The 226,513-nt window shown below is 72.3% G+C and carries 199 protein-coding genes, 1 tRNA gene and 1 pseudogene (2 of these 201 cut by a window edge); 89 read left to right on the top strand and 112 right to left on the bottom strand.

The features are described from left to right. The 4 genes from ACZ6S0_RS21365 to ACZ6S0_RS21350 all read right to left on the bottom strand — a co-directional run. Positions 1 to 256 carry the 5' portion of a M4 family metallopeptidase gene (locus tag ACZ6S0_RS21365; protein WP_465920197.1) on the bottom strand. The gene continues 2,087 nt to the left of window position 1, outside the view, so only the first 256 of its 2,343 coding nucleotides appear in the window; its start codon is at positions 254 to 256; its stop codon lies off the left edge, out of view. 188 nt (positions 257 to 444) lie between these two features. Continuing rightward, on the bottom strand, positions 445 to 975 hold the full coding sequence (locus tag ACZ6S0_RS21360; protein WP_465920195.1) for a hypothetical protein: 531 nt from the start codon (positions 973 to 975) through the stop codon (positions 445 to 447). A 99-nt stretch (positions 976 to 1,074) separates the two neighbouring features. Further along, positions 1,075 to 2,628 carry an FAD-dependent monooxygenase gene (locus ACZ6S0_RS21355; RefSeq protein ID WP_465920194.1) on the bottom strand — a complete coding sequence of 518 codons (1,554 nt, stop codon included), beginning with the start codon at positions 2,626 to 2,628 and terminating at the stop codon, positions 1,075 to 1,077. A gap of 111 nt (positions 2,629 to 2,739) precedes the next feature. Then, a complete protein-coding gene (locus ACZ6S0_RS21350; RefSeq protein WP_465920192.1) occupies positions 2,740 to 5,715 on the bottom strand; it encodes an ATP-binding protein in 2,976 nt (991 codons plus the stop codon). Between the two features lie 88 nt (positions 5,716 to 5,803). On the opposite strand from ACZ6S0_RS21350, the gene ACZ6S0_RS21345 reads away from it, so the two are divergent. Continuing rightward, positions 5,804 to 6,925, top strand: a complete 1,122-nt coding sequence (locus tag ACZ6S0_RS21345; RefSeq protein WP_465920189.1) for an acyltransferase family protein — start codon at positions 5,804 to 5,806, stop codon at positions 6,923 to 6,925. Between the two features lie 19 nt (positions 6,926 to 6,944). Here the strand turns inward: ACZ6S0_RS21345 and ACZ6S0_RS21340 are convergent, their stop codons facing one another. The 9 genes from ACZ6S0_RS21340 to ACZ6S0_RS21300 form a co-directional block, all read right to left on the bottom strand. Continuing rightward, positions 6,945 to 9,560, bottom strand: coding sequence for an alpha-L-rhamnosidase (locus tag ACZ6S0_RS21340; protein ID WP_465920186.1), 2,616 nt, complete (start codon positions 9,558 to 9,560; stop codon positions 6,945 to 6,947). 274 nt (positions 9,561 to 9,834) lie between these two features. Continuing rightward, positions 9,835 to 10,818 (bottom strand): ThuA domain-containing protein, encoded by a 984-nt coding sequence (locus tag ACZ6S0_RS21335; protein ID WP_465920184.1) that lies wholly within the window; start codon positions 10,816 to 10,818, stop codon positions 9,835 to 9,837. A 207-nt stretch (positions 10,819 to 11,025) separates the two neighbouring features. After that, the gene (pcaDC, locus tag ACZ6S0_RS21330) at positions 11,026 to 12,123 is read right to left on the bottom strand and encodes a bifunctional 3-oxoadipate enol-lactonase/4-carboxymuconolactone decarboxylase PcaDC (RefSeq protein WP_465920181.1); all 1,098 of its coding nucleotides are present in this window, start codon (positions 12,121 to 12,123) and stop codon (positions 11,026 to 11,028) included. Next, positions 12,123 to 13,343, bottom strand: coding sequence for a 3-carboxy-cis,cis-muconate cycloisomerase (gene pcaB, locus ACZ6S0_RS21325; protein WP_465920179.1), 1,221 nt, complete (start codon positions 13,341 to 13,343; stop codon positions 12,123 to 12,125). The genes pcaDC and pcaB overlap by 1 nt, the downstream gene beginning before the upstream one ends. Further along, the gene (gene pcaG / locus ACZ6S0_RS21320) at positions 13,330 to 13,857 is read right to left on the bottom strand and encodes a protocatechuate 3,4-dioxygenase subunit alpha (RefSeq protein WP_465920177.1); all 528 of its coding nucleotides are present in this window, start codon (positions 13,855 to 13,857) and stop codon (positions 13,330 to 13,332) included. The genes pcaB and pcaG overlap by 14 nt, the downstream gene beginning before the upstream one ends. Continuing rightward, positions 13,854 to 14,606 carry a protocatechuate 3,4-dioxygenase subunit beta gene (pcaH, locus tag ACZ6S0_RS21315; protein ID WP_465920175.1) on the bottom strand — a complete coding sequence of 251 codons (753 nt, stop codon included), beginning with the start codon at positions 14,604 to 14,606 and terminating at the stop codon, positions 13,854 to 13,856. The genes pcaG and pcaH overlap by 4 nt, the downstream gene beginning before the upstream one ends. A gap of 4 nt (positions 14,607 to 14,610) precedes the next feature. Further along, a complete protein-coding gene (locus ACZ6S0_RS21310; RefSeq protein ID WP_465920321.1) occupies positions 14,611 to 15,759 on the bottom strand; it encodes a thiolase family protein in 1,149 nt (382 codons plus the stop codon). Positions 15,760 to 15,799: 40 nt separating this feature from the next. Then, positions 15,800 to 16,429, bottom strand: a complete 630-nt coding sequence (locus tag ACZ6S0_RS21305; RefSeq protein WP_465920172.1) for a CoA transferase subunit B — start codon at positions 16,427 to 16,429, stop codon at positions 15,800 to 15,802. Then, positions 16,426 to 17,229 carry a CoA transferase subunit A gene (locus ACZ6S0_RS21300; protein ID WP_465920170.1) on the bottom strand — a complete coding sequence of 268 codons (804 nt, stop codon included), beginning with the start codon at positions 17,227 to 17,229 and terminating at the stop codon, positions 16,426 to 16,428. Before ACZ6S0_RS21300 ends, ACZ6S0_RS21305 begins: the two co-directional genes overlap by 4 nt. Positions 17,230 to 17,390: 161 nt before the next feature. Between ACZ6S0_RS21300 and ACZ6S0_RS21295 the strand changes: the two genes are divergently transcribed. After that, a complete protein-coding gene (locus tag ACZ6S0_RS21295; RefSeq protein ID WP_465920169.1) occupies positions 17,391 to 18,860 on the top strand; it encodes an IclR family transcriptional regulator domain-containing protein in 1,470 nt (489 codons plus the stop codon). Between the two features lie 37 nt (positions 18,861 to 18,897). On the opposite strand, the gene ACZ6S0_RS21290 is transcribed toward ACZ6S0_RS21295, so the two are convergent. The 3 genes from ACZ6S0_RS21290 to ACZ6S0_RS21280 all read right to left on the bottom strand — a co-directional run bounded on the left by ACZ6S0_RS21290 (position 18,898) and on the right by ACZ6S0_RS21280 (position 22,362). Further along, positions 18,898 to 19,692 (bottom strand): nickel/cobalt transporter, encoded by a 795-nt coding sequence (locus tag ACZ6S0_RS21290; RefSeq protein ID WP_465920166.1) that lies wholly within the window; start codon positions 19,690 to 19,692, stop codon positions 18,898 to 18,900. After that, positions 19,689 to 20,438, bottom strand: coding sequence for a hypothetical protein (locus tag ACZ6S0_RS21285; RefSeq protein ID WP_465920165.1), 750 nt, complete (start codon positions 20,436 to 20,438; stop codon positions 19,689 to 19,691). The genes ACZ6S0_RS21290 and ACZ6S0_RS21285 overlap by 4 nt, the downstream gene beginning before the upstream one ends. A gap of 238 nt (positions 20,439 to 20,676) precedes the next feature. Beyond that, positions 20,677 to 22,362 carry a purple acid phosphatase family protein gene (locus ACZ6S0_RS21280; protein ID WP_465920163.1) on the bottom strand — a complete coding sequence of 562 codons (1,686 nt, stop codon included), beginning with the start codon at positions 22,360 to 22,362 and terminating at the stop codon, positions 20,677 to 20,679. Between the two features lie 288 nt (positions 22,363 to 22,650). Here ACZ6S0_RS21280 and ACZ6S0_RS21275 point away from each other — a divergent pair, with 288 nt between their 5' ends. Further along, a complete protein-coding gene (locus tag ACZ6S0_RS21275) occupies positions 22,651 to 23,112 on the top strand; it encodes a hypothetical protein (RefSeq protein ID WP_465920161.1) in 462 nt (153 codons plus the stop codon). Here ACZ6S0_RS21275 and ACZ6S0_RS21270 read toward each other — a convergent pair. Beyond that, a complete protein-coding gene (locus ACZ6S0_RS21270; RefSeq protein WP_465920319.1) occupies positions 23,070 to 23,549 on the bottom strand; it encodes a hypothetical protein in 480 nt (159 codons plus the stop codon). The genes ACZ6S0_RS21275 and ACZ6S0_RS21270 overlap by 43 nt on opposite strands. 52 nt (positions 23,550 to 23,601) lie before the next feature. On the opposite strand from ACZ6S0_RS21270, the gene ACZ6S0_RS21265 reads away from it, so the two are divergent. The 4 genes from ACZ6S0_RS21265 (at position 23,602) to ACZ6S0_RS21250 (ending at position 28,149) form a co-directional block, all read left to right on the top strand. Then, positions 23,602 to 24,606, top strand: a complete 1,005-nt coding sequence (locus ACZ6S0_RS21265) for an FAD binding domain-containing protein (protein ID WP_465920159.1) — start codon at positions 23,602 to 23,604, stop codon at positions 24,604 to 24,606. Beyond that, complete coding sequence (locus tag ACZ6S0_RS21260; RefSeq protein WP_465920156.1) at positions 24,603 to 26,201, top strand: xanthine dehydrogenase family protein molybdopterin-binding subunit; 1,599 nt, start codon at positions 24,603 to 24,605, stop codon at positions 26,199 to 26,201. Before ACZ6S0_RS21265 ends, ACZ6S0_RS21260 begins: the two co-directional genes overlap by 4 nt. A gap of 64 nt (positions 26,202 to 26,265) precedes the next feature. Next, positions 26,266 to 27,474 (top strand): cytochrome P450 family protein, encoded by a 1,209-nt coding sequence (locus ACZ6S0_RS21255; RefSeq protein WP_465920153.1) that lies wholly within the window; start codon positions 26,266 to 26,268, stop codon positions 27,472 to 27,474. 327 nt (positions 27,475 to 27,801) lie between these two features. Beyond that, positions 27,802 to 28,149 (top strand): STAS domain-containing protein, encoded by a 348-nt coding sequence (locus ACZ6S0_RS21250; RefSeq protein WP_465920149.1) that lies wholly within the window; start codon positions 27,802 to 27,804, stop codon positions 28,147 to 28,149. A gap of 235 nt (positions 28,150 to 28,384) precedes the next feature. Here the strand turns inward: ACZ6S0_RS21250 and ACZ6S0_RS21245 are convergent, their stop codons facing one another. The 3 genes from ACZ6S0_RS21245 to ACZ6S0_RS21235 form a co-directional block, all read right to left on the bottom strand. After that, positions 28,385 to 29,491, bottom strand: a complete 1,107-nt coding sequence (locus ACZ6S0_RS21245) for a CU044_5270 family protein (RefSeq protein ID WP_465920145.1) — start codon at positions 29,489 to 29,491, stop codon at positions 28,385 to 28,387. After that, positions 29,491 to 30,078, bottom strand: a complete 588-nt coding sequence (locus tag ACZ6S0_RS21240) for an RNA polymerase sigma factor (protein WP_465920142.1) — start codon at positions 30,076 to 30,078, stop codon at positions 29,491 to 29,493. Before ACZ6S0_RS21240 ends, ACZ6S0_RS21245 begins: the two co-directional genes overlap by 1 nt. Positions 30,079 to 30,851: 773 nt before the next feature. Further along, complete coding sequence (locus tag ACZ6S0_RS21235) at positions 30,852 to 31,679, bottom strand: SAM-dependent methyltransferase (protein ID WP_465920140.1); 828 nt, start codon at positions 31,677 to 31,679, stop codon at positions 30,852 to 30,854. A gap of 127 nt (positions 31,680 to 31,806) precedes the next feature. On the opposite strand from ACZ6S0_RS21235, the gene ACZ6S0_RS21230 reads away from it, so the two are divergent. Both ACZ6S0_RS21230 and ACZ6S0_RS21225 read left to right on the top strand, forming a co-directional pair. Continuing rightward, positions 31,807 to 32,250, top strand: coding sequence for a MarR family winged helix-turn-helix transcriptional regulator (locus ACZ6S0_RS21230; protein ID WP_465920138.1), 444 nt, complete (start codon positions 31,807 to 31,809; stop codon positions 32,248 to 32,250). Positions 32,251 to 32,396: 146 nt separating this feature from the next. Next, positions 32,397 to 32,870 (top strand): hypothetical protein, encoded by a 474-nt coding sequence (locus tag ACZ6S0_RS21225; protein WP_465920136.1) that lies wholly within the window; start codon positions 32,397 to 32,399, stop codon positions 32,868 to 32,870. A gap of 85 nt (positions 32,871 to 32,955) precedes the next feature. Here the strand turns inward: ACZ6S0_RS21225 and ACZ6S0_RS21220 are convergent, their stop codons facing one another. Both ACZ6S0_RS21220 and ACZ6S0_RS21215 read right to left on the bottom strand, forming a co-directional pair. Next, complete coding sequence (locus ACZ6S0_RS21220) at positions 32,956 to 33,084, bottom strand: MFS transporter small subunit (protein WP_465920132.1); 129 nt, start codon at positions 33,082 to 33,084, stop codon at positions 32,956 to 32,958. Continuing rightward, complete coding sequence (locus tag ACZ6S0_RS21215) at positions 33,081 to 34,493, bottom strand: L-lactate MFS transporter (protein ID WP_465920130.1); 1,413 nt, start codon at positions 34,491 to 34,493, stop codon at positions 33,081 to 33,083. Before ACZ6S0_RS21215 ends, ACZ6S0_RS21220 begins: the two co-directional genes overlap by 4 nt. A gap of 236 nt (positions 34,494 to 34,729) precedes the next feature. Here ACZ6S0_RS21215 and ACZ6S0_RS21210 point away from each other — a divergent pair, with 236 nt between their 5' ends. After that, positions 34,730 to 36,631: a S41 family peptidase gene (locus tag ACZ6S0_RS21210; RefSeq protein WP_465920128.1), complete on the top strand. Its 1,902-nt coding sequence runs from the start codon at positions 34,730 to 34,732 to the stop codon at positions 36,629 to 36,631. Positions 36,632 to 36,675: 44 nt separating this feature from the next. Here ACZ6S0_RS21210 and ACZ6S0_RS21205 read toward each other — a convergent pair whose 3' ends face one another. Continuing rightward, positions 36,676 to 38,070 (bottom strand): hypothetical protein, encoded by a 1,395-nt coding sequence (locus ACZ6S0_RS21205; RefSeq protein ID WP_465920126.1) that lies wholly within the window; start codon positions 38,068 to 38,070, stop codon positions 36,676 to 36,678. Positions 38,071 to 38,293: 223 nt separating this feature from the next. On the opposite strand from ACZ6S0_RS21205, the gene ACZ6S0_RS21200 reads away from it, so the two are divergent. Continuing rightward, positions 38,294 to 39,802 carry a hypothetical protein gene (locus ACZ6S0_RS21200; RefSeq protein WP_465920124.1) on the top strand — a complete coding sequence of 503 codons (1,509 nt, stop codon included), beginning with the start codon at positions 38,294 to 38,296 and terminating at the stop codon, positions 39,800 to 39,802. A 162-nt stretch (positions 39,803 to 39,964) separates the two neighbouring features. On the opposite strand, the gene ACZ6S0_RS21195 is transcribed toward ACZ6S0_RS21200, so the two are convergent. Further along, positions 39,965 to 41,185: a sialidase family protein gene (locus tag ACZ6S0_RS21195; RefSeq protein WP_465920121.1), complete on the bottom strand. Its 1,221-nt coding sequence runs from the start codon at positions 41,183 to 41,185 to the stop codon at positions 39,965 to 39,967. A gap of 127 nt (positions 41,186 to 41,312) precedes the next feature. On the opposite strand from ACZ6S0_RS21195, the gene ACZ6S0_RS21190 reads away from it, so the two are divergent. Then, positions 41,313 to 42,089 (top strand): TetR/AcrR family transcriptional regulator, encoded by a 777-nt coding sequence (locus ACZ6S0_RS21190; protein ID WP_465920119.1) that lies wholly within the window; start codon positions 41,313 to 41,315, stop codon positions 42,087 to 42,089. Positions 42,090 to 42,098: 9 nt separating this feature from the next. Here the strand turns inward: ACZ6S0_RS21190 and egtE are convergent, their stop codons facing one another. Genes egtE through egtA form a run of 5 tightly spaced genes read right to left on the bottom strand, consistent with a single transcriptional unit; the run spans position 42,099 to position 47,811 of the window. Continuing rightward, the gene (gene egtE, locus ACZ6S0_RS21185; RefSeq protein ID WP_465920116.1) at positions 42,099 to 43,418 is read right to left on the bottom strand and encodes an ergothioneine biosynthesis PLP-dependent enzyme EgtE; all 1,320 of its coding nucleotides are present in this window, start codon (positions 43,416 to 43,418) and stop codon (positions 42,099 to 42,101) included. Then, positions 43,415 to 44,389, bottom strand: a complete 975-nt coding sequence (gene egtD, locus ACZ6S0_RS21180; protein ID WP_465920115.1) for an L-histidine N(alpha)-methyltransferase — start codon at positions 44,387 to 44,389, stop codon at positions 43,415 to 43,417. Before egtD ends, egtE begins: the two co-directional genes overlap by 4 nt. Before the next feature lie 20 nt (positions 44,390 to 44,409). Continuing rightward, complete coding sequence (gene egtC, locus ACZ6S0_RS21175) at positions 44,410 to 45,117, bottom strand: ergothioneine biosynthesis protein EgtC (protein ID WP_465920113.1); 708 nt, start codon at positions 45,115 to 45,117, stop codon at positions 44,410 to 44,412. A 1-nt stretch (position 45,118) separates the two neighbouring features. After that, positions 45,119 to 46,471: an ergothioneine biosynthesis protein EgtB gene (egtB, locus tag ACZ6S0_RS21170; RefSeq protein ID WP_465920110.1), complete on the bottom strand. Its 1,353-nt coding sequence runs from the start codon at positions 46,469 to 46,471 to the stop codon at positions 45,119 to 45,121. Next, entirely contained in the window at positions 46,468 to 47,811 is a 1,344-nt protein-coding gene (gene egtA, locus ACZ6S0_RS21165) for an ergothioneine biosynthesis glutamate--cysteine ligase EgtA (protein WP_465920107.1), read from the bottom strand. Before egtA ends, egtB begins: the two co-directional genes overlap by 4 nt. A gap of 120 nt (positions 47,812 to 47,931) precedes the next feature. On the opposite strand from egtA, the gene ACZ6S0_RS21160 reads away from it, so the two are divergent. Next, entirely contained in the window at positions 47,932 to 48,189 is a 258-nt protein-coding gene (locus ACZ6S0_RS21160; RefSeq protein WP_465920105.1) for an anti-sigma factor family protein, read from the top strand. Positions 48,190 to 48,272: 83 nt separating this feature from the next. Here ACZ6S0_RS21160 and ACZ6S0_RS21155 read toward each other — a convergent pair whose 3' ends face one another. Then, positions 48,273 to 48,512, bottom strand: coding sequence for an anti-sigma factor family protein (locus tag ACZ6S0_RS21155; RefSeq protein WP_465920104.1), 240 nt, complete (start codon positions 48,510 to 48,512; stop codon positions 48,273 to 48,275). Between the two features lie 78 nt (positions 48,513 to 48,590). After that, on the bottom strand, positions 48,591 to 49,220 hold the full coding sequence (locus ACZ6S0_RS21150) for an RNA polymerase sigma factor (protein ID WP_465920103.1): 630 nt from the start codon (positions 49,218 to 49,220) through the stop codon (positions 48,591 to 48,593). A 210-nt stretch (positions 49,221 to 49,430) separates the two neighbouring features. Here ACZ6S0_RS21150 and ACZ6S0_RS21145 point away from each other — a divergent pair, with 210 nt between their 5' ends. After that, the gene (locus ACZ6S0_RS21145) at positions 49,431 to 49,976 is read left to right on the top strand and encodes an NUDIX domain-containing protein (RefSeq protein WP_465920102.1); all 546 of its coding nucleotides are present in this window, start codon (positions 49,431 to 49,433) and stop codon (positions 49,974 to 49,976) included. A gap of 34 nt (positions 49,977 to 50,010) precedes the next feature. On the opposite strand, the gene ACZ6S0_RS21140 is transcribed toward ACZ6S0_RS21145, so the two are convergent. Next, on the bottom strand, positions 50,011 to 50,982 hold the full coding sequence (locus ACZ6S0_RS21140; RefSeq protein ID WP_465920101.1) for a TIGR02452 family protein: 972 nt from the start codon (positions 50,980 to 50,982) through the stop codon (positions 50,011 to 50,013). Positions 50,983 to 51,086: 104 nt separating this feature from the next. Here ACZ6S0_RS21140 and ACZ6S0_RS21135 point away from each other — a divergent pair, with 104 nt between their 5' ends. The 5 genes from ACZ6S0_RS21135 (at position 51,087) to ACZ6S0_RS21115 (ending at position 56,000) form a co-directional block, all read left to right on the top strand. Next, a complete protein-coding gene (locus ACZ6S0_RS21135) occupies positions 51,087 to 51,713 on the top strand; it encodes a TetR/AcrR family transcriptional regulator (RefSeq protein ID WP_465920099.1) in 627 nt (208 codons plus the stop codon). Beyond that, on the top strand, positions 51,710 to 51,910 hold the full coding sequence (locus ACZ6S0_RS21130; protein ID WP_465920097.1) for a ferredoxin: 201 nt from the start codon (positions 51,710 to 51,712) through the stop codon (positions 51,908 to 51,910). The genes ACZ6S0_RS21135 and ACZ6S0_RS21130 overlap by 4 nt, the downstream gene beginning before the upstream one ends. A gap of 1 nt (position 51,911) precedes the next feature. Then, the gene (locus tag ACZ6S0_RS21125) at positions 51,912 to 53,183 is read left to right on the top strand and encodes a cytochrome P450 (RefSeq protein ID WP_465920094.1); all 1,272 of its coding nucleotides are present in this window, start codon (positions 51,912 to 51,914) and stop codon (positions 53,181 to 53,183) included. Positions 53,184 to 53,312: 129 nt separating this feature from the next. Then, complete coding sequence (locus tag ACZ6S0_RS21120) at positions 53,313 to 55,220, top strand: primary-amine oxidase (RefSeq protein WP_465920092.1); 1,908 nt, start codon at positions 53,313 to 53,315, stop codon at positions 55,218 to 55,220. Between the two features lie 123 nt (positions 55,221 to 55,343). Next, positions 55,344 to 56,000 (top strand): hypothetical protein, encoded by a 657-nt coding sequence (locus ACZ6S0_RS21115; protein ID WP_465920089.1) that lies wholly within the window; start codon positions 55,344 to 55,346, stop codon positions 55,998 to 56,000. 96 nt (positions 56,001 to 56,096) lie between these two features. On the opposite strand, the gene ACZ6S0_RS21110 is transcribed toward ACZ6S0_RS21115, so the two are convergent. Then, complete coding sequence (locus tag ACZ6S0_RS21110; protein ID WP_465920087.1) at positions 56,097 to 58,472, bottom strand: beta-xylosidase/alpha-l-arabinosidase; 2,376 nt, start codon at positions 58,470 to 58,472, stop codon at positions 56,097 to 56,099. Between the two features lie 255 nt (positions 58,473 to 58,727). Next, a complete protein-coding gene (locus tag ACZ6S0_RS21105) occupies positions 58,728 to 60,059 on the bottom strand; it encodes an MFS transporter (RefSeq protein ID WP_465920085.1) in 1,332 nt (443 codons plus the stop codon). Positions 60,060 to 60,228: 169 nt separating this feature from the next. Here ACZ6S0_RS21105 and ACZ6S0_RS21100 point away from each other — a divergent pair, with 169 nt between their 5' ends. Continuing rightward, a complete protein-coding gene (locus tag ACZ6S0_RS21100) occupies positions 60,229 to 60,708 on the top strand; it encodes a copper chaperone PCu(A)C (RefSeq protein ID WP_465920084.1) in 480 nt (159 codons plus the stop codon). Positions 60,709 to 60,728: 20 nt separating this feature from the next. Here ACZ6S0_RS21100 and ACZ6S0_RS21095 read toward each other — a convergent pair whose 3' ends face one another. Then, on the bottom strand, positions 60,729 to 61,451 hold the full coding sequence (locus ACZ6S0_RS21095; protein WP_465920081.1) for an IclR family transcriptional regulator: 723 nt from the start codon (positions 61,449 to 61,451) through the stop codon (positions 60,729 to 60,731). 86 nt (positions 61,452 to 61,537) lie between these two features. Here ACZ6S0_RS21095 and ACZ6S0_RS21090 point away from each other — a divergent pair, with 86 nt between their 5' ends. From ACZ6S0_RS21090 to ACZ6S0_RS21070, 5 genes are all read left to right on the top strand, one after another. Beyond that, positions 61,538 to 62,692 (top strand): pyridoxal-phosphate-dependent aminotransferase family protein, encoded by a 1,155-nt coding sequence (locus ACZ6S0_RS21090; RefSeq protein ID WP_465920077.1) that lies wholly within the window; start codon positions 61,538 to 61,540, stop codon positions 62,690 to 62,692. After that, on the top strand, positions 62,689 to 65,484 hold the full coding sequence (locus ACZ6S0_RS21085; RefSeq protein WP_465920075.1) for an FAD-binding and (Fe-S)-binding domain-containing protein: 2,796 nt from the start codon (positions 62,689 to 62,691) through the stop codon (positions 65,482 to 65,484). The genes ACZ6S0_RS21090 and ACZ6S0_RS21085 overlap by 4 nt, the downstream gene beginning before the upstream one ends. A 25-nt stretch (positions 65,485 to 65,509) precedes the next feature. Then, entirely contained in the window at positions 65,510 to 66,952 is a 1,443-nt protein-coding gene (locus ACZ6S0_RS21080; protein ID WP_465920071.1) for an SLC13 family permease, read from the top strand. A 380-nt stretch (positions 66,953 to 67,332) separates the two neighbouring features. Continuing rightward, a complete protein-coding gene (locus ACZ6S0_RS21075) occupies positions 67,333 to 67,971 on the top strand; it encodes an HNH endonuclease family protein (protein ID WP_465920070.1) in 639 nt (212 codons plus the stop codon). 465 nt (positions 67,972 to 68,436) lie between these two features. Continuing rightward, positions 68,437 to 69,159 carry a TetR/AcrR family transcriptional regulator gene (locus ACZ6S0_RS21070; protein WP_465920067.1) on the top strand — a complete coding sequence of 241 codons (723 nt, stop codon included), beginning with the start codon at positions 68,437 to 68,439 and terminating at the stop codon, positions 69,157 to 69,159. On the opposite strand, the gene ACZ6S0_RS21065 is transcribed toward ACZ6S0_RS21070, so the two are convergent. After that, on the bottom strand, positions 69,113 to 69,676 hold the full coding sequence (locus ACZ6S0_RS21065; RefSeq protein WP_465920064.1) for a hypothetical protein: 564 nt from the start codon (positions 69,674 to 69,676) through the stop codon (positions 69,113 to 69,115). The two genes, ACZ6S0_RS21070 and ACZ6S0_RS21065, sit on opposite strands and share 47 nt — an antisense overlap. A gap of 439 nt (positions 69,677 to 70,115) precedes the next feature. Between ACZ6S0_RS21065 and ACZ6S0_RS21060 the strand changes: the two genes are divergently transcribed. Both ACZ6S0_RS21060 and ACZ6S0_RS21055 read left to right on the top strand, forming a co-directional pair. Then, positions 70,116 to 70,847: a Stf0 family sulfotransferase gene (locus ACZ6S0_RS21060; protein WP_465920063.1), complete on the top strand. Its 732-nt coding sequence runs from the start codon at positions 70,116 to 70,118 to the stop codon at positions 70,845 to 70,847. Positions 70,848 to 71,425: 578 nt separating this feature from the next. After that, positions 71,426 to 71,938, top strand: a complete 513-nt coding sequence (locus ACZ6S0_RS21055; protein WP_465920061.1) for a GtrA family protein — start codon at positions 71,426 to 71,428, stop codon at positions 71,936 to 71,938. Positions 71,939 to 72,041: 103 nt separating this feature from the next. Here the strand turns inward: ACZ6S0_RS21055 and ACZ6S0_RS21050 are convergent, their stop codons facing one another. Continuing rightward, positions 72,042 to 73,904, bottom strand: coding sequence for an ABC transporter ATP-binding protein (locus ACZ6S0_RS21050; RefSeq protein ID WP_465920059.1), 1,863 nt, complete (start codon positions 73,902 to 73,904; stop codon positions 72,042 to 72,044). Positions 73,905 to 74,117: 213 nt separating this feature from the next. Between ACZ6S0_RS21050 and ACZ6S0_RS21045 the strand changes: the two genes are divergently transcribed. Next, positions 74,118 to 74,639, top strand: coding sequence for a snapalysin family zinc-dependent metalloprotease (locus ACZ6S0_RS21045; protein ID WP_465920057.1), 522 nt, complete (start codon positions 74,118 to 74,120; stop codon positions 74,637 to 74,639). Between the two features lie 111 nt (positions 74,640 to 74,750). Here the strand turns inward: ACZ6S0_RS21045 and ACZ6S0_RS21040 are convergent, their stop codons facing one another. Then, the gene (locus ACZ6S0_RS21040; protein WP_465920055.1) at positions 74,751 to 76,760 is read right to left on the bottom strand and encodes a glycoside hydrolase family 3 protein; all 2,010 of its coding nucleotides are present in this window, start codon (positions 76,758 to 76,760) and stop codon (positions 74,751 to 74,753) included. A 287-nt stretch (positions 76,761 to 77,047) separates the two neighbouring features. Here ACZ6S0_RS21040 and ACZ6S0_RS21035 point away from each other — a divergent pair, with 287 nt between their 5' ends. From ACZ6S0_RS21035 to ACZ6S0_RS21025, 3 genes are all read left to right on the top strand, one after another. After that, positions 77,048 to 77,209 (top strand): hypothetical protein, encoded by a 162-nt coding sequence (locus ACZ6S0_RS21035; RefSeq protein WP_465920052.1) that lies wholly within the window; start codon positions 77,048 to 77,050, stop codon positions 77,207 to 77,209. Continuing rightward, positions 77,206 to 78,561, top strand: coding sequence for a glycosyltransferase (locus tag ACZ6S0_RS21030; protein ID WP_465920051.1), 1,356 nt, complete (start codon positions 77,206 to 77,208; stop codon positions 78,559 to 78,561). Before ACZ6S0_RS21035 ends, ACZ6S0_RS21030 begins: the two co-directional genes overlap by 4 nt. A gap of 89 nt (positions 78,562 to 78,650) precedes the next feature. Continuing rightward, positions 78,651 to 79,061, top strand: coding sequence for a peptidase inhibitor family I36 protein (locus tag ACZ6S0_RS21025; RefSeq protein ID WP_465920047.1), 411 nt, complete (start codon positions 78,651 to 78,653; stop codon positions 79,059 to 79,061). Between the two features lie 83 nt (positions 79,062 to 79,144). Here ACZ6S0_RS21025 and ACZ6S0_RS21020 read toward each other — a convergent pair whose 3' ends face one another. The 9 genes from ACZ6S0_RS21020 to ACZ6S0_RS20980 all read right to left on the bottom strand — a co-directional run bounded on the left by ACZ6S0_RS21020 (position 79,145) and on the right by ACZ6S0_RS20980 (position 89,908). After that, positions 79,145 to 80,860 carry an ABC transporter family substrate-binding protein gene (locus ACZ6S0_RS21020; RefSeq protein ID WP_465920045.1) on the bottom strand — a complete coding sequence of 572 codons (1,716 nt, stop codon included), beginning with the start codon at positions 80,858 to 80,860 and terminating at the stop codon, positions 79,145 to 79,147. After that, positions 80,857 to 82,926: an ABC transporter ATP-binding protein gene (locus tag ACZ6S0_RS21015; RefSeq protein ID WP_465920043.1), complete on the bottom strand. Its 2,070-nt coding sequence runs from the start codon at positions 82,924 to 82,926 to the stop codon at positions 80,857 to 80,859. The genes ACZ6S0_RS21020 and ACZ6S0_RS21015 overlap by 4 nt, the downstream gene beginning before the upstream one ends. Beyond that, positions 82,923 to 83,762 carry an ABC transporter permease gene (locus tag ACZ6S0_RS21010; protein WP_465920039.1) on the bottom strand — a complete coding sequence of 280 codons (840 nt, stop codon included), beginning with the start codon at positions 83,760 to 83,762 and terminating at the stop codon, positions 82,923 to 82,925. The genes ACZ6S0_RS21015 and ACZ6S0_RS21010 overlap by 4 nt, the downstream gene beginning before the upstream one ends. Before the next feature lies 1 nt (position 83,763). Further along, positions 83,764 to 84,741, bottom strand: coding sequence for an ABC transporter permease (locus tag ACZ6S0_RS21005; protein WP_465920035.1), 978 nt, complete (start codon positions 84,739 to 84,741; stop codon positions 83,764 to 83,766). Between the two features lie 355 nt (positions 84,742 to 85,096). Continuing rightward, a complete protein-coding gene (locus ACZ6S0_RS21000; RefSeq protein WP_465920033.1) occupies positions 85,097 to 86,077 on the bottom strand; it encodes a phosphotransferase family protein in 981 nt (326 codons plus the stop codon). Positions 86,078 to 86,146: 69 nt separating this feature from the next. Continuing rightward, the gene (locus ACZ6S0_RS20995; RefSeq protein WP_465920031.1) at positions 86,147 to 86,974 is read right to left on the bottom strand and encodes an amidohydrolase family protein; all 828 of its coding nucleotides are present in this window, start codon (positions 86,972 to 86,974) and stop codon (positions 86,147 to 86,149) included. Between the two features lie 146 nt (positions 86,975 to 87,120). Then, entirely contained in the window at positions 87,121 to 87,768 is a 648-nt protein-coding gene (locus ACZ6S0_RS20990) for a hypothetical protein (protein WP_465920030.1), read from the bottom strand. Between the two features lie 100 nt (positions 87,769 to 87,868). Beyond that, the gene (locus ACZ6S0_RS20985; protein WP_465920028.1) at positions 87,869 to 89,155 is read right to left on the bottom strand and encodes an ArsB/NhaD family transporter; all 1,287 of its coding nucleotides are present in this window, start codon (positions 89,153 to 89,155) and stop codon (positions 87,869 to 87,871) included. A 294-nt stretch (positions 89,156 to 89,449) separates the two neighbouring features. Beyond that, a complete protein-coding gene (locus tag ACZ6S0_RS20980) occupies positions 89,450 to 89,908 on the bottom strand; it encodes a CBS domain-containing protein (protein WP_465920026.1) in 459 nt (152 codons plus the stop codon). Between the two features lie 305 nt (positions 89,909 to 90,213). Here ACZ6S0_RS20980 and ACZ6S0_RS20975 point away from each other — a divergent pair, with 305 nt between their 5' ends. The 5 genes from ACZ6S0_RS20975 (at position 90,214) to ACZ6S0_RS20955 (ending at position 94,748) form a co-directional block, all read left to right on the top strand. Beyond that, positions 90,214 to 91,284 (top strand): sensor histidine kinase, encoded by a 1,071-nt coding sequence (locus tag ACZ6S0_RS20975; RefSeq protein WP_465920024.1) that lies wholly within the window; start codon positions 90,214 to 90,216, stop codon positions 91,282 to 91,284. Beyond that, the gene (locus ACZ6S0_RS20970; RefSeq protein ID WP_344887621.1) at positions 91,281 to 91,931 is read left to right on the top strand and encodes a response regulator transcription factor; all 651 of its coding nucleotides are present in this window, start codon (positions 91,281 to 91,283) and stop codon (positions 91,929 to 91,931) included. The genes ACZ6S0_RS20975 and ACZ6S0_RS20970 overlap by 4 nt, the downstream gene beginning before the upstream one ends. 193 nt (positions 91,932 to 92,124) lie before the next feature. Continuing rightward, positions 92,125 to 92,652 carry a hypothetical protein gene (locus ACZ6S0_RS20965; RefSeq protein ID WP_465920316.1) on the top strand — a complete coding sequence of 176 codons (528 nt, stop codon included), beginning with the start codon at positions 92,125 to 92,127 and terminating at the stop codon, positions 92,650 to 92,652. Between the two features lie 40 nt (positions 92,653 to 92,692). Continuing rightward, positions 92,693 to 93,898, top strand: coding sequence for a metal-dependent hydrolase family protein (locus ACZ6S0_RS20960; protein ID WP_465920020.1), 1,206 nt, complete (start codon positions 92,693 to 92,695; stop codon positions 93,896 to 93,898). A gap of 52 nt (positions 93,899 to 93,950) precedes the next feature. Beyond that, a complete protein-coding gene (locus ACZ6S0_RS20955) occupies positions 93,951 to 94,748 on the top strand; it encodes an alpha/beta hydrolase (protein WP_465920018.1) in 798 nt (265 codons plus the stop codon). A 57-nt stretch (positions 94,749 to 94,805) separates the two neighbouring features. On the opposite strand, the gene ACZ6S0_RS20950 is transcribed toward ACZ6S0_RS20955, so the two are convergent. After that, positions 94,806 to 95,870, bottom strand: coding sequence for a C45 family autoproteolytic acyltransferase/hydolase (locus ACZ6S0_RS20950; RefSeq protein ID WP_465920016.1), 1,065 nt, complete (start codon positions 95,868 to 95,870; stop codon positions 94,806 to 94,808). Between the two features lie 300 nt (positions 95,871 to 96,170). Here ACZ6S0_RS20950 and ACZ6S0_RS20945 point away from each other — a divergent pair, with 300 nt between their 5' ends. Next, on the top strand, positions 96,171 to 96,752 hold the full coding sequence (locus tag ACZ6S0_RS20945; protein ID WP_465920013.1) for a Uma2 family endonuclease: 582 nt from the start codon (positions 96,171 to 96,173) through the stop codon (positions 96,750 to 96,752). 56 nt (positions 96,753 to 96,808) lie between these two features. Here ACZ6S0_RS20945 and ACZ6S0_RS20940 read toward each other — a convergent pair whose 3' ends face one another. The 3 genes from ACZ6S0_RS20940 to ACZ6S0_RS20930 are packed head-to-tail and all read right to left on the bottom strand — an operon-like array spanning position 96,809 to position 99,764. Beyond that, the gene (locus ACZ6S0_RS20940) at positions 96,809 to 97,507 is read right to left on the bottom strand and encodes a helix-turn-helix transcriptional regulator (RefSeq protein ID WP_344887606.1); all 699 of its coding nucleotides are present in this window, start codon (positions 97,505 to 97,507) and stop codon (positions 96,809 to 96,811) included. Further along, positions 97,477 to 98,595, bottom strand: a complete 1,119-nt coding sequence (locus ACZ6S0_RS20935; RefSeq protein ID WP_465920008.1) for a hypothetical protein — start codon at positions 98,593 to 98,595, stop codon at positions 97,477 to 97,479. The genes ACZ6S0_RS20940 and ACZ6S0_RS20935 overlap by 31 nt, the downstream gene beginning before the upstream one ends. Continuing rightward, on the bottom strand, positions 98,592 to 99,764 hold the full coding sequence (locus tag ACZ6S0_RS20930; protein WP_465920007.1) for a sensor histidine kinase: 1,173 nt from the start codon (positions 99,762 to 99,764) through the stop codon (positions 98,592 to 98,594). The genes ACZ6S0_RS20935 and ACZ6S0_RS20930 overlap by 4 nt, the downstream gene beginning before the upstream one ends. A gap of 335 nt (positions 99,765 to 100,099) precedes the next feature. Between ACZ6S0_RS20930 and ACZ6S0_RS20925 the strand changes: the two genes are divergently transcribed. Together ACZ6S0_RS20925 and ACZ6S0_RS20920 are read left to right on the top strand one after the other, a co-directional pair. Further along, positions 100,100 to 100,867 (top strand): SpoIIE family protein phosphatase, encoded by a 768-nt coding sequence (locus ACZ6S0_RS20925; protein ID WP_465920003.1) that lies wholly within the window; start codon positions 100,100 to 100,102, stop codon positions 100,865 to 100,867. 52 nt (positions 100,868 to 100,919) lie between these two features. Next, positions 100,920 to 102,281, top strand: coding sequence for a vanadium-dependent haloperoxidase (locus tag ACZ6S0_RS20920; protein ID WP_465920000.1), 1,362 nt, complete (start codon positions 100,920 to 100,922; stop codon positions 102,279 to 102,281). A gap of 160 nt (positions 102,282 to 102,441) precedes the next feature. Here the strand turns inward: ACZ6S0_RS20920 and ACZ6S0_RS20915 are convergent, their stop codons facing one another. Further along, positions 102,442 to 102,630 carry a hypothetical protein gene (locus tag ACZ6S0_RS20915; RefSeq protein ID WP_465919997.1) on the bottom strand — a complete coding sequence of 63 codons (189 nt, stop codon included), beginning with the start codon at positions 102,628 to 102,630 and terminating at the stop codon, positions 102,442 to 102,444. 497 nt (positions 102,631 to 103,127) lie between these two features. Here ACZ6S0_RS20915 and ACZ6S0_RS20910 point away from each other — a divergent pair, with 497 nt between their 5' ends. The 3 genes from ACZ6S0_RS20910 to ACZ6S0_RS20900 are packed head-to-tail and all read left to right on the top strand — an operon-like array spanning position 103,128 to position 104,319. After that, the gene (locus ACZ6S0_RS20910) at positions 103,128 to 103,934 is read left to right on the top strand and encodes a hypothetical protein (RefSeq protein WP_465919993.1); all 807 of its coding nucleotides are present in this window, start codon (positions 103,128 to 103,130) and stop codon (positions 103,932 to 103,934) included. Between the two features lie 2 nt (positions 103,935 to 103,936). Further along, on the top strand, positions 103,937 to 104,101 hold the full coding sequence (locus ACZ6S0_RS20905) for a hypothetical protein (protein WP_465919990.1): 165 nt from the start codon (positions 103,937 to 103,939) through the stop codon (positions 104,099 to 104,101). Between the two features lie 50 nt (positions 104,102 to 104,151). Continuing rightward, on the top strand, positions 104,152 to 104,319 hold the full coding sequence (locus ACZ6S0_RS20900) for a hypothetical protein (protein ID WP_465919987.1): 168 nt from the start codon (positions 104,152 to 104,154) through the stop codon (positions 104,317 to 104,319). Between the two features lie 69 nt (positions 104,320 to 104,388). Here the strand turns inward: ACZ6S0_RS20900 and ACZ6S0_RS20895 are convergent, their stop codons facing one another. Continuing rightward, positions 104,389 to 105,003 carry a histidine phosphatase family protein gene (locus ACZ6S0_RS20895; protein WP_465919984.1) on the bottom strand — a complete coding sequence of 205 codons (615 nt, stop codon included), beginning with the start codon at positions 105,001 to 105,003 and terminating at the stop codon, positions 104,389 to 104,391. A gap of 119 nt (positions 105,004 to 105,122) precedes the next feature. Further along, positions 105,123 to 106,412: a PEP/pyruvate-binding domain-containing protein gene (locus ACZ6S0_RS20890; RefSeq protein WP_465919981.1), complete on the bottom strand. Its 1,290-nt coding sequence runs from the start codon at positions 106,410 to 106,412 to the stop codon at positions 105,123 to 105,125. A 59-nt stretch (positions 106,413 to 106,471) separates the two neighbouring features. On the opposite strand from ACZ6S0_RS20890, the gene ACZ6S0_RS20885 reads away from it, so the two are divergent. Then, positions 106,472 to 106,867, top strand: a complete 396-nt coding sequence (locus ACZ6S0_RS20885) for a DNA-binding protein (protein ID WP_465919978.1) — start codon at positions 106,472 to 106,474, stop codon at positions 106,865 to 106,867. Further along, entirely contained in the window at positions 106,864 to 107,499 is a 636-nt protein-coding gene (locus tag ACZ6S0_RS20880; protein WP_465919974.1) for a transcriptional regulator, read from the top strand. Before ACZ6S0_RS20885 ends, ACZ6S0_RS20880 begins: the two co-directional genes overlap by 4 nt. Here ACZ6S0_RS20880 and ACZ6S0_RS20875 read toward each other — a convergent pair. Then, positions 107,459 to 107,746, bottom strand: a pseudogene (locus ACZ6S0_RS20875) (type VII secretion protein EccB); the annotation flags it as partial. The gene ACZ6S0_RS20880 and the pseudogene ACZ6S0_RS20875 sit on opposite strands and share 41 nt — an antisense overlap. 229 nt (positions 107,747 to 107,975) lie before the next feature. Next, on the bottom strand, positions 107,976 to 108,188 hold the full coding sequence (locus tag ACZ6S0_RS20870) for an EsaB/YukD family protein (RefSeq protein WP_465919971.1): 213 nt from the start codon (positions 108,186 to 108,188) through the stop codon (positions 107,976 to 107,978). A 123-nt stretch (positions 108,189 to 108,311) separates the two neighbouring features. Between ACZ6S0_RS20870 and ACZ6S0_RS20865 the strand changes: the two genes are divergently transcribed. After that, positions 108,312 to 109,670 (top strand): FtsK/SpoIIIE domain-containing protein, encoded by a 1,359-nt coding sequence (locus ACZ6S0_RS20865; RefSeq protein WP_465919969.1) that lies wholly within the window; start codon positions 108,312 to 108,314, stop codon positions 109,668 to 109,670. A gap of 308 nt (positions 109,671 to 109,978) precedes the next feature. Here ACZ6S0_RS20865 and ACZ6S0_RS20860 read toward each other — a convergent pair whose 3' ends face one another. From ACZ6S0_RS20860 to ACZ6S0_RS20815, 10 genes are all read right to left on the bottom strand, one after another. Continuing rightward, the gene (locus ACZ6S0_RS20860) at positions 109,979 to 110,683 is read right to left on the bottom strand and encodes a cupin domain-containing protein (protein ID WP_465919965.1); all 705 of its coding nucleotides are present in this window, start codon (positions 110,681 to 110,683) and stop codon (positions 109,979 to 109,981) included. Further along, positions 110,680 to 111,582, bottom strand: a complete 903-nt coding sequence (locus ACZ6S0_RS20855; protein ID WP_465919962.1) for a DUF6807 domain-containing protein — start codon at positions 111,580 to 111,582, stop codon at positions 110,680 to 110,682. The genes ACZ6S0_RS20860 and ACZ6S0_RS20855 overlap by 4 nt, the downstream gene beginning before the upstream one ends. Beyond that, positions 111,579 to 112,682, bottom strand: coding sequence for a Gfo/Idh/MocA family protein (locus ACZ6S0_RS20850; RefSeq protein WP_465919958.1), 1,104 nt, complete (start codon positions 112,680 to 112,682; stop codon positions 111,579 to 111,581). The genes ACZ6S0_RS20855 and ACZ6S0_RS20850 overlap by 4 nt, the downstream gene beginning before the upstream one ends. A gap of 208 nt (positions 112,683 to 112,890) precedes the next feature. After that, complete coding sequence (locus ACZ6S0_RS20845; RefSeq protein ID WP_465919956.1) at positions 112,891 to 115,797, bottom strand: M36 family metallopeptidase; 2,907 nt, start codon at positions 115,795 to 115,797, stop codon at positions 112,891 to 112,893. Positions 115,798 to 116,071: 274 nt separating this feature from the next. Then, positions 116,072 to 117,022 carry an ARPP-1 family domain-containing protein gene (locus ACZ6S0_RS20840; protein ID WP_465919952.1) on the bottom strand — a complete coding sequence of 317 codons (951 nt, stop codon included), beginning with the start codon at positions 117,020 to 117,022 and terminating at the stop codon, positions 116,072 to 116,074. After that, the gene (locus ACZ6S0_RS20835) at positions 117,019 to 118,311 is read right to left on the bottom strand and encodes a hypothetical protein (RefSeq protein ID WP_465919948.1); all 1,293 of its coding nucleotides are present in this window, start codon (positions 118,309 to 118,311) and stop codon (positions 117,019 to 117,021) included. The genes ACZ6S0_RS20840 and ACZ6S0_RS20835 overlap by 4 nt, the downstream gene beginning before the upstream one ends. 155 nt (positions 118,312 to 118,466) lie before the next feature. After that, a complete protein-coding gene (locus ACZ6S0_RS20830; RefSeq protein ID WP_465919946.1) occupies positions 118,467 to 119,687 on the bottom strand; it encodes an endonuclease/exonuclease/phosphatase family protein in 1,221 nt (406 codons plus the stop codon). A gap of 96 nt (positions 119,688 to 119,783) precedes the next feature. Next, complete coding sequence (locus tag ACZ6S0_RS20825; RefSeq protein ID WP_465919942.1) at positions 119,784 to 120,437, bottom strand: NADPH-dependent FMN reductase; 654 nt, start codon at positions 120,435 to 120,437, stop codon at positions 119,784 to 119,786. Next, positions 120,434 to 120,634 (bottom strand): hypothetical protein, encoded by a 201-nt coding sequence (locus tag ACZ6S0_RS20820; protein ID WP_465919940.1) that lies wholly within the window; start codon positions 120,632 to 120,634, stop codon positions 120,434 to 120,436. The genes ACZ6S0_RS20825 and ACZ6S0_RS20820 overlap by 4 nt, the downstream gene beginning before the upstream one ends. Further along, positions 120,627 to 120,944, bottom strand: coding sequence for a hypothetical protein (locus tag ACZ6S0_RS20815; protein ID WP_465919939.1), 318 nt, complete (start codon positions 120,942 to 120,944; stop codon positions 120,627 to 120,629). Before ACZ6S0_RS20815 ends, ACZ6S0_RS20820 begins: the two co-directional genes overlap by 8 nt. Positions 120,945 to 121,062: 118 nt before the next feature. Here ACZ6S0_RS20815 and ACZ6S0_RS20810 point away from each other — a divergent pair, with 118 nt between their 5' ends. From ACZ6S0_RS20810 to ACZ6S0_RS20795, 4 genes are all read left to right on the top strand, one after another. Beyond that, positions 121,063 to 121,395: a putative quinol monooxygenase gene (locus tag ACZ6S0_RS20810; protein WP_465919936.1), complete on the top strand. Its 333-nt coding sequence runs from the start codon at positions 121,063 to 121,065 to the stop codon at positions 121,393 to 121,395. Between the two features lie 128 nt (positions 121,396 to 121,523). After that, positions 121,524 to 122,606: a hypothetical protein gene (locus ACZ6S0_RS20805; protein ID WP_465919933.1), complete on the top strand. Its 1,083-nt coding sequence runs from the start codon at positions 121,524 to 121,526 to the stop codon at positions 122,604 to 122,606. A gap of 2 nt (positions 122,607 to 122,608) precedes the next feature. Beyond that, positions 122,609 to 122,977, top strand: a complete 369-nt coding sequence (locus ACZ6S0_RS20800; protein WP_465919929.1) for a hypothetical protein — start codon at positions 122,609 to 122,611, stop codon at positions 122,975 to 122,977. Between the two features lie 181 nt (positions 122,978 to 123,158). Continuing rightward, positions 123,159 to 125,204, top strand: coding sequence for a glycosyl hydrolase family 28-related protein (locus ACZ6S0_RS20795; RefSeq protein ID WP_465919926.1), 2,046 nt, complete (start codon positions 123,159 to 123,161; stop codon positions 125,202 to 125,204). Positions 125,205 to 125,257: 53 nt separating this feature from the next. Here the strand turns inward: ACZ6S0_RS20795 and ACZ6S0_RS20790 are convergent, their stop codons facing one another. Then, on the bottom strand, positions 125,258 to 126,145 hold the full coding sequence (locus ACZ6S0_RS20790) for a LysR family transcriptional regulator (RefSeq protein WP_465919923.1): 888 nt from the start codon (positions 126,143 to 126,145) through the stop codon (positions 125,258 to 125,260). 286 nt (positions 126,146 to 126,431) lie between these two features. Continuing rightward, positions 126,432 to 127,592, bottom strand: coding sequence for a L,D-transpeptidase (locus ACZ6S0_RS20785; protein WP_465919920.1), 1,161 nt, complete (start codon positions 127,590 to 127,592; stop codon positions 126,432 to 126,434). Between the two features lie 195 nt (positions 127,593 to 127,787). On the opposite strand from ACZ6S0_RS20785, the gene ACZ6S0_RS20780 reads away from it, so the two are divergent. Further along, positions 127,788 to 128,438 (top strand): hypothetical protein, encoded by a 651-nt coding sequence (locus tag ACZ6S0_RS20780; protein WP_465919917.1) that lies wholly within the window; start codon positions 127,788 to 127,790, stop codon positions 128,436 to 128,438. A gap of 95 nt (positions 128,439 to 128,533) precedes the next feature. Then, positions 128,534 to 130,006, top strand: coding sequence for a cytochrome bc1 complex cytochrome b subunit (gene qcrB / locus ACZ6S0_RS20775; RefSeq protein ID WP_465919915.1), 1,473 nt, complete (start codon positions 128,534 to 128,536; stop codon positions 130,004 to 130,006). A 13-nt stretch (positions 130,007 to 130,019) separates the two neighbouring features. Here the strand turns inward: qcrB and ACZ6S0_RS20770 are convergent, their stop codons facing one another. After that, a complete protein-coding gene (locus ACZ6S0_RS20770; RefSeq protein ID WP_465919912.1) occupies positions 130,020 to 131,171 on the bottom strand; it encodes an MFS transporter in 1,152 nt (383 codons plus the stop codon). Then, the gene (locus tag ACZ6S0_RS20765; protein ID WP_465919910.1) at positions 131,168 to 131,653 is read right to left on the bottom strand and encodes an RrF2 family transcriptional regulator; all 486 of its coding nucleotides are present in this window, start codon (positions 131,651 to 131,653) and stop codon (positions 131,168 to 131,170) included. The genes ACZ6S0_RS20770 and ACZ6S0_RS20765 overlap by 4 nt, the downstream gene beginning before the upstream one ends. A 420-nt stretch (positions 131,654 to 132,073) precedes the next feature. Between ACZ6S0_RS20765 and ACZ6S0_RS20760 the strand changes: the two genes are divergently transcribed. The 3 genes from ACZ6S0_RS20760 to ACZ6S0_RS20750 all read left to right on the top strand — a co-directional run bounded on the left by ACZ6S0_RS20760 (position 132,074) and on the right by ACZ6S0_RS20750 (position 134,888). Next, positions 132,074 to 132,916, top strand: coding sequence for a polysaccharide deacetylase family protein (locus tag ACZ6S0_RS20760; RefSeq protein WP_465919907.1), 843 nt, complete (start codon positions 132,074 to 132,076; stop codon positions 132,914 to 132,916). Between the two features lie 98 nt (positions 132,917 to 133,014). Continuing rightward, the gene (locus ACZ6S0_RS20755; RefSeq protein WP_465919903.1) at positions 133,015 to 133,596 is read left to right on the top strand and encodes an ArsR/SmtB family transcription factor; all 582 of its coding nucleotides are present in this window, start codon (positions 133,015 to 133,017) and stop codon (positions 133,594 to 133,596) included. Continuing rightward, positions 133,596 to 134,888, top strand: coding sequence for an MFS transporter (locus tag ACZ6S0_RS20750; protein WP_465920315.1), 1,293 nt, complete (start codon positions 133,596 to 133,598; stop codon positions 134,886 to 134,888). The genes ACZ6S0_RS20755 and ACZ6S0_RS20750 overlap by 1 nt, the downstream gene beginning before the upstream one ends. Before the next feature lie 237 nt (positions 134,889 to 135,125). Here the strand turns inward: ACZ6S0_RS20750 and ACZ6S0_RS20745 are convergent, their stop codons facing one another. The 7 genes from ACZ6S0_RS20745 to ACZ6S0_RS20715 form a co-directional block, all read right to left on the bottom strand. Continuing rightward, positions 135,126 to 137,669: a serine/threonine-protein kinase gene (locus tag ACZ6S0_RS20745; protein ID WP_465919901.1), complete on the bottom strand. Its 2,544-nt coding sequence runs from the start codon at positions 137,667 to 137,669 to the stop codon at positions 135,126 to 135,128. Between the two features lie 228 nt (positions 137,670 to 137,897). Then, the gene (locus ACZ6S0_RS20740) at positions 137,898 to 140,699 is read right to left on the bottom strand and encodes a DUF5682 family protein (RefSeq protein ID WP_465919898.1); all 2,802 of its coding nucleotides are present in this window, start codon (positions 140,697 to 140,699) and stop codon (positions 137,898 to 137,900) included. After that, complete coding sequence (locus ACZ6S0_RS20735) at positions 140,696 to 141,811, bottom strand: ATP-binding protein (RefSeq protein ID WP_465919895.1); 1,116 nt, start codon at positions 141,809 to 141,811, stop codon at positions 140,696 to 140,698. The genes ACZ6S0_RS20740 and ACZ6S0_RS20735 overlap by 4 nt, the downstream gene beginning before the upstream one ends. A gap of 12 nt (positions 141,812 to 141,823) precedes the next feature. Then, positions 141,824 to 143,164 (bottom strand): VWA domain-containing protein, encoded by a 1,341-nt coding sequence (locus ACZ6S0_RS20730; RefSeq protein WP_465919892.1) that lies wholly within the window; start codon positions 143,162 to 143,164, stop codon positions 141,824 to 141,826. 5 nt (positions 143,165 to 143,169) lie between these two features. After that, entirely contained in the window at positions 143,170 to 144,552 is a 1,383-nt protein-coding gene (locus ACZ6S0_RS20725) for a hypothetical protein (protein ID WP_465919889.1), read from the bottom strand. A 58-nt stretch (positions 144,553 to 144,610) separates the two neighbouring features. After that, positions 144,611 to 145,102 carry a hypothetical protein gene (locus ACZ6S0_RS20720; RefSeq protein ID WP_465919887.1) on the bottom strand — a complete coding sequence of 164 codons (492 nt, stop codon included), beginning with the start codon at positions 145,100 to 145,102 and terminating at the stop codon, positions 144,611 to 144,613. Positions 145,103 to 145,291: 189 nt separating this feature from the next. Next, positions 145,292 to 145,648, bottom strand: a complete 357-nt coding sequence (locus tag ACZ6S0_RS20715; protein WP_465919885.1) for a luciferase domain-containing protein — start codon at positions 145,646 to 145,648, stop codon at positions 145,292 to 145,294. Positions 145,649 to 145,967: 319 nt separating this feature from the next. Here ACZ6S0_RS20715 and ACZ6S0_RS20710 point away from each other — a divergent pair, with 319 nt between their 5' ends. Then, positions 145,968 to 147,929 carry a glycosyl hydrolase family 18 protein gene (locus ACZ6S0_RS20710; protein ID WP_465919881.1) on the top strand — a complete coding sequence of 654 codons (1,962 nt, stop codon included), beginning with the start codon at positions 145,968 to 145,970 and terminating at the stop codon, positions 147,927 to 147,929. A 68-nt stretch (positions 147,930 to 147,997) separates the two neighbouring features. On the opposite strand, the gene ACZ6S0_RS20705 is transcribed toward ACZ6S0_RS20710, so the two are convergent. Genes ACZ6S0_RS20705 through ACZ6S0_RS20685 form a run of 5 tightly spaced genes read right to left on the bottom strand, consistent with a single transcriptional unit; the run spans position 147,998 to position 153,341 of the window. Beyond that, positions 147,998 to 149,359 carry a sulfatase-like hydrolase/transferase gene (locus ACZ6S0_RS20705; protein WP_465919877.1) on the bottom strand — a complete coding sequence of 454 codons (1,362 nt, stop codon included), beginning with the start codon at positions 149,357 to 149,359 and terminating at the stop codon, positions 147,998 to 148,000. Between the two features lie 26 nt (positions 149,360 to 149,385). Continuing rightward, complete coding sequence (locus ACZ6S0_RS20700; RefSeq protein ID WP_465919874.1) at positions 149,386 to 150,192, bottom strand: carbohydrate ABC transporter permease; 807 nt, start codon at positions 150,190 to 150,192, stop codon at positions 149,386 to 149,388. Next, positions 150,192 to 151,064 (bottom strand): carbohydrate ABC transporter permease, encoded by an 873-nt coding sequence (locus tag ACZ6S0_RS20695; protein ID WP_465919871.1) that lies wholly within the window; start codon positions 151,062 to 151,064, stop codon positions 150,192 to 150,194. Before ACZ6S0_RS20695 ends, ACZ6S0_RS20700 begins: the two co-directional genes overlap by 1 nt. After that, positions 151,061 to 152,326, bottom strand: coding sequence for a sugar ABC transporter substrate-binding protein (locus tag ACZ6S0_RS20690; RefSeq protein WP_465919868.1), 1,266 nt, complete (start codon positions 152,324 to 152,326; stop codon positions 151,061 to 151,063). The genes ACZ6S0_RS20695 and ACZ6S0_RS20690 overlap by 4 nt, the downstream gene beginning before the upstream one ends. Positions 152,327 to 152,339: 13 nt before the next feature. After that, positions 152,340 to 153,341 (bottom strand): LacI family DNA-binding transcriptional regulator, encoded by a 1,002-nt coding sequence (locus ACZ6S0_RS20685; protein WP_465919864.1) that lies wholly within the window; start codon positions 153,339 to 153,341, stop codon positions 152,340 to 152,342. A 260-nt stretch (positions 153,342 to 153,601) separates the two neighbouring features. Here ACZ6S0_RS20685 and ACZ6S0_RS20680 point away from each other — a divergent pair, with 260 nt between their 5' ends. Continuing rightward, on the top strand, positions 153,602 to 155,134 hold the full coding sequence (locus ACZ6S0_RS20680) for a multicopper oxidase family protein (protein WP_465919861.1): 1,533 nt from the start codon (positions 153,602 to 153,604) through the stop codon (positions 155,132 to 155,134). A 50-nt stretch (positions 155,135 to 155,184) separates the two neighbouring features. Here the strand turns inward: ACZ6S0_RS20680 and ACZ6S0_RS20675 are convergent, their stop codons facing one another. Next, entirely contained in the window at positions 155,185 to 155,631 is a 447-nt protein-coding gene (locus ACZ6S0_RS20675) for an ATP-binding protein (protein WP_465919858.1), read from the bottom strand. A gap of 258 nt (positions 155,632 to 155,889) precedes the next feature. Here ACZ6S0_RS20675 and ACZ6S0_RS20670 point away from each other — a divergent pair, with 258 nt between their 5' ends. Together ACZ6S0_RS20670 and ACZ6S0_RS20665 are read left to right on the top strand one after the other, a co-directional pair. After that, positions 155,890 to 156,657 (top strand): helix-turn-helix domain-containing protein, encoded by a 768-nt coding sequence (locus tag ACZ6S0_RS20670; protein WP_465919856.1) that lies wholly within the window; start codon positions 155,890 to 155,892, stop codon positions 156,655 to 156,657. Then, on the top strand, positions 156,650 to 156,868 hold the full coding sequence (locus ACZ6S0_RS20665; protein WP_465919853.1) for a DUF397 domain-containing protein: 219 nt from the start codon (positions 156,650 to 156,652) through the stop codon (positions 156,866 to 156,868). Before ACZ6S0_RS20670 ends, ACZ6S0_RS20665 begins: the two co-directional genes overlap by 8 nt. Positions 156,869 to 156,939: 71 nt before the next feature. On the opposite strand, the gene ACZ6S0_RS20660 is transcribed toward ACZ6S0_RS20665, so the two are convergent. Beyond that, positions 156,940 to 157,584, bottom strand: a complete 645-nt coding sequence (locus tag ACZ6S0_RS20660) for a GOLPH3/VPS74 family protein (protein ID WP_465919850.1) — start codon at positions 157,582 to 157,584, stop codon at positions 156,940 to 156,942. A gap of 150 nt (positions 157,585 to 157,734) precedes the next feature. Between ACZ6S0_RS20660 and ACZ6S0_RS20655 the strand changes: the two genes are divergently transcribed. The 3 genes from ACZ6S0_RS20655 (at position 157,735) to ACZ6S0_RS20645 (ending at position 161,120) form a co-directional block, all read left to right on the top strand. Beyond that, positions 157,735 to 158,988, top strand: a complete 1,254-nt coding sequence (locus ACZ6S0_RS20655; RefSeq protein WP_465919849.1) for a lamin tail domain-containing protein — start codon at positions 157,735 to 157,737, stop codon at positions 158,986 to 158,988. Positions 158,989 to 159,082: 94 nt separating this feature from the next. Beyond that, complete coding sequence (locus tag ACZ6S0_RS20650; RefSeq protein ID WP_465919847.1) at positions 159,083 to 159,658, top strand: hypothetical protein; 576 nt, start codon at positions 159,083 to 159,085, stop codon at positions 159,656 to 159,658. Between the two features lie 130 nt (positions 159,659 to 159,788). Then, positions 159,789 to 161,120, top strand: a complete 1,332-nt coding sequence (locus ACZ6S0_RS20645; protein ID WP_465919843.1) for a glycoside hydrolase family 30 protein — start codon at positions 159,789 to 159,791, stop codon at positions 161,118 to 161,120. Between the two features lie 33 nt (positions 161,121 to 161,153). Here ACZ6S0_RS20645 and ACZ6S0_RS20640 read toward each other — a convergent pair whose 3' ends face one another. Together ACZ6S0_RS20640 and ACZ6S0_RS20635 are read right to left on the bottom strand one after the other, a co-directional pair. After that, positions 161,154 to 161,909 carry an SDR family NAD(P)-dependent oxidoreductase gene (locus tag ACZ6S0_RS20640; RefSeq protein ID WP_465919840.1) on the bottom strand — a complete coding sequence of 252 codons (756 nt, stop codon included), beginning with the start codon at positions 161,907 to 161,909 and terminating at the stop codon, positions 161,154 to 161,156. Positions 161,910 to 161,969: 60 nt separating this feature from the next. Further along, positions 161,970 to 162,740, bottom strand: coding sequence for a class I SAM-dependent methyltransferase (locus ACZ6S0_RS20635; RefSeq protein ID WP_465919838.1), 771 nt, complete (start codon positions 162,738 to 162,740; stop codon positions 161,970 to 161,972). Positions 162,741 to 162,983: 243 nt separating this feature from the next. Here ACZ6S0_RS20635 and ACZ6S0_RS20630 point away from each other — a divergent pair, with 243 nt between their 5' ends. Beyond that, on the top strand, positions 162,984 to 164,321 hold the full coding sequence (locus ACZ6S0_RS20630) for a hypothetical protein (RefSeq protein WP_465919835.1): 1,338 nt from the start codon (positions 162,984 to 162,986) through the stop codon (positions 164,319 to 164,321). A 2-nt stretch (positions 164,322 to 164,323) separates the two neighbouring features. On the opposite strand, the gene ACZ6S0_RS20625 is transcribed toward ACZ6S0_RS20630, so the two are convergent. After that, a complete protein-coding gene (locus ACZ6S0_RS20625; RefSeq protein ID WP_465919834.1) occupies positions 164,324 to 164,770 on the bottom strand; it encodes an Lrp/AsnC family transcriptional regulator in 447 nt (148 codons plus the stop codon). 173 nt (positions 164,771 to 164,943) lie between these two features. Here ACZ6S0_RS20625 and ACZ6S0_RS20620 point away from each other — a divergent pair, with 173 nt between their 5' ends. After that, entirely contained in the window at positions 164,944 to 168,300 is a 3,357-nt protein-coding gene (locus tag ACZ6S0_RS20620) for an indolepyruvate ferredoxin oxidoreductase family protein (RefSeq protein ID WP_465919831.1), read from the top strand. 17 nt (positions 168,301 to 168,317) lie between these two features. Then, complete coding sequence (locus ACZ6S0_RS20615; RefSeq protein ID WP_465919829.1) at positions 168,318 to 169,457, top strand: acyl-CoA dehydrogenase family protein; 1,140 nt, start codon at positions 168,318 to 168,320, stop codon at positions 169,455 to 169,457. A 278-nt stretch (positions 169,458 to 169,735) separates the two neighbouring features. Here the strand turns inward: ACZ6S0_RS20615 and ACZ6S0_RS20610 are convergent, their stop codons facing one another. Both ACZ6S0_RS20610 and ACZ6S0_RS20605 read right to left on the bottom strand, forming a co-directional pair. After that, positions 169,736 to 170,413 carry a 2'-5' RNA ligase family protein gene (locus tag ACZ6S0_RS20610; protein ID WP_465919825.1) on the bottom strand — a complete coding sequence of 226 codons (678 nt, stop codon included), beginning with the start codon at positions 170,411 to 170,413 and terminating at the stop codon, positions 169,736 to 169,738. Further along, complete coding sequence (locus ACZ6S0_RS20605) at positions 170,413 to 171,618, bottom strand: helix-turn-helix domain-containing protein (RefSeq protein WP_465919821.1); 1,206 nt, start codon at positions 171,616 to 171,618, stop codon at positions 170,413 to 170,415. The genes ACZ6S0_RS20610 and ACZ6S0_RS20605 overlap by 1 nt, the downstream gene beginning before the upstream one ends. 277 nt (positions 171,619 to 171,895) lie before the next feature. Here ACZ6S0_RS20605 and ACZ6S0_RS20600 point away from each other — a divergent pair, with 277 nt between their 5' ends. The 3 genes from ACZ6S0_RS20600 (at position 171,896) to ACZ6S0_RS20590 (ending at position 175,309) form a co-directional block, all read left to right on the top strand. Continuing rightward, positions 171,896 to 172,195 carry a hypothetical protein gene (locus ACZ6S0_RS20600; protein ID WP_465919819.1) on the top strand — a complete coding sequence of 100 codons (300 nt, stop codon included), beginning with the start codon at positions 171,896 to 171,898 and terminating at the stop codon, positions 172,193 to 172,195. A gap of 474 nt (positions 172,196 to 172,669) precedes the next feature. After that, positions 172,670 to 173,917: a C39 family peptidase gene (locus ACZ6S0_RS20595; RefSeq protein WP_465919816.1), complete on the top strand. Its 1,248-nt coding sequence runs from the start codon at positions 172,670 to 172,672 to the stop codon at positions 173,915 to 173,917. Between the two features lie 111 nt (positions 173,918 to 174,028). After that, positions 174,029 to 175,309: a serine hydrolase domain-containing protein gene (locus ACZ6S0_RS20590; RefSeq protein ID WP_465919813.1), complete on the top strand. Its 1,281-nt coding sequence runs from the start codon at positions 174,029 to 174,031 to the stop codon at positions 175,307 to 175,309. 61 nt (positions 175,310 to 175,370) lie between these two features. On the opposite strand, the gene ACZ6S0_RS20585 is transcribed toward ACZ6S0_RS20590, so the two are convergent. Both ACZ6S0_RS20585 and ACZ6S0_RS20580 read right to left on the bottom strand, forming a co-directional pair. After that, complete coding sequence (locus ACZ6S0_RS20585) at positions 175,371 to 175,916, bottom strand: dihydrofolate reductase family protein (protein ID WP_465919809.1); 546 nt, start codon at positions 175,914 to 175,916, stop codon at positions 175,371 to 175,373. 151 nt (positions 175,917 to 176,067) lie between these two features. Beyond that, positions 176,068 to 178,218: an ATP-binding protein gene (locus ACZ6S0_RS20580; RefSeq protein WP_465919807.1), complete on the bottom strand. Its 2,151-nt coding sequence runs from the start codon at positions 178,216 to 178,218 to the stop codon at positions 176,068 to 176,070. A 298-nt stretch (positions 178,219 to 178,516) separates the two neighbouring features. On the opposite strand from ACZ6S0_RS20580, the gene ACZ6S0_RS20575 reads away from it, so the two are divergent. The 7 genes from ACZ6S0_RS20575 (at position 178,517) to ACZ6S0_RS20545 (ending at position 184,529) form a co-directional block, all read left to right on the top strand. After that, positions 178,517 to 179,284 (top strand): dioxygenase family protein, encoded by a 768-nt coding sequence (locus tag ACZ6S0_RS20575; protein ID WP_465919805.1) that lies wholly within the window; start codon positions 178,517 to 178,519, stop codon positions 179,282 to 179,284. 84 nt (positions 179,285 to 179,368) lie between these two features. Next, on the top strand, positions 179,369 to 181,357 hold the full coding sequence (locus ACZ6S0_RS20570; protein WP_465919802.1) for an APC family permease: 1,989 nt from the start codon (positions 179,369 to 179,371) through the stop codon (positions 181,355 to 181,357). Positions 181,358 to 181,440: 83 nt separating this feature from the next. Beyond that, a complete protein-coding gene (locus ACZ6S0_RS20565; RefSeq protein ID WP_465919801.1) occupies positions 181,441 to 182,055 on the top strand; it encodes a TetR/AcrR family transcriptional regulator in 615 nt (204 codons plus the stop codon). Next, positions 182,052 to 183,281: an FAD-dependent monooxygenase gene (locus tag ACZ6S0_RS20560; protein ID WP_465919798.1), complete on the top strand. Its 1,230-nt coding sequence runs from the start codon at positions 182,052 to 182,054 to the stop codon at positions 183,279 to 183,281. The genes ACZ6S0_RS20565 and ACZ6S0_RS20560 overlap by 4 nt, the downstream gene beginning before the upstream one ends. Positions 183,282 to 183,346: 65 nt before the next feature. Continuing rightward, the gene (locus ACZ6S0_RS20555) at positions 183,347 to 183,721 is read left to right on the top strand and encodes a VOC family protein (protein ID WP_465919795.1); all 375 of its coding nucleotides are present in this window, start codon (positions 183,347 to 183,349) and stop codon (positions 183,719 to 183,721) included. A gap of 65 nt (positions 183,722 to 183,786) precedes the next feature. After that, positions 183,787 to 184,191 carry a YbaB/EbfC family nucleoid-associated protein gene (locus ACZ6S0_RS20550; RefSeq protein ID WP_465920312.1) on the top strand — a complete coding sequence of 135 codons (405 nt, stop codon included), beginning with the start codon at positions 183,787 to 183,789 and terminating at the stop codon, positions 184,189 to 184,191. Next, on the top strand, positions 184,188 to 184,529 hold the full coding sequence (locus tag ACZ6S0_RS20545; RefSeq protein WP_465919792.1) for a hypothetical protein: 342 nt from the start codon (positions 184,188 to 184,190) through the stop codon (positions 184,527 to 184,529). The genes ACZ6S0_RS20550 and ACZ6S0_RS20545 overlap by 4 nt, the downstream gene beginning before the upstream one ends. Before the next feature lie 24 nt (positions 184,530 to 184,553). Here ACZ6S0_RS20545 and ACZ6S0_RS20540 read toward each other — a convergent pair whose 3' ends face one another. The 6 genes from ACZ6S0_RS20540 to ACZ6S0_RS20515 form a co-directional block, all read right to left on the bottom strand. Then, positions 184,554 to 185,117 (bottom strand): type VII secretion system-associated protein, encoded by a 564-nt coding sequence (locus ACZ6S0_RS20540; protein WP_465919790.1) that lies wholly within the window; start codon positions 185,115 to 185,117, stop codon positions 184,554 to 184,556. Then, the gene (locus ACZ6S0_RS20535) at positions 185,114 to 186,187 is read right to left on the bottom strand and encodes a scabin-related ADP-ribosyltransferase (RefSeq protein WP_465919788.1); all 1,074 of its coding nucleotides are present in this window, start codon (positions 186,185 to 186,187) and stop codon (positions 185,114 to 185,116) included. The genes ACZ6S0_RS20540 and ACZ6S0_RS20535 overlap by 4 nt, the downstream gene beginning before the upstream one ends. 133 nt (positions 186,188 to 186,320) lie before the next feature. Further along, the gene (locus ACZ6S0_RS20530; RefSeq protein ID WP_465919786.1) at positions 186,321 to 186,476 is read right to left on the bottom strand and encodes a hypothetical protein; all 156 of its coding nucleotides are present in this window, start codon (positions 186,474 to 186,476) and stop codon (positions 186,321 to 186,323) included. A gap of 56 nt (positions 186,477 to 186,532) precedes the next feature. Further along, positions 186,533 to 189,022, bottom strand: coding sequence for a PEP/pyruvate-binding domain-containing protein (locus tag ACZ6S0_RS20525; RefSeq protein ID WP_465919785.1), 2,490 nt, complete (start codon positions 189,020 to 189,022; stop codon positions 186,533 to 186,535). Then, the gene (locus tag ACZ6S0_RS20520) at positions 189,023 to 189,745 is read right to left on the bottom strand and encodes a TetR/AcrR family transcriptional regulator (protein ID WP_465919783.1); all 723 of its coding nucleotides are present in this window, start codon (positions 189,743 to 189,745) and stop codon (positions 189,023 to 189,025) included. It lies immediately after the preceding gene. A 69-nt stretch (positions 189,746 to 189,814) separates the two neighbouring features. Further along, positions 189,815 to 194,713, bottom strand: a complete 4,899-nt coding sequence (locus ACZ6S0_RS20515) for a tetratricopeptide repeat protein (protein WP_465919780.1) — start codon at positions 194,711 to 194,713, stop codon at positions 189,815 to 189,817. A gap of 122 nt (positions 194,714 to 194,835) precedes the next feature. Here ACZ6S0_RS20515 and ACZ6S0_RS20510 point away from each other — a divergent pair, with 122 nt between their 5' ends. Further along, entirely contained in the window at positions 194,836 to 195,381 is a 546-nt protein-coding gene (locus ACZ6S0_RS20510; protein WP_465919777.1) for a hypothetical protein, read from the top strand. 19 nt (positions 195,382 to 195,400) lie between these two features. On the opposite strand, the gene ACZ6S0_RS20505 is transcribed toward ACZ6S0_RS20510, so the two are convergent. Beyond that, positions 195,401 to 196,192 carry a 1-aminocyclopropane-1-carboxylate deaminase/D-cysteine desulfhydrase gene (locus ACZ6S0_RS20505; protein ID WP_465919774.1) on the bottom strand — a complete coding sequence of 264 codons (792 nt, stop codon included), beginning with the start codon at positions 196,190 to 196,192 and terminating at the stop codon, positions 195,401 to 195,403. Positions 196,193 to 196,235: 43 nt separating this feature from the next. Between ACZ6S0_RS20505 and galK the strand changes: the two genes are divergently transcribed. Beyond that, on the top strand, positions 196,236 to 197,348 hold the full coding sequence (gene galK, locus ACZ6S0_RS20500) for a galactokinase (RefSeq protein ID WP_465919771.1): 1,113 nt from the start codon (positions 196,236 to 196,238) through the stop codon (positions 197,346 to 197,348). 10 nt (positions 197,349 to 197,358) lie between these two features. On the opposite strand, the gene ACZ6S0_RS20495 is transcribed toward galK, so the two are convergent. From ACZ6S0_RS20495 to ACZ6S0_RS20485, 3 genes are all read right to left on the bottom strand, one after another. Then, positions 197,359 to 198,135 carry an enoyl-CoA hydratase-related protein gene (locus ACZ6S0_RS20495; RefSeq protein ID WP_465919768.1) on the bottom strand — a complete coding sequence of 259 codons (777 nt, stop codon included), beginning with the start codon at positions 198,133 to 198,135 and terminating at the stop codon, positions 197,359 to 197,361. A gap of 49 nt (positions 198,136 to 198,184) precedes the next feature. Beyond that, entirely contained in the window at positions 198,185 to 199,315 is a 1,131-nt protein-coding gene (locus ACZ6S0_RS20490; protein WP_465919765.1) for a nitric oxide synthase oxygenase, read from the bottom strand. Positions 199,316 to 199,571: 256 nt separating this feature from the next. Beyond that, a complete protein-coding gene (locus ACZ6S0_RS20485; RefSeq protein WP_465919760.1) occupies positions 199,572 to 199,955 on the bottom strand; it encodes a hypothetical protein in 384 nt (127 codons plus the stop codon). 258 nt (positions 199,956 to 200,213) lie between these two features. Between ACZ6S0_RS20485 and ACZ6S0_RS20480 the strand changes: the two genes are divergently transcribed. After that, on the top strand, positions 200,214 to 200,786 hold the full coding sequence (locus ACZ6S0_RS20480) for a hypothetical protein (protein WP_465919756.1): 573 nt from the start codon (positions 200,214 to 200,216) through the stop codon (positions 200,784 to 200,786). Positions 200,787 to 200,919: 133 nt separating this feature from the next. Here ACZ6S0_RS20480 and ACZ6S0_RS20475 read toward each other — a convergent pair. Then, positions 200,920 to 200,991, bottom strand: a tRNA-Asn gene (locus ACZ6S0_RS20475). 126 nt (positions 200,992 to 201,117) lie between these two features. Between ACZ6S0_RS20475 and ACZ6S0_RS20470 the strand changes: the two genes are divergently transcribed. Further along, positions 201,118 to 201,435, top strand: a complete 318-nt coding sequence (locus tag ACZ6S0_RS20470; RefSeq protein ID WP_465919751.1) for a YtxH domain-containing protein — start codon at positions 201,118 to 201,120, stop codon at positions 201,433 to 201,435. 54 nt (positions 201,436 to 201,489) lie between these two features. Here the strand turns inward: ACZ6S0_RS20470 and ACZ6S0_RS20465 are convergent, their stop codons facing one another. The 3 genes from ACZ6S0_RS20465 to ACZ6S0_RS20455 are packed head-to-tail and all read right to left on the bottom strand — an operon-like array spanning position 201,490 to position 203,425. Beyond that, positions 201,490 to 201,963: a hypothetical protein gene (locus ACZ6S0_RS20465; protein ID WP_465919748.1), complete on the bottom strand. Its 474-nt coding sequence runs from the start codon at positions 201,961 to 201,963 to the stop codon at positions 201,490 to 201,492. Beyond that, complete coding sequence (locus ACZ6S0_RS20460; RefSeq protein WP_465919744.1) at positions 201,960 to 203,234, bottom strand: amylo-alpha-1,6-glucosidase; 1,275 nt, start codon at positions 203,232 to 203,234, stop codon at positions 201,960 to 201,962. Before ACZ6S0_RS20460 ends, ACZ6S0_RS20465 begins: the two co-directional genes overlap by 4 nt. Before the next feature lie 32 nt (positions 203,235 to 203,266). Continuing rightward, entirely contained in the window at positions 203,267 to 203,425 is a 159-nt protein-coding gene (locus tag ACZ6S0_RS20455) for a hypothetical protein (protein WP_465919741.1), read from the bottom strand. Positions 203,426 to 203,602: 177 nt separating this feature from the next. Here ACZ6S0_RS20455 and ACZ6S0_RS20450 point away from each other — a divergent pair, with 177 nt between their 5' ends. From ACZ6S0_RS20450 to ACZ6S0_RS20420, 7 genes are read left to right on the top strand one after another with little or no spacing between them, the layout of a single operon-like run. Continuing rightward, positions 203,603 to 204,769, top strand: a complete 1,167-nt coding sequence (locus ACZ6S0_RS20450) for a hypothetical protein (RefSeq protein ID WP_465919739.1) — start codon at positions 203,603 to 203,605, stop codon at positions 204,767 to 204,769. Then, positions 204,766 to 206,907: a serine/threonine-protein kinase gene (locus ACZ6S0_RS20445; protein ID WP_465919738.1), complete on the top strand. Its 2,142-nt coding sequence runs from the start codon at positions 204,766 to 204,768 to the stop codon at positions 206,905 to 206,907. The genes ACZ6S0_RS20450 and ACZ6S0_RS20445 overlap by 4 nt, the downstream gene beginning before the upstream one ends. 31 nt (positions 206,908 to 206,938) lie before the next feature. Further along, positions 206,939 to 207,760: a PP2C family serine/threonine-protein phosphatase gene (locus tag ACZ6S0_RS20440; RefSeq protein ID WP_465919737.1), complete on the top strand. Its 822-nt coding sequence runs from the start codon at positions 206,939 to 206,941 to the stop codon at positions 207,758 to 207,760. Continuing rightward, the gene (locus tag ACZ6S0_RS20435; RefSeq protein WP_465919735.1) at positions 207,753 to 209,036 is read left to right on the top strand and encodes a vWA domain-containing protein; all 1,284 of its coding nucleotides are present in this window, start codon (positions 207,753 to 207,755) and stop codon (positions 209,034 to 209,036) included. Before ACZ6S0_RS20440 ends, ACZ6S0_RS20435 begins: the two co-directional genes overlap by 8 nt. Further along, on the top strand, positions 209,036 to 209,689 hold the full coding sequence (locus tag ACZ6S0_RS20430; RefSeq protein WP_465919730.1) for an FHA domain-containing protein: 654 nt from the start codon (positions 209,036 to 209,038) through the stop codon (positions 209,687 to 209,689). The genes ACZ6S0_RS20435 and ACZ6S0_RS20430 overlap by 1 nt, the downstream gene beginning before the upstream one ends. Beyond that, a complete protein-coding gene (locus tag ACZ6S0_RS20425; protein WP_465919726.1) occupies positions 209,686 to 211,047 on the top strand; it encodes a hypothetical protein in 1,362 nt (453 codons plus the stop codon). The genes ACZ6S0_RS20430 and ACZ6S0_RS20425 overlap by 4 nt, the downstream gene beginning before the upstream one ends. Beyond that, complete coding sequence (locus ACZ6S0_RS20420) at positions 211,044 to 211,850, top strand: transporter substrate-binding domain-containing protein (protein WP_465919724.1); 807 nt, start codon at positions 211,044 to 211,046, stop codon at positions 211,848 to 211,850. Before ACZ6S0_RS20425 ends, ACZ6S0_RS20420 begins: the two co-directional genes overlap by 4 nt. A 102-nt stretch (positions 211,851 to 211,952) precedes the next feature. On the opposite strand, the gene rpoD is transcribed toward ACZ6S0_RS20420, so the two are convergent. Next, the gene (gene rpoD / locus ACZ6S0_RS20415; protein WP_355347813.1) at positions 211,953 to 213,056 is read right to left on the bottom strand and encodes an RNA polymerase sigma factor RpoD; all 1,104 of its coding nucleotides are present in this window, start codon (positions 213,054 to 213,056) and stop codon (positions 211,953 to 211,955) included. Positions 213,057 to 213,504: 448 nt separating this feature from the next. Then, on the bottom strand, positions 213,505 to 215,349 hold the full coding sequence (dnaG, locus tag ACZ6S0_RS20410) for a DNA primase (protein WP_465919722.1): 1,845 nt from the start codon (positions 215,347 to 215,349) through the stop codon (positions 213,505 to 213,507). A gap of 225 nt (positions 215,350 to 215,574) precedes the next feature. Here dnaG and ACZ6S0_RS20405 point away from each other — a divergent pair, with 225 nt between their 5' ends. Beyond that, entirely contained in the window at positions 215,575 to 216,483 is a 909-nt protein-coding gene (locus tag ACZ6S0_RS20405; RefSeq protein WP_465919721.1) for a M23 family metallopeptidase, read from the top strand. Here the strand turns inward: ACZ6S0_RS20405 and ACZ6S0_RS20400 are convergent. Both ACZ6S0_RS20400 and ACZ6S0_RS20395 read right to left on the bottom strand, forming a co-directional pair. Further along, a complete protein-coding gene (locus ACZ6S0_RS20400; RefSeq protein WP_465919719.1) occupies positions 216,449 to 217,606 on the bottom strand; it encodes an NAD(P)/FAD-dependent oxidoreductase in 1,158 nt (385 codons plus the stop codon). The genes ACZ6S0_RS20405 and ACZ6S0_RS20400 overlap by 35 nt on opposite strands. A 77-nt stretch (positions 217,607 to 217,683) precedes the next feature. Further along, positions 217,684 to 218,904 carry a deoxyguanosinetriphosphate triphosphohydrolase gene (locus ACZ6S0_RS20395; RefSeq protein WP_465919717.1) on the bottom strand — a complete coding sequence of 407 codons (1,221 nt, stop codon included), beginning with the start codon at positions 218,902 to 218,904 and terminating at the stop codon, positions 217,684 to 217,686. Positions 218,905 to 218,983: 79 nt separating this feature from the next. On the opposite strand from ACZ6S0_RS20395, the gene ACZ6S0_RS20390 reads away from it, so the two are divergent. The 3 genes from ACZ6S0_RS20390 (at position 218,984) to ACZ6S0_RS20380 (ending at position 222,152) form a co-directional block, all read left to right on the top strand. Then, positions 218,984 to 220,483: a M48 family metallopeptidase gene (locus ACZ6S0_RS20390; protein ID WP_465919715.1), complete on the top strand. Its 1,500-nt coding sequence runs from the start codon at positions 218,984 to 218,986 to the stop codon at positions 220,481 to 220,483. Between the two features lie 270 nt (positions 220,484 to 220,753). Continuing rightward, a complete protein-coding gene (locus ACZ6S0_RS20385; RefSeq protein WP_465919712.1) occupies positions 220,754 to 221,512 on the top strand; it encodes a protein-L-isoaspartate O-methyltransferase family protein in 759 nt (252 codons plus the stop codon). Between the two features lie 97 nt (positions 221,513 to 221,609). Further along, a complete protein-coding gene (locus tag ACZ6S0_RS20380) occupies positions 221,610 to 222,152 on the top strand; it encodes a GNAT family N-acetyltransferase (RefSeq protein WP_465919710.1) in 543 nt (180 codons plus the stop codon). 112 nt (positions 222,153 to 222,264) lie between these two features. Here ACZ6S0_RS20380 and ppdK read toward each other — a convergent pair whose 3' ends face one another. The 3 genes from ppdK to ACZ6S0_RS20365 form a co-directional block, all read right to left on the bottom strand. Further along, on the bottom strand, positions 222,265 to 224,898 hold the full coding sequence (gene ppdK / locus ACZ6S0_RS20375) for a pyruvate, phosphate dikinase (protein WP_465919708.1): 2,634 nt from the start codon (positions 224,896 to 224,898) through the stop codon (positions 222,265 to 222,267). A 273-nt stretch (positions 224,899 to 225,171) separates the two neighbouring features. After that, a complete protein-coding gene (locus ACZ6S0_RS20370) occupies positions 225,172 to 226,341 on the bottom strand; it encodes a HAMP domain-containing sensor histidine kinase (RefSeq protein ID WP_465919705.1) in 1,170 nt (389 codons plus the stop codon). Next, positions 226,338 to 226,513, bottom strand: the 3' end of a protein-coding gene (locus tag ACZ6S0_RS20365; RefSeq protein ID WP_465919703.1) for a response regulator transcription factor. 493 nt of this gene lie beyond the right edge of the window; 176 of the gene's 669 nt are visible here — the last part of the coding sequence; its start codon lies beyond the right edge, outside the window — the gene reads right to left on this strand; it ends in the stop codon at positions 226,338 to 226,340. The genes ACZ6S0_RS20370 and ACZ6S0_RS20365 overlap by 4 nt, the downstream gene beginning before the upstream one ends.

Genomic DNA, 226,513 nt, shown 5'->3' with positions numbered 1-226,513 from the left:
CGCGGACACCCTCGACGGCCGAGGTCAGCGCGAACGCGTCGCGCTCGGAGGCTCGCAGCGCCGCCGGCTCCGCCAGGACCGCGGCGCGCGCGGTGGCGATCGCGTTCCTGCGCTCGTCGGGGCTCGGGGGGTCGGCCGCCTGCGACGCCCGGACCGTGGCGCTCGTGGCGCTCGCGGCACCGGCCGCCCAGGCTTGACAGACGGGCAGGGCTAACGCGAGCAGTGCGGCAGCCCCCAACCTGAGTCTGGGGTTCACTCTGTGGCTCCTCAGGGGGGTGTGGTGGAAGAGCCCCGGCCGGCTGGGGATGCCTTCAGGTTGTCATCGGTCAGGTGGGCCTCGGTAGCCAACAATTTCCCATAACACCGTGATATGACGGCTCCGAACTGGGATTTCGCGGGCCCCGAGGCCGAAAGAAAGGTAAAGAAGCTTTCCAGTAAGGGGCCTCAGGCGGGGAAGTCCTTCGGGTTGATGTGCCTGGTCCGCGCGTTGCCACCCTTGACCGCCTTGAGGGTCAGCGTCCAGATGGTGCTGGACTTGGACGTCGTGACGAACTTCAGCCGGTCGTCGAAGCGCGCGTAGGCGGCGGAGCGCGCGAACCGGCCCTTGGAGGCGTTGAAGCGGTAGCCGGTGGTGAAGTAGATCCGGTAGGTGCCGTCCTTGACGTCCTTGATGCTCGCGGTGGACTTGGCGCGCACGTAGATGCTGATCGCCTTGGAGCTGCCGCGGACCAGGGCGACGACGCCGTCCTTGGTGGTGCCGTTCTTGATCTTCAGGACGCCCTCTCCGCCGCTGATGCGGTCGTAGAGGATCTTGCCGTTGCTCGGGCGGGCCGCCGCCGCGGAGGCGACGGTACGCTCGCCCGCTAACACGGTGGTGGCGGCTCCTGCGGGGGGTGCGGTCACCAGGCTGCCCGCCAGCGCGACCGCGGCGATGACGCCGGTACGCAGCGCGGTTCCGTCGAGTGCTCTCTTCACGATCAACATCTCCTTCGTGACGCTTGGTCACGGGTAAAGATAGAAGATCCCCACCTGAACCGATACCGAGTATTTCGACGGCGTGCTTCGCCGGGGACGTCAGTTGCGGGCCGGGTGGGCGTCCGACGGGGAGCCGCCCCACCGCGCCACCGCCGCCGCCGTCCGCGCGGGCAGGTCGGCCCGGTCGTCGCCGGCCCAGGCCACGTAACCGTCGGGGCGGACCAGCAGCGCGCCCGGCAGTCCTGGTACCGGCGGACCCGCGTACCGCGCGACCGTGACCCCGCCGACCCTGCTGACCTTGGCGACCCCGGCGACCCCTGCGACCCCGAGCCCGGCTGCCCGCGCCGCCGCGCCGGAGCCGGTCGCGTCCAGCAGCAGGGGCCGCCCGTCGCGCAGCAGCTCGTACAGCCGCCCGCCCGCGCAGGGCAGATCGGGCATCCGCCGCCCCGTCCAGGGGTGGGCGTGCCTGGGGGCGGGGTAGCCGATGGCCAGGCCGGTCAGCCTCCCCGCCAGCAGTGCGCGGGTGCGGCGGAAGCGCAGGAGCAGCCGGAGCGCCACACCGCGCAGCACGCGGCGGGCCGCCGAGCGGCCGAGCACCAGCCGGTTGAAGGCGTCGGTCAACGCGAGCACCTGCGCGCCCACGCGGTGCCGCTCACGCTCGTACCCGTCCAGCAGCCCGTCCAGGAGCCCGTCCTGGAGCCCGTCCGGCGGCCCGGCGGGAGTCTGCCCCCGTACGGCCGCGGCCAGCCGCCAGCCGAGGTTCATCGCGTCCTGGATGCCGGTGTTCATGCCCTGCCCGCCGAGCGGCGAGTGCACGTGGGCGGCGTCCCCGGCCAGGAACACGCGGCCGGCGCGGTACCGGCCGGCCTGCCTGCGCTCGCTCAGGAAGCGGGAGCTCCACCGCTGCTCGCGCATGCCGTAGTCGGTGCCGGCGATGCGCAGGAAGGCGTCGCGCATCTCCTCCATCGGCAGCGGCACGTCGAGGGGCACCTGCTCGCGCAGCCGGTCCCAGGCGATGGCCCGGAACCAGCCGTCGCCGAACGGGATCATGATGACCACGCCCTCGCTCCCGGCCGCGCCGGACAGGGTGTCCTGCGGCGGCTCGGTGAGGCGGACGTCGGCCAGCAGGATGTGCGTCTCGTACTGCCGTCCGGCGAAGTCGATGCCAGCCAGGCCGCGTACCCGGCTGTGTGCGCCGTCGCAGCCGACGACGTAGCCGGCCGTCTCCGTACGTCCGCCGGCCAGCTCGACCACCACCTGCCGCTCGTCCTGCCGCAGGCCGGTCACCTCCGCGCCGCGGACGATCTCCACACCCAGCTCGCGGGCGCGCCTCTCCAGCACCCGCTCCGTGCCGCTCTGCGGGACGATGAGGAGCATCGGGTACCTGGTGTCGAGCGTGCCCAGGTCGAGCGTGGCGCCGGGGATCGGCTGGATCTCGCGCACCGGCACGCCGTGCGGCATCAGCTCGTCGGCCAGGCCCCTGGCGTCCAGCAGCTCCAGCGTACGGGCGTGCACGGCGAACGCCCGGGTGATGTTGGGCTGCTCGGCGCGCCGCTCCAGGATCCGGCAGCGGACGCCCGCCAGCGCCAGCTCGCACGCCAGCATCAGGCCGGTCGGTCCGGCGCCTACGACGATCACGTCGGTCGGGTTCATCAGGGCTCATCCCTCCGGGTTCGGTGTCACCACCATGCGGCCCGTCCGCACCCCGTCGCATCGGTGAAGTGCACAGTCCCGTCCCCTGGCCCGTCCCCTGGCCCGTCCAGGTCAGCGGGCGCCGCCGAGGGCGTCGGGGTGCTCCAGCGACAGGCGTACGAGTTCGGCCCGCGACGAGAGGCCCAGCTTCACGAAGACCTTGTGCAGGTGGTAGTCGACCGTGCGCGGGCTCAGGAACAGGTGCGCCGCGATCTCCCTGTTCGTCCCGCCCTCGCTGACCAGGCGCGCGATCTGCGACTCCTGCGGCGTGAGGTCGGCGACCGTGCTCGGGTCGCGTTTGCGCGCGCTCTCCCCCGTCGCCTGCAGTTCGACGCGGGCCAGCTCCGCCCACGGCGCCGCGTCCAGCCGTTCGAACGTCTCGCACGCCGCGCGCAGGTGGCGTCGTGCCTCCGCGCGCCGCCGTCGCCTGCGCAGCGCCTCGCCGAACAGCAGCGCGGTCCTGGCCGTGTCGAACGGCCGCCCCGCCTCGGCGTGCAACGACAGCGCCTCCGTGAACCGGGCCTCGGCCGCCCCCTCCTCCACCAGGCCGCGGCAGCGGGCCACCAGCGCGTGCGCCCAGGGCGAGCGGACCGGTCCGGCCCAGCTCCGCAGCAGGTCGAGGGCCGCGCTCGCGCGTTCTGGGCGACCGGTGCGGACGGCGGCCTCGACCAGATCGGCGGCGGCGAAGATCTTCACGATCGGGTGACCCTCGCCCGGGGCGGCGTCCGCCATGGCGCTGAGCCGGTCGCACGCCTGCGCGGTGCGTCCCTGGCCCAGGTCGAGCAGGGCCAGCGCCCAGGCCGCGATCCCGGCGGACGGGCCCAGCCGCTGCCCGATGGACTGGGCCAGCGCGGCCTCCGCCTCCGTACGGCACTCCTCGGACCGCCCTCGCACGGCGGCGATCCAGGCGAGCACCGAGCGGTGGTGCGCGGCCGTATTGTCCTGCCGGGTGTCGAGCGCCAGCCGGAGCCCCTCGGTCGCGGTGGCGCGGGCGGCGGCGAGGCGGCCCGTCCACATCTGCAACGAGCCCAGCGGCGCGAGGAGGAGGGGCAGCGCGCTGACCGCTCCCGAGCCGCGCGCGCGGACGGCCGCCGCGGTGAACAGGTCGAGCGCCTCGCCGTCCGCGCCCAGGAACATGGCCGCGCCCGCGGCCGTCCACACGCTCAGCGGACCGGCGGCCTCCCCTGGCTCTGCCTGTGCCGTCTCCCTGGCCGTCTCCCTGGCCGTCTCCCTGGCCGCCTCCTGGGCCGCCTCCTGGGCCGTCTCCAGGGTTGCCTCCTGAGCTGTCTGCCTGGCCAGCGCGTGGCCCTCGCGCAGCGGGCGGGCGGCCCGCTCCGGGTCGCCCGCCAGGAGCGCGGCCAGGCCGACCATCAGCCGGGCCCCCGCGGCGGCGGTGTCCTCCACCGGGGGCAGTACCGCCAGCCGCCGCCCCGCCTCGGCCACCTTGGACAGGTCGGCGGCGGTCCAGGCGAGCCGGCCCGCCTCGGTCAGCATGCGCGCGGCCTGGCCGGGGTCGAGCGCGGCGACCGGCTCCGCCCCGGCGAGCAGGATCGCGTACCCGGTGTCGGGACGGCCGCACAGGCCCTCGATCGCGCCGCGCACGTGCTCGCCCCTGGCGCGCAGCCGGGGCTCGGCGGTGTGCCGGACGGCCTCGTCCACCAACGCGCCGGCGCGGGCGGGCTGCCCGGCCAGCCAGGCGGCCTCCGCGGCGAGCGTGAGCCGCCGCGCCCGGTGCTCGGCGTGCGCGGTGAGACCGGCCGCGCGGTGCAGCGCGCTCGCGGCGGCGGCGTGCGCGCCGCGCCGGGCGGCCCGCTCGGCGGACGCCTCCAGTTCCCCGGCCACGCTCTCGTCCGGGCCGGTCGTGGCGGCGGCCAGGTGCCAGGCGTGCCGGTCGGCGTCGGCACCGGCCAGCTCCGCCGCCAGGGCCTGCTCCACGGCGCGGCGGCGCAGGAACGTCGCGCCCCGGTAGACGGCCGAGCGGACGAGCGGGTGGCGGAAGGTCAGCGCGCCGTCGTCGACCTGGACCAGCCCGGCGCCCTCGGCCTCGTCGAGCGCGTCGGCGGCCACGTCCAGCCGCCGCGCGGCGCGCAGCACCAGGCCGACGTCGCCGCTCTCCTCGGCCGCGGCGACGAGCAGCAGCGTCTGCGCGGGGGCGGCCAGCCGCCGCACCCTGGCCAGGAAGACCTCTTCGAGCGCGGCCCCGGCGGGCAGGCGTTCGGGCAGCGGGCGCGACCCGGCGAGCTGGTCGGGCGACAGCGAGCCGGGCAGCTCCAGCAGCGCGAGCGGGTTGCCCGCGGTGCCCTCCACCAACAGGCCGGCCACCTCGGGGGCGAGCGCCGCCTCCGTACGCTCGGTCAGCAGGGCCCGCGCGGCCTCCGGCGCCAGCCCGCCCAGGCGCAGCTCGGGCAGCCCGGCAAGCGGCCGCGCGAAGCCCACGCGAGCAGTCGCGGGGCTCATGGGAGTTTGCGCGGGGCTCACGGGAGTTGGCGCGGGGGCCACGGGAGTACGCGCGGGCGCGGAGCCCGCGAGCGGACGCGCGGAGCCCACGGCGTCCTCGTCGCGCGCCGCGAACAGCAGCACCACGCCCTCCGCCTCCAGGCGCCGCGCCACGAACGCCAGCGCGTCGGCCGAGGCCCCGTCGAGCCACTGCGCGTCGTCGATCAGGCACAGCAGCGGCCCGTCCTCGGCCACCTCGGACAGCAGGCTCAGCACCGCCACGGAGACCAGGAACCGGTCCCCCTCCACGGGCTCCCCCAGCCCGAACGCGCCCCGCAGCGCCGCCGCCTGCCCGGCGGGGATCGCCCCGAGCCGGTCGGCAACGGGCCGCAGGAGCTGATGGGCCGCCGCGTACGGCAGCTCGGACTCGGGCTCGACGCCGCCGCCGTGCAGCACCCGCATGTCCGCCGCCCGCGCGGCGGCGTATCCGAGCAGCGCGGACTTCCCGATGCCCGCCTCCCCGCGCACGACCAGGACGCCGCTGCGGCGCTCGCGCGCGCCGTCGATCAGCCGCGCGACGAGAGCGCACTCCCGCTCCCGGCCATGCAGCATGCCCTGATCGTACGACCGCCCGCCCCACGCCCGCCCCCGATCGCAGGAGCTGCGTCGCGTTTACCCCTTATGGCCTAGACTGCGGCAGATGTTCTTGGCCCCTGGCAGGCTGGCCTGGCTGGACGCCCTGCGAGGCCCGGCGGCGCTGGCGGTCACCATGCATCACGCCGGCTGGACGTTCATCCCTGGCGTCTGGGCCGAGGTGGACCGCGTGATCGACGTCGGCACGTGGGGCGTGTTCGTCTTCTTCCTGGTCAGCGGCTACATCATCCCCGCCTCCCTGGAACGGCGCGGCGACCTGCGCGCCTTCTGGACCGGCCGCGCCTTCCGCCTGCTCCCGCTGCTGCTGGTCGCCTTCTGCCTGGTGCTCGCGCTCGCCTGGCTGGGCCTGCTCCCCCTCCCTCCCGGGCTCGGCGTGCGGCCGCTGCCTCTGGTCGCGTTCGGCAACGTGACGATGTTGCAGGAACTGCTCAACCTGCCCGCCGTGATCAACGTGACCTGGACGCTCTCGTACGAGATGGCGTTCTACCTGATGTGCGTGGCGCTGTTCGCGGTGGGACAGGCGCGCAGGTCGGCCGGTACGTCCATCGCCCTGGCGCTGGCCGCCGTGCCGCTGGGCCTGCTGCTGCCCAAGGCGTCGATCGGCGGGCGGGCCGACGTGCTCGCCGCGCTGCTGGGCCTCGCCGTCGTCGCGGCCATCGCGGTGACCGTGCTGGCGGACGGCCGGGCGCGGACCGTGGGGGCCGTCGCGGGCGGGCTGCTCGGCCTGGCGCTGGTGGTGCTGGGCAGCCGGGGCGGCACCTGGCAGGGCCTGATCACCCTGGCGACCATGTTCGCGGGGACGGCGATCTACCGGGCCGAGCAGGGGGAGATCTCCTGGCGGGCGGCCGGGGCCGCGGTGCTGGTGGTGTTGGGCTGCGGGCTCCCTGCCAAGGCCGATCCGGCCTGGATCCCGGCGATCGTGCTGGCGTTCTGCGTGTTCGCGCTGGCGTACGCGCTGCGCGGGCGGGCCTTCCCCCGCTGGGCGGCGCGGCTCGGCGCGATCAGCTTCTCCGTCTACCTGCTGCACCCGATCCTGCTGTACGTGGTGCCCGGGCTGCCGCTGTACTTCCTCGTCCTGATCCCGCTGAGCGTGCTGACGTACCACCTGGTCGAGGCCCCGGCCCAGCGGCTCGGCAGGCGGCTGACCGCGCGCGGGCCCGCCCGGTGAGCGGGCCCGCGCGACGCGGTCATCCCCGGTCGAGGTCCGGCGAGCGGTAGGAGCCGGTGAAGGTGTGGGTGCCGGAGCCCACCTCCTGCGCGACGGCGTCCGGCCACGGCGGGACGATCTCGGCGGTCGCGCCCGGCGGGACGGTGGCGGTGATCGTCATGGTGCTCTCCGTCCTGGTCCAGGAGACCGAGGCCGGGCCGTACGGCGTCTCCAGTGAGGCGTCCGCCCCGGTCAGGCCGCCTCCGGGGCGAGGCGCGACGCGCAGCCGCCGGTAGCCGGCGGCGGCCGGGGCGAGCCCGGCGACCGTACGGTGCAGGAAGTCGGCGACCGCGCCCAGCGCGTAGTGGTTGAACGAGGTCATCTCACCGGGGTTGACGGTCCCGTCGGGGAGCATGCTGTCCCACCGTTCCCAGATCGTGGTGGCCCCCATGGTGACGGGATACAGCCATGACGGGCATTCGCGCTGGGTCAGCAGCTCGTACGCGGTGTCGTACGCCCCGGCCGCGACCAGCGCGTCGCAGACCAGCGGCGTGCCCACGAACCCCGTGCCGATGTGGTGCCCGTCGGCGGCGACCAGTTCGACCAGGCGGCGCCCGGCCCGCTCGCGCTGCGCCGGGGTGTCCAGCAGGTCGAGGTGGAGCGCGAGGGCGTAGGCCGTCTGGGTGTCGCAGGCCAGCCGTCCCGAGGGGGTGACGAACTCGCGCACGAACGCCCGCCGCACCGCGGCGGCCAGCTCGGCGTAGCGGGCCGCGTCGGCGGCGTGGCCGAGCAGGTCCGCGGTGTCGGCGACGATGCGGGCCGTCCAGGCGTGGTAGGCGGTGGCGACGAGCGCGCTGTCGGTCCGCGCCTTGAAGGGGTCGTCGGGCGGGGCCGCCGGGTCGAGCCAGTCGCCGAACTGGAAGCCCTTGTCCCACAGGTGGCCCTCGCCCGCCAGCGCGGCGATCTCGTCCACCCACGCCTTCATGGAGGCGTACTGGGCCCGCAGCACGCCGAGGTCCCCGAACCGCTCGTGGAGCACCCACGGCACGATCACCGCGGCGTCGCCCCAGGCCGCCGCGGGCTCGGCCGGGAGCAGCGGCACCCACGGCACGTAGTGCGGGACCGTGCCGAGCGCGGCCTGCTCGGCGGCGAGGTCGGCCAGCCACGACGTCAGCGGTCCCGCGCAGTCGTAGAGGAAGGCGGCGGTGGGGGCGAAGACCTGGATGTCGCCGGTCCAGCCGAGCCGCTCGTCGCGCTGGGGGCAGTCGGTGGGCAGGTCCACGTAGTTGTCGCGCAGGCTCCACACGACGTTCTCGTGCAGGCGGGTCAGGTCGGGGTCGGAGCAACTGAACGAGCCCACGGGACGCATGTCGGTGTGGCAGACGACGGCCTCGACGTCGCCCTCGCCGATTTCGCCCGGCCAGTCGTCGATCTGGGCGTAGCGGAAGCCGTGGAGGGTGAAGCGGGGCTCCCACTCCTCTGGGGCGTCGTCGCCGCGCAGGGTGTAGGTGTCGGTGGCCGCGGCCTGGCGCAGCGGGCGCAGGCTGAGGCCGCCGTTCTCCAGCACCTCGGCGTGGCGCAGGGTGACGGTGTGGCCCGCCGGTCCCTGGACGCGGATGCGCAGGCGGCCCGAGACGTTCTGGCCGAAGTCGAGGATGGTCTCCCCCGCCGGGCCGGTAAGCGTCTTCTGCGGGCGCAGGATCTCGATCCGGCGCACCGGCGGGCCGGTGGGGGCCACCAGCCGGGACGGGTCGTGGGCGAGCACGTCGGCGGGCCGCCACGCGCCGTCGTCGAAGCCGGGCGACGACCAGCCGGCGGGCAGCAGCCGGGCGTCGTACTTCTCGCCGTCGTACAGGCTGGCGGCGGTGAACGGGCCGGGGGCGCAGCGCCAGTGCTCGTCGGTGGTGAGCAGGTCGGTGGTGCCGTCCTCGTACGTGATCTCGAGCTGGGCGACGAGAGCGGTACGGTCGCCGTAGACGCCGGTCGCCCCGCCGTAGAAGCCGACCTTGCCTCGGTGCCAGCCGTCGGCCAGGGCGGCGCCGATCGTGTTCGCGCCCTGGCGCAGCAGGGCCGTGACGTCATGGGTGCGGTAGCGCAGGCGGTAGGTGTAGCTGGTCCAGCCGGGGGCCAGCACCTCGTCGCCGACGACCTGGCCGTTCAGCTCGGCCTCGTACACGCCGTGGGCGGTGACGTAGAGGCGGGCCCTGGCGATCGGGGCGCGCAGGGTGAAGTCGCGGCGCAGCAGGAGTGCGGGGCCGTCGGGCGGGCCGAGCAGCTCCGCGGGCGGCGCGGCGGCCTTCGCCCGCCAGTCCGCCGCCTCCAGCAGGCCGGTCTCGGCCCACGTCCACTCGCTCCAGTCGCCGGACGAGCCGTCGCGGCCGTGCACGCGTACGCGGGCGCCGCGCCGCTCGCGCGAGCCCAGCGCGTCACCGGGCCAGGGCACCAGCACCGATTCCGCGGACTCCACCCGGCCCGTCGCGGTCAGGACCGTTCCGTCCGCGTCGCAGATCTCGATCTCGTAGCCCGCCTGCGTCCAGTCCGGCAGATCGGTGACGGTGGTCCAGGACAGACGCGGCGCGCTCTCGCCGATGCCGAGCGGCTCGCGGTGGTGCTCGAAGGTGAGCCCGGAAACGTGTAGCGCGGTGAGGTGTGGCAAGGTGCTCCTTCTGGTCGGCCCATGACGGCGCCGGCGGTCGTCCCGAGGAGCCGCCTGACGTCCGCTTGAAACGTTTTAACAGCCTCTCGACGCGAGTTAACGTAGACGTTGCGAGTCGGGAGCGTCAAGGCACAGTTTCGGCAAGGTTCGCCCGGCTCTTTCCCAGCTCAGAAGCGTCGGCCAGGACGGCGTTCCCGAGGAGCGCGACCGCCGCCCGACCGCCGCCCGGACACGCGGGAAGCCGGACGGCGGCCGGGCCCTTCCCTGCGAGGGCTCAGCGGCAGAACGGCGTCAGCCCGAGCACCGACTTCACGCCACCGAGCAGGTGCCGCAGGAAGAGGTCGTCGCCCTCCAGCGGCTCGGCGGTCCACGACTTCACGTCGTGGCCGAGGGTGGTCAGCCACGCCTTGCCGCCGTCGTAGTACTGGCACCAGCTCACCGGGTGGTGGTCGCCGTGACCGGGGTGACCGAGGCTGCCGCGTACGCCGTTGGGCAGGGTGCCCTCGTCCACCTCGGCCAGCACCCGGACGCGGGTGGGGTAGGGGACGAGGTTGTACCACTCGTCGGTGAAGGCCCAGCGCGGCGGCAGGCCCTGGGTGGAGGCGTCCTTCCTGTTGACGGTGACGACGGTGCCGGGCTGGTTGGGGCCGTGGTCGAAGAAGTTGGCGTTGCCGAGCAGGCCCTCGTACCAGGGCCAGTTGTACTCGGTGCCGAACGCGTTGTGCACGCCGACGAAACCCCCGCCCGCGCGGATGTACTGGCGCAGGGCGGTCTGCGCGGGGTCGTCGAGGGCGTCGCGGGTGGAGCTGAGGAACATCACGGCGTTGTACGACAGCAGCCGCCCGGCCGCGTTGAGCTGGGTGACGTCCTCGGTGTAGTCGACGGCGAAGCCGTTCTGGCGGCCGAGTTCGAGCATGGCCTTGATCGCCACGTTGTCGTCCTTGAGCGGCGGGTTCAGCCCAGGGCCCAGCGGGGTGCCGAGATGTGCGTGACGCGAACCGGCCGTACGGCTGAAGACCAGCAGCTTGTAGCCCTTCGCCGGATCGAAGTTGCCCCAGTCGTGGTAGCAGCGGGGGTCGGTGCCACGGCAGACGCCGTAGTCGGGGTCGCCCAGGTTCTGCGCGCCCCCGTCGCGGCCCCGATCGAGTGCGGCGTCGCGGTCCGGGGAGGCGGCGGAGCCGGGCGGGGTGGCGGCCAGCAGGAGCGCCGCCGCACCCGCGGCGACGACGGTGGACAGGGTCGAACGGGTGATGCGCATGGAGCACCTCGCACATGAGGGGTGGGGGGTGAGGTGAGGCTCTCAGGGGCGATCAGGTGGAGAGGACCGGCAGTCGGGGTCCGAGGCGAGCGGGCGGCTGGACGGACGGCGGGTGGGAGCGGGCGAGATCCTGGCCGACGGCACCGGAAAAGACCAGCTCAGCGTAGACCACGATGATCGCGCCGTCGATGACGCGCGAGAAGCCGGTCAGGCCCCGCCTTCCTCCTCCTCCGACAACACCCGCTGGGCGACGGCGAAGGCGGCGTTGGCGGCCGGTACCCCGCAGTAGACGGCGCACTGCAGCAGCACCTCGCCGATCTCGTCGGGGGTGAGACCGTTGCGCAGGGCGGCGCGTACGTGCATGGCCAGCTCGTCGAGCTGCCCCCGGGCGACGAGCGCGGTCAGCGTGACACAACTACGGGTACGCCGGTCGAGCCCCGGACGGGTCCAGATCTCGCCCCAGGCGTAACGGGTGATGAGGTCCTGGAAGTCCCTGGTGAAGGGCGTGGTACGGGCCACGGCGCGGTCCACGTGGTCGTCGCCGAGCACCTCACGCCGTACCTGCATGCCGGGGACGGACGGCAGGTGCGCGAGCAGCGCCCGGGTGACGCGGGCGGGCTGGTCGGCGGGTGCCAGGTGGGCGGCGCCCGGCAGCTCGACGAGGGTGGCGCCGGGGATGCCGTCGGCCAGCTCCCTGGCATGGGGCGGAGGCGTGGCCGGGTCCTCCCGACCGGCCACCACCAGCGTGGGGACGTCGACTGCCGCGAGGTCTCCCCGCAGGTCGTAGGCCCCAAGGGCGTCGCAGCAGGCGGCGTACGCGGCCGGGTCGGCGGCGGCCAGGTCGTCCAGCAGCGCCTGGACCGGCGGCCCGGCGAACCAGCGGCGGGCGGTCGCCGCCAGCAGCGGCCCGGTGCCCTCGGCCCGCACCAGCTCCGCCCGCTCCCGCCACGACGCCGGATCACCGAACCTGGCGCTGGAACAGATCATGGCCAGCGACCTGACCCGGCCGGGGCGGCGGACGGCCAGCGTGGCGCCGATCGCGCCGCCGATGGACACGCCCGCGTAGTGGAAGCTCTCCATGCCCTGCCCGGCGGCCACCTCCACCACCAGGTCGGCCAGGTCCTCCATGGTGTTCACCGGGAGCGGCTCGGAGCCGCCATGGCCGGGCAGGTCGAACCTCAGCACCCGGAAGGTACGCGCCAGGGCCGCGAGCTGCGGCTCCCAAAGGCGCATGGAGGTGCCGAGAGAGGGGGCGAGAACGAGCGGCTGCCCCTGCTCGGGGCCGTCCAGACGGTAGTGCAGCATCAGTGCGGTGCCTTGTCCTGGTGGTGGGTGAGTGCGCGGTCCACGAGCGCGGGGGCCGGGGCGGCGTCTCCGTGGACCGCGAGGTTGGCGCGCATGCGATCCGGATGCACGCGCAGGTCGGCGACCAGTTCGGCGGCGTCCCCCGCGGCACCCGCCACCAGGCGCAACGCCTCGCGCAGCGGCTGCCACTCGGCGTGCCAGGCCCCGGCGGGCCGTTCGTCCTCGGCCACGAGCGAGGCGTACAGGATGGCGGCCAGCGGGGGCGTCTGGCGGGCGGCGGCGGCGATCATCGTAGCCCTGACCGGGTTGTGCTTGTGCGGCATGGACGACGAGCCGCCGCCCACCCCCTCCGACAGCTCCCCGATCTCGGTACGCGACAGCACCAGCACGTCGGCCGCCGGCTTGCCCAGCGCCCCGGCGGTGAACGCCAGCGCCCCCGCCAGGTCGGCGACCGGCGTCCGCAGGACGTGCCACGGCAGGACGGGCTCGGCCAGGCCCAGCTCGGCCGCGAACCGGCCGGGCAACCGCAACGCCACCTCGACGGCGTCCCCAACGACCTCCTCACCGGCCTCCCCCTCCATGCCCGTGCCGGGCCGGAAGGCGGCCAGGGTGCCCGCGGCGCCGCCGAGCTGGGCGGGGAGGGCGCGGCGAGCGGTCGCGAGGCGCTCGCGGGCCGCGGCGGCCAGCGTGAGCCAGCCCGCCGCCTTCAGCCCGAACGTCGTGGGGACGGCCTGCTGGGTGAGCGTCCTGGCGGCCATCGGGGTGTCGCGATGCTCCACGGCCAGCGTGGTGAGCCCGGCGACCACCCGTCCGAGGTCCGCCAGGACGGGGCCGAGCGTGCGACGGGCGACCAGCATGAGGGCGGTGTCGACGATGTCCTGGCTGGTCGCGCCCCGATGGACGTACTCGCCGTACGGCCCGGCCGCCCTGCGCAGGTCCTCGACGAGGGGGATGACGGGGTTGCCGCCGGACCGTGCCCGCGTCACCAGGCCGGGCAGCGCGAACGCCTCCGCGCGGGCGACGGCCGACACCACCGCGGCCGCCTCGGCGGGGACGAGCCCGAGGGCCGCCTGGGCACGGGTCAGCGCGGCCTCGGCGTCCAGCATGGCCTGGAGGACGGCGACGTCCCCGGTCTCCGCCACCGCGCCGCGCATGGGCGACAACAGCCCGGCATCGGCTCCCGGGCCGGTCGGCTGCGGCGGCGGGTCAGCCGAAGTCAAAGAAGACCGTCTCCTTCTCGCCCTGGAGGTGGAGGTCGAACCGGTACACCCCGTCCCGCTCCTCCCCCGCCACCAGCGTGTGCCGCCGCTCCGACGGCACACCGTCCGGCGACGCGTCCGGCGCGAGGTAGATGCGCGTGTACAGGTGGTGCAGCAGCCCTCGGGCGAACACGCAGACGCTGATGTACCCGTTTCCCGGGGCGACCGTCCGCAGCGTCCAGTGGCCGTCGAGATCGGTGGCGACCCGGCCGAAGCCGGTGAAGACGACCCCGTTCCTGCCCAGGACGGCCCCGGTCGTCGGGTCGCGGCGCAGCGAGCCGGCCGCCGCGGGCACCTCACCCGTCGCGTCGGCCTGCCAGAACTCCAGCAGCGCGTCGGGCACCGGGTCGCCGGCGCCGTCGTAGACGTACCCGTGCACGGCGATCCCGCCGAGCGCGAGGTCGCCGCCCGCGGGGAACGGCAGCGCGTACCCGTAGAACGGCCCGACCGTCTGCGAGGGGGTGGGGCGGGTCATCTGCCTTCCTCCGTCCAGGTCGCGGCGGGTCCGTCGAGGACGATGTCCCACCGGTAGCCGAGCGACCACTCAGGCTCGGACAGGTCGTGCGCGTAGGCGGCGACCAGCCGCTGCCTGGCGCTCTCGTCGGTCACCGACTGCATGATCGGGTCGTAAGGGAACAGCGGGTCGCCGGGGAAGTACATCTGGGTCACCAGCCGCTGCGCGAAAGCGGTGCCGAACAGCGAGAAGTGGATGTGCGCCGGCCGCCAGGCGTTGCGGTGGTTGCGCCAGGGGTAGGCGCCGGGCTTGATCGTGGTGAACAGGTAGCCGCCGTCGTCGCCGGTCAGGCAGCGGCCCACGCCGGTGAAGTTGGGGTCGAGCGGCGCGGGGTGGTCGTCGCGCTGGTGCAGGTAGCGTCCTGAGGCGTTGGCCTGCCAGATCTCCACGAGCTGGCCGCGCACCGGACGGCCGTCGCGGTCGAGCACGCGCCCCCGTACGGTGATCCGCTCGCCCAGCGGCTCGCCCAGGTGCTGCCGGGTGAGGTCGTTGTCCAGCGGCGTCACGTCGGTGACGCCGAACACCGGCCCGCTCAGCTCGATCGCCTCGGGGTCCTTGACGGCGACCAGCGGCTGCTTGGGGTGGCGCAGCGACGTGCTGCGGTAGGGGGCGTAGTCGCGCGAGGGGTGTGCGGCCCGTTCGCCGGCGCGCGCCGCGCCGAGCGCGGCGATCTCCCGGTCGATGTCGGCCTGCTGGAGAGGTTCAGACATTCCGCTACCTTTCGAGTACGACGGCCAGCCCCTGACCGACGCCGATGCACAGACAGGCCAGGCCGGTGCCCGAACCGGCGGCGGCCAGCCGGTGGGCCACCGCGCCGGTGATCCTGGCCCCGGACGCACCGAGGGGGTGACCGATCGCGATCGCGCCGCCGTCGGGGTTGACGATGGCCGGGTCGAGGTCGGGCAGCTCGGCCAGGCAGCCCAGCGCCTGCGCCGCGAACGCCTCGTTCAGCTCCACCGTGGCCAGGTCGCCGAACCCCCTGCCCGCCTTGGCCAGCGCCCGGCCCGCGGCCTCGACCGGGCCGAGCCCGAAGAGACGCGGCTCCAGCGCGCTGACTCCGCCGGCCACGATCCTGGCCAGCGGCTCGCGCCCGCGCAGCCCCGCCTCGTCGGTCAGCAGCAGCGCCGCCGCGCCGTCGTTCAGCGGGGAGGAGTTGCCCGCGGTGACGGTGCCGCCGTCCTTGCGGAAGGCGGGCTTGAGCCTGGCCAGCGCCTCCAGTGAGGTGTCGTGGCGGATGCCCTCGTCGCGGTCGATCCCGGCGATGGGCACGATCTCGCGTTCGAACGACGCCTTCGCCGCCTTCTGATGGCTGGCCAGCGCGAAGGCGTCCTGCTCCGCGCGGGAGATGCCGTGGCGGTCGGCGATCAGCTCGGCGCCCTCGCCGAGCGCGACCGTGTGCTCGGCGGGCATCCTCGGGTTGACCAGCCGCCAGCCGAGCGTCGTCGACACCAGCTCCTGACCGCCCGCGGGGAACGCCCGCTCCGGCTTGGGCAGCACCCACGGGGCTCGGGTCATCGACTCCACGCCGCCCGCGATCACGGTGTCGGCGTCGCCGAGCGCGATGGCCCGGTACGCCTGCACGAGGGCCTCCATCCCGGACCCGCACAGCCGGTTGACGGTCGCGCCGGGCGTGGTGACCGGCAGCCCGGCCAGGAGCGCGGCCATGCGGGCGACGTTGCGGTTCTCCTCGCCCGCGCCGTTGGCGTTGCCGAGCAGCACCTCGTCCACGACCTCCACGTCATTGCGCTCGACCAGGGCCGAGACGACGTGGGCCGCCAGGTCGTCCGGCCGGATCCCGGACAGCGCGCCGCCGTAGCGGCCGAACGGGGTGCGTACGGCGTCGACGATGTAGACGTCCTTCAGGCGGTCGTTCATGTGGTGGCCTCCGCGCCGGTCCTCGTGTTCATGTGGTGAGCCGCGCGTCGGTGCGTTCGCGGATCTCGGCCTCGCTCACCCCGGGCGCGCGCTCCACCAGCGTGAGCCCCTGTCCCGTCACGTCGAAGACCCCGAGGTCGGTGACGATCCGGTGGACGCACTCCTTCCCCGTGAGCGGCAGCGAGCACCTCTCGACGATCTTCGGGGAGCCGTCCTTGGCGTTGTGCTCCATGATCACGATGACCGTGCGGGCCCCGTGCACCAGGTCCATGGCCCCGCCCATGCCCTTGACGAGCTTGCCGGGGACCATCCAGTTGGCCAGGTCGCCGCGGGCCGAGACCTGCATCGCGCCGAGCACGGCCACGTCGATGTGGCCGCCGCGGATCATGCCGAACGACAGCGAGGAGTCGAAGAACGACGCCCCCGGCAGCACGGTGACCGTCTCCTTGCCCGCGTTGATCAGGTCGGGGTCGACCTCGTCCTCGCGGGGGTAGGGGCCGACGCCGAGGATGCCGTTCTCGGAGTGCAGGACCACGTCCACGCCCGGCGGCAGGAAGGTGGGGATGCGGGTGGGCAGGCCGATGCCCAGGTTGACGTAGTCGCCGTCGCGCAGCTCGGCCGCGGCCCGCACGACCATCTCCTCACGGGTCCAGCTCATTCGTGCACCGTCCTCGGGGCAGAAGGCGCGCAGGCGGCGGGTGAGGGAGGCGGGGAGATCGTGCGGCGTTCGATGGACTTGTCGGCGGCCTGCTCGGGGGTGAGCACGAGGACGCGCCGCACGAACACGCCGGGCAGGTGCACCTCGTCGGGGTCGAGCTGGGTCAGCTCCTCGACCTCGGCGACCGTGATGCGGCCGGCCATGGCGGCGAGGGGGTTGAAGTTCCTGGCGGCCTTGTGGAAGACCAGGTTGCCGTGCCGGTCGCCCTTGGCGGCGCGGACGAGGGCGAAGTCGGTACGGATGCCGCGTTCGAGCACGTACTCGCGGCCGTCGAACTCGCGTACCTCCTTCGGCGGCGAGGCGACCGCGATCGAGCCGTCGGGGTGGTGGCGCAGCGGCAGGCCGCCCTCGGCGACGGGCGTGCCGACGCCGGCCGGGGTGTAGAAGGCGGGGATGCCGCTGCCGCCGGCCCGCAGCCGTTCGGCCAGGCTGCCCTGCGGGGTCAGCTCGACCTCCAGCTCGCCGCCCAGGTACTGGCGGGCGAACTCCTTGTTGTCGCCGATGTAGGAGGCGGTCACGCGGGCGATGCGCCCGGCCGCCAGCAGGATGCCGAGGCCGCCGCCGTCCACGCCGCAGTTGTTGGACACGACGCCGAGGCCGGTGACGCCGGTGTCGTAGAGGGCCTGGATCAGCACGTTGGGTATGCCGCTGAGGCCGAAGCCGCCGACGGCGAACGACGCGCCGTCGTGCACTCCGGCCAGCGCCTCCGCGGCCGTGGCGACCACCTTGTCTCTCCGCACGACGCTCCGTTCCCGAGACGCGTTCGCTCTGCGAACTTTTGTTCACTATTGTGTACTTCAGTATGTGGATGGGCGGCCGAGCTGTCAAAGGTCCCGCCTACGAAGATCACCGAAAGTTCGTGAGGTCGCGTCCGCCGTCCTCATCGCCGGAGGAGGAGCCGATGGAAGCGGCCGGAACCCTGGAGCGCGGGCTGGCCGTGCTGCGCGCGCTGGCCGCCGACCCCGCGCGGCCCGCCCGGGCGACGGACCTGGTGCGGGCGACCGGGCTGGCCAGGTCCACGGTGGACCGGGTGCTCGGCACGCTCGTCCACCTGGGCTACCTGCGGGCGGAGGGACGCGACGTACGGCTCGCGCCGCGCCTGATGGAGCTGGGCGAGGCGTACCTGAACGGCGGCGGCCTGCGCGAGCCGCTCGCGCCCCTGGCCGGGCGGCTGGCGGAGGAGCTGGACGAGTCCGTCTCGGTGGCGGTGCGGGACGGCGACGGGGTGCGGTTCGTCGTGCAGTTCACCCGGCGGCGGACGATGTCGGTCGCCTTCCGGGTCGGTGACCTGCTGCCCGCCGACCGGTGCGCGGCCGGGCTGGCCCTGCTCGATCCGGCGGCGCCCTGGGCCGAGGACGACCAGCTCATCGAGCCGGGGCTGATCGCGCTGGCCCTGCCCGTACGCGACGGGTCCGGGCGGGCCGCGTGCGCGGTCAGCGTGGTCAGCCACACGAGCCGGCACACGGCGGCCGGGCTGCGCGAGCGCTGCCTGCCCGCGCTGCGCAAGACGGTCGCGGAGATGGAGTCCGCCCTGACCGGCCGCGCCACGCCCGCCGACCACCCCTCCGCACCGGGAGGCGACGCGTCCAGGGTGGCCAAGCAGGAGCTGGGCATGGGCTTCCTGCAGTCGCTGGCCCGCGGCCTGGCCGTGCTGGCCGCGCTCGGCTCGGCGCGCGGCGGCCTGACCCTCGCCGACTGCGCCAAGGTCACGGGGCTGCCCCGGGCGACCGTACGGCGGGCGGTGCGGACGCTGGAGAAGCTCGGCTACGCGGCGGCCGACGGGGCCCGCTTCGCGCTGCTCCCCCGGGTGCTGGAGCTGGGTTACGCCCACCTGGCAGGGCTGACGTTCCGCGAGATCGTGCAGCCGCACCTCGCCGAGCTGGCGGCACGGGTGCGGGAGTCGGCGTCGGTGGCGGTCCTGTCGGGCGACGACGTGGTGTACGTGGCACGGGTGCAGACCGTCAGCCTCATGAGCGTGAACATCACGGCCGGCACCCGCTTCCCCGCGTACGCGACGTCCATGGGGCGGGTGCTGCTGGCCGAGCTGCCCGAGGAACGGCTGGCCGCGATCGTGCCGCGCCGCCTGTCGGCCCGTACCGTCACCTCGCCGGCCGAGCTGCGCGCCCTGCTGCGCCGGGCCGCCGTGGACGGGTACGCGCTGGTGGATCAGGAGCTGGAGGAGGGCGTACGGTCGATCGCGGTGCCCGTCAGGGACCACACCGGGCGCACGGCGGCGGCGCTGAACGTGGCCACCCACGCCGGTCGCGCCACCGCCGCCGCGCTGGTCCGCGACGTCCTGCCCGCCCTCAGGGAGACGGCGGCGGGCATGGAGGCCGACCTGGCCCACACCCGCGCCGAGGTCCACGAGTGACCGGCCCCGCACACCGGCCGCGGGAAGGCCCGGTTTCTCATGAGGTGAGCGCGGAGACGGCGGTGGCGAGGTAGAGGCAGCCGCCGACCGCCACGGCGACGCCCGCCGCCGCGGGCATCCAGGCCGCCGCCACACGCAGAAGCCGTAGGCGCGGCGTGCGGCGAGTGAGCACCGCGGCTCCGCGTACGGTCACGACCCCCACGGCGGTCAGCGTGACGGCCATCCCGACCCCGAACGCCAGCACCAGCACCACGGCGTCGAACGACCGCCCGGTCAGCAGCCCGCTGACGAGCACGATGAAGGCCGAGGGCGAGGGCACGAGCCCACCGGAGAGCGCCAGCGCGGTGAGCCCACGCGGCGACCACGGATCATCCAGATGCCCGTGTCCGTGTCCGTGTCCGTGTCCATGCCCATGTCCGTGCCCATGTCCGTGCCCGTGATCCTGCCCGTCCCCGTGCGTCCTGCGGTGGCGCAGGTGCCGGTACGTCAGGTGCGCCCCCACCCCGATCACCACCAGGCCCGCGACCACCTGCAGCCAGGCGGTGATGGCCTCGGTGCCGACGGCGGCGGCACTGCTCAGACCCACCCAGGCCAGCGCCAGCGCGAGCACCGAGACCGTGTGCATCAGCGCCACGACCACGCCGAGCCGCAGCGCGTCGCGGTAGCGGCCGTGCGTGCCGATCAGGTACGCGGCCGTCACGCTCTTGCCGTGCCCGGGCGCGACCGCGTGCAGCGCGCCCACGCCGAGCGCCACGGCCAGCGCCAGCCAGAACGCGCCCGCCCCGTCGAACAGCGAGATCAGGTACTTCTCGGGTCCGGTGATGCCGTTCATCCGCGCCCATCCGACCGCGCCGCGTCCGTCTCCGCCGATGAGGACGGGGTGCCAGGCGACGCGGACTCCTCGGCGGACGAGGACGCGGCGGCAGACGACGCGGACGTCTTCGGGCGTTTGCGGCGCAGCAGGAAGGCGGCCAGCGCGGCAAGGGCGGCCACGAGTGCCACGGCGGGCACGACGAGCGGGACACCGCCCGACGCCGACGGATCGAAACGCATCCGCCGGGTGTCGGCCGCCGCCGTGAGCATCGCCTTCGCGGGCTCGGCGGGCGTCTCGGCGGTGAGCATCGTCCGGTACGCCTCGTGCAGGTCGGCCAGCGCCCCGACCCGTACGTCGACGTCCACGACCGGGCCGGGACACTCGAACGTGAACCGGGCGCCCTGGGTCAGCAGCCGCTCCAGCGGCGCCAGTTCGGCCGCGCAGGGCCGTCCCGCCTGTGTGACGCCGACGCGGGCCAGCAGGTAGTCGCGTACGGCGGCGGAGCGGGCCAGCTTCTGCTCACCGGTCAGGGTGGTGTCGGTGCCCGTGGCCGGGTCCTCGAACGCGCCGACCGCCCGTCCGAGCGCCACCCAGTCGTCCTCGGCGGGCAGCCAGGCGAGCGTCACCCGCTCACCGTCGACGGAGATCGTCGCCGTGGACGGCGGCCCGAACGGATGCGCCGACGCGGCCCTGGCAGGCCCGAGCGCCACGATGGCGACGGCGATGAGCGGCACGCACAGACGTGTGATGAAGGGAAGGGTCAAGGGAGACTCCTGGTACAAAGCACCCGAGTGAGGCCGCCACCCGAACAGCCACCGCTCCGCACGAAACAGCCACCGCTCCGCACGAAACAGCCACCGCTCCGCACGGAACGGCGACCGAACCGCGCGAAACGGCCCCGGCGCCCGACCGGACACGGACCCCGCCGGACGGACCCCGCCGGACGGACCCCGCCGGTCGAACCCCGCAGGCAGGGCGGGCGCGGCCTCACTCAGGTGTGGATCACTTGGTCACGTTGATGGCGGGGCTGGTGATCTTCTGGTTCTCGCTCTCCAGGTAGACCACGTACGTCCCGCCCTTCTTCGCGAACGCGGGCACCCGGACGCTCTCCTCGATCCGTCCCAGCTCATCGGCCTTCTCGTAGCCGATCAGCGTGCCGTTGCCGCCGTTCCACCCGCCGCCGCGGGCGGCCTCCTCGTCCTTCTTCTCGCGCCACCAGATCGCCACGCGCTCGCCCGGGTCGTAGCCGAAGGCCGAGACCTTGACCGTCTCGAGCCTGCGTACCGACGTCTTGTCGACGGTGACCTGCTCGCCGATCGTGTTCTCGGGGGTGCGGAGGTCGTTGACGGTCCGCTCGCCCTTGCCGTTCTTGCGGATGACGAAGCCGTCGTGGTGCTCGCCGTTGGCGTAGCGGGCCTCGAACGTGATGCTGTCGGAGGCGACGTCGATGAGCTGGTAGAGCTGGGTGTTCTGGCTGGTGCTGCGCACCTCGGCGCCGTTGCCCGTCCAGTTCTCGCCGTTGTTGAGCGCGTACATCTTGCCGCCCGAGACCGACACGACGTAGGCGACGCCGTTGTGCACGGTCGTCGACTTGCGCGCCGCCACCTGGTTGCCGCGCCCGTACGAGTGGTCGTGGCCCTGAAGCACCAGGTCCACGCCGTACTTCTCGAACAGCGGGGCCCACTGGGCGCGCACGTTCGGGTTGTTGCGGGTTCCGGTGGTGGAGTAGACGGGGTGGTGGAAGGTCACCACGGTCCACTTGTTCGGGTTGTCCTTGAGCAGGCCCTCCAGCCAGGCCGTCTGGGCGGCCATGAGCGTGGCGTTGCTCTGGTGGTTGGTGTCCAGGCCGATGAAGCGAACACCCTGGTAGTCGAGGCTGTAGACGGTCTGCTTGAGTTCGGCGTTGCCGGGCCCGTTGTCCGGGTACGGGAACTGCGGCCGCCAGAAAGTCGACAGGCCACCGCTGTACTCGTGGTTACCGGGGACCGAGATGTTGTTGACCTGGCTGTCGATGAAGCCGCCGGCCTTGAACCACTGGCCCCACTGCTCCTCGCTGTTGGCCGAGTCGATGAGGTCGCCCGCGTTCACGATCGCCTTGGCCTGCGGCCGGTCGGCGAACGCCTGGCGGAACACGCGCGGCACGGCGGAGTCGATGTAGTTCTGCGCGTCGCCGTAGTAGATGAACGAGAACGGCTCGAAGCCGGAGGACGCGGTGGTGAAGTCGGTCCACGGGCTCCAGTTCGTGCCGTCGCCGACGCGGTAGGTGTAGCGGGTGTTCGGCTTGAGGCCGGAGAACTCGGCGGTGTGGTACGTGGAGGCGTACCCGAGGGTGGTGTTGACCGGCGTGCTGGCCAGGGCCTGGACGGTGGCCACGGCACCGGGGGCCGGCTGCACCTGGCCGAGCGCCCGCGGCGCCTCCAGGATCTGGGCCTGCGCGGTGTCGGCGGTGGCCTCGGCCCGCCACGACACGCGCTGGCTGGTGGCCGGCGTGGTGGTCGGGACCAGGATGATCCGGTCGGGGACGGGAGTGGGCTTGTGCTGCTCGGCGGCGGGGTACGCGGGCGGGGCCGCCGCACCGACGGCGGCCGGCCCGAAGGCTAACGCCGCGACGAGCAGCACGCCGGTGCCGGCGACCGCGAGCTTCGCCTGCCGGGGCCCGAACGGCCGCGGCTTCGAGGGCTGATTCACTTCTGGTTCACTCCATCGACAAGCGGTGTTCATCCATCCGCGAGCGCGGGACGGACGCGAGCGAATTCAGCCAGGCACCGCTGACGCTCGTCTGTCCCGCGACTGTCCGTCAGATGAATTCATGATCGGCAATGTGCCGGTCATCGGAGGTTCGCCCGGTGTTCGCCGGGCCCCGCCACGATCGGCCCCGGACGATCGTGCGCACGGGCCGATCGTGTGCATGGGCCCGATCGCGCGCATAGGCCGATCGCGTGCACGGGCCTCAGGTGAGGGGATGGCGGTGAGGGGATGGCGGTGACCCGCCGCTGGGGCCTGCTGCCCGCCGTCGCCGCGCTGGGCACGCTGTTCGTGGTGCCGTCCCCGGCGAACGCGGTCAAGTCCGACGCGTTCATCACGGCGGAGACGTCCGGGATCCTGCTGATCGAGGGCGGCGAGTGCTTCAGCGACCCGACGTACTCGGCGGGGGCGGGCGAGCGGATCGTGCTCTACACGCCCTGCGCGGACGGGGCGGACAACCAGTCGTACGGCTTCACGCACGCCCCCGACGGCCCGTACGACCGGGCGGCGCTGTCGGCGTTCGCCTGGCAGAGCTGCGGCGAGCGCTTCGCCTCGCTCTGGGGCGGCGACCGGGACGACCTCGCCTACTACCCGATCATGCCGACCCCGGAGACCTGGGCCGACGGCGACCGCGACGTGATGTGCGCCGCCTACCGCCCCGCCGGCCGCCTCACGGGCTCGGCCCTGCCCTGACGGGCACGCGCGGCGCGATGAGCAACCGGCCGTCGGTAAAAGTGCGGTGGAATTTCCCCACGGCTCGCGGCTCCCGGGAACGGACCCGCCTGCCCACCGGCCATTCTTGACCGCCTCTTACCACGACAGATGGGGATAAAAGCGACGCCGGATACTAGCGTTGCGCCTATGACCTCGGATGTCGCGCCGGAATTCACCGCGACCGAACGCACCGCGCCCGCATTCACCGCGACCGCATGCACCAGGCCCGTATTCGTCGCGTCCGCATTCACAGAACCCACATTCACCGGCCCCGCATTCACCGGCCCTGCATTCGCCCGGCCCACATTCAGCGGGCCCGCATTCGCCACGCCCATATTCCCCGGGCCCGCATTCACCGGACCTGTGTTCACCGGACCTGTGTTCACCGGGCCTGTGTTCACCGGGCCTGTGTTCACAGCGCCCGCATTCACCGTCACCGGGACCGCCGCCCGGCGGGAGGGGTGAGCCGTGCGCCCGTTCGCCTACGCGGCCCCCGCCACGCTGGCCGAGGCCGTACGCGTCCTGTCGGAGGCCGGTCCTGGCGCGAAGGTGCTGGCCGGCGGCACCACCCTGTACGACCTGATGAGGCTGGACATCGAGACCCCGCCCACCGTCGTGGACGTGCGCGCCCTGCGCGAACTGGGCGGGATCGACACGTCGGGGCCTGACGAGCTGTGGTTCGGCGCGGGCGCGCTGATGGCCGACGTGGCCGAGGACCCGGTGCTGGTGAACGACTACCCGGCGCTGGCCGAGTCCCTGGTCAAGGCCGCCTCCCACCAGTTGCGCAACATGGCGACCGTGGCGGGGAACCTGCTGCAGCGCACCCGGTGCGCCTACTTCAGGGGCCGCCCGGCCGTCCCGTGCAACAAGCGTCGCCCCGGCAGCGGCTGCGCCGCGATCGGCGGGCTGGACCGGGGGCACGCCCTGCTCGGCGGGAGCGACGCCTGCGTGGCCACGTACCCCGGCGACTGGGCGGTCGCGCTGATCGCCTTCGACGCCCTCGTCGACGTGGCCGGGCCCGCGGGTGCGCGCACGCTCGCGCTGGCGGACCTGCACCTCGAACCCGGTGACACACCGGACAAGGAGCACACCCTGTCCTGGGACGAGATCGTCACCCGCATCCGGGTGCCGGTCACGCGGGCCGGGCGCGGGTCGACGTACCACAAGGTGCGGGATCGGGAGTCGTACGCGTTCGCGCTGGCCTCGGCCGCCGCCGCGGTGACGCTGGACGGCGGCGGCACCGTACGGGAGTGCCGCATCGCGCTGGGCGGGCTCGCCACCAGGCCGTGGCGCTGCCACGACGCCGAACGGGAGCTGACCGGCACACCGCTCGACCGCCGCGCCGCCCGCCGCGCAGGAGAGGCCGCGCTGGCCGGCGCCCGTCCGGGCACGCACAACGCCTTCCGCGTCGAGCTGGGCGTCCGCACCGTCGCCGAGGCGCTGCGGATCGCCGGAGAGCGGGCCGTACGATGAAGAACCCGCCGATCCCGCGCGTCGACGCGGCAGACCAGGTCGCCGGGCCGTCCCACCACGGCGACGGCCACACACCACCCCGCCCCGCCTACGCCACGCCCGTCCTCGTCACCGCCACCGAGGGCCGCATCACCCGGCTCGACACCGCCGCGGCCGCCGCCGTGCCCGGCGTGCTGCTCGTGCTGTCGTACCTCGACGACCCGGGCGGCACCGCAGACGGCCCCATCATGCGCGACGGCCATGCCTGCCAGAGCCCGCCGCCCGTGCCGGACGACCGCGTCTCCTTCCGTGGCCGGACGATCGTGCTGGTCGTGGCCGAGACACCGGTCGCCGCGGTGCGGGCGGCCGAGCTGGTACGGACCGAGCACGAGACGAACCCGTCCACCGCCGAGCTGGTGCGGACCGAGTACGAGACGAACCTGTCCACCGCCGAGCTGGACGCTGACACCGCCGAGACCGCGCCCCTCCCCTTCCTCTCCGACGTCGTCGTCGGCGACGCCCACGGAGCCTACGAACGCAGCCCGCTTCGCGTGGACGAGGTCTACGAGGTGGTCCATCAGGACCAGGAGCACCTCGCGCCGCTGGCCGTGGCCGCCCGTCGGCTCGGCCGCCCGGTCAAGCTGGTGCCGCCGCCCGCCCGCGCCGTCCACCCCACCGGTCCCCGTCCCGCCTTCCGCCACCGCGTACGCCTCGGGGCCGACCGCTCGGGCCGGCTGCTCGCCGCGATCCACGAGGCCGACCAGCAGGCGCCCCGGTACGACCCGCACCCCGTCACCTACACCGAGCTGACCGCCCGCCTGTACGACATCAGGAACTTCCGCGTCCGCCGTCGTCACATCAGGACCGGCCCGCAACCGCCCACTCGGGTCGAGCACTCCGCCCGGTCCTTCTCGGACCCTCCGCCGTCCGAGCACCCGGCCGCGTTCGCGCTCGAGTCGGCCGTCGATGAGATCGCCTACCGCGCCGGGCGCGACCCGGTGGAGCTGCGCCTGGCCAACGCCGCCCGCGTGAACCCGGTGACCGGCGAACCGTTGTCCTCCCGCCCTCTGGCGGCCTGCCTGCGGCGGGGCGCGGAGCTGTTCGGCTGGGCGGCGCGTACGCCGGACCCGGGCTCCATGCACGCCGACGACGGGACACCGATCGGCTGGGGCGTGGCTACGGGGGCGTACGGCCTCGTAGCGCACTTCGCGGAGGTGCGGGTCGAGCCCACGGGGCGCGTACGCGTCACGCAGGTGGTCAGCGTGGCCGCCCGCGGCCGCACGTCCGACCCCGTGACGGCCGAGGCCCAGATACGCGGCGCGGTGGCCCGGGGCATCGGCGCGGCCTTCATCGACCATAACAACCTCGACCTCGACCTCGACAGCGTCGACGGGGACTCCATCCACGAGGACCTCATCCAGGTGGACCTCCTCGATCTGGACCTTGTCGACCTGGACCTCGTCGACAGGTCCGGCCGCGCGCTCGACCCGATAGGCGCCGGGCCTTTCGGCGAGGTGACGCCGGCCGGCGTCGCGCCGGCCATCGCCAACGCCGTGTTCCACGCCACCGGCCACCGCCCGCGCCGCCTGCCGATCCGCGCCGAGGATCTGCTCTGACGGGTTGTCGGGAGCCCCGGCATGGGATACACACGTCTCAGATCGGTGCCCGCAGGAGGTTCCCGTGGCCGGCTCGCCGACGATCCTCGACACCACAGGCGCACGCCTCTACACACAGGCCGACGAACTGCGCGCCGCCGGCCCCGCCGTCCGAGTACGCCTGCCGGGCGACCTCGTCGCCTGGTCGGTCAGCCGCGGCGACGTCGTCAAGCGCCTGCTCACCCACCCCGACGTGTCCAAGGACGCCCGGCGGTCCTGGCCCGGCTACCGCCCGTTCGCCATCGCCTGGCTGACCGCGTGGGTGGACGTCGTCAGCATGCTCACCGCCGACGGCGACGACCACAAACGGCTCAAGGACCTGGTCGGCAGGGCCTTCACCGCCCGCCGCGTCGAGGCCATGCGCCCGGCCGTCGAGCGGATCGCCGAGTCGCTGCTCGACGACCTCGCCGCGACCCCGCCCGGCCGGGTGGTGGACCTGCGGGCCCGCTACGCGTACCCGATCCCGAGCGGGGTGGTCTGCGACCTGTTCGGCGTCCCGGACGGCCAGCGGCCCGCGATGCTGGAGGCCATCGACTCCATCCTGGACAACTCCGCCGACGTCGAGCGGGCCACGGAGGTCCAGCGGCAGATGTACGCCGCCATGCACCGCCTCGTCGAGACCAAGCGGGCCAGTCCCGGCGACGACATGACGAGCATGCTGCTCACCGCGCAGGAGGCCGACGGCGACCGGCTCGGCATGGACGAGCTGATCAGCACCCTGATCCTGATGATCGGTGCGGGCAGCGAGACCGCCGTGTCGCTCATCGACCACGCGGTCGTCGCCATGCTGACCCATCCTGGCCAGCTCGCGACCGTGCTCGCCGCGCCGGAGCGGTGGGACGACGTCATCGAGGAGAGCCTGCGCCGCGACCCGCCGGTCATGCACCTGCCGTTGCGCTACGCCACCGCGGACCTCGATCTCGGCGAGGGCGTCACGATCGGCCGGGGCGAACTCATCCTGATCGCGTTCGGCGCACACGGCCGTGATCCGGCGGTCAATCCCGACCCCGGACGGTTCGACATCGACCGGCACGATCGGCGGCACCTGGCGTTCGGGCACGGCATCCACTTCTGCCTGGGCGCCCCGCTGGCCCGGTTGGAAGCCGCCGTCGCGCTGCCCGCTCTGTTCCGGCGGTTCCCGGGCATCAGGCTCGCGGCGGAGCCCGGCGAGCTGCGCCCGCAGCCCTCCTTCACGGGCAGCGACGTACAATCCCTGCCCGTCGTGCTGACATAGCCGCCGCGAGCAGGACGGACCCGTACCACCATCACCCGAGGGAGGTGAGGATGCCGCAGCCGACCGCGCCGCTCCGCCCCGCTCAGCCGCATCGAGCCGACGCCGGGGAACTCGGCCGTCGTGACGAGTTTGGTTTCGCCGTGACCGGACAAAACCACCAGCAGCCGAGAGCCGGTCGGCACCGCCGTGGCGAGGTGCGCTCCCGGCGCCGGAGCCTCAGCGTCCGGCCCCGTGGTCGCTGTGGTACGCGGTCGCGACGGCAGCCATTTCGTGCCGTTGCACTATGCAATGATAAGGTGACGAACCGTTGACAAGCGGAGGGGTGGAATGGGAAGCGCAGACCGTATCGGCTTCTCCTGGGTCGTCACTGAGCGTGACGACTCCGCCGTCCTGAGCCCTGCCGGGGATCTGGACCTGGCCTCGATGGAGGAGTTCCGCAACGGGCTGACCCAGGCGATGTCCTGCATGCGTCCGCCGCTCGTGGTCGTCGATCTCGAGGGGGTCGCCTTCTGCGACTCCTCGGGGCTCAACACGCTCATCTGGGCCGCGAACGCCGTGGAGGCCGCCGGCGGCCGGCTCCGGCTGACCGGGCTCCAGCCGCGGGTGACCCGGCTGCTGCGGCTGACCGGGCTCGACAAGAGGTTCGTCGTCTGCGAGACGACGGGCGGGTCCTGACGCCGCGTGTGCCCGCGCCACGGCAGGCGGCATTCCTCGCCAACTCGTCGGAGGATGGCTGACGGACGCTGACCCGCGGGATCGACTGAACGAAAGGCATCCCGACGTCGGCCCCGGCCGACCGACAGCGTGGACGGCCCTTGGCCGACCTTCCACCATTGGTCGGAAGGAGCGGCCAAGAGCAGTCTCGTTGATCGCGCGGATCACTCCACGGTCCCGCGACCTGGTGATCGAGCTAGCAGAACATCGGCTGGCCGGCGTCCTTGGGAACCTCCGGCATGGAGTCGACCACCCTGGTGGTGATCACCGCCAAACTGCTGGTCGGGATCTCCTTGACCTGTCCGCCCTCCCGCTGCCCGATCCAGCTCTGGTAGCCGAGGAACCGGTACGTGGCAGGCTCGAAGATGAACTCCCCGCGTTCCCAGCCGTCGGGGGTCTCAATTTTCAGCGAGGCGCCCACCCCGGGTCGTCCGGCGGGGTCGGTGAGGTTCGTGACCATGGTCGCGGTCGGCATCTTGGACAGCGCGGCGAAGACCGTGGCCCTGGTCCGGGAGGGGGTGAGCGGATCCCGCGCCAGCGCGATCAGTCGGCTCCCGACGACCTTCTCGACCCTCATGCCGATCTCGCTCTGGGCCAGGTCCTTCTCTCCCCTCCTGAGCTGGTCCGACCGGACGAACGCCTCCGCGTCCCGGCGGATCTTCGCCAGCACCTGATCAGGATCGGCGGGGAGATCGCCGGCCTGGGGAGGCTGGTCCATGGAGCTCTCGTGGCACTGTCCCGCGCGCTGGTACTCCACTGTTCCGGGGGATTGCACGTGCTCCGGGCTTCGTCCGCTGATCACGTGTGTCTGCCCGTACGTCGAGCGGGTCAGGGTCTTGCCGGGTTCCCCGGCCGGCATCCACGTCTCGCGGCGCACGTCCTGGGTGTACTCGCCCTGGGAGCCGCCGGCGAACACGACGTTCCTCTGGTCGACGTAGACGAACTGCCCCGGCCCGGGCCGCACGTCCTCCCGCGCCGCGACGGAGGCCGCGTGCCGGAGCAACTCGGCGGCGCTGGCCGGAGGCGTCCCAAGTGGAACGGAGTCGTCACCGCCGCGCACCAGGACCAGCCCCGCGGTCACCGCCGCCGCGAGGCCCACGGCCACGCCGGCCCGCATCGCCCACCTGCCGCCGGGGAGACCGCGAAGAGACAGCCGACGTGACCGCGCCGGCCGACGGTGAGCGCTCCCGGTCCGCTCGGCCTCGATCTCCTCGGCCAGCAGCACCCATGCGCGCGCGGTCACCTCGGGCGCGGGTCCGGGCAGGCCGTCCCGGCAGTCCTTGATCATTTCGAGTTCGTTCATCACAGCGCCTCCCCTGCTGGGCCGATGATCTTGCGGAGCTTCTTGCGGGCGCGGTTGAGACGCGATCCCACCGTCCCCTTGGGTATGCCGAGGGCCTCGGCCACCTCCTCGTAGCTGAGCTGGGCACAGGCGACCAGCAGCAGGACGTCCCTGTCCCCGGCCGAGAGCCGGGCGAGGCCGGCGGCCAGCCGCGGCTGCATCACCGCCGCGGAGACCCGTTGCGCGACGCGCTCGTCGTGGCTGGTGATCTCCACGGCATCGGCGCTCCTGGCCAGCGCCCGATACCTGCGCGCCTCGCCGCGACGATGCTCGGCGACCAGGTTGGAGGCGATGCCGTACAGCCAGGGGCGGGCGTTGGGACAGGCGGGGTCGAAGCGGTCCCGGTCGCGGAAGGCGCGCAGGAAGGTTTCCGCCGCGAGGTCATCCGCGACGGCCTCGCCCAAGCGCAGATGGACATAGCGGTGGATGTGCGCGAAATAGCGATCGAAGAGGGCGCCGAAGCGATCGGGGTGACGGCGCGACGCCTCTATCACCTGCGCGTCGGTGCCCTCGCTGGGGGGCGCCGAATCTCGGGGGGGAGCTGTCATGAATGGCGGTCTTTCAGTCGGCTGCGTCGGAACACCCCTAGTTCGGCGAACCCCCGATTCTTGTTCACGGTCGATCGCGACCACCCGCGATCCGCCGCCCCTACCTCAGCGACCAAGCCCCTCGGCCCTGGTGGGTCCGTTGGGACGGTCGGACAGGGAAGCTGTCGACGTTCGCGACGCCGGGGACTGCGGTCGGTCGGGCGCCGGATCGCCGAGGAGGACGACCTTGCCGACATCGGGGTCGAAGCCGAGGACCGGGTGTTCTTGGCTGCCGCCTTCCGGGGTCATCAGCACCGGCTTGCCGAGTTCGCCGCCGATCGCCCGTAGGAAGTCGCAGAGTGTGTCGACCCCCTCTTGACCTTGTAGTTCACGAAGGTCGACGTCGAAGTCGATCTCGGTCTCCGACCTGAGCCGGCCGGCGGGCGGGACGGGCCGCCCTGTTGGCAGCGTCTTGGGGCGGAAGCATGAGGTGGCGGCTCGCAGCGTCGATCGTTTGCGCGCTGGTCGCCTCCGCGATCACGTTCCGTGTGTTTCGGCGTATGCCGTGGTCGTGGCTGTGGCTGCCGCCTGTAGCTCGTGCCTGACCGCCGCTCCGTTTCTGTACGCCCTGGCGCTCCGCAACGCCGCAAGACGGCATCAACTCCAGCCCACTCGAGGTGGCCTGGGCGACCGTCATCGGCGGCGCTGCGAGATCGGGAGATGGGGAGCCATTCGCCGGGTGCGGGCGTTTCGTTCCGGTGCGGCGCAACCCTGGTGGACCACGATCAGTTCGTTCACGGGCGCTGAGTCAGGCGTCCGACCGCTCCGACGAGGCTGGGCACGGTGAGGTCGACCTCGACCTGCAGGTCGAGGTCCGAGTCGGGCCGCCACGACTTCACCGGTACGAGCCCAGGCTCCAGCAGCGTCATCCCGTCGAAGTACGCGGAGATCTGCCGCAGTGACCGGGCCACCAGCGCCCCGGGCTTGGTCGACCGGTACACCTGCTGCCCCGCCCTGACCCTGGGGTCGCCCGTGTCGGGCGCGTAGAAGTGGGTGATCAGCAGGTGGCTGCCCGGCACCAGCGGCGCGCGCAGGGCCGCCACGATGCGGCTCACCTGCTCATCGTCCGGTACGAAGTGCAGCACCGCCGACATCAGCACCGCGACGGGCCGGTCGAAGTCGAGGTGCCCGGCGACCTCGGGCGAGGCGAGAACGGCGGCGGGGTCGGTGACGTCGCCCCAGACCGCGACGGTTTCCGAGGTCTCGGCCAGCAGGGCGCGGGCATGGGTCAGGACGATGGGATCGTTGTCGACGTAAACGACCCTGGCGTCGGGGGCGACCCGCTGGGCGACCTGGTGGACGTTCTCCTGTGTGGGCAGCCCGGCGCCGAGATCGAGGAACTGGCGCACGCCCTGCTCGGCCATGAGCCGTACGGCCTTGCCGATGAACGCGCGGTTGCCGCGGGCCGTCTCGCGCACCTCGGGGACGATCGCGATGATCTTCTCGGCGGCCACGCGGTCCGCGCGGAAGTGGTCCTTGCCTCCGAGGTAGAAGTCGTACATACGGGCCACGCTCGGGACCGAGGGGTCGACACCGGGCACTTGCGGCTCAGCACTGCTCACGTGTGGTCTCCCTGCACTGGCGTGGCGCCAGCGTAGCGATCAAAGCCGGGTGCGGTGAACCCCTGTTTCCCCGCCCGGCGCGGGCCTGGTGCGCACGCGGGGCGGCGGGTTGCGGGAGACTTGAAGGGTGAGTTCCGAGAACGGGCCGCCGACCGCCCCGGTGATCAGCACCTCCATCGTGGTGCTGACGCTGGCGCGCCGGATCGAGACCGAGCTCAACGCCGCCCTCGCGCCGCTCGACCTGTCGGTGAGCCGGCTCGGGCTGCTTGGGCACATCGCGGCCGTGCCCGGCGTCTCGTTCAGCGATCTGGCCCGCATGTCGGGGATCACCGTGCAGAGCGTGCACACGGCGGTGAAGGCGCTGGTCGGGGCGGGGCTGGTACACGACCAAACCGCCCGCGCCGGGTCGGCGGCAGCCATCGAGCTGACCCCCGACGGCACCCGTCTGCTCCAGGAGGCGCAGGCGAAGGTGGCGAAGGTGGACGAGCACCTGTTCGGGCCGGCGGCCGACCCGATCCAGCAGCAGGTGGGCGACGCGATCCGCGCCGCCTTCACTCCCTCCACCCCCTGACCGCCACCGGGCGGCGTCCCCCGAATCTCCCCGTTGTCGACCCGCTGCCACGTCAACGGCCTGCGTCCCTCAAACCTTCAGATGGGCTGAAGGTCATGCGGTAGGCTTCAGGCTGCCTGAAGGTTGACGGTTCGGAGGGAGAACTCATGGCAGCCGTGTTGTTGTCGGTGCACGTGATCGCGGCGATCGTGTTCGTGGGCGGCTCGTCCGTGGCGACGAGCCTGTTCCCGCGGTACGTCCCCGTCGCGCAGGAAGGCGTCCAGGAGGGCGTCCAGGAGGAGGTCCAGGAGGGCGCGGACGACGGGCGGAGCCGGGCGGTGGCGGCGGCGATGCACCGCATCACGCGCGGCTACGGCATCGCCGCGATCATCGTGCCCGCCGCCGGAATCGTCCTGGCCCTCCTGCAGGGCCGCATGGGCGAGTTGTGGATCATCCTGTCCCTGGTGCTCACGGCGGCCGCGGGCGTCCTGCTGGCCTGGCAGATCAACCCCCGCCAGCGTGCCGCCCTGGCCGTGCCGGGCGCCCGCGAGCGGCTGCGCCCCCTGACCATGCTGGCCGGGGGCTACAACCTGATCTGGGCGGTGGTCGCGGTGTTGATGATCACCCAGCCTGGCGGGTGAACGTGCGCGGGCGGGCCGCGACGCCCGTCGGCGATCGCGGCCCCCGCGGTCCAGGGTCGGCGCCCGGAGGTGACGCCCCCGGCGTTCAGCCCGCGAAGAGCTGGGTGAGCTTGAGGAACAGCTCGTACACCCCGTACGCGAAGGGCAGCCCCACCCACAGCCACGCCAGCGCCATCAGCCAGGTACGCCGTCCCCCGGTCTCCATGGTGCTCATACCGCCTGTCCCTTCTCCGTCACCGGCGACTGCCGCACCGGTGAGTCATCCCGCTGCGCGGTCCGTTCGTGGTAGCGCTCGTGCACCGGCCTGATCAGTTCGTTGGCCAGGAAGCCCACCGCGAGCAGCCCGATCATGATGAACAGCGAGGTCGTGTAGAGGTCGGGCCCCGCGTGTCCGGCAGCCTTCTGCGCGTCGGCGATGGCGTTGACGATCAGCGGCCCCAGTACGCCCGCCGTGGACCAGGCGGTGAGCAGCCGGCCGTGGATGGCGCCGACCTGGTACGTGCCGAACAGGTCCTTGAGGTAGGCGGGCACGGTCGCGAAGCCGCCGCCGTAGAAGGACAGGATGCCCAGCGCGCACACGATGAACAGCGGCTTGGCGCTCGCGCCGAACAGGGCGATGACGAGGTACAGCAGCGCGCCGACGCCCAGGTAGACGCGGTACATGTTCTTGCGCCCGATCAGGTCGGAGGTGGAGGACCAGACGAAGCGCCCGGCCATGTTCGCCAGCGACAGCAACGCGACGAACCCGGCCGCCGCCCCCACCGCGACCGCCGCGTGGGTGCCGGCGAAGAAGTCCGTGATCATCGGCGCGGCCTTCTCCAGGATGCCGATGCCGGCGGTGACGTTGCAGCACAGGACGACCCACAGCAGGTAGAACTGCGGGGTACGGATCGCGTTGCGGGCCGAGACGTCGGCCGTGGTGATCAGCGGGCGGCTGCCGGCCGGGCTCGGCGTCCAGCCCTTGGGCCGCCAGCCGTCGGGCGGCACCCGTACGAGCAGCACGCCCATCGACATGAACACGGCGTAGACGAGGCCGTGCACGAGGAACGTCGTGGCGATGCCGGTCGTGCTCGCCCCGAAGGAGGTCAGCATCTGCGCCGACCACGGCGAGGCGATCAGCGCTCCCCCGCCGAACCCCATGATCGCGATCCCGGTCGCCATGCCCGGCCGGTCGGGGAACCACTTGATCAGCGTGGACACCGGCGAGATGTAGCCGATGCCGAGCCCGATCCCGCCGACGAAGCCGTAGCCGAGCACCACCAGCCAGTACTGCCGGGTGAGCACGCCCAGCGCGGACAGCAGGAAGCCCGAGGAGAAGCAGGTCATCGAGACGAACATGGCCCAGCGGGGCCCGTTGCGCTCGACGAGGGTGCCGCCGAAGGCCGCCGACAGGCCGAGCATCACGATGCCAAGCTGGAACGGCAGGGCGCTCTGGGTCCCGGAGAGCTGGAGGGTGGACTCCAGCGCGGGCTTGAAGACGCTCCACGCGTACGCCTGCCCGATGGCCAGATGCACCGACAACGCCGCGGGCGGCACGAGCCAACGGCTCCAGGTGGGCGCCGCCACGATGCGGGAACGACTCAGGAAACCTGTGGGACTCGCGAACCTCGTACTCTCTGCCACGTGTCAGCGCTATCACATACGGTATGCAGTATTTGGAATATGACCTGCTCTTTACGGCAAGCGGTCAAATCTGGTCGATGAGCGGCTCAGCCCTGGAACACGGGAAGTCCAAGGACTCGGGCTAGGGAAAACCCTAGGTCACCTCCCGTGGCGGCGTCCGCGACCTCGGTGGGAACGTGCCGGTGGCACGTGCCGTCCTTCGATCGCGGCACGCACAGACCAGGGTGGTGGACGAGATGACCGAGCCATCAGGCGGGGTGGCCAAGCAGGAGCTGCCGGACTTCCTGCGCACGGCGGCGGACACGTTGACGCTCGACGACCGCAGGCTGCTGGTCCAGCAGGCGCTGGTGCTCATCGAGCAGAACTACGTGCACCTGCCGCTGAAGGCCGCGATGCACGCCGTGAACCCGGTGCAGCGGCTGCGGCTGCTGGCCGTACGGCTCAGCAGGCAGACCCCGAGCACCATGGGCCCGGAGTGGCGCTTCCACGCGGAGCTGTCGGAGATCTTCCACGCGGTACGCGACCTGCACACCAACTACGTCCTCCCCCAGCCGTACGCGGGCAAGATCGCCTACCTGCCGTACCTGATCGAGGAGTACTACACCGGCGACGAACGCCACTACGTCGTCACCAGGACCGTCGAGGGCTTCACCGCCCCGGGCTTCGGCCCCGGCGTGGAGGTGACCCACTGGAACGGCGTCCCCATCGACCGCGCGGTGGACCTCAACGGGGCCAAGTTCGCGGGCGGCAACCCGGCGGCCCGGCACGCGCGCGGTCTGCAGTCGCTGACGATCCGGCCGCTGCGCCTGCACGTGCCGCCGGACGAGAGCTGGGTGGTGCTCACGTACGTGGGGGCCGACGGCATCAGCAGGGAGCTGCGCGAGGGCTGGCGCGTGACGGACAACCAGCCGTCGTTCGTGGACGCCGACCAGCTCACCGTCGCCGCCGTCGCCCAGGGGCTCGACCTCGGCGCGGACGAGATCGGCCGGGCGCTGAAGCTGCTGTACGTCCCGGAGGCCGTCACGCTGCTGGAGGTCCTGGGCGGCGCGGAGCTGACGGCCGAGCCCACCGCGCCCGGGGCCGACCTCCCGACGTCGATGCCGGGGTTCTTCCGTGCCCGCAGCGTCGTCACGCCGTCGGGCACGTTCGGCCACATCCGGATCTTCAGCTTCAGCGTCAACGACCCCGACGCGTTCGTACGGGAGTTCGTCCGCCTCATCGAGCTGCTGCCGCAGAACGGGCTCATCGTGGACGTGCGCGGCAACGGCGGCGGCCACATCTTCGCCGCCGAGTTCCTGCTGCAGACGCTCACCCCGCGGCCCGTCGTGCCGGAGCCGACCCAGTTCATCACGACGTCGCTGAACCTGCGCATCTGCGACCAGCACCGCGAGAACCCGACCGGCGAGATCGACCTCGGCCCCTGGTGCCCGTCGATGGAGCAGGCGCTGGAGACGGGCTCGGTCTACTCCGGCAGCTTCTCCATCACCCCGGCGGGCGGGGCCAACGCCGTCGGCCAGCGGTACTTCGGGCCGGTCGTACTGGTCACCAACGCCCTGTGCTACTCGGCGACCGACATCTTCGCGGGCGGGTTCCAGGACCACGAGATCGGCCAGATCCTCGGCACGGACGACAACACCGGCGCGGGCGGCGCCAACGTCTGGACCCACGGGCTGCTCAAGCTCCTGCTCGAACTGCCCTCCCCGGTCTCCGACAACCCCTACAAGGAGCTGCCGGGGCAGGCGAACATGCGGGTCTCGATCAGGCGCACGCTGCGGGTGAACGACCTGGCGGGCACACCCGTCGAGGACCTCGGCGTGGTGCCGGGCCACCGCCACCGGATGACCCGCGCGGACGTCCTGCAGGACAACGCCGACCTGCTCGCGCGGGCCGGCGAGCTGCTGGCCGGGCGGCCGGTGCGGCGGCTCGACGTGCGGGTGGCGCCGGACGAGCTGACCTTCACGACGCGGCTCGTGAATCGGGTGGACGTCTACCTGGACGGCCGGCCGCAGGTCTCGGTGGACGTGCTGGCGGAGGTCATGACCGTGCCGGTGCCAGGGGCGGGGTCGGCGCGCGTCATCAGGGTCGAGGGACTCCAGGACGGCATCCTGGTCGCGGCCCGCACCATCCTCCCGCACTGAGCCCTCGCACTGAGCCCCCCGCACGAGCTGAACCGTGCGGGAGATCACGTTCTGGGGCCGTGGCCGCGGCTCCGGGCGGGCGGGGACGCCTCCGGTGACGGCGTCCCGGCCATCGCCCGGTCGGCCTCGGCGACGAGCGGGCTGTCGCGGTGCACCTGCCAGCCGGTCCGCAGGCGGCGCAGCTCGGCGTCCACGCGGGCCGAGGCGATCAGCGGCACGTCGTCGCTGAGCGTCAGCGCCGTAACCGCCGCCTGCTCGGGGTCACCGGCGCGAAGGTGGGCGTGCGCGGCCCGCAGGCCGATCAGCACCCGGGTACGCGCCTCGACCGGACGGCGGTCGTTCATGGAGGCGGTGAAGTGGCGGGCGGCGGTGGCGTGGTCGCCGAGCTGGGTGAGGGTCAGGCCGATCTGGTGTTCCAGGGATTCACGGCGGTAGTTGCCCGTCCACTCCGTCTCCGGGGGCGAGTCCGCGCGTTCGAGCTGGGTCTCCGTACGGCGGAGCAGGCTCAGGGCGTCCCAGCGGGTGCCCGCCGCCGCGTGCGCCTCGGCGCGCATGCCGGTGATCCAGGCCAGCGTGCGCCCTGGCCCGTGCCCGCCCAGCGCGGAGGCCGCCGCGTCGGCCAGCGCGAGGGCCTCGCCGTCGTGGCCCAGCTCGGCGGCCTGCACGGCCATGCTGCGTAACGCCGTGGCCCGTAGCAGCAGGTCACCGGCCTCGTCCGCGAGCCGTACCGTGCTGATGTAGTAGCGCTGCGCCAGCGCGTTCGCCCCGGCGTCCATGGCCATGTACGCGGCCAGATAGCTCAGCTCGGCGGCCGCCGTGAACAGGTCGGGCCTGGTACGGCCGGTCGCCTCCCGTAACAGGGGCGTGACCTCGCGCGACAGGTACGCGGCGACGGCGGTGCGGGCGTGGCCGCCGCCGTGCCGGTCATCCAGGTCGGCGAACCCGGCGGTGGCGGCGCGGACGCGGGCCACGTCACCGGCGCCCGGCCGGCCGAGTGGGCCCCGTACGCGGGCCTCGCCGCGCCGGTCGGCCAGCCCGGTGAGCGCGGCCAGCGTGAACGTGCCCGCGGTCAGCACGGTACGGCGGTTGAACAGGTCGTCCTCCCCGAGCGTGGCCAGGCGCGCGACCGGGTCGCCGCGCCACGGGTCGTCGGCGGGCGGCACGGTCCCCGGGTCCGGCCAGCCGAGGTGCCCCGGGCGCAGCTCCGGCCGGTTGAGGCGGCGGCGGAACGCCTCCACGGCGGCGTGCACGGCCTCAGGCCTGGGCACCGTGCCGGTCAGCCAGTGCCCCACCGCGGAACGGTCGTAGTGGATCCGCTCCCCGGTCTCGGCGGCGACGGCGTTGACGTGCTGCGCGGTGGCGGCGTGCGTCCAGCCCGCCTGCTCGATCAGCGTGGCGAGGGCCCGGTTCGCGACGGGGCGGGTGCGTCGTGGCGGCATCGCAATCTTCACATCGCTTCACATCGCGGTGCTCTCGACGATCCGTCGTGCGCAGCGCACCGTCAATAGTGCGGACAGTGATGTGATGGCGCGCCTGTGGTCACCGATGCCTGACGGCCGATGGTCGGTGGCTGGTGGCTGATGGCGCGAGTGTGAGCGGAGGAGGAGGCGTGATACGCACGCGGACGGGCGGGCTCATTCCGGGCATGTCGCCCATGACGCCATGAACGGCTCGGCGTACACGAGGGACGGCATCGGCGAACCCCGCCACAACCTCGGGCGCCACGTGGACGGCGCCCCGTTCGAGGTGGCGCACGCCGAGTTACTCGCGGCTCTCGAGGGACGGCCGCTGGTCGCGATCGACCGGTTCGGCACCGTCCTGCGTACCGGCTACACCGGGCCCAGCCCCGTCGAGGCCCTGCGCCCGGCGCTGAGCATCGGCTGCTACCCGGCCTGGGACCCGGCGCTGCCCGGCATGGTCGTCGCCGCCGAGGACCGCACCCGCGTGCGGTCGGTGGCCGAGCGGCAGGGCTGGCTGCGCCGCGTACGGCACGACGCCGCCCGGCACCTGGTCAAGCTCGACCGCCCGCCGGTCATCTCCACCTGCTTCGCCGGCGCCCAGTTGCAGGAGCTGGCCCACGGCGGCACGATCGCGGCGATCGACCCGGGGGTGCGGGCCACGATCGAGGCCCGGCACCTGTTCGACGACCTGCTGCGGGCGGCCGGGGTGCCCGCCGTGGCGCGGATCCGCTGCGTACCGGCCGAGCGGCTGCCCGGCCTGGCCGAGCTGCGCCGCGCGGTCGGCATGGAACGGGTCGTGGTGCAGGCAGGGGGCGGGTCCGGCGGGCGCGGCACCGTGATCGTGTCGGGCGAGGACGACATGGGACGGGCGGCGCGGCTGCTGGGGCCGTACCGGGTGGCGGCGTACGTGGAGGGGCGGCCGTGCGCGGTCACCGTCCTCAGCGTCCCGGACGGCGCGGGCGGCGTCAGCGTGTACGTGGACCGTCCCGCCCACTCGGCCACCGGCATCGCCGAGCTGGGCGTCGGCCCGCTGACCAGCGCGGGGCACGACTGGTCGCGCCCCTGGCCGGTGCCCGCCGCCGCGCTGCTCGTCGACTGCGCCGAGCGCATCGCGGTCTGGGGCTGGCGGCGCTACGGCGTGGCCGGGCTGTTCTGCCTGCACGCGCTGCTGACGCCGGGCGAGCGGGTCTACCTGTCCGCGATCAGGTGGCGGTACGACGAGAGCACCGAGGCGTCCGCCGCGAACCAGCAGGCCGTGGGGGTGCCGCCGTTCGTCCTGGCGCACCTGACCGTGATGTCGGGCGGGCGGGTGAGCTGGCTGGGAGAGCCGCACGAGTTCAACCAGCTCAGCCTGCTGCGCGCCGCCCAGCCCGGCGGGCCCTTCTCGGTACGGGTCCGCCTGAGGAACGAGTCGCCGGTACGGATCGCCCCCGGCCACCCCCCGGGCGTCTACCGGCTGGACCGGCACGGCCATCCGCACTGGGTCCGCCGGGGCGCGCACCCGGCCGACGCCCGCGCCGACGACGGCGAGTTCCTGCTCGCGGGCCTGCCCGAGCCGGACGTGGTGTGCCATCCCGGCGCCGACCTCGCCACCGTCGAGGCCGTCACGGACGGGTCGACCCAGCCCTTCCACGACCCGGCCGGGGCCTCGTCGTTCACGCGCCGGGTCGCCGCCGCCGTCCACCGCCTCTTCCAACCCCACGACCCCTGACAGCCCTCTACCCCACGAGCCGGGCCCACGATCCGAGCCCACGAGCCGGGCCCATGAGCCATGAGCCGGAGCCCGCGACCGGCGCGCGTGACGCGCCGGTCGCGAGACCGTCCGGGCAGACTCTGAGCGCGGACTCTCGGCACGGGTTTCCTGCGCAGGTTGTCAGCGCAGGCCGATGGCGCTTTCCCAGAACCAGTTCCAGCGGATCTCGTCGCGGAAGCGGACCGCTCCCGCCTCGTACAGGACACCGATCGCGCCGTTGCCGATGAGCGTCATCTCGGAGTATCCCGCGTGATCGTTGTCGATCCGCACCCCGGCGTTGTTCGTGGAGTTGTCGTAGTTCCGCCAGGTGGCGCCCTCGTCGAAGGACGAGCGTACGTTCATGCCCACGGCGTTGTTGTCGGTCTTCGGGGTGGCGGGCGCGGAGAGCAGGATGCGGGTGTAGGGGCCGCCGTCCCAGCGCTGGCGGAGGAGGGCGGGGTGGGTCGGCGGGGCGACGATGGCGCTGTCGGCGCGGAAGTCGCCGTCGAAGGTCAGGCCGCCGTCCTTGCTGAGGCCCCTGGCCATGCCGCGGGTGGAGGTGTGGTCGTCGGGGACCGCGCCGTTGCGGGCGATCACGAGGATGGACCCGTCGGTCCGCTCGACGATGGTCTGCTCGCCCAGCTTCAGGAACGACTTGTCGTACGTGGCGGTCGCGCCGATCTGCCACGTCGCGCCGTGGTCGTCGCTGTAGACGAGCCGTACGCTCTGGGTGCTGCCCACGGCGTAGTAGACGGGCACGACCAGGCGGCCCGCGTTGGCGCCCCGGGTGAGCTGGATCCCGTGCCCCGGCCCGGTGGCGAACCAGTCACCGGCTCCTGCGGGGGCCTTGATGTCGCCCGTCAGGTCACGGGGCGCCGACCACGTACGCCCGTCGTCCCGGCTGACCTGGACCTTGGGGGTGCGCGGGGTGGTCTGGGTGGCGGTCGGTTCCGAGGTCGTGAACAGGAAGACGGGTCCGGTCGAGTCGGCCACCAGGGTCGCGTTCCCCTGGAGGATCGCCCCCGTGGTGCTGGCCAGGACGGTCCTGCTGGCGTCCCAGGTGAGGCCGTTGTCGGTGGAACGGCGCATGACGATGTCGAACGCGCCGTGGTCCGCGCAGTTCCTGTTGCGCCGCTCGGCGAAGGCGAGCAGCACGTTGTTCTTGGTCTTCACGACGGCCGGGAGCCGGAAGCAGGTGGTGAGCGTCGCTCCGGTCGCCGGGTCGGTGGTCGAGAACGACCTCCAGAGGGTCTGCTTGTGCCAGGTGAGGGTGGGCGGCTGGGCGGCCGCGGCGGGCGAGGCGCTGATCACCACGGCCGCGACGGCACCGACCGCGGCGCCGAAGATCCGTAAGCTGGGCATGGAATCCTCCATCTCGCGCGATTCGCGGTCATGATCTCATCCGGCCGCCGCGCTTCTGGGGCTCCAACCACAGCGCCACCGATACACCTGTGATACTCCGCGTCCCCGCTGACGGCTGATACGACCGGTGCTCCGCGTGTCGGCCGACGACGGCCCGCGCGCGACCGAAGGCAGCAGGCGGGAGCGGCTGCGCGCCGAGACGGCACGCGAGATCAAGGAGACCGCTCTGGCGCTGCTCTCGGAGGGCGGGCCGGGCGCGGTCACGCTGCGGGCCATCGCCCGCCGCATGGGCATGACGGCCGGAGCCATCTACGGCTACTACGCCACCCGCGACGACCTGCTCACCGCCCTGATCGACGACGTCTACACGGCCCTGATGGACGAGATCGAGCAGGCGTGCGACGCGCTGCCCGCCGACGATCCCTCGGGGCGGCTGCTGGTGTGGGCGGAGACGTTCAGGAGGTGGTCGGTCGCCAACCCGGAGGGTTTCCGGCTGGTCTACGGAGAGCCGGTCCCCGGCTACCGGCCGCCGCCGGGCGGGCCCGCGCCCGAGGCCGGGCGGCGGGCCTGCGCCGGGCTCGTCGCCCTGGTGGCCGCCGCCTGGCCGTACCTGACCTCACGCGGCGAGGTCTCCCCGGAGGGCTCCGGAGGCGGGGTCTCGCCGTACGGGTGGTCCGACTTCGGGCCCGGCCTCGCCGACGAGGTGCGGGCGTCCCATCCCGGGCTGCCACCGTCCGCCGTCGCGCTGGCCCTGCGGGTGTGGGGGCGCATGCACGGGCTCGTCGCGCTGGAGGTGCACGGCCATCTGCGGGTTCAGGCGCGGCACCCGGACAAGCTCTACCACGACGAGATTCGCGACCTCGTCACCTCCCTGGGGCTGCCCGCCCCAGGCCCCCGTCCCTGATCGGCGGCATCACGAGGCCAGGACGCGGGCCAGGGCGTGCAGGGTCGCCACCGAGGTGCCTGGCGGCGGCGAGACGCGGAGTACGGGCTCACGCAGGTCCAGCGGCGCGCGAGCCGTGGGGACCACCCCGACCAGGAGCGACGCCTCGGCGGCGCGGGCGGCGGCGCGTTCGGCCGTGTCGCCCGGCGGCGGCCTGAGCGTGACGAGGGCCGAGGGCTCGTCGTACGGCTCCACCACGCGCCACCCACCGGCCCCATCGAGCAGCTCGCGGGTCGTCCGGCCGAGGCAGGCCAGGTGGGCGTGGACGTCGGAGGGGCCGAGGGCCTGGTGTTCGAGCACCGCCACACCCAGCCCGACCCGGGCCGCGACGGCGCTCTCCGCGCTCTCGTAACGCGCCGCCCCCGGCACCGGCACCGGCTCGCCGACCCGCGACGACAGCTCAGCCCACAGAGCGCCTTCGCCGTCCGGCGACGGCACGGCACCGAGGGTCCCGGTGCCGAGGGTCCCGGTGCCGAGAGTCCCGGTGCCGAGAGTCCACGTGTGGCCGCCGAGGGTGGGGGCGGGGGCGTCCATGGTGATGGCTGGGGACATGGTGGCGGCCGGGGACGGGGCGGTGGCCGGGGGTGGGGTGGCGGTCAGGGCGGGGGCGATCAGGAAGCCGACCCCGCGCGGCCCGGCCAGCCACTTGCGCGACGTCCCCACGTACGCGTCCGCCCCCGCCCCCCGCACCTCCACGTGCCCCAGCGACTGGCAGACGTCCAGCACGTACGGCACCCCGGCCGCCCGGCACAGCCTCCCGAGGTCGTGGACCGGTTGCACGATCCCGGAGTGGGAGCCGACGTGGGAGACGATCACCAGGTCGAGCCCCGCCGCCAGCCGGGCCCGCAGACCGTCGGGGTCGATGCGGGACGAGCCGTCCACCGGCAGTTCGACCAGTCGCCAGCCACGGCGGGCGGCCAGGCGGTGCAGGAGCATCAGCGTGCTGCCGTACTCGGTGCGCGCGCAGCCGATGCGGGCTCCCGGCGGGAGCCGCCAGCCGCCCAGCAGGGCCGCCATCGCCGCCGTCCCGCTCTCCAGGAACGCCACGTCCCCCGGCCCGGCCCCGACCAGGGCGGCCAGGGCCCGCCGGCAGGCGGTGAGGTCGGGGACCGCGCGGTAGCCCCCGCGTTCGCGTTCCAGCCGCAGGTGCGCCTCGACCTCGTCGATGACCAGGTCGCTGGGCACGTTGCACCCGGCCGCGTCCAGATGGCCGGGCGGGATCACCGACCGGGCCGTCCGCCAGAACTCGGCGACCCGCGCGCCCGCCCCCGTGCCCGGGGGAGGGCTCATGCCTCGGCCAGGACCAGCGTGAAGTCTCCTGCCGGGTCGGTGAAGCGGCGGCGTACCCGGAAACCGGCCGCCGTCAGCTCCTGAGCCAGTCCTTCCTGACGGAACTTGGCGCTGATCTCGGTGCGCATCTCCTCACCGGCCGCGAACTCCACCGTCAGCCCGAGCGCGCCGACGCTCACCCGCATGTCGCGGGAGGCGCGCAGCCGCATCTCGATCCAGTCGTGCCGGTCGTCGTACAGAGCCACGTGCTCGAACGCCTCCGGCTCGAAGTCCGCGTCCAGCTCCCGGTCGATCACCCGGAGCACGTTCCTGTTGAACTCGGCGGTCACCCCGGCCGCGTCGTCGTACGCCGCCACCAGCCGCCCGGTGTCCTTCACCAGGTCGGCCCCGAGCAGGAACGTGTCCCCGTGCCGCAGCGTGGCCCGCAGCTCCTTCAGGAACACCGCGCGCGCGACCGGTTCGAGGTTGCCGATCGTGCCGCCGAGGAAGGCCACCACGCGCCGCCCGCCGCGCGGCAGCAGCGCCAGGTGCCGTTCGAAGTCGGCGCACACGGCCCGGACGGCCAGCCCGGGGAAGCGTCCCGCCAGCCGCCGGGCGGCGGACTCCAGGGTGACCGCGTCCACGTCGACCGGCGTGTAGCCGCGCAGCGTGCCGGCCGCCGACATGGCCTCCAGCAGCAGCCCGGTCTTCTCGCTGGTGCCCGAGCCCAGCTCGACGAGGGTGTCCGCACCGGCGACCAGGTCCGCCGCGTGGGCGCGCAGGATGGCCAGCTCGCGCCGGGTCGGGTAGTACTCGGGCAGCCGGGTGATCCGTGAGAACAGCTCGCTGCCCGTCGCGTCGTAGAACCATTTGGGCGGCAGCCACTTGGGCGACGCCGTCAGACCGTTCGTGACGTCCTCTTCGAGGGCCTGGCGCAGGTAGTCGCGGTGAAGGTGGTTGATCACATGCACGGTGGAATGGCTGACAGGCACGAGGGCCTCCTGAGGTGAGATCACAACGGCTGGACGCGTACGTCGTCGCGGGTGACGGTCAGCAGGGTCCGCTCGGGCACGGCCTGCCACCCCGGCAGGTCGTCGAGGGGCTCGCTGGCCACCAGCACGCCGTCATGGAGCCGGCGATGGAACAGGGAGTCGCCCCAGACGGTCGCGGCGATGGACGCGCCGTCGCAGGCGAGCAGGTTCAGGCGGGCGTCGGGGTCCTTCTCCCCGGCCCGTACGACGACGTCGGCCAGCGCCTCGCCCAGCCCCGCGCCGGCGCGACCGCGCTGGAAGACGGCGGCCGCCACCCAGGCGGCGTCACAGGTGCTCTCGGCCGAGTCGGCGAGGTCCTTGACCGCATCGCGGGCGACGCGGCCGTTGTGGCTGAGCAGCCACGTCCGGTCGGCGAACGGCGCGGTCGCGCTCTCCTCGATCGGCATGCCGACGGTGGCCGACCGCACGGCCGCCAGCAGGCAGGTCGAACGGGCCACCTCGGCCAGGGCGGGCAGGTTGGCGTCGGTCCAGATGGGCACGGCGCGGCGGTAGCGCACGGGCTCGGGGCGGGCGGGGACGTACCAGCCCATGCCGAACCCGTCGGCGTTGATCAGGCCCGCCCGCTGCCGGCGGGGCGCGTACGACTGGACGAGCAGGCCGTACTCGGGCTCCTGGACGAGCGAGGAGAGCGAGCGGGCGGCGCCCAGCCAGGCCGCGTGCCTGCACACCTCAGACCAGCTCCGAACGCGCGCAGCGGAAACCGGTGAAGATCTGCCGCCGGATCGGGTAGTCCCAGTTCCTGAACGTGGTCCGCACCGCCGCCGGGTCGGCCGCCCACGAGCCGCCGCGCAGCACCCGGTACTCCTCGCCGAAGAACACCTCGCTGTACTCCCTGTACGGGAAGCTGCGGAACCCCGGATACCCGTCGAACCACGAGGAGGTCCACTCCCACACGTCGCCCACCATCTGCTCGGCCCCGTAGGCGGAGGCGCCGCCCGGATAGGCGCCGAGCGGCGCGGGACGGGCGGCGCGGTGGCCGAGGTTGGCCAGCGACGGCCCGGGGGCGGCCTCGCCCCACGGATAACGCCGGGACCTGCGCTCCTCCGGGTCCCAGCCGCACGCCTTCTCCCACTCGGCCTCGGTGGGCAGGCGCTTGCCGGCCCAGCGGGCGTAGGCGTCGGCCTCGTACCAGGAGACGTGCTGGACGGGCTCGTCCATGGGGACGGGCTCGGTGCGGCCGAAACGGGTGCGCGCCCAGGAGTCGCCGTCCCGCGTCCAGAAGAGCGGGGCGGTGACGCCGCTGCGCTGCCGCCACTGCCGGCCCTCCGGGGTCCACCAGCGCGGGTCGTCGTAGCCGCCGTCCTCGATGAACGCGGCGTAGGCGCGGTTGCCGACGGGGAGCCGGTCGATCCAGTAGCCGGGCAGGTCGACCCGGGTGGCCGGGCGCTCGTTGTCGTAGGCCCACGGCAGCGTGTCGGTGCCCATGAGGAACGCCCCGGCGGGCACGTGCACCTCCTCAGGACCCTCGGCGCGGCCCGGCGGCAGGTCGCCGTCGCGGACGAGGCCGGGCTGCCCGGAGAGCTGGAGGGTGGCGAGCATGGTCTCGTCGTGCTGGTGCTCGTGCTGGATGACCAGGCCGAACACGAACCCGTCACGGTGCAGCGGCGACGGGCCCGCCAGGTCGACGGCGTCGAGCACGTCGAGCACGCGGCCGCGTACGCCCTCGATGTAGCGGCGGGCCTCGCCCGGGGGCAGGAAGGGCAGGCTGGGGCGGTCTTTGCGGGGGGTCTTGAAGGCGTCGTAGATGTCGTCGATCTCGGGGCGCAGCGGGGTGATGCCCGCCGCCGCGCGCAGCACCCACAGCTCCTCGTAGTTGCCCACGTGGGCCAGGTCCCACACCAGGGGTGACATCAGCGGGGAGTGCTGGCGTACGAGGAGGTCGTCCTCCGCCTGCGTGTAGGTCAGCGACCGGTCGCGGACCGCGAGGAGCGCGGCGGCGATGCGTTCCTTGAAGTCGTCCGCGTCCTTGAACTCGTCCTTGTCGGCGGGTGTGGTGAAGTCAGCAGGCTTGGAGTCGCTCATCGCAGTCCTTCGTCGAGCCAGGCCGGGGTCGGGTGTCCCGGCGTGCTGTCCATCAGGTCCATCAGGTCCATCTGGTCGATCAGGTCGATCAGGTCGGCCCCGGGCGAGCGTCCGGCCGACACGTGCCGGTCGGCGAACGCGGCCACCTGCCCCACCAGGCCGGGCTCCGCACCCAGCCGGGGCAGCGCCTCCAGCGCGGCGCGGAAGCACGTCTCGGCCGCCTCGCGCAGGCGCGGCTCGGCCAGCCCGCACCGCGCCGCCGTCTCCCACGGGTCCTGACCCCCGTTCACCCGCGGCCCCCTGACACCCCGTGGGCCGCCTGCCGGCTGCCCGTGCGGGAGGTACGGCTCCACGGCGGCCATCGCGGCGTCGCCCGCCCGGTCGTCGGTGACGAGGGCGTGCGTGACGGCCACGCACACCGGCCAGGCCGCCGGGTGCTGCGCGTCGAGATAGCGGATCTCCAGCCAGCCCCGAGGGCGCACCGGGGGGAAGAGCGTGGTGGCGTGGTAGGCCAGGTCCTCGGCGGTGGGCCTGCGGTGGCCGTCGCCCGAGGGCGCGCCGCCCTCCAGCCAGTCGCGGAACGTCGAGCCGTCGCGTACGGGGCGGTAGCGCTCGTCGTCCTCGCGGACCAGCATGAGCCGGGCGTCCAGCAGGTAGTCGGCCCAGTCGGCGGCGGGATCGCCGGTGGCGGGCACGGGGACGGTCCTGGAGGGGTCGAGGTTGTTCCAGACGGCCTGCCGCCCGGACATCCAGCCACACGGCCTGCCCCCGCTCAGCGGGGAGTTGGCGAACGCCGCCAGGAGCACGGGGCCGAGGGCGTGGGCGCGTTCCCAGCGGGTGACGGGCCGGTCGCCGAGGTCGAGGTTGACCTGGATCGAGGCGGTCGAGCACATCATGAGCGCCCCGTACGGCAGGCCGAGGAACTCGGCCATCGCCTCGTACCGGGGCAGGGTGAGCTGGCGGCGGGCCGGGCGTACCGGGTCGAGGCCCACACCGGCCAGCGCCAGCCCGGCGGCGCGCAGGGCCTCGCGCACGGTGGCCACGTCGGCGGCCAGGCGGGTCACCGCGCCGGGCAGCGGGCCGGCCGGCCCCGACAGTTCGAGCTGGCCGCCCGGCTCGAACGTCACCCGGCTCCCGCCCGGCAGCTCGGCCGGCAGCGCGCGCTCGGCCCTGGCCAGCGGGACGTGCCTGGCGGCGTCCGTACGGTCGAAGACCAGGAACTCCAGCTCGACGCCCACCCGGTCGGCGGAGGCGGCGGGACGGAAACAGCGGCCCGCGAAGTCCGCCACCTCCGAGGCATCGCGCAACGGCGGTGTGCTCTCGGCCGTGACCCCGATCATCCTCTCCTCCTCGCCCAGCCCGCACAAATGCGCTCGTACGGGGCTATAGACCCACGAAAGCCGCGAACGTTACAGACGAATTTGCGTGTAACGGATGAGGCGGGGCGGGCACTAGCTCACATGGAGCTGGGACCGGCGAGCTGCGCCGACGTGCTCGCGCTGCTCACCGACTATCTGGAGGAGGCGCTCCCGGCCGCCCGGCACCGCGTCGTCGCGGACCACCTGGGCGGGTGCCCGGCGTGCGCGGTGTGGCTGGCGCAGGTCAGGGCGACGATCGCGGCCCTGGGCTGCCTGCGCGACGGCGCCCTCCCGCCCTCGGTCCTGGCGGCACTGCGGCACAGCTTCGGCTCGGGCGCGGTGGGCGGCGCCGCGAAATAGCGAAGGCACTACGGACGGCAGCGCGACGAGCGGCGGTGCATCGAGCGGCAGCGCTACGGAGGGCAGCGCTACGGGGGGCGGTGCTACGAGTGGCGGTGCTGGCGGAAGGCGGACATGAGCCGGTCGCGCACCCCGGCGGACAGCTTCTCGGGTGGCTGGTCGCCCAGCGCCCTGATGGTGGCACGGAACTGGCCGAGATAGCGCTCGCACCCCTCGCAGCCGGACAGATGCTCCCGTACGCCATCGCGTGACGGCTGGTCGAGGGCGTCTTCAAGGTAGGCGGTGAGAAGTTCCGCCAGCTCGCCGCACGTGAACCGCTTCACGACGTGGACCGCCCTTGTCTCTGAGATGAACCGTTTCACTTATTGTCGCCGCTGAACGGACCCGATGGGACCCTCGGACTATTCCGGCTGTTTGACGCACTCGTAGTAGTCGGCCAGCCAGCCGCGTACGGCCGTGCGGGCGCGGTGCAGCAGCACCCGCTGGTTGGCCGCGGAGATCTCGAGGATCTCGCAGACCTCGTCGGAGGAACAGCCCTCCACGTCACGCAGGGTGATGACGACCCGCTGCCGCGGCGGCAGCCGGGCCAGTGCCTCGGCGATCAGCCCGCGCACCTCCGCCGCGAGGGCCTCGCCCTCGGGCGTCGGCCACACCGCGGCCGGATCGCGCCAGCCACCCGGCACCGGGCCGAGGTCGACGAGCGAGCCGCCCTCCCGGTCGAACGCGCTCCACGGGAGTGTGCGGCTCTCCCGCACGCCGCGCTTCTTCGCGGTGTTGACCAGGATGCGGTAGACCCACGTCTTGACCGACGAACGCTGCTCGAAGGCGTCGATCCCGTCGATCACGGCCAGCCAGGTGTCCTGGACGACCTCCTCGGCGGAGTGGTCGGTGGACACGTAGGACCTGGCCACCCGCAACATGCCTCTGGACCAGGTGTCGAGCAGCGCCGCGAACATCGCCTCATCGCCGGCGCGCAGGGCTGTGACGACGGCGTCATCCGGCGGCAGCCCTCCGCCCGCGAAAGACCCCACGATCGCTCCCCCTCCGGTCGAACGCTGGGACACTCGGAGCCGAGCCGGAGCCCGGCCGCCCCACTCGGGGACGACACCGCCCAGGCTAATCTCCTTCACTGACGATTCCCGGCCCCGCCGTTCATAGGCCAACCAGGTGCGTATTCTCGGGAGAGCAGGCCCTGCGGTAACCGGAGGAATACTTCCCGGCGAACGGGTGAGGAGCATCGCATGCGGCGGTCGGAGAGGCTGCTCTACGCGGCGAACGGGGTCGATCTCCGGGTCGCGGACGTCGAGCTGACCGGTGGGGGGCGCGAGGAGCGGCCCTTCATCCGTACGCCGCGGGCCGCCGGAGCGGTGGTCTTCCATGGCGGCAGGGTGCTGCTTCTGTGGCGTCACAGTCCCATCACCGACACGTGGGGCTGGGAGATCCCGCTCGGCGAGATCGAGCCGGGCGAGGAGCCCGAGGAGGCGGCGGCCCGGCACGTGGCCGAGCGGACGGGCTGGCACACGGGGCCGCTGCTGCCCCTGATCCGTACCCGGCCCGCCGGTGACGTCGCCGACTGCGAACACCTCGTCTTCGTCGCCCACCACCCCACCTATCCCGGTGCCGTCCCGCCTGACGACGAGCCCGAGGGCGACGGGGAGCGGGCCGGGTGGGTGCCGATGCTGCGCGTCCAGGGGCTGATCGAGGAACAGGCGATCACCTCGGCCACCACGTCGGCCGCGCTGCTCCACGTCCTGGCCGACCTGCTCCAGGCCCGCGCCTCCCACTAGCGGCCGAGCACGGCGTGGGAGTGACGGCCGGGTGTCAGGCGAAGAGGCCAACGAATGCCTCCCGGTTGGCGGAGACCGCTGAACGGTCCCACACCGCGAACACGACCTGGTCGAACACGCCCGAGAACGCGCCGTGACCGGTGAGATGGCCATGGAAGGCATCGGCGACCTCGTGCGGGTCGTTGCGGAACACGCCGCAGCCCCACGCCCCGAGCACGAGCCGGCGCGCGTCGTGGCGGGCGGCGACGGCCAGCACCCGCCCGGCGCGCTCGCGCAGCGTCTCGCGGATGCGCTCGCCCAGGCCCGGGTCACGGCGCAGCGCCGCCCCGGCGTTGGGGGCCGGGGAGGTCAGGAACGAGACCGCGTACGGCTCGTCCAGCAGCCGCCCGTCGTCACCCCGATGCACGGGCACGTCGGGGGACCAGATGACCCGGTGGCTGTAGAGCAGGTCGGACGAGGCCCGGTGGGCGGCGTAGTAGTCGGGGGCCTGGAGGAGGCAGGGGTGGAGGAGGGAGTTGCGGCACAGGTCCTCCTCCTGCGCTCGGGCGCCGCCGAGGTAACCGCCGCCGGGGTTACGCGCCGAGGCGAAGTTCAACACCGCGATCCGACCGCCACCCGACCACGCGCCACCCGACCAACCGCCATCCGACCGGCCGCCATCCGACCAGGCACCGTCCAACCCCGCACCGTCCGACCACGCACCGTCCGACCGGCCGCCATCCGATTGGACGCTATCCGACCGGCCGCCATCCGATTGGACGCCGGACAGGTGCAGGCGGCGGGCGGCCTGCAGGCTGCCCTCTCCGGTGACCTCGAAGGACGTGCGCACCCCAGCGCGCGGGCGCGGTGGCTTGACGGCGACGCCGGGCGGGTAGCTCACGGTGCCGGCCAGGGCCGCCTCCAGGGCCGGGCCGACATGGACGACGTCGCCGTCGTCGGTGGCGTACTCGCCCGCGGCGACGATCTCATCGTTGGCGGCGGCGATCGCCCGTAGTTTCTCTTTCACGCGTCCGCATGGTAGGCCGCACCCCATCCTCTGGCCGAACGGTTTTCCGCGGCCGGCGCGATCGTGCCCTTGACGACCCAATTGAACGACTTTTTAATTCGTTCATGGGACGCATCCCCGGAGTGACCGCGGCCGAGACCCGCGAGCGCCTGCTGCGCGCCGCCGCCGACGCCTTCGCCGAGCGCGGCTACGACGGCACCCGCGTGGCCGACATCGCCGCCGCCGCGGGCGTGAGCAACGGGGCCCTGTACGCCCACTTCGGCTCGAAGGCCGACCTGCTCGTGGCCGCGCTGCGCGCGCACGGGAGACGCCTGCTGGCGGGCCTGTTCGCCGCCGACCCCGACCGGTCGGCCACGGAGCTGCTGCTGGCCATCGGCCGCCACCTGCCGCACCGGGGCGACGCCGAGCGCTACCTCATCGTCGAGGCCCTGGTCGCCGCCCGCCGGGACGAGGACGTGGCCGGGCCGATGCGCGACTACATCGGCGAGCAGTCCGGCTGGATCGCCGACCTCGTACGCGTCGCGCAGGGCGACCGCGAGGTCGACACCGGGCTGTCGCCGGACGCCCTGGCGCACTTCTGCCTCCTGCTCGCGATGGGCAGCGCGCTGGTCACCCCCGAACTGCACCCGGTGAACGACGAGGAGTGGTCGAAGCTCCTCACCAGGGTCGTCACCGCCCTCGCCCCCACCACCATCCCCGACCCCACCGCACAGACGGAGCGCACGCCGTGAAACTGCAGATCAACCCGGAACGATGCCAAGGACACGGCCGCTGCTACACCCTGGCCCCCGAGTTGTTCGGCGAGGACGACGAGGGCTACGGCCAGGTGCTCGGCGACGGCCTGGTGGCGCCCGGCCAGGAGCGGACCGCCCGCCTGGCGGTGGCGAACTGCCCCGAGCACGCGATCGACGCGGGCGGGGACGCCTGACATGAGCGTCGACGACCGTTTCACGGAGAACTTCCGCGACGCCCAGGAGGACGGGCCCCTGGGCACGCGCAACGAGATCGTCACCGGCCCGGTCTCCGACTGGGCGACCGACTTCTCGCACCTGGAGCCGGAGTGGGCCGCCGATCCGTACCCGATCCTGGAGGACCTGCGGGAGCGGTGCCCGATCGCGCGCACCGGGCGGTTCGGCGGCGGGTGGCTGCCGACCCGCTACGAGGACGTCGCCGCGATCGCCTACGACACCGACCGGTTCTCCTCGCGTTCGATCATCATGGGCAACTTCCGGCCGCCGCGCGAGCACGCGCCGATGGGCGGGTCGCCGCCGATCTCGTCCGATCCGCCCTTCCACCACCATGCGCGCAGGCTGCTGCTGCCGGCGTTCACCAAGACGGCCGTCTCCCGGCGGGAGGCGGCCACGCGGGAGTTCTGCCACGCGCTCATCGACACGTTCGAGGGGCGGCCGGTCGTGGACGCGGCCCGCGACTACGCCCAGCACATCCCGGCCCGGGTGATCGCCGACATGCTCGGCTTCCCGCCGGAGGACGGGCCGCGCTTCCGCCGGTTCATCGAGAACGTGCTGGAAGGCGTCAACCTGCCGCCGGAGCAGCGCATCGCGGCGATGGACGAGCTGTTCGACTACCTGCAGATCCAGATCCGCGACCACATCGACCACCCGCGCGACGACCTGACCGGCTTCCTCCTCGACGCCGAGCTGGGCGGGCAGAAGCTGCAGCCGTCGCACGTGGCGGGCACGATGGCGTTGCTGCTCATCGCGGGCATCGACACGACGTGGAGCGCGATCGGGGCCTCGCTGTGGCACCTGGCCAGGACCCCGGCCGACCGGGAGCGGCTGGTGGCCGAGCCTGCGCTGCTGCCCACGGCGATGGAGGAGTTGCTGCGCGCGTACGCGCCGGTCACCATGGCGCGCCTGGTCAAGGACGACCTGCGGTGGAACGGCGTGGACCTGCGGGCCGACGACTGGATCCTGCTGTCGTTCCCGGCGGCCAACCGGGACCCGGCGCAGTTCGAGCGGGCCGGGGAGGTGGTCATCGACCGCGAGGTGAACCGGCACGCGGCCTTCGGCCTCGGCATCCACCGGTGCGTGGGCTCGCACCTGGCCAGGATGGAGCTGCGGGTGGCACTGGAGGTGTGGCTGGCGCGCATCCCGGAGTTCGGGCTGGCCGACCCGGAGGCGGTGACGTGGTCCACCGGTCAGGTACGCGGGCCGCGTACGCTGCCGGTCCGCCTCGGCTGACGACCGGCCCGGCGGGCGGTGGATCGCGCCATCGACGTGCCGACGCCGGGCGGGCGCTGGCAATCGGCGGGTGCGTGGTGTTCGCTGGCGGTGCGCCCGCCGGGAGGCGCACCGTCGGAGGGAGACGCCATGAACGCCACGCCGCACCCGCTCGACCCGCTGACGCCCGGCGAGATCACCGCCGCCCACGCCGTGCTGGCCGCCGCCGGGCTGGTCGAGGACACCACCCGCGTCGCGTACGCGGGGCTGCAGGAGCCCCCCAGAGACGCGCTCCCCGCGCCCGGCGAGCCGGTCGAGCGCAGGGCCCGGATCCTGCTGCTCGACACCGCCGGGGCGGCCCCGCGCGACCTGGTCGTCTCGATCACGCGGAGCACGATCGACGCCGACCGCACGATCGACCCCGCCACGGACGGCCAGCCGCCCGTGCTCGACGAGGAGTTCGGGGTGGTCGAGGAGGTGCTGTCCACCGACGAGCGGTGGCTCGCCGCGCTCAAGAGCCGAGGTCTGGACGTCGCCAAGGTCCGGGTCGCCCCGTTGTCGGCGGGCGTGTACGCCGACGAGTACCCGGGCGAGGCGGGCCGTCGCATCCTGCGCGGGCTCGCCTTCGTCCAGGAGCACGAGCGGGACCACGCGTGGGCGCACCCGGTGGACGGGCTCGTCGCGTACGTGGACGTCGTCAACCGCTCGGTGGACCAGGTGCTCGACTTCGGCCCGGTGCCGGTGCCGGACGTGTCGGGCAACTACGACGACCCCGCCTACGCGGGCCCGCCGCGCACCACGCAGCGGCCCATCGAGATCACCCAGCCGCAGGGCCCCAGCTTCACCCTGGAGGGCAACCTGCTGCGCTGGGAGAACTGGTCGCTGCGGATCGGCTTCGACGCCCGCGAGGGGCTGATCCTGCACCAGATCGCCTTCGACGACCGGGACGCGGGCCGCCGCCGCCCGATCGTCCACCGCGCCTCGATCGCCGAGATGGTCGTCCCCTACGCCGACCCCTCCCCCGTACGGTCGTGGCAGAACTACTTCGACACCGGCGAGTACCAGGTCGGCCAGTACGCCAACGCGCTGGAGCTGGGCTGCGACTGCGTGGGCGAGATCACCTACCTCGACGCGGTCATCGCCGACGCGCACGGCGCACCGCGCACGCTGCCGAACGCGATCTGCCTGCACGAGGAGGACCACGGCATCCTGTGGAAGCACACGGACCTGTGGACGGGCTCCGCGCAGGTGCGCCGCCAGCGCCGCATGGTGCTGTCCTTCTTCGCCACGGTCGGCAACTACGACTACGGCTTCTACTGGTACCTCTACCTCGACGGCGGCATCGGGTTCGAGGTCAAGGCCACCGGCGTGCTGTTCACCTCGGCCCACCCCGAGGGCGGCTCCCCGTACGCGGCGCAGGTCGCGCCCGGCCTGGCCGCCCCCTACCACCAGCACCTGTTCTGCGCCCGGCTGGACATGGCGGTGGACGGGCCGGACAACCGGGTGGAGGAGGTGGACCTCCAGCGGATCCCGAAGGGGCCTGGCAACCCGCGCGGCAACGCCTGGACCTACCGGCGTACGCCGCTGACCAGGGAGAGCCAGGCGCAGCGCGTTGCCGACGCGACCGTGGACCGGGTCTGGCACATCACCAACCCGGGCTCGCGCAACGCGCTGGGCGACCCGGTCGCGTACGCGCTCTGCCCGGAGGGCGGGCCGTTGCTGCTGGCCGACCCGGGCTCGTCGATCGCGGCGCGGGCCGGGTTCGCCACCCGGCACCTGTGGGTCACCGCGTACGATCCGGCCGAGCGCTACCCGGCGGGCGACTTCGTCAACCAGCACCCGGGCGGGGCCGGTCTGCCCGCCTTCGCCGCCGCCGACCGCGATCTCGACGGCCGGCCGCTGGTGGTCTGGCACGTCTTCGGGCTCACGCACGCCCCACGCCCCGAGGAGTGGCCGATCATGCCGGTGGCCCACGCGGGTTTCCGGCTCTTGCCCGTCGGGTTCTTCGACCGCAACCCGACGCTCGACGTCCCCGCGCATCACGGGCACTGCGGCTGATCGTCCGTGCCGTGGGCCGAGACGGGTTCTGGTACCGTTCGCGACGGTGTGCCGCCTGGTGAGCGTGCCCGGCGGTCACCGTTCGTGATCTTCGGCGGTTGGGCTTGACCTCGGTGCCCATACGTGCCTAGATCAGTCACGTTCGCCCGCCACTTCACCCCCGGAGGACAGTCGCATGGCATCGGCAGGGACGTGTCCGCCGTGCTGACCGAGCAGTACGACCACGCCACGGAGCGGCGCGACCGACGGGGCAGGGCGCTGCGCATCTCCACGGTGCTGGCCGGCGTCGCGCACCTGGTGCTCGCGGGCATCCTGATCGGCATCCCGGGCAGCTCACCCACGCTCGACCCGCTGCCCGTCCCCGAGCAGAGGAAGCAGGCCGCCCCCCTGCCCGGGTCCGCGCTGAGCCGCCGCGCCACCGCCACCCCCGCCCACGAGCACCCGACGGCACCGTCCGCCCCCGTCACGGCTCCGGAGGGCTCCGCCCCCGCGACGACGCCCCGGCCGGCGCCCACCCGCGTACGGCAGCGGGGGGCCGTGCCGCCCAGCGGGGCGCGTACGTCGCCGCCACGGGAGCTGTCGACGGCCATCCCGGGCAACGCGCCGCAGCTCGGCCGGGCCGTCCGTCCCACCGTGACCCGCACGCCGGGGTCGGGCTCCACTCCCGGGCAGGTGGCGCCCAGCCGGGCGAGGAAGAAGCAGGTGACCGGCGACCAGAGCACGGCGCCGGGGAGCGGCACCGCCACGACCGGCACGCTGCCGGGTCTCGCCACACCTTAGGGACCACGCCGCCGGTGCTCGCCACACCTTAGGAACCGCTGCCGGGGCTCGCCACACCTTAGGGACCGCGCCCCCGGGGCGGCGTCCCGAGGGTGCTCAGCCTCGGCCCTCACGCGGAACGCGGTCGACGCGCGCCGGTGCGAGCAGGTGCCGCCGGTGGCCGACCTCGCGTTCCCCGCCCGTCAGGCGCAGCGGCAGGGTCGCCACGACGTCCGCGCACGAACGGCCGAGCCGCAACTCGACGTCCCCCGGCTCGACGACGCGCCGCCCGTGCGCCCCCGTGAACGAGGTGACGTCCGCAGGGACGGTGAAGCTCACCCGCGCGCTCTCCCCCGCCTCCAGCGGCACGCGCGCGTACCCGATCAGGCGGACCACCGGCCTGGTCGTCTGCGCGACCGGGTCGTGCAGGTAGAGCTGCACCACCTCCGCCCCGGCGCGCGAGCCGGTGTTGCGGACCGTCACCTCGGCGGCCACCTCACCGTCCACCGCCCACTCCGTGACGCCGGGAGCGGCGCGGCCCGGCACGTGCGCGTCGCTCCACTCGAACGTCGTGTAGCTCAGGCCGTGCCCGAACGGGTACGCGGGCGTCGGGTCCACGGACGACACCTCGGAGCGGTGGGCGAGCGGCGGGGCCAGGTAGGTCGCGGGCAGGCCGCCCGCGTCGCGCGGCACGCCGACCGGCAGGCGTCCGGACGGGTTCACCGCGCCGGTCAGCACCTCGGCCAGCGCCTGGCCGCCGCGCTGGCCGGGAAAGAACCCGCAGACGACGGCCTTGGCCGCCACCACCTCTGCGCCCAGGGCGTACGGACGGCCGGCCAGCAGCACCAGCACCACGGGCGTGCCGGTCGCGAGCACGGCCCTGACCAGCTCGGGCTGCACGCCGGGCAGGCGCAGGTCGGTGGCGTCGCAGCCCTCGCCGGAGGTGCCGCGCCCGAACAGCCCGGCCCGGTCGCCGACGGCCAGCACGCACACGTCGCTGCGCCCGGCCAGCTCGACGGCCTCGGCGAGGCCGGAGGTGTCGTCGCCGGTGACGCCGCAGCCCGGCGCGTACGCCAGGTCAGGGACGAACCGGGCGAGCGCCTCGCGCAGCGACGGCAGGTCGACCCCGAGCCCGTGCTCGGGGTGCGGGCCGACGTGCGCGGGGAAGGCGTAGCAGCCCAGCATCGCCATCGGGTCGTCCGCGACCGGCCCCACCAGGGCCACCCGTCGCCCCGCGGCCAGCGGCAGGAGGTCGTCATCGTTCCGCAGCAGCACGATGGCCTCGCGCGCCAGCCGCAGGGCGAGCTCCTGATTCTCCTCGTCGTCGAGCCGCACCTCGTCGGCGGGTCCCGGCAACGGCCGCCACCCCTCGTCGAGCAGGCCCAGCTCGGCCTTCTGCGTCAGCACGCGGAGCACGGCGCGGTCGACCAGCGCCTCGGCCACGGCCCCCGCCTTGACCGCCTCGACGAGCGGGGCGCCGAACGTGTCGACCGTGGGCAGCTCGACGTCGACGCCGGCCTTGAGCGCGAGCCCGGCGGCCGCCCCCGCGTCCGCGGCCACGCCGTGCAGCCGTTCCAGGAAGCGGACCGCGAAGTAGTCGGCGACCACCGTGCCGGTGAAGCTCCACTCCTCGCGCAGCAGGCCGGTCAGCAGGCCCTCGTCGGCGGCCACGGGCACGCCGTCGATCTCGGCGTAGGAGTTCATGACCGAGCGCGCGCCGCCCAGGCGCAGAGCCATCTCGAACGGCGGCAGCACGACGTCGGCCAGCTCCCGCCGCCCCATCGCGACGGGCGCGAGGTTGCGTCCGCCGCGCGAGGCGGAGTAGCCGGCGAAGTGCTTGAGCGTCGCGACGACCCCGGCGCCCTCCAGCCCGCGCACGTACGCCGCCCCGACCGTGCCCACCAGGTACGGGTCCTCCCCGATCGTCTCCTCGGTACGCCCCCAGCGGTAGTCCCTGGTCACGTCCAGCACCGGGGCCAGGCCCTGGTGGACGCCCGCGGCGCGCAGGGACCGTCCGATCCGCCCGGCGACCTCCTCGACCAGCTCGGGGTCGAAGGAGGCGCCCCAGCTCAGCGGTGCCGGGTAGACCGTCGCCCGCCAGGCGGCGAACCCCGTCAGGCACTCCTCGTGCACCTGGGCCGGGATCCCGAACCGGCTCGCCCGCACGATCTCGCCCTGGGAGGCGGCCAGCGAGCGCGCCGCGGCGACGGGATCGACCGGCGCGGTGCCGTACGGCCGGGTGAGCTGGCCCAGCCCCTGCCGGATGGCGTCCGCCCACTCGGGGCCGCCGCCCAGGTCGGTCTGGTGCGGGGCGACGCCGCCGCCCGAGGCGTCGGCGCCCGCCCACAAGCCGACGAGCTGGGCGACCTTCTCCTCAAGGGTCATCAGCGGGATGAGCGCGCCGGCGCGTTCCGCGGGCGGCAGCCGGGCGTCCCGCCACTGCCCGCTCTCTACGGACGCCGAGCTGGTGTCGATCGGTTCCTGGCCCCTCATGCCGTCCCTTCACCCCGTCACGGCTCACGGCGTCGGCCCGCGGCGCGAGCGGGGGTGTCATGCGGGGCGACGCCGAAAGTTTCAAGAGGATCTGTCTAATCTTGCGGCAACATACGAGCCCGTTCGCGGGCATGTCAAGAGCGCCGCCAACCTGCCACATTGCGGCGTTCGCCGACGGCGCTCCCCACCGGGCCCCTGGCCGGTCCGCGGACCGGCCGGACACCAGGATCTCCGAAAGTTTCGGGTCCTGGATGCCTAACCGGACGAGGGCCGGGCCTCGTCGTACTCGACGGCGTAGTCCTGTTGCGAACGGTCCTTCAGCGCGTACGCGGCCACCACGCTGATGGCCGCGCAGATCGCCATGTAGACGGCGATGGAGAACGAGCTCTGGTACGTCGCGTACAGCCACACCGCGATCAGCGGCGCGGGCCCGCCGGCCGTCAGCGAGGCGAGCTGGTAGCCCAGCGAGGAGCCGCTGTAGCGCAGCCGCCCGGTGAAGCTCTCCGCGATGAACGTGGCCTGCGGCCCGTACTGGATGTCGTGGATGGGCGCCGACAGCACGATGGCCAGGAACACCAGCGCGGGGACGCGGGTGTCGAGCAGCGGCCAGTAGACGAACGACCAGACCACCATGAGCGCCGCGCCCACCATGTAGAGGCGCCTGCGCCCCACGAGGTCCGAGATGTACCCCCAGAACGGCACCGTGAACAGCGACACCACCCCGGCCGCGATCACGTACGTGTACACGTCGCTCGCCTGGAACCCCAGCGTCTTGGTGGCGTAGGTCAGGATGAAGACGGTGAAGATGTAGAACGGCGCCTGCTGACCCGTCCGCAGCAGCGCGCTCAGCACGATCTCCCGCCAGTTCCTGGCCAGCACCTGGCGGACGGGCACGCGCTCGACCCTGTTCTCCCTGACGACCTTGGCGAAGACCGGCGTCTCCAGGATGCCGAGCCTGATGTAGAGCCCGACGGCCGCCATCACGATGCTGAGCAGGAACGGGATGCGCCACCCCCAGTACGGGTGCAGCGGCTCGAAGATCTGCAGCGCCAGATAGCCGAGCACGAGCCCGACGGGCACGCCGAACTGCGGCCAGCTCCCGAGGAAGCCGCGTTTGCCGCCGCGCGTCTTGCCCCACTCGGTGGCCAGCAGCACGGAGCCGCCCCATTCGCCGCCGACGCTGATGCCCTGGAGCAGCCGCAGGGCGGTGAGCAGGATGCCGCCCCAGATGCCGATCTGCTCGTACGTGGGCACGAGGCCGACCAGGGCGGTGGCGATGCCCATGGTCATCAGGGTGATGATCAGCGTGGCCTTGCGGCCGATGCGGTCGCCGTAGTGGCCGAAGATCGCCGCGCCGATGGGGCGGGCGGCGAAGCCGCCGAAGTAGGTGCCCAGGGCGAGCAGGAGGCCGGTCGTCGGGTCGCTGGTCGGGAAGAACAGCTCCGCGAAGATGGTGCTGGCGGCGAAGCCGTAGAGGAAGAAGTCGTACCACTCGATCGAGGTGCCCACGGCGGAGGCGACCACCGCCCGGACCAGTTGCCGTCTCTTCTGCTGACCTGTCGCGTCGGGTCCTTGCCGCTCAGCCATCTACCGCTCCTGGGGGTAGGTCACGCGTCAACGGCGACGGTACATCATGCATGATCTACGGTCACCACTTGGAAACCAGCTCGAAACGGGCGCGCCCCTGTGACGCGGGCTGGTTGGCGGCGGCTCCGGAGGGTAGCGGGATGGTCACGCCGAGAGGAGGGGTTGAGCGATGCGTCCCATCGTCTCCGCCGCGATCGCCGTGGTCCTGGTGACCTGCGGCTGCGCGACCGTGGAGTTCAGCAAGGAGAACAGGGCCCCGAAGAACGACGGGGCCAACGCCGACGTGGGCACCCTCTACCTGCGCAACGCCTTCCTGCTCAGCAACACCGACCCGGCCTCGCCCTCGTCCCAGATGAGCCTGTTCGCCGTGCTGATCAACGACGGTCCGCGGGCGGACCAGGTGGAGCGGATCAGCGTCCCCGGAGGCGGCTCCGTACGGCTCGTCGAGCCGCTCACGCTGCCGCCCAACCGGCCGGTCGGCACCGGCAGCAGGCCGATCGGCACGCTGAGCGGGGTGAGCGGGACGTCGGTGCCGATGACGTTCACCTTCCGCAACACCGAGCCGGTGCGGGTGTCGGTGCCGATCAAGCTGCGGATCGGCTGGTTCGCGAACCTCACGCCCGCGCCGGCGGCATCGCCCCAGCCGTAGACCACCGGGTCCGGCCCCGGTCAGCCGAGCGAGTCGGTCAGGGTCCCGGCCGCGCGGGTGACGAGCTTGCCGTACTCCGCGCGCAGGTCCTCGGGCATGCGGCTGGCCGGGGTGGAGACGGACAGCGTGGCGATCGGGCCTTCGGGGCCCAGGACGGCGGAGGCGACGGCGGCGATGTCGGAGCGCCATTCGCCGCGGTTGTCGGCGTACCCGCGGGCCAGCACGGCCGCCAGTTCGGCCCGCAGCGCGCCGGGGTCCGTGATCGTGGTGTCGGTGTAGCCGGGCAGGTCGGCGAGCGGAAGGTCCGTACGGGCCAGCACGTGGGCGAGGACGGCCTTGCCGTTGGCGGAGGCGTGCAGCGGCAGCCGGATGCCCAGCGGCAGCACGATCCGCAGCGGCTTGTCGGTCTCCAGCCGCTCGATGAGCACGACCGCGTCACCCTCGGGCACCATCAGGTGGATGGTCTCGCCGGTGCTCCGGCGCAGCTCCTCCATGACCGGGATGGCCGCGTCGCGCAGCCCCAGCTCGGTCCTGCGCGCGACCTGTAACGCCTTGCTCGTCACCTGCCAGCGCGTGACCTCGCCCCCGGCGGGCCTGATCCACCCCGCCTCGCGCAGCGTCATCAGCGACCGCTGCACCGTGCTCTTGGGCAGACCCAGCCCACGGGCCAGCTCGCCCACGCCGACGGGCTGGCGGGCGGCGACCTCTTCGAGCACCCGGAGGGCGTTGATCACGTTCTGCATGCATTGACTCCTCTGCGGGGTGATTTTAATCTTAATGAACCGCACAGCGGCACGCCGTGCCGTGTGATGGCACGGAGGTGGAGAGAGTGGGCCGGCACTTCCTGCAGATCCCGGGGCCGACCAACGTTCCCGACCGCGTGCTGCGCGCCATCGCGCAGCCGACGATCGACCATCGCGGGCCGGCCTTCGCCCGGCTCGCCGGCGAGCTGCTCGAACGGCTGAAGACGGTGTTCAGCACGTCCGGCCACGTGGTGGTATACCCCTCGTCGGGCACCGGAGCCTGGGAGGCGGCGCTGGTCAACACGCTGTCGCCGGGAGACAGGGTGCTGGCGTTCGAGACCGGGCACTTCTCCACGCTGTGGTGCGAGATGGCCGCGCGGCTGGGGCTCGTGGTCGACGTGGTGCCCGGCGACTGGCGGCACGGCGCCGATCCCGGCCTGGTCGCCGAGCACCTCACGCCCGACGTCGCCGCCGTCATGGTGGTGCACAACGAGACCTCGACCGGCGTACGCAGCCGCGTCCAGGAGATCCGCGCCGCCCTCGACCGGGCCGGGCACGGGGCGCTGCTGCTGGTGGACACGATCTCGTCCCTGGGCTCGATGGACTACCGCCACGACGAGTGGGGCGTGGACGTGACCGTGGGCTGCTCGCAGAAGGGGCTGATGCTGCCGCCCGGCCTCGGGTTCAACGCGGTCAGCGAGAAGGCGCTGGCGCACCGGGGGCGGCTGCCGCGCTCGTACTGGGACTGGGAGCCGATCGTCGCGGCCAACCGGCAGGGCTTCTTCCCGTACACGCCGCCCACCAACCTGCTGTACGGCCTGCGCGAGGCCCTCCTCATGCTGGAGGAGGAGGGCCTGGACGCGGTCTTCGCCCGGCACGACCGGCACGCCGAGGCGACCCGCAGGGCCGTGCGCGGCTGGGGGCTGGAGGTGCTCTGCGCCGACGAGCGCGAGCACTCCAGCTCGCTCACGGCCGTGCTGACGCCGGAAGGGCACGACGCCGACGCGGTCAGACGGCTGATCCTCGACCGCTACGACATGTCGCTCGGCACCGGGCTCGGACGGCTGGCCGGGCGGGTGTTCCGGATCGGGCACCTGGGCCACTTCAACGACCTGACGCTGGCCGGCACGCTGAGCGGGGTCGAGATGGGGCTGAGCGCCGCCGGGGTGCCGATCAAGGAGGGCGGCACGCGGGCGGCGCTGGCGTACCTGGAGGGTGCGGGCGGGGAGGGCGGTCGATGAGCCTGGCCCGTACGCTGGGCCCGCTCCTGGCCGGCGACGTCAGGGACGACCCCTACACCAGGCACCTGTACGCCTCCGACGCCAGCATGTACGCCATCGAACCGCTCGCCGTCGCCTTCCCCCGGCACGCCGACGACGTCCAGGCCCTGGTGGCGGCCTGCGGCGAGCTGGGCGTGCCGGTGCTGCCGCGCGGGGCGGGCACCAGCCTGGCCGGGCAGACGGTGGGCGCGGCGGTCATCGTGGACTTCTCCCGGCACATGAACCGCATCCTCGAGATCGACGGCCGTACCGCGCGGGTGCAGCCCGGCGTCGTACAGGACCAGCTCAACCGGGCGGCCCGCAAGCACGGGCTGATGTTCGGCCCCGACACCTCCACCAGCAATCGCGCCACCATCGGCGGCATGATCGGCAACAACTCGGCCGGCAGCCACTCCGTCCTGTACGGCTCCACGATCGACCACGTCGAGGCGCTGCGGGTGGTGCTGGCCGACGCCACCACCCCCGACCTGGCCACCGACGCCCGGCTGCGGACGGCGGTGGGCGAGGTGCTGAACGGCCTCGACCTGTCGGGTTTCCCCCGCTTCTGGCGCCACTCGGGCGGCTACCGCCTCGACGCCGCCACCCGTGACGGCGGCCTCGACCTCACGAAGCTGATCGTCGGGTCGGAGGGCACGCTGGCCGTGGTGACCGAGGCCACGGTGGGCCTGGTCGACCTGCCCAGGGCCAAGGCCATCGCGGTCGGCCACTTCACCTCCACCCCGGCCGCCATCGCCGCCACCGGCGACGCGCTGGCCTTCGGCGCCGCCTCGGTCGAACTGCTCGACAAGGCCATCCTCGACCTGTCCAGGCAGCGGGTCGACTACGCCGGCCTCGGCGACATCCTGGCGGGCGACCCCGAGGCGCTGCTGTTCGTGGAGTTCTTCGGCGACACCCCGGGCGAGGTGGCCGACCGCGTGGACGAGCTGGCCGCCACCTGGCAGGCCGCCGGCCACGGCTACCACACGCTCAGGGCGGTCACCGCCGAGCAGCAGGCCGCCGTGCTCAAGGTCCGCAAGGCCGGGCTCGGCCTGCTGATGGCCTCCAGCGTGGGCAGCCGCAGGCCGCTGGCGTTCGTCGAGGACACGGCCGTCCCGCCGGACCGGCTGCTGCCGTACGTCGAGGAGTTCGCCCGGATCCTCGACCGGCACGGCCTGCGGGCCGGGTTCTACGGGCACTGCTCGGTCGGCTGCCTGCACATCCGCCCGTTCGTGGACCTGCGCGCCCCCGACGAGATCGGCACGATGCGCGCGGTGGCCGAGGAGATCGCCGACCTGACCGCCCGGCACGGCGGCGTCAACTCCAGCGAGCACGGCGACGGGCTGGCCCGCTCCGAGTTCAACCGGCGCCTGTTCGGCGAGCGGATCTACGAGGCGATGCGGCAGGTCAAGCACGTCTTCGACCCGCACAACCGGCTGAACCCCGGCAAGATCGTGGACGCGCCGCCGATGACCGACCACCTGCGCGACCCGGCCATGCCGCAGCCGCGCCCGCTGGCCACCACCCTGTCGTTCGGGGCGGACGGCATGTTCGCCGCCGCCGACCGGTGCATGAACGTCGGCGTGTGCCGCAAGGACGACACGGGCGTCATGTGCCCGTCGTACATGGGCACCCGCGAGGAGGAGCACTCCACCCGGGGCCGCGCCAACGCCCTGGTCAAGGCACTGTCCTCGCCCGACCCGCGGCGGGCGATGGGCGACGAGCGGCTGCACGGGATCCTCGACCTGTGCCTGGAGTGCAAGGCGTGCCAGTCGGAGTGCCCGCTCGGGGTGGACATGGCGGCGCTCAAGAGCGAGTTCCTCCACCAGTACCAGGAGCTGCACGGCGTGCCGCTGCGCTCGCGGGCGTTCGGCGCGATCAGGACGCTCAACCGGCTCGGCTCGGCCACCGCGCCGCTGTCGAACTGGCTGGCCGGCGCCGTCCGCGGCCCCCTCGGGCTGAGCCGCCGCCGCCCGCTGCCCCGCTTCCTGCGCGACAACCTCCTGCGCTGGTACGCCCGCCGCCCCGCCCCCGGGCAGGACGGCGCCGCATCCGGACGCAAGGAGGTCATCCTGCTCGCGGACTCCTTCACCACCTACAGCGAGCCCGCCATCGGCCGCGCCGCCGTCGAACTGCTGGAACGCGCGGGCTACCGGGTACGGCTGGAGGCCGAGGGCTGCTGCGGCCGCTCCAGCATCTCCAAGGGCCTGCTCGACCGCGCCAGGGCCATGGCCGGGCAGATGGTCGACCGCCTGGCCGCCTCCGACGCGCCGATCGTCGGCCTGGAGCCGTCCTGCCTGCTGACCCTGAAGGACGAGTACGCCGCCCTGCTCCCGGGCGATCCGCGGGTGGCGGCGGTGGCGGCGCGCGCCCGGCTCGTCCAGGAACTGCTCACGGAGGCCATCGACGACGGCGCGTTGGAGCTGGGGGACGCGCTGCGCGGGCGCGAGATCCTCCTGCACGGCCACTGCCACGAGAAGGCCGTCACCGGCACCGCCGCCACCCGCGCGCTGCTGTCCAGGATCCCGGGAGCGGAGGTGACAGAGCTGGACGCCGGCTGCTGCGGGATGGCCGGATCGTTCGGCTTCGAGGCCGAGCACTACGACCTGTCCATGAAGATCGGCGGTCTCCGGCTCTTCCCCGCGATCGCCGCGTCCGCACCCGACACGCTGCTCGCGGCCACGGGGGTCTCGTGCCGCCAGCAGATCGCCCACGGCGCGGGCCGCGTGGCCCGCCACCCGGTCGAACTCGTCCACGAGGCGGCCGGACCGCACTGACGCTCGGGGGAGATCGGAGTAAGCAGTGTCCGCAGAGCTCCTGTCCATTCTCGCCCTCATCGCCATGTTCGTGGTGGCCACCGTCTTCCCCGTGAACCTGGGGGCGCTGGCCCTCGTCGGCGCCTTCCTGGTCGGGACGCTGGCCGCGGGCATGAGCACCGACGACATCTTCGGGGCCTTCCCCGGCAGCCTGTTCGTGATCCTCGTCGGCGTGACGCTCCTGTTCGCGATCGCCACCAACAACGGCACGGTGGACTGGCTCGTACGGGCGGCGGTGCACCTCGTACGGGGGCGGCTGGCGGCCATCCCGCCGGTCGTGTTCGTGATCTCGGCACTCCTGACGGCCGTGGGCGCGCCGGCCCCGGCGGTGGCGGCGATCCTGGCGCCGATCGCGTTCGGGTTCGCCGCCGACTACCGGATCCATCCGATGCTGATCGGGCTCATGGTGGCGCACGGGACGCAGGCGGGCGCGTTCTCGCCGATCAGCGTGCTCGGCGGGATCGTGAACGGCGTCGCCAAGGACGCGAACCTGCCGACCAGCGACCTGGTGCTGTTCCTGTCCAGCTTCGCGCTCAACGCCGCCGCGGCCCTGATCGTCTTCTTCGTCTTCGACGGCCGCGACCTGCTGCGGCGCGGCGCCCTCCGCGCGGCGACCGCGAACGCGCCCGGCCATGACCCGTCGCCGGGCGCACGCGGCACCGCCACGACACCCGACGCCCCCGCCACCGGCTCCCCCACACCCAGCACGCCCGCCCCCGCCACCGCTGAACCGCCATCCGCCACGTCCGCGTCCGGTGGCTCCGGCGGGGTGGGGACCGCGGTCGCCCCCGCCACCGCCACCTCTGCCGCGACGGGCGGCGGCCTGCGCCTCACCGCTCACCAGGCGCTGACGCTGTTCGGCATCCTCGCGCTCTGCGTGGCGGTGCTGGCGTTCAAGCTGGACGTCGGCCTCACCGCCGTCACCGTGGCCGTCGTGCTCTCCCTCACCTCCCCCAGGTCCAACAAGGGCGCGGTGGAGAAGGTGGCCTGGCCGACGGTGCTGCTCATCTGCGGCGTCGTCACGTACGCGGGTGTCCTGCAGGAGATCGGCACCGTCGACTACGTGGGCTCCGCGGTGGCCGCGCTCGGCGTCCCCTTGCTGGTGGCGCTGCTGATCTGCTACGTCGGCGGCGTCGTGTCGGCCTTCGCCTCGACCGTGGGCATCCTCGGCACGCTGGTGCCGATGGCCGTACCGCTGCTGTCGCAGGGCACGCTGGGGCCGATCGCGATGATCGCGGCGCTGTCGGTGACGTCGGCGATCGTGGACGTCAGCCCGTTCTCCACGACGGGGGCGCTGCTGGTGGCCAACGTCCGGGGCATGCAGCGGGACGACTTCTACCGCAGGCTCCTGGCGTACGGCGGCGTGATCGTCGTGGTGGCCCCCGTGGCGGCGTGGGCCGTGCTGGTGGTCCCCGGCTGGCTCGGCTGACCCGGCGGCTCCGGGCCCCATCCACCGACCCGGAGCCGCTGTCAACCATTCGCGCCCATTCGCGCCCATTCGCGCCCATTCGCGACCGCCCCCGGCCATTCGCGACCGCCCTCGGCCGTTCTCGGCCGCCCAGGCCGATCCGGCGCCTCTCCGGTGGACGCTCCTGACGTGCCGGTGAACACCTCCCCAACGCTGACGAACCCCGTGGCAGCCCTCTGACGACCAATGTCAGGACTCCATCAACCCCCTCCTGACAGCTCGGCAAAACTGGCTATATATGGACCAACCGGACGCTGTCACCGTCGAAGTGCCCGCCCTCCTCGCCCTCTGACCGGCAACCGCGCCGGTCCGAGGACGGCGGCAGAAGGGCTCGACCCCTCATGCACCGCGACCGGACGTTACCCGCCGCCCTCACCCTCGCCTGCGCCACCGCCCTCACCCTGACGGTCACCGCGCAGCCCGCGACCGCCATCCCCCCGAACATCCCCTCCGCCTCCACCGCCGCGAGCCGCCTGGCCTCGCTCGTCGTCTCGGCCGAGTCGCACGGCAGCACGTACGACCGGGCGCTGTTCCCGCACTGGATCACCGTCAGCGGTTCCTGCAACACCCGCGAGGAGGTCCTCAAGCGGGACGGCACCAACGTGGTGACGGACTCCTCCTGCGCGGCCACCTCCGGCTCCTGGTACAGCCCGTACGACGGGGCGACCTGGACCGCCGCCAGCGACGTCGACATCGACCACATGGTCCCGCTGGCCGAGGCGTGGGCGTCGGGCGCCTGGTCGTGGACCACCGCCCGCCGCCAGCAGTTCGCCAACGACCTGGGCGGGCCGCAGTTGTGGGCCGTCACGGACAACGTCAACCAGTCGAAGTCGGACCAGGACCCGGCCGAGTGGCAGCCGCCGCGCTCGGCCGAGCGCTGCCGTTACGCCCGCTCCTGGATCCAGGTCAAGTGGTACTGGAACCTGACGGTGGACAGCTCGGAGAAGTCGGCACTCAACAGCCTGCTCTCCGCCTGCTGACCCAGGCGAGACAACCCACCCCCCGCTCCCCCACCCGGCCCGGCCGCCCGCCCCGGCCGGGCCGCCCCGGCAAGCGGCGAGCGCCGCGTCGCCGACCGACCGCAGGCCATGGCGGACGGCGTTCGCCGCGACCCGGCGCCACCACCGCTGATCGTCCTGCTCACGCACGGCGAAGGGACGTCCCTCCCACCGCCCCCGAGACTCTCATGCATCTCTCGCACGGCGGCCAGGTGATCAGGTGTCAGGGCCCGGCCTTGGCGTACGGCATGCAGGGCGTCGGTGAGTGCGGTGGTCGAGAAACCGATCCTCGTCATCTCGCCGGAAGGCCCAGGGGACGCCCTGGTGAGCAAGCACCGGCCACGGATCCGAGCCCGAGGGCGGGGTCCGGAGGGCCGCCTCGTATCCCCCTCCCGACCCGGCCGCCGAGGTTTCTGCGGGGTCGGCGCGTGCCGCTAGGTTGTCCTCATGCCGCGCGAGACGTTGACCCGTGACCAGATCGTCCGGGCCGCTGTGGCGGTGCTCGACGCCGAGGGGGTCGACGGCCTGAACATGCGGCGGTTGGGCACCCAGCTCGGCGCGGCGGCCACGGCCGTCTACTGGCACGTCAAGAGCAAGGACGAGCTGATCGTGCTGGCCGCCGACCACGTATGGGACGAGATCGAGCTGCCCGACCCCGCCGGGACCGGGTGGCGGGCGGCCGCCGCCGCGCTGGCCTCGGGTGCCCACAGCATGATCGGCCGCCACTTCTGGCTCCTGCCCGCGATGAGCACCCACCTCGTGTACGGCCCGGGCAAGGCCCGCTACGACGACCACTGCCTGGCCGTCTACGAGTCGGCCGGGTTCAGCGCCGCCGACGCCGACCAGGCGGCGGCCACGGTGCTCATGTACGTGATCGGCGCCGCGCACGGCGAGGCCGGGGAGCTGGCCCTGCGGGCCCGCCTGCGCCGGGCGGGCGCCGACGAGGACGAGCGGCTGCGCGACACCGTGGCGCGGATCGGCGAGATCGCGGGACGTTTCCCCCGGCTGCGCGCCCGCATGACACCCTCGGTGTACGAGGTCGCGTCGCTGCCCGACGAGGACACCTTCGCGTTCGGCCTGGACGTCATCCTCGACGGCCTGGAGGCCCGGCTGGCCGCCCGCACTACCCGAAGCCGGGCCCCCCGAAGTACGCGCTCGCGCCCGGAGTAGCCAGCAGGACGATGACCACGAGCGAGCCCAGCGTCGTCAGCACGAACCGGGTCACGATCACGGGCCGGAGCCAGCCGGGGAACGCCCGTTCCGCCGCCTCGACCACCGCACGGCCGTCGAGCGCGCGTACGGCCGGATCGGACGACTTCATGAACGCCGCCACCACCACCCGGCCCGCGAACACCTGACTCCCGGTCACCAGCCCGCCCGCGGTCATCAGGACCCCCGCGACGACCCACGACAGGATCCGCCCGGCCCCCGCACCGGCCAGCCCCAGCACGCCCAGCACCGCGAGCACGCCCGCGATGGAGACGGGGAACATCAGCTCCGCCACGCTCTCGGCGAACTTGATCCGATGCCGGGCGAGGACGTCGACCGCCAGCCCCTTCCCCGTCACGACCGCTTCGGCGGCCCGCTGCGCGCGTGCGCCGTGGGTGTGGACGGCGAGCGCGAGTGCGAGGAAGGTCGCCGCGAGCAGGAACTGCAGCGTCGAGGCGACGACGACGGAAACAGGCACGGCGAAGCCCTCCACAGACACAGAGCACGCAAGATCGCAAGACCACAGCCTTGCACTTAGTTCAACGCCAGCCTAGACAGCTCTTGAACTAAGTACAAGTCACCATGTGGAAACTCGGATCACCGACCTCCGCCCGACGTCCCCTCTGCCAGGAAAGCGATCCGGAACGCCGCGACCGCCCTCCGCTCGCACCCGGCCTACGACGGAGTGAGCACCGACTGCCGCAGAAACGCGGGAATCAGGGATCGGCGCACAGGAGCCCTGTCGTCCTGTGTGAGCGATCGCCCACGCGCCGAGAGTGGACAGACGTCGCGCCTGGCGTGCGAGCGCGTCGCCCGGCGACCCGACAACTGCCGGACGGTCGGCAGGAGCCCGCTCACCCGAGCGGGGACGGTAAAGATCATTGAGTTCGTGCACGCCGTTGCCGTAGCCTCCGACCATGGCAGTACGATCCGGCTACCTCCTCTGTGGGACCCCGCGGACCGGGAGCACCTTGTTGTGCAGCCTGTTGGGCTCAACGGGAGTACTCGGCCGACCCGAGTCCTATTTTCGCGAACCGGACGAAGCAACCTGGGCTCAGCGCCTCGGTGTGCCGATCGAGGGCGCAAGGGCGCGCGACTACCGGGGCTTCGTCGGGGCTGTTTCCGGCGAAGCCAGGACCGAGAACGGCGTCTTCGGTATCCGAATCATGTGGGGTTCGCTGGAGCGGGTCACGGACGGACTCCGGGAGTCCCGCGACGAGACGGACATCGCGACCCTGGAACGCGTACTCGGGCCCCTGACGTTGGTCCACCTACGGCGCGAGGATCTGGTCGCCCAGGCAGTCTCTTGGTCTCGGGCAGAACAGACGGGCTATTGGCAGCAGGGCGACGAAGCGCTGCGGCGGCCGCACGAGAACATCGATCAGATGCGCCAGTTGCTGGAGACCATCCGTCAACACAACCAGGCGTGGGAGTCCTGGTTCCGCTCGCAGGGAGTGTCACCGCACGTGGTCACCTACGAGCAGTTGGTGGGCGATCCGGGCGCGGTCGTCGAAGGGATCGCCGCTCGACTGCGGATTGCCGTGCCTCCGGGGTGGCAACCCAGGTCGCCCCACCGGAAGCAGGCCGACGAGGTGAACGAGAACTGGACCCTCGCTCTTCGCAGGTCTCTCGCGGCACGTCCTCTGTGACCCGTGGCGTCGAACGGCCCGCGCCCGCCCCGGCGTCCTTCGCCCTCATCGGTAGGCCCAGCGCGGCCCCGCGATCGCGCCCGCCCGCCAGCCAGGCCCACACCGAGTGGTCCTGGGACGCCCCGAACGGAACAATGCGAGCATCCTGGCGAACGCACCCTGGAGCCCGGAGTTCGGGCGGTCGCCTGCACCGAGCGCGTCGACCACACGGTGTGGCGGGGCGCAGGTGAGTTCGGGATCGATGGAGGTCAGCACACGTGCCACCGCCCCCGGACCGCAAGGCAGCCGGTCGTCGATTCGGCTGAGAGGGCGGGAGGGCGGGAGCGTCACCGCCGCACTCGGCGACGGCTTCACTGACGATCGAGGGTGACGATGGCAGATCGATCTACGGGACGTCCCGCCCCGGGGATCACCAGATCCCGTGAGGTCCGGCATCGCGGAGCGTCGTCCAGGCTCGCGATCACGTGGATTCGTCGCCAAGTGCGGTTCCAGCCGGGTCCCGCAAATCTTGTCACCAGGGTGTCCGGCTGGTGAGAAGATCGGGGGTGCTCCGAATAGCAGACGCGGTACTCGCAAGATTGCCGGAACCGCTGCACGCACTTGCCCTGAAGCACCGTGAACTGCTGAAGTTCGCGGTGGTGGGTGGAACGACGTTCTTGGTGGACAACGCGGTGTTCTATGGGCTGAAGCTCACCGTTCTGGAGCCGAAGCCGGTGACCGCGAAGGTCATCGCGGTGCTCGTGGCGACGATCGTGTCCTACGTGCTGAATCGCGAATGGTCGTTCCGGACCAGGGGCGGCCGCGAGCGCCGTCACGAGGCAGCGCTGTTCTTCCTGGTCAGTGGCGTCGGCCTGGTGCTCAGCTCCGCACCGCTATGGATCTCCCGGTACGTGTTCCGCCTGGAGACCCCGGACGTGAGCCTGGTGACCCAGGAGATCGCCGACTTCATGAGCGCGCAGATCATCGGCACGCTGATCGCCATGGTCTTCCGCTTCTGGGCGCTCCGGAAGTGGGTCTTCCCCGACGAGAAGGCCCACCCCGACCGCGTGCGGCTGGCTCCCACCCCCGATCCCACGGACGAGGCTGCTTGATGGCAGCGCATCCGGAAGCCGTTTCGGCGGCTGGACCGGCTCATGCCGCTGCCGCGCCCCGCAAGCCCGGCCCCCGGACAACCGCCGCACACCGCTCGAAGGGCTATCGATAGGCGGCTGCCTGGAGGGTGTAGAGGTCGGCGTAGAGGCCGTCGAGGGACATCAGGGTGTCGTGGTCGCCCTGCTCGATGACCGTGCCGTGGTCGAGGACGTAGATGCGGTCGGCGTAGCGGACGCTGGCCAGGCGGTGGGTGATGAGCAGGACGGTGCGGCCGTCGGCGTGGGCGCGGATGCGTTCGAAGAGGCCGTGCTCGGCGCGGGCGTCGAGGGCGGCGGTGGGCTCGTCGCAGATGAGCAGCACGGCGTCGCGGTGGAAGCCGCGGGCCACCGCGATGCGCTGCCACTGACCGCCCGACAGCTCGTGCCCGTCTTTGAAGCGCCGGTCGAGCAGCGTGCGGTAGCCGTGCGGAAGCTCGGCGATGACCTCGTCGGCACCGGCCACCGCGGCGGCGGTGTGCAGGGCGGGCTCGCCCTTGCCGGTGCCCATGGTGATGTTGTAGCGGGCGGTGAGGGGCCAGCGCGTGTGGTCCTGCGCGATGACGGCGGTGCGCAGCCGCAGGTCGTCGGGGCTGACCTGGCGCAGGTCGGTGTCGTCCCAGCGGACGGTGCCGGTGTCGGGCTCGTAGAGGCCGGAGAGGATCTTGGCGAGGGTGGACTTGCCTGAGCCGTTCTCGCCGACGAGCGCGATCACCTCGCCCTGCTTCACCTCGACGGACACCCCGCGCAGGGCGGGCTCGTCGGCGCCGGGGTAGGTGAAGGTGACCTGCTCGGCCGTGATGCACTCGAACCCGTCGGGCGCGGCGACCGGGCGCGGGCCGGCCAGCCGCCGCTCGGCCTCGGCGCAGAAGTCGAGGAAGTCGGTGAAGTAGAGGCCCTGCTCGTAGAGGCGGTTGGTGGCGTACATGAGGCTGGAGAGCGAGGTCTGGCCGGAGCGGATGGCCAGGACCGCCGTGCCCGCCACCGCGAGCGGGATGGCCGCGACGGCGAGCAGGACGCCGAGGGCGACGTAGACGAGCGCGGTGCCCACGCCGCCGAGCGCCTCGCCCACGAGCCTGGCCACCATCTGCCGACGGGCCAGGCCGAGCATCTCCTCCTGCTCGGCCCTGGCCACCGCGTCGTACATGCGCAGCAGGAAGCCGCGCATCGTGAACGAGCGCACCTCGGCCGCCGACTCGCGCTCGGCCAGCAGGTCGGCGATGATCCATTTACGGCGGCGGGCCGGGACGAGGGAGTAGATCGTGGAGTAACGCATGCGCGCGCTGCGCACGGCCGCCCAGGCGTCGGGCAGCACGGCCAGCAGGAGCAACGGGAGCAGCACCGGGTGCAGCACCCCCAGGACACCCGCCGCGGCCGCGATGCCGACGACCGAGGTGACCACGTCGACCGCCGTGGACACCACCGAGTCGGCCACCGTGACCCCGCGGCCGTTGGCGCGCTCCAACGAGTCGTGGAAGTCGGGGTCGTCGTAGGCGACCAGCTCCACCTGGCTGGTCAGGCCGTAGAGGCGCTCCTCGGTGAGCCGGGTGATCTGCGGGGTGAGGCGGGACTGCGCCCAGCCCGCGGCGGCCTGCGTGGTCGTGCGCAGCACGGCCGCCACGCCGACCATGACCAGGCTGGGCAGCGCCGCGACGACGCGGTCGGGGGTGGGGCCCTCGCTGAACAGCGCCGTCAGCACGCCGGTGGTGGCCAGCAGGCCGAAGGCGGTGAACACGCCGCCGAGCAGGTTGAGCGCGACCGTGGCCGCCGTGTCGCGCGGGCTCGCCTGCCAGGCCATGCGCAGCGCCTGGCCGACGAGCGCCGGGAGCCTTCTGGCGATGGTCAGGAAGCCGACCTCCGCCAACTTGTCGGTGTGAGCGTTCCAGCTAGAGGTGGAGATCTCGCCGAGTTCGAGTGGCTCGTTCTGCATGCATTGAGTGTGCACGCGGACACCGACAGTTTCAGCTCGGTTTTCGGGGCGCGGGTCCCCTGGCCGGGCGGCCTCCGGCACGCCGTCCGCACGGGCGGCGCAGGCGATCGGCCCCGCCTGGCCATACCACCGTGATAGGGGCAAATTGCTACGTCTCCAGAGAGCGGGAGTGCGCATACGTTCACAACACCCCCAACTCTCGGAGGAGGCTTCGTGTCAAGACCCCTTCGCTTCATCCTCTCCGTCGCCCTCAGCCTCGCGTTCCTGCTGGTCACCGCACCGGCCCAGGCCACCGCACTGGTCACGGTGCTCAGGTACGACGCGAGCCGGGCCGCCGAGTTCGTCGCGAACGTGAACCAGGCGGCCCAGATCTGGAACTCCAGCGTCACCAACGTCCGGCTGGTCCAGGGCACCCCGGCCCACTTCGTCGTGCTGGCCGACAACGGCTGGCCCCGCGCGCTGCCGACCAGCCTGGGACGCGGCACGATCTGGATGGGACGGCAGGCCGTCAACCAGGGCTACGACCGCGTCCGGATCGCCACCCACGAGATCGGCCACATCCTGGGCCTGCCCGACCGCCGCACGGGGCTCTGCTCGGACCTGATGTCGGGCTCCAGCGCACCGGTGAGCTGCACGAACGCCAACCCGAGCGCCGCCGAACGGGCCGAGGTGGACGGCAACTTCACGGGTGCCACACCGCTGGTCGAGTTCGGCACGCTGCACGTGGACAAGTGACACGCCCGGGGGCGGCCCACCGCGTGAGCGCCGGGCCGCCCCCGCGGCGGGCGAGGTGACGCCGTCGGCCGCGCCGCACCCCTGCCGGGTGCGGCGCGGCCGGACGCAGGGCTAAGCCGGTGGCACGGCGGTGTCGTCGCGCGTCGGTGCCTGTTCCGCTGCCGGTGCCTGTTCTGCTGCCGGTGCCGGTGCCGGTGCTGTGTCGTCGCGCGCCGGTCCGTACGTCAGCCCGAACCCCTGCGCGAACAGCGGCGTCTTCCCGTCACCCGCGTTGATCGGCTGCTGGGACGCGCTGCTCATCCACGTCACGGGCAGCCTGCCGGTCGGCCGTACGGCCCCGAACAGCACGTCGGCCACGCCCCGCCCCTCGGAGCCCGGCAGCCACGCGGCGACCAGGGCGTTCCACCCGGGCAGTTCCGCGGCGACGTCGAGGGGTCGCCCGGAGACCAGGACCACGACGACCGGCACGCCGGAGGCGCGCAGGGTGGCGAGGGTCTTCAGGTCGGCGGCGTCCAGCCCGAGCCCGGCCGGCCGGTCGCCCCGGACCTCGGCGTACGGGGTCTCCCCCACCACGGCGACGGCCACCCGGTAGGAGGAGTCGATGCCGCTGCCGTCACGGCTGTAGGTGACGGTCGCGCCCGAGCCCACGGTTTCTCTGATGCCCTCCAGGATGGTGGTGCCGGGAGTGATGTCGCCGGAGGAGCCCTGCCAGGAGATCGTCCAGCCGCCGCTCTGGTTGCCGATGTCGTCCGCGCTCCTGCCGGCCACGAAGATCTTGCCGCCGGACGTGGCCAGGGGCAGCAGGCCGCCGTCGTTCTTCAGCAGGACCTGCGACTTGGCCACGGCCTCGCGGGCCAGCGCCCGGTGCGCGGGGCTGCCGACGCTCGCGGTGTACCACCGGTCGGCGAGCGGCCGCTCGAACAGCCCCAGCTCGAACTTCTTGGTCAGCACCCGCCGCACCGCGTCGTCCACCCGGGCCATGGAGACCCGGCCCTCCTGCACCTCGGCGCGCAGCAGGTCGATGAAGCGCCGCCACTCGGTGGGCGCCATCACCATGTCGATGCCGGCGTTCACGGCGGTGCGCACGTCGAGCGCGGAGGCGCCCTTGACGCCGTCGATCTGGTCGATGCCGTTCCAGTCGGAGACCACGAACCCGCCGAAGCGCAGTTCGCCCTTGAGCACCGTGGTGATCAGGTATCGGTGTCCGTGCAGCTTGGCGCCGTTCCAACTGTTGAAGGAGACCATCACAGAGCCCACCCCGCGCTGGACGGCGGCCTGGAACGGCGGCAGGTGCAGCGTCCGCAGATCGGCCTCGTCGAGCCGGGTGTCACCCTGGTCGACGCCGCCGCCCGTGCCGCCGTCGCCCACGTAGTGCTTGGCGGTCGCCAGCACGGAGGCGGGACCGTTGAGCGCCGCCCCCTGCAGGCCGGTGACGATCGAGGTCATCGCGGCGGGCAGGTCCGGCGTCTCGCCGAACGACTCGTACGTACGGCCCCACCTGTCGTCGCGTGCCACGCACAGGCAGGGGGCGAAGTTCCAGTCGATGCCGGTCCCCGACACCTCCTCGGCCACGGCCCGCCCGATGCGTTCGACCATGGCCGGGTCGTAGCTGGCGCCGAGGCCGATGTTGTGCGGGAAGATCGTGGCTCCGGCGACGTTGTTGTGGCCGTGCACGGCGTCCACGCCGTAGATGAGCGGGATCTTGAGAGGCGTGGCCAGGGCCGCGTTCTGATACTTGTCGTACATGTCGGCCCAGCTCGTCGCCGTGTTGGGCGACGGGGCCGAGCCACCGCCCGACAGCACCGAGCCGAGCCGGTACGCGGTGACGTCGGAGAAGCCGACCGAGCCGCGCTCGCCCTGCGTCATCTGGCCGAGTTTCTCGTCCAGCGACATCCGGGACATCAGATCGGCCACCCGCTCCGCGACGGGCAGGCCGGAATCCTGGTAGGGAAGGGCGTCCACGACGGACGCCGGGGCCGTCGAAGGCACGGCCAGGAACGCGCCGGCGAGCGACAGCGCGGCGGTCCCGCGCGCCCAGGCCCTTCCCCGCCACGCCCTCCCCGCCCGTGTCCCGCCCGCCCGGTCTCCGCCCGTCAAGGTCCCGCTCGGGTTGCTGCTCATCGCACGCTGCTCCGGCTCGGTTCGAAAGGATAGGAACGCTCCCAAAGGCACCCCAGATGACGTTTCCCGAGTCTTCCGCCCCCACCGGGACCAGCACGCCGACGCCACCCCGTACCAGCGAAAACAGCGGCGAAACCTTCATCCCGACTTGACCCGCCGCACGGGGCCGTCGGCCGGTGCCCCGGCGGGGAGCGGATGCCCGAACCTTTGGGCGGCGCGGGGATTACCGGCACCGCCCCCGGGCGAGATTCGCCGCGTCGTCCCGACGCTCTCCGAGGAGGAGCCACATGGCGTACGGATCCCTGGCCGGGTTCGGCGGCGGCGTCGCGGTGGCGGCGCTGGCGGGCGGGCACCTGTGGCCGGCCGGGCTGTGCCTGGCACTCGCGCTGGGCGCCGCCTTCCTGGTGCGGTCGAGGTTCCGGCGCGGCCGGGGTCCGCTGTGCCCGTGAGCCCGCCCTCCGCCCGCCACGTCGGCGCGGGCGGGCTCCTCGCCCTCGGCGCGCTCCCGGTCGCCGCCTTCGCCGTCTGGGGCATCGCCCGCCTCGGCGCGATCGCAGGCGGCGGGGAGGGCCCGCCGTGGGCCTGGCTCGTCGGCCTCGCGCTGCTGTGGTGGGTGCCGCTGTGCTGGTTCGAACGCCCGATCCGGGTGCCGCCGGGCGCGCGGGCGCGGGTCGCCGCGCTCAGGGTGACCGTCCAGGTCCCCGTCTACAACGAGGACCCGAGGGCGCTGCGGGCGTGCCTGCGTTCGGTGCTGACGCAAAGCCGCCGGGTCGACCGGGTGCGGGTGGTGGACGACGGCTCGGCCGACGCGGTGACCGGGCGGCCCGTGTCGTACGACGCCGTACGCCGCGAGTTCGAGACCGAGGCCGCGACACTGGGCATCGAGACGACCTGGGACCGCACCCAGAACCGGGGCAAGCGCTTCGCCCAGATGCACGCGCTGGCCGGGGACGACGGCGACGTCTTCGTCACCCTCGACAGCGACTCCGTGCTCGACCGGCACGCCGTCAGGGAGGGGCTGGCCCCGTTCGCGGACCCGCGGGTGCAGTCGGTGGCCGGTCAGGTACTGGTGCTCAACCGCGCCGCCAACCTGCTGACCCGGCTGACCGAGCTGACGTACCTGCCCTTCACATGCGGCCTGCGCAGCGCCCAGTCGGTGTTGCGGCGCGTGACGCTCAACTCCGGCGCGCTGGCCTTCTACCGGGCGGACGTCGTGCGCCGGTGCGCGGGCGCGTACGAGAACGAGCGGTTCGGCGGGCGTCCCATGCAGATGAACGACGACTCGATGCTCACCTTCCACGCGCTGCTGGCCGGTGACACCGTGCACCAGCCGTCGGCCATGGTGTTCACGCTGGTGCCCGAGCGGTTCGGCCACTACGCCAGGCAGCAGGTGCGCTGGATGCGTGGCACGGCCGTGCGGCAGCTCTGGTGGCTGCGGTACATGCCGCTGACCGGGGTGGTCTTCTGGGCCACGGTGGCGGAGTACCTGCACCTGCTGCTCGCGCTGGCCGTCCCTGTCGTGGTGGTGGCCGACCCGGCGCGGCTCGGCCCGCTCTGCCTGGCGGTGGCGCAGGTCGGGCTGGGCATGAACTACCTGATGGCACTGCGGCTGTTCACCGTGCGGCGTGGTGGCGAGAGCGCGGCGGCGCGCCTGCGGGCCTTCGCGCTGGCCCCGCTGGCCGCGCTCTGGCGGCTGCTGGTGCTGCGCCCGATGTACGTGTACGCGTTGCTGACCTGCCGCCGCGTCAACCGCTGGGGCACCCGGGGCGGCGTGGAGGTATCGCTCACCGGGGCGGTTTAGTCAACCCCTTTCTTGACATGATCGCGCGAGGTATGTTCGACCCGAAAGAAAGTTTCACCCATGGAGGAATAGTGGGCAAGAAGCTTCACATGTGGGCATTACCGCTCGCCGCCGCCGCGGCCCTGACCGTCCTGGCGGCCCCCGCCCAGGCGGCCGACGGCTACGACCGGTGCCAGGACGGCTACTACTGCCTGTTCTCCGGGCTCGACGGCACGGGCGACATCATCCAGATCAAGAGCGACACCCCCGACCTGGCCGCGCTCGGCATCGCCGACCGGGCCAAGTCCGACTGGAACCGTACCGGCTCCTGGATCCACCTGTTCTCGGAGGCGAACTACGAGGGCTGCTCGGCGGTCACCACCCCGCGCGGCAAGGGCAACTTCTACATCGCCTTCCGCGACTTCTTCGACTCCGTCCGCTTCGACGGCGCGAACGGCCCGTCCTGTTTCGACACACTGAAGGGCACGGACAAGGGCGCGGTCGCCGACTCGCACGGCTGATCACCACTGAGCGCCACGGGAACCCACCTCAGACGCCGAACCCCCGGCCGGAAACCGGCCGGGGGTTCGTCATGGGGGCGGGATCAGCCGGTGAAGCCGACCTCGGCCCAGTTGTAGAACTTGTAGCCACGCGCGCCGTAGTTGGCGACCGTCTTCTTCACGGCCCAGATGTCGGGACGCTGGTACAGCGGGATGGTGTGCACCATGTCCCAGATGAGCTTGTCGGCCGCGTTGGCCAGCTCGATCGCCTTGGCCGGGTCGGTCTCGTCGACCGCCGCGTCGATGGCGGCGTCGACGGCCGGGTCGCTGGCCTTGGGGAAGTTGCTCTCGGAGCCGGTCTTGTAGATCTGGGGCAGGCTGCCCATCGGCAGCGGCGTGCCGATCCAGGAGAACGGCACCAGGTCGAAGTCGCCCTTGATGATGAAGTCGTTGAAGAACTTGTCATCGGGGACCGGGCGGATCGTGACCTTGATCCCGGCCTCCTTGAGCATGGCCTGGGTCAGCTCGCCCTCGGTCTTCGCGGTCGGCACGGAGGCCGGGATGACGAAGTCGAGCGCGAACTCCTTGCCGTCCTTCTTGCGGAACTCGCCCTCCTGCTTCCAGCCGGCCGCCTCCAGGAGCTGCTTCGACTTCTCCAGGTTGTACTTGCCGAGGTCACCGGAGTTGTCGACGTAGCCCTTGTGGTTGTTCATGAAGACGTGGTTGCCGAGCGTCTGCAGCGGCCACTCCATGTCCTTCAGGTCCGACTGCGTGATCACGTCACGGTTGATCGCGTACTGGATGGCCTGGCGGACCGACTTGTCCTTCAGGAACTCGCTCGAGTTGTTGACCGTGATGTGCCGCCAGTTCGGGCTGAGCGCCTTGCGGATCTCGGTGTCCGGCACGCCCTTGGCCCGCTGCAGGTTCGCCGGGGCGCCCGCCTCGATGTAGGCCGCGTCCAGCTCGCCGTTGGCGTAGGCGTTCACCTCGGCGGTCGCGTCGGCGATCGTCCGGAAGATGAGCTTGTCGAGCTTGGCCTTCTCACCCCACCACTTGTCGTCACGCACGAGGGTGAGGGTCTTGGTGCCCTCGTCGATCGACTCGACCTTGAAGGGACCCGCGGTGGCCGGGATCTTCTGCTTGTAGTCGTTGTCGTACTTCTCGGGCGTGTCGAGGTGCTTGCCCGGGAAGAGCTGCGCGGTGGTGCGGTTGAACAGGCCCTGCCACTCCGGGTACGGCTTGGAGAAGGTGATGACCGCGACCTTGTCGGTGGCGCCCTTCTCGACCGACTCGATCTTGTTGTAGCCGTCGGTGGAGGCCGGCTTGTACTTCTTGTCCGTGCCGTTGTTGGCCTTCCAGGTCGCCGCGAGGTCCTCCCACGTGATCGGCGTGCCGTCGGACCAGTTGGCCTTGTCGTTGAGCGTGTAGGTGACGACCTGCTTGCCGTCCACCGTCTCGTTCTTCACGTCGGTGACGAAGTCGGGGTTCGGCGTGAACTGGGCCTGCTCGTCGGCCATCATGAGCTGCGGCATGAACGCGTCGACCATGGTCGCCGTGTCGGCCTGGTTGCCGTCGACGTGGTTGACGTTCCACTGGCTCGGCCACTGCCCGACTGCGAGGGTGAGCGTGCCGCCGTCCTTCACCTGCTCGTACGGGACGGGGTTGATGTTGATGGCCGGGGTCTCCGCCATCTGCTGCTGCGCCTGCTTCGACTGCTCGGCGCTCGGCTGCTTGCTCTCGGACCCGCCGCCTCCGCCGCAGGCCGCCACGGCCATGGCCAGGACCGCCAGCCCAGCGGCCGCACGGTGATGAACCTTCACTCTTCCTCCTGATTTTCCGAGGCCGTGATGACCTCGACTTCCTCCGCGTAGTGGCAGGCGGCGCCGTGGTCTGCGGCGTTCGCCAGCCGGGCGACCGGGGGCTCCTCGTCCACACACCGCTGCCGCTCGGCCTCGCCCAGTCGGGCGAACTTCGGGCACCGGGTACGGAACCTGCAGCCCGACGGCGGATTCGCCGGACTGGGCAGGTCGCCTTCGAGCAGGATCCGCTTACGCGTGCGTTCCATCTCGGGGTCGGGCAACGGGATCGCCGACAGCAACGCCTGCGTGTAGGGGTGCGCGGGATGGTCGTAGACCTTCTCGACCGTCCCGATCTCGGCGATCCGTCCCAGGTACATGACGGCCACGCGGTCGGCCAGATGCCGGACCACCGCGAGGTCGTGTGCCACGAACAGGTAGGACAGGCCCAGCCTGTTCTTCAGGTCCTCCAGCAGGTTGATCACGCCCGCCTGGATGGACACGTCGAGCGCGGAGACCGGCTCGTCCAGCACCAGCACCTTCGGCTCCAGGGCCAGCGCGCGGGCGATGCCGATGCGCTGGCGCTGGCCGCCGGAGAACTGCTGCGGGTAACGCTCGGCGTGCTCCGGCGCCAGGCCGACGAGCTGGAGCAGCTCGGCGACCTTGGCCGGCACGTCCTTCCTGCCGTGCGCGCGCAGCGGCTCGGCGATGATGTCGCCGACCGGCATGCGCGGGTCGAGCGCGGCCATCGGGTCCTGGAAGACGATCTGCAGGTCCCCGCGCAGCGCCTTGCGCCCGGCGCCGTCGAGTGCGGCGCTGTCCTTGCCGAGCACCACCACCCGCCCGCTCTGCGGCGGCCGGAGCTGCATGATCTGCTGCAGCGTGGTGGTCTTGCCGCAGCCCGACTCGCCGACCAGGGCGAGCGTCTCGCCCTCCGCGACGTCGAAGCTGATGCCGTCCACCGCGTACACGGTGCCGACCTGGCGCTTGAAGATCGCGCCCTTCATGAGCGGGTAGTGCCGCTTCATGTCGTCGAGCTCCAGCACGGTGGCGCGTTCGGCACGCGGCACGCGTACGACGTCGCTCGGCGGGATGACCGGCACCGGGAACACGTCCGCGCCGGTCAGGCCCTTGTGCTCGATCTCGTGCGCGCGGATGCAGGCCACGTGGCGCCCGCCGCCGAACGAGGTCAGCGGCGGCTCCTCGTCGTCGCACATGTCCACCTTCATCGGGCAGCGCGGTGCGAACGGGCAGCCCGGCGGCAGCGAGGCCGGCGAGGGCGGGTTGCCCTCGATCGGCACCAGCGGGCCCTCCTCGCCGTCGACCCTGGGGATCGAGGCGAGCAACCCCATCGTGTACGGCATCCGGGGCCGGTAGTAGATGTCGTCCACGGGCCCCTGCTCGACCGGGCGGCCCGCGTACATGACGAGCACCCGGTCGGCCATGCCGGCGATGACGCCGAGGTCGTGGGTGATCATCACGATGCCCGCGCCCGTCTCCTGCTGCGCGGTCTTGAGCACCTCCAGGACCTGCGCCTGGATGGTCACGTCGAGCGCGGTGGTCGGCTCGTCGCAGATCAGCAGGTCGGGGTCGTTGGCGATGGCCATGGCGATCATCGCGCGCTGCCGCATGCCGCCGGAGAACTCGTGCGGGAACGCCTTGGCCCGCAGGTCCGGGTTCGGGATGCCGACGAGGTCGAGCAGCTCCACGGCCCGTCTGGCGGCCTTGTCCTTGGCCACCTTCTGGTGCACGCGTACGGCCTCGGCGATCTGGTCGCCGATGGTGAAGACGGGCGTGAAGGCCGACAGCGGATCCTGGAAGATCATGCTGATCGCCTTGCCGCGCACCTTGACCAGCTCGTCCTCCGGCATGCCGAGCAGCTCCTGCCCGTGGAGCCGGGCCGAGCCGCTGACGACCGCGTTGCGCGGCAGCAGGCCCATGACGGCCAGCGAGGTCACGGACTTGCCTGAGCCCGACTCGCCCACGATGCCGAGCACCTCGCCGCGCTCGACCTCGTAGCTGACGCCGCGCACGGCCTCGATGCCGCCGGGGAAGGTGACGGTGAGGTCTCTGACCTCCAAGATGCTCACGAGTTGCTCCCCGGGTCGAGTGCGTCGCGCAGGCCGTCGCCGATGAGGTTCACGCTGAGCACCAGGGCGACCAGGAGACCGGCGGGGAAGGCGAACAACCACGGGTAGCCGGTGGCGTTGCGCGAGCCCTCCGCGATCAGCGTGCCGAGCGAGACGTCGGGCGGCTGGATGCCGAAGCCGAAGAAGGACAGCGCGGCCTCGCCGATGATGGCGCCACTGACGTTGAGCGTCGCGTCGATGATCAGCAACGAGGACAGGTTCGGGACGATGTGCCGCAGGATGATCTTCCAGCGCGGGATGCCCATGTAGACGGCGGCCAGCACGTACTCACGCTCGCGCAGCGAGAGCGTCATGCTGCGCACGACCCTGGAGGTGATCATCCAGGAGAACGCGGCCAGCAGCACCACGAACCACAGCCACGACGCCTCCCGCAGCCGCGGGGAGATGATGGCGATGATCAGGAAGCTCGGCAGGACGAGGAGCAGGTCCACACCCCACATGAGCAGCCGGTCCGGCCACCCGCCGAAGTATCCGGCGAACGCGCCCACGAGCGCGGCCAGGCCGGTGGAGATCAGCGCCACCAGCAGGCCGATGATGATCGACTTCTGCATGCCGCGGAGCGTGACCGCGTACATGTCCTGGCCGATCGAGGTGGTGCCCCACCAGTGGTCGGCGTTGGGGGCCGACAGGAAGGACAGGAAGTCCTTGTCGGTCCAGTCGTACGCGCCGAAGAACGGGCCCACGTAGGCCAGCGCGACCAGCACGACCAGGGCGAGGAGCCCGTAACGGGCCTGCTTGTTGCCGAGCAGGCGCCTGAAGACGACTTTCGACCGCATCTCAGCTCACCCGCACCCGAGGATCGAGGGCCGCGACCAGCAGGTCCGACAGGAACGCCGCGGCCAGGACGCACACCGCGGCGAAGAAGGTCACCGCGGCCACGGAGTTGACGTCGTTCTGGTTGATCGAGTCGACCAGCCAGGCGCCCATGCCGTGCCAGGAGAAGATCTTCTCGGTGAACGTGGCGCCCGTGAACATGGTCCCGAACGCGAAGGCGAAGTACGTGGCCGAGGGGATCAGCGCGGTCCGCAGCGCGTGCTTGACCAGCGCCGTCCTGCGCCGCAGGCCCTTGGCCATCGCGGTGCGGACGAAGTCCTGGCCCAGCACGTCGAGCATCATGTTGCGCTGGATCCGGCTGTAGAAGGCGATCGAACCGAGGCTGAGGGAGACCGTCGGCACGATGAGGTGGTTCAGCCGGTTGAAGAACTGGTCCCAGCCGGTGAGCCGGGGGTTGTACTCGCCGGTGTACTCGATCAGCGTGAACCCCAGCCCTCTGTTGAGGTTGTAGGTCGCGATCGCGAGCAGGGTGGCCAGCACGAACACGGGAACCGCCATGATCACGAATGATCCGACGCCTATTAACCGGTCGCTGAATCTGTACTGCTTCACCGCCGAGACCGCGCCCAGCACCACCCCGAGGGCGAAGCCGACGAGCGTGCCGATGAGCAGCAGCCGGAGGCTGACCATGATCCGGCGGCCCATCTCCTCGTTGACGGAGGCGCCGTTCCAGGTCTTGCCGAAGTCGCCGGTGACGACTCCCGCCGCCCAGGTCGCGTACCGCTGGATCACGGGGGTCTTGTCGTTCAGGTTGTAGGCATCAAGTGTGGCGTCGATGACCGCCTCGGGCACCGGCGGTTGTCGGCCTTCGTACGTGGCCCGCGGGTTCATGGTGGTGGCCGCGAGCATGTACGCCAAGCTGGCCGCGATCGCGACCAAGATCACATTTATTGCCAACCTGCGGAGCAGGTACTTGCCCATCACTCTCCGTTCGCGCTGACCGAGGGCGCGGACGACCGGACGGCGGAGCGCCCCCTCAACGAAAACCCATCTCGCATCGTGAAATTTCACGTGACATCGGGATGGCGATCAACGCGCAGAATATAAGCAAAAATATAACAGCGGGAAACGCTGCGATATAACGGTCAGATCACTCGCAATAGATCGGCGACCTCCGCCGCGCCCCCGCGAACACCCGGCCCCACCTGCGAAGACCTGGTTTCGGGGAGCGGCGATCAAGCCCGCCACAGATGCGCTTATGTCACAGAATCCGGACATAAATTGACGCATCAGCAAAGTGATCCACATCATACTTGCCAGAGCGCGAGTGTGAGCGTCAAATGATCTTCGCGAGCACCGCCGCCACGTCGCCGTACGACTCACGCGCCCGGCCGGCCTGCCCGAGCCGGTGGCGCTCCAGGCGGACGGCGCCGAGGTGGCGGATCTCGTAGATCATCGACCGCCAGACCGCCTCGGGGGTGCGGTCCGGCTCGCCGTACGTCTCCCAGAACGACAGCCGTTCGTCCTGCCTGGCCGCCGCCAGGCGGATCGTCCAGTCGGCGGCGGGATCGCCCCACCAGGTGCGGTCGAGGTCGAGCACGCCGGTGATCGTGGGCTGGGAGGCGTCGGCGGCGAGCATGACGTTGACCGTCCACAGGTCGCCGGTGAGCAGTCGCGGCTCGGTGACCTCGTCGAGCACGGCGTGCCGCTCCGCGGCCAGGGCGGCGGCCGCGCGCAGGTCTGTGCCGTCGAGCCCGGCGGCTTCCACGTCGGCCGCGATCTCGTTCAGCGAGCCCGCCACGGCCTGGCTCCAGGTGTCGTACGCGGGCGCCCCGACCGGGCCGAAGCGCGGGCCGCGTACGTCGTGCACGGTCCGGGTGATCTCGCCCAGCCGCCGGAAGTAGGACGTCCACGCGGAACGCGGGTAGCCGGGCAGCCGCTCGGGGGCGGGCACCCCGTCGAGCAGCGTCTGGACCAGGTAGTCGCGGCCGATCAGCTCGTGCGACCAGTCGGCCGCGATGACGCGCGGCATCAGCGGGGCGATCGCCGACAGGTAGGGCACCGTCGCGTACTCGTTGCGCATCAGCTCCCGCTCGGAGCGGAACTGCCGGGCGGGCTCCGGGGCGAACCGCATGATCACCGGCTGCTCCCGCCCCTCGACGGTGACCTTGTAGGTGTTGTTGTACATGCCGAGGCCCAGCTCCACCGCGGACACGGCGTCGCGGTCGAAGACGCGCCGGCTGATCCGCCGGAGGTGGTCCGCGGTCACGGGCCGCTGGAACGCCCCGGCAGGACGGTCGACGGAGTGCAGTCGCATCGCGCCATGATGCCCGACCAGCCGCGCCGCACGGCATCCGTTTTCTCACCCGCGGCGGCCGGGCGGGCGTCAGAGCCGGTACGCGCGCCGTGCCGTGTCGCCGAAGACGTCGGCGCGCTCGCCGTCCGACAGCCCGGCGCACAGTTCCTCCGCGGCCCCGGCGACCTGCTCGTAGGAGGCCGCGAGCAGGCAGACCGGCCAGTCGGAGCCGAACATCACCCGCTCCGGCCCGAACGCCTCCAGCACCACCTCCGCGTACGGCCGCAGGTCGGCCACCCGCCACGACGCCCAGTCGGCCTCGGTGACCAGGCCGGACAGCTTGCAGTAGACGTTGGGACGCGCGGCCAGCTCGCGGATCCCGCTCCGCCACGGCTCCAGCTCGCCGGTGGCGATCGGCGGCTTCGACAGGTGGTCGAGCACGAACGTCAGCTCCGGCAGCGCGGCCACGGTCTCGATGGCGGCGGGAAGCTGGTGCGGCAGCGTCAGCAGGTCATAAGCGAGGCCGGCGGCGGCCACGGCGGCCAGCCCCCAGCGCACGTCGGGCCGGTTGAGCCAGGCGGGGTCGGGCTCCGACTGCACGCCGTGACGCACGCCCACGAGCCCGGCGGGCAGGGCGGCCAGCGTGTCGGCGGCGTCGGGCGCGGTCAGGTCGATCCATCCGACCACTCCGCTGACCAGCTCGGACCCGGCCGCCATGGCCAGGAACTCGCGGGTCTCGGCGAGGTCGGGCAGCACCTGCACCAGCACGGTCCCGTCGACGCCCGCCGCCGCGGCGGGGCCGGCCAGGTCGCCGAGCGTGAACGTACGGCGGATCGGCGCCAGCGCGGCGGGGTCGAGCCAGGTGTGGGGGCGGGCGGACGGGTCCCAGACGTGGTGGTGGGCATCGATGCGACTCACAGCACGCAAGCTAGCAGACCTCCTATGTCTTCCCCAGGGAGCAAAGCGGTGGTGAGCGCACTTCTCGACGGTGACCCGCAGCGGCTGGGCGACTACTGGCCGGCCGGCTCGGGGCGGGGTGTGCGCGCGGCGAGAGGGCCGCCGTGTCATGCCCTCCCGGTCAGGCGCGGGACGGGGTGGTCGTGCTCGACGGCGCCGGCCCTGCCCCGGCCCAGCAGCAGCGTGCCGAGCCACATGACCGCCATGCCGACGGCGGCCAGCGCCGTGTGCCTGCCCACCATGAGGGTGGCCGCTCCCACCAGCACCACGCCGCCGGCGGTGATCGCCGCGCTGACGGCCGTGACCCGGCGCAGCGCGGCGAGGATGACCGCCAGCGCGAGCACCGCGCCGAAGAAGAGCTGCGCGCCCGGCGAGTACACGACCAGCTCGACCCCCGGATAGCCCTTCACCTGCGTCATCAGCGCCCGCATCGCGTCCTCGTCGGCCGCGGTGAGCCCGGCGTACAGGTCGATGACGAGTCCGGTGAGGTTGGCGGCCACGCTGAACAGCGCGATCCCGGTCACCGCCTCCACCGCCACCCGGCGGCCGCCCCGCACCGGCCCGGCCAGGCCGCGCATGGCCAGCGCCATCAGGCCGAGCATGACGAACCCGATCAGCCAGACCACGTGCGCGGACGTCCACCAGGGACCCGGCTGGGGATCTCCGTCGATGGGACGCATGAGGAACCAGCCGCCGAGCAGGGCGGCCGGTCCGGCGGTGAAGGAGAGCTGGGCCAGGCGGTTCGCGGGGTTCATGTGATCAACGATGCCCGGTGCGGCCCGTCCGGATCATCGGTGAACGTCCCTGATTTTCCCCTGGCTCCGCTTCAGGGACCCGGACGGGCGGGTACGCGGGTCAGGTGAAGTAGCGCATCCACACGTACAGCCAGGCCAGCAGGCTGCTCAGCGCGGTGACGACGATGCCGTACCGGGTGAACTGCCAGAAGCTGATCTTGTGCCCGTTGCGCGCGGCGATGCCGATGGCCACCACGTTGGCGCTGGCCGCGACCGCGGTGCCGTTCCCGCCGAAGTCGGCCCCCAGGGCGAAGGCCCACCACAGCGCCTGGCCCACCTGCGGGTCGGGTGCCGCGGCGACGACGCCCTCGACGATGGGGGCGGTCGTGGCGACGTACGGGATGTTGTCGAAGAACGCCCCCAGCGTGGCGGAGCCGAACACCAGGGCCGTCGCCGCGAGGAAGTAGTCGTCGCCCAGGGTGTCCAGCGCCCAGGTGCCGATCGCCGCGATCACGCCGGTGTGCACCAGGCCCGCGACCATGACGAACAGCCCCATGAAGAACACCAGCGTCGGCCACTCGACCTCGCTCAGCACCTCGGAGACGTTCGCGCGGGCGACCAGCAGCATCACCCCGGCGCCGACCAGCGCCACGATCGACGGCTCGACGTGCACCACCGAGTGCAGCCCGAACCCGGCCACGACCCCGCCCAGCACCACCAGGCAGCGTACGAGCAGCTTCGGGTCGGTGATGGCCCGCCGCTCCTGCAGCGCCATCACCTCGGCCACGTGCTCGGCGTGGTACTCGAACGAGCTGCGGAACAGCACCCTCGTGAACAGTACGAACACCGCGAAGATGACCACCACGGCCGGCGCCATGTGGACGAGGAAGTCGTTGAACGTCAGCCCGGCGCGGCTGCCGATGATGATGTTCGGCGGGTCGCCGATGAGCGTGGCCGCCCCGCCGATGTTCGCGGCGAGGACCTCCGCGATCAGGTACGGCTGCGCGGGGATCCGCAGCCGGTTGCACACCACGATCGTGACGGGCGCGACCAGCATGATCGTGGTGACGTTGTCGAGGACGGGCGAGGCGATCGCGGTGATCGCCATCAGCATGACCATCAGCCGGTACGGCCGCCCCCTCGACTTCTTGGCGGCCCAGATGGCGAGATAGTCGAAGACGCCGGTCTGCTTGATGATCCCGACGATGACCATCATGCCGAACAGCAGGAAGATGACGTTCCAGTCGATGCCCTCGTGCTCGGAGAAGAACACCTCGGCGCCCGGGATGAGGCCGAGCACGGCCATCAGGCCGGAGGCGACGAGCACCACCTTGACCTTGTCGGCCTTCTCCGTGGCGATGAAGAAGAAGGCCACCAGGAAGATCGCCAGCGCGGCGAGGGCGCTCATCCGTCCTGCCCCGGCGGACCCGGCTGCCCGGCGGGCGCGGCGGATGATCGCCGGTGGTCATGGCATGACGGCAGGACGAGGTGAAGGGGGAACACGGGAATGCCTCCGAACGTGAGCACGCTGCGGCGGGACGCGGCCGCGCGGCATCTGCCCGGCGAGGTGAGAGCACGGGGCGGGCCGCGCGGCACACGCCCGGCGAGCTGGGGATCTTTCAGGTGAGTTGGGATCTTTCGCGAAATCTGGGAGCGCCTCTTCTTCAGGCGTCGTGTTTTCGGGCGTCGTCTTCAGGCGTCTTCAGGCGTCGGGGGCCGCCAGGGTCAGGCTGGTCAGGAGCCGTTCCAGGGTGATGGCCCCGGCGAGCACGCCGTCGCGGCCGACCACCGCGACCAGCGGGCTGCGCAGGCGGGCCATCAGCGCGGCCACTTCGAGCAGCGTCGCGTCGGGCCGTACGGTCGCCGGTGAGGACGGCTGGAGCGGCAGGCAGTCGCCCACCGTCAGCTCGCCCAGCTCACCCCAGAACAGGTCGGCGTGGGCCTCGTCGATCGCCCGGCAGAGGGCCGGATCCTCCTGGTAGGCGCCCGGCACGGCCAGCCGCAGGACCTGCGTACCCGGGAGCACGCTCGCCGGCCTGCCCTGGTCGTCCACGATGATCAGGCCGGGCATCCGGCCCAGGGCCATGAGACGCACCGCCTTGGTGACGGGGTCGTGGACTCTCACGGTGGGCAGGTTCACGGCGATGTCGCCGGCGTTCATGGCATCGTCCCGTTCGTCTGGACGACCGGGTGTCCCCGGCGAGGTCATGGCGCCGCTCTGGCGATCAGCGCGACGCGGTGTCCCGGTGACGAGGTGGGGCACGGTACCACTGCCTGGCACGGTCGTGCGGGTGACGTCCATGTCGCTGACTCCAATCCGGCTCCGCTCCAGTCTCCCGGGGGACGAACCCACCCACCATCGGGTCAGACACCCATCTGGGCAGGAAGAGAACATGTAGGACTAACTCCACTAATGGGGGTCAGACCGCATAGACAACCGCACTGTCTAACGAAGAGGCTGGAAAGATGGACGACCGCGCAGACGCGCCCGGCGACGCGCCGTCGGGCCCGACCGGCCTGGGCCCGACCGGCCCGGGAGGCTCGCGTACGGCGAGGAGCGCGCCACGGCCACCTGCCCAGGCGTTGTTCCTGCGGCTGGTCGTGATCAACGGGCTGGTGTTCGCGGCGGGCACGCTCGTGCTCGCCCTGTCGCCCGCCACGGTCTCCTCCCCGATCATGTGGGCCGAGGTGCCGGTGCTGGTGGTGGGGCTGGCGGTGATGCTGACCGCCAACGCGCTGCTGCTGCGCCGCAGCCTGGCCCCGCTGGGCGCGCTGACCGCGCTCATGCAACGGGTGGACCTGCTGCGCGGCGGCGACCGCCTGCCCGAAGGCGGCAACAGCGACCTCACACATCTGATCGGCACGTTCAACGCGATGCTCGACCGGCTGGAGGCCGAGCGCAGCGCCAGCAGCGCCCACGCGCTGGCCGCGCAGGAGGGCGAGCGCAAGCGCATCGCCCGCGAGCTGCACGACGAGGTCGGCCAGAGCCTGACCGTGGTGCTGCTCGGACTGAAGCGGGTGGTCGACCGCGCCCCCGCCGACCTGCGGGAGGACCTGCACGGGGTGCAGGAGACCGTACGGGCGAGCCTCGACGAGGTACGCCAGGTCGCCCGCCGCCTGCGCCCCGGCGTGCTGGAGGACCTCGGGCTGCACAGCGCGCTCAGCGCTCTGGCGGGCGACCTCTCGCAGATGAGCGGCCTCCCGGTGACCCGGTCGGTACGACCGGACCTGCCCCGGCTGGGCGCGGACGTCGAGCTGGTCCTGTACCGGATCGCGCAGGAGAGCCTGACCAACATCGCCCGGCACGCCGCGGCCACCCGAGCCGAGCTGTCGCTCACGGTCGAGGACGGCCGCCTGGTCCTGCGCATCGCCGACGACGGGCGGGGCGGCGCGCGCCAGGACGGGGCCGGGATCCGCGGCATGCGTGAGCGCGCGCTGCTCGTCGGCGCCCGCCTGACCGTCGACTCCCCGCCGGGCGAGGGCACCCGTGTGACCCTGGTCATCCCGGACACCGCGAATCGGAGCGAACCCTGGTGAAAAAGACCCGGATCCTGCTGGCCGACGACCACGCCCTCGTACGGAGGGGGCTGCGGCTGATCCTCGACGCCGAGCCCGACCTGGAGGTGGTCGCGGAGGCCGCCGACGGCGCCGAGGCCGTGGCGGCGGCCTCGGAGGTGGAGGTGGACCTGGCCGTCCTCGACATCGCGATGCCCCGCATGACCGGCCTCCAGGCGGCCAGGGAGATCTCGCGGCGGGCGCCGGGGGTGCGCATCCTGATCCTGTCGATGTACGACAACGAGCAGTACTTCTTCGAGGCGCTCAAGGTCGGGGCGTCGGGCTACGTGCTCAAGTCGGTCGCCGACCAGGACCTGCTGGAGGCGTGCCGGGCCACGATGCGCGGGGAGCCGTTCCTGTACCCGGGGGCGGTCACCGCGCTCATCCGCGACTACCTGCAGCGGGCCCGCGAGGGGGAACGCATGCCGGAGAGCATCCTGACGCCGCGGGAGGAGGAGATCGTGAAGCTGATCGCGGAGGGGAACTCGGCCAAGGAGATCGCCGAGACGCTGGTGATCAGCGTGAAGACGGTCGACCGGCACCGGGCCAACATCCTGCAGAAGCTCGGCATGCGCGACCGCCTCGACCTCACCCGCTACGCCATCCGCGCGGGCCTCGTCGAACCCTGACCACCCCTCGGCTTCCCCTCCAAGGACCCCGGCCACCGGGCACGCGACGGCGGCCCCGCCCCGAAGCACCCCACCCCCGTAGCCTCTCCCCCGCAGGACCCCGGCCGGAGCGCGGCGGGGGTTGATCGTCCGAGGGCCGGTGTTACGTTGAAAGAGGCTTGTGCCCGACACCTGGTGAAGGACGTGGTTGACCGTGCTCTACCTCTTCGGATTCGACCGGATCGGCGTGGCCGTGAGCGACATCTACTTCGTCGACCCCGAGCCGCTCCCCGGCCAGGAGGGCGCCGAGCGAGGGGTACGGCTGGAGCTGCGCCACCTGGAGGCGGGAGAGCTGAAGGGCTCGATCTACTCGGCCCGCCCCATCTCGATCGACCGGCCGCTCTGGCGGGTGGACCTGCTGGAGTCGGTCGAGGGGACGCCGGGCAGCTTCGACCGCACGCACCATCACCCCGGGCTCGACGGGTGGGAGCCGGGCCGGCGGGTGTTCGACAAGGGCCTGTCGCAGGAGCCGCTGAAGTGGCTGGCGGAGCACCTGGCGGATTTGGAGGGGGTGCTCGACCGGGCCGGGGTGCCGCGTGACGAGGTCAGCCCGGCCGACGTGGCGGGGCTGCGCGAGCGGGCCCCCGAGATCGTCGAGACGGTCGGCCGCCTGCTCGACACCGTACGCGCCCAGGCCCCCGAGGGCCCGGCGGGCACCAGCGTGCGGGCGAGCTGGTTGTGACCCGCCCGGTCACGGGACGCTCGGCCGCCGGGGCTGCCGCGTGAGCCTCCTGCTGCGCGACGGGCTGCTGCTCGACGTGGTGACCGGCGAGTACGCGGAAGCCGACCTGCGCTGCGCCGAGGGCCGCATCGCCGAGATCGGGCACGGGCTCGGCGCCCCCGGCGGTACGCGGGTGCTCGACCTGGCGGGCGCGCGGGTCGTACCGGGGCTGATCGACGCGCACGTGCACGTCACCGCCTCGACCGCGGACCTCGGCTCGCTCTCCTCCATGCCGCCGTCCTACGTGACCGCGCACAGCCTCCGGATCATGGGCGACATGCTCGGCCGCGGCTTCACCACGGTCCGCGACGCCTCCGGCGCCGACTTCGGGCTGGCCGACGCGCAGGCCGAAGGGCTCGTACGCGGTCCTCGCCTGCTGTTCTGCGGCAAGGGGCTGAGCCAGACCGGCGGCCACGCCGACTTCCGCGGGCGCGGCGAGCACCTGCGCGACGACCACCCGTGCTGCGCGGGCGTCGGACGGGTGGCCGACGGGGTCGACGCGGTCCGCGCCGCCGCCCGCGACGAGCTGCGCAAGGGCGCCCACCACGTCAAGGTGATGGCCTCCGGCGGCGTGGCCTCCCCGACCGACCGGATCGACTCCACCCAGTACTCCATGGACGAGCTGCGCGCGATCGTCGAGGAGGCCGAGGCCGCCAACCGGTACGTCGCCGCCCACGCCTACACCGCCCGCGCCGTCAACCGGGCCCTGGAGGCCGGGGTGCGCTCCGTCGAGCACGGCAACCTGATCGACGACACCAGTGTCGAGCTGTTCCTGCGGCACGAGGCGTACCTGGTGCCGACGCTGGTGACGTACTGGGCGCTCAAGCGGGAGGGCCGCGACTTCGGGCTGCCCGAGCGGAGCCGGCACAAGGTGGACGAGGTGCTCGAAGCGGGCCTCGTCGCGCTGGAGCGGGCCGCGCGGGGCGGGGTGCGGCTCGCGTTCGGGACGGACCTGCTCGGCGGCATGCACCGGCACCAGAACCAGGAGTTCCGGCTGCGGGCCGAGGTGCAGCGGCCGATCGACGTGCTGCGGGCGGCCACGTCCGGGGCGGCGGAGCTGGTGGGGCTGGCGGGCGAGATCGGCACGCTGGCCGTGGGCGCGCACGCCGACCTGCTGGTCCTCGACGGAGATCCGCTGGAGGACATCGGCGTGCTGGCCGACCCCGCGCACATCCGCCACGTCGTCCAGGCGGGCGCCCTCGTCTGACCCCTCGGGGCGTTGCCCGCCCGGGTCCGGGGGTTCGCGTACCGTGGGCGGCGTGACGACGCTCGCGCGCACCGCCCTGGTCGTGGTCGCGGTGCTGATCCTGCTGGTGGGGCTGTTGTGGGTGTTCCAGCGGCGGCTCATCTACCTGCCCGACCGCGAGCCGGTGCCACCGGCCGCCGCCGTGCTGCCGGGAGCGCGCGACCTCTCGTTCACCACGCGCGACGGGCTGCGGCTGACCGCCTGGTACGTGCCCGGCCGGCTCGACGTGACCGTGCTGGTCACGGGCGGCAACGCGGGCAACCGGTCGCACCGCGCGCCGCTGGCCCGTGCGCTGGCGTCGTACGGGCTGGGGGTGCTGCTCGTCGACTACCGCGGCTACGGCGGCAACCCGGGCAGCCCCACCGAGGAGGGCCTGCTCCTCGACGCCCTGGCCGCCCGCGACCAGGTCCGCACCCGACACGTGATCTACTTCGGCGAGAGCCTCGGCGCGGCGGTGGCGACCAGGCTCGCGCTGGAGCGACCGCCCGGCGGGCTCGTGCTGCGTTCGCCGTTCACCGACCTGGCCGACGCGGGCCAGGTCGCCTACCCCTTCCTCCCCGTACGGCTGCTGCTGCGCGACCGCTTCCCCGTCGCCCGCGAGGTGGGCCGGGTACGCGCGCCGGTGGTCGTCGTGTACGGCACCGGCGACACGACCGTCCCGCCCCGCCTGAGCCGCGCGGTCGCCGCGGCCGCGGCCGCCACGACCGTGGAGGTGGCCGGGGCCGGGCACAACGACCTGGCGCTGCTGGACGGCCGGGAGCTGGTCGGCGCGGTGGTGGAACTGGCCGACCGAATCCGCCGGACGCCCTGAGCCGCGATCCCCGCGTGACCTCTCACGGCTCCCGCGGCGGGGAGCGCCGACCACGCCTCAGAACGTCTGCCAGGTCGACTCGGTGACCTGGCACGGCCCGCCCCGGTGCACCCGCAGCCGCCCGGCCGGCAGGTCGAGGCCGATCGTGGCCAGCGTCTCCCACCGCTGGTTGAGTGGCTGGGTGAGGTCGGGGTGGGCGCACACGGGAGCGTCTTCCGGGGCGTGGCCGAGCATGGCCAGGGCCCGCGTGTGGAGGTCCGCGGCGCTCAGGCCGGCGACGTGGTCACGCAGGTGGCGCAGGCGGTCATAGGTGCCGGGGCGGCCGCTGGCGTGCCGGACCCCCGCCTCCAGCCGCTCGTCCAGGAAGTGGTTGCAGTGCTGCAGGACGCCCTCGGAGTCGGGCTGGATGACGGCCACTCCGGCCGGGGAGATCTCGATGGAGGCCGCCTCTGACGCGGTGACGACCGTGATCACGGTGGAGGCCGAGACCGTGGCCGAGCGGGCGATCCCGGCCGCGTCCTCGACGGTGGCGGCCTCGTCGAGGATGCGGCGGGCGATCAGGTGCACGGGGACGCCGAGGTCGGTGGTGTCGGACTCGTGGCGCAGGATGTTGTAGTGCACGCCCAGCCCCGCCGTACTGACGCCGATCTTGGCCAGCGCCCCCGCCTCGGTGAACGTGCGCACCACGCGGCCCGGGTCCGGCTCGTACTCCCACAGCAGGGGCGCGTCGCGCAGGTGGTCGTGCCAGTCCCAGGTCTGCACCGTACGCGGCGGGCCGGTGTCGGGCAGCACCACCGAGGTCGAGCATTCACCGTGGCCGACGAAGTCGATGGCCGCCAGGATCTCGGTGCGGGCGTTGACCACGGCCACCTGCCACGGCTGCAGCCCGGCGCCCGCCGCGATCCCGGCCATCTCGTCGGCCAGGTGGGGAGCCCAGGCGGCGCCGCGTTCCAGCGCCCGCTCGCCCCACGCGCGCACCTGCGCGGGCCTGGCACCGGCCACCCTGAACAGGTCGGTGTAACCGGCGAAGTTGGCGGCGACGCGCTTGCGCAGGTGCGTGCCGAACTCCTTGCCGCGGGCGCGGGGCTCGGTCTGGCTCGATATGAAAGTAGGAAATGTCATTATTTGTCCATCACCTCGGCTAGCCGCGAGCTGTCGGCGGCGAATTGGGCGCGGGCGCGGTCACACCGCTCGGCGTCGATGTCCTGACTCAGCTTGAACATGCCTCACACGGTACGCACCCGCACAACAAAGCCCTTCCCCGGCACCAACCCCCGGAACCTCGCCCGCGGCGCCCCCAGCTACGGTGTGCCAATTCACCATAATTCCGGAGCGTGATAGGGAAGAAACTTAAAGTGATCGGATTTGGGGAAGCAGCATGTGGGCGAGGGCGTGACTCCCGATACTGAGTGGGTGACCGCAATGGCAACGATCGAACCGACCGACACCGAGCGCACGGTTCTTCCCGGCCGGCCGCCGTTCACTGTCGACGACCTGCTCAACTTCCCCGACGACGGGAACCGCTACGAGCTCTTCAACGGGAGCCTACTGGTGAGTCCTTCCCCCACCCCCCTGCACCAGCGCATCATCCGCCGGCTGCAGCGCATCCTCGACGACGCGATGCCTCCCGAGCTGGAGCCCCTGTCGACGGTCGACCTGAGGGTCTCAGAAAGGGAGTACTGCATTCCCGACCTCGTCGTGGTGCGCGAGGACGCCTGCGAAACGGTGAAGCTCATGTTCTCGCCGCCCGACATCCTCCTCGCCGTCGAGATCGGCAGCCCGAGCACCCAGCAACGCGACGAGACACTCAAGGCCCACGCCTACGCCAGGGCGGGCATTCCCCTCTACTGGCGATTCGAGCCGGACGAAGGGCCGACTCTCTACGTCTACGAACTCAACGACGACGCATACGACCCGCCCACCGTCCACAAGGCAGGCGCCGTCGCCAATCCCGTCGCACCCTTCGCGGTCGGTTTCGACCCCGCCGTGCTCTGCGAACGCTGACCTGGACCCCGGCTCTGCCGGCCCCCTCCTGCTGGGAGTGCCGAGGTCCAGGGGGCTCAGCCCGGCTCGGGTGGGCTCTTGGCGGCCAGCGACGTGTAGACGGTCACCTCGTCCGGGCGTACCAGTCCGTCCTGGATCGCGCAGATGAGCAGCTTCTCCTTGGTGGGCGCGGGCCGTCCGGCCGCCGCGTACTTGACGCGCGCCCGGTCGATGTACTGCCGCACCGTACGTTCCTTGATCCCCATGCGGGCCGCCACCGACGCCTTCGACATCGACTGGAACCAGTAGAGCAGCGCCGCCCGTTCCTTGTCGGAGAGCTGCGGCCGGTGCGGGCCCTCGGCGGTGGCGATGGCCTGGGCCATCGGGGGCGTCACCGAAGGCCGGTCGGCGGCCACCTCCAGGATGGTCTCCAGGCACGACTCCCTGGTCGCCCGGCCCTTGCCGATGAAGGCGGAGGCCCCGGCGTCCAGCACGGCCCGTACGATCTCGGGCTCCTCGTGCTCCGAGAAGACGATCACCCGCTGGCCACCCGCGCACAGCTCGGCGACCCGGTCCATGACCATGGTGCCGTTGAGGTTGAGGTCGAGCAGCAGCACGTCGGCGCAGGCGTCGCGGACCGACTCGATGGTGGGGCCCTGCGCGACGAGTACGACGGGGCTCGGCGGCCCGAACCACGACCGTACGCCGTCCACGACCACCTGGTGGTCCTCCACCAGCGCGACGGTCACGGGCCCTGCCAGATGCTGTTGACCCACACCTCACCTCCCAGCCGCTGGTAGCTGACGACGACCCCGCTGGGCTCCCGTACGGGGGTCGGGCTGATGGGCAGGTCGTCGTTGTCGGCCACGACGGCCACGCTCACCATGGTGGACATCGCGGACACGGTCACCCTGGCCCGCGACCTGGCCCCGTCCAGGGCCCGTACGGGCGCCCTGAGCAGATCCTCGCGTACGCCGTCGGGCAGCGCGGGCAGCCGTTCGCCGAAGGGCGGGGCGGTGACGAGGACCTGGCGGCGCTCGGCCGCGTCGATGCGCTCGCGGAGCACGGACACCAGCTCGTCGGGCACGTCCTCCCGCTCGGTGATGAGCCGGCGCAGCCGCATGGCCCCGGCCGTGCAGTCCTCGCGTACGCGCGGGTCGCCGGGGTCGGCGCCGTCGGCGAGCCGCTGGAGCAACGACTCGGCCACGCCGCGAATGGCCTCGTAGCGGCGCAGCCGGTCGGTGTGGATGCGCTGGGCGGACTCGCGCCAGGCGTCGTCGGCGGCCAGCCTGCGGGCCAGCAAGACGGTCTCCTCGGCGCGGGTGCGCAGCAGGTGACAGCCGGCCATGTAGCCGAGCTGCATGGTGACGCCCCCGGCGATGACGACCAGGTACTTGGCGATGGAGACGCGGTCGAGCGAACCGGAGACCGCCATCGCGACGAGCATGATGGCGGCGTTGGCGGTCAGGAAGGCGATGATCTCGGCCCGCCAGCGCGGCCGGTTCCAGGTCAGCATGACGCCGAGCCAGCCGACCGAGCCCCATCCCCAGTCGCTGATGCCGAGCAGCTCTCCTGGACGGCAGGCCACGATCACCGCGACGTCCACGGCCAGCGCGGCGAGTGCCAGCTCTCGTATCCTGCCCGGCCCGCAGGACGTGCGCGCCAGCGACAGCGCGCCGACCGCGAAGATCGCGGAGTAGACCACCCAGGCCGCCATCGCGAGCAGCGGCCAGCGGAAGGAGCCCCAGCCGGTGAGAGTGACGGTCAGGTCGTAGCCGAGGTGCCACACGCCCGCGATGACCACCGCGCCGAGCGCGGTGTAGCGGGCGTAGCGCTGCGCGATCTGCTCGATCTCCTCGGTCATGGACGCCACCACAGGCTCACCCGGGTGCCCCGGTCGCCGGAGGAGATCTGGGCGCCGCCGTTCGGCAGGGAGCGCATGGTGTCGAGGATCGAGCCGCGCACACCGAACCGGTCGGGCGGTAATCGGTGCTGGTCGAAGCCGCGGCCGGCGTCGGCCACCTCGACCAGGATCTCGCCGTCGCGCCTGACGGAGACGAGTTCGGCCTCGCGTACGCCGGCGTGCAGCGCGACGTTCGCCAGGGCCTCGGTGACGGCGCGGGCGAACCGTTCCGCCACTTCGCCCGGCACGGTCTCGGGGGTCAGCCGGCGGCGTACGTCCAGGCCGGTGGCCCGGCCGGCCACCTCGTCGAGCAGCGCGTCGAGGGCGATGGAGGCGGAGGCGAGGTGCGGCAGGTCGCGCAGCCTCTCCAGCGCGGCCAGGTCGGTGGCCACCTGGGCGCGCAGGGTGGGCGACGGGGCGTCGTACGTGCCCTGGCCCACCATGGTCAGCGTATGCAGGAAGGTCTCGTGGACGCTGCCGACCTGGCGCAGCTCGTCCTCGCGGCGCAGCCGTTCGACCATGAGCGAGATGTCGGCGAGCGCGCTCTGGCGCAGGAAGGCGTCGGCCGAGGCGGCCGAGCGGCGCAGCAGCGTCATCAGCAGCACGATCGCGAGCAACTGGACGAGGTGGATGCCGAGGGTGCCGGCCACGTTCTGGGTGGGTGAGGCCAGCCACACGCCCGACGCGAACGCCCCGGCCACCGCGAGCCCGACGGGCACGGCCACCTTCGGCCGCCAGGCGACTCCTGCCATGACGACGGTCATCGTGACGAGTCCCGCCACCCAGCTCGACCCCGTGACGAGCGAGTCGGGAGGGACGAGGTGCGCCTGTGCCAGGCACAGCGCGACGGTGATGGCCACATCACCGGCCACCAGCCAGTGCGGCAGCCCCTGCTCGCGCAGGAACACGCGGACGTGCAGCGCCGTCCACCCGAGGTGGACCAGCAGCATGGGCGCCAGCCAGGCGAGGGAGACCGGCGGGACGGCTCCGGACAGCGCCGCCACGACCGCCACCGAGCCCACCGCGGCGCGCGCGCCCGCCCCCGTACGGGCGACGGCCCTGTCCAGTTGCCGGGTGGCCGAGTCGTATCTCGTGGAGCCGGGGCCGGAGCCGGATCCGGTGTGAGCCATGAGCCGTCCGCACGCGATGAGAGCACAAGACGGGTCTCACGATAACGCAGGGACACCTGCGTACGAAGGAACGAAGCCCGGTTTCGCGGGGCTTCGCGCGTGTTTCGGACGTCGCGGTGGATGGCGTCATGGGTCCCATGGCTGATTTGTCCTCGGGCCGACTCGGCTGCGGTGTTCAGCGTCCTGACCGAACCCTGTCCGTCCCCGGCCGGTGCGGCATGACGGCCGTTCGGCCGTCAACCGCCAGGACGGCCGAACGGCCGTCAGCCGCGTCCCTGTGTCAGAGCGTGTACTGGGACGCGTGTGCCGCGAGCGAGGCGGTGGGAGGGGATGACATGACCGTGTTCGTGATCACGTTCCTGCTGGGCTGTCTGTCCGTGATGACGGCCGGGGGGCGGCAGGGGAGCCGGCCGGCCGGGATGCCGGCGGCGCGACCGCGGCTGGTGGCGGTGGGGGGCACGTACGACGGGGCGTTCGCGAGACCGTCCGACGCGTACGTCGTGCAGGAGCGGATGATCGCGGCGGCCCGCGGGGCGGGTGGCACGAGCCTGGCCCACGCGGCGGCGCTGGCGCTGGGCGCGGTGGTCGCGGAGCGCCCGCGGCACGCGGGCACCCGCGAGCAGGACCTGAACGGGTGCGCGCAGGCGGCCCATCGCGCCGTACGGGCCGCGTCCGTGTCCGCGCCGGCCGAGCCGGACCTGGTCAGCAGCCTGGACCTGGTCGTGCTCGACCGGGCGGAGAGCCCGCGGCTGCGATTCGCGCACGTCGGCACGGGGGCGATCTGGCACTGCCCGAAGGGCGGGGAGCCGCGGCCGCTCACGACGCCGCACGCGTCAGGCGACGGCCCGCCGGTGCGCGGGCTCGGGCTCGGGCTGCCCGGTGGGCTCATCCCGGAGGTCGGCGCCGTGGTGCTGCGGCCCGGCGACCGGGTGGCGATCGTCACCGAGGGGGCGGTGCGCGCGCTGGGGGTGGAGCGCATGAAGGAGCTGTTCACGGTCGGGGCGTCGCCGGTGGCGTGCCTGGACCGGATGTTCGACGAGATGGCCGCCGCCGATCCGGAGGACGACGCCACGGTGATCGTCGCCGAGTTCGTGACCGCGTGACCGTGCCTGGAGGTGCGCCGGGGCTGCCCGTCGGGACAGTACGGTGTCACCCTTGCCCGCCGCGCCCGCCCAGGCCGGCGGGCCGAACGTGGTGGTCCGGTGGAACCAGGCGCTGCTGACGGCGGTGCGCACCGGCACGCTCGGCCCGCCCCTGGTGGCCAGGGCGCTCGCGATCGTGCACACCTGCGCGTACGACGCCTGGGCGGCCTACGACGCCGTCGCGGTCGGCACCCGGCTGGGCGGCACGCTGCGGCGGCCCGCGGCCGAGCGCACCGAGGCCAACAAGAGCGAGGCCATCAGCTACGCCGCGCACCTGGCCGCGAGCGACCTCTATCCGGCGCAGCGGGCCGGGTTCGACGCGCTGATGGCCGAGCTGGGCCACGACCCCGCCGCCCCGTCCAGCCAGGCGGCCCGCACCGGCCTGGCGGCCTGCCAGGCCGTGCTCGACCACCGCCGCACCGACGGCTCCAACCAGCTCGGCGGCTACGCCGACACCACCGGCTACGCCCCGGTCAACGCCCCCGTCGTGGTCGCCGGCCCGCTGACCACGCTGAACGCGCCGGGACGCTGGGCGCCGCTCACCTACGTCAACCAGGCCGGCGCGGTGGTGACGCCGCCGTTCCTCGCGCCGCACTGGGGCCAGGTGGCCTCCTTCAGCGGCGCCGCGCGTTCGATCGCCGACGCCGTGCCCGCGCCGTACGCGTACGGGTCCGCCGGGTTCCGCACACAGGCCGCCGAGATCGTCTCCGGCACGGCCGCGCTGACGGACCGGCAGAAGGTCATCGCCGAATACTGGGCCGACGGGCCGAGCAGCGAGACGCCGCCGGGGCACTGGTGCCTGTTCGCCCAGCAGGTCTCGGCCCGTGACCGGCACGGGCTCGACCAGGACGTGAAGCTGTTCTTCGCGCTGGCCAACTCCGTCATGGACGCGGGCATCGCCTCGTGGGAGGTCAAGCGGGACCACGACTCGGCCCGGCCGATCACCGCCATCCGCCACCTGTACCAGGGGCAGCGGATCGCGACGTGGGGCGGGCGGACGGTCGACGGGGAGCGGTGGGTACCGTACCAGGTGCCGACGTTCCCGACGCCGCCGTTCGCCGAGTACGTGTCGGGGCACAGCACGTTCAGCGCCGCCGCGGCCGAGGTGCTCAAGCGGTTCACCGGCGCCGACTCGTTCGGCGGGCAGACGGTGATCGCCAGGGGCTCGTCGCTGGTGGAGCCGGGGGTGACGCCCGCGAGCGACGTGACGCTGCAGTGGGCCACGTTCAGCGCGGCGGCCGACGAGGCCGGACTGTCGCGGCGGTCCGGCGGGATCCACTTCCGCGCCGGCGACCTGGAGGGCCGCACCCTGGGCCGGGCGGTCGGCGCCGCGGCCTGGAACCGCGCGAAGGACTTCTGGACCGGACGCGCCTGACACCCGCCCACCGAACCGGACGCGCCTGACATCCTGTCGCCGAAACCGGACACGGCCACACCCGGCGGCCGGATCGGACACGGCTCACACCCGGTCGCAGGACGGCGCAGGCGCCCGCTCCCCCGACGCGCGGGAGCGGGCGCCCTTGTGCTGCGGAGGGTCAGGCCGCGTTTTCCTCAGCCTGCCGGTTGAGCGTTTCGAGGTCGAAGACGCCCGACTTGACGGCCGTGGTGAACGCCTCCCAGTCACGGCGTGGAACGTCCAGCACCGCTTCCGGGTTGTCCACGTGGAACAGTTCCACGTGATCGTTGATGCGCCTCGCCGCGACGCGGACTGAGTCTGGTGTCATCAGCAGCACTCCTCTCGGTGTTGCGACCTCCACCCCGGCCACCCGTTCGCAGGAGGACCGGGGCGGTTGCGGGAAGCCTTCCATCCCGCCCGGCACCTCGGCCAGTGTGCTCCCCGCACCCGGGTGGAAAAAAGGCCACTCGCGGATGTCGATCTCTTGACCTCGGTGCAAGAATCGCCTCCCGCCACCGCGTTTCCCGATTCCACTTCCGCCGCCCAAGATCCACAAAGGTGCTGAGGCGACCAGCGGGACGGGTGAGTCGACGGGGATGTTAGAGACTTTCAAGTCAGAAGTTAGCGACGGAACGTAGCCTCCTCCCGAAAGAGGACACACCATTACCTAAGAGGACAAGACATGGACTTGACCCCCGAACGGACAAATGCCCTCGAAACGCGAAGCATCCGCATCACATAAGGCCGCAGACCGGCCGTTTTATCAGTGTTTCGAGCATCGCTGAAGCATTCCTACCCGTGGGGGCCCAAGTAACAAGGACCAACGTGTGGAGCGAGCTGCGGCTCACCTCCGTACCACGGCTCCACCTCTCGATCTCGTCCAGCCTCACCGCCCTGTCCATGATCACCGACGCCCTCGCCGACCGCCGCCGGGGCCTGCCCGAGCTGTGGCGGAGGGCGATCGGCTCGCGGGTCGGCCCGCTCGGTCACGAGGCCGTCCGTCCCCTGTCGGCCCCGGGCTCCCCGATCGCGCCGGACAGCCTCGTGCCGCGCTCCCCCGTCAGCGGCGACGTCTCCGTGCAGGCCCAGATCGGCCTGCTGTACGACCTCCCGCCCGAGGCCCTGGTCGCGGACCTGGAGCGAACGTTCGGCCCGGGACCGCCGCCGCCCCACTGGCGCGCGGCGGCCGAGCGGCCCGTCCGCTGGTTACGCGGCTACGCCGACGCGCTGGCCGGCGTCTGGAACACCACCGAACCGCTGTGGAGGCGGGCCCGGCCGCTGCTGGACAGGGAGGTCGAACGGGTCGGCGTGGCCACCGTGCGCGGCGGCCCCGAACTGCTGCTCGGCGCGCTCAGCGACCGCATCGTGCACGGCGAGCGCGGCCTGCTCGTCTCCGGCGGCGAGACGGGCACGTACGAGCTGGGCGACCGGAAGATCGTGCTGGTGCCGATGCCGGCCGGGCGCACCTCGCTCATCCTCGGCCTGGACGACCCCGAGGCCGTCTGGATCGCCTACCCCGTGCCGGGGCGGACTCGCTGTGGCGCAGACCGGTCGCGCCCGCCGTGGACGAGCTGTCGGCGCTCGTCGGCCCGGTCCGCGCCGACCTGCTCTGCGCGCTCGACCAGCCCATGACCATGTCCATGCCGACCACGGGCATGAGGATCGCGCCCAGCGGTCTCACGTACCACTGCGACCGGCTGCGGGACGGTCGGCTGATCACGAGGGAGCGCCGGGGGCGCGAGGTGTGGATCGCCCGTACCCACCGGGCCGAGGAGCTGCTGGAGCTGTTCCGGCACTGACGTGAGCGCCGGGCAGGCGCTGTGGGAAGCGCTGAGGAAGGGAGTCGGGCGTGCTGCTCAAGTTCCACGGCGACGCGTTGCGGGGGTGCGCGGCGGCGGCCAGGTCCGCCTCGGGCGCCTTCGCCGGGCTGACCTGCCCCGCCCTGGACGCCGCGGCGTACGCGAACGTGCCCGGCGTGGTGGGCATGAAGACCGGCGGTGGTTACCAGGGCTACTGAGCGACCGCTGGGCGACTACGTCACTTCACGGCAGGCGGCGCGTCCGGATGCTCGTCATGCCCCGCCGCCTCAGGGCCTCGCCCCGTCGGGGAACCCGGTCCAGCGCAGGTCGGCCGGGAGATGGCTCATGTCGTTGAACATCACGAGCGTCGGCGGCAGGCCGGTGCGGTAGTCGATGACCGTCAGCGCGGCGTTGGCGCTGTTCAGGCCGAGCCACCGGGATGGCGGCGCGTCCAGGGCGTGCCGTACCAGCCACGCGATCTGGTAGGCGTGCGTCACCAGGACCTCGTGAGTGTCGTTCCGGGCTCCCGCCGCGGCTGTTTCGGGGATCTTCGCGAACCGGTCGACCAGGGCCTCGGCGAGCTTGTGACCCGAGGCCGCCTCGGCGGCGTCGTAGCCGTCGAAGAACCCGGCCCAGGAGGCGGGCGTTTCCGCCGCCTGGGGAACGTAGGGCAGATGGTCGATGAGTTCGGCGGCCTCGGCGACGGGCGCGTTCCGCAGGTGCCGCGCGACTTCGTGCGCGCTGGCGGTGGCTCGCGGCAGCGGAGAGTGCCACACGGCGTCGACCGGCAGGCCGGCGAGCCGCTCGCCCAGCAGGCCCGCCTGCCTGCGACCGAGGTCGGTGAGGTTTCCGAACGCGTCGGCGGCGCCGTGGCGTGCCAGGTAGAGGTGTCGCGTGGTCATGAGCAGTTGGGGCGCGGCGCCCGCGTGGGCCCGCCTCCCGTCTCCTCCTTTCGAGCCCTGGGTGACGTGGGTGGGTGCGGCTCGGGGATGGCTCCCGTGCCGGAGAGACAGAGGATCGGTCACACACCGGCCGCCGTGACGGTGCCGGCGGCGCCGTCGATGGTGATGGTGCTGTCGTCGCGGAGCCTGCTCGTCGCGTTCGGGATGCCGAGGACCGCGGGGATGCCGTGCTCGCGAGCGACGATCGCAGCATGGGAGAGCGCGCCGCCGGTCTCGGTGACGACGCCGGCCGCGACGCGCAGCAGCGGCGTCCAGGCGGGGTCGGTGAAGGGGCAGACGAGGATGTCGCCCGGGTGCACGCGCGCGAAGTCGCCGGGACCGCGGACGATCCGCGCGGAGCCGGTCACGACCCCGCGGCTGCCCGGCGTTCCGGTCAGCGTGGGCGCGGCGGCCGAGACGTGACCGGCAGGCGAAGGCCACGCCGGGGCGGCGGCCGAGGCGTGACCGGCTGGCGAAGGCCAGGCCGGGGGTGCGGCGGTGACCGGCCGTGCCTGCAGGATCCAGGTACGTCCATCGGCGATCGCCCACTCGACGTCCTGCGCGCCACCGCGTACGGCGGCGATCTCCTTGCCCAGCCCGGCGAGCAGGGTGGCGGTCGCGTCGTCGATCGCCGGCCGGTCGCGGGCGTGGACGGGCACGTCGGACCTGACGAGCCGCCCGCCGCGCCGGTCGAGGCGGGTCCGTTTGCGCGCGACCGTACGGGTGACCGACCCGTCCTCGGCGACGAGGTAGGCGTCGGGGGTGACCGTGCCGCCGACGATGCTGGGGCCGAGCCCCCAGGACGCCTCGATGCGGACCGCGTCGTGCGGGTCCGCGGGGGTGAACATGACCCCGGACACCTCGGCGTCCAGATGGCGTTGCACGAGGACGGCCATGACGAGATCGGCGAAGGGCCGGTCACCGCTGCGGGAGGCGTCCCGGTAGTCGACGGCGCGGGAGGTGAACAGCGAGGCCCAGCAGGCGCGCAGGGCGTCGGTGACCGCGCCGGCTCCGCGCACGGCGAGAAAGCTGTCGTGCTGACCGGCCGCCGACGCCTGTCCGGTGTCCTCGTGGGCGGCGGATGATCTGACCGCGACGGGCGGATCACCGAGCGCGTCGAGCGCGCGTCCGAGCGCGTCGGTCAGGGTGGCGTCGACCGGGCGGGCCTCGATCGCCCACCGTACGGCGTCGAGACGGTCCGGCTCGCCGGCGAACCGCTCGAGGTCCAGGTCCCGGACGGCGTCGCGGTAGGCGGCGAACGGCACGACGAAGCCCTCGGGAACCGGCAGTCCCGCGCGAAGCAGCGCGCCGAGCGCACCGGCCTTGCCCCCGCACGTGTCGGTGGCGGCCGACATGAGGGGTACGATCATCCGCCCCGCCTTTCAACGAAAGATTGACAACAATTTGTTGATTGTGCATCATCGACAGCATGTCACGCAAGCAGGACACCACTCACACCGGGCGCACAGACCACGCCCAGGCCGACCGCGAGCACGACGCGAGCGAACGCCTTCTGCGCCTGGGCGCGGCCGCGCTCGACGCCCGCCCGTGGCGTCCCTCGCCGGCCCCGCCGACGGCGGTCGACCTCGTCCAGTTCGCCGTCTGGCGCAACGCCGACCTGAACCCGGATGACGTCCTGAGCGCGCTGGCCCTCCTGCCCGCCGCCCGCGCGGAGGTCGAAGGGCTGGAGTCCGCCCTGCTGTTCGTCGCCCGCAGCGCCGGGCTGACCTGGGCGCAGATGGCGACCGCGATGGGATTCAACTCCCCCCAGGCGTGCCAGCAGCACTACACCCGCCTGACCACGCGGCAGGACGCCGACTCGTGACCCGCGACTCCCCGTTCGACCTGCTGGTCCTGCACGCGGTGCGCATCCTGGGGTTCGCCGACGCCCCGGCGATCGCGCACCGGTACGGGCTCGATCCGGCCCAGACCGAAGAGTCGCTGCTCGACGCCGAGGCGCGCGGCTGGGCCGGGCACTCCGCCTTCGCCGACACCGCGGGCTGGTCGCTGACCGAACTGGGCAGGGCCGAGAACGAGCGCCGGCTCGCGGCCGAACTCGCCCGCGTCGGCGGCGCCGACGAGGTCCTCGACGTCTACCGCGAGTTCCTCCCGCTGAACGCCCTCCTGCTGCGAGCCTGTACCGACTGGCAGCTCCGGCCCACCGCCGGCGACCGGTTCGCCGCCAACGACCACGGCGATCCCGCCTGGGACGCCAGGGTCCTTCGCGAACTCGCCGGCATCTCCCGCGCGCTCACGCCACTGGCCGACCGGCTCGAGAGCGTCCTGAATCGGCTGGGCGGATACGACACCCGATTCGTCGCAGCCCTGGCCCGCGCCCAGGCGGGGGAGAACGCCTGGGTGGACCGCACCGACGTCGACTCCTGCCACCGCGTCTGGTTCCAGCTCCACGAGGACCTCATCGCCACGCTCGGCCTCGACCGGAACGCGCGACCTTGACCCGGCCGCCGGCGTACGTGACTCCGGGCGAGTCCGTGGCCAGGACCACCCCGCACCTGCTGAGCCGCCCGGCCTCGATCACCGGCTCGGCCGCTTGCGCCGGGTCGAGCACCGGCCCTTCTGGGATGAGCTGGAGCAGGCTGACGGGCACCGGCGTGGCCTGGGCCGTGGCGTAGCCGGGCTTGTCCAGCACGTCGGTGCCCGGCACGGCGTAGCGGCGGCCCTCCTGGGCGACCAGGTAGTACGACTGGACCGCGTCGAGCCGGGCAGCACGCCCGCCAGTACGGCGCCGCCGGGCGGGAGCCGTACGAGGTCGGTGGCGCGCCGGTGGCCACCGCGTCGGCCGCGTCGTCGAAGACGGCCTCGGGCAGCTCGTGTCCGCGCGGGCGCAGGTGCAGCAGTTCGCCGTCGTGGACGGCCAGCTCCGCGAGGGTCGCGTCGGGGGCGAACGGCGGCCCGCCGAGCCGCTGGAGCACCTACCCGCCGTGGGCCGGCCCCGCCTCGGCCAGCCCCTCGCCGGCGATGCGCAGCAGGGTCGGCAGCAGGTTGCCCAGCGGGAGGTCCGGAGGCAGGCCCAGGTCCAGGAAGCCGCGCGGGGTCACGACGGTGACCCGGCACAGGCCGGTTCCGGTGGCGCTCGCTCGGACGAGCGTATGGATCGGGCACCGAATACGGCGGGCGAAAAGCATCTAGGAATTTTGAAATATCGCCTATATCCCTATGTAAGCGGCTTTTATGAGGCGGTGAGCGGCAGCCTGATCGTGGTTCGCAGGCCGGAGCGGCGTCAACCGCCGGAGCCTCCGGGTGGAGGGGTGCTCCTCGAGCCACCGCCGGAGATCCCCGAGACGGTCACGGGCGGCGGGATGACACAGTTGCTCACGTACCTGCCCGTGACCGCGGGGGCGGGGGCGATGGCGCTGATGTTCACCGGCGGCAGCGCGAGCAATCCGATCATGCTGGTCTCCGGCGGCCTGTTCGCGGTCTCCATGATCGGCATGAGCGTGGGCCAGATGGCGCGTGCCGCGGGCGAGCGCAAGAGCCGGCTCAACGGTCGGCGCCGCGACTACTACCGCTACCTGGAGCAGGTGCGCGAGCGCGTACGGAAGGCCGCCGCGCAGCCGCGCCCGGTCAGGAACCGGCTGCGGGCGCCGATCGGGCTCGGGGCCGACAGGCGGCCGGTCGAGCAGGACATCAAGGAGGCGGCCCAGGGCGGGATGGGCCCGCACGGGCTGGTGGTCGGCGCGACCGGTTCCGGCAAGTCGGAGCTGCTGCGCACGCCGCCGCCGAAGGAGCCCGCCGCGCTCGACCGGCTCCTGCCCCGCATCGAGGCCACGCCCCGGCACGGACTCACGGCGGCGGGCACGGCCCAGGAGCGGCCAGGACGGCTGCACGTCGTGGCGGGGATCGTGGACAGCCCGTTCGATCGGCGGCGGGACCCGTACTGGTTGGACCTGTCGGGCGCGGCGGGCAACGTCGCCATCGTGGGGGCGCCGCAGACCGGCAAGAGCACGCTGATCACCTCGCTCGCGCTCACCCACACCCCGAGGGAGGTGCAGTTCTACTGCCTGGACTTCGGCGGCGGCACGCTGTCGGCGCTGTCCGGGCTGCCGCACGTCGGCGGCGTGGCGGTCCGCTTGGACGCCGACGCGGTACGCAGGACCGTCGCCGAGGTCAGGACGCTGCTGGAGCGGCGCGAACGGCTGTTCGTGGAGCGTGGGATCGACTCCATGGCCATCTACCGCAGGATGGTCGCCGCGGGCGTCTACGAGGGCGACGGCCGGGGCGACGTGTTCCTGGTGGTGGACGGGTGGGCCACGCTGCGCCAGGAGTACGAGCAGCTCGAACCCGACCTCGGCGACCTCGTCACGCGCGGGCTGGGCTTCGGCGTCCATGTCGTCGGCACCGCCAACCGGTGGCTGGAGTTCAGGGCGCGGCCCCGGGCGGGACGGTGCCGGTCCCGGGCACCGTCCCGCCCGTCGCGGGAGGGGCGGGTGACCCCACCGGTCCTGATGGGCCCGTTCGCCCCGGCTCAGGTGCCCCAGCGGCGGACGTTGGCCTGCTCCGCCTCCCGCCTGATCGCGGTCGCGTCGTTCAGCGCGGGCCCGAACCGCTGCATGGTGTCGCCCATGGTGACCACGGCCTGGTTCCACTGCCGCTTGGCGTCGAGGTAGACGCCCTTGGCGAAGCCTTCCCAGGTCTCCAGGACCTTGAGGTCGGCCTCGAGGTCGGCCAGCTCGCCGACGAGGTTGGCGTACGCGCGGGCGGGCCGGTTGCGGATCTGCTCGATGTTGCCGACGGCGAGCTGCGCGCGGTCCGCGGCGCTGTGCACGTCGGGTGGGTCCGCGGCCGCGCCGGGCCCGGCCGCCGGGAGCACCGAGGTGACCGCCTGCAGTCGTTCGACGTGCCTCCCGGCTCTCGGCCGAGGAGCGTACGGGTGGGCCCGGTCACTTCGAAAAGCCGCGAAGTGTCGCGACGGTGGTCAGGTGGGGGTGTGCACGACGGGGTCGGCGACGTCGTGGGCGCGCAGGTGGCCGCACATGCCCCACCGCTCGCGCGGCGGGCTCTCCATCAGGGCGGACCCGAGGAGGTGAGCGCCGTCGCCCTGTTCGAGGGCGTCGAGGACGCCCGCGGTGCGGCGGGTCTCCTCGGCGACCGTGCTCTCCCAGATCGCGCGCCACCGGGCGGTATTGGGCCTGACCAGCGCGACGGCGCTGTCGTAGAAGGCCCGCACCGCGTCAGGGCCGCCCTCGGCCAGCCGCAGGAAGCCCGCCACGGCCAGGTCGCGCCTGCGCAGGACCGCCTCCTCGACGCCGGTGCCGGGCAGCGTCGCGGCCGCCCGGTAGCGGACGGGGTCGGCCACCACCTCCGGCGGGAACGTCATGACGGCGTCGCCCGCCTCGGGCAGGCCCGCGTTCGACATCACAACCACCACCTCCAGGCCGCCCCCGTTGACGGCGCGGTGGATGGTGCCGGGGGTGAACCACACGGTCGAGCCGGGGCCGAGCGGCGTCTCGCGCAGGCCGTGCACGTCGAGGGTCTGCAGCGTGCCGCGTCCCGCGACCACGACGTACGCCTCCGTCGAGGCCGTGTGCAGGTGCGGCGTGCCGCCCTCCAGGCCGTCGGCGCACGCGGCCCCCGAGTAGACGGTCAGCCCGCTGACCGACGTGCCGCCGGGGAAGGTCATGCCAGCGCCTCCCGTCCCCGCTCGGCCAGCCGCGCGGTGCCGTCCTCGCCCCGGTCGCCGTCGGCGATCACGACCGCGTACCGGAAGCGCAGGGTCTCGCCGTCCGGCAGCGGCACCTCCTCGCTGAAGAACGGCGCCGGGCAGAGGCAGGCGAAGTTCTCGCTGCGCGCGAACCACTGCGGCGGGTGCCGGGGGTTGGCGGTGTCGTCCACCATGACGATCGTCGAGTGGCCGCCGCTCTCGTCGTGCCGGCCGCGGAAGCCGAACCACTCGGCCCGCGTGCCGCGCAGCTCGTCGCCGCCCGCCCCGTCCGGCGACAGGATCGCGCCACCGGTGAACGAGCGCGGCCCGCGCCAGAACAGGCCGCCGTACCCGGCGTTCTCGCGGCCCTTGGTGGTCGGGGAGCCGAAGTCGATCGTGGCGCCGGACACGTTGGTCAGCTCGGTCTCGAACCGCAGCGCCCAGGTGGCGTCGTCGACGATCGTGGCCGTCAGGTCCCGCCGCTCCTCGATGACGGGCGCGCCGGCCTGCGAGGTCCAGCCGAGCGTGTGCCCGATCGCGACCCGGCCGCCGTCGGCCGTCAGCGTGGTCAGGTCGCGGTGCGTGGCGCTGCCGTTGTTGTCGAGCTGCCGGTACCGCCCCTCCCCGTACGTCGGCCCGCCCCAGAAGTTGTGCTCGCCCACGTGCGGCAGCGACCAGGCGATGCCCTTGTGCCAGACGTGGTCGTGCGGCCGGTACAGCGACACCAGCGCGCCGCCGAGCGTGCGGACCGGGTGCAGGTACGGCTTCGGCGACTCCAGCACCGGCGTGTCCGGGCGGTAGACGTAGGCGAACAGCTCGACGTCGCCCGCCGTGACGGCGATCGAGCGGCCGAGCGCGTGGGTGGCCTGCAGGGTCACGGGTTCCTCCAAGGGGCGCCCGTGCCGTCCATCCGCCGGGCGAACGGGCTGTCTGCGGTGATCTGCCCGGCCCGTACGCGCTCGCCGGTGAAGGCGGAGGCGTACAGGGCGGCGATGAACTCCATCGTGCGCCGGGCGTCCGCGGTGGTGACCGGCGGTGTCTGGCCCCGGTCGAGCGCGTCGAGCACGGCCGCGAGCCAGTCGCCGTGGCCGCTGGTCCCCTCGCCGCGCTCCGCGCCCCACAGCGTCTTGACCTGCTCCTGGCCCGGGGCCGGGGTGACGGTCCAGTCGTCGTCGGTGTAGCCGTACACGTGCTCGACCTCGACCGTGGCGCGCTCGTAGTCGAAGCGCAGCTCGGACGTCTCACGCGGCGAGACGACGGAGTTCACCACCGTGGCCACCGCGCCGCTCTCGAACGTCACCAGTGCCATCGACACGTCCTCGGTGTCCACCGGGCGGGCTTGGCGGGCGGCCACGGCCGTGACCTCGCTCCACGGGCCGAGCACCGACAGCAGCAGGTCGAACTGGTGGATGCCGTGCCCCATCGTGGGCCCGCCGCCCTCCGACTCCCACGTGCCGCGCCACGGCACCGCGTAGTAGGCGTCGTCGCGGTACCACTGGGTCAGGCACGTGGCCAGCAGCGGGCGGCCCAGCTCACCGGAGTCCTGCAGGCGGCGCAGCCGGGCGGCGGCGGCCCCGAAGCGGTGCTGCAGGACGGTCGCGACGTGCGCGCCCGTCCTGTGCTCGGCCTCGATCAGGGTGTCCAGCTCGGCCAGGGAGAGCGTGGGCGGCTTCTCCACCAGCGCCGTCACCCCGGCCTCCAGGCACGCCAGCGCGAGGGGAGCGTGCAGGCGGGGCGGGGTGCACAGGTGGGCCGTGTCCGGCCGCTGCTCGCGCAGCAGCTCCTCGGCTCCGGCGTAGGCGTGCGGGACGCCGTACCTGTCGGCGAACTCGCGCGCCCGCCCGGCGTCCACGTCGGCCACGGCCACCAGCTCGGCCCGGCCGCCGGACCTCTCGACGGCCTGCGCGTGCGCGTGCGCGATCCCTCCGGTGCCGATGATGGCGGCCCGGTACGCACGCGCCTCGCCTGGCGCGTTCACACGGGACTCCTCGACGGGATCATCAGTGCCTCCTGCGGGGTGAACGCGTTGGGAAAGCGCATTCCGCAGGTTCGCACGCCGTCGCGCGAGCGTCAAGCACGTCGCGACGCGGCGTGGACGAATCCCTGAGGGCCCGCGCTCCGGCGCGCCTCCGGAACGCGGGCCTGCCTCTCAGCTCAGGGAGGATCGATCTGACGGGATCGGCGGGTCAGCGGGAGAACGCCTGGAACTCGGCCGCCCTGACCTGGTCGCGCTGCGGGCTGGCCGTGGCGCAGTCGGTCGCCGAGTTCGGGTCGTTGTCCTGCTCACCGGCGAACAGGGGGTTGCCGGTGCACTGGGTGGTGAGCGTGCGGAGCATCAGGTGGGTGGCGTTCGTGTCCCGCACGTCGAACGACTTGACGAGCATGTCCGCGCCCCGCGGACGCGGCAGCGTGGCGTCGAAGGCGTTCGACGGGCTGGTGTAGATCTTCTTGAACGCCGCGGGGTCGGCGCAGTTCGCGCTGCACGCCAGCACCTCGAAGGAGCGCAGGCTGGAGAAGCGGTTCTGGCCACCGGGGTCGGCCGGGTCGCCGACACTCGGCCGCAGCATCGCGCTCACCTGGACCCTGCCGACCCTGACCGGCTGGTCGCCCGCCAGGTCCACCACCACCGACTTGCCCGCGGGGGCGCCGGTGAGCGAGGCCCAGTTCGTGGCCTCGGTCTCGTCGATCAGCTTGGCCTGGTTGACGCCGTCGCCGGCCGCCGTCGCCCCGTTCGCCGCCGCGGCGTGGTTGCGCGGCAGGGCCAGCGGGAGCGGCAGCTCGACACCCGGGACGACCGCGTACTTCAGCCGCCGGTGGCCGAAGCCGGCTCCCGCGACCACGAAGTCGTACAGGCCGGGGGTCATCTGCACCGTGTCGCCCAACGGCGTCGCCGGGTCGGTGTCGGCGACGGGCACCGCGCGGCCCTCGTAGTCGCCCACGTACAGCCGCAGCGCGGCGTCCTTCGCCTCGCCCAGGGGCTTGAGCTGGAGTGAGCCGTTCTTGCCTGACGGGTTGACGAAGCTCGGGGTCGGGTCGGGGTCGCTCGCGCCCCGGCTGACCGCGCCCTCGCCGAGACCGTGCTCGGCGAACGCGCGCCAGATGATGTCCTGGTTCGTGCCGCCGAAGCGGATCGCGTCGGCCGCCAGCAGCGCGTCACGGTGGTCGACGTAGCTGACCGAGCCCGTGGCCATCAGCAGCAGCGCGTCGAACGAGAGCTGCACCCAGCGCCGGTTCCCCGGGCACTTGTCCACCGCGGTCTCACCCTCGGCGCACGCCTTCTGCTGCTTGGCCGTGCCCTGGCCGTACCGCTTGATGAAGGCCGCGCGCACGTCGAACTGCGTGGCCGACCAGATCTCCCCGTCCGCGTGCGACTGCGTGCCGACGATGTCGTAGCCGAGATCGCTGTAGTTGAGCGGCGACTTCGACATGTCGTAGTTGCGGATGCCGCGCGTCTGGTCGCCGGTGACGTAGCCGCCGGTCACGTACGGGGTCTGGCCCGAGGGGCGGAAGCCGTTCTCGAAGAGGTACTCCATGGCGAACAGGTCGGAGGTGCTCTCGTTCATGGCCGGGGGCTGCGACTGGAAGCCGTTCCAGCCGGCGTTCGGCCCGGCGACCATGCGGCCGGAGATGGCGTGCGTGTACTCGTGGCCGATGACCGACATGTCATAGTCGCCGTCCACGCAGGGCGCGTAGAACGAGCCCGCGATCGGCTGCCACAGGTACATGTTGGTGATCGGCGCGACCCCGTCGGGGCCGGTGATCTGGTTGGCGTTGTCGCGTACCGACAGGACCCGGGCGCCGGCCTGCGCGTTGCCCTGCTCGGGGTCGTTGCCGAGCCCGCCGCGCCCGCCGTTGTCGGCCTGCATGTTCCAGGCGGTCTCGGTGAAGCCGAGCCGGTACGACCAGTCGTGCATGCGGTTGTGCATCGCGTTCAGGTTGGCGATGGCGGCCTCGAGGTCGTTCTCACCGGGCTGGTCGAACACGGCCGGGTCGCACTTGGACTCGTACCAGGTGTTCTTCCAGGGGTAGGCGTAGTTCCTGCTCGGCGTGAGCACGTTGGACCGGGTGCCGACGCTGAACGCGTCGCCGCTGGCCCGGTTCTCGAAGGTCCTGGCCGCGTTGCCGAGGCTGGAGTCCGTGGGCTCGTTCGTGGTGTGGTCGACGTCCCACGCCTTGCCGGTCGCCGGGTCGCCGCCGGTGACCAGGTCGCAGCCGTCGCCGGGCGCGGGGCACCAGGTCTGGCGGGTGTCCTTGGAGGAGTAGTCGTCGCGCGGGTTCGCCGGGAAGACCGACCACTGCGGGTTCTCCGGCTCGAAGTGGTCGACGAGGTTCTCCCGCGTGATGATGGCGCCACTGACCGCGTCCACGTGCGTGGTGTAGCCCACCTCGGCGCCCTGCTGGCCGCCGATCAGGACGACCTGGTACGCGCTGTGCACCCCGTCGGGCGCGGGCACCGCCACCGGCGTCGCCTGCTTGGTGACCGCCGTGGCCAGGTCGATGCCGCCGTCCCTGGCCGCGATCTCCATGGCCTGCTGCGCGGTCAGCGCGGCGGCCGGGGGCGCGGCCGTCTGGCGCGACAGCGAGGAGGTCACGTGCCTGACCTGGCCGTCGGACACGCCGGCCGAGACGAGCCCGTCCACGCCGGCCGGCAGGTCGCCGAACCGCTGCCGCAGCAGGACCGCGTGGCCCGAGCCGATGGGGTTGACCGCGACGGTCTCCAGCGCGTCCACGGCCTGCGCCGAGAGCCCGAAGACGGCCTCGCTCGCCTTGAGGTAGCCCTTCGCCGCCTGGACGGGGTCGGAGCCGAGGCCCTCGGCGAGGGGTTGCGCGCTGATGACGGTGGCCGGGGTGCCCAGCTCGTTCCAGCGGATCTCGGCGCCGGGGGCGGCGGCGCGCCGCTCGGCCGCCGCCGGGGGCGGCACCCGGCCCTGCCGGTTGTCCAGGTCGGGCTTGCCGTGGCCGTCTTCCTGGAGGTCGTGGATCGGTGGGGCCTGCCCGGCGGGTTCGCCCAGGGCCACCCCCGCGAGGGGAAGAACCGACGCGGTCAGCGCCGTGACGATGAGTGTGCTGCGTAACCAGGACGTGGTCGACACGTATCCCTCCTGCGTGTCAGGGATGCGCAGGTTTCGCGCATCTTCGCAAGAGTTAACATCGCCACCCGGAACTGACAAGATCTTGTAAAAGCAGAAATATCAGCGTATGGACCGGTTGAAAGTGCGGGACAGGCGGCCGGCGCCTCGACAGACCCGAAGAGTCGTTTCAAAGACGACCGTCCCTTATGTGGAATGAGGGGTTTGTCTGTCGTGCCCGGCTCAGTTCCCGCACTGATCATTCAACCGGTGCCCCGTCTGCACCGGCAACCGGTTTTCACCTGGCGGCGAAGACGGAGGCGTAGACCGGCCGGCCGTGCTCGGTGACCACCTGCCCGGCCAGCCCGTCACCCGTGAGCGTGGACAGCCGCAGGTCGAGGTAGCGCTCCTCCTCGACCATCCGCACGTCGCCGGCGGACGCGGGCAGCCACGAGGCCACCTCCGCCAGCCGGGCCGCCCGGTCGCGCGCCAGCTCGGCCCGCAGCTCCGCCAGGCTCCCCGCGTCGTACGCCGCCACCTCCCCCGGACCGGGCTCCGCCTGCCAGGCGGCCACGCCGTACGCGAAGCACACCAGCGCCGTCCACAGCTCGGCGAAGTACGCCGCGTCGGGCGCCAGCTCCAGCCCCGCGAACCGGTCACGGACGAAGAACAGCGCCCCGAGCTGCCCCGGCATCAGCTCCAACCGGCTCTGGAACTGGGTCAGCGTGGCCCGCCTGCGCGACAGGATCTGCTCCAGGTGACCCCGGGAGGGCAGCCCGTACGCTCGGTTGAGTTCGCTGATGTCCGGCCAGAGCTTGGCGTAGTCGTGCCGCCCGCGCAGCGCCATCGCCCTGGCCCGCAGCTCCAGCGGCAGCACGAAGAACCACTGGTCGCGGCCCTCCAGGTAGCCGCCCTGCCCCGACTGCACGCAGCAGGCGTCGTCGAAGCGCCTGGTCTGCCCCGCGCCGAGCAGCGCGGAGGAGCACAGGGCGTGGTTCTGGGCCGCGTCCTGGATGTAGCCGAGGTGCAGCGGCACGATCGCCACGCCCTCGCGGGCGCCGTTGAGCAGTTCCACCTGGCCGTAGCCGACGACCCGCTTGAGCTTGAGCCCGGAGCGGGGCGGCACGATGCCGGGACGGGCCGGGCCGTGGAGCGGCACCATGGTCAGCGCTCCTGCGCGCTGGGGGGTGCCGGCCCGGTAGCCGTTCAGGTCGAGCGATTCGGGCAGGATGGTGGCCAGGCTGGTCATGTGCGTCCTCCTTCCAGCCGGGCGAGTGTCGTCGTACGGATCCAGTCGCGCCCGGCCGCGCAGTGGCCGAACATCCACGGCAGCAGCCCGGCGAAGTCGTCCTGGTGCCAGAACGGCTGCCGGGGCAGCGCGGGCGCGGGGTCGCGCAGGGTCAGGTCGTCGCCCCTGGTGAAGGCCGCCAGGCACACCACCACGGGCGTGCCGACCCCGGCGCGCGGCAGCGTGGCCGCGACCCTGGCCAGGTCGCCCGGCAGGTGGTTCTCGTAGCCGTCGGTGACGACCACCGCCAGGTCGGGGCCCGTGGCGAGCGCGTCGAGCAGGGCGCCCGCCAGGTCGGCCGAGCCCGCGGGGGCGTGGGCAGGTCCGCCGGTCTCGACGACCGTGAGCCGCCCGCAGACCCGCTCCAGCACCAGCCGCAGCGCGGTGGCCTGCGACATCAGGGCCCACTCGCGCTCGCCGTAGCCGCGCATGGAGCCGGACGTGTCGAGCACCACGGCCACGTGCGCGGGCAGGCGGGGCAGCCCGCTCGCCGCCTCCGTCACGTATCCCGCCAGCGCCGGACGCAGCTCGGCGGCCGGTCCGCCCTGGTGGAGGTGGACCAGCGTGGCGGCGATGTCGCCCCGGTTGGTGGGGGTGACGATCGGCGGGTGCTCCCTGACCGGGTCGATCGGGGCGGGCGGCTCCTGCGGGGCGGCCACGCCGTACGTGCCGGGCGCGTAGAGCGCGCGCAACCGCTCGACGGCCACGGCCGGGTCGGCCGTGAAGCGCAGCAGGCTCCTGCGCAGGCGGGCCGAGCCGGTGTCGCCCTCGGCGACCAGCCGGGCGCACCCGCGCGCGGTCGCCTTGCCGAGCGCGTGCTCGAAGCAGTCGGCCAGCGCCCGGCGGCGGGCCTCGATGAGCGCGTCGGCCTGCGGGTGCTCCAGCACGAACGCGACGACGGCCCGGGTGACGTGCTTGTGGTTGACCCGCAGCCGGCGCAGCGCCAGCAGCGTCGTGATGGCGTACGCGGGCGGCAGGCCGAACATGAGCGCCCTGGTGACCTTGGCCAGGATGGCCCGGGTGGCGTCGTCGAGACCGTCGTGCGTGGCGGCCAGCGTGTGCAGCAGCACCCGGGCGCGCTGCCACGGGAGCACACCGGGCACCAGCGCGAGCAGCGCGTAACCCTCGGGGTCGCTCCGCTGGGCGCTCCGGTGGAGCTCCGCGTCGTCCCAGACCGGCTCGCCATCCCTGGACAGAACCAGCGGGACATCATGAGTCCGGAAATGTTGGAGAAGAGTGGGAATTTCCACAAGCTGAAAGTCTAGAAATCTTCCCGGCGGAGCGACACCGATTTTCGGCGCCTGCCGAGATTCGCTCAGGACGCGATGACCGCAGGCCCGAATGCCGGGAAATACGAATTACCCGGCGGCGAAATCCGGCCCCCGTCAGGCCGTCACCCTTCGGGTCACGGCCTGACGTCCAGCCAGACGAGGCGGTGATCGGAGCTGGGGAACGGGAAGACGCCGGTCAACCTGGACAGCGGGTCGGCCTGCGGCGGCCAGAAGACCCCGCCGCCCGCGGCCCGCAGCCGCTTGGACGGCAGCACGTAGTCGGCACGGAGATTGCCGGGCGCGGTGTCGGCGAAGTCGGCCGTGTCGTACTTCGGGTCGCCGCGGTGGGCGGCGTTGGCACCGCCCTGGAGCGTCGCCGCCTCGGCCGCGCCCGCGCTCGACGGCGCGTGCCGGCCGTCGATCTTCGGGTGGTCGAGGAGCTGGTGGATCGCGTTCTGGTAGCTGTCGCCGTCGTTCGGGTCGGCGTTCTGGTCACCGGCGATCACGAAGGCCGCCCCCGGCTCCAGCCCGCCGCGCCTGCCCCGGTCGTCGTAGAGGTAGCCGCCCCGGCCCGGCTGGGTGTAGTCGGCCCAGAGCCGGATCTCGTCGTGGTTGCGCCGTCCGTTGCGGTCCTCCGCGCCGTCGAACGTGGGCGGCGTCGGATGGCTGACCAGGAAGTGCACGGTACGGTGACCGACGCGTACGGGCAGGTCCCAGTGGCTCTTGGAGGACAGGCGGACCTCCCGCAGTTCCTCGGCCGAGTACCAGTCGCCCGGCTCCGGCGTGGCGGGGTCGTCGGGCAGCGCGGCCCCGGGCATGTCCTTCCACCGGAACTTCTGGAACGTGCGCACCTCGCGCGGGTCGATCGGGTACTTCGAGTAGACGACCATCCCGTACTGCCCGGGGAAGGCCCCGAACCCGAACGCGTCGTCCCCGTAGCCCGCCGCGCCCGGCGTGGTCACCACGTTGCCGTCGTTGTTGAGGTCGAGGCCCGAGGCGAGGCCGGTGTTGCTGGGCGCGGTGAAGCGGTACCGGTACTCGATCGGCCGCGCGCCGCCCTGGCCGACCGACAGGTAGTTGTCCTGGAAGAGGCGGGCGGCCGTGCCCGCGGCGTCGAAGTCGAACTCGTTGACGAGCAGCACGTCGGGGCGCGCCCGCTGGACGATCTCGGCGATGACCTTGGCCTGGGTGTTGCCCGTGGTGGACAGGTCGGCGACCAACTGGCCGTCCGCGCCCCGGTTGAGCGAGGCGTTGAAGGTGGCGAACCTGACCTGGCCCGTGGCCTGCGCCTGGGCCGGGAAGGAGGTCAGAGCCGCCGCCGCCACGACGACGGCCAGGACACTGCGGAAGATCATGGTGCTCTCCTGACTCGGGCCCGTGACGCGGGCCCGCGGCCGGATCATGGCACCTTGCGGCGGAGACGCACCACTACGTCCCGGTGAACACTTCCCTCAGCGCAGCGCCGCCGCCTCGCCCTCCTGCTCAACCGGGGCGGGGACGGCGCGCGTCCGCGCCTGGGGCGCGACCCGGTCCGCCCAGGTCGCCACGACCTCCTCCAGGCGCGGGAACTCCGACTCCAGGAAGGCCAGGCCGGGCGTGGGCACGGTCGCGCCCAGTTCCACCAGCAGCGGGCGCAGGTGCACCTCCACCGCCAGCGCGTGCCGGGCGTCGCCCATGACCAGCAGCGGCAGCGCCGTGGTCCCCGCCAGCGCCTGCGGGCGCAGCCGGTCGAGGAACGCCTTGAGCAGCCCGGTGTAGGTGCCCTTGTAGGTCGGGCTGGCCACCACCAGCACGCTCGCCTCCGAGACCAGCTCCAGCGCCACCTCCACGCCGGGGTGCGAGCCGGGCGCGAGCAGGTGCGGCCCGAGCGCCGACAGGTCCACCACGTCGTACGCCTCCCCCGGCGCACCGGGCGGCTCCGCGGCCCCGAGCGCCGCGGAGCCGTTCCCGGCCGCCTTGACCCCGGCGTCCCTGTCCGCGCCGGACACGGTGGCGCCGGAGGGCCGGAGCCCAAGCCGGTGGCCGATCGCGTGGGCCGCCTCGACGGCCACGGTCAGCGTCCTGGAGCCCTCACGGGGGTTGCCGACCAGTGCGACGACGCTCATCGTGCCACCGCCGCCGCGCCGCGCGCCCAGCCGAGGGCGCGCTGCCTCCACGTCTTCACGTGGCCGGGCACGGTCTCCTCCTCCGTCTCGATGACGAGCGCGAGGTCGCCCTCCGCCTCGTCGTCCGGCAGGTCGTACCAGTGGACGTCGCCCTCGCGCTCGTCCGCCGCCGGGTACCGGCGTGTCGTCTCAGCCATGGGAGGCCGCCACCTTCCGTTCGGAGGGCACTTCCGCGACCTCCATCGCGACGGCCCGCCGCCGTCCCTGGGGGATCGCCTCGTCGAGGTCGCGCGTGACGAGGACGATGGTCTTACCGGTGTGCTGCGGGACGCGGGCGAGGGTCTCCTGCAGCCTCTCGCGCGTCCGCACGTCCAGCCCGGCGAACGTCGTCCGACAGCAGCACACCGGGGTCGAGGGCAGGGCCGCGGACCGGCGGGCGACGCCGGGCGGCACGGTGACCGCGTCGCCCGGCCCGCTCCGCAGGCTGAGGTGGAGGCCCTGGCTCATGCGTACGAAACTACGAGCCCCTCGACCTAAAGTCAACATTTCCTACATGAGATACAGAGAATTGTGCACCGCTAGTGTCGTCCCCGTAACGCAGACGACCGTCGAGGGAGCCGTTCCGATGATCTTCATCACCGCGAAGTTCCGCATCCTGCCCGAGCACGCCGACCGCTGGCCCGAGATCGCCTCCGGGTTCACCGCCGCGACTCGGGCCGAGCCGGGCTGCCTGTGGTTCGACTGGTCGCGCAGCCTCGACGACCCGAACGAGTACGTCCTGGTGGAGGCGTTCCGAGACGGCGAGGCGGGGGCGGCGCACGTACAGTCGGCGCACTTCAGGCAGGCCCAGCAGACGTTGCCGCCCTACCTCGCGCAGACGCCCCGCATCGTCAACACCACCGTCGCCCAGGACGACTGGTCCGAGCTGGGCGAGATGGCCGTCCCCGAGCGCGGCTGACCGACCCGCGCCCGCGCGCCGAACGGGCTCGGCGCCCGTCACCGATTCCCGTTCTGGCAAACACGTGTCGGACGATCTCTCCGGTGTGCTTGACTCCCGCCTGGCAACCACACCCTCTGGGAGAGTTCATGGGGGAGTTCGTGGGAATCGACCCCTGTGGGGCACAAGTCCTGATCCTCCGGCTGGAGGCGGGCGAGGGATTCCTGAGCAGGACACGGTCAGGGCTCGACGCGGCGATCGCGGAGGCGGGGCCCGACTGGGCCGGACACCAGGGCAGCACGGCCCTGCACCGGGCCATGGCGTTCTTCCATGAGTCCCGGCAGGACCTGAGGTGGCGCGTCGACACGGTCGAGCAGCTCGTGCCGGTGCGTGAGAGGGGCCTGCTCACGGCGGACTTCCCCTTCGCCACCGAGGCCGAGGCCCGCAAGTCCGCCGAAACCGCCGCGACCTCCCTCCGTGCGACTGCCGGAGACGCCGCCCCCGAAGACGCGGCCCTCGAAGACGCGGACCTTGGAGGCACCGACCTTGGAGACACGGCCCTTGGAGACACGGATCTCGAAGGCAGGGGCGAGCCGGGCGGTCCGGCGCGGGTGCGGGCGGACTTGGCGAGCCAGGTGGGCGATCCCGCCTTCGCCGCGACCCTGCTGGCGGCGCTCGGCCCGGACGTGGTCACCCGCCTCCTCGTCGCCGGGGAGCGGGTGATCGCCGAGGCGTTCGCCGGAGCGGAATGCACCGGCCGACTCGGCGACGAGTGGTACGCACTGATGGACGACGCCCCCGCCACGGCCCTGACCAGCCTGGTGACCCTGGCCACGCAGTCGGGAACGTTCCTCGACCGGGTGGCGGTCGCCCTGCTGGGCCGTACGCCGGAGCCGGGCTGGAGCCCACGCGACCTGGTCGTGGCGTACGACGGCCGCCCGCTGGCGTTCCAGCAACTGCTGGCCGACCACCCACGCGAGGCCCGCGTGCTGCTGGAGGCCGCCACCGGCGATCCCGCGAGCGAGCGTGCGCTCCGCGAGGCGCTGGCACCGGGCACCGGCGCCGACGGCCTGCGGGCGCGGGCGCTGACCAACCTCCGCACGATGGACCCGGCCCCATGGACCGAGCCACCCGCCGGACCACAGGTCGATCCCCGGACCGTCGAGAGGGCCGCCCAGAAGGCCACCCAGAATTCCGGCCCGCGGGTCGGCCCGCAGATGGGGGACGGCTGAGCATGCACGACAGGCACCGGCTGCTCCGCGAGGCGGCGGAGAAGGAGTCGCTCGCCGCCGCCTTCACCCGCTACGCGCGCGGCCTGCCGGACGCGTTCGACGGCATCCCTACGCGCCCGTCCGACTGCGAGTCCTTCTGGCGCGGTCTGGCCGCGCAACGCTTCCTCACCCAGGTCCTGCGGCTGCGCGGGGAGATGGACGATCTGGCGGACTCGTGCCTGGCCACCGCCGAGAACCTGCGCCACCGCGCCAGGCTCCTGCGCGAACAGGCCGTGTCGGAACAGGCGCGAGAACAGGCGCGGGAACAGGCGCGGGAACAGGTGGCGGAGCAGCACGCGCCCGCCTCGGACGACACCCCCTGGGCCAGATAGCCCGGCACCTCGGAACCCGCGAGCGGCGGCCTCCCACCCTTCGATCACCGCAAGTAGCCGCAAGCGGCTTGCGGCCCAGCCGCAAGAATTTGAGGTATCGCCGAAAGTAGTTCACAGGCCCTTGTGGAGCGGTGTGCGGTCGGCCTACTGTCGCCTCACCCCCCAAGAGAAACGAGCACGCATGCCTCGAACCCTCACCGCGGCGCTGCTGGCCGCCGCGCTGGCCTGCGGCCTCACCGCCCCGGCCACGGCCGACTCGGCCGAACCCGCCGTCACCACCGCTTCGGGCGGCTCCGGCGCGCCCACCACGGGCGGCTCGCATGGGACCGCTCCAGTCGTGACGCGGGCGGCCCTGAACCCCGCGCTGGTCGCGGGCCGAGGCGCCGACGTGCCCTTCCTGGAGCAGGAGGCGGAGAACGCCGCCACCAACGGCACGGTGATCGGGCCCGACCGCAGCGCGTACACGCTGCCCGCGGAGGCGTCCGGGCGCAAGGCCGTCAGGCTGACCCCGGGCCAGTACGTGGAGTTCACGCTGCCGTCCAGGGCCAACGCCGTCACCGTGCGCTACAGCATCCCCGACGCGCCCGGCGGTGGCGGCATCACCGCGCCGCTCGACGTCACGGTCAACGGCCGGGGCCGTACCACGATGACGCTGACCTCCGAGTACGCGTGGCTGTACAACCAGTACCCCTTCTCCAACGACCCCGGCGCGGACCTGCTGCACCCCGACTGGTGGATCACCGAGTGCTCGTGCGTGCCGAACGCCACCACTCCCCCGCCGGTGATCTCCAAGCCGTTCCGGCCCAGCCACTTCTACGACGAGCAGCGCCTGCTGCTCGGCCGTACGTACCGGGCGGGTGACCGGGTGCGGCTGACCGTGCCGGCCGCGTCGAAGGCCGCCTGGACGGTCGTCGACCTGCTCGACTCCGAGCTGGTCGGGCCGCCGAAGGTCGAGGCAGGGGCGGCCGACGTGCTGGCGTTCGGCGCCGACCCGACCGGGCGGCGCGACTCCGCCGGGGCGATCGACAAGGCCATCGCGTACGCCAAGCGCAAGCGGCTCAAGGTGTACCTCCCGCCGGGGACGTACCAGGTGAACCGGCACATCATCGTGGACGACGTGACCATCACCGGGGCCGGGAACTGGTACACGATCGTCAAGGGCCGCGAGGTCGCGCTGCCGAGCCCGGCCCCCGACGGCTCGGTGCACACGGGCGTCGGCTTCTACGGCCGGACGGCGGCCGAGGGCGGCAGCCGCAACGTGCACCTGTCGGACTTCGCGATCGAGGGCGACGTACGGGAGCGCATCGACACCGACCAGGTCAACGGCGTCGGCGGCGCGATGAGCGACTCGACCATCGAACGCCTGCACATCCGCCACACCAAGGTCGGCATGTGGTTCGACGGCCCCATGACGAACGTGCGCATCACCGGCAACGTCATCGTCGACCAGATCGCCGACGCGCTCAACTTCCACACCGGCGTCACGGACTCGCTCGTCGCGCACAACTTCATCCGCAACACCGGCGACGACGCGCTGGCCATGTGGTCGGAGAAGAGCGCGAACTCCGGCAACACGTTCGACCACAACACCGTCCAGACGCCCGTGCTGGCCAACGGCATCGCCGTCTACGGCGGCGCGGACAACACGATCTCCAACAACCTGATCGCCGACCCGATCAGGGAGGGCAGCGCGCTCCAGGTGGGCTCCCGCTTCGGCGCCGTACCGTTCACGGGGCGGCTGGACATCACCGGGAACACCACGGTGCGGTCCGGGACGTACGAGCTGAACTGGAACATCGGGCTGGGGGCGATCTGGTTCTACGCGCTGGAGAAGGACATCTCCGCCGACATCCGGGTCACCGGGAACGACTTCCTCGACAACACCTACAACGCGATCATGCTGGTCAGCGAGTGGTCGGTGAAGGACCTGTACTCGATCACGAACGTGCGCTTCAAGGACATCCGGGTGGACGGGACCGGCACCTCGGTGGTGAGCGCGCGGGTGAAGGGCTCGGCCACCTTCGAGAACGTGGACGCGCGGAACGTGGGCGCGGTGGGGGTCAACAACTGCGGGTCGTTCGGGTTCCCGTCCACGGGGTCGGAGTTCTCGCTGACCGACGGTGGCGAGAACGACGGCGGGTGGCTGGCGCCGTGGCTGCTCCCGAACACGATCACCTGCGACGACCGCCCGCCGGTCGTCCCGCCCCCAGCTCCGTCTCCCTGGTAGCCCTGGTAACAGGCCCGAGCCCCCGCCGCCCGCCTCCCTGCGCGGCGGCGGGGTCAGGGCAGCGGCGGGAAGAGGTCGCGGAAGTTGCGGACGAGAGGGTTCGGATCGTCCGTACGCCAGGTCACGTCCAGGGTGACGACCCTGGTGGCGGGCGACAGGGGACGGAAGACCACGTCGCCGCGCCGCAGCCGGGCCACCGACTCAGGGACGATCGACACCCCCATGCCCGCCGCCACCAGTCCCACGATGGTCTGCATCTGCACGGCCTCCTGGACGACCCGCGGCTCGAACCCGGCCGCCCGCGCCACGCCGACGATCTGGTCGTACAGGGCGGAGCCCAGGCGGCGGGGGAACATCACGAACGGCTCCCCCGCCAGCTCCGACGTCGGCAGCGGCGCGCGGGCGGCGAGGGGATGGCCGGTCGGCAGGGCGGCGAGCAGCAGCTCACGCGCCACCGTACGGGTGGAGAGCACCTCGGCGGCGGGCCCGGCGAGCGGCGCGTGCAGCAGGCCCACGTCGAGCAGCCCCTCCCGCAGCTCCTCGGCCTGCTGCGCGCTGGTCCGCTCGCGCAGCTCCACCTGGACGCCCGGGTAGCGGGCGCGGAAGCGGCGCAGGACCCTCGGCAGGGTGAGGTTGGTGGCCGACCCGACGAACCCGATCGCCAGCCGCCCCTCCTCTCCCCTGCCCGCCCGCCTGGCCGCCTCGGCCGCCAGCGCGGCGTGCGCCAGCGCGGTACGGGCCTGCGCCACGAACGCCTCACCGGCCGGAGTGACCCGTACCTGCCTGGTCGTACGCTCGAACAGCCGCACGCCCAGCTCCTCCTCCAGCTTGCCGATCTGCTGGCTGAACGGCGGCTGCCGCACGCCCTCGCGCTGGGCCGCACGGCCGAAGTTCAGCTCGTCGGCGAGCGCGACGGCGTAGCGGAGCTGCTGGAGATTCATAGGGGCTGTATATCAATGCCCGCCGACTCATCCCGGCGTCAACAGCCCGTGGCGGAGCCCCGCTGGTGGTTCCGCGGACGAGTTCGGAGCCGGTGGAGCCTAGAAGGTCACCAGGAACTCGTAGCAGTTCAGCATCCAGACCAGCAGCCAGAGTGTGACGGCCGGGAGCCGCATCAGCCCCCGCCCGCTTCCGTCAGCAGGCACCCGATACCACAACGCCTTCCCTCGACGGCGGTGTCATCCCCCAGTCTGCGTCCATGAACCCGGTCGCGCGCACACCGCCGTCTTACCCGTTGACGGGCTTGCCCAGCGCGCTGCCGGCCAGCCAGTCCTCCCACGACTTGGCCCATGGCGTCGGCCCGTTGCCGAAGCGCAGTTTTCTCGACGTTCCGGAAACCTCAATGATGTCGCCCCGCTGGGTGAACTCGTAGAACCAGCGGGCGTCGGCCGAGCTGGCGTTCACGCAGCCGTGGCTGACGTTGGAGTTGCCCTGCGCGCCGGTCGACCAGGGCGCGGCGTGGAAGAACGTGCCGCTGTAGGTCATGCGGACGTTCCACTTCGTGGGGATGCGGTACTCGCCCGGCTCCCCGATCGTGGCCGAGTCCATGACGATGTCGGCCGCCTTCTCCTGCGCGATCATGACGCCGGAGTAGCTGTCGTCGCCCGGCTTGCCCAGGCTGACCGGGATGGTCTTGACGACCCGGCCGTTCTCGCGGACGACCGCCTCGTGGGCGGTGGCGCTGACCTTGGTGATGTGCTCGTCCCCGACGGTGAAGGTCAGGCTGCGGTCCTTCGTCCCCCACAGCCCTGAGCCGGCGCGCAGGCCGGCCAGGTGCGCCACGACCGTGACCTTCTCGCCGACCGGCCAGTATTCGCGCGGCCTGAACTGGACCTCGCGGTCGCTCACCCAGCTCCACGCGCCCTCGACCGGCTGCGACATGCGCACCTCCAGCGACCGCTCGACCGCCGCCCGGTCCTTCCCGGCGGTGATCGGCTGGGACAGCAGGAGTTGCACGGGCATCCCGACGCCGACCTTCTCGCCGTCCAGGGGCGCCATGCCGCTCTCCAGCACCCGCGCAGGCTTGAGCGTGGTGAACGTGGCGCGGCCCGCCACCTGCTTGCCGTCGGTGCCGGTGGCCTGCGCGCTGACCGTGTACGTGGTCGAGGGGCGCAACGGCCACCGGGGCCGCCACAGGCCGTCCGCGGCGACCGCGCCCGTCACGGCGCGGCCCTTGGCGTCGGCCACGGCCACCTTCGTGACCTGGCCGCCGGTGGCCTTGACACTGATCCCGGCGTCGGGCGCGACCTTCTTCGTCCCGTCGGCGGGTGTGATCGACAGCTTCGCGACCGGGGCCCGTGCCTGCGGCGGCCCGCTCGGAGCCCCGGGGACGCCGCCGCCCGAGGTGCAGCCGGCGGTGACGGCCAGCGCCGCCGCCAAGGTGCTCACGAGTGTTCTGGTGGTCCGGCCTTTCCCCATCGCCGATGCCTCCAGTGCCCGACATGTTGATAATCCTCCACATTAGTCCGTTTCTGGCGATCCGGCGGACACCTGCCCGGATTGAGCCCGCCCATGCGGGCACGGCGCGCGCGGCGCGAGTCAATGATCTTGATCTGGTGTTCGGCGGACCACAATCATGGGCCGGTGGACTACTACCTGATCGCCGCGAGGGCGGGCGATCGCAACCCCTCAGGGCTCCTGGTGGAGGAGTTCGTCCTCTGCGACGACTACACGGCGGCCGGAATCGACGGCGCCGAGTGGAGAACGGAGAACGGGGCCTGGTCCGCCTCCGCGGAGCTGAGCCGGGCCATCCGAGCCGACACCGCGCTGCGTGGCCGGGTGACCCCGGTGAGCAGACAGGAGGCGAGCGACGCCTTCGCGCACCTCGGGGGCGGTGTGCTGCCGGAGGAGGCCGGGCTGCGCACCCTCTTCCAGGAGCGCCGCCACCTGCCGACCACGGCCCCGCTCAACCTGGGACGCAGTACGGGCTCCCGGCGCTACCGCATCCTGTTCGCCGGGGAACTCGGCGCCGACGGCCTGGCCAACGCGCGTACGGCGCTGCGGCTGGAGCCGACCGGCGACCCCCGCGTGGTCGGCACGGCCTCGGCCAACGCCGGCGGGCACGGCTTCACCTGGGAGCTGCGCCGCATCGGCGCGGGCATCGCCTGGTGCGTGGACGTGACCGCCCGGCTCGGCTCGGGCCCGGCCACCGCGCTCGGGGCCCTGCTGCACCACCACCGCCAGGCGGTACGCGAGCAGGGCCTCATCCCGGTCACCGTGGAGCGCTTCGCCTGATCCGCCACCAGAGATATCGGCCGATGAGTGTCACATTCGCCGCCCGTGTCTCGTCAAGGTTGTGACGATGCAACCGAGCCGGATACGGGATGGCGATGAAGGGCAGCTCACTGGCCAGGGCACTGGACGAACGCCTCGGCGGAGCGGCGTTCCTGAGGAAGGCCATGCGCAAGGTCTTCCCCGACCACTGGACGTTCTTACTGGGGGAGATCGCCCTGTACGCCTTCGTGGTCGTGCTGGTCACGGGCGTCTTCCTCACGTTCTTCTTCAAGCCGTCGATGGCCGAGGTGGTCTACGACGGCGCGTACGTGCCGCTGCGCGGCGTCACGATGAGCCAGGCGTACGCCTCGACGCTGGAGATCAGCTTCGAGGTGCGCGGCGGGCTGCTGATGCGGCAGATGCACCACTGGGCCACGCTGGTCTTCCTCGCCGCCATCGTCGTCCACCTGCTGCGCAACTTCTTCACCGGCGCCTTCCGCAAGCCCCGCGAGCTGAACTGGCTGATCGGCGTGGCCCTGTTCGTGCTGGTGATGCTCAACGGGCTGTTCGGCTACTCGCTGCCCGACGACCTGCTGTCGGGGGCCGGGCTGCGCATCCTGCACGGGGTGATTCTGTCGGTGCCGCTGGTGGGGACGTACGCGGCGGCGTTCCTGTTCGGCGGGGAGTTCCCCGGCGACGACATCATCGCCCGCCTCTTCAGCATCCACGTCCTGCTCGTGCCTGGACTGCTGCTCCTGCTCATCCCGCTGCACGCCGTGGTGCTGACCTGGCGGCAGACGCACACCCAGTACCGGGCCAAGGGGCTGAGCGACCGGGTGGTGCGCGGCGCGCCGTTCTTCCCGTCGTTCCTGGCCAAGACGACGGTGTTCTTCCTGTGGGTGACCGCGGTGGTCGCGGCGCTGGCCACCGTGTTCCAGATCAACCCCGTCTGGCTGTACGGGCCGTACGTGCCGAGCACGGTCAGCGCTGGCTCGCAGCCCGACTGGTACATGGGCTTCCTGGAGGGCGCGCTGCGGATCATGCCGCCGTGGGAGTTCACGCTGTTCGGGTACACAGTGACGATGAGCGTGATCATTCCTGCGCTGGTCGCGCCGGGGTTGCTGTTCACGGGGCTGGCGCTGTACCCGTTCGTGGAACGGTGGATCACCCGCGACCACGCCGTGCACCACCTGCTCGACCGGCCGCGCGACGTGCCCATGCGGGTGGGCGTCGGCGTCGCCGGGATCGTGTTCTACGGGGTGCTGTGGATGGCCGGGGGGAACGACCTGATCGCCTCCACGTTCCACATCTCGCTGAACGCGACGACGTGGATCTTCCGCGTCGCGGTGCTGGCCGGGCCGGTGCTCGGCTTCTTCGTCGCCCGGTGGATCTGCCTGGGGCTGCAGGCCCGCGACCGGCACACCGTCGAGCACGGCCTGGAGACCGGGGTGATCGTCCGCGGGGTCGAGGGCGGCTTCACCGAGATCGAGCGGCCGGTGAGCGAGGAGGAGCGGGCGGTGCTCGTACCGCCCGCCCCCGTCGCGGTGGGTGCCGTGGCTCGGCGGGCACTGGGACGGCGGCGCCCCTGAGGTCTTTTCCCTGTCAGCGGTGACGGCGGGTCAGGCCCAGGTAGGGCAGGCAGAGCAGGGCCATCGCCGCGCAGGCGCCGAGCGCCACGGGGACGCCGACCGGGAGCAGGGCGCCGCCGAGTACGGTGCCCAGGCCGATCCCGGCGTACAGGGCCGAGGAGTTCAGGCCGACCACCACGGCGGTCTCCTGGGGGGCCGCGCGGATGAGCCGTACCTGCTGGGCCGGGGTCTGGAACCAGGTGGTCGCGCCCCAGGCGATCATCAGCACGGCGGTCAGCGCGAGCAGGTCCGTGCCGGTGGCCGCCGCCCAGGTGAACGCGGTCAACGTCACCGCGAGCGCGCCGAACCCGACGGCCTGCACCGGGACCGGGCCGTGCCGGTCCACCCGTGAGCCCGCCACCAGGTTGCCGGCGACGGCGCCCACGCCGTACAGGAAGAGCAGCCAGGCTTCGGCCGGGCCGGTGGCGCCCAGGGCGTGCAGGATGGGGACGGCGAAGGCGTACAGGCCGTAGCTCGCGGTCATGCCCAGCACGGTGAGGGGCAGCAGGGCGAGGACACCGGGGCGGCCCAGCGCGGCCAGCCTGGCCCGCAGCGAGATCGCGGGGCTGCCGGGCAGGGCGGGCATCGCGGCGAGCGTCCCCACGGCGCACACCGCGCACAACACGGCCACCGACCCGAGTGCGGCCCGCCAGTCGAGGAGTTTGTCGGCCAGGTTGCCCAGCGGGACGCCCAACGCGGTGGCGACGGTCAGGCCACCGATCACCACGGCCAGGGCGCGGGCGCGGTGGGCGGGCGCGGCCAGCGACACGGCGACCGCGCCGGCGTTCGGGGTGAAGGCGGCCGCGCCGAACGCGGCCAGCACGCGCGTGACCATCAGCACGGTGAAGTCGGGCGCCAGCGCCGTCCCCAGATTGGCCAGCGCCAGCACGACCAGAGCACCGACCAGCAGCCCGCGTCTCGGCACTCGGGCCAGGACCGTGGCCAGAATCGGCGACAGGACGGCGTAGGCGATCGCGAAGACGGTCGCCGACTGCCCCGCCGTCGCCGTCGACACGTTCAGTGAACTCGCCATCGCGGGGAGGAAACCGGCCACCACGTAGGCGTCGGTACCGACGGCGAAGGTGCCGAGAGCGAGAACCAGAGTCCGCCGGAGCTGGTCGGTCATTCGACGATGGAGGCGATCATGCGTTCGTAGTTGCGGCGGGTGCGCTCCGCCTTCTCCGGGCCGGCCATCAGCCCGGCGATGGTGTGGGCGGCCAGTTCGCGTCGCCAGGCCAACTCGGCGCGGCGCATCACGGTGGCCACGCCGCAGGGACGGTCGAACTCCGAACCGGCGCCACGCGCCCCCACCCCCCGCTGCCGGATCTCGGCGCAGCGGAACGGCTCGACGGCACCTTCCAAGGCGGTGACGACGTCCATCACCGTGATCTCCTCCGGTGACCGGGCCAGCGACCAGCCCCCGCGCACCCCAGGACTGGACTCCAGGATCCCCGCTCGGGCGAGCGGCTGCAGTCGCTTCTTCAGGTACTCCTGCGGAAGGTCGAACCAGGCGGCCAGCCGCCGGATCGGCACCGGCCCCCGATCGGCCAGCCACCCCAGGGTCACACAACAGTGCAGACCCCACTCGACGCTCTCCCCCATCCGCATAACCGGGATACTACAGGTCCCGATTTCTCGCTTTGCCTCCCGCATGTACGCGGTCGGCATCCGGAGACGGCGAGCTTCGGACGCGTCACCGTCACGATCACCGTGCGGCATCCACCGCGCGAACTCGCCCTGGCAGCGCCGCAACCGGCAAGGGCGGCGCAAGGTCGGCCACGTCTAACCCCTTTGGTAAGGGTTCATCCGAATAGCGATCTCCCGTGAACCATGGGCGAGCGACAGTAGTCCAACCCCCTGGAACGGTCCTGCACATCGCCGGACCGTCGCTCAGGAGACGCACCGGGGCCGGTGCGCGAGGGGGATGCACCGGGGGCGGTGCGCAAGGGGGGACGCATGATCATCGGCCCGAGTTCCCGGCGGCCTGCGCGGGCAGGGGCGACGCGGGGAACGGCGGGGGTCCTCGCCATGGCCGTTCTGGTGACGGCCGCGTGCGGCACCGGCCACCTCGCTCCCAGTACCGGCAACAGCACCGGCACCGGGACGGCACGAGCCACCGCAGCGGAGACCTCTCCTCGCGCGTTACCGGCGGCACCGCACGAGCCACCGTTCACCACGGTGAACGCGGCCGGTTCGGCCGGGAACGACGAGCAGTTGGTCGGCGCGGCGGGCGCGGTGAGCGTCGTCGGGGGCAGACCGGTCGACTGCCGTCGGGCCAAGTGCGTGGCGCTCACGTTCGACGACGGGCCGGGACCGTACACGGACGCGTTGTTGCGCCATCTGGCGGCCTACCGGGCGAAGGCGACGTTCTTCGTCGTGGGCCGGAACGTGGTGGCCCGGCCCGATGTGGTGCGCAGGGCGTACCGGGCCGGGCACGAGATCGGCAGCCACACCTGGTCACATCCCGACCTCACGAGGCTGTCACCCGCGCGAGTGCGTTACCAGCTCGCTCGCACCGACCGGGCGGTCAAGGCGGCCATCGGGGTCACGCCGAAGCTCGTCCGCCCGCCGTACGGAGCGCTCAACGCGTCCGTACGCAGGCAGACCAAGCGACCCATGGTGCTGTGGAGCGTGGACACCCTCGACTGGCGCCACCGCAGCAGCGCCAAGGTGGCCCGCAAGACGATCGCATCAGTACGCCCCGGCAGCATCATCCTGTTCCACGACATCCACCCCTCGACGGTACGGGCCATACCGCGCGTGCTGAGGACCCTGTCCAAGCGCGGCTACACGTTCGTCACGGTCAGCCGCCTCTTCGGCGGCAAGCCGCCGAGGATCGTCCACACCGGCGGTCTGCACAGCCTGACCTGATCGGCGGGCGTGATCCAAACCCGAGCGGGGACGAATTGCAAACAGTTCTTCGCGAATAACCGTTTGCGAAGAACTGTTTGCGGTTTAGTCTTCGAGGCATGACGGATTCTCAGGAGAGCGTGGTCGTCCTCGATGCCAAGGGGTTGCGGGCGCTGGCGCACCCGGTACGGGTGCAACTGCTGGAGCTGCTGCGCAAACACGGCCCGTCCACCGCCACCCGGCTGGCGGAGCGGCTGGGGGTGAATTCGGGCACGGCCAGCTACCACCTGCGCAGGCTCGGAGCGGCGGGCTTCGTGGAGGAGGACGCCGAACGCGGCAACGCCCGTGAGCGCTGGTGGCGCTCGGTCCACCAGCGCACCCGGCTGACCGGTGACGAGCTGTCCGAACGGGAGCCGGAGGCGGTGCTGGCCTACATGCAGTCGGTGGCCGCCCTGTACAACCTGCGCACCCAGCAGGCGCTGAACGAAATGCAGACCATGCCGAAGGAATGGCGGCGCGTCCTCGACCTCAGCTCCTTCCCGCTGCGGCTCACCTTGCAGGAAAGCCTTCGGTTGCGCGAAGAGTTGAGCGAGGTCATTGCGCGCTATCGGCGCGACCTGCCAGGTGAGGCTGCGCCGGAGGACGCGATACGCGTCTTGCTGATCACGACGGTCCTGCCCGAACTTCCGGAGGGTTCGTGATGAGGGCGCGCGGGTCGTTACGTCCGATGGCCGGCGTGCTCGCGGCCATGGCGCTGGCGTTGACCGGGACACGGGTCTCCGCCATCGCGCTGCCCTGGTTCGTGCTGACGACCACCGGGAGCGCGGTGCAGACCGGGGTGGTGGCGTTCGCGGAGATGGCACCGTACGTGCTGGTCAAGGCGCTGATGGGGCCACTGGTGGACCGGGCGGGGCCGCGCCGGATCTCGTGGGCGGCCGACGTCGTGAGCGCCGCGGCGGCCGGAGCCGTGGTCGTCCTGCACGCGCTGGACCTGCTGCCGCTGGGCGCGCTCATCGCTCTGGTCGCGGTGATCGGCGCGGCACGCGGGCCTGGGGACCTGGCCAAGGAGATCATGGTGCCTGAGGCGGCCGAGCGCGGGCGGGTGCCGCTGGAGCGGGCCACAGGACTGATGGGCGTGACCGAGCGGCTGGCCCAGATGGCGGGGCCCGCGGCGGGCGGCGCGGTGGTGGCGGTGCTCGGGCCGCTGACGGGCCTGGGCATCAGCGCCGCCTGCTTCGTACTCGGCTCCGTGGTCGTGGCGTGGGCGCTGCCACGTGGCATGGGGTACCGCGCGCCAGGTCAGGGCGAGGACGAGGATGAGGGGTACTGGCGGCGGTTCGCCCACGGCCTGGCGTTCCTGCGCGGCGACCGGCTGCTGCTCGCCGTGGTCGTCATGGTCGGCGTCACCAACCTGCTGGATGCGGCCTTCACCCAGGTGCTCGCGCCGGTCTGGGCCAAGGAGTCGGGTCACGGTCCCGTCGTGCTCGGACTCAACAGCAGCGTGATGGGGCTGACCGCGGCCGGCGGCAGCCTGGTCGCGGCGATGGTGGCGCACCGGATGCGACGCCGGCCGACGTTCTTCGTGGCCTTCCTGCTGGCCGGCCCACCGCGGTTCCTCGTTCTGGCGGTGGACGCGCCCGTGTGGGCAGTGGTGGCGGTGTTCGCGATGAGCGGGTTCAGCGGCGGGTTCCTCAACCCGATCCTGGGCACGGTCTCCTACGAGCGGGTTCCGCAGCGCCTGTTCGGCCGGGTCAACGCCCTCCAGGACGCGTTGGCCTGGGCCGGGATCCCTCTGGGTGGGCTTCTGGCCGGAGCGGCGGTGGCGGCAGCAGGACTGGCGCCGGTGCTGCTGGCCTGCGGGGGCGCCTACGCCCTCACCACGAACCTGGCCGGGCTGCGACCGGAGTGGCGAGAGATGGATCGGCGGCGAGGCCAGGGCGCTCACGCCGCGGCATCCCCAAGGCAACGCGCTGACGTGAACGGGAGCGGGTAGCCGCACCTCTGACACAGGCAGGGCGCAGTGGAGGTCGTCCTCACCCGCCGCGACGTCGGCCGCTTCCAAATCCCTTGCCCGATCACCCGAGATCCCGGTCAAACATCCCTTCTCACCTGCTGAAACGTCACATGGCGGCTCGTGGGGCCCTTTCACGCAGGCCGACATCCCGGGCCGGCGGGGCCGCTCCTGTCTGGTGCGGAGCAGGTCAGGCGCGAGTGGGTCGGCGCAGGTCGGTCAGCGGGTCAGGGGCCAGATGCGGGCGGACTGGTCGCGGCTGGCGCTGAGAGCGACCGGGCGGCCGTCGAGGAGGCCGGTGGCCACCGACCAGACGCAGTCGTCGTGACCCGTGAACGGCACCCCGAGCAGCTTCCTGGTCCGCAGGTCCCAGACCCGGGCCGTCTTGTCCTCGCTGCCCGTCACCACCACCGGGACGTCGCCCAGGCTGCTGACCGCCACCGACCACACGGGACCCGCGTGCCCGGTGAGCGGGGCTCCGAAGGGCTTGCGGGTGTTCAGGTTCCACACCCGCGCCGTCGTGTCCTCGCCGCCGGTGATCGCCACCGGCACGCCGTCCAGGTTTCCGAGCGCCACCGAACGCACCCATCCGGCATGCCCGGTCATCGGTGCGCCGAGCTGGTCGCCGGAGGCCAGGTCCCAGACCCGTACGGTCTGGTCGTCCCCCGTGGTGACCGCGACGGCCCGGCCGCCGACCTGCCCGGCCGCCACCGCCCACACCGGCCCGTCGTGGCCGGACAGCGGGTCTCCGTGCTGTTCGCCGGTCCGCAGGTCCCACACCCGGGCCGTACCGTCGGTGGAGGCGGTCACGGCGACGTGCCGGTCGCCTATCCGGGTGGTGGCCACCGACTTGACGTCTCCGGTGTGGCCGGTCAGGACGCGGGCCCGGCCGGTACGCAGGTCCCATACGCGGACGGTGTCGTCGTCGCTCGCCGTGACGGCGATCGGCGTACCGTCGAGCTGGTCGAGGGCGACCGACCTGACCCATTCCGTGTGGCCGGTGAGCGGGGAGCCGATCTGCCGTGAGGTACGCAGGTCCCACACGCGGGCGGTCTCGTCGTCCGAGCCGGTCAGGGCGATGGGCACACCGTCGAGCGTGCCCATGGCCACTGCGCGTACGTCATTGGTGTGACCCGCCAGCGGCGGCCCGGCCTGCGTACCGGGCGAGGTGCTGGGCGACGCGATAGGCGACGTGGCGGCACCGGAGGAGGCGGGCCCCGGCTCCGTCGCGCGCGGCCACATCGCCACCGCCAGCACCGCGGCCCCGGTGCAGACCGCCACCCCGACCGCCAGCACCGCCCGCCGCGGCACCCGCGCCCGCCGGGACGGCTCCAGCGTGGACGGCGTCACGGAGAAGGACACCTCGGGCGGCACCACCGCAGCCGTGGCCTCCCCCAACAATCCAGATGAACCCGACGAACCTGAGGAACCCGACGAGCCCGCCAAGCCCGATGACCCCGCCGAGCCCGGCGAGCCCGCCAAGCCCGGCGACGGGCCCTCGCCCCTGGCCGCCCCCGCCACGGGCCCGCCCGGAGGCAGCGCCGCAGACGCAGGCACGGGCGGCTGCCCAGAAGCGAGCGGCACCGAGGCGGGCGGCTGCTCAGAGACGGGATCAGGTCTGGTGACGGACGCGGAGACCGTGAGCGGCACTGTCGGCGACGGCGCGGCCGTGGGCGAGGAGGCAGGCCGGGAGCTGGGCAGGGAGGCGAGCGGGGAGGTGGGCGAAGGCGCGGGCGCGGGGTCGAGGGGTGGCGGGTCCAGGGGCGGCGGATCGAGCGGCGCGGGGCCGAGCGCCGCAGGGCCGAAGTGCGGCGGGTCCAGGGGCGGCAGGTCGAGGGGCGGCGGGTCCACAGGCGGAGGGTCCAGGCGCGTGGGGCCGAGCGCAGCGGGGCCGACTGGCGTGGGGTTGAGGGGCGTGGGGTTGAGGGGCGCGGGGTCGAGGGGTGCGGGGTCGAGGGGTGGGGTGGTGGTGCCGGTCAGGGTGCGGACCAGGGTGTCGGCTGTGGGCCGGAGCGCCGGGTCCTTGGCGAGGCAGGTCACCACCAGCGGCCGGAGTGAGTCCGGCACCCCCGTCACGTCCGGCTCGTCGTACAGGAGTGACCGCAGCACCGCCGCCACCGAGTCGCCCGCGAACGCCCGCCGCCCCGTCGCGGCGAACACCATGGTGGCGGCCCAACTGAACACGTCCGCCGGCGGGCCCACCGATTCCATGCTGACCTGTTCGGGTGCCATGTACCCGGGTGTGCCGACCGCCCCGGTCTGGGTGACGGTGTGGTCGAGGGCGCGGGAGATGCCGAAGTCGATCACGACCGGCCCCTCCGGCCCGAGGATGACGTTGCCCGGCTTGAGGTCGCGGTGCACGACTCCGGCGCGGTGGATCGCGGCCAGCGCGGTCGCGGTGGCCACCGCGAGCCGCTCCAGACCGCCGCCGGTCCTGGGCCCGTCCTGCCGGACGACGCGTTCCAGGGAGTCGCCGCGTACGTATTCGCTCACGATGTACGGCCGATCGTCGTACATCCCCATGTCCAGCACCCGGGCCGTGCAGAAGGGGGCGACCCGGCGCGCCAGCTCGACCTGCCGGAAGAACCTGCGGCGGGCCTCGGGGTCGGACGACATCCTGGCGTGCAGCACCTTGATCGCGACCTGGTCGCCGGACGGGTTGAAGCCCAGGTAGACCGCCCCCTGCCCGCCCTCTCCGAGTGACCCGGCGAGCCGGTATCCGGCGATCCGCCCGAGGTCCTCTTCCGGCCGCGGACGTGACATGCCCACCCCATTCACCAACCTCAGCACGCGCCTGCACGGATACTACGATTCGGCGCGGCCCACCGGATTACCCGGAAAAGCGATATTGGTGCTCCTGACCGTTTTCCAGGGGAATGGCCGACGAGAGGTCATCAGTCGTTTCCCGGTTCTTCATCTCCCGAGCGCTCCCCGGTACAGGGCACGACGGCGACCCGCCGCCCCGGAGCGGGCAGCGGGTCGCCGCGGTGCTCAGCCCAGCAGGCCGGCCACCGCCAGCACCGGTTCGGGATGCGCGGCCAGCAGCGCGCCCACCTCCGGATGGCCCGCTCCGCCACCGGCCCCCGCCGTACGCCACTCCCCCTCGCACCCGAGCAGCCCGGCCACCGCGTCGCAGGCGTCCGGATGCGCCAGCAGCAGCTCGGGCACCGGCCCGGAGGCCACGGACCCGGACGCCGAGGAGCCGAACGCCGAGGGCGCCGTGGCGGCGGCGGGCTTCGAGCGCGGGGTCCACGGCGGCACCCAGGCGTCCACCGCCGTCAACGACCCGGGGAACGTACGCCCCGCCTCGCGTACGAGCACGGGCACCAGCTCCCCGCCCCCGTCACGCAGCGTGGTGATCAGCTTGGGCAGCCATGGCAGCAGCACGCTGTCGGGCAGCCGTCCGAACGCCTTGGAGATCACCTCCACCACGAACCCGGACAACGCCGGCACCGGCTCGATGGCCTGCATGAACCCGCTGATGTACTGCGGGAACGACGGGATGACCAGCGGGTTGGCGAGCAGTTCGTCGCAGCGCTCCCGCAGCGTGGCCAGCGGCAGCAGCCCGAGCTGGTGGTGGGCCGCCCACAGCAGCGCGACCTTGGCCGGGGTCTCCGGGTGCGACTGCTGCACCGCCAGTTCGAGCTGGGCCCGGTCGCAGCCGAGCGCCAGCGCCAGGCTCTCCATCGAGAACAGGAACCCCAGCATGGCCCCGACCTGCCGCACGCCGGTGTCGTCGTCGACGAACGCCGTCGGCAGCAACGTGCAGTAGTGGGCGTAACCGGCGGTCACGAACGCCTCGCACCAGGCCGGCAGCTCCGGCTCCGTGGCCCGGTAGTGGGCCAGCAGCCGCCGGATCCGGCGCAGCACCTCCGGCGCGTCGTCCACGGTGCGCTCGGCCGCGAGCAGCTCCACGGCCCGCGCGCCCAGCTCGTCGGCGAAGCGGCGGCTGCCCAGGAACAGCACCGCGTCCTCGACGGCCGCGAGCGCGACGGCCGCGGTCGCCTTCTGGTCCCACACCGAGCGCCGCAGCCGCTGCTCCACCACCTGCTCGATGGTGACGCCCTCGTAGCCCAGCTCGATGATCGAGCGCTGGTGTTTCCCGAACGAAAGGTCCCAGCTCTCCTGGATCGAGCGTTCGCCCAGCCGGCGCTCCCCCATGATGGGCCGCACCGCGTCGGACGGCAGCAGGTAGCGCAGCATCCACAGCAGGTCGGAGCAGGGCACCAGCTCGGGCTCGGCGTTGAGGTTGAGCAGGGCTCGCTGGATCGTCCGCTTGTCCAGGTCGAGCCCGAGCGGCGCGAGCCGGTCGTAGACGTCTCTGGCCAGCGGCGGCATCGCGTCGTAGCCGACCTCGCCGACCCGGTCGCCGCCGAGCAGGATCTCGCACAGCCGCCGCACGTCGCGCCTGCCCGGCACGACGTCCTTCTCGATGCAGGTGACGGCGGCGTCCTGGAAGTCGTACGGGGTGGGCCTGGCGCGGTTGCGCATGCCCGCGAGCAGGATCGACGTCTCGTAGACCGCGATCGCGTCGGCGGTGCTGGCGAGGTAGCCGTTGCGGCGGGCCAGCCGGACGATGTCGACCGACCAGTCGAGCAGTTCGGCCTCGTCGAGCGAGTCGAGGGCGGGCGGCCTGGACAGGTACCCGGTCAGCTTGTCGGCCACCTCGCCCTGCGGCGCGGGCGCGGGCAGCTTGGCGGTGCGCTTGCGCGCGCCCTTCTGCCCGGCGAGCTGGAACGGGGTCAGCCTGCCGCGCGTGAGCGCCTTCGCCCAGGTGGCCGCCGCGATCGACACCGAGCCCGAGGCCAGCCCGAACTGCGCCTCGATGGCCGAGTGACTGGAGGGGATGAGGCCGTACAGCCATTTGGTGCCGGTGCGTGGGCTGATCTCGTAGGTGGCCGTGGACGCCAGGCCGAACTGCTCGACGTGGCTGGCGGTGTGGAAGGCCCCGCACACGTAGAGGCAGTCGGCGGGGTCGGCGCCGGAGGCGGCCAGGTGCTCGCGCATCCTGGTCCACATGTAGCGCTCGCGTTCCTCGTCGACGGCCAGCCGGCCGCCGCCCGGCCCCAGCCGCCGGAACAGGCTGCCGATCAGCACCATGACCTGGCGGTAGGTGTCGTAGTCCGCGTCCGACAGGGGCTGCTCGACGTACTGGTCCCACCACTCCGACCAGTGGCGCACCTTGCCGTGGTGCAGCAGGTGCTCCTCCAGCTCGGCGAAGCGGGGACGCAGGTCGCCGATCTCGACGCCGACGGCGTCGCCGTGCAGACCCGCCTCCTCCTTCTCCCCCGCCGCCTGGGGCTCCTGCTCCTCCTTCGGGGCCCACTGGAAGACGTGGTCGGTCGAGCGGTCGACCAGCACCAGCTCGACGCCCGGGGTGTCGAGCGCGTAGGAGATGGCCTGATATTCGGCCGACGCCTCGGTGATGGGTGCGACCACGCTGAGCGGCGCCAGCGACTTGGGGAAGCCGTCGAGGTCGGTGGCGAACGCCTGCACGGCCACCGGCAGGCGGCAGTTGCGCAGCTCGGTCAGCAGCGGCCGCAGGTCTTCGCACAGCTCCAGGTAGATGACCTTCGGCTGCTTCTCACGCAGCCTGCGCACCATCGCCAGCGCCGAGGCCGGCGAGTGGTGGCAGACCGGGAAGATCTCCAGCTCCTCGCGCAGCGCCCGGTCGACGTCGTCGACCAGGCCCGACAGGATGCCGGAGACGGCGACGGGGCCGTCGGCGAACTGCTCGGCCGCGCCGAGGAGCTGCTCGCGGAGCGAGCCGAAGGGGCTCGTCTGGTCGATCATGAGAGCGTGGCGATGGCCTCGCGGCCGCCCTCGAGGAACTCCGGCCACTCCCCGCCGTCCTTCTTGCTGCGGGGCTCGACGACGCCGTGCCAGTACTTGTTGAGTATCGCCAGGTCTTCTGGGCTGCGCCGGGCCAGCGAGCCGACCAGCGAGCCGGCGAGCGTCTGCGCGCGCAGCACGCGGTCGCCGAAGAAGTGGCTGTGCAGGATGGCGTCTTCCAGCACGCCGATCTGCTCGGCCGTGGACAGCGCCGACTCGAGCTTGTCGTCGTCGCTGGTGGCCGAGGCCGCCGCCGAGCGCAGGTCGGCGAAGCTCTGCAGCAGGATGTCGAGCAGCGTGGGCGGCAGGTCCAGCTCGATCCTGTGCCTGCGCAGCAGCTCCTCGGTACGGAAGCGGACGATCTCCGCCTCGCTCTTCTTGTTCGTCACCACCGGGATGCGGACGAAGTTGAAGCGCCGCTTGAGCGCCGACGACAGGTCGTTGACGCCCCGGTCGCGGCTGTTGGCGGTGGCGATGATGGAGAAGCCGGGCTGGGCGAAGACGATGTTGTCGTCGTCGAGCTCGGGGATGGAGACGTACTTCTCCGACAGGATGGAGATGAGCGCGTCCTGGACGTCGCTGGTCGAGCGGGTCAGCTCCTCGAAGCGGCCGATCACGCCCCGCTCCATCGCCGTCATGATCGGCGAGGGGATCATCGACTGGCGCGACTGGCCCTTGGCGATGACCATGGAGACGTTCCAGGAGTATTTGATGTGGTCTTCTGTGGTGCCGGCGGTGCCCTGCACCACGAGCGTGGAGTTGCGGCAGATGGCCGCGGCCAGCAGCTCGGCCAGCCAGCTCTTGCCGGTGCCGGGGTCACCGATCAGCAGCAGGCCCCGGTCGGAGGCCAGGGTCACGATGCTGCGCTCGACGAAGCTGCGGTCGCCGAACCACTTCTGCGGGATCTCCCTGTCGAGCCCGTCGGAACGCTCGGAGCCGAGGATGAACACGCGGATCATGCGGGGGCTCAGACGCCACGAGAACGGCTTGGGGCCGTCGTCGATGGACTCGAGGTAGTCGAGCTCCTCGGCGAATTTGGCCTCTGCGGGTGCGCGCAGCATGTCGTCACTCATTGTCGCGTTCTCCTAGGTGAGGAAGTTCTTGAGCTCGAAGACGAGCTTGCGGATGTGACCCGAGATCACGGGAGTGCCCAGGTCCTTCAGCTTCTGGCGGTACCACGGGTCGACGCTCTGGTGGCCGGAGCTGTTGATGGAGCCGACGGGGATGTACTTGACCCCCGAGCGGTGGATCGCCTCGAAGTCGTTGATCAGCGAACGGTTGTCGTAGAAGTCGGAGATCCACACCATCACGGTGTTGCGCGGATCGGCGATCTTCGGCCGGGCCAGCGCCATCGCGGCCGTGCCGTCGGTGCCGCCGCCGAGCGTGGTGCGCAGGAGCACCTCGAACGGGTCGTGCACCCACGGGGTCAGGTCGAGTGCCCTGGTGTCGTAGGCGATCAGGTGCACGTCGACCTTCGGCAGCCCCGCGAAGATGGAGGCCAGGATCGTGCAGTTGACCATGGCGTCTACCATCGAGCCCGACTGGTCGACCACCACGATCAGGCGGGCCGGGGTGGTGCGGCGGGCGGTCTGCTTGTAATAGAGCCGGTCGACGTAGAGCCGCTGGTCTTCGGGGCTCCAGTTGGTGAGGTTCTTCCAGATCGTGCGCTCGATGTCGAGGTTGCGGAAGACCCGCTTCGGCGGCACCGACCGGTCGATGACGCCCACGCTGGTCTTCTCCACCTGCGTACGCAGCACCTCGGCGACCTCGTCGACGAACTTGCGGATCAGCGCCTTGGCGTTGGCCAGCGCGACGCCCGACAGGTTGGACTTGTCGTGCAGGAGCTGCTCGATGAGCGACATGCTGGGCGTGAGCTGCCTGGCCAGGGCCGGGTCGGCGAGCACCTCGCGCAGGTGCATGCGCTTGACCAGGTCGCCCTCCAGGCCCGCGAGGACCTTGGCCAGCTCTTCGTCGCCGACGCGGTGACGCAGCCCGCCGGGCTCGCAGCCCATGCCGCGCTCGAACCAGGCGGCGTCGGACTTCCAGCTTTCGAGCTGGGTCGCGGTGACGTCGCCCGTGCCGGTGGCGAACACGTTGAGCAGCAGCTTGGAGACCAGGGCGGCGCGGCGTACCTCGTCGCCGGACTCGTGCTCGCTCTCCGCCATCAGGCCCTCGAACTCCGCGGCCAGCTCGGGGAAGCGCTGCACCAGGTTGTCGACGGACACGCCGGGGTCGAGCAGCGCGAGCGGCAGGCCGAGGTCGCCGACGATGCCGAGGCTGGCGGTCTCGAGCGCGGGCTGCTCGTCGGGGCCGAACAGCCGGGACAGCAGGCGCCAGTAGAGCACCTGACGCCGCGTCTGGTCGGCCGTCTGCGGGGACTGGTCGGCGGTCGGCGCGGTCTGCGCGGCTTTCGTGGCTTCGGTCATGTCGGTCATTTCCGCAGCAGCCGTCCCGCCCGTTCGCGCAGTACGGCCACCACGTCCCCGGCCCGGCCCTCGGCCTTGACCGCCTTGGGGTCGGTGGGCCCCAGCGCCCAGTCACCGGTGTGCACGCCGACCGGCTGCTTCTTGACCGTCGCCTGCACCGCGAGCGGCTGCAGGGACCACTGGCCGCCGTCCCAGCGCACGAGCCCGACGCAAGCCGTGGAGGACTTGACCAGCGCGCGGGTGAGCGGGCCGCAGGACGGCAGCCGGTCGAGGTCGAGCCTGAGCGTGTGGCCGCCCAGGTCGATCGACTGGCCGTCGGTCTTGTAGCCCTCGACGAACACGGGCTCGGCGATGCGTACGGGATGGCGATCGAGCGGTGTCACCGGCGCCGCCGTCGCGCCCCCGAGCTGGACCCTGGCCACGGCGAACGGGTCGGCCTCGTCGCCGGGGCGCGCCCGGTCGTCGTGCCACACCAGGTCGCCGCCGGGCAGCAGCGGCATGTCGGCCAGCTCCAGGCTGCGGTGCCCGGCCAGCGCGGCCAGCAGCGCCGGATGGCCGCCGAACAACCGCCACACGGTCGGGCCGACGATGGTGTCGACCTTGGCGGCGGCCACGCTCGTGCGTACGAGCCTGGCGGGCCCGCCCGCCTGCTCCAGGATGCCGTGGACCTGGACGCGTACGACGGTGGCGTGCTCGTGCACGTCGGCGCCCAGGACGAGCAGCCGCCCCGACACCTGCTCGCCCTCGCCCCGCCAGGGCCCGCGCTGGGACAGCAGCAGGGCGCGCGTCCACAGGTCGGCCCACCTGCGGGCCGGAACGCGTTCCATCGTGGCGACCGGGCACGAGGCGCGCAGCTCCGTCGCCAGCCCGTCGAGCAGCACCGCCGCACCGCGCAGCTCGGGCACCGCCAGTAACGCCTCGATCGTCCGGTCGGCGGAGGAGACCAGGTCGTGGTCCACGCCGCGCCAGCCGACGATGGCCAGCTCGCGCAGCCAGACCCGGCATCCGGCCAGCAGGTTGCCGGCCACCTCCACCCCATCGTCCACCGGCTCCCACGCGGCGCGCGTGCGGCCCAGCGCCGCGTCGAGACGGCCGAGCAGGGCGTCGTGCACCGCGCCGGTCAGCGCGCCCCGGCCGCCGGCCAGCGCCGCCAGGTGCTCGTCATCGATCGAGCCGGCCGACACCTTCGCCACGGCCTCGCTCACCCGCTCGCCGATCGGGCTGCCCGTCAGCGCACCCGCGAAGGCGGCGAGGGCCTCGCCCTGTTCCTCGGTGACGCGGGCAAAACCGTGGGTGAGCGCGTGGTCGAACCCCGCCACCAGGTCGAGCGCCGCGCCGACCCCCGTGGGGCCGTCGGCGAGCAATTCGCCGAGCTGTACGTCGAGCATCAGCACACCACCTTGTCGTCGAGCCCGCCCGCGGGCCGGTCTCCAGGCCGATCGGGCATCAGCGCACCGCCTCCGTCGCCGGGAACCAGTGCAGCTCGGTCAGCGGCTCGGTGCTGTCGGGCACCTCCAGGTAGGCCAGGTGCCGCAGGAACCGGCTGAACACGACCGCCGCCGGTGTGCGCTCGACGTGGCCGTTGACGTGGCCCATCAGGGACTCACCCGGAGGCACCTCGACCCGCAGGTAGCGGGCGACCCGGTCGAGCCCGTACTGGACGACGGCCTCGTCGGCGAGCAGGCGGATGTGCTTGCACTCGTAGCCGTGCAGCGCGCCGCACGGCCTGTTGTTGTTGGTGCTGCAGCTCAGCGCGTGAGTGCCGGCGGTGATCGAGGAGACATAGACCCGCTCGATGTCGGATCCGCTCGACACGACGCCCTGGAGCCGGCCGTCGGCCAGCTCCACGAACGGCACTTTGGCCAGTTTGCGCGGTTCGACGGGCGGCACCACCCGAACCACGCTGCGCTGCTCCCACGCGGTGTTGTCCGCGTCCACGACCTCAGAACCTCCCGCCCCGGCAGCTCGCGGGCATGGGCGGGGGTGCCCACGCCTCGCGGCCGGTTGATCAATTGATCCGGGAACTTACCGGAGGGGACCGACAGATCTTCCTCAAACGATCAAACCGCCCGCCCGCCCACAGGCAGGCGCGATCGGACCCCCACGCCACGCGTGCTGGGGCGACGGTCAGGTCTCGGCCGGGACGTGGGCCTTGATCGCCACGCTGGTCAGCGCGAGCAGCAGCTCCAGGTCCGGCTCGGCGTCCACCTGGACGGCCACCCACGCGCGGTCCGCGCACGCGTGCACCTGGTCGCAGTCGCGCAGGTAAGGCCCGAGCCGGTCGATCGCGGGAGCGGTCAGGCGCACCTGCACCTCGGCGGCGCCGGTCAACCTGAGGATCTCGGTCCCGCGTACGGCGACCACCGTGCCTCGCCGGGTGTCCATCACCACCAACGCGGGCCACGACCGTAATTCGGCCACCGCACGGGCCACGTAGGGCCCCCGCCGTTCAGCCGTCCGCCGCCGGACGGTAATCCCTGCCACACCTCCATGCTGCGCCACGTACGTCCTCCGCGTCTGCGTCCGTTCCGCAACCGTTATCCGCCGGTCCCGACCGGCCCGGCGGCGACCCCCTGACCGGGGCGAACCGCCTGCCCACGGGGTACGCGCGAGGCGCGCGGAGAGCGCGTCCCCCGGCCCTCGGATCGACCGCGCGGGTTGACGATCTGAGGGCAACGTATTGACGAGTTCCGCTGGTTGGAGCTACGGTCGTTTCATAATTAAAAGGAAACTTTACTAATAGTTTCCTGCGCATCCCAACATCCCACCCCCTGTACACCCCCCAACCGGATGTCGGAGCATCATGAGAAACACCATCCTGAGCAAGGTCCTCGCCGGGCTGGCGGCCTTAGTGCTGCCGCTCACCGCGGTCGTCACCGCCCCGCCGGTGGCCCTCGCCGCGTCCGCCTCACAGGCCGTCTTCGCCGACTGGGCACCGTGGACGGCCTACACGGCGGGCACGCGCGTCACCTACAACGGCGTCGAGTACGAATGCGTCCAGACCCACACCTCCCAGCCCGGCTGGGAGCCACCGAACGTCGCGGCGCTGTGGAAGGTCGCGGGCGGCGGCGGAGGCGACACCACCGCGCCCAGCGTGCCTGGTAACCTCCGCTCCACCGGCGTCACCAACAACAGCGTCGCCCTCGCCTGGGACACCTCCACCGACAACGTCGCCGTCACCGGCTACGAGGTCTACCGCGGCGGAACCCTCGTCACCACCGTCACCGGCACCACCCACACCGACACCGGCCTGAGCGCCAACACCGCCTACACCTACACCGTCCGCGCCCGCGACGCCGCCGCGAACCGCTCCGCCAACAGCAACAGCGTCACCGCCACCACCACCGGCGGCGGCGGAGGCGACACCACCGCGCCCAGCGTGCCGGGCAACCTCCGCTCGACCGGCGTCACCAACAACAGCGTCGCCCTCGCCTGGAACGCCTCCACCGACAACGTCGCCGTCACCGGCTACGAGATCTACCGCGGCGGAACCCTCGTCACCACCGTCACCGGCACCACCCACACCGACACCGGCCTGAGCGCCAACACCGCCTACACCTACACCGTCCGCGCCCGCGACGCCGCCGGAAACCGCTCCGCCAACAGCAACAGCGTCACCGCCACCACCACCGGCGGCGGCGGAGGCGGCGGGAACAAGGTCATGGGCTACTTCGTCCAGTGGGGCGTCTACCAGCGCGCCTACCACGTCAAGAACATCGACACCAGCGGCTCCGCGGCCAAGCTGACGCACATCAACTACGCCTTCGGCAACGTCCAGAACGGGCAGTGCACGATCGGCGACAGCTACGCCGACTACGACCGCTTCTACCAGGCCGGCGAGAGCGTGGACGGCGTCGCCGACACGTGGGACGCCGGCGCCCTGCGCGGCAACTTCAACCAGCTCCGCAAGCTCAAGCAGAAGTACCCGAACCTCAAGGTGCTGTTCTCCTTCGGCGGCTGGACCTGGTCCGGCGGCTTCACCCAGGCCGCGCAGAACCCGACCGCGTTCGCCGAGTCCTGCTACCGGCTGGTCGAGGACCCGCGCTGGGCGGACGTGTTCGACGGCATCGACATCGACTGGGAGTACCCGAACGCCTGCGGCCTGACCTGCGACACCAGCGGCCCGGCGGCGTACAGGAACCTGATGTCGGCGCTGCGCGCCCGCTTCGGCCAGAACTACCTGGTCACCTCGGCCATCACCGCCGACGGCACCGACGGCGGCAAGATCGACGCGGCCGACTACGCGGGCGCGGCGCAGTACGTCGACTGGTACAACGTCATGACGTACGACTTCTTCGGCGCCTGGGCGGCGCAGGGTCCCACGGCCCCGCACTCGCCGCTCAACTCCTACGTCCCCATCCCGATCGCCGGCTTCCACTCCGACCAGGCGATCCAGAAGCTCAAGGGCAAGGGCATCCCGGCCAGCAAGCTGCTGCTCGGCATCGGCTTCTACGGCCGCGGCTGGACCGGGGTCACCCAGGCCGCGCCGGGCGGCACGGCCACGGGTCCGGCGCCGGGGACGTTCGAGCAGGGCATCGAGGACTACAAGGTGCTCAAGACGCGCTGCCCGTCCAACGGGACCGTCGGGGGCACGGCGTACGCGTTCTGCGGCAACCAGTGGTGGAGCTATGACACGCCGGCCACCATCGGCGGCAAGATGAGCTACTCGAAGAACCAGGGCCTCGGCGGCGCGTTCTTCTGGGAGCTGAGTGGCGACACGACCAACGCCGAGCTGCTCACGGCCATGCGGAACGGCCTGGGCTGATCACGGAGAGCCGGCCCTCCACCGGGGGAGGGCCGGCTCTTCCCTTTCCTCACGAAGAGGTCCTGCGGTCAGGTGCGGGGCTGGTGGCCGAAGCGGACCGGCTTCGGGCCGCGCAGCCGTACCCCCGGGTCGGGCATCGCCTGCGCGCGCCCCGCCCGCTCCTCGGCGGCCTCGACGACCGGCTCGGCCTCGCCCGCCGCCACGATCCGCCGCACCAGCCGCTCCCGCAGGCCCGCGGCCACCTCCGCGTGGGAGGCGTACCCGGCCAGGTTGACCAGCTCGTACGGGTCGTTGTCCAGGTCGTACAGGGCCTGCTCGCGGTAGCGGCCGGCGGACGGGTCGTCCCAGGGGTGGGCGTCCTCGGCGACGGCGTAGTACTTCCACCGCGACGTACGGATCCCCCGCCCCACCTCGGACTCGCTCACCTGGAAGAACACCTCCTCCGGCCACTCCGCCCCGGAGTCGCGCACCAGCGGCAGGAACGAACGCCCCTGCATCTCCTCCGGCACCGGCAGCCCCGCGGCGTCCAGCAGCGTCGGCGGCAGGTCGAGCGTGCTGACCGGCCGCGAGATCGCGCCGCCGCCGTCGAAGCCGGGACCGCGCAGCGCCAGCGGCACCCGCAGGGAGGCGTCGTGGCAGGACCGCTTGTACTCGCCGTTGCGGGTCTTGAAGTGGTTGCCGTGGTCGGAGGTGTAGGCCACGATCGTGTCGTCGAGCAGGTCCATGCTGCGCAGCGCGTCCAGCAGCCGGCCGAGGCCCTCGTCCAGGCGCTTGACCTGGCCCAGGTAGCCGCCCATGTGCTGGTGGGCGGTGCCGCCGAGCGCGGCCAGGTCCGGCGGCATCCAGCGGCCCTCGTAGCGCTCCTCGTAGCCGTCGGGCGCCGGGTAGTTGTCCACCTCGTTCTGGTGGTGCGGCTCCAGGAACGACAGGAACAGGTAGAACGGCTCACCGGCGTGGTCGGCGACGAAGCGCACGGCGGCGTCCACGAGCGCGTCGGAGCGGTAGCCGGGCAGGTGGACGGGCTCGTTCGCCTCGTCGTACACGATCGTGCGGTAGGCGTCGGAGGTGTTCTCCAGCACGTTGGCGGCCAGCCACGACCGGTAGCCGCCGCGCTGCTCCTCGGGCACGGGCTCGCTGCCGGCCAGGTGCCACTTGCCGATGTAGCCGGTGGCGTAGCCGGCCGCGCCGAAGTGGTGCGCCAGCGTGCGCTCCTCGGGCGGCAGCACGCGGCCGTTGCGGTAGACGCCGGTCGTGGTCGCGTAGCGGCCCGTCTGCAGGGCCGCGCGGGCGGGCGCGCACACCGGCTGCGGGGTGAGCGCGACCGTGGCCTGCGTGCCGTTCCTGGCCATTCTGTCGAGGTTCGGGGTGAAGGGGCCGACGGTGTCCCACCGCTGCTGGTCGGTGAAGACGACGATCACGTTCGGGCGCAACAGGAAGTCTCCGATCTGTATGTCTCTTACTTGAGGCCGGTCAGCGCGATCCCGCGGACGAAGTATCGCTGGGTCAGGACGAACAGGACGGCGGTGGGGACGAAGAGGATCACCGAACCGGCCGCCGTGAGGTGCCACAGCGTGAAGTACTCCTGGTTGAACAGGGTGAGCCCGACCGGGATCGTCCGCATCTCGGGCGTGGTGGTGGCGACCAGCGGCCAGAGGAACTCGTTCCACTGGAAGACGAACGTGAACAGCCCGAGCACGGCCAGCGCCGGCCGCGTCTGCGGCAGGATGACGCTGCGGTAGATGCGCAGCTCGGACGCCCCGTCGATGCGCGCCGCGCTGATCAGGTCGTCGGGGATGGGCTGGATGAACTGCCGCATGAGGAAGATCCCGAACGCGTCCATGAGGAACGGCGTGATCAACCCCTGGTACGTGTTGAGCCACCCCAGGTTGGCCATGAGCACGTACAACGGGATCATCCGCACGAAGAACGGCACCATGAGCGTGGCCAGCAGCGCCACGAACAACGTGTTGCGCAGCGGGAAGCGGAACTTGGCGAACACGTACCCGACCAGCGGGTCGAACACCAGGTGCGCCAGCGTGATCACGCCGGCCACGACGAGGCTGTTGACGATGAAGTTCCCGAACGGCGCCCGCGTGAACAGCTCGCCGTAGTTGCCCCACTGCGGCGACTCGGGCCAGATCACGGCGTCGGCCGCCAGCGTCTCCGCCTCGGTCTGCAGCGACAGCGAGAGCATGTAGACCAGCGGCAGCACCGTCACCAGGCACGCCAGCGTGAGCAGCGTGTAGAGCAGCCACCTGCGCATCAGTACGTGACCTCCCCGCGCCGCCCGGCCCGCAGTTGCACCAGCGTGAACGCCACGATCACGATCAGCAGCAGCACCGACTGCGCCGCCGAGTAGCCGAAGTCCCTGGCCCGGAAGGCCACGTTGAAGATGTGGAACACCGACAGGTCGGTGGCGTCGCCTGGTCCGCCCCCGGTGATGATGAACGCCTGCCCGAACGCCTGCAGCCCGGAGATCACCGCCATCACCGACACGAACAGCGTGGTCGGCGCGAGCAGCGGCAGCGTGATCCGCCAGAACCGGCGCCAGGCGTCGGCCCCGTCGATCTCGGCGGCCTCGTGGTAGGTCGCCGGGATGCCCTGGAGCCCGGCCAGGAACAACACCATCGTGTAGCCGACGTTCTGCCACAGGGTGACGGCGGCGAGCGTGAGCAGCGGCGCGGTGTTGAGCCACTGCTGCTCGGGCAGCCCCACGGCGTCCAGCGCCCGGTTCAGCACGCCCAGCTCGGGGTCGAGGATGTTGCGCCACAGCAGCCCGACGATCGCCACCGACGTCAGGTACGGCACCAGCAGCAGCACCCGGAAGACCACCCGCCCCTTGAGCGGCTGGTCGATCGCCAGCGCCAGCACCAGCCCGAGCACGATCGAGCCGACCACGACGGCCACCGCGAAGACCACCGTGACCAGGAACGAGTGCCGCACCGCCGGATCGGTCAGAGCCCTGGTGTAGTTGTCCAGGCCCGCCCACTGGTCGGCCATCGGCCCCGTACGGAAGCTCGTGGCGACCGCGTTGCCGATCGGCAGGTAGAAGAAGGCCGCGAAGAACAGGATGGCCGGCAGCAGGAAGAGGTACGCGGTCCTGGCGTAGCGGCCCTGGAGCGTGCGCGGCCTCACTTCAGGAAGCCCTCCGCGGTCTCGGCGAACCTCCGCAGGGCCTCGTCGGCCGGCTGGTTCTGGATGAGCACCTGCTGGTACATGACCTTGAGCTGCTCCTCCCACTCACCCAGATGGCCGGTCAGGCGCACCTGCTGGGAGGAGTCCCTGGCGGACGGCAGCGCGTCGGCGAAGACCTTGACGATCTCGTCCGACTGCACCTCGGGCAGCTTCGTCCAGGAGACGCGCGGCATGAGCATGCCCGTCTCCTTCGTGGCGGCCTGCTCGACCTCGATGGTGGTGATGCGCTTGATGAAGTCCCAGGACAGGTCGGGCCGGGCGGCCTTGGCGGGCACGAACATGCTCACGCCCGCCGCCTGCGTGTCCTGCGTCTTGTGCCTGAGCGGCGGCGCGACGCCCAGGTCGAGGTCCGGGCTGGTCTTCCTGATCGGGTCCAGGTCCCACGGGCCGGTGAAGATCATGGCGGCGCGCTTGGCGGAGAAGAGCTTCTGCGGGCCCGAGTAGTCGGTGCCCGCCACCGGCACGGGGGCGACCTTGTGCTTGTGGACCAGGTCGGCCTGGAACCGCATGGCGGCGACCGCGTCCTCGATCGGGGTCATGACCTTGCCGGTCCCCGGGTCGTACGGGGTGACGCCGGCCTGGACCATCCACGGCCACAGGTAGAGGTAGTCCTGGTTGAGCGCGACGCCGTACACGCCGTCCTTGGTCAGCTTCTTGGCCGCGTCGAGGAACTCCTCCCAGGTGGTGGGCGGCTCCACGCCGGCCGCGCTGAGCATGGCCCGGTTGTAGAACAGGGTGTTGCAGGTCAGGTGGAGCTGGACGCCGTACACCTTGCCCTGGTAGGAGTTGCGCTCGACCGTCACCGGCTGCCAGTCGGAGGGGAAGCCCATGGCCTGGCCGTCGCGGTCGACGAAGTCCTGCAGCGAGCGCGCGTTGCCGGAGACCGCGAACTCCTGCACCCATCCGCCGGGCTCCTCCACCAGGTCGGGCACGGTGCCGGAGGCGAAGTCGGCCAGCAGCCTGGTGCGCAGGTCGGGCCACTGGTACTTCTGCAGGTTGACCTTGACCTTGTGGGCCTGCTCGAACTCCGCGATCACCTTGCGGTACGCCTGGTAGTCGTGGCCGGCGTTCCAGTAGACGGTGAAGGTGCCCGGCGCGGCGCTCTGCGGGGCGGGCGCGCCGGCGCACGACGACAGGACCGGCACCGCGGCGGCCGCTCCGACGAGCCGGAGCAGGTCACGGCGTGAGGGCTGGGCATGCATGGGGGTTTCCTTCCTAGGACGAGCCCCGCCGCACGAAGGTCCACGAACGGACGATCTCGCGGGCGGGCGGCGGCTCCTCGGCCTGGAGGCGGTCGAAGAGCAGGCGTACGACGTCGGTGTAGTCGTGCCGGAGCGGGCCGACGGTGCTGAGTTGCGGATTGCTGATGAGACCCTCGTCGATGTTGCCGACGCCGACGATCGCGACGTCGCCGGGCACGCTCAGCCCCAGGTCCCTGGCGGCCCAGATGGCGCTGATCGCGGCCCGGTCGGAGGCGGCGAAGATCGCGTCGGGCCGGTCGGGCGAGCTGAGCAGCTCGGTCGCGGTCTGGTACGCCGCCACCCGGTCGTCCGCTCCCCCGGTCACGATCCGCTCCGTCACCCCGTGCCGCTCCAGGGCGGTGGTGTAGCCGAGCAGCCGCCCCACGGGCCTGTCGCGGTAGACCTCGTACCGGTGGGCCATGAACGCGATGCGCCGCCGTCCGGTGGCCAGCAGGTGCTCGACGGCCTCGGCGCACGCCTCCGTCTCGGGGGTGCGTACGACGTCGCAGCCGTCGAGCCCGCTCTCGTTGCTGAGCACCACCATCGGCAGGCCGGTGGCGGCCAGCCCGGTGAGCAGGTCGTGCGCGAGGTGGTCGCCGTTGACGTTGATCAGGGCGCCGTCGGCGATGCCGCCGCGCAGCGCCTCGATCGCGGACTTCGCGCGGGCCTCGGAGTAGACGGCGAGCGAGACCACGGAGTAGCCCCGCGCGTCGGCCATCTCGTGCAGGTCCGTGGCCAGCCGCTCGTCGCTCGGCACGCCGCCGAACGTGCTGAGCACCAGGCAGACGCGCTGGGTACGGCGCTTGCGCAGGCTCCTGGCGGCCTGGTTGGGGGTGTAGCCGAGCTGCCTGGCGGCGTCGAGCACCCGCTGCCTGGTCTCGGCGGCCACGGGTCGGTCGCGGCCGCTGAGCACGTAGGAGACGGTCGCCACTGACACGTTCGCCAGCTCGGCCACTTGTCGCGCTGTTGGTCTCATGTTAGTCGAATAACCTAGCATTCCCTATAGGGATACGGGGAAACTGTGCGCCTGTGAACTTGGTAAGCAGGTCGGCGTATGGAGGATCTTCACTCGTCGGCCATCGGCCGATGTGAAACGATTAACACCGTATTCCTCACATACCACCTCGATCAAGAGGTGCGGCCACATCCAGGCGGGCCCGCCTGTGATCATCAGCGTGGCGTCCCGGATTTCTGATCACTCTCCGTTACCTTTCCTGGTGAATGGAGGGATGTGCAGTGAGTGGTTCGGCACGCGTGTGGGGCCGGGGCGGGAACGTGTCCCGGCGGACGTTCGTCACGGGCCTGTTCGCCGCCGCGGGCGCCGTACCGGCGGCGGTCACGGGGGTCACGGGGGTCACGGCGGAGGCGGCGGTCAGGAAGCCGGGCAGGGGCGTGGTGTTGCGGGCCGGTCCCGCGACCGTCTCGCTGGGCGGGCGCACCGTCTCCACCTGGGCCTACAACGACCGGCTGCCCGGCCCGCTCATCGAGGCCGTGGCCGGTGGCACCGTACGGGCCAGGCTCGTCAACGACCTGCCCGAGCCCACCACCGTGCACTGGCACGGCATCAGGATCGACCCCCGGATGGACGGCGCCCCCGGCTACACCCAGGCGCCCACCAAGCCCGGCGGCACGTTCGACTACGTCTTCACCGTGCCCGACCCCGGGACGTACTTCTACCACTCGCACGTCGGCCTGCAGAACGACCGCGGCCTGTACGGCCCGCTCATCGTGGACGACCCGCACGAGCCGCTCGGCTACGACCAGGAGTTCACGGTCATGCTCGACGACTGGCTGGACGGCGTCGACGGCACCCCCGACGACGCCCTGCGCAAGCTGAACGCCTCCACCGAGCACGACGACTCCCTGCGCAGCCACGTGCTCGGCGGGGTGGCGGGTGAGATGCGGTACCCGTACTACCTGGTCAACGGGCATACGGCGGACGCGCCGACCACGTTCGTCAGCCGTCCTGGCCGGCGGGTCAGGTTCCGGGTGATCAACGCCGCCGCCGACACAGCCTTCCGCGTGGCGCTGGGCGGTCACCGCATGACCGTCACCCACACCGACGGGTTCCCGTGCAAGCCCGTCACCGTGGACACGTTCGTCATCGGCATGGGCGAGCGCTACGACTTCGTCACGACGCTCTTCCCGGGGGCGTTCCCCCTGATGGCGCTGGCCGAGGGCAAGGCCGGGCGGGCGTTCGCGGTGGTGCGCACCTCCAAGAACGCCGCCAGGCCGTCGTCCCACGCCGACGTGCCCCAGCTCCACCGGCGCCTGCTGACCTACCAGGACCTGGACGCGCACCACTCCGACTACCTGCGCCCCCCGTCGAGAACGGTCACCGTGAAGCTCGGCATGCGCCCGTCGGGCAACGAGTGGACCCTCAACGGCCGCCTCGCCTCCGACCCGTACCGGCTGCGCGTGGAACGGGGCGAGACGATCAGGATCGTCCTGGACAACGCGTCGCCCATGTGGCACCCGATGCACCTGCACGGCCACACCTTCCAGGTCCGGGTGAACGGCCGGCACGGGCCGCGCAAGGACACCGTGAACGTCATGCCGCACGAACGCCTCGACATCGACGTGCACGCCGACAACCCCGGCGAGTGGATGTTCCACTGCCACAACCTCTACCACCAGGAGCAGGGCATGATGGGCGTCCTCGGCTACGGCGCCCCTCCTCCCCACCGCCCTGGCATGTCCCACGGAAAGCCGAGCGCGGATCGCACGGGCAAACGACGCCAGGACCCGACCAGGAACGGCCACCACTGAGGGGCCCGCCGTTCGCGCCCACGAGCGGCTCGGCGGCGTCCCGGACGACGTCAGCGACCCCCGGCGCGGGCCAGGTCGGCCCACACGACACGGTGGCCACCCGCGACGCGCCGGGTACCGCAGCGGACCGACAGGGCGGCCACGAGACCGAGGCCACGCCCTGACTGCCGCATGGACCCCGGCTCCAGCGGCGTGAAGCGGGGTTCCGGGGTGGCCGTCCCCGGGTCGACCACCTCCAGCCGGACGAAGTCGTCGACGACGCCGAGCCGCACCTCGACCCAGTCCCGGTCCGGCCCCGCCGGGACATGCCGGACGGCGTTGGTCACCAGCTCGCAGACGACCAGCACCACGTTGTCGAGCAGCTCCGGGTCCGCGTCGGCCAGCCATGACCGGACCACCTGCCTGGCCTCGCGCGGCGCCCTGGCGCCACGCCGCAGCGTCACGCCCTGCCATGGGACGACGTCCGGCGGCTGGGTGGGGAGGGTTTCCGCTGGCACAGACATCACCGACCGTTCGGGGATCGACCGTCCGGTCCACGAGGTGAGCACATCGTGTGAACGCGGGATCGGTTCGCTTTCTGAAGACCTTCCCCAGAGTGGCGCTTGACGGCTACTTTTAGTAGCCACGTGGTAACACGACTGCTCCACACATCCCGTTCACCATGTGTGTGAACATGTGAACCTGCTGGGCGGTGATCCATGTCAGGCAGTGAACTCGACCCAGGAGCCAGCCCGTTGGCTCTCTTCGGAGCCGAGATGAGGAGGCTACGCGAGGAAAAGGGCATAACCCAGGAAGAGATCGCGGATTACGCCCACGTCAGCAAGAGCCTGGTCAGCCAGATCGAGAACGCCAAACGCACCCCGCAATGGGACTTCGCCGAACAGGTCGAAAGACTGCTCGACCTCAAAGGCGAGCCGCTGCTGCGCCTCATGCCCCTGGTGGTCAGATCGGGGCCGAAATGGTTCCGCCAGTGGCCGAAGATCGAAGCAACGGCGCACAGCCTGCGCACCTGGCAGCCCCTGGTCATCCCTGGGCTGCTCCAGACCCGCGACTACGCCCGCGCGATCCTGCGCGGGCAACCGGGCACCACCGACGAACGCGTCGAGGAACTGACCGAAGCCCGGCTGGCCAGGCAGACGGTGTTCGACCGTCCCGAACCGCCACTCTATGCGGCGGTGATCGACGAGGGAGTCCTCACCCGACCCATCGGCGGAGCGGAGGTCATGCGCGAGCAACTCTGCCGCCTGCTCGAAGCCCTCACCCATCGCTGCATCACCGTGCAGGTCGTCCCCACGGATGCCGTCCCCACGGTCGGCCTGCTGGGCGGATTCGTCATCGCCCAACAGGCGCAAGGGCCGGATGCCGTCTACCTGGAATCCGCCACAGACGGCGAGGTAACCGATCGCCAGGACCGCGTGCGCAGCGTTAGTATCAAATTCGACGCCATCCGGTCATTTGCCAGGCCAGTCAATGAGACGGCACAGGTAATACGCACAAAGATGGAGATGTATTCAAGTGAATGACGAGCTGGCCGCCGAACTGGAGGCCGCGCACTGGCGTAAGTCCTCCTTCAGCGGCGCCAACGGCGGAGACTGCATCGAGGTGGCCTCGCTGAGCGGGGACCGCTTCGGCGTCCGTGACACCGAGCGGCCCGACCTGGCGCCGTGGGTGGTGCGCGGCGCCGTCCTTCGCGCCTTCGTCGCCGGTGCCAAGAACGGCGAATTCGACTTCTGATCCCCCGACTCCGAAGGCCCTCCACATTCGCGTGGAGGGCCTTTCGCGTTACCGCCCGGGGCGGGGCGTGTTCAGCCGCCGCCGACGCCGCCCGCCATCTTCCCGACGCTCTCGGCGGCGGCGTTCTTGAACGCCATCGCCACCACCGCGCCCAGCCGGTCACGCCCGGCCAGGTCGGCCGCCCGTCTGCGGTCGGCCTTGGGGAACACCTTGGCGACCAGCCCGGCGGCGTGCGCCAGCGACACGAGCGCCACCGTCCGCCGGTCGGGCTCGGCCTCGGCCTCGGCCAGCGCCGTCAGCACCCGTTCCCTGGCCGAGTCGCGAAACGCCGGATCGGCCTCGGCGAACACCTCCTCCTTGAACAGCCTGAGATACGTACGCGTCTCCGCCCTGATCGCGCCGCGCTCCTCAAGCCGCCCGAGCAGGCGCTCCCGCCGCCGGGGCGTGGTGGACATGGCCTGCCACCACTCGCCGAACTCGGGTGGCTCCTCCGGCACGGCGAGCTGCGCGAGGGCCGTGTCCAGCTCGGCGTCTCCCACCGGCCCCGAGCCGACCGGACGGAGCCGTCCGCCCTCGAACACGAGCCGGTCGAGGACGCACAGCTCCGACAGCACCGCCGCGCTGAGCGTGTGGTCCAGCAGTTCGAGGTTGACGAGCGGGGTGCCCTTGGGCCTGTAAGCGAGTAAGAGGACTTCTTCCGCGATGAGCAGGTCCATGGGGTCCAGGATGGCGCATCGCCCCGCCTCTCTGCCTTTCCCTCGCCAATACCAGCGTTTATGGGGATATGTAGACGATGCCCTCTATGCGAGTTACGCTCCGCTGGCTACCACTCGGGGGACAGTCAAGAGCTTCGATGGGGGGCGATCATGAGCTACACACTGTTACGCGGCAGCTTCGTGATCCGGTATCCGGATCTGCCGCGACAGGGTCCCGAGCCGGACGGCGACACCGTCAAGTTCCTGCCCGACACGCCGGCCCTGGTGGAGGCGCTGCCCCGGCCTTCGGGACGGCCGCCGGACCTCAACGGCCGCGGCGTCTCCGTACGGCTGGAGGCCGTCGACGCGCTGGAGACCCACTTCGCGGAGACCCACCAGGAGCAGGAGGGCGCCTACGCGGCCCGCGACGAACTGCTGCGCCTGCTCGGCTTCACGAACATACGCTTCTGGCCCGACCTGCCCAACAAGGTCGAGTCGGCCGACCAGGACGCCGTCCGCGGCCACGTCCTCACCAACGGGATCGACGGCAACGGCCGCCTGATCGCGTTCGTCCGCGCCGGGGACCACCCGGGGGCGGACGGGACCACCGTGTTCGTCGACGGGCCGCTCGTGGACCGTTCCGCGAACGGGCAACTGCTGGCGGGCGGGCTGGTCTACCCGGCGTTCTACGCGACGCTGCCGGCCGAGCTGCGTACGCACCTGGCGGAGGTGTCGCGGGCCGCCAGGAGCAAGGCCGCCGGCATCTGGCCGCGGTCGACCGCCGATCCCGACGGGGCGGCCGTCGTACCGGGCCTGGACGGGCTGGAGCGGCTGGTGACGTGGCCGAAGCTGTTCCGGCGGATCGTGCCGTACCTGGCAGCGGGGTTCACCGACTTCGACGGCTTCGACGCCTGGCTGCGCGCCGACCCGGTCAACCGGGACGACGAGCTGTTCCTCATCCCACGGCTGGAACGGGGCAACCTGCACGACGTGGTACGGGCGTCGGGGCAGCAGATCCAGCTCACGATGTGGCCGGAGGACTTCGTCATCAGCCCGGACCCGGCACCGCCGGGCACCCCGGTACGTCCGCCGCTCGTCGCCGCCGGTGACCTGCTGATCGTGGCCGCCCTGCCCGACCCGGCGGGCGTGGACCGCGGGCACGAGACCGTCACCCTCCTCAACCTCACCTCCCGCGCCGTCGACCTGACGGGCTGGGCCCTGGCGGACGCGTCCGGCGCACGCAAGCCTCTGACCGGCACGATCGACGGCGGCGCGGCCCTGCGCGTGGCCCTGGACGGAGCACTCCAACTCGGCAACCAGGGAGACACGATCATCCTCGTGGACCCGGAGGGAGCCTCGATCGACCGGGTGACGTACAAGCGGGAGCAGGTCAAGGCGGGCCGCACCATCCACTTCTCCCGCTGATCCCCTTCGAAGGGGACCACGGCCCGCACGTCAGCGCCGAAGATCCAGCACCAGCGTCCTGACCAGTGAAAGTAGGAGACATATGTTCATGCTCATGCCGCGCTCTCTGTTCAGGCTGGCGGCCGGTGCGGCGGCAGGCTACCTGTTCGCCGTCCGCCCGTGGCACCTGCGCTGGGGTGCCGACGACCGCGAGGTCCACGCGGAGATGCCCGGCGACGACCTCGTCCCGCGTCCGCAGTACCAGGCCACCCGGGCGGTCACCGTCGCGGCCCCACCGGCCGTGGTCTGGGCCTGGGCGGTCCGGCTCGGCGGCTACCGGCCCGGCGGCGCCTCCGGGCAGGCGGCGCAGGACGACCCGGCCGGACACCGGGAGTTGAAGGTCGGCGACGTGCCGCACCCGGGGCCCGACGGCAGCGGCTACGCCGTGGAGGTGATCGACCCGCCGCACACGCTCGTGCTGGCCCTGCGCGGTCCCGACGCCACCACCGCGTGCTCGATCTCCCTGCGCGACCTGGAGGACGGGCGTACCCGGATGGTGTTCCGGGTACGCGTCCGCGCCGCGCCCACCGTACGCGGCACCGCGCACCTGGCGACGACGGACGTCGGCGACTTCGTCGGCATGCGCCGCCAGATGCTGGCCGTCAAGCAGGGCGCCGAGTCCGCCCGCTGACCGCCGAGGAGCGCCCGTCGACCCGGGTACCGCTCGACGGGCGCTGTTGACGTGGGCGCCTCCGGATGCTTACGGTTCCGGCGATCGGCGAAATATATCGTCACGATGCCGAAACTTTCGGAGGCGCGCCATGTTACGAGGACTCGTCGCGATCGGCCTGCTCGGCCTCCCCGCGCTGAACCCGGCACCTCCCGCCGGCCCACCGGCCATCACCGTCAACGAACGCGTCCGGCACCAGGAGATCGACGGTTTCGGCATCTCGCAGGCGTTCCGTCGCAACGAGCTGCTCAAGTCCCTGCCGCAGGACAAGCAGCGGGAGGTCCTCGACCTGTGGTTCGACCGCGACAAGGGGGCCGGGCTCAGCATCCTGCGCCTCGGCATCGGCAGCTCCCCGGCGGGCAGCCCGTACGACCACATGGTGTCGATCCAGCCCGAGAACCCCGGCGGCCCGGACGCCCCGCCCCGCTACGTCTGGGACGGCGACGACAACAGCCAGGTGTGGGTCGCCAAGGAGGCCCAGCGGTACGGCGTCAAGCGCTTCTTCGCCGACGCCTGGAGCGCACCCGGGTACATGAAGGACAACGGCGACGACAAGAACGGCGGCACCCTCCTGCCCGAGTGGCAGCGCGCGTACGCGAACTACCTGGTGGCCTACACGAGGTTCTACGCGAGGGAGGGCATCAAGATCACCGACCTCGGGTTCACGAACGAGCCCGACTGGACGGCCACGTACGCCTCCATGCGCTTCACCCCCGAGCAGGCCGCCGGGTTCGTCAAGGTCCTGGGCCCGGTCGCGAAGGACACGAAGCTGGTGTGCTGCGACTCCTTCGGCTGGAACGAGGCCAAGGCGTACACCGCGGCCATCGAGGCCGACCCCGAGGCCCGCCGCTGGGTGAAGACGCACACGGGCCACACGTACGCCAGCCCCGTGGACGGCCCGCTGCCGACCGCCAGGAAGAGCTGGATGTCGGAGTGGAACCCCGACGGCGGCACGTGGAACGAGAGCTGGGACGACGGCAGCGGCTACGACGGCCTCACGATCGCGCGGGCCGTCCACGACGCGCTCACGCTGGGCAACGTCAGCGCGTACGTCTACTGGCTGGGCGGCTCGCGCGGCGCCACCAGGGCGCTGCTGCAACTCGACGACGCGGCCGGGGAGTACCACGTGTCGAAGCGGCTGTGGGCACTGGCGGCGTACAGCAGGTTCATCCGGCCCGGGGCGGTGCGGCTGGAGGCGGCGGCGACCGACCCCGCGCTGAAGGTCTCCGCCTTCCGCAACGTGGACGGCTCCCGCGTGATCGAGGTGCTCAACACCGGCACCGCGCCGGTCACCTGGCAGGGCGTACGCGGGCGGGCCACGGCCTACGTGACCGACGAGGCCAACTCGCTCACGCCCACGGCGGTGACGGGCCGCACGGTGACGCTGGCGCCGCGCGCCCTCACCACGATCGTCCTGCGCTGACTCACCGAGCACGCGCCGCCGATGGGGCGGCGGTCACCACGCGACGGGGCCGAGACGGTCGACGAAGATCCCGGACGGCCCCTCGGCGCCGATCGTCGCGAGTCTCACGATCGGGTCGGTGCCCTCGGTGACCGTCAGCTCACCGGTGTGGTGGTTCATGTCGGTGGCGGTGAACTTGTGGTTGGCCACCTCGCCGGGAGTGACGACGTTGAACTTGATCCGCGGAAGCGCCTGGGCGTACCGGACGGTGATCATGTTCAGCGCCGCCTTCGACGAGGTGTACGCGAGTTCGTGCATCTTCGAGGTCGCCTGGCCCGGATCCGTCACGACCGCGAAGGATCCGGCCGCGCTGGACACCATCACCACCCGCGGGTGCTCCGCCGCCTGCAGCAGCGGAAGGAACGCGTGCGTGACCCGGACCGGTCCGTACACGTTGGTGTCGTAGACGGAATGGATCTCCTCGGCCGTCGCGTCCGCTGGCGGGACGACCCTTCCTGACGCGCCGGCGTTGTTGATCAGCACGTCCAGCCGGTCGGTGTGCTCCCGGACGAGCCGTACGGCGCCTGCCACCGACTCGTCCGAGGTCACGTCCAGCGGGACCAGGATCACCTTCGCGCCGTCGGCGGCCAGCTTATCGGCGGCCGCCCGCCCCCGGCCCTCGTCACGCGAGCCGAGAAAGACCGTCCAGCCCAGCTCCCCGAGCCGCCGGGCGGCCTCGAGGCCGAGTCCCTTGTTGCCTCCGGTGACCAGCACCGAGGTCTCTTGCGAAGTCTGCTCCGAGTTCGTCATGCCCTCTAAGACGAGGTGCCCCCACCCGGCTGTGACAGGGCGTCCTGCCAGGTAGGGGCGTCAGGGGCCGCCGTCGGCCTTGAGGCATCTCATGACGAGGAAGACGGGGTGCCGCGCGGCGTCCGGCCGCTTCGCCGCCCAGCCGGGGGCCGGCTCGGGCTCGGCCAGCTCGTCCGTCCACAGGCCGTGGCGGCGAAGGGTGTTGACGTACGTCGAGAGCGTACGGTGGTTGGCGCCCACCTGGCGGCGCAGCGACGACAGCTCGCCGTCAGCCCGCCACCAGCCCTCGGTGTGATAGCCCGCGTCGCCCGGCCACGACCCCGACACGCCCTGCCCACCGGGGAAGCACGGATGCAGGATCGCGCACCCGAAGACCCCACCGGGACGAAGGGCCTCGGCGGCGGTCGCCACGGCCCCGTCGAGATCGTCGATGTCGGAGAGCCCGAACGCGCAGACCACGGCGTCGAAGGCCCCGGGACCGGCCGCGACCCCGGCACCGGAGGCATGACCCGCCCGGCCGGTCGCTGCGTCGGAGGGCAGGCCGGTGGTCACGTCGGTGTGCAGGTAGCGGATGCCCAGAGGGGTGGCGCGTTCGGCGGCGCGGGCCTTCTCGATGAGCGCGGCCGAGAGGTCGGCGCCCACGACCTCGGCGCCCCTGCGGGCCAGCTCACGGCTGACCCGGCCGTGGCCGCAGGCGAGGTCGAGCACGCGGCGGCCCGCGACCGGCCCCACGAGGTCGAGCAGCCGCAGGGCGGCCGGGTCGTCGATGAGGTCGCTCCAGCCGCTCGCGTAGAAGTCCGCGATCTCGTCGTAACGCGCCACGCCCGCCATGCCTCCGACCTTACGCGCGCCCCGGCAGCCGCCCCGGGGTTGTTCGTCGAGCGCGGAATCAGGCCCGCCTCCGGTCAGCGCGGCCTCGGGCCAGGGGCGAAGAGGCGGAATCGGGTCCGCCTCCGGTCAGGTGCAAAGAGTCCGCCACGGCGCGGCATCGTGACAGTCTGACCGGTCTCGCGCGGTCGCCGCCGTGAAGGAGGATCATCACCGGGTCGGGCGGGAAGACGCGGGGGGATCAACATGGGCAGGCCCGGGATCGCGGCGATCATCGCGCTCACCGCGCTGGGCGTCGGCTGGTCGGCGTCGCCGGCCGCGTCCGGCGACGGCCGACCGGCGGCACCAGCCGTTCACCCAGCCGGGCACCCAGCCGTTCACCCGGCCGTGCACACGGCTGGGCACCCAGCCGTACACGCGGCTGGGGAGCGGCGCGACAGCCACGGACCGGGCGACCCCGGAGGGCCGCAGGCACACCGGAGCGCCAACCTGCGCGTCGGCACGGCCCTCACCCCCGACCCCGTGATCATCGGCGCGGAGTCACGCTACGTCCTGACCGTCACGAACACCGGTGACCAGGACGCCGAAGACGTCGTCGTCACGGCCCTCCTCGACCGGAACCTCACGCCCGGCCCACTCCCCCGCGGCTGCTCCCCCGCCGACCGGGGCCTCGCCTGCGGCGGCCCCGGGCTGACGGTCCCGTCCGGGCAGAGCGTCACGTACGAGGTCCCGGTCACGACCGACCCCTCGCTCCAGGACGGCCTGGCCCTGGTCAGCCGGGCCCACGTCACGGCCTCGGGCACGGCCGGGGACCAGGCCGAGCTGGTCACCCGCGCCCGGTCCGCGGTGGACGTCGAGCTGCTCATGACCGCCCCGCCCGTCGTGAACTCGGGCGAGCCCATCGCCTACACCCTGACGGTCGTCAACCACGGCCCCTCGCGGGCGACGGACGTCACCCTGCGCAACCCCGTCTCCGTCGCCCAGGCCGCGATCACCGAGCGGCCGTCGGAGTGCCCGACCCCTGGCGAGGCCCTGACGTGCCCCGTCGGCGCGCTGGCCCCGGACGAGCGCAGGACGTACACGTTCGGCGTCACCCCCGAGGTCACCGGCGTGCTGCAGAACTGCGCGACCGTCACCGCCGCCGGCCGCGAGGAGAACCCCGCCGACAACCGCTCCTGCGCCGACACCCAGGTCAGGGCCCCCAGTCCGCCCGCCGCCACGCCCGGCGCGACCGCCACCGCCGAGCCGTCGCCCACGACGGAGACGACGTCCGGCCAGGACCGCGAGGGCAAGGCGCACGGGCCGCGGCAGGAGGTCCTCCTGCCTGAGCAGGCGCCGCAGCAGGGGCAGGGACGGGTCAGGCAGGCCGCGGGGGCGGCGGACGACGTGCCTCCTCCCGCGCACCACTCAGGCGGCGCGCTCCCCCTCACCGGCGCGTCGCTCTGGATGCTCTGCCTGGGCGTGGCGGTGCTGCTCGCGATCGGCCTGCTCGTACGCTATCTGTCCAGCCAGGACGGGCGCGCCCGACAGGGCCGGCGGACCCGTCACAGCCGGCGCGCCCGCCAGGGCAGGCGAACCTCCTGACCTCACGCGGACAGGTCCCTGGTCCACGATCCGAGCACGAGCAGCGTCTTCGTCCCCGTGACGTCGCCGGCCCTGCGCAGCCGGTCGATAACCTGCTGAAGGTGTCCAAGATCTCGCACCCGTACGTGGATGAGCGCGTCGGGATCACCCGCTATCGTGAACACCGCCTGCACCTCGGGCACGTCGGTGGCCGTGCGGATGATCTCGCTGACCGGCGTCGTGCCCGGATAGCGCAGCTCGGTGAACGCCTCGATCCCCCAGCCCAGCTTGCCGTAGTCGATCTGCACCGAGAACCCGGTGATCACGCCGATCTCCCTGAGCCGGTCCACCCGCCGCTTGACCGCCGCGACCGACAGCCCGACCCGGTCGGCCATGTCCGAGAACGTCCTGCGTCCGTCCTCCCGGAGGAGCCGCAGCACGTGGTGATCGATCTCGTCGACCTCAGCCACGGAGAACTCCCCCTTCAGCCGCAAATAACATCAGCCGTCCAGCCCATGAACTCATATTGTTTGCGTCTTCGGCCCAGTTTCCCATCTAATACTTGCGCATATCATGCCCGCGTTGCTGTGCTGGGAATCATCACACACATCCAGCGAGCAGCTAAGACAGCCAGGAGGTTCGCGTGAGCGTGAGCGAGACTCCCGCCCCCGTGTCGCTCGACGACAAGTACACGGCGCTCGACGGCCGGGTGCTCATCTCCGGGGTCCAGGCCCTGGTCCGCCTGACGCTGGAGCAGCGCCGCCTCGACGAGGAGCGCGGGCTGGACACCCGCGCGTTCGTCACCGGCTACCAGGGCTCGCCGCTGGCGGGGGTCGACCTGGAGATGGGGCGGGCGGCCCGGTTCCTCGATCGGGCGGGCGTGGTGTTCCGTCCCGGCCTGAACGAGGAGCTGGCGGCCACGGCGGTGGCCGGGACCCAGCTCCTCGACCAGGTGCCCGGCCGCCGCCACGACGGCGTGACCGGCTTCTGGTACGGCAAGAACCCCGGCCTCGACCGGGCCGCCGACGCCATCAGGCACGCCAACGTGGCGGGCACGACCCCCCTCGGCGGCGCGGTGGCCTGGATCGGCGACGACCCGGGCTGCAAGTCCTCGACCCTGCCCAGCTCGTGCGAGCCGATGTGCCAGAGCCTGTCCATGCCGCTGCTGGCACCCGGCTCGGTGGCCGAGATCATCGAGTTCGGGCTGCACGCGGTGGCCATGTCGCGCGCGACCGGCCTGTGGGTGGGCCTGAAGATCGTCGCGGACATCGCCGACGCCTCCGCCACGGTCGACCTCGGGCCGCTGCGCGCGGACGTCCCGGTGCCCGCGCAGGACCCCAGGGGTCCCGCGCCCATCCTGCTCGGCCCGGCCGCCCTGGACGCCGAGCACGACATGCTCACCCGCCGTCTCGACCTGGCCCGCGAGTACGCCCGCGCGCACGGCCTGAACCGCGTCATGTCCGGGGCGGGCAACACCGCCCTGGGCGTCGTGGCCTCGGGCGCCACGTACGCGGTGGTCGAGCGGGCGCTGGCCGACCTCGGCATCGACGAGGCGGCAAGAGACGCGTACGGCCTGCGGCTGATCAGGCTCGCCATGCCGTTCCCGCTCGCGTACGAAGAGCTGGCGGCGCTGACCGCCGACCTCGACCGGGTGCTGGTCGTCGAGGACAAGGTGCCGTTCCTGGAGGGGCAGCTCAAGCAGGCCCTGTACGGCCGCGAGCGCGTCCCCGCCGTCGTGGGCAGGGAGCTGCTCACCGCCAGGGGCACGCTGGGCGCCGACGACGTGGCCCAGGCGATCGCCGCCTGCCTCGGCATCGAACGGCCCCGCCCGAAGACGCGGCGCGGCCTGCTGCCGGTGGTGGCGGCGCGCACGCCGTACTTCTGCTCGGGCTGCCCGCACAACACCTCCACCCGCACCTCCGACGACACGCTGGTCGGCGTGGGCATCGGCTGCCACGCGATGATCGCGCTGGACGGGCACGGACGCGGCACCCAGGTCGGCATCACCCAGATGGGCGGCGAGGGCGCCCAGTGGATCGGGCTGTCGCCGTTCACCGACGACCGGCACTTCGTCCAGAACCTGGGCGACGGCACCTTCCACCACTCCGGCTCCCTGGCGGTCAGGGCCGCGATCGCGGCCGGGGTGTCGATGACGTACAAGCTGCTCTACAACGACGCCGTCGCCATGACCGGCGGGCAGCGCGCGGAGGGGCGGCTCGACGTGCCCGCGCTCACCCACGAACTGGCCGTCGAGGGCGTGCGCCAGATCGTGGTCACCACGCCGGAGCCGGAGACGTACCGTGGGGTGGGGCTGGCCCCGATCGCCTCCGTACGGCACCGCGACGACCTGCCCGAGGTCGAGAAGGAGCTGGCCGCGCTCGGCGGCGTCACCGTGCTGATCCACGACGACCGCTGCGCGGCCGAGGAGCGGCGCCTGCGCAAGCGCGGCAAGCTGCCCACGCCCACGCAGAAGGTGCTGATCAACGAGCGGGTCTGCGAAGGCTGCGGCGACTGCGGCGACGTCTCGACGTGCCTGTCCGTCCAGCCGGTCGAGACCGAGTACGGCCGCAAGACCCGCATCCACCAGGCGTCCTGCAACACGGACCTGAGCTGCCTCAAGGGCGACTGCCCGTCGTTCCTGCTGGTCGAGCCGGGCACCAAGGAGGTCAGGAAGGCGCCGCCCCTGCCCGTGACACCGCCCGAGCCGATCCTCGCCGGCGCGGACGAGGTGCTGATCAGGATGCCCGGCATCGGCGGCACCGGCGTGGTCACCGTCTCCCAGATCCTGCAGATGGCCGCCCACCTCGACGGGCTGAACGCCTCCGGGCTGGAGCAGACCGGGCTGGCGCAGAAGGGCGGGCCCGTCGTCAGCGACGTGCGGATCGGCAAGCATGCGCCGAACGGGTCCGTACGCGCCTCGCGGGGCGGGGCCGACGTGCTGATCGGGTTCGACGTGCTGGGGGCGGCGGCCGAGACGACGCTGGCCGTGGCCTCGCCCGAGCGCACGGTCGCCGTGCTGAACACCTCCGTGGTGCCCACCGCCGCCATGGTCACCGGCCGCGTACCGGTGCCGGGGCACGCCGACGCGGTGGCCAGGGTCGCCTCCGCCACCAGGGAACAGGTCTGCGTCGACGCCCACGCGCTGTCGGAGGCGCTGTTCGGCGACCACATGCCGGCCAACCTGCTGCTGCTCGGGGCCGCCTACCAGCAGGGCTGCCTGCCGGTCGGCGCCGAGTCCATCGAACGGGCCATCACGCTCAACCGGGCCGCCGTGGAGCAGAACCTGGCCGCGTTCCGCTGGGGCCGGGCCGCCGTGGCCGACCCCGAGGCGGTGCGCCGGGCCGTGCTGCCCGGCTCCGAGCCGGAGCCCGAGGGCCTCGACGAGGTGGTGGCCACGCGGGTGGCCGACCTGACCGGCTACCAGAACGCGACCTACGCCCGCTCGTACGCCGACGACGTACGGCACGTGACGGCCCTGGCCGTCGAGCGGGCGGGCGAGGCGGCCGGGACGGCGATCGCCCTGGCCTACGCCCGCGGCCTGCACAAGCTGATGGCCTACAAGGACGAGTACGAGGTCGCCCGCCTGCACCTCGACCCCGTCGAGAAGGCGCGGCGCGAGCGCGAGTTCGGCGCGGACGCGGTCGTGTCGGTGCTGCTGCACCCGCCCGTGCTGCGCGCGATGGGCATGAAGCGCAAGATCAGGGTACGCCGCTCGGCCGGGGTCCTGTTCCGCGGGCTGCGGGCCGCGCGGGTGCTGCGCGGCACGGCGTTCGACGTGTTCGGCCGGGCCGAGGTGCGGCGGGTCGAGCGCGAGCTGGTCACCGAGTACCGCGAGCTGGTGCGCACCGCGCTCGACCGGCTCACCCCGGCCACCGCCGGCGCCGTCGAGGAGGTCGCGGGCCTGCCCGAGCTGATCCGCGGGTACGAGGACATCAAGCTCGCCCGGGTCGCCGACTACCGCGAACGCGCCGCGAAGGCTCTGGAGAACCTCGTCCCTTGACACCCCCAGGAGTGACCGTGACAGTCGACCGCCTGCTGCCCGACCAGGACGCCAAGGACCTCATCGAGCTGACCCGGGAGATCGCCGACAAGGAGTTGGCCCGCCGGGTGGACGAGCATGAGCGCGCCGAGACGTACCCGGAGGGGCTGTTCGCCACGCTGGGCGCGGCGGGGCTGCTCGGACTGCCGTACCCGGAGGAGCACGGCGGGGGCGGGCAGCCGTACGAGGTGTACCTGCAGGTGGTCGAGGAGCTGGCGATGCGCTGGGCGGCCGTCGCGGTGGCCACCAGCGTGCACACGCTGGCCTGCTTCCCCGTGTTCGGGTACGGCACGCAGGAGCAGCGGGCGCGCTGGCTGCCCGACATGCTGGCCGGGCGGCTGATCGGCGGCTACAGCCTGTCCGAGCCGCAGGCCGGCTCCGACGCCGGGGCGCTGACCTGCAAGGCCGAACGGGTCGAGACCGGCTACCGGATCACCGGCAACAAGGCGTGGATCACGCACGGCGGCATCGCCGACTTCTACGCCCTGTTCGCGCGCACGGGCGCGGGCTCGCGGGGCGTGTCGTGCTTCCTCGCGCCGGGGGCGGCCGACGGGCTGACGTTCGGGCGGCCGGAGGAGAAGATGGGCCTGCACGCGGTGCCGACGACCAGCGCGCACTGGGACGGCGCGGTCCTCGACGCCGACCGGCTCATCGGCAAGGAGGGGCAGGGGCTGCAGATCGCCTTCAGCGCCCTCGACTCGGGCCGCCTCGGCATCGCCGCCTGCGCCACCGGCCTGGCCCAGGCGGCGCTGGACGAGGCGGTGGCGTACGCCAAGGAGCGGCGTACGTTCGGCAAGCGGATCATCGACCATCAGGGGCTCGGGTTCCTGCTCGCGGACATGGCGGCGGGGGTGGACAGCGCGCGGGCCACGTACCTGGACGCGGCCCGCCGCCGCGACGCCGGCCTGCCGTACGGACGGCAGGCGAGCGTGGCCAAGCTGGTCGCCACGGACACGGCGATGCGCGTGACCACGGACGCGGTGCAGGTGCTGGGCGGGTACGGGTACACGCGGGAGTTCCGGGTCGAGCGGTACATGCGCGAGGCCAAAATCATGCAAATCTTCGAGGGCACCAACCAGATCCAGAGGATGGTCATCAGCCGTTCCCTGGCCAAATAGCCCTGACAAGCGGAAACCCCGCTTCCCGGTGTGCTGGGAGGCGGGGATCCTTGGCTTGGGATGATTCCTGGGTCGGCACGGCCGAGGTACTCGGCGAGTACTCTGAGCGAGACACCGCCCGTCAGCATGACGCTTGCGTGGTGGCGCCGAAGCTGGTGCACCCCTTCTGGCGCTCTCAGGGCGCGTACAACGGCCTGGCGCCCCCTCCGCCGCGGGAGGAGACGCGCTGGGACGTGAACCCCAGAGCGGCCGGGCGGGCTGACCGTTTACGCCGAGGCCTATTGTCCGGAGAGTGGTATGCGGGAAATCTCTTGCCATACGTACGCGCGTTGGCGCCGCTCAAGCAGAACGAGCGAACTTTCCTTCACCGCGACATCGGCAGAGGGAAGGGTCTGCAGTTTCTCGGCTGCAGCAATGGCCTCCGCCGCGGGAATATCGGACGTATTACAGTAGGCTATTGTCACATGTGGATGGAGTTCAGAATCTTTGATGGACGCATCCGGATGGACCGAAAGAGTTGCTTCGCGAAGGATGTCGCGAAGATTTCTGATTGAGCCACTAGGTGAAGCGTTGAATCCGAGCGCGCCAGAGGTTCCGCCCAGAGAGTCAATGGAAATGTCGAACGGCGCCATTTTCCTGCAAGCACGCATCGCGGCAGCTTCGATGAATCCTAGTTGGGCCGACGCCACCTCGCCCTCGAACGCAATTCTGTCAAGCGTGAGATGCAAGTCGCCTTCAGGGACCAAGTCATAATAGGGAAAGGAGATTGCTTGCTGGCATTGCTTGACGAGAGATCGCAGTTGCGCCGGCGGCTCGAACGTCAGATACCAGTAATAGGCGCGCGGAGCGGCTGGGCGACTCCAATGGTTGGTGAGGTATCGAAGCGTCCGGAAACGCTCGTTGACTCCCTCGATGCTGGCAGAATTCCGGACATCCTCGTGGCGCGGTTCGCTCATCAACGCACTTCCCGCGCAGATATCGCGTGGCGAATCTCACTGAACTGACTCACGTCGCCCCATCGTTGAGCAGCAAGGTTAACGAATTCCATAGCGCGCTGTTGAATCGATATTATCGGACGATCCGCCGAAATGATAAGCGCTTCGAGGACGAGATCCCTAACGTGGCCCGGATCGGCTTCCTTGGAGGGAATCAGCGAAACCGCGTAATCTATCATGACGAGAGAACGACTCCAAGACGACTCGGATTCATTAATACCAGGCAGAGCTATGTTGACGTATTTCTGAACCTTTTCCGGCATTCCAAGCGACACGTACGCGGTTGCCGCATTGCCTGCTACTTGAGTCGGAGTGTAGCACTCGAACGAGATGCTAGAAGGAAGCCCTTTAGGGGCATCGTGGCACGACATGAGATCGTAGGCTTCATCGACGGCGCGATGAACGCCATCGGCATTTCCAAGTTTTCCCATTGCCCGAGCCATGCAATTGATCGTCAACCGCACGCTCTGTGGCCCAGAATTCGCATAGGCCAGGCCGTCTACCGCCAGGCTCAGCGCCTCATCGTATTTCCGAGCATAGTATTCGCAGAAGCTCTGCATACCTCGCGCCCATGCCTGAAGATTGGGATCTTGCGCGAAGCCGCCAAGCAGGAATGCTTCGGCACAGTACGCTCGCGCCAGCGGAAGCCTCCCGCGTCCGACAGCTATGTATCCGAGTACACCCGATGTTCCGCTCGCGATTTCAAATAGCTGCTTACGCTCCCCCGGATGGCTGCATTCATCGAGAAGAGCATCTATCCAGGCTCGCTGACGGACGAGAGCGGGAACGAGATCCGAATGATTCAGCCGATCATACCGGAATACGATCTCACCAAGGCTGTCCTTCAGTTGGCGGATGATCTCCGGGCTGACTGCTCTATTTAGTCTGTCGATGCGACTTAGTACCTCAGTGGCATCTTCCGATATCTTCGAATCTGGGCGGCTGTGCGCTTCATGGCCCGGCGAGGACGGCGCCAAGGCCACCAGTTCGCCCCTCGCCCCGAGTGCTCCATCGAGTGCCGTTGCGATCGTCAAGCCGGGTGTGCGCCGTCCGTTTTCGAGATCGCAAACATAGCTTTTGCCGACGTTGGCAAGGCGGGCCACTTCCCGAATGGACATATCGCCACGTAGGCGTCGAAGCGCCTCGCCGAACGTTTCTACGCCCATGCGGTGCCCCCTGCCCTGTCCGCCAGGTGTCCGCAGTTCCTGCGGACACCTGGCGGACAGCCAACCCCTAGACCATGGCCTCCTGTATCAGCAACGTTATCCCCGTGGGCTGCGGTTTTCTGCACCCTCGCCATAAAAGGCGGCCCCGGCCCGGTGCGCGAACACCCGGGTGATCCGGGGCCTTGATCGGGAATCGAGGTCCTGACCCATGCGAAAGCCTGGCTCCCTAGGCGGCACGGACGCGTTGAGCAGGCCACAAGTACCCCTCGCCGACAAGGTGAACGTCGAGATCAACGGCGTGTCGATCTCCGTTCCGAAGAACACGGTGAACGTGTATCTCGTGCGGGCTCACATCAACCCGGTGAAGCCCGGCCAGATCTCCGGATCGATCCTCACCACTGATCTCATGTTCGCCTGGACGTGGTTGATCAATGGACTCTCCGATGGCGGTTGGGGTGACGTGGTCGCGTTCGACGTAGCGGTCAAGAAGCGCCCCCGCTGGTCCCGCAGCCTAGGCAGAATCGACGGGCCGACCAGGTACCCCAACCCGTTGCGGCACACCCCTGTCGAGCCATGACCGCGCCATGCCGGCCCTCCCTTGAGTGGGCCCCGTACAACTCGCACGGGACGTCATCAAGGATCAAGGAGTTCATCACCCGGGGGTCGATCGAATACGAGCAGTGTCTGGAGGGCGGCTCGTACCTGATCCGCCGGACTGAACGGAACGACGCCGGAACAGCTACGGTAGTGGAGATCGGTCGTGGCATGACGCGGATCGGCGTGCTTGATCTCTGGCAGTTGATCGTCAGGGGAGACGCGGGCTGAACAGCCTGCGCGATGTGCAAACAAAGCGCGGGTCGCCTTGAGGCAACACGCCCCCGCAGGCGGCCCGGAGAGCGTGCAGATCTTCGGGGGCACGAACCAGATCCAGCGCCTGGTCATCAGCCGTTCCCTGGCCGAATAGGGCGGCGATACGTAGATCTGCCGATGTTTTGCGAACCCGCTGTGCCTAGTGTCGGCCGCATCGAGCGGTTTCGGAGAAGGTGGGTTCATGCGTGTGCTGACCGTGTTCCTCTCGGCCCTGCTCCTGACGACGGCCACCGGCGATCCCGCCCGTGCGAAACCGGCGGCGGCCGCCACGTCCGACGTCGTCTTCGAACGGGCCGACTTCTCCACCGGCACCGCCGAAGGCACGACGGCGGGTGACGGGCTGTCGTTCGGCTCGGCCGCGGGCACCGTCTCCCACACCGACGCGCTCGGCACCAAGACCTGGGAGTACGCCCGCTGGACCGGCCCCGAGCGGGCCATCGGCTTCCCCGCCACCGAGCTGATCGCGTCCTGGACCGCGGACGTCCCGCAGGGGAGCTGGCTGCAGGTCGAGGCCCGGGGCAGGAACGCCGAGGGACTGACCGCGTGGTACTCGCTGGGCCGCTGGTCCTACGCCGAGGGCGACATCCTGCGGACGTCGGTGCCCGGCCAGGGTGACGCGGACGCCTCCGTGGCGGTGGACACGCTGGTCGCGGCGGCGGGCAAGCCGCTGACCGGCTACCAGCTCCGGCTGACCCTCTACCGCAAGCCGGGCTCGTCGGTGGCGCCGCGGGTGCGTACGTCCGGCGTGATGACCTCCAACGTGCCCGAGCGCAAGACCGTGCCGGTGAGCCCCGGCGGCGGCGCGTGGGGCACGGAGCTGGCCGTGCCGCGCCGCTCCCAGAACGTGCACCAGGGCCACTACCCCGAATGGGACGGCGGCGGCGAGGCGTGGTGCAGCCCGACCTCGACCACCATGGTGCTGGGCTACTGGGGCCGGTGGCCGAGCGCGCGGGACACGTCGTGGGTCGATCCGTCCGACCCGAACCCCGAGGTCGATTACGCCGCCCGCCACACCTACGACCACGCCTACCAGGGGGCGGGCAACTGGCCGTTCAACACGGCGTACGCGGGCCGCTACGGGCTCGACGGGTTCGTCACCAGGCTGCGCTCGCTGACCGAGCTGGAGGCGCTGGTCAAGGCGGGGATCCCGGTGATCACCTCGCAGTCGTTCAAGAAGGGGGAGCTGCCCGGGGCGGGGTACGGCACGAACGGGCACCTCATGGCGGTCGTCGGCTTCACCCCCGGCGGCGACGTGATCGCCAACGACCCGGCGTCGCCGAGCAACGCGGCCGTGCGGCACGTGTACCCGCGCGCGAGCTTCGAGAACGTGTGGCTGCGCAGCTCCAGCAGCGGGGGCGTGGCGTACGTCATCCACCCGCCGGACCACCCGCTGCCCCCGACGACGCCCGGACTGCCCGCCAACTGGTGACCGACCGGGGAGGCAACGGCGGCGGCGACCAGGTCTGCCGCGAGGTCGTGTCAGCGGCCGTGTCAGTACGGCGACGGCCCGGTGTCAGGGCGGTCGGTGATCGTGGACGTCATGAACAGTTCGACGAACGCGGCCTCGGAGCCGCGCAGGGCATACGAAGACAAGACCGTGCTCGGCGGCGGCGGCAGGGTACGCAAGCTGCGGCGGGTGGGGGTCGCGGCGCTGGCGGCGGCGCTGCTCGCCGGTTCGGCGGCACCCGGGGTGGCCGCCGCGGACAGCGGTGCGGGCGCGCCGCGGGCCGCTGCCGGGCAGGACCGCCCGGAGCTGCGGCAGGCCGTCCAGGCATTCGTCGACGCCGGTTTCACCGGGGTGCAGGTACGCGTGCACGATCAGCGGGGTGAGTGGGTCGGCAGCGCCGGGGTGAGCAGGCTGGGCGCGAGCGCCGAGCCGCCCACGAACGGCCGGTTCTGGGTCGGCAGCGTCACCAAGACCTTCACCGCGACCCTGGTGCTGCAACTGGTCGCCGAGGGCGAGATCGGGCTGGACGACCCGGTGGCCGACCACCTGCCCGAGTTCGGGCTGGACCGGCGGATCACCGTACGGATGCTGCTGCGGCACACCAGCGGGTTGTTCAACTACACCGGCGAGTACTACGACGACGGGACGGTGGTGCCGGGGATCCCCGCCACGGGCAACGAGTGGCTGGACAGCCGGTTCAAGACCTACCGGCCGGAGGAGCTGGTACGGCTGGCGCTGTCCAAGCCGGCGAGGTTCGCGCCGGGCACGGACCAGAACTACGCCAACACCAACTACACGCTGGCCCTGCTGCTGATCGAGAAGGTCACCGGCCACTCGTACGCCGAGGAGTTGCAGCGGCGCATCGTAGGGCCGCTCGGGCTGAAGGGCACCGTGGTCCCCGGCGACCGGACGCGGCTCCCCGGGCCGCACGCCCACGGCTACTACCGCTACCAGGACGCCGGCCAGTGGAAGACGGTCGACGTCTCCCGGCAGAACCTCTCCCTGCTGGCCGGCGCCGGTGACCTGATCTCGACCACCCAGGATCTCCAAACGTTCGTCTCCGCGCTGATGGGCGGCGAGCTTCTGCCCGCCGGGCTGCTGGCCGAGATGCGCGAGCCGTACGGGAAGCTCGGCTACGGGCTCGGGCTGTTCGCGCAGGACCTGGGGCCGGGCTGCGGCACCGTCCTCCAGCACAACGGCAGCCCTCCGCACGGCTTCGGGGCGCTGATGTACAGCTCACCCGACGGCGGCAGGACCCTGACCGCCTCGGTGACCTATGTGGACGACGCCGCGAGGTCCTTGGGCATGAAGGAGTTTCCGAAGGTGCTGGACCGGCTCGTCAAGGAGGTGTTCTGCGACGGGTCGGCGCGGTAGACGGGCCGGGGCGGGCCGGGCCGGGCCGAATGCGGCGCGGCCCGGCCCGGCCCACCTGCTGTCAGCTCGCGGCCGGGACGTAGGACAGGTGGAGCACGCCGGTCGCGAACGTGTCCGACCTGGTCAGCTTCAGCGGGTGCGTCGGGTCGTCCTCGAACAGCCGCTGCCCCCGGCCGACGACGATCGGGTGGACGAGCAGGTTCAGCTCGTCGAGCAGCCCGTTGGCCAGCAGCCAGCGCATGGTGGTCGCCGAGCCGGACATCTGCAGGTCGCCTTCGAGCTCCTCCTTCAGCTCGCGCAGTTGGGTGGCGACGTCGCCGGCGATGACGGTGGTGTTGGCCCAGTCCGCCCTCTTCAGGCTGTTCGACAGGACGAACTTGCGGGACTCGTTGAACGTCTTGGCGATGTCGGGGTCGTTTTCCGTGGTCGGCCAGTACGCCGCCCACTCGTCGTAGAGCGTGCGGCCCATCAGGAAGCCCGCCGCGGTCGACACCCCCGCCTCGACCACGGCGCCCATCTCGTCGCTCCAGTACGGGAAGTGCCACTGGTCGGGCCGCTCCACCACGCCGTCCACCGAGATGAAGAAGCTGGAAATGATCTTTGCCATCGATGTCGTTCCTCACGTCACCAGAGTCATCGGTACGAGGCGGACGAGTCGTGCCCTCCCCTCCGCAGGGACATTAGGGGGAACGCGGCACCCAGGTCTTGTACGGAAACGACACCCGTCCCGGCCCGCCCGCACCCCCCGACCGGCGCGGTCACATGAAGAGGCCGCCGTTGTGCAGGCCCTCGCCCTGCGGCTCCAGCGCGTACGCGATGCCCGCGTCGATGGCACTCTCGAACCCCGTCAGAAAGGCCACCTGGTAGGCGTTGTCACCGAGGAGGTCGCGGGCCTCCTCCTCGCACGCCTCCCTGGCCGCCACCCACGCGGGCACGCTCGCCTGCGCCTGGCCGTGGACGCTCCAGATCCGCCGCGCCAGCCCGAGCAGCCGGGCCGCCCGGTAGGCCCGCCCGGCCGCACCCGCCGCCAGGGCGAGCAGGTCGACGGCCAGGCCGATGCCGAAGCTGTCGTGCAGCCGCCGCTTGACGCGCAGCGCCTCCTGCCCGAACGCGACGGCCGCGTCGAGGCGTCCACCGTCCAGCTCGGCCCGGCCGCGCAGGAGGTCGCCGTGGGCGCGCATCGCCTGCTCGCCGCGCCGGTCGCACAGCGAGCGCAGGTCCTCCAGCACGGCGACGGCGTCGTCGGTACGTCTGTCCGCGATGAGCGCGTGGGCCCGGCACAGCAGGGCCAGCAGCCGGGCGATGGTGAGCGGATCGTCGCCCCGCGGGGCGCGGCAGGCGCGCTCCGACTCGGCCACCGCCTGGAGCAGGTCGCCGCGGATCACCCCGGCCGACGCCCTGAGCGCGCTGACGCACGCGGCCGCGTGATCGTCGCCAACGGAGACGGCGGAGACGGCGGAGGCAGCGGAGGCAGCAGAGGCGGCCAGCTCGATCTGCGCGGCCCTGGACTCGGCGCCCTCCGCGTCACCCTGCGTGGCCGCCAGCAGGCCGTCCGCCCACAACGCCCGCGTGAGCGCCGGGCCCGGCCGGGTGTCGAGGGCCAGGGCCTGGGCCAGGTAGTGGCGGCCCTCCTTGGCGTAGCCGCAGCCGTACCAGAAGAACGCCAGCGTCCCGGCCAGTTCCAGGGCCGCCCGGCCGTCCCCGGCGGTGAGCGCCGTCGCCAGGGCGGCGCGCAGGTTGTCGTGCTCGCCGATCATCCGGTCGTACCAGGAGATCTGGCCGGGGCCGAGCCAGCCGGTGGCGCCCTTGGCGGCCAGCGCGAGGTAGTGCTCGTAGTGTCGCCGCCTGAACCGCTCCTCCTCGCCGAGGTCGCGCAACCGCGACGCGCCGTACTCGCGCAGCGCGTCGAGCATCCGGTAGCGCTCACCAGCGCCGGTGGGCAGCCAGGTCAGGATCGACTCGTCGGCCAGCGCGTCGAGCAGCAGCCCGATGTCCGCCCCGGCCAGGAGGTCGTCGGCGCACACCTGGCGCACGGCCTCGGCGTCGAAGTCACCCGCGAACACCGACAGGCGCGCCCAGAGCAGGCGCTCGGCCGGTTCGCACAGCTCGTGGCTCCACCCGACCACGGTACGCAGCGCCCGATGCCACGACGGGCCTGCCGCACCGGCCGGGGCAGGGGCGTCCCCCTGGGCGGCGAACCGTTCGTCGAGCCGGTCGGCCAGGTACGCGATGGGCAGCTCGCGCAGCCGCGCCGCGGCCAGCTCGAGGGCCAGCGGGACGCCCTCGAGCCGACGGCACAGGCGTACGACGACCTCCTGGTCCGCGTCGGCGAGGTCGAGGCCGGGCACGGTCTCGGCGGCGCGCTCGGCCAGCAGCGCCACCGCGTCGCCACCCGCGAGCGTCGCCGGGCCGGGTGACGGGACCGACAGCGGCTCGACCTCGTACACCAGTTCGCCCGGCGCCTCCAGCGGGCGGCGGCCGGTGGCCAGCACGCGCAGCCCGGGCACGGCGTCGAGCAGCGCCTCGATCGTGCCGGCGCAGGCGCCCGCCAGGTGTTCGCAGGCGTCGAGGACGATCAGCATCTCCCGCCCTGACAGGTGCTCGGCCAGCACCTCGACCATGGGGCGGGTGGTCCGGTCGGTGAGCCGCAGCGCCTCGGCGATCGCGTGCGGCAGCAGCCTGCCGTCGTCCAGCGAGGACAGCTCGACCAGCCAGGCCCCGCCGCCGAACTCGGGCCGCAGCTCGGCCGCGGCCCGCAACGCCAGCCGCGACTTGCCGACCCCGCCCGCGCCCGTGAGCGTCACCAGCCGCGACTGCCGACAGGCCCTGCGCACCTGGTCAAGCTCGCTCCGGCGGCCGATCAGGCTCGTCAGCTCCGGTGGGAGGTTGCCTGCCTGCCACTTCGCCATCGTGATCGCCACCCATCGGCTGCCGGTGTGACAGCAGCTTGCCTGATTGCGCCGTGCTCCGTCACTAAAAGTGAAAAAGGAACTACTACTGACCCAGGAGATGTTGCGCCCGCGTTACCTGCGGCGTCAAGGGCCGGTGCACGCAAGGCTGCCCCGCCGGCGCACGCAGGGCGGCCCCGCCGGTGCAGGCAAGGCGGCACCGCCGGCGCACCGGCGGGCTCGCGGGCCGCGCCTCCGAGGAAAGCCGCCCGGATCATGAAAGGTTCGGAAGGTACGCACTGACCTCGAAGGAACTCCAGTGGGACACGATCACGAAGGCCGGCGGGTGAGCCGGCGACGGCTGATCACCGGAATCAGCTCGCTCGGGCTCGGCGGCCTCATCTCCGCCTCGGGCCCTGGAGTCAGGGCCACGGCGCTGGCCGACTCCCGTTTCGCCGGGGCCCCGGCCTGCGCTCTGACGCCGACCGCGACGAAGGGCCCCTTCTACTTCGACTCCGACCTGGTCCGCCGCGACATCCGCGAGGACCGGCCGGGCACGCGGCTGGACCTGGCCGTCAGGGTCCAGGACAGCCGGACGTGCCGGCCGCTGCCCGGCGCGGTGGTCGAGATCTGGCAATGCGACGCGGCCGGGCTCTACTCCGGCGCGGAGAAGGTCTCCAAGCACGGCGTCGTCGCCGCCCCGAGCACGACGGCGGAGAACGGCAAGTCCGACTGGACCGACCTGAAGCCCGCCGACCACAAGCGCTACCTGCGCGGCGCCCAGGCCGCCGACGCCGCGGGCGTCGTCGAGTTCACCACCATCTGGCCGGGCTGGTACCGGGGCAGGACGGTGCACATCCACGTCATGGTGCACATCAGCGACAGGCGGGTGCTGAGCACGCAGCTCATGTTCGACGACGCGCTCAACGCCGAGGTGCTGTCCAGGCCGCCGTACTCGGAGCGGGAGGGACGGCGGGACACCTTCAACAAGGGGGACGAGGACTTCCGCGACGGCGTGCTGCTGAAGGTCACCAAGCAGGGTGACGGCTACCTGGGCACCGTCGTCCTGACCGCCGACCCCGAGTAACCGGCACAAGACGTACGGGCCCGGCGGAAACCGGTCCACATCCGGCTAGGGTGGTCACCGTTCACGCGAGGAGAGGAAGATCCGGTGAGCGCTAGCGGTGGGCCGGCCATCCCCGAGGTGGTCGAGAGCCCGAGCCGGCCGGCGGCCCCGTCGAACGCCCTGACGCGCTGGCTGCTGCAGCACCGGGTCCAGCCGGTCGGCCCCGAGTCGGCGGAGGGCCACGCCGAGCCTCAGTCGTGGTGGAAGGTCATGTGCCTGACCGGCGTCGACTACTTCTCCACCCTGGCCTACCTGCCCGGCATCGCCGCCCTGGCGGCCGGGGCCCTGTCGCCGCTGGCCACGCTGCTGATCGTGGCGCTGACGCTGCTGGGCATGCTGCCGATGTACCGCAGGGTGGCCAAGGAGAGCCCGCACGGGCAGGGGTCGGTGGCGATGCTGGAGCGGCTGCTGCCGTTCTGGCGCGGCAAGCTCTTCGTGCTGGTGCTGCTGGGGTTCGTGGCCACGTCGTGGATCGTCACGATCACGCTGTCGGCGGCCGACGCCTCGGTCCACATCCTGGAGAACCCGTACGCCCCCGGCTTCCTGCACGGGCACGCGGTGGCGATCACGGTGGTGCTGCTGGTGGTGCTCGGCGGGGTGTTCCTGCTCGGCTTCACCGAGGCGGTCGGGGTGGCGATCCCGCTCGTGGCGCTCTTCCTCGGGCTGAACGCCGTGGTCGTGGTCGTGGGGCTGACCGAGGTGCTGGGCGACCCGGCGGCGCTGTCGCGATGGACCGACGCGCTGGCGAGCGGGCAGGGCGGCGGCGGGGCGGCCGGGCTGCTCTGGCCGGCGGTGCTGGCCTTCCCGCTGCTGGTGCTGGGGCTGTCGGGGTTCGAGACGGGTGTCAGCATGATGCCGCTGGTCGCGGCCGAGGGCCGTGGTCGCGAGGAGCGGCTGCGCTCGCGCATCCGCAACACGCGCAAGCTGCTCACCGCGGCCGCGCTCATCATGAGCGTCTACCTCATCGCCACCAGCTTCGTGACGACCGTGCTCATCCCGGCCGCGGAGTTCCGGCCGGGCGGGGAGGCCAACGGCAGGGCGCTGGCCTACCTGGCGCACGAGCGGCTCGGCGAGGTGTTCGGCACGGCGTACGACATCAGCACGATCCTCATCCTGTGGTTCGCGGGCGCCTCCGCGATGGCCGGGCTGATCAACATCGTGCCGCGTTACCTGCCCTCCTACGGCATGGCGCCCGAATGGGGGCGGGCCGTGCGTCCGGTGGTGCTCGTCTACACGGGCATCTGCGTGGTCCTCACGATCGCCTTCGACGCGGACGTGGACGCCCAGGCGGGCGCGTACGCCACCGGGATCCTGGCCATGATGGTCTCCGGCGCGGTCGCGGTGACGATCTCCGCCGTACGCAAGAGGCAGCGGTGGGCCACCGCGGGGTTCGCGGTGCTGACTCTCGTGCTGGTGTACGCGCTGGCGGAGAACATCAGGGAGAAGCCCGACGGGATCGCCATCTCCGCGCTGTTCATCGTCGGCATCATCGTGATCTCGCTGGTCTCGCGGGTCTCGCGTACGACGGAGCTGCGGGCCGACTCGATCGAGTTCGACGCGGCGGCGCGGCGGTTCGTGGCCGACTCGATCGCCCACGACGGGGCGCTCAACCTCATCGCCAACCGCCGTCAGTCGGGCGACGTGGCCGAGTACGCCGCCAAGGAGGCCGAGCAGCGCGGCATGAACCCGGTCCCCGGGCAGGCCGACGTGTTGTTCCTGGAGATCGACGTCATCGACCCGTCCGCGTTCAGCGACGTGCTGCGGGTACGCGGCGTCGAGGTGGACGGGCACCGCGTGCTGCGGGCCGAGAGCCCGGCCGCGCCGAACGCCATCGCCGCCGTCCTGCTGGCCCTGCGCGACGCCACCGGGGTGCGTCCGCACTGCTACTTCGAGTGGGCGGAGGGGGCGCCGCTGACGCACCTGCTGCGCTACCTCATCCTCGGACGCGGTGACACGGCCCCGGTCGTACGGGAGATCATCCGCGTCGGCGAGCCCGACCCGGCCCGCCGCCCCGGCATCCACGTCGGCGGCTGATCCGGCCGGTGCCGATCTGGTGGCGGGGCACCGCTCAGGTATGATTTGGACAGTTGCCCAAGTCGCTTGCCCAAGAGGAGAGCATGGCACACAGTTCAGCGGAACGCGGCAAGGCCACCCGGCAGCGGCTGCTCGACGCGGCCGTCGCGCTCGTCCCCGAGGCCGGTTGGGGCGGCGTCACGACGAGGCTCGTCGCCGAGCGGGCCGGGGTGGCGCCGGGCGTGGTGCACTACCACTTCGCCTCCGTCACCGACCTGCTGGTCGCCGCCGGGCTCGGCTTCACCGAGGAACTGCTCGGGTGTCTCGCCGTGGAGCTGCGCGGGCGGCCCGGCATCGAGGAAGGCGTCGAGTGGCTGCTGGGCGAGCTGTCGAGGCACAGCGGCACCGACCCGGCCTCGCTGCTGGTGGTCGAGATGTTCCTGGCCTCGACCCGGCTGCCGGAGCTGCGCGAGCGGCTCAGGGACCAGATCGTGCGGTTCCGCGCCTCCGTGGCGTACTGGCTGGCCGAGCGCGGTTACCGGGGTGACGCGGGAGCCGCGGCCGCGATGCTGGCGGCGGCGGTCGACGGGATCATGCTGCACCGCGCGCTCGACCCCGGTCTGGATCTCGCGACGCTGGCCGGTCCGCTGCGCGCCATGTTCGGCCCCACGCCGGGCGACGACCCGAGCCCCGACCCGAGAAAGGCGGAACCGTCGTGAAGGCACTGATCTGCGGCGCCGGCATCGCCGGGCTGACGCTGGCCTGGCAGCTCGAACGCGCCGGTTGGGAGGTGGAGCTGGTCGAGCGGGCGGCGGCACTCCGCGACGGCGGCTACATGATCGACTTCTACGGCCCCGGCCACGAGGTCGCCGAGCGGATGGGGCTGCTCCCCCGGCTGCGCGAGGCCCGCCACCCGCTCAACGAGCTGAGCTACGTCGACCGTGACGGCCGCCGTACCAGCCACCTGACGCTGACGTCCGGCCTGGAGGGGGTGATCAGCCTGCTCCGCGGCGACCTGGCCAGGGCCGTCGCCGACGGCGTGCGCTCCCCCATCACGTACGGCACCACGGTCGAGGCCGCGGACCAGCACCCCGGCGGGGTGTCGGTGCGGCTGAGCGACGGCACGACCCGCGAGGCCGACCTGCTCGTGGGCGCGGACGGCGCCCGCTCCCGGGTGCGTGAGCTGGCGTTCGGCCGGGTGACGCCGCGCTACCTCGGTCACCAGGTCGCCGCCTGCGTCGTGACCGACGCCGGACTGAGCCGCCGGGTCGGCACCCGGTACCAGATGCTCACCGAGCCCGGTCTGATGGCCGGTGCGTACGCGCTGCGCGACGACCGGCTCGCCCTGCTGTTCCTGCGCCGTGAGCCCGACCCCACCCTGCCCGACGACCCGGTCGCCGACCTGCGCCGCCACTTCGGCGGGCTCGGCTGGATCCTGCCCGAGGCGCTGTCGCGCTGCCCAGGACCGCCCGAGCTGTACCACGACCTGGTGACCCAGGTGGAGCTGGAGAGCTGGCACCGCGGGCGGATCGTGCTCGTGGGCGACGCGTGTCAGGCGGTGTCGCTGTTCGCCGGGCACGGGGCGTCGATGGCGATGGCCGGCGCCTGGGTCCTGGCCGACGAACTCACCGCCGCCCGCCGCGACGGCTCAGGCGGCTCGGGCGGCTCGGGCCACCAGGGCGGCTCGGGCGGCGACCTGTCCGGGGCTCTGGAGCGCTACCACGGGCGGATGGCGCCGGTGATCGACGAGGTCCAGCGGTTCGGGAGGCGGTTCATCCAGTGGATGGCCCCCTCGCACCGCTGGCGCATCGTCGTCCGCGACCTGGTGTTCCGGCTGGCCGCGCTGCCGGGAGGCGGCCGCCTGTTCGTCAACTCGCTCAGTCCGGGCGGCCACGACCTCATCGTCCCGCGCTCCGACCCCCTCCGTGGGACTCAGGCGCGCTGAGAAGTCGGACCTGGGCACAAAAGGGATTGGCCGCGTACGGTGGACGCCCAGTACGATGCCCGATCATGGCGTGTCGCATCTCTGAACTGATCATCCCTTGCCAGGATCCGCACCGGCTGGCGGCGTTCTGGTGCCAGGTGCTGGACTTCATCGTGCTCGACACCGAGGACGGCGGCGCGGTGGAGATCGGACCACGGGAAGGGTTCGGCGGCTTGCAGCCGACCCTGATCTTCAGCCCCACCACCGAGCCCAAGACGGGCAAGCTGCGCCTGCACTTCGACGTCAACCCCACCGACCGCGACCAGGACGCCGAGCTCGAACGCCTCATGAAGCTCGGCGCACGCCCTGCCGACATCGGCCAGACCGGTGAGGAGCAATGGCACGTCCTGGTCGACCCAGAAGACAACGAGTTCTGCCTCCTGCGAGCCCGCCTGAGCTGAGCGTCGGCCCGCACCGGCAGACGACCCTCAGCGCCACGAGCCGCAGGAGTGGGATAGACGTGACTATGCACGAGAGTGGCCAACACATCGGTCAGATGCTGGCAGAGGCCGTCCAGGCGCTCGCGCGTACGACGGAGCCGCACGCGGACAGCACCGTCCAGGGCAGCGGCGAGGCGGCGGCCGGGCAGGTGCGGGCGGTGGCCGGGCAGGACGGGCGGTTGCGCGAGCTGCACCTCAATCCTCGGGCCATGCGGATGGCGTCGGAGGACCTCGCACGGGAGATCCTCGTGGCGGTCAACGCCGCGCTGGACGACCTGCGGGCGTCCCTGCCGGGGCTGCGGGGAGCCGAGCTGACGGATCCGCAGGAGCTGGCCGAGAAGCTGGGCGACGTGCACGCCGACGTGATGCGGCGGTTGGACGAGTTCGCCGACGGGGTCGAGCTGGCCACGCGGCGGCTGGAGACGCGGTGAGCGAGCGCTTCGACCAGGGGACGGAGGTCTCTCGCGCCGACCTCCGCAGCACCGGTGCGGGGCTGGGTGAGACCGGCGCGACCTGGCTGGAGGCGGTGGGTGCGTTGCGCGCCGGTCTCGAGGGAGATGGCGACCCATGGGGCGAGGAGGCCGGGAGCCTGGTCCAGGCCGGCTACCTCGCGATCACCAAGAGAGCGCTGGAGGTGTTCGAGTCCCAGGGGGAACGACAGGTGACCTCAGGAGACGATGTGCACGTCATGGAGGCGAACTACCGGGACACGGAGCAGCGCAGCGCGGAGGACGTCGCACGGATCCAGCGGGCCATCGAGGGGGTGTGACGCCCGGGGCGGAACGGGAGCCGGTCAGCGGCGAATCTCGTCAGGGGCGAGGAGCACGCCCACCGGCCCTTCGGGATTGACGGCGACGCCGACGTCCGACGGCAGCAGCGCGACCAGGTCGCGGCCGCGCAGGCGCTGCCAGTTCGTGGCACCGTCCGGCAGGGCGGCCGGCAGGTGGGCGCGGGCCGTGTAGGCGAACGCCACCCGGCCGTCGCCCGTGTCGAACACCGGCACCCCGCCTCCCGGTCCGGCGGCCACGATCACTTCCGCCTCCAGCAGCAGCGGCACGAGGTCGCGGTCGCCCGCGTAGCCGGTCGAGGCGAGTTGCACGGCACGGTCGAGCGGGTCGGTGGGCTCTGGGTGACCCAGCGCCACCGGCGAGGGCCGGTAGCCGGCGTTGTGGCGGAACTCGCCGGTGATCTCGCCACGCTCGTCGACCTGCCAGGCACCGACGATGCCGTACGGCGGCACCTCCCCGTCGGGGTCGAAGAACGGATCGATCACGTACATCCAGGAGCCCGGGCGCAGTTGTGCCTGCCGCCGCAGATCGTCGGTGACCGGCGGCGGGGGCGGCGGGCTGTCATTCACGGCGATCCTCCTGGCCTCAGCCCCGGATGGCCGGGGTACGGGTTGTAGTGCGGGTTGGGGATGAAGTTCTCCGGCGTCCTGGGCACCCCTCGCTGCCAGGCGCCGGAGATGTACCTCCGGTGCACGCCGCCGGGAAAGGCGATCTCGCGCTCGTGGGACAGATGGGCGGCGGCCCGTACCGTCTCCTGGACGTCGATCCCGCCGGGGGCGTCCACCTCGTAGACGTAGCGGCGCGGGAACGCGTCATCGATGTCCATGCGCGTGCTGGTGCCGACGAAGGCTGACGGCCTGGCTTTGAGCACGTAGTCGGACAGGTTGGTCATCGACGGGTCGCGCGGATGGAGTCCCTCCTCGAAGACCACGTCTGGAGACCTGTCCGAGGCGCGGTAGACCGGCGGGCGATCACGGCGCCAGATGGGATACGGCGTGATGCTCCTGACGTCGACGCTGTCGTCGGCCGCCGCCTCGAGGTAGTTGTCGGGGTCGCGTACGGGGGTCGGTGGGCGCTTGCCGGGCGGGATCGCGCCGGCCCCGACCTTGGGGGGCGGCTTGCGCAACAGCCCTGCGGCGTGATCGAACAAGCGCAGTGCGCGGCGTTCCAGCAGGTCGGCCATCTTGCCGACGATCTCCCGCCAAGCCGTCCTGGAGCCGCCCACGACGATGGGAACGCCCGCCAGCGAGGCGCCGGCCGTGGGCCCCGAGGCCGCGACCAGCCGCGAAAGATTCAGGGCGAACCGGACCAGGACGACGATCAGCGCGACCTTCATGACCAGCACGATCATGGCCGAGAGGTGCAGCGCACCGCCGATGACCAGCGCGGCGGCGATCGCGTCGCCGGAGCGGCCCGAGGTGTCGCGCCAGTCTCCGCCGAACGCCCGGACCCCCTCGCTGTGGTTGCGCACGGTGGTCGTGGCGGCGTGCGTGTCGGCGGTCGCGGAGACGCGCGTCGCTGTCACCGCGAAGGAGGTCCACCGGATCCCGGCCCTGTGCAACAGAGTCTCGTCGACCAGCGGCCACGAGCCGACGAGGTTGAGCAGCGTGGCGACCTCGGGCGGCGGCTGCAGCGACACGGTGCCCTCCTCGCCACGGGACTCTGTCCGCGATCACACATCCGAGGCGATCATTGTATGGGGACGCGGTGCGAGGACGGCCTCGGCTGCCCGGGAAGGCTGGTGGCTCCCGCCACCCGGGAAGCCGGGTGGCTCACGCCGCGGGGTCCGCCTCTTCGGGGCGCAACGCGTCCGCGTCGTCCGCGTCGTGCCCGCCGTCGCTGCGGTCCAGCGCGAGCTTGGCGATCCTGAAGCGGGCGCAGCGCGCTTCGAGTTCGCGTTCGTCTTCCAGAATCCACTGATCGATCATGGGCATCACAGTGATCACGATCCGGCGACCGGGACGGCCGACTTGGCGCAGACTTTTCACCCGAGCAACTCGACCGTGCCCCGTTCGCCGTCCACCCTGACCCGGTCACCGTCGTGCAGGCGCATGGTGGCGTTGCCGGTGCCGACGACGGCGGGGATGCCCAGCTCGCGGGCGACGATCGAGGCGTGCGACAGCGGCGCCCCCATGTCGGTCACCACGGCGGCGGCGCGCGGGAACATCGGCGTCCAGCCCACGTTCGTCAGCGTCGTCACGAGGATCTCGCCCGGCTTGAGCCGCCCGCCCTCCTCGGGGCCGGAGATGACCCGGGCCACGCCCTCGACGACGCCGGGTGCGCCGGGGAAGCCGGTCACGGTCTCGCCGACGGGGGTGCGGGCGCCGCGCGCGTCGTACAGGTCGGCCCGGCGGGCGGGGTCGGCGGCCCAGCGCACCGGGTCGAAGTGGCCGGCGATCAGCGCCGGGTAGGGCGGCAGGGACGCGTACCGCTCGTAGGTGGCGCGCCGCGACGGCACCCGCTCCAGCGCGCTCCTGTCGCCGCGCAGCAGCGCCAGCAGCTCCGGCAGGTACAGGTGGAACACGTCGTCGCCGATCCCGGCCAGCTCGCCCGCCCGTACGGTGAAGGCCCGCAGCACCCAGAACGCCCGCATGTTCTCCGACCGCGCGGACTCCCTGTCGCGGACGACCGCGTTCCACCGCCTGACCCGCTCGCGCATCCGGGCCTCCTTGCCCGGGTAACGCCGCGCGAAGTCGGCCCACGCCCGCTCCCTGGCCGCGCCCTGGCGCTCCAGCAGCGTCTCGGTGTCGGCCCGCGTGCCGCGCAGGCCCGCGAGCTGGGCGTCGATCCACGCCGGGTCCTCGCCCGGCCGGGGGATCGACACCTCGAACTCGTGGGGCCCCCGGTGCCCGTACGTGCGGGCGAAGTCGTCGCGGGTGATCTCCCCGCGCGCCAGCCGGGACAGCCCCATCACCGGCCCCATGCTGGCCAGCTCGCCGTCGGCGTTGACGCCGGTGAGCATGGCCTCGGCGGCCACCTCGCCCATCATCGTGCGCAGCCGGTCGCGGGTGTAGACGAGCGTGGCGCCGCCCTGGCGGCCGGCCGCCTCCAGCATCCGCGAGGCGGCGACCACGTGCGGCCGGATCTCGCGTTCCCACAGCTCCGCCAGCTCGGCGCCGGAGCCGGTGGCGGCGACGCGGGCGCGCAGCTCCTCGCAGCGCCGCTGGGAGGAGGCCAGGAACGGACGCATGACCTTGAGGTTCGCGCGTACGCGCGACCGGATGCGCACGGCCAGCGGGATCACGCTCATGACGACGCGCAGCCGCGAGACCGGCACCAGCGGCACCTCCAGCCCCGGCGGCAGCCTGCCGAAGACCTGCTCGACCACGGCGAGCCTGCCGCCCATCCCGAGGGCCCGCGCCACGGAGTGGACGACGCTCAGGTTCATGTAGAACCGGCCGCCGATGTTGCCCACCAGGTCGAAGCCGGGCAGCGTCGAGGCGGACATGGCCTCCTCGATGAACAGGCGCACGTACGACCAGGTGATCGGCGTCATCACGTCGGGGATGGCCTCGCCCAGGTTGCCGCCGGTCCACAGGTAGTCGCCCTTGAGGCTGTCGTTCCACTCCTCCGGCGGGGGCCTGAGCCCGGTGATCGGGCGGGCCTGGACGATGGCGAACGCGCCGCCGTCGCGGGCCCACTCGACGTCCATCGGGACGCCGTACAGGTCCTGGACGCGGGCGCCGAGGGCGGCCAGCTCCAGGGCCTGGGCGTCGTCCAGCACGGGTGCGCCGCGCAGGCCCTCGGGGACCGGGCGTTCCTCGGTGCCGCCGCCGGTGCGTACGGTCATGACCTGTTTGTCGCCGAGGCGCGACTCGGTGACCGCGCCGCCGGACACGACGACGGTGTCGGGGGTGACCTGCCCTCCGACGACGGCCTCGCCCAGCCCCCACGAGGCGTTGAGCACGATCCGGTCGCGGGCGCCCGTGACGGGGTCGGCGGTGAACATGACGCCGGCCGCGTCCGCGTCCACGAGTTCCTGGACCACCACGGCCAGCGCCACGTCGTCGTGCGGCACGCCGTTGCGGTCGCGGTAGGCGATCGCGCGCGGGTTCCACAGCGAGGCCCAGCAGCGCCTGACCGCGTCGAGCAGGTCTTCGCCCCTGATGTCGAGGTAGGAGTCCTGCTGCCCGGCGAACGACATGTCGGGCAGGTCCTCGGCGGTGGCGGAGGAGCGTACGGCCACGGGCACGTCGTCGCCGAGCGACTCGTACGCCCGCCGGATCTCCGCGGCCGTCTCCTCCGGCAGCTCGTGGGCGGCGAACAGCGCCGGGATCCGCCCCGGGTCCTCGGCCGCCGCCCGCAGGATCTCGTCGCGGAACCCGGCCGTGAACGCGCGGTAGGCCCCGGTCGTGACGTGGAACCCGCCGGGTACGGGCAGCCCGGCCCTGGTCAGCCTGGCCAGGGAGGCGCCCTTGCCGCCCACGGTCGCCAGATCGGCCGCGGCGTCGTCGAGAGGGAGCACGGTTCTCACTCAAACCTCCAGGGAGAGTGCCAGCTTGCGCCGGGCGATCTCGACGCCCGCGTCGAGGAAGTCGAGGGTGGCGCGCGCGACCGCCCGCTCGTCGCCGGGCGGCAGCGGGCGGCCCGTGCCCAGGGCGCGTTCGACGGTGTCGCCCACCAGCTCCGCGATCCGCTCGTCGGACGGCCTCCCGGAGACGGGCAGGAACAGGAATCCGTAGACGATCGAGCTGACCACGAGGACGTGGTCGCCGGGCTCGGCGCGGACCGCGCCGCGCTCGACCAGCTCGGCGACGTACGTGTCGAGGTGCGCGTTGAGGTAGGCGTCGAGCGGCGCCCCTGGCCGCGCCGGGCCCGCGCCGCCGTCCCGTTTCAGCCGGGTGAGCTTGCCGAGCACCTCGGAGTCGCCGGCCAGCACGGCCCGCAGCAGCGGCCGGCCCAGCAGCGCCCGGGCGTAGTGCTCGAACAGCGCGCTCAGCGTGGCCGGCGACCGCTCGCGGACCTCGGTCAGCAGGAGCACCCGCTCGCGGCGCAGCAGCGCGGCGATGAGGTCGTCGCGGGTCTTCCAGTGCAGGTAGATGGTGCCCTTGGCGACGCCGGCCCGCCTGGCCACGTCGTCGATCGTGGTCCTGTCGTAGCCCTGGTCCAGCACCAGCTCGGCCACGGCGTCGAGGATCCGGTGCGCGCGTTCGAGCTGGCGCGCCGGATCCAGCGGCGGCCGTCCTGCCTTGGCCATGAGTCTCACCTCATTTGTTTGACTAGGTGAGACTATTTGGTCATTTAATTAACGACAAGTTCATGTGTGCTACTTCACGAATTTGCCGAGCAGCACCTCTGCCTCCGGTGCGAACGACGGATCGCCGGTCTCGACGGCCCTGAGCAGCAGGCGGTGGGCGGTCTCCAGGTCGCCGCGCTCGTACCGGATCTCGCCGAGCCGGCAGGCCGCCTCGGCCACCAGCTCCGGGCGCTCGCTCAGCCCCAGCGTCAGCTCGTAGAAGCGGAGCGCCCCGTCGCGGTCGCCCAGCCAGTAGCACAGCTCGCCGAGATGCGCCGCCGCCATCTCCGACTCGGAGTCGCCCGCGTCGATCACCCGCTGGTACCAGGTGAGCGCCTCGGGGAAGTCCCGGTTCCGCTTGGCCAGCGCGCCCAGGTACATCGCGCCCAGCGCGCTGACGTGCCCCTCGCCCTCCTCGACGGCCCGCCGGTACCAGGCGCCCGCCCGCTCCTCGTCGTCCTCGTGGTACGTCAGCCCGATCGCGACCATGGCCCGGCCCGCCAGCTCGTCGTCACCGGCCCCCAGCACCCGCAGGTAGACCTGCCTGCCCTCCTCCACCTGCCCGGCCCCCACCAGGGTCTGGGCGTACACGCTCAGCGTGGTCGGATCTCCGCCCTCGGCCGCCTCGCGCAGCGTGCGCAGCGACGCCTCCGTGTCGCCCTGGCGCTCCTGCAACATGCCCAGCAGCCCGCCGAACATCCCGCGCGCGGGGCTGTCGACGTCACCGGCCTGCCGCTCGGCCACTTCGTAGAAGGCGTCGGTGTCGCCCGTCTCCTTCAGCAGCGCCAGCAGCTTGCCGCCGGCGATGAAGCGCACGTCGGGGTCGTCGTGCCGGCTGAGCCGCTCGTACCTGGCGCGGGCCCCGTCCTTCTCCCCCAGGTCGGCCAGCCGCTCGGCCGCCTCCAGCTCCGCGTAGGGGTCCGTGCCCACCAGGGCGAAGTAGTGCGGCACCGCCAGCGGGTCGGCGCACGTCCCGCCGAGCCTGCGGGCCTGCTCGGCGGCGTGCTCGCCCATGAGCGGGAGCACCTGGAGCGCCAGCGCGTGCTCGCCCCGCTCGCACGCCTCCTCGGCGAGGCCGCCCAGGGCGTTCAACGCGGTCTCCTCCATGGGGGTGCCGAGCGCCCCGGCGAACGCGCGGGCCGCCTCGACCGGGTCGCCCGCCTCGTACGCCCGCGCGCCGAGCCGTACGTTCGCCGTGCCCGCCACCTCCGGCTGCCCAGAACCGGCGGCCAGCCGCAGCTCTCGCTCTGCCCCGGCCGCGTCGCCCAGCTCGTCCAGCGCCTCGGCCAGGTTCAGCCGCAGCGAGCGGGACAGCTCGGGATGGCCGGCGTCGATGCCCTTGGCGTACATGGCGGCGGCCTCCCGGGTGCGGCCCCTGGCCGACAGCGCGCCGCCCCACGCCCAGTATCCGATCGACACGGTCTCGGGGTCGCCGGTGCCCACGGCCGGCTCCGCCTCCCTCTCCACGGCGTCGTACTCCTGCGCGGCGAGCAGGTGGACGAGCAACCGGCGCATGGCCTCCAGGTCGCCGCCCGCCGCCGCCCCGGCCAGCAGGCTCCGCGCCTGCACGGCGTCACCGCGTTCCTCCAGCAGTTCGGCGGCCAGGACGGCGGTGTCGGGGAGCCCGGCCCTGGCGGCCTCGACGGCCCCGTCGAGGTCCCCGCGGCGGTGGCGGACGACCGCGATGTTGCTCCAGGCCGCCCCGGCCGTGTGGGCGTGCTCGGTGGCGGTCAGGAAGAACGCCTCGGACCGGCAGTTGTCGCCGTCCTTCGCGAGCAGCGCGCCGAGGTCGAGTGCGGACTCGGGCACGCCCTGCGCGGCCAGCAGGCGGTGGAACGCCACGGCCCGGTCCCGGCTCATGTCCGGCGTGTTCGCCCTGATCTCCTCGACGGCCACCGCACGGTCGTCGGGGGCGAGCCCGGGGAGCAGGCGGCCCACCTCGGCCGCGTCCTCGTCGTGCAGCGCCAGCAGGAGCGCGGCCAGCGGCTCCGACCCGGTCCGCACGGTCAGCGCCGCCAGCGCGCCCGCCCGGTCGCCCTCCCACGCGAGCACCGAGGGCAGCTCCTCGGGTGTGGCGCGGCCGAGCAGGTGGCGGGCCACGGCGGCGATGTGCGGGTCGTCCTCCTGCGCCGCCGCCCGCTCCAGGGCGAAGTGCGCGACCTCCGCGTCGCCCGCCATCAGACGGCGGCCCGCCTCCAGCATGGTCAGCGGCTCCGAATCCGGGTCGACGGCCGCCGCCCGCTCGAAGGCGGCCTTGGCGCCCTCCAGATCGCCGGTCTCGGCCAGCAGCGTGCCGAGCAGGCGCTCGGACGCCCCCGTCGCCTCGGGCGGCTCGGCGGTCAGGGCCGCGAGCGCGCCCTCGGGGTCGCCGTGCCCGTGCAGCCGGCCGGCCAGGAGCAGGGCCGCGCCGGGTGTGCCGGCCAGCAGCTCACGGGCCTCCGCCACCCGGCCGCAGGCCACCAGCGAGTCGCCGACCATCAACGTCAGGTCGCGGTCGTCGCCGTCGCCGGGCACCCGCGACAGCACCTCCAGCGCCTCGGCGTGCTCCCCCAGCTCGCGCAGGGCCTCACCCGCCGAACGCAGCGCCACCCGGTTGAGGCGCTCGTCGTCGCCGACCGCGGCCGTGAACGCCTCGACCGCCCCCCGCCGGTCGCCCGCGTCGCCGCGCAGCGCCCCGAGGTAGCAGCCGGCCTCCTGGCGCAGGTCGGGATCGCCGGAGGCGACCGCCAGCGTGAGCGCCGCGTCGGCGGCGGACGTACGCCCGGTGCGCTGCCAGGCGTGCGCGCACTCCATCACGAGCACGGTGGCCATCGCGTGCGTCCTCCCGCCGGGGAACTCCCGCGCCGCGGCCTCGAAGTCCTGGTCGAGCACCAGCGCGCCGAACCGGCACAGCTCGTCGGCCCCCAGCTCGAACGCCGCCCGCGCGCCCGCCAGATCGTCCAGCCTGATCCGGCCGTACCCCAGCGGCAGCGCGCCGCGCTCCCCGTCGCCCTCGGCGATCAGCCGCTCGTGCAGGCGGCAGACGGCCGGCACGTCGCCCTGCCGCTCGTAGACGTCCACCAGCCCGGCGGCGGCCTCGTCCCGCAGCCCTCCGTGCCCGGTCGCGAGCACCCCCTCGTACGCACTCCGCGCCAGCGCCGGGTCCTCCTCGGCCACGAGCCGCCCCAGCAGCAGCCCCACCCACGACGCCAGCGCGGGATGCCCGTCCGCCCTGGCCTCGCGCAGCAGCTCGACCGCCCGGCCGTGATCGCTCAGCACCTCCTTGCCCAGCAACGCCGTGTACGACAGCGCCAGCGGGTCACCGCTCCCCGCCGCCGACAGGAACATCTCGGCCGCGTCCGACAGGTCGTACCCGATGGAGACCAGCACCTGCGCGAACACGGCGGTGCCGATCGCCGCCACCGCCGGGTCGGGGTGCGCCGCGGCCTCCTGGTAGCGGGCCAGCCCCGCCTCCCTGCCCAGCCGCTGGTGATCGAGCACCGCGGCCAGCACGGGGTGCGGCCGCTCGCCGGACTCGCGCAGCAGGTGCAGCAGGAACGCCGCGGTGAAGCCCTGGAGCACGTCGTCGCCCTCGGCCACGTACGCCAGCAGCTCGTCCGCCTGCTCGCGGTCGCCCTCGCCCAGCTCCAGCTCGGCCAGCGCCACCATGGCGCGCAGCGACTGGCCGGAGGCGCCGGAGTCCGCGGCCTTCCGCAGTAACCGCCTGGCCGCGGCCAGGTCGCCGTCCCGCAGCCGGGCCAGGCCCTCGTCGGTGTCCTGGAGCGCCTGCTCCTCGACCGGGTCGGCCAGCGGCTGCTGCCTGGCCGCGTGCTCCAGCAGCAGCGTGGCCTTGAACACGGCGTCGGGGTCGGGATGCCCGGACGCGAACCGGGCCAGCTCCATGATCTCGTCGTGGGCCTCCCCGCGCTGCTCCAGCAGCAGGCCGAGCAGCGTCACGCAGATGGAGGCCCACTCGCTCTCGCCGGACTCCAGCACGGCGCGGATCGCGGCCAGCGCCTCGGCCGTCTCCCCCGCCTCGGTGTGCATCTGGGCCAGGCACGCCTGGGCCTGCACGACGTACTCGCGCTGGCCGCTGGCGATCACCCGGCGGAAGATCGCCCTGGTCTCGTCATCGTCGCCGAGTTCGGCGGTCACCTTGGCCAGCTCGATGAGCGAGGGCAGGCGAAGGTCGGGCCTGGGGTCCTCGGCGGCCACCCGGTACGCGGCGGCGGACTCGGCGTACTCGCCCAGGTCCACCAGCACCGCGCCGAGCAGCTTGTGGGCCAGGGCGCGGTGGTCGGGGTGGCCGACGGCGATGGCGTGCTCGCACACCTCTCGGGCCGCCTCGAAGTCCGCCTCCTCGCTGTGGATCCGGTACAGCTCGAACGCCGCCAGCGCCACGATCTCCGGGTCCCCGCAGGTCAGCAGCGCGCGGTAGTCGTCCTCGTGCTCGGCGGCGGCGTACAGGTCGCGGGCCGAGGCCGGGTCCTGGTGGAACTCGGGCAGCTCCAGCCGCTCCGCCAGCTCGGCCACGGCGGGGCTGTCGCACCTTCGGGCCCGTTCCAGCGACTCCTGTGCCCCTTTCGCGTCCCCCAACCGTGTCAGCACCAGCACCAGCGCCGTGTCCGCGAGCGCGGCCACCTCGAAGTCGGCCCCGTCGGAGGCGATCGCCAGCACCCGGTGGGCCGCGGCCCACTCCCTGGCGTTGACCAGCATCATCCCCATGGCAATGGCCGAACGCTGGCCGAACACCGGGTCACCCGACTGGATCACCGACCGGTGCGCCGCCTCGGCGCCCTCCAGGTCCCCCTGCTCGTACAGCAGACCGGCCAGCAGATGGGACGCCTCCGGGTCCCCCGTGGCCGCGATCTGCCTGAACAGCGCGGCGGCCTGGTCGAGGTCTCCCGCCTTCCAGTAACCCATGGCCGCGTCGAGCTGTTCTGACGTCATCGCTCACTCCAAGGTCATCCAGCAATGCGAAAAAGCTACACATCCGTCACTCCCGCCACAGCGCATTCCGAGATCTCCGGTCCGCCCGCCGGGGAGGCGGGGAGCGCCGTAGCGTAGTGCTCATGGGCAAGGCGTTCTGGATCGACCAGGAGTTCGACAGAGACCGTGACGGGCGCTATGCCGTGCACGTGCGGAAAAACCTCGACGAGTTCGAGTGGGGCGACATCGCGCCGGTGCGGTTCGCCTGCACCGCCTGGGAGCTGGCCACGCCGCCGTCCCTGACCCCCGGCTTCGTCCGCTGGGACCGCCGCGTCCTGGAGGCGACCTGCCACCGCAACACCTGGGACGGCACCCTCTACGCCCGGGTCCGCGTCGTCTCCCCGCTGCCCGACGAGCTGCGGCGCTCGCGCGCCTGGTGGCGCGACCGGGGCTGGCTGGGCTGGCAGGAGACCTTCGGCCAGTACGTCGAGCCGACCCAGCAGGACCTGGCCAGGATCCCGTTCCTGCGCGCCACGCTGCTGGTGGAGGCCCCGGTCCCGCTCGACGACCTGCCGCCCGAGCCGGAGGGTCCGCACGAGGAGGTCGAGCAGAGCGCCCACCGGGCGGTCGCGGTCCTGGTCCGCGAGCTGAACGCCCTCGTCTCCCCGGTCCTCGACCAACTCGGCTGACTCGCCGGGGGCCGCTCTCCTAGCCGGGCGAAGGCCGGCCGGTGATCACGGCGACGATGCGGGTGCCGGGGGCGAAGGCGCCCTGGCGTACGAGGTCGAGGAGGCCGAAGAGCATCTTGGCCACGTAGATCCGCTCGACCCCGTGCCGTTCGGCGAACGCGTCGAGGGCGGGCGTCGACCTGGCGTAGCCGCCGAAGTGGTAGTCGAGGTTGATCGACCAGTTCGCCCACGTGCGCCGGTACGCCTCCCGCTGCAGCCTGGCCACCTCCCCCTCCAGGAACCCGGCCCCCTTCAGCACCGCGAACCCGAGCGCCCGCCGCCCTTCCGGCAGCCCCGCCGAGATGCCCGCCAGCGTGCCGCCGGTGCCGACCGGGCAGCAGATGACGTCGTAGTCCTCGGAGATCTCGCCGGGCAGCTCCGCGCAGCCTCGTACGGCCGCCGCGTTGCTCCCGCCCTCCGGCAGGATCACGACGTCGTCGCCCCAGCGCGCCCGCAGCCGCGCCTGCACCTCCTCGGTGTGCTTGCGCCGGTAGGCGGCCCGGTCGAGGTAGGTGAGGGTCATGCCGCAGGCCGCCGCGCGGGCGAGCGACGGGTTCAGCGGCAGGTGCTCCTCGCCCCTGATGACCCCGATCGTCTCGATGCCGTGCCGCGCCCCGGCCTCGGCCACCGCCCTGATGTGGTTGGAGTAGGCGCCGCCGAACGTCAGCAGCCGGTGGTGCCCCAGGTTGTACCTGAGCTTGCGCGGCTTGTTGTCGTCGTGCTTCATGAACACCCGGACCTGGCCGAGCCCTGGATCCAGGAGTTCCTCCATGGCGCTAGTCTACGGTCGGGCCTTTGTTGAGGAGTGTTCGATTATGCGCGTTGTTGAAGCTTTTCGTGCCGCCTACGGCGCGTCCCCCCAGACGGTCTGGCACGCGCCGGGCAGGGTCAACCTGATCGGCGAGCACACCGACTACAACGACGGCTTCGTCCTCCCCTTCGCGGTGCCGTGGGGCGTCACCGCGGCCCTGACCCCGCGCGCCGACGGCGTCGTCCGCCTGCTGTCCCTCCAGGCGTCCGGCGAGCCGGTCACCATGGCCACCCGCGAGGAGTCCGCGGGCTGGACCCGCTACGTCGTCGGCGTGCTGGCCATGCTGGGCGACCGGGTGGCGGGGGCCGACATCGCGATCGACGGCGAAGTCCCGCAGGGCGCGGGCCTCAGCTCCAGCGCCGCCCTGGAGGTGGCCGTCGCCTCGGCGCTCAACGACGTGCACGGGCTCGGCCTGACGCCCATGGAGCTGGCCCTGCTCAGCCAGCGGGCGGAGAACGACTTCGTCGGCATGCCCTGCGGCATCATGGACCAGGCCGCCTCGGCCCTGTGCAAGGAGGGGCACGCGCTGTTCCTCGACTGCCGCTCGCTCGGCTCCCGTTCCATCCCGTTCGACCTGGCCACGCACGGGCTGAGCCTGCTCATCATCGACACGCGGGTGCACCACGAGCACGCGGGCGGCGAGTACGCCAAGCGCCGCGCCGAGTGCGAGTCGGCCGCCCGCAAGCTCGGCGTCCCGGCCCTGCGCGACGTCACGGACCTGGCGGGCGCGCTCAGCCTGCTGCGGGGCGACGAGCGCAAGCGCACCGAGCACGTCGTCACGGAGAGCCACCGCGTCGAGGCCCTCGTCGGCCTGCTGCGCGCGGGCGCCGTCAAGGAGATCGGCGCGCTGCTCAACGCCTCTCACCTGTCGCTGCGGAACCTGTTCGAGGTGTCGTCGCCCGAGCTGGACGTCGCCGTCGAGGCGGCCGTCAGGGGCGGGGCGCGCGGGGCGCGGATGACGGGCGGCGGCTTCGGCGGCTCGGCGATCGCGCTGGTGCCGGTGGAGCGGCTGGACGGCGTCCAGGAGTCGGTGTCGGCGGCGTACGCGGAGCGCGGCTTCCGTGCCCCCCGCTTCCTGCCCGCCGTCCCGTCCCAGGGCGCCCACCGCGTCTCCTGACCCCCTCCGGTCAGAGGGGCGGGAAGTCCGGGGACCGGCGCTCCAGGAAGGCGGCGACGCCCTCCGCGAAGTCCGGCCGCCCGAACGAGGCGATCATCTCCCGCGTGGCGGCCTTGGCGGACTCTTCCAGCGTGGTGTCCCAGTCGTGCCACACCTGCCGCTTGATCACCGCCAGCGACGCGGGAGAGCTGTGGACGGCCAGCTCCCGCGCGTATTCGCGGGCCACGCCGAGCAGGGCGTCGCCCGGCACGGCCCGGTTCGCCAGCCCCAGCTCGTACGCCTCCCGCCCCGTGAACACCCGCCCCGACAGCAGCACGTCCATGGCCCGCTGCTGCCCCATGATCCGGGGCAGCACCCAGGACAGCCCGTACTCGGCGACCAGCCCCCGGCGCGCGAAGGCCGTGGTCCACTTGGCGTCCTCGGCCGTGAACACCAGGTCGCAGACGAGCGCGTGCACCATCCCCAGCCCCGCGCAGGCCCCGTTGACCGCCGCGATGATCGGCTTGCGGACGGTCGTGGGGAACGTGTTGGGCCGCGGATCGGGCACCCCGTCGTACGTGCCGCTCCTGATGGCGTCCAGCGTCCCGAAGTCGGCTCCCGAGCAGAAGCCCCTGCCCGCGCCGGTGACCACCACCACCCGCACCCGCCGATCCCCCTCCGCCTCGGCCAGCAGGTCGAAGTAGCGCCGGCCCAGGGCGTCGGTCCAGGCGTTCAGCGTGTCCGGCCGGTTGAAGGTCAGGGTGAGCACGCCCTGGTCGTCGAGCGTCGAGAGCACGAGTTCCGCCATGCGCTAACAGAATCATGTTCTGGCCCGGCGGGACAAGCCGCCCGGCCGCCTAACGGTGGTGGACGAAGGCGGGGGTGAGCACGCGGGAGTCGTAGTAGCGGTGGAAGACCGGGGTGGCGCCGCCCGACAGCGGCGGCACGATCCACGACCAGTCGGCCGGGCAGACCCGTCCCGCCTTCTCCTCGCGCGCCAGATGGGTGAGGAAGCGCCGCGACTCGGTGTGGTGGTCGGACATCGTGACCCCCGCCAGCTCGAACGAGTGCAGCACCGCCACGTTCAGCTCCACCAGCGCGTGGTCGCGCCACAGGCTCCGCTCGCGCGAGGTGTCCAGCCCCAGCCGCTCCGCCACCACGGCGAGCTGGTCGTACCGGTCCGCGTCGGCCAGGTTGCGCACACCGATCTCGGTGCCCATGTACCAGCCGTTGAAGGGCGCGCACGGATAGCAGATCCCGCCGATCTCCAGGCACATGTCCGAGATCGCCGGTACGGCGTGCCAGCGCAGCCCCAGCTCCTCGAACCACGGATAGTCGGGGTGCGCCAGCGGCACCTCCAGCACGGCGTCCCCCGGCAGGTTGCACAGCAGCGGGTCGCCGAGCCCCGGCTGGATGACGACCGGCAGCACGTCGAATCGGCCGCCCCGGCCCCGCCACCCCAGGGCCTGCGCGGTCTCGGTGAGCGCGACGTTGCGCGGGTCGCCCACGACGCCGTCGGCGGTGCGGTAGCCCGCGTAGCGGATGAGCTGGTCGTTCAGCACGCGGGGGCCGCGCAGGGCGGGGATGTCGGGGGGCAGCACGGTGATGGTGGGCCTGATCTTGCCGTTCCCGGTGGCCTCGCGCAGGTGGGCCACGCATTCGACGGCCACCCCCTCGGCGGTGCGCACCTGCCTGCGGTCGCGGACCTTCAGCGAGCGCCAGTACAACCGGCCGATGCACCGGTTGCTGTTGCGCCAGGCCACGCGGGCGCCGAAGGCCAGCTCCTCGTACGTGTGCGCGTAGGTCCCGTGGCGGGCCACGTCCCTGGCGACGTCACGCAGGCGGGCGTGCAGGCCCCCGGCTGAGGGGTGTTCGGCGTGGAAGAGCCTGATGAAGCGCTCCGCCTCGCGGAGGTCGGTGGTGCGCTCGATCACCGCCTGGGCGGCGAGCGCGTCGAAGGGGCGAAGGGACTTGATCCAGGTAGGCACGCGGCAACCAGCACTTCTCCGTCATCGGAGCGCCCCGCCGATTCCGGGTCGGCGACACGTCCTGGCGGCGGTGCCCTCTCCACACCACCCTCATGAATTCCCGCGGCTCCGGCCCGAGCGACCGGGTGCCCCATCCTTCCGTGCCGGGGCCCGCCTTGTCCCGCGAATCCAAAAACGAGTCATCAAGACACTACATAGAGTGATATCGCCGGGAGGCGCCCCCGGAACCGTCCCCGGGGGCGCCGGACGGCGCCGCCTACTTCCGCCGGTCGTCCCACACGCAGGTCAGGTGGACGACGCGCTTGCCCCGCCACTTCTTGCTCACCGCCTTGCGCGGCAGCTCCCGGGCGGGAACGCTGATCGACAGCCGGTCGGCGGGCACCGTCACCCTGCCGTACTCGTCGACGACGGTCTCGGCCAGTTCCGGCTCGACGAACCTCTCCTCGACCAGCTCGGCCACCTTCGCCCTGGAGAACGTCACCACCTCGCCGTCGCTCAGCCAGCACGTCAGCTTCCCGCCGCGCGGCTCGGACCCGCCGTGTACCCTGACCAGCCCGTCGTCCGCCAGCGCGGACGTGGCCATCCCGCCGAGCCCGAGCGCGGCGGCCGTGACGACGATCGCGAGACGTCGCTTCACCATGGGATCTCCTCCCCGAGACGATTTCGACAGCCCCGAGGCTCGCCCACCGCACCTGAAGCGACGCTTAAGACACCCGAAGTGATCTTCAGGTTCGCGGACGTCACCGAGCCCGAGAGCGCGGGCGTCCACCGCCAAGGGGCGCAATGTTCATCTCGCCGCCATGGCCTTGACTGCGTCATCCAATCGGACGCCCTACGCGATCGGCGCTGAATTGGTATGCTTCCGGCTGGTTCTGCTGGAGATCCCGCAAGGAACACTGTGTTCTACTCCCCGGATGACCCTTCCGCGCCCCCGACAGTCACGGTCACAGTCACGGTCACGGAAGTCGTCACGGCTCCTCCCAAGCCCGCGAAGACCGTCCGGGTCACCACGACCGTCACCCAGTCGGCCTCCCCACAGCCGACGGTCACCAGGACCGTCACCCAGTCGCCGACCCCCAAGCCGACCTCCACCAAGACGGCGACGGTCACCGCCACGCCCTCCGCCACCACGCCGTCGGGCACGCCCAGCGCGCAGCCGACCGTGACGGTGACCACGCAGGGGCAGCCGCAGGTCGCGCAGCAACCCGTGGCTCCCGTGGTGCCCCCCGCCGGCGACTCCTCGCCGTTGCCCACCCAGGCGCCCGAGCCCACGCAGGAGCCCCTCGTCGCCTCCTCCCAGGCCCAGACCGTCGTGACCGTCACCGCCACGCCCGCGCACCTCGACGCGGCGCCGGTCAGCTCCAGTGTGGGAGTGCTGCCGTCCGCCGCCGCCCTGGTCGTGATCGCGGTCGCGCTGGCGTTCGGCGGCATCAAGCTGATGGGCTATCTGAGGAAGAAGGGCGTGATCTGAACGCCCCGCCGGGGCCCCGGAGGGCTTCGTCCACGGCGATCAAGTGGCCCCGCGGCCGCCCGAGAACGACCAAGGCCCCCTATCCTGGATAAAGGAAGGGGGCCTGACCTGTGGGTTTTCAGCTCTGTCAAAGCTCCCGCGATAGGACTCGAACCTATAACCTGCCGGTTAACAGCCGGCTGCTCTGCCGTTGAGCTACGCGGGATCGGACCGTTTGTGCACGTCGCCGGGGCTCTGGGCCCCTCCGTCGTGCGCAGGAATAGATTAGCGCACTCCGGGAGTGCGTGTCGCATCGTCAGCGGGGTAGGGCCGGAGACAGCGGAGGTTCAAAATGCGTTATCGGATGACATTCGCTGTTGGCTTGGCGGTCGGCTACGTGCTGGGCAGCCGGGCAGGACGCGAAAGGTACGAACAGATCAAGCGCACGGCGCAGCGTGTCGCCGACAATCCCCGGGTGCAGCAGGCGGCCGGGGTGGTCGGGGCACAGGCGTCGAAGGTGGCCGAGATGGCCAGGTCGAAGGTGGGGGGCACGCTGCAGCAGCGGATCCCGTTCCTCGGCGGCGACGCGCACAAACCTGACACCGGCACCGGCTGGCCCGACGAGGACACCTTCGACAGAAAGGCCCGCGAGAGCGGCATCCCCCACTGACGCCGCGCGCGGCGGATCGGCAGCGCCCTGCGGCTCACACGCCCATGCTGCAGCTCACACGCCCATGCTGCGGCGCACGCCCTCCAGGGCCTGCTCGGCCTGCGCGCGCAGGCCCGGGTCCTCGGGGTCGAGCCCGTCGTCGAAGACGAACGTCCACCCGAGCAGCTCCCCACCCGGCCGGCGCCGGGCCACCAGCCGCACCCCGCCCCTGCCCGGCAGGCTGACGTGCTTGTTCACCACGATCGTGGAGTTGACGCGCTCGCGCAGGGTCTCGGGCAGCATGCGCGGCTCGGAGATCTGCTCGGAGCGCCGCACGCCGTCCATGGTGAGCACGTGCACCCCCTCCTCGTCCCACGACGCCCGGTCGATGCTCTCGTACGGCACCCGCGTCCCGTCGGACAGGTGGAGCGCCAGGTTGGTGGCCACCACGTGCCCGTCGGCGGCGACGGCGAACGTCAGCACCCGCTCCCCTGGCTCGATCTTCAGTGACTTGCGCACGTCGGCGGGCAGCCGGCGGAAAAGGCTCATTCCACCACCGTATCGGCGAGCAGATCGAGGGTGAGGGCGGCACTCCACGAGAAGTCCCTGCAGCCCCGCCCGCTGCCGTCGAACGGGTCGAAGCACTCGCGGAACCCGGCCTGCCGGACCAGCCGCAGGGTGCCGTTGGCGAGCTGCTGCCCGAGGTGGTCGAGCGAGTGCACGGCGGCGGCCCTGCGCAGCAGCCAGTTGGTGTTCACCCAGGAGGGGCCGCGCCAGTAGCGCGTCCGGTCGAACTGGGCGGCGCGGATCTCACAGCTCGGCACCGGATAGCCGGTCGCCCCCATGAACCTGGCCGACTCCAGCACCTCGACGGCCGCCCGCAGGCGGTCGGCGGGCAGCCCGGGGTCCAGCAGCGGCCCGAACGCGCCGACCGTGCACACCTTGATCAGCCGGTCGGCCCGCAGGTCCCTGGCGTAGAAGCCGCCGTCCCACAGGCGGTCGAGGAGGGCGTGCCTGATGCGGTCGGCCTGCTCGGCGTGGGGCGCCGGGTCGGCGCCCGCCAGCGGCGCCAGCTCGGCCATGGCCTGGCAGGAGGCCAGCCAGATCCCGTTGAACATCGGGTCCTCGACCGCGAACGGGTGCTCGTCACGCAGGTAGCCGGGGCTGTAGCCGGCGTCGCGGTAGCGCATGGCCAGCCAGACGTAGCGGTCGTGGTCGCTGTCGGGGTGGCGTTGCTCCAGCTCGACGTTGCGGTGGCCGGGCCGGATGGCGGGCAGTGCCGCCAGCGGCTCGTCCCAGGCCGGGCTGTCGTCCATGCCCGACTCCCACGGGTGCACGATCGCGGCCAGGCCCGCGCCGCCGAGGTCGCGGTACGCGGCGAGGTAGTCGTGCTGGGCGGCCAGCGCCGGGTACGCCGTCCTGACGAACGCGGCGTCCCCCGTGTGCCGGTACAGCCACCACAGCGCCAGGGCGTGCAGCGGCGGCGCGGTGAGGCCGGAGGTGAGCACGCTGGGGGCGGCCGCGTGCTCCTGGGAGCGCCACACCGAGGGCCCGGGGAAGTACGCCTCACGCGTGTGGAAGACGATGTGCGGCACCATCCCGGTCGCCCACTGCCCGCGCAGCAGGCTGAGCAGCTCGTCGCGGGCCCGGTCCGGCCGGTGCCTGGCCAGGCCGATCACGACGAACGCGGAGTCCCAGCTCCACTGGTGCGGATAGAGGCCGGGGGCGGGCACGGTGCCGGCGCCCGTCCAGTTGGCGTCGAGCACGGCCAGCGCCTCGCGCGCGAGCGCGGCATCGTCAACCGCCGGCCGCGCCTCCATCACCCAACTATGCCTGCGGATGCCCGCGGAAGCTATGTCCTCTTCAACCAGTTCGACAGGAGCAGCCCGCCGAAGACGACGGCGCCGATGACGAGCGCCCACTTGAGCAGCGTGAAGGCGAAGCCCACGAGGGGGCCGAGCAGCATGAGCGCGGCGACGACGGCCGCGATGATCAGTAGTACACGTCCCATGTCCATTACGCTAAGAGATCGTTAAGTGGTTTGCAGGTGCTCCGGGGTTGAATCAGGGACAAGTCAGGGGTCACCCCGAGCCAAAGGAACTAAAACCGCGCAAACCGCTGTCGAGGCGGTATAAACGGGGCACGGGGGGCCTCTTCACGGGGAGCGTGAATGAGCCTGGGACCACCAATGAGCAGGGAAGGCGCCGAGCACGCGCTGCGCGCCCGGGCAGACGAGCGCGACCGCATCTCGGGTGACCTCCTCGATCTCGAATCCCACACCACCTTCCAGGTGCTGAAGGACGCCTCCTTACGCGGGGAGACCCATCGGCGCTGGAGCGCGGCGCAGGAGTCGCTGGCCGGGCTGTGGTCGCTGTACGACGCTTACCGGGCCGCGCTGCGCGAGGCCGAGCGGGTCAGGGGAGCGCATCGCCGCCCTGGCGCCGACGAGCTGGCCAGGCTCACCGAGCTGCTGTCGGGCGCGTCCGTCGTCGTAAGGGCCGCGGCCAAGCCGGTCGAGCAGCGCTCCCTGCTCCCGCAGGCCGACGAGCTGCTCACCCTCGACGCGGCCGTGACGCGGATGGACACCGCCTTCCAGGAGGTCACGGGGGCGCTCAACGACATCGACGCGGTGTGGGGCGCCGTGCTCCCCCGCCTCGACGGCGCCGACGCCGACCTGCGCCTGATCGGGGAGCTGGAGCGCGAGCTGGGCGAGTCCGCCGGCCTGGACGCCCAGGAGGCCGAGTTACGGCGGATGCGCGCGGCGGTGGTCGCGGACCCGCTCGGCCCGTCCGTCGAGCTGGACCTCGACCGGGTGGCCCGCCTGCTGGCCGGCTCCCGCGCGGAGGCCGAGCTGGCGATCGTGGTCAGGAACGAGTACGCCAGGCGCCGCGAGGACCTGGCCGCCGCCCTCGACCGGGTACGCACGGCCGAGAGCGAGACCAGGCTGGCCCACGGGGCGGTGGTCGTCAAGATCGCCCTGCCGCCGCAGGCACAGCCGCGCAGCCGCGTCGAGGCGCTGTCCGCCGAGCTGGACGCGCTCGACGCCGCCGTCGACCCCTGGGTGTCACGGGCCAGACGGCTGACGGCCCTGGAGGACGACGCCCGCCGCGCGGCCGAGCAGGCGCGGGCCACCGCCACGGCCCTGTACGGGCTGCTGGGCCGCCGCGACGAGTTACGCGGGCGGCTCGGCGCCTGCCAGGCGATGGCGGCGCGCAAGGGCCTGGCTGAGGACCCGGCCGCCGGTGAGCTGTACGAGCGGGCGCGCGCCCTGTTGTGGAGCGCCCCCTGTGACCTGACGAGGGCGGCCACGGCCGTCGAGGACTACCGGCGCGCGATCCACGGAGGTACGCGATGACCCGCTGCGCGCAGCCCGGCTGCACGGGGACGATTGAGGAGGGCTACTGCGACCTCTGCGGCACGGCGGAGAGCCCGCCCCCGCTGTCGACGACACCGCCGCAGGCCCCGCCGCCGGAGCCGTACCAGTCCGTCGAGACCCGGCCGGTGAGCAGGTCGGTCAGCTCGCCGACGGGCAGCGGCAGGTCGCGGGCGGGGGTGCTGGCCACCATCGCCGACCTGCCGTCGGTGCCCTACCGCGACCCGTCCACCGCGGTGATGGCGGACCCGGAGGTGCCGGAGGGGAAGCGTTACTGCGCCAACTCCGCCTGCGGGCAGCCGGTGGGCCGCTCGCGCGAGGGCCGTCCGGGGCTGACGGACGGGTTCTGCCCGCACTGCCGCACGCAGTTCTCCTTCACCCCCAAGCTGGCCAAGGACGATCTGGTGGCGGGCCAGTACCAGGTGCTGGGCTGCCTGGCGCACGGCGGGCTCGGCTGGATCTACCTGGCCTCCGACGAGAACCTCGACGGCCGGTGGGTGGTGCTCAAGGGCCTGCTCAACACCATGGACGCCGAGGCGCTGGCGGCGGCGGAGGCCGAGCGGAAGTTCCTGACCAGTGTCGACCACCCCAACATCGTCAAGATCTTCAACTTCCAGCGCTCGGCCGGGCTCGGCTACATCGTCATGGAGTACGTCGGCGGGCAGTCGCTGCACGAGCTGCGCCGCCAGGGCACCCTGCCGCTGCGCGAGGCGCTGATGTACGGCAGGGAGATCCTGCACGCCTTCGCCTACCTGCACGAGAACGGACTGGTCTACTGCGACCTCAAGCCGGCGAACGTGATCAGGGTCGGCAAGCGGCTCAAGGTCATCGACCTGGGCGCGGTGCAGCCGTTCGGCTCGCCGGTGGGCTCGTCGTGGGTCACGCCCGGCTACCACGCCCCCGAGCTGGAGAGCCGGCCGTCGTCGGTGGCCTCCGACCTCTACACGGTGGCCAGGACGCTGGCGGTGCTGGCGATCCCCGGGTTCAGCCCGGCCAAGGGCGGGGTGCCCAACCCGCTGCCGGTGGACTGCGGGCATCCGTCGTTCACCCGGCTGCTGCGCAAGGCGACCGCGGCGAACCCGGCCGACCGGTTCCAGAGCGCGGAGGAGATGGAGGAGCAGCTCGTCGGCGTGCTGCGGGAGGTCAGCGCGCTCGATGACGGGGTGCCGTACCCTGCGCTGTCGACGTTGTTCGGGCCGGAGCGCACGGCGGTCGGCACGGCGCTGTCGGACGAGGACGACCAGGTGTTCGGGCCGCTCGACCCGGCGGCGGTCGCGGCGGCGCTGCCGGTGCCGCTGGTGCACCCGGCCGACCCGGCCGCGGGCGCGCTGGCCGGGCTGCTCGGGCGGGACGGCAGGGACCTGGTCGACCAGCTCGCCGCGATGCCGCCGACCCCCGAGACCAGGCTGATGCGGGTCAGGCTGCTGGCCGAGGAGGGCGCGGCCGAGACCCCCGTCGTGCTGAACGAGTTGGACCGGGAGCTGCCCGGCGACTGGCGCGTCACGTGGTACCGCGGCGTGCTCGCGCTGGCCACCGGGCGGGCGGACGAGGCGGTGCCGCTGTTCAACGCGTGCCTGTCGATGTTGCCGGGCGAGACGGCGCCCAAGCTGGCGCTGGCGTTCGCGCTGGAGTGCGCGGGCAGGCCGGCGGCCGCCTGGTACGACGTCGTCTGGCGCACCGACCGCTCCTACGTCAGCGCGGCGTTCGGGCTGGCCAGGTCGGGCCGGATGAGCGTGCTGGACGAGGTGCCCGCGACGTCCGTCTACCGGGTGGCGGCCCAGGTGGCGCTGGCCGCCTCGGTGGTGCGCCGTCCTGACGTGGCCGCCCTGCGACCGTCCGACCTGGTGGCCGCGGCCGAGCGGGTGGCCGGCCAGAGCGCCCTCGACCCGCGCCGCCGCGACCTGCTCACCGCCGAGGTGCTGGGCGGGGCGCTGACGTGGCTGGAGACCAGCCCGCCGCCGAAGGACCTGCGGCTGGCCGACGCGCCGTTCACCGAGCAGGGGCTGCGCCGGCGGCTGGAGTCCCTCTTCCGCAGGCTGGCGGTCGCCGCGGAGTCGCGCCAGGAACGCCACGCCCTGATCGACCGGGCGAACGCCGTACGGCCGCGGACCTGGCTGTGAACAGAAAACGTGATCATGAGAGGTGGGGGCCGTGAACTGCCCGCTGTGTGAGGCTCCCGTGGTGGCGGGCGACACGTACTGCGAGGCGTGCGGCCACACCCTGGGCGCCCCCGCCTGCGCCTCGTGCGGGGCGCAGGCCGTGGACGCGGAGGGCTACTGCGAGCGCTGCGGCGTACGCCAGCCGACCGGCAGGGACCACGCCGAGACCGTGCTCGGCGGCGGCGCGGCGGCGCTGACCGACAGGGGCCTGCGGCGCAGCCGCAACGAGGACGCGGTGGCGCTGCTGGAGGCGGGCGGCTCGGTCGTGACCGTGGTGTGCGACGGCGTGGGCAGCTCGCCCAGGGCCGACGAGGCGTCCGCGGTGGCCGTGGAGACCGCGGCGGACGCGCTGGCCAGAGGGCTGGGGCACGAGGAGGCGTTCGAGCTGGCGGGGCGGGCGGTGGCCAAGCTGGCGACCTCGGTGGACGACGCCCCCGCCTGTACGTACATCGCCGCCGTGGCCGGGCCGCGGGGCGCGCTCACGCTGGCCTGGGCCGGGGACACGCGGGCGTACCTGCTGCCCGGGGGCGTCCCGCTGACCGAGGACGACGCCGTGGAGACCGGCGAGATCACCGCCTGGCTGGGCGCCGACGCGGGCGACGTCGCCCCCCACGTGCGCACCCTCACCGGCGCGGGCCCCGGGCTGCTGCTCGTCTGCAGCGACGGCCTGTGGCGCTATCTGGACGGCTACGCCTTCCCCGCCGCGGGGAGCCCCATCGAACTGGCCCGCGAGCTGCTGCGCCACGCGCTGGACTCCGGCGGCCAGGACAACGTGACGATCGCCTTGATTCCCCTAGGAGAAGCGCATGGGTGACCAGCCCGCTTTCACGCTGAACATCGACCAGAACAAGTTCCTCCCCCTCGACGGCCGCGAGGTGCACGCGATTCTGACCATCGGCTCGACGGGCGGGGTGAGCGTCCAGGCGGCGCCCGCCGAGGCGGCCGAAGTGATCATCATTGACACGTCGGGCTCGATGAGCGGCGGCAAGATCAGGGAGGCCAGGCAGGCGGCCGTCACCGCCGTGCGCACCCTGCGCGACGGGGTGCACTTCGCCGTGGTCGCCGGTACGGAGCAGGCCAGGGTCGTCTACCCCGGCGGCGCCGGCCTGGTCAAGGCGAGCGCGGCCACCAGGGCGGAGGCCGAGCGGGCGATCGGCCGGCTGAGCGCCCAGGGCGGCACCGCGATCGGCGAATGGCTCAAGCTGGCCGGCCACCTGCTGACCACCCGCCCGTCGGCGATCAGGCACGCGCTGCTCATGACCGACGGGCAGAACAACGAGCGGCCCGAGGTGTTCGCCTCGGTGCTGGCGGGCTGGAGCGGCAAGTTCGTGTGCGACAGCCTGGGCGTCGGTGACGACTGGGTGCCCGCCGAGCTGCGCAAGGTGGCCGAGGCGATGCTGGGCACGTTCGACTTCGTACGCGATCAGGGGGATCTCTCTGAGTACTTCCGCCGGCTCACGCAGACGTCCATGAGCAAGACCGTGGCCGAGCTGGCGCTGCGGGTGTGGGTGCCGCAGACCGCGCGGCTGAAGTTCGTCAAGCAGGTCTCCCCCACGCTGCTCGACCTGACCGGCAAGCGCACCGACGTCAACCCGTTGACCGGCGACTACCCGACCGGGTCGTGGGGGACGGAGGAGCGCGAATACCACGTGTGCGTCGAGGTGCCGCCGGGGCAGATCGGGCAGGAGATCAGGGCGGGCTGGGTCAAGCTCGTCCGGCCCGACACCCAGGACGTGGTGGCCAGCGGCAACGTGCTCGCGCAGTGGACCGACGACCTGGCGCAGTCCACCCGGATCAACCGGAAGGTGGCCCACTACACCGGGCAGGCCGAGCTGCACGAGCTGATCCAGGAGGGGCTCGGCGCGCGGGCGATGGGCGACGTCGACACCGCCACCGCCCGCCTGGCCAAGGCCCGCGAACTCGCCGCCGAGTCGGGCCGGGAGGACACCGCGAGGCTCCTGGAGAAGGTGGTGGAGGTGGATCCGGTCACCGGCACGGCCCGGCTGCGCGGGAACGTGGACAAGGCCGACGAGATCGAGCTGGACACCGGCTCGGTGCGGACCAGCCGGTTGCGCAAGGAAGGAAGCTGATGGCGACCTGCCCGCAGGGGCACCCGTCCGGCGCGGACGACTACTGCGACGTCTGCGGCGCCCAGATGGCCGGGCCGCCCCAGCCCCAGCCCTCGGCTCCCGCGTCCCACTCCCCGCGGGAGGCGCAGCCGCAGGCCGCGGCGGAGGGCTGCCCGGTCTGCCGGACGCCGCGTGCCGGGCAGTTCTGCGAGGTGTGCGGCCACGACTTCACCGGGCAGGGCGGCCCCGTCCCGCTCCCCGTGACGGGGGCCCGGTACGAGGCCGTGACGGCCGCCGACCGCACGTACTACGAGAAGGTCGTCGCCGAGGGCGGGCCGGACGCGGCCGCGATGGCGTTCCCGCCGTACTGTCCTGAGCGCTCGTTCCCGCTGCTGGGCGAGCAGGTACGCATCGGGCGCCGCAGCCGGGCCAGGAACGTGGCGCCGGAGATCGACCTGACCGGCCCGCCCGAGGACCCCGGCGTCTCCCACCTGCACGCCGTGCTGCTGGCCCAGCCCGACGGCTCGTGGCTGCTGGTTGACCCGGGCTCGTCGAACGGCACCCAGGTGAACGGCCGGGCCGTCAAGGTCAACGTGCCGATCAGGGTGGGCCCGGGCGACCGGATCCACCTGGGCGCGTGGACGGTGGTCACCATCAGGGAGGGCACGCCGTGACCGTGGTGCAGACCAGGGCCGCCCCCGTGGCGTCGGCCCGCCGCAGCGTGCCCGGCAGGATCCGGGTCATCTCGGGCGTCACGGTGGCCTCGCTGGCCCTGCTGTTCGTGGCGCTCGCGGTCGGCAGCGCGAGCGCCCGCGACGGGCTGCGGGTGATCGGCCGTGACGCCGGCCCGCAGGTCGTCGCCACCGCCGGGCTCTACCTGGCGTTGAGCGACATGGACGCGCAGGTCGCCAACGTGCTCGTGATGGGCGAGGAGTACCCGCGGGAGCGCCTGGACGCGCTCGACCGGTACGAGAGGCAGCGGGCCGCCGCCAACCGGGCCCTGCTGGAGGCGTTCGAGCTGTCGGGCGACAACCGGGCCGAGCGCAGGACCGTGGAGTCGCTGCTCGACGGGTTCGGCCGGTACGAGCGGCTGGCCTCCCGGGCGCTGCTGCTGAACGAGCAGGCCAAGCATGCTCCCGGGCCGCCGCCGGAAAACGTGGTGCTGACCTATCGCGAGGCCACCGACCTCATGCGGCTGGTGCTGCTGCCGCAGGCGTACAACCTGACGCTGGAGAGCGGCACGATCGTGCGGGCCACCTACGACGAGAAGGCCGTCACGGTGCCGCTGCTGCGGGCGGCGGTGGTGGTGACCGGGCTGGTGGCGCTGGGCTGCCTCATCTGGCTGCAGGTGTACCTGGCGCGGCGCTTCCGCCGGGTGTTCGGCCCCGCGCTGCTGGTCGCCACCGTGACGACCGCCGTAGCGCTGTTCTTCGGCTCGAACGTGCTCGCCCAGGACGAGGCCGCGCTGCGGACGGCCAAGGCGGCCGGGTTCGACTCGGTGCTGACGCTGGCCAAGACGCGGGCGATCAGCAACAGCATGCAGGGCGACCAGAGCCGCTACCTGCTGGACAAGGAGCGGGCCGACACCTACGAGCACACGTTCCTGGACAAGTCGCTGTCGGTCGTCTACTACAACGCGGGCAACCTGGCGACCTACCACGGCGCGGTCGCCGGGGGGTCGAAGGACTACCTCGGCATACTGGGGCCGGAGCTGGTCGGCGAGCGGGGCGAGGAGGTCTTCCAGGCGTACCAGAAGTACCAGGCCGCCGACCGGGAGCTGCGCGGGGCGGTCGAGGGCGGGCGGGCCGACGACGCGGTCGCCGCGCGGGTCGGGCCCGTCACGACCGCGTTCACCCTGTACGACCGGGCGCTGGTGAGCCTGGCGGACTCGCACCAGACCGCCTTCGACCGGGCGATCGCGACCGGCGAGGACGCGCTGGACAACCTGTGGCGGCTGCTCCCCTACGCCATCGGCGCGATCGGGCTGCTGGTGATCGCCGGAGTGTGGCCACGACTCAAGGAGTACCGGTGAGGCGAACGCTGGCAGTGGTGCTGGTCCTGGCCGCGATGGCGGCGGCGGGCTGCGGAATCGGCGGGCAGGAGTCGATCCTGGACAAGGACCGGCTGGTGATCGGGGTCCGTTCCGACCTGCCCTCGGTCGGGTTCCGCGGCTCCGGCGGCGCGTACGAGGGCTTCGACGTGGACGTGGCCCGCTACGTCGCCGGCAAGCTGGGCAAGGAGGTCTCCTTCCTCGGCGTGCTGGCCGCCGACCGGGAGAAGGTGCTCGGCGACGGGCGGGCCGACCTGGTGGTGGCCACGTTCACGATCGATCAGGAGCGCAAGAAGCGGGTGCTGTTCGCGGGGCCGTACCACATCTCGTACCAGGACATCCTCACCCGCGGCGGCGAGACGGTCGACAACGTGCGCGATCTCGAAGGGCGCAGGATCTGCGAGGTCGAGGGCTCGAACGCGGCCCAGCGGGTCGTGGAGGAGCGGGGGGTGGCGGCGCGGGTCGTGCCGTTCCCCGACTACGCGCGGTGCCTGGCGGCGCTCAAGGGCGGGGAGGTGGACGCGGTCACCACCAACGACGTGATCCTCGCGGGCCTGGCCAAGCGGGACGGGTCGGGGCTGCGGCTGGCCAACGCGCAGTTCAACGAGCAGCGCAGCGGGATCGGGCTGGCCAAGGGCGACGTGCCCGGATGCGAGGCGGTGAACCGGGCGATCACCGACATGTACCAGGACGGGACCGCGGCGGAACTGCTGCGCAAGTGGTTCAGCGGCTCGGGGCTGAAGTTCACCACGATCGCGGTGCCGCAGTTCGAGGGCTGCTCGTGACCGCGCGCTCCTGAGCCGGGAGCCGATGAACGGGCTCCTGCGGGCAGACGGAAGGGGACGGCCGCGGCCGTCCCCTTCCGATACGCGGTCAGTCGTACGCGGTCAGTCGAGATAGTCGCGCAGCATCTGCGCGCGCGTCGGGTGGCGGAGCTTGGCCAGCGTCTTCGACTCGATCTGGCGGATGCGCTCCCGCGTGACGCCGAACTCCCTGCCCACCTCCTCCAGCGTGCGCGGGTGCCCGTCGGCCAGGCCGAAGCGGAGCTGGATGATGCGCTGCTCGCGGTCGGACAGCGTGGCCAGGATGTCGTCGAGCTGGTCCTGCAGCATGATGAAGGCCGCTGCCTCCATGGGCACGACCGCGTCGGCGTCCTCGATGAAGTCACCGAGGTCGGAGTCCTCCTCGCCGATCGGCGACTGCAGCGACACCGGCTCCTGGGCGATGCGCTGGATCTCCACCACCCGGTCGACCGGGAGGTCCATCTCCTTGGCGATCTCCTCGGGGATCGGCTCGCGGCCGAGATCCTGGTGGAGCTGGCGCTGGACCCTGACGAGCTTGTTGATGGTCTCCACCATGTGCACGGGGATGCGGATCGTACGGGCCTGGTCGGCGATGGCCCGCGTGATCGCCTGCCTGATCCACCAGGTGGCATAGGTGGAGAACTTGTAGCCCTTGGTGTAGTCGAACTTCTCGACCGCCCGGATGAGCCCGAGGTTGCCCTCCTGGATGAGGTCCAGGAACAACATGCCGCGGCCCACGTAGCGCTTCGCGATCGACACCACGAGCCTGAGGTTGGCCTCGATCAGCCGTTGCTTGGCCCGGGTGCCCTGCCAGACCAGCTCCCTGAACTCGGGGAAGGCCAGACGCGAGACCCCGCTGGCCAGCTTGTCCTCCGCGAACAGGCCGGCTTCGATCGACTTGGCGAGCTCCACCTCCTCCTCGGCGGTCAGCAGGGGCACGCGGCCGATCTCCCGCAGATATATCCGGACGAGATCGCTCGTCGGCGCCCGCTTGCCTACGTCTTCCTCATCGGCGCGGGTGGTCTCCTCGTCGCCCTGGGGCTCGAGGACCTCCACACCGTTCTCGGCGAGCATCCGCACGACGCGTTCCAGCGCGTCGGACGGCAACTCGGATCGGTCGAGCGCGGCTGCGACGTCATCGACGGTTACGCTTCCGCGCTCCCTTCCCTTCGCGACGAGGTCCGCCACCTGATCTACGGATGGCGGTCCGCTTGACAGCACCGATGCACCCACGGGAGACAGTCTGCAGTATTGGTTCCATCAAATGGCAGACCCATTTTTGTCACCGAAGGTAAGGCGATCGCCTTTGCCGAATTGAGATCGCAATAAGGTTTGGCCCGAGTTTGATCAGGAAAGTAAAGTCAATTACGCGGTCTGCATTCACGCGTCCGGCATCGCCGTCACGCCGGACGCACCCTTTTCGCTGCCTGCGAGGCGTTGTCCTGCCGCTTTGTCGCACGGTGGACCGCGTCAGGTTTCCTGGTCGACCGCCCTGGTTCGGGGCTCGCGTTCGCGGCCGAACTGTTACCAACCGGCCCCGCCACAAGCCCGTCACAGGGGCCCGGACGGCATCCGTCACCGCGGCCCCGACGAGGCGGCGCGGCGGCGGGCCGTCTGCGGGCCGGTCGTCAGCGGGTCACAGGCTGCCCGAGGCGCGCTCCAGCAGCACCTTCCGCTGCCGCTCCAACCCGAGCAGCTCGCCGAAGAGCCTGCGGTGCTCCTGGTCTTCCTCGACCGGGTTGATCCGCTGCAACCTGGCCTTGACCTGGGCGATCGCCCGGTCGACCGCCATCGTCTCCACCCTGGCCAGGATCGCCGTCGCGTAACGCTGCTCGACCTCGGCGTCCGCCTGGAACGGCTCCACCGCGAACCGGGTCACCAGCGCCCGCGCCCCCTCCTCGTGCGCGTGCTCCAGCAGCAGATCGACCCACTCGCGCCCGCCGTGCCCGGCCGCGGCCAGGCCCCCGGCGGCGGTGATGACCTGGTGCAGCGCGATGTGGTCGGTGAGGGTGAACGCCTGCGGGCCGAGCGCGTCGAACTGGGGCCCCAGCAGCGCGGGGCGCTGCACGGCCAGCTTGAGCAGCTCGATCTCCACCCGCACGCTCGGATCGACCGGCGCCGCCCTGGGCGCGCGCCGGCGGCGGCCCTGCAGGGCGCCGGACGCCTCGGCGATGCGCTGCATGACGAACCGCTCGTCCATGAACCCCAGCCACCGGTCGAGGTCGATGGCGTAGCGCTTGCGCAGCCCGACGTCCTTGATGCCGGCCACGATGGGCGCGGCGGCGTCGAGGGCGGCGATCTTGCCTTCGTTGGTGCCCAGGTCGTAGCGGGAGATCGTGCTCCTGATCGCGAACTGGAACAGCGGCTCACGGCTGGCGATCAGGTCGCGCACGGCCGCGTCGCCCTGCTTGATGCGCAGGTCGCACGGGTCGAGCCCGTCGCTCTGCACCGCGACGTAGGTCTGCGTGACGAACTTCTGCTCGTCGGCGAACGCCCGCAGCGCCGCCCGCTGGCCCGCCGCGTCGCCGTCGAAGGTGAAGATGACCTCGCCCCTGAACTCGGCCTGGTCGAGCAGGAACCGGCGCAGGATCTTGATGTGCTCCTCGCCGAACGAGGTGCCGCAGGTGGCCACGGCGGTCGGCACACCTGCGAGATGGCAGGCCATCACATCGGTGTATCCCTCGACGATCACGGCCTGAGAACGCTTGGAGATCTCGCGTTTCGCAAGATCGATTCCGTAGAGCACCTGGCTCTTCTTGTAAAGCGGGGAGTCAGGCGTGTTCAGATATTTTGGCCCGTCATCGGAATCGAGCAACTTTCGTGCGCCGAAACCGATCACATCGCCCGTGGCGTCCCTGATGGGCCAGATCAACCGCCCGCGGAACCGGTCGATGGGCCCTCGCCGCCCCTCCTTGGCCAGCCCGCCCTTCACCAGCTCGTCGGCGCTGAACCCGCGCCCCATCAGGTGGCGGCTCAACGAGTCCCACTCGGCGGGCGCGTAGCCGACGCCGAACGTCTCGGCGTCGGCCCGCTCGAAGCCGCGCTCCGACAGGAAGCGCCGCCCGGCCGCCGCGTCGGGGGCCATCAGCTTGCCGGAGTAGAACTCGGCCGCCGCCCGGTGCGCCTCGATCAGCCGGGCCCGCTCGCCGTGGTCGCGCCGGGGGACGTAGCCGCCCTGCTCGTACTGGAGCTGGATGCCGGCCCGCTGCGCCAGCCGCTCGACGGCCTCGCCGAACGACAGGTGCTCGATCTTCTCGACGAACGTGATCACGTCGCCGCCCTCGGAACAGCCGAAGCAGAAGTACATGCCGCGCTCGGGCGTGACGTTGAACGACGGCGACTTCTCATCGTGGAACGGGCACAACCCCTTGAGGTTGCCCCCTCCGGCGTTGCGCAACTGGATGTGCTCGCCGATCACGTCGGCGATGGGGGAACGCTCGCGTACGAGTGCGATGTCGACATCACGGATCCGGCCAGCCACGCCGGGAAGTCTATTCCGCCCCACCGACGGTTCCGCTCCTCGCGGGCGCCCTCGGCATGGGAACAGGCGCCCCCGGTGCGTGAACGGGTGTCCCCGGCCCGAGAATCGGGGAGGAAGGCCACGGTTACCTCCAGGTTGCTAAAGGAGGAAAGCGGCAATGTAGGGGCTCCCGGTCGGCTACAAAGGTAAAGGTTGTCGGTGGAAACGGTGACACGGGTGGAGATCATGCGATCGGGGCTAATCGTACGATGGGCGGCCATCATGGGCGCCGTCCTGCTGACCGGTGCCTGCAGCCAGGCCACCGGCCTGGCCGGGGTCGGCGCACAGCCCCCCGCCACCACCCCGGCGGCGGGCACCCAAGCGGACGCTCAGGCGGGCACCCAGGCGGGCACCGAGGCGGGCGCAGCCCTGGACCCGAGCCCGGTCCCGACCCCCGAGCACCAGGCGGCCGAGCTGCCGCCCAGGGGCGACGACCCGATCGCGGTCCCGCCGCCGAAGCTGTCGAAGTACGCCTACACCTTCCCCGTGAAGGGCTGTGAGACCACCTACCAGCGCAAGCTGCTCGTGCTGCCCAAGACGACGATCTGGGCCGGTCAGGGCTGCGCGTTCGTGGCGCCCATCGGCGGCGTCGTCGACGAGGTGAACGTGCAGAACCGGTGGCGGCCGAGCACCGACGCGGGGGCCGACCGCGAGGGCAGGTTCGTCACGATCGTCGGCGACGACGGCGTCCGCTACCTAGGCGGCCACCTCGACTCGATCGCCGACGGCGTCAGGCCGGGCGTGCGCGTCAAGGCGGGCCAGGTGCTCGGCCGGGTGGGCCGCACCGGCAACGCCCGCGACACCGGGCCGAACCTCTACTTCGCCATCTCGTGGAAGACCGGCCCGGCCTACTGGTGGGTGCGCCGCGGCATGGTCGAGCCGTGGGACTATCTCGACGCCTGGCAGACGGGCAACAGGACGCTCTCGCCCCGGGACGAGACGCTGGCGCTGCGCGGCAAGCTGGGTGAGACGCCGCGCTGCACCGTGCTCTGCGCCTCGAGGCAGGCTCCCCAGCCGAGCAAGACACCGAAGCCGAGGAAGACCGACGAGGTGATCACGCTCAACCCGACGATAGCTCCTTTGGGTCCACCGTGACGCCCGACCTGATGAGCTGCTGGATGTCGTCCACGACGTCCCAGGTGTTGACGTTCATGCCGGCGATCACCCGGCCGCCGCGCAGCCAGTAGGCGATGAACTCCAGGCTCTCGGGGTCGCCGCGGTAGACGATCTCGTCGTGGCCCTCGATGTCGCCGGAGAACTCCATGCCCAGCTCGTACTGGTCGGTGTAGAAGTACGGGAGCCGGTCGTAGACCACCTCCTGGCCGAGCATCGACCGGGCCGCGGCGGGGCCGCCGTGCAGGGCGTTGGCCCAGTGCTCGACGCGGATGCGGCGGCCGTACAGGGGGTGGAAGGACTCCGCCACATCGCCGGCCGCGTACACGTCGGGGTGCGAGGTGCGCAGCGCGGCGTCGGTGAGGATGCCCTGGCCGACGTCGAGGCCGGCGTCGCGGGCGAGCCCCACCTCGGGCGCGGCGCCGATGCCGGCCACGACCAGGTCGGCGCTCAGCCGCTCGCCCGAGCTGAGCCGCACGCCGGTGTCGGTGATCTCCGCGGCGGCCGTGCCGAAGCGCAGGTCCACGCCCTTGCGCGCGTGCAGGCGGGCGAACAGCTCGCCCAGCTCCCTGCCGAGCGCCCGGTTGAGCGCGGTGGGCTCGGGCTCGACCACGGTGACCTCGCACCCGGCCGCCCGCGCCGCCGCCGCGGTCTCCAGCCCGATCCAGGACGCGCCCACGACCAGCACCGACGAACCCTCCGCGAAGCGCCGCGCGATCGCCTCGCTGTCCTCCACGGTACGCAGGTAGTACGCGGGGCCGGGCAGCCGTCTGGGCACGGCTCCCGTCGCGACCAGCAGCTTGTCGTACGGCTGGCGCGACCCGTCACCGAGCCTGACCAGGTGGTGCTCGAGCTCGATGCGGGTGACCCGCGTGCCGAGCCGGAGGTCCACCCCGTGGTCCGCGTACCAGTCGGGGGCGTGGACGAAGATGTCGTCCCGCGCGCTCCTGCCCAGCAAGTAGTCCTTCGACAGGGGCGGTCGCTCGTAGGGCCGTTCGGTCTCCGCGCCGATCAGCACGATCTCGCCGTCGAAGCCTTCCTCGCGCAGGGTCTGGGCCGCCTTCGCCCCGGCCAGTCCCGCGCCGACGATCACATATGTGGCCATGGGCGCAGTATCCGCCCCGCGAGGTCGTCGGAAAAGGCGGTCGCGGCACGCGACCGGGTTCGTTGATGAAGCTTTGGTCAGCGGGAGAGCCTGCGGTGCCAGGCCACGGCCGAGGTGTCGGTGAGCGAGGCGATCTGGTCGATCACCACGCGGACGCGGGCGGCGTCGTCGCGCGCCCCCAGGAACGCGGGCCGGAACGCGGGCTCCAGGGTGCCCGGCGCGCCCAGCGTGATCAGGGAGGCCAGCTCGGTGATCAGCTCGCGCTGCCTGGCCTGGTTGGCGTTGTGGTCCGCCGTCGTCATCACGTAGTGGGCGGTGACGCCCTTGAGCAGCGCGCACTCCAGCCGCGTGGTGTGGGGCACGACGAGGTCGGCGCGGTGGCGGGAGCCGTACACCTCCTTGGTGGCGGCCTGCGCGGACCTGCAGAAGTGGCCGATGAGGCCGCTGGTGAGCGCCTTGAGCCCGGCGAGGTCGGCGAGCGTGGCCTCGAAGCGGCGCGGCCAGAGCGGGGTGGCGATCAGCCGGGCGAAGACCTCCTCCAGCTCGTTCAGCTCGGCGCCGGGGGCGTACCAGGTGCGGGCGGTCTCGCACACCTGGGCGCGCTCGACGGGCGACTGGAGGGCCTCGGGGATGACGTGGCCCATGTGCAGGGCGTCCTCCAGGTCGTGCACGGAGTAGGCGACGTCGTCGGCCCAGTCCATGATCTGCGCCTCGAAGCTCACCCTGCCGTCCGGGGCGCCGTCCCTGATCCAGGAGAACACCGGCAGGTCGTCGTCGTACACGCCGAACTTGGGCGAGGTGCGGCACGTCCACGGATATTTGATCGAGGCGTCGAGGGCGGCGCGGGTCAGGTTGAGGCCGGCGCTGCGGCCGTCCTCGGTGAGCACCTTGGCCTCCAGCCTGGTGAGCAGGCGCAGGCTCTGCGCGTTGCCCTCGAAGCCGCCGCACGAGGCCGACAGCGCGTTGAGCGCCACCTCGCCGTTGTGCCCGAACGGCGGATGCCCCAGGTCATGGGCCAGGCAGGCGGTCTCCACCAGGTCGGGGTCGACGCCGAGCACGGCGCCCATCTCGCGGCCCACCTGGGCGCATTCGAGCGAGTGGGTCAGCCGGGTGCGCGGGATGTGCTGGCCACCGCCGAGGGTCTCCCCCGGGCCTACGACCTGCGTCTTCGCGGCCAGCCTGCGCAGTGCGGCGCTGTGCAGCACCCGGGCCCGGTCGCGTCCGAACGCGGAACGTTCAGGATTGCCGGGAGGTTCCGGAACCCAACGTTCCTGGTCGTGCTCGTCGTAGTACGGCATAAGTGATGTGATTTTATCCAGTTTCAGGTCTCCGCTAGTGTCGAGCCTCGCGAGAACCATTCCCCGGGAGCCCTCCTCCATGACGACAGCGTTCCGAGCGGTGCTGGCCTTTACCCTGCTCGCCGGCTTCTACGTGCTGGTCGGCCTCATCCTGGCGGCCGCGATCTTCCTCGACGTGCTGATCCTCGTCCGGTTCCAGACCAACCTCCTCCAGTACGCGATCGCGCTCTCGCTGGCCGCGGCCGCGCTCGTGCGGGCGCTGATCATGGTCAGCCGCCTCTCCGGCGGCGAGCAGCCGGGCGTGGCGGTCGGGCGCGAGCACGAGCCGCTGTTGTGGCAGACGGTCGAGGAGCTGGCCCAGCGCGTGCGTACGGCCCCGCCGGACGAGATCCGCCTGGTCGCCGAGGTGAACGCGGCCGTGTCGGAGGACACGCGGCTCCTGGGGCTGAGGGCGACGCGGCGGCGCATGTACATCGGGCTGCCACTGTTGCAGACGCTGACCGTGGACGAGATGCGGGCGGTCCTCGGGCACGAGCTGGGCCACTACAGCGGCGCGCACACCCGCCTGGGCGCGCCGGTCTACCGGGGCCGGGTCTCGCTCATCGCCACCGTCCAGGGCCTGCGCGACCACCCGTTCGTCCAGCGGGTGTTCACCTGGTACGCCAAGCTCTACCTCCGGGTCTCGCAGGCCGTCTCGCGCAGGCAGGAGCTGGAGGCCGACCGGTTCGCCGTGGCGATCGGCGGCCGGCAGGCCATGGCGGGCGCGCTGCGCAAGATCCACGCCACCGCGGCCGGCTGGGACGTGTTCGTCGGCAACTACCTGGTCATGACGGGCAGGGGCGGGGTCAGGCCGGCGGGGGTGTTCGGCGGGTTCCACGCGCTGATGAGCGACCCCGGCCGGCAGGCGGAGATCGCCAAGCTGAACGAGCAGCCGGAGGAGGTCTCCCCGTACGACTCGCACCCGAGCCTGGCCGAGCGCCTGGCCGCGATCGAGCAACTGCCGGAGCCGCAGCACGTCCCCGACCCGCGCTCGGCCCTGACGCTGCTGGCCGACCCCAACGTGGCGGTGCAGGCCGTGGAGCAGTCGATGTGGACGCAGGACGCCCTGACGACGCTGCGCCCGGTGTCGTGGGAGGAGCTGGTGGCGGAGGGCATGTACGCCGGCCGCAACGCCGACGCCCTGCGCGACCTGGCGGTGGCGGGGCAGCAGGTCATGGGGGCGACGCGGCCGTACCTGGACGCGGCGTTCGAGGCCATCGCCAGGGGGCGGCAGGCGGAGCTGGAGGCCAGGCTGCGCGAGCAGGGCTGGAACCCGTCCGGCACGCTGCTGTCCGGGGTGCTGGTGCAGGCGCTGGAGGCGGTGCTGATCCAGCTCGGCCAGGCCAGGTGGACGCTGTCGTGGTCGGGGCCCGCGCGGCTGCTGTTCGACGACGGGGAGGAGGTGGCGCTGACCGAGTACGCGGCCCAGGTGGCCGCCAACCCGGCGGCGGTGACGGGCCTGCGGCAGTGGCTGGGTGACCACGGGATGCGCCACGACTACGTGCCTCTGGAGGAGCCCAGCCCGGCCGGGGTCCGCTGACCCTGTCCTCGGCCCTGCCCTCGGCCCTTCGGCCCTGTCGTCGGCGCTGTCTTCGGCCCTGTCCTCGGCCCTGTCCTCGGCGCTGCCTTCGCCCTGCCCCCGGTTCCCGCCCTGGCCCGGCCGGTGGGCCGCCCCGCGCCGACCCGTCCAGCCGTGCCCGACGCGAAAAACGATCACGTCCAGGTAGGCCGGTTTTTCCCAAGCATCTTGCCAGGTCGCCGTCTGTGGCTTTACGGTCACCCTGAGCATTCTCCGCCCAGAGGAGGCGCTGTGAGCAGGCAGGACGGTGGCACCAGGAAGGGCTCGGCGACGCTGCCGCACATCGCGTGGCGACTGGAGGGGATGATCGCGGGCATCGCCGAGCGACGGCCGCGGGCCAGCGGGGCCATCGAGCAGGCGTTGCGGAAGGTGCCGCGCCACTGGTTCGTCCCCGATCAGGGGCTGGCGCTCGACGACCACGGCGACGCGACGCCGATCGACCGGGAGGTCGATCCGCAGACCTGGTGGGACGCCGTCTACTCGGCCGCGCCGATCGCCACACCGGTCACCACGCGGGTCGCCACGCCGTTCGGCCCGCAGCAGGTCCCCGTACCGCCCGGCGAGGGCCCCGGCGCCGGCGTGTACACGTGCCTCAACCCCGCGCCCAGCCGCGTCGTCGACCTGCTGGAGCTGCTCGATCCCCGTCCGGGGCTGCGGGTGCTGGAGGTGGGCACGGGCAGCGGGTGGATCACCGCGCTGCTGTGCCGGTTGACGGGCGACTCGGGCAGCGTGACGTCGGTCGAGTCCGACGCGGTGGTGGCCTCGGCGGCCGGACGCAACCTGGCCGCCGCCGGGGTGCGGCCGTACCTGGTGATGGGTGACCTGGCGCGCGGCTGCCCCGAGCGGGCCCCGTACGACCGGGTGCTCGCCCCCTTCACCGTGCCCGACTCCTGGCTCGCGCAGACCCGGCCGGGCGCGGTGATCGTCGGCGGGGACGATCTGTCGCGGCACGCGGCGACGGCGGGCCGGAGGGAGGGCCGCTCTCTGTAGGAGATCCGCCCCCAGTTATGGTGCGGCGTAAAAGGTGATTATGGTGCGACCATAAATGGTTTGACCGTGTGCGCCGCGCCCGAGAATGATCCTCCCCATGTCCATACAGCTCTCGCGGTTCACCCCCGGCGACACCGACGCGCTGGTCGACTTCCTGACCGGTGCGGAATGGCCCTTCCACGCCGGGGTCCAGGACGCGGCGGCGATCCGGCGGCGGGTCGCGGAAGGGCTCTACGACGACGCGGAGAACCGGACGTTCTGGCTGCTCGCCGACGGGGAGCGGGCCGGTCTGGTGCGCCTGTTCGACCTCACCGACGGCACGCCCATGTTCGACCTGCGCGTCGGGACGGCGTGGCGGGGGCGCGGGCTGGGCACGGCGGCGGTGCGCCTGCTGACCTCCTACGTCTTCACGGAGTTCCCCGAGACCACCCGGATCGAGGGGAGCACCAGGAAGGACAACGTCGCGATGCGGGTGGTCTTCCTCAGGACCGGATACGTGAAGGAGTCCCACTACCGGGAGTCCTGGCCGGCGCCCGACGGCACCGTGCACGACTCGGTGGGCTACGCCATCCTGCGGCGCGACTGGCAGTCGGGGACGGTGACGCCGCCCGACTGGGACGACGAGCCCACGCCCGCGTGACCTCCGGCGGCGGAGGGGCCGAGTCCCCCCGTGCCGCCCCTGGGCCGCCCCTGGGCCGCCCCGTCCGCCCTGCCCGCGTCCAGCACGCGGTCCAGGGCGGCTCAGGCGTCCGTCAGCGGGTGTCGGAGCCGGTCCCGGCGAGGGCGGCGCGGCCGGCCTCGAGGCGGGCCACCGGGATCCTGAACGGCGAGCACGACACGTAGTCCAGGCCCGCCTCGTGGCAGAAGTGCACCGAGTCGGGGTCTCCCCCGTGCTCCCCGCAGATGCCCAGATGCAGGTCCGGCCGGGCCGACCTGCCCTCCGCCACCGCGATCTCGATCAGCCGGCCCACCCCCTCCCTGTCGAGGGTCTCGAACGGGGAGACGCCGAAGATGCCCAGGTCCAGGTAGCGGGAGAAGAAGGCCGACTCGACGTCGTCGCGGGAGAAGCCCCACACCATCTGGGTCAGGTCGTTGGTGCCGAAGGAGAAGAACTCGGCGGCCTCGGCTATCTGGGCCGCCGTGAGCGCCGCCCTGGGGACCTCGATCATGGTGCCGATCAGCGCCGCCACACCCTCCTGCGCGAGGATCTGGACGGCCTCCTCACGTACGGACTCCAGCTCCTGCACGGCCGCCACCAGCGGGATCATGATCTCCGGCCGGGCGCCCGGCACCTCGGCCGCCGCCTGGGCGATGGCCCTGACCTGCATCGCGAACAGACCGGGGATCACCAGCCCGAGACGGACGCCGCGCAGGCCCAGCATCGGGTTCTGCTCGTGCAGGCGTTTGACCGCGGCCAGAAGCCGGAGGTCCTTGCCGGTGGCCTCGTGCGTGGCCGCCTTGACCGAAAGGTCCACGAGGTCCGGCAGGAACTCGTGCAGGGGCGGGTCGATCAGGCGGATGGTGACGGGGTGGCCGTTCATGGCCTGGAAGATGCCCACGAAGTCGGCCTTCTGGAGCGGCTCCAGGGCGTCCAGGGCCACCTGGCGCTCCTCGTCCGTGGCGGCCAGGACCAGCTCCTCCACCAGCCGGCGGCGCTCGCCGAGGAACATGTGCTCCGTACGACACAGCCCGATGCCCTGCGCGCCGAAGCGGCGGGCGCGGGCCGCGTCCTCCGGGGTGTCGGCGTTGGCCCGCACGCCGAGGCGCCTGGCCCCGTCCGCGTGGCGCATGACCCGGTCCACCGCCTTGACGAGTTCGTCGTCGGGCTCGGCGCCCTCGAAGTACTCGACCACGGCCGAGTCGACGACCGGGACCTCCCCGAGGAAGACCTCGCCCGTGCTGCCGTCGATGGAGATGACGTCGCCCTCGGAGACCACCACGCCGCCCGGGGCGGAGAAGCGCCGCTCGGCCGTCAGGACCTCCAGCTCCTCGGCCCCGCACACGCACGTCTTGCCCATCCCGCGCGCCACCACGGCGGCGTGCGAGGTCTTGCCGCCCCGGCTGGTCAGGATGCCCCTGGCGGCGATCATGCCGGCCAGGTCGTCGGGGTTGGTCTCGCGGCGGACGAGGATGACGTCCTCGCCCCGCCCGGCCAGCTCCACGGCTCGCGCGGAGGAGAAGACGACCTTGCCGACGGCGGCGCCGGGCGAGGCGTTCATGCCCCTGGCGATCTTCCGCTTCTCCGCGCCGTGGTCGAAGCGGGGGAACATGAGCTGGGCGAGCTGGTCGCCGGTGACGCGGGTGACGGCCTCGTCCATGGTGATCAGGCCCTGGTCGACGAGCTGGGTGGCGATGCGGAAGGCGGCCGCCGCCGTACGCTTGCCGACCCGCGTCTGCAACATCCACAACGTGCCGCGCTCGATCGTGAACTCGATGTCGCACAGGTCGCGGTAGTGGTTCTCCAGGGTCTCCATGATGGAGACGAGCTGGTCGTAGGAGGGCCGGTCGATGCGTTCGAGGTCTTCCAGGGGGATCGTGTTGCGGATGCCGGCCACCACGTCCTCGCCCTGGGCGTTCTGCAGGTAGTCGCCGTAGATGCCCTGCCGGCCGGAGCCGGGGTCGCGGGTGAAGGCCACGCCGGTGCCGGAGTCGTCGCCGTAGTTGCCGAAGACCATGGCCATGACGTTGACGGCGGTGCCGAGGTCGGCGGGGATGCGTTCCTGGCGGCGGTAGAGGATGGCGCGCGGGGCGTTCCAGGAGTCGAAGACGGCCATGACGGCCAGGCGCATCTGCTCGCGCGGGTCGGTGGGGAACTCCCTGCCGGTCTGCTCGCGGACGATCCCCTTGTACGTCTCCACGAGCCGCTGCAGCTCGCCCGCGTCGAGGCCGGTGTCGGGGCGGCGGCCCTTGAGCGCCTCGAGCGCGTCCTCGAACAGGTCGCCGTCGATGCCGAGGACGGTCTTGCCGAACATCTGGATGAGCCTGCGGTAGGAGTCCCAGGCGAACCGGTCGTTGCCGCCCGCCTGCTTGGCCAGGCCGTGGACCGACTCGTCGTTGAGGCCGATGTTGAGTACGGTCTCCATCATCCCCGGCATGGAGAACTTCGCCCCGGAGCGCACACTCACCAGCAGCGGGTCGTCGGCCTGCCCGAGCTTCCTGCCCATCCGCGACTCCAGCGCCGCCAGATGCCCGGCGACCTCCCGGTCCAGCCCGTCCGGCACGGAGCCCGCCGACAGGTAGTGGCGGCACGCCTCGGTGGTGATCGTGAACCCGGGGGGAACGGGCAGCCCGAGGTTGGTCATTTCGGCGAGGTTGGCTCCCTTACCGCCGAGAAGGTCCTTGAGATTCCTGTCGCCCTCGGTGAAATCGTAAACGTACTTGGCCACCACAGCTCCAATCGAACGCCTCTGATCCGGACTCTACCGGCGGAATTGGTGACGAAACTTCACTCCCCACTCGGGTCGACATCCGCGCTGGTCAAGGGCGGTGAACAGGTCTAATCCAATTATCCGGGCGATGGCGGAAAATTGGATTAGACCAATTGGTTTACACCAATTCTTGAGAAAAGGCGGGCACCGGGCGCGGAATCAGATCACACCCCTCCCGGGAAGGGCCCGTAGCCACTCCCGCCAAGCCCAGGGCACCCGGCGCCGGGGCGGTCAGCGCAGAGGGCTGTCCTCGGGTGGCGTGCCGGGCACGCCGTCGCGCGGCGGCAGCCACAGCACGAACGTGGCCCCCTCGCCGAGCCGCGAGAACACCGCCACGCGCCCTCCGTGCGACTCCACGATCTGCCGGACGATCGCCAGGCCCAGACCGGTGTGCCGGTCCCTGCGGCTGCCCTCGGCGCGCCAGAAGCGGTCGAACACCCGCTCCTGGTCGGCCTCCCGCAGGCCGGGGCCGTCGTCGCGGACCGCCGCCCACAGCCACCCGTCCGTCCGGCCCGCCGCCACCCTGATCGTGCCGCCGGGCGGCGAGAGGCGGACGGCGTTGGAGAGCAGGTTCGCCACCGAGCGGCGCAGCGCGTCGGAGTCGCCGGTCATCTCCAGACCGGGGCCCAGGTCGCGGGTGATCGTCACGCCCCGGGCGGCGGCCGGGGTCGCGTACTCCTCGCACGCCTCCCCCACCACCCTGGACAGGTCGAGGTCGGCGTCGGCGAACGCGGTGCCCTGCCGTCGGGCGGTGGCCAGCAGGTCCTCCACGAGCGTGGTCATGCGGGTGGTCGCCCGGTCGACGATGGCCACGGCCCTGATGCGCTCGTCCTCGCTGGCGTCGGGGGCGGCCAGGACGGCGTCCACGTTGGCCCGGATGATGGTCAGCGGGCTGCGCAGCTCGTGCGAGGCGTCGTCGATGAGCTGGCGCTGGGCGCTGAACGCCGACTCCAGGCGGTCGAGCATGGTGTCGATGGTGTCGGCCAGGTCTTTCAGCTCGTCGCGCGGGCCGCTCAGCATGATCCGCCGCTTCAGGTCGGTGGCCTGGATCTCCTCCGTCGTACGCGTGATCGACCGCACGGGACGCAGCACCCGTCCGGCCAGCACCCAGCCGATGCCCAGGCTGGCGACGTACAGGCCGGCCAGCGTGAGCAGCGAGTAGTTGCGCAGGGTGGCCATCGTCTCCACGTTGACCGCGTTCTCGACCTCCTCGACGAAGACCACCTCGCGCTTGCCCAGGTACTGGGTGCCGCTGTAGGTCTTGGCGAACTCGGTCGTGACCGGGCGCTGGTCGGTGGTCTTGGAGACGGCGAAGTAGATGCCGCCGAGCACCAGCGCGGCCAGCACGAACAGCAGGCCCGAGTAGAGCACGGTGATCCGGAAGCGGATGGTGTGGATCATGACGAGGGCTCCTTGAGCCGGTAGCCCCGGCTGATCACGGTCTCGATCAGGCCGTCTTCCTGGAGCTTGCGGCGCAGGTTGCCGACCGTGACGCGCACGGTGCTGGTGAACGGGTCGGTGTGCTCGTCCCAGACGTGTTCGAGCAGCTCCTCCGACGACACGACGTGGCCCG

The sequence above is a fragment of the Nonomuraea sp. NPDC051298 genome, assembly GCF_055586305.1.
This window is presented reverse-complemented; position numbering and strand designations above follow the sequence as displayed.

Bases quoted from the DNA above. Each gene is read 5' to 3' on its own strand.
- ACZ6S0_RS21355 (WP_465920194.1), bottom strand. From the start codon at position 2,628: ATGAACCCGACCGACGTGATCGTCGTAGGCGCCGGACCGACCGGCCTG.
- ACZ6S0_RS21350 (WP_465920192.1), bottom strand. From the start codon at position 5,715: ATGCTGCATGGCCGGGAGCGGGAGTGCGCTCTCGTCGCGCGGCTGATC.
- ACZ6S0_RS21345 (WP_465920189.1), top strand. From the start codon at position 5,804: ATGTTCTTGGCCCCTGGCAGGCTGGCCTGGCTGGACGCCCTGCGAGGC.
- ACZ6S0_RS21335 (WP_465920184.1), bottom strand. From the start codon at position 10,818: ATGCGCATCACCCGTTCGACCCTGTCCACCGTCGTCGCCGCGGGTGCG.
- pcaDC (WP_465920181.1), bottom strand. From the start codon at position 12,123: ATGCTGCACTACCGTCTGGACGGCCCCGAGCAGGGGCAGCCGCTCGTT.
- pcaG (WP_465920177.1), bottom strand. From the start codon at position 13,857: ATGACCCGCCCCACCCCCTCGCAGACGGTCGGGCCGTTCTACGGGTAC.
- pcaH (WP_465920175.1), bottom strand. From the start codon at position 14,606: ATGTCTGAACCTCTCCAGCAGGCCGACATCGACCGGGAGATCGCCGCG.
- ACZ6S0_RS21305 (WP_465920172.1), bottom strand. From the start codon at position 16,429: ATGAGCTGGACCCGTGAGGAGATGGTCGTGCGGGCCGCGGCCGAGCTG.
- ACZ6S0_RS21295 (WP_465920169.1), top strand. From the start codon at position 17,391: ATGGAAGCGGCCGGAACCCTGGAGCGCGGGCTGGCCGTGCTGCGCGCG.
- ACZ6S0_RS21290 (WP_465920166.1), bottom strand. From the start codon at position 19,692: ATGAACGGCATCACCGGACCCGAGAAGTACCTGATCTCGCTGTTCGAC.
- ACZ6S0_RS21275 (WP_465920161.1), top strand. From the start codon at position 22,651: ATGGCGGTGACCCGCCGCTGGGGCCTGCTGCCCGCCGTCGCCGCGCTG.
- ACZ6S0_RS21260 (WP_465920156.1), top strand. From the start codon at position 24,603: ATGAAGAACCCGCCGATCCCGCGCGTCGACGCGGCAGACCAGGTCGCC.
- ACZ6S0_RS21250 (WP_465920149.1), top strand. From the start codon at position 27,802: ATGGGAAGCGCAGACCGTATCGGCTTCTCCTGGGTCGTCACTGAGCGT.
- ACZ6S0_RS21245 (WP_465920145.1), bottom strand. From the start codon at position 29,491: ATGAACGAACTCGAAATGATCAAGGACTGCCGGGACGGCCTGCCCGGA.
- ACZ6S0_RS21240 (WP_465920142.1), bottom strand. From the start codon at position 30,078: ATGACAGCTCCCCCCCGAGATTCGGCGCCCCCCAGCGAGGGCACCGAC.
- ACZ6S0_RS21225 (WP_465920136.1), top strand. From the start codon at position 32,397: ATGGCAGCCGTGTTGTTGTCGGTGCACGTGATCGCGGCGATCGTGTTC.
- ACZ6S0_RS21220 (WP_465920132.1), bottom strand. From the start codon at position 33,084: ATGAGCACCATGGAGACCGGGGGACGGCGTACCTGGCTGATGGCGCTG.
- ACZ6S0_RS21210 (WP_465920128.1), top strand. From the start codon at position 34,730: ATGACCGAGCCATCAGGCGGGGTGGCCAAGCAGGAGCTGCCGGACTTC.
- ACZ6S0_RS21205 (WP_465920126.1), bottom strand. From the start codon at position 38,070: ATGCCGCCACGACGCACCCGCCCCGTCGCGAACCGGGCCCTCGCCACG.
- ACZ6S0_RS21200 (WP_465920124.1), top strand. From the start codon at position 38,294: ATGAACGGCTCGGCGTACACGAGGGACGGCATCGGCGAACCCCGCCAC.
- ACZ6S0_RS21195 (WP_465920121.1), bottom strand. From the start codon at position 41,185: ATGCCCAGCTTACGGATCTTCGGCGCCGCGGTCGGTGCCGTCGCGGCC.
- egtE (WP_465920116.1), bottom strand. From the start codon at position 43,418: ATGAGCCCTCCCCCGGGCACGGGGGCGGGCGCGCGGGTCGCCGAGTTC.
- egtB (WP_465920110.1), bottom strand. From the start codon at position 46,471: ATGAGCGACTCCAAGCCTGCTGACTTCACCACACCCGCCGACAAGGAC.
- egtA (WP_465920107.1), bottom strand. From the start codon at position 47,811: ATGATCGGGGTCACGGCCGAGAGCACACCGCCGTTGCGCGATGCCTCG.
- ACZ6S0_RS21160 (WP_465920105.1), top strand. From the start codon at position 47,932: ATGGAGCTGGGACCGGCGAGCTGCGCCGACGTGCTCGCGCTGCTCACC.
- ACZ6S0_RS21145 (WP_465920102.1), top strand. From the start codon at position 49,431: ATGCGGCGGTCGGAGAGGCTGCTCTACGCGGCGAACGGGGTCGATCTC.
- ACZ6S0_RS21135 (WP_465920099.1), top strand. From the start codon at position 51,087: ATGGGACGCATCCCCGGAGTGACCGCGGCCGAGACCCGCGAGCGCCTG.
- ACZ6S0_RS21125 (WP_465920094.1), top strand. From the start codon at position 51,912: ATGAGCGTCGACGACCGTTTCACGGAGAACTTCCGCGACGCCCAGGAG.
- ACZ6S0_RS21120 (WP_465920092.1), top strand. From the start codon at position 53,313: ATGAACGCCACGCCGCACCCGCTCGACCCGCTGACGCCCGGCGAGATC.
- ACZ6S0_RS21110 (WP_465920087.1), bottom strand. From the start codon at position 58,472: ATGAGGGGCCAGGAACCGATCGACACCAGCTCGGCGTCCGTAGAGAGC.
- ACZ6S0_RS21105 (WP_465920085.1), bottom strand. From the start codon at position 60,059: ATGGCTGAGCGGCAAGGACCCGACGCGACAGGTCAGCAGAAGAGACGG.
- ACZ6S0_RS21100 (WP_465920084.1), top strand. From the start codon at position 60,229: ATGCGTCCCATCGTCTCCGCCGCGATCGCCGTGGTCCTGGTGACCTGC.
- ACZ6S0_RS21095 (WP_465920081.1), bottom strand. From the start codon at position 61,451: ATGCAGAACGTGATCAACGCCCTCCGGGTGCTCGAAGAGGTCGCCGCC.
- ACZ6S0_RS21085 (WP_465920075.1), top strand. From the start codon at position 62,689: ATGAGCCTGGCCCGTACGCTGGGCCCGCTCCTGGCCGGCGACGTCAGG.
- ACZ6S0_RS21075 (WP_465920070.1), top strand. From the start codon at position 67,333: ATGCACCGCGACCGGACGTTACCCGCCGCCCTCACCCTCGCCTGCGCC.
- ACZ6S0_RS21070 (WP_465920067.1), top strand. From the start codon at position 68,437: ATGCCGCGCGAGACGTTGACCCGTGACCAGATCGTCCGGGCCGCTGTG.
- ACZ6S0_RS21060 (WP_465920063.1), top strand. From the start codon at position 70,116: ATGGCAGTACGATCCGGCTACCTCCTCTGTGGGACCCCGCGGACCGGG.
- ACZ6S0_RS21050 (WP_465920059.1), bottom strand. From the start codon at position 73,904: ATGCAGAACGAGCCACTCGAACTCGGCGAGATCTCCACCTCTAGCTGG.
- ACZ6S0_RS21040 (WP_465920055.1), bottom strand. From the start codon at position 76,760: ATGAGCAGCAACCCGAGCGGGACCTTGACGGGCGGAGACCGGGCGGGC.
- ACZ6S0_RS21035 (WP_465920052.1), top strand. From the start codon at position 77,048: ATGGCGTACGGATCCCTGGCCGGGTTCGGCGGCGGCGTCGCGGTGGCG.
- ACZ6S0_RS21025 (WP_465920047.1), top strand. From the start codon at position 78,651: ATGTGGGCATTACCGCTCGCCGCCGCCGCGGCCCTGACCGTCCTGGCG.
- ACZ6S0_RS21010 (WP_465920039.1), bottom strand. From the start codon at position 83,762: ATGCGGTCGAAAGTCGTCTTCAGGCGCCTGCTCGGCAACAAGCAGGCC.
- ACZ6S0_RS21005 (WP_465920035.1), bottom strand. From the start codon at position 84,741: ATGGGCAAGTACCTGCTCCGCAGGTTGGCAATAAATGTGATCTTGGTC.
- ACZ6S0_RS21000 (WP_465920033.1), bottom strand. From the start codon at position 86,077: ATGCGACTGCACTCCGTCGACCGTCCTGCCGGGGCGTTCCAGCGGCCC.
- ACZ6S0_RS20990 (WP_465920030.1), bottom strand. From the start codon at position 87,768: ATGAACCCCGCGAACCGCCTGGCCCAGCTCTCCTTCACCGCCGGACCG.
- ACZ6S0_RS20985 (WP_465920028.1), bottom strand. From the start codon at position 89,155: ATGAGCGCCCTCGCCGCGCTGGCGATCTTCCTGGTGGCCTTCTTCTTC.
- ACZ6S0_RS20980 (WP_465920026.1), bottom strand. From the start codon at position 89,908: ATGAACGCCGGCGACATCGCCGTGAACCTGCCCACCGTGAGAGTCCAC.
- ACZ6S0_RS20975 (WP_465920024.1), top strand. From the start codon at position 90,214: ATGGACGACCGCGCAGACGCGCCCGGCGACGCGCCGTCGGGCCCGACC.
- ACZ6S0_RS20950 (WP_465920016.1), bottom strand. From the start codon at position 95,870: ATGACATTTCCTACTTTCATATCGAGCCAGACCGAGCCCCGCGCCCGC.
- ACZ6S0_RS20945 (WP_465920013.1), top strand. From the start codon at position 96,171: ATGGCAACGATCGAACCGACCGACACCGAGCGCACGGTTCTTCCCGGC.
- ACZ6S0_RS20935 (WP_465920008.1), bottom strand. From the start codon at position 98,595: ATGACCGAGGAGATCGAGCAGATCGCGCAGCGCTACGCCCGCTACACC.
- ACZ6S0_RS20930 (WP_465920007.1), bottom strand. From the start codon at position 99,764: ATGGCTCACACCGGATCCGGCTCCGGCCCCGGCTCCACGAGATACGAC.
- ACZ6S0_RS20925 (WP_465920003.1), top strand. From the start codon at position 100,100: ATGACCGTGTTCGTGATCACGTTCCTGCTGGGCTGTCTGTCCGTGATG.
- ACZ6S0_RS20915 (WP_465919997.1), bottom strand. From the start codon at position 102,630: ATGACACCAGACTCAGTCCGCGTCGCGGCGAGGCGCATCAACGATCAC.
- ACZ6S0_RS20905 (WP_465919990.1), top strand. From the start codon at position 103,937: ATGTCCATGCCGACCACGGGCATGAGGATCGCGCCCAGCGGTCTCACG.
- ACZ6S0_RS20895 (WP_465919984.1), bottom strand. From the start codon at position 105,003: ATGACCACGCGACACCTCTACCTGGCACGCCACGGCGCCGCCGACGCG.
- ACZ6S0_RS20890 (WP_465919981.1), bottom strand. From the start codon at position 106,412: ATGATCGTACCCCTCATGTCGGCCGCCACCGACACGTGCGGGGGCAAG.
- ACZ6S0_RS20885 (WP_465919978.1), top strand. From the start codon at position 106,472: ATGTCACGCAAGCAGGACACCACTCACACCGGGCGCACAGACCACGCC.
- ACZ6S0_RS20870 (WP_465919971.1), bottom strand. From the start codon at position 108,188: ATGCTTTTCGCCCGCCGTATTCGGTGCCCGATCCATACGCTCGTCCGA.
- ACZ6S0_RS20860 (WP_465919965.1), bottom strand. From the start codon at position 110,683: ATGACCTTCCCCGGCGGCACGTCGGTCAGCGGGCTGACCGTCTACTCG.
- ACZ6S0_RS20840 (WP_465919952.1), bottom strand. From the start codon at position 117,022: ATGACCAGCCTGGCCACCATCCTGCCCGAATCGCTCGACCTGAACGGC.
- ACZ6S0_RS20830 (WP_465919946.1), bottom strand. From the start codon at position 119,687: ATGATCTTCCGCAGTGTCCTGGCCGTCGTCGTGGCGGCGGCGGCTCTG.
- ACZ6S0_RS20825 (WP_465919942.1), bottom strand. From the start codon at position 120,437: ATGAGCGTCGTCGCACTGGTCGGCAACCCCCGTGAGGGCTCCAGGACG.
- ACZ6S0_RS20820 (WP_465919940.1), bottom strand. From the start codon at position 120,634: ATGGCTGAGACGACACGCCGGTACCCGGCGGCGGACGAGCGCGAGGGC.
- ACZ6S0_RS20815 (WP_465919939.1), bottom strand. From the start codon at position 120,944: ATGAGCCAGGGCCTCCACCTCAGCCTGCGGAGCGGGCCGGGCGACGCG.
- ACZ6S0_RS20810 (WP_465919936.1), top strand. From the start codon at position 121,063: ATGATCTTCATCACCGCGAAGTTCCGCATCCTGCCCGAGCACGCCGAC.
- ACZ6S0_RS20805 (WP_465919933.1), top strand. From the start codon at position 121,524: ATGGGGGAGTTCGTGGGAATCGACCCCTGTGGGGCACAAGTCCTGATC.
- ACZ6S0_RS20800 (WP_465919929.1), top strand. From the start codon at position 122,609: ATGCACGACAGGCACCGGCTGCTCCGCGAGGCGGCGGAGAAGGAGTCG.
- ACZ6S0_RS20795 (WP_465919926.1), top strand. From the start codon at position 123,159: ATGCCTCGAACCCTCACCGCGGCGCTGCTGGCCGCCGCGCTGGCCTGC.
- ACZ6S0_RS20790 (WP_465919923.1), bottom strand. From the start codon at position 126,145: ATGAATCTCCAGCAGCTCCGCTACGCCGTCGCGCTCGCCGACGAGCTG.
- qcrB (WP_465919915.1), top strand. From the start codon at position 128,534: ATGAAGGGCAGCTCACTGGCCAGGGCACTGGACGAACGCCTCGGCGGA.
- ACZ6S0_RS20770 (WP_465919912.1), bottom strand. From the start codon at position 131,171: ATGACCGACCAGCTCCGGCGGACTCTGGTTCTCGCTCTCGGCACCTTC.
- ACZ6S0_RS20765 (WP_465919910.1), bottom strand. From the start codon at position 131,653: ATGCGGATGGGGGAGAGCGTCGAGTGGGGTCTGCACTGTTGTGTGACC.
- ACZ6S0_RS20760 (WP_465919907.1), top strand. From the start codon at position 132,074: ATGGCCGTTCTGGTGACGGCCGCGTGCGGCACCGGCCACCTCGCTCCC.
- ACZ6S0_RS20755 (WP_465919903.1), top strand. From the start codon at position 133,015: ATGACGGATTCTCAGGAGAGCGTGGTCGTCCTCGATGCCAAGGGGTTG.
- ACZ6S0_RS20750 (WP_465920315.1), top strand. From the start codon at position 133,596: ATGAGGGCGCGCGGGTCGTTACGTCCGATGGCCGGCGTGCTCGCGGCC.
- ACZ6S0_RS20745 (WP_465919901.1), bottom strand. From the start codon at position 137,669: ATGTCACGTCCGCGGCCGGAAGAGGACCTCGGGCGGATCGCCGGATAC.
- ACZ6S0_RS20740 (WP_465919898.1), bottom strand. From the start codon at position 140,699: ATGATCGACCAGACGAGCCCCTTCGGCTCGCTCCGCGAGCAGCTCCTC.
- ACZ6S0_RS20735 (WP_465919895.1), bottom strand. From the start codon at position 141,811: ATGAGTGACGACATGCTGCGCGCACCCGCAGAGGCCAAATTCGCCGAG.
- ACZ6S0_RS20730 (WP_465919892.1), bottom strand. From the start codon at position 143,164: ATGACCGAAGCCACGAAAGCCGCGCAGACCGCGCCGACCGCCGACCAG.
- ACZ6S0_RS20725 (WP_465919889.1), bottom strand. From the start codon at position 144,552: ATGCTCGACGTACAGCTCGGCGAATTGCTCGCCGACGGCCCCACGGGG.
- ACZ6S0_RS20710 (WP_465919881.1), top strand. From the start codon at position 145,968: ATGAGAAACACCATCCTGAGCAAGGTCCTCGCCGGGCTGGCGGCCTTA.
- ACZ6S0_RS20700 (WP_465919874.1), bottom strand. From the start codon at position 150,192: ATGCGCAGGTGGCTGCTCTACACGCTGCTCACGCTGGCGTGCCTGGTG.
- ACZ6S0_RS20690 (WP_465919868.1), bottom strand. From the start codon at position 152,326: ATGCATGCCCAGCCCTCACGCCGTGACCTGCTCCGGCTCGTCGGAGCG.
- ACZ6S0_RS20685 (WP_465919864.1), bottom strand. From the start codon at position 153,341: ATGAGACCAACAGCGCGACAAGTGGCCGAGCTGGCGAACGTGTCAGTG.
- ACZ6S0_RS20670 (WP_465919856.1), top strand. From the start codon at position 155,890: ATGAGGAGGCTACGCGAGGAAAAGGGCATAACCCAGGAAGAGATCGCG.
- ACZ6S0_RS20660 (WP_465919850.1), bottom strand. From the start codon at position 157,584: ATGGACCTGCTCATCGCGGAAGAAGTCCTCTTACTCGCTTACAGGCCC.
- ACZ6S0_RS20655 (WP_465919849.1), top strand. From the start codon at position 157,735: ATGAGCTACACACTGTTACGCGGCAGCTTCGTGATCCGGTATCCGGAT.
- ACZ6S0_RS20650 (WP_465919847.1), top strand. From the start codon at position 159,083: ATGCCGCGCTCTCTGTTCAGGCTGGCGGCCGGTGCGGCGGCAGGCTAC.
- ACZ6S0_RS20645 (WP_465919843.1), top strand. From the start codon at position 159,789: ATGTTACGAGGACTCGTCGCGATCGGCCTGCTCGGCCTCCCCGCGCTG.
- ACZ6S0_RS20640 (WP_465919840.1), bottom strand. From the start codon at position 161,909: ATGACGAACTCGGAGCAGACTTCGCAAGAGACCTCGGTGCTGGTCACC.
- ACZ6S0_RS20635 (WP_465919838.1), bottom strand. From the start codon at position 162,740: ATGGCGGGCGTGGCGCGTTACGACGAGATCGCGGACTTCTACGCGAGC.
- ACZ6S0_RS20630 (WP_465919835.1), top strand. From the start codon at position 162,984: ATGGGCAGGCCCGGGATCGCGGCGATCATCGCGCTCACCGCGCTGGGC.
- ACZ6S0_RS20610 (WP_465919825.1), bottom strand. From the start codon at position 170,413: ATGAGCGAACCGCGCCACGAGGATGTCCGGAATTCTGCCAGCATCGAG.
- ACZ6S0_RS20605 (WP_465919821.1), bottom strand. From the start codon at position 171,618: ATGGGCGTAGAAACGTTCGGCGAGGCGCTTCGACGCCTACGTGGCGAT.
- ACZ6S0_RS20595 (WP_465919816.1), top strand. From the start codon at position 172,670: ATGCGTGTGCTGACCGTGTTCCTCTCGGCCCTGCTCCTGACGACGGCC.
- ACZ6S0_RS20590 (WP_465919813.1), top strand. From the start codon at position 174,029: ATGAACAGTTCGACGAACGCGGCCTCGGAGCCGCGCAGGGCATACGAA.
- ACZ6S0_RS20585 (WP_465919809.1), bottom strand. From the start codon at position 175,916: ATGGCAAAGATCATTTCCAGCTTCTTCATCTCGGTGGACGGCGTGGTG.
- ACZ6S0_RS20580 (WP_465919807.1), bottom strand. From the start codon at position 178,218: ATGGCGAAGTGGCAGGCAGGCAACCTCCCACCGGAGCTGACGAGCCTG.
- ACZ6S0_RS20565 (WP_465919801.1), top strand. From the start codon at position 181,441: ATGGCACACAGTTCAGCGGAACGCGGCAAGGCCACCCGGCAGCGGCTG.
- ACZ6S0_RS20555 (WP_465919795.1), top strand. From the start codon at position 183,347: ATGGCGTGTCGCATCTCTGAACTGATCATCCCTTGCCAGGATCCGCAC.
- ACZ6S0_RS20550 (WP_465920312.1), top strand. From the start codon at position 183,787: ATGCACGAGAGTGGCCAACACATCGGTCAGATGCTGGCAGAGGCCGTC.
- ACZ6S0_RS20530 (WP_465919786.1), bottom strand. From the start codon at position 186,476: ATGATCGATCAGTGGATTCTGGAAGACGAACGCGAACTCGAAGCGCGC.
- ACZ6S0_RS20520 (WP_465919783.1), bottom strand. From the start codon at position 189,745: ATGGCCAAGGCAGGACGGCCGCCGCTGGATCCGGCGCGCCAGCTCGAA.
- ACZ6S0_RS20515 (WP_465919780.1), bottom strand. From the start codon at position 194,713: ATGACGTCAGAACAGCTCGACGCGGCCATGGGTTACTGGAAGGCGGGA.
- ACZ6S0_RS20510 (WP_465919777.1), top strand. From the start codon at position 194,836: ATGGGCAAGGCGTTCTGGATCGACCAGGAGTTCGACAGAGACCGTGAC.
- ACZ6S0_RS20505 (WP_465919774.1), bottom strand. From the start codon at position 196,192: ATGGAGGAACTCCTGGATCCAGGGCTCGGCCAGGTCCGGGTGTTCATG.
- galK (WP_465919771.1), top strand. From the start codon at position 196,236: ATGCGCGTTGTTGAAGCTTTTCGTGCCGCCTACGGCGCGTCCCCCCAG.
- ACZ6S0_RS20495 (WP_465919768.1), bottom strand. From the start codon at position 198,135: ATGGCGGAACTCGTGCTCTCGACGCTCGACGACCAGGGCGTGCTCACC.
- ACZ6S0_RS20485 (WP_465919760.1), bottom strand. From the start codon at position 199,955: ATGGTGAAGCGACGTCTCGCGATCGTCGTCACGGCCGCCGCGCTCGGG.
- ACZ6S0_RS20470 (WP_465919751.1), top strand. From the start codon at position 201,118: ATGCGTTATCGGATGACATTCGCTGTTGGCTTGGCGGTCGGCTACGTG.
- ACZ6S0_RS20465 (WP_465919748.1), bottom strand. From the start codon at position 201,963: ATGAGCCTTTTCCGCCGGCTGCCCGCCGACGTGCGCAAGTCACTGAAG.
- ACZ6S0_RS20460 (WP_465919744.1), bottom strand. From the start codon at position 203,234: ATGGAGGCGCGGCCGGCGGTTGACGATGCCGCGCTCGCGCGCGAGGCG.
- ACZ6S0_RS20455 (WP_465919741.1), bottom strand. From the start codon at position 203,425: ATGGGACGTGTACTACTGATCATCGCGGCCGTCGTCGCCGCGCTCATG.
- ACZ6S0_RS20450 (WP_465919739.1), top strand. From the start codon at position 203,603: ATGAGCAGGGAAGGCGCCGAGCACGCGCTGCGCGCCCGGGCAGACGAG.
- ACZ6S0_RS20445 (WP_465919738.1), top strand. From the start codon at position 204,766: ATGACCCGCTGCGCGCAGCCCGGCTGCACGGGGACGATTGAGGAGGGC.
- ACZ6S0_RS20435 (WP_465919735.1), top strand. From the start codon at position 207,753: ATGGGTGACCAGCCCGCTTTCACGCTGAACATCGACCAGAACAAGTTC.
- ACZ6S0_RS20430 (WP_465919730.1), top strand. From the start codon at position 209,036: ATGGCGACCTGCCCGCAGGGGCACCCGTCCGGCGCGGACGACTACTGC.
- ACZ6S0_RS20405 (WP_465919721.1), top strand. From the start codon at position 215,575: ATGCGATCGGGGCTAATCGTACGATGGGCGGCCATCATGGGCGCCGTC.
- ACZ6S0_RS20400 (WP_465919719.1), bottom strand. From the start codon at position 217,606: ATGGCCACATATGTGATCGTCGGCGCGGGACTGGCCGGGGCGAAGGCG.
- ACZ6S0_RS20395 (WP_465919717.1), bottom strand. From the start codon at position 218,904: ATGCCGTACTACGACGAGCACGACCAGGAACGTTGGGTTCCGGAACCT.
- ACZ6S0_RS20390 (WP_465919715.1), top strand. From the start codon at position 218,984: ATGACGACAGCGTTCCGAGCGGTGCTGGCCTTTACCCTGCTCGCCGGC.
- ACZ6S0_RS20380 (WP_465919710.1), top strand. From the start codon at position 221,610: ATGTCCATACAGCTCTCGCGGTTCACCCCCGGCGACACCGACGCGCTG.
- ACZ6S0_RS20370 (WP_465919705.1), bottom strand. From the start codon at position 226,341: ATGATCCACACCATCCGCTTCCGGATCACCGTGCTCTACTCGGGCCTG.